The sequence below is a fragment of the Streptomyces sp. NPDC029139 genome (assembly GCF_055564335.1).
Map to the genome: position 1 here is coordinate 320,145 of NZ_JBVHWN010000003.1, position 227,430 is coordinate 547,574.

Consider the following 227,430-nt stretch of genomic DNA (forward strand, 5'->3'; position numbering starts at 1 on the left):
ATCGACCTCCGCTGGGAGCAGGTCCCAGCCGAGAGCGTCGCCTTTGCCCTCTCCGACCGCGTCGAACGCCTCGCCGCCCGCCGTACGGGTACTCCCCCGCCCGCGTCGCAGCCGCCCAGAACGGCACCCCGCCGTACCCGCTGACCGTCTCACCACCGGCCGATGCCGGCGCCGCCCTAGGAACCACCGCCCTTGCCCAATCCCCCTTCCTCCAGCTCCGACGGTTACGACATAGCCCTGAAGATCGGCGGCGCTGCCCTCGCGATCGGGATCCCCCTCGCCTCCTTCGCCTGGCTGTCCGGGAACCTCACCGCCTGGGCGACCGGGAGCGGCCCGTGGGCGCCCTACCGCCCGGCCGACGCTCTCCTCCACCCCGAACGACTCTGGCCCCAGGGCACCGAAACGACCCTGCTGGTCGCCACCCGAATCGTGCCCGTCCTGCTGACGCTCTTGATCGCGGCCGGCGCCGGAGCCCTGTGGCTCCGGTACAAAGACCGGGCCGGCAGCCGGAAGAAGAAGGTCGAGGGCATGGCGAGCGCCCGCGACATCGAGCCGCTGCTCGCCAAGGCGATCGAGGCCAAGGCCCGCTCGCTGCGCCCGAGCCTGAAAAACGCCAAGCACATCGATCCCCAAGACACCGGCATCCTGCTCGGCAACCTCCAGGGCACGAAGCACGAGGTGCGCATGGGTTTCGAGGACGTCGCCGTCGCCATCATGGCGCCGCGTTCCGGCAAGACCACCTCGCTCGCGATCCCCTCCATCCTCGCCGCACCCGGGCCGGTGCTGCTGACGTCGAACAAGGCCGCGGGCGACGCGTACACCGCGTGCTACGACGCTCGCAGCCGGGTCGGCCGGGTGTGGTCGATGGACCCACAGCAGATCGCGCACGCCGCCCGCGAGATGTGGTGGAACCCGCTCGCCGACGCGAAGACCCTCGACGGCGCGGGGAGGCTGGCCGGGCACTTCCTCGCCGCCTCCGTCGACGCGAACCAGCAGGGCGACTTCTGGTCAAAGGCCGGCAGCAACATCCTCAGCCAGCTGTTCCTGGCAGCAGCGCTCGACGACCGGCCGATCACCGACGTCATGCGGTGGCTCGCCTTCCCCTCCGACCGGCGCCCGCTCGACATCCTGCGCGACCACGGATTCGCCTCCGTGGCCTCCCAGTTGAAGGGCACCGTCGAAGGGCCGCCCGAGACGAGGGACGGCATCTACGAGACCGCCCGCCAGTACGCCTCCGCCCTGCTCAACTCGGAGATCGCCGCCTGGGTCACCCCCCAGAAGGACGTCCCCGAGTTCCGCCCATCCCAGTTCGTGACCTCCAGCGACTCGCTGTTCCTTCTGTCGAAGGACGGCGGCGGCGGCGCCTCCGCGCTGATCGCCGCCTGCGCGGACTCCGTGATGCGGGCGGCGACCACCCAGGCCGAGCGTGCCGGGGGCCGGCTGGACCCCCCGATGCTCGCGATCCTGGACGAGGCCGCCAACGTGTGCAAGATCAGCGACCTGCCCGACCTGTACTCGCACCTCGGGTCTCGCGGGATCATCCCGATCACCATCCTGCAGTCCTACCGCCAGGGCCAGAAGGTCTGGGGCGACGCCGGCATGGACGCGATGTGGTCGGCGGCCACCGTGAAGGTGATCGGCTCCGGCATCGACGATCCCGACTTCGCCGACAAGCTCTCGCGGATGATCGGCGACCACGACGTCGAGACCACCAGCACGTCGGTCTCCGAGTCCGGCAAGTCGACGTCGATCAGCATGCGACAGGAACGGATCCTGCCGGCCGACGCGATCCGCGCCCTACCCAAGGGCTCCGCCCTGTGCCTGGCCACCGGCATGCGCGTCGCGATGCTCGACCTCCGTCCCTGGTACACCGAGCCCGGCGCCGACGAACTGGGCGCCGCCTCCGCCCGCGCCTCGAAGGCCATCACCGCCCGGGCCCTCGCCAAAGCCAGTGCGCAGCAGGCCGACTACGGCCCCGCCACGTGACTTCCCGCGTCAGCACCGCCGCTCAAGGGCGCCGCCCTGCGCGATTCCGCCATCGCCGTACGACGCCGAGGCGATCACCCAAGGAGATCACCCTGACCAGCTTCAAGCAGGCACTCGCTCTCTACGACATGGCCGACCAGCTCGACCGCCTCCGGTTCCAGCTACGGACACTGCCGCCGGCGCCCAGCATTCCCGACATAGGCAGCGTCTCCGCACACGTCGACGCTCTGGCCGGCATCACCACGGCCGTGACCACCCAGATCAAGGACTGCTTGTCCAACGGCCTGTCCCAAGACACGACGAAGGCCCTGGAGGCGTACAGCAACACCCTCGCTCCGCTGGGCGAGGCCCTGACCGAACTCGGTCGCATGCACGCTGAGATCGCGCACTTCAACTTCACCACCCACCCCGCGCACCGCGACAACCCGGCGGGCCTGGAACGCCCACGCCAGGTCGTCAACGAGACGGTGTCCGGCTGCTGCGAGGCAGCCGACGACATCCTCGACGTGGCGGCCACCGAACTCCGCGAAGCCGCGACCAAGCTGATGCCCTCTCCCTCACGCTTCCGGCCCGCCGCTACCTCCCTCAGTGCCTCCACCCGGTGCCAGACCCCACTGACCCCGCTCAGTAGCAACCGCTCGGGACCGGGCGCCCACGTCGTCCCTGCCCGCGGAGGTCTCGCCGCCGGTCCGGAAGGACGACGACGATGACGATCGAGTCCGAGGCCGAGGTCGCGCTTCCGGCTGAAGTCCTTCCCGCCCACATCCTTGCGCTGGCCGAAAAGACCACGCGGTTTCGGGACCGACTCCACACGCTCCAGGTTTACGAGCCGTTCAGCGCAGGGGATGCGCTGGCGCACGCAGAGGCGGCGGCCGACCTCTCCGAGGCCGTGAAGGCCGTAACGGACAAGCTCGCCAAGGTCCCGCTCTACGTGAGCCCCACCGTCCGGGACACGTTCCTTCGGCTCCAGCTCCTGGCCACCCAGGCCCAACTGGCCGACGAACACCTGACATGGGTCCACGTGTACCTCGACGAGCTGACGGCCCAGGAGCGTGCGCAGCGACCGCCCGGCCCGGTCCTCGACACGCTGGTCGAGGCCGGACGACACCTCAGGGAAGCGGACATGCTGACCGCGTTCGGGGCACGCGATGCCCTGCACGCTGCCACGGACTTCGCCAGCGCCCTGCGCGCCCAGAAGGTCAACAGCCGGGTGCAATCGATGTCGCCCGCCCAGTACGCCGCACTGCACGCCACCGCGTCCGGACACGTCACCGTCGACAGTCTGGGGGACGAGGAATGGGCATGGAACCGGCTCGACCGTCTCTCGATGGGCACTGTCCGGTCGCTGGAGTCGCGCGACTGGATCTTCCGCGAGGCACACCATCCCGTGCCGGGGTCCCGGTCGGTCCGCCTTCACCTCACCGAGGCCGGCTGCCTCGCGCTCGCGTCGCGGCTCGGCCACGCCCCCGTCGTGACACGTCCGCGTGCGCTCGCCACCCAGCCCGCCCGGACCCGTCTCCACTGATTTCAAGGAACATCTTGTGCACCCCTTCCACCTGTTCGCACTCCAGATCGCCCACGGGCTCCCCGGCACGTGGAAGACGATTCGCCGCTGGTACCCCCGTCCGGCCGACCAGTCCGTCGACCTGTGCCGGATCTGGTCTCCCTTCGACGACCGGCCGTCACTCGCCGAACGAGAGCACGCCGCGACCCTCCTGCGAGCCGACGGGTTGGAGCTCTACCTCACCGAGCACCGCCAGAGGCGCGTCCTCATCTGTCCCGTCGTTCCCCTCGGCCTGCACGAGGACGTCACCGACCGCCTCCCCGCGCCGCCGACCGTCGGCGCCCCGCTCGACCCGGCCCGCGCCCTGTGGCGGATCAACGACCGCGTCCTGCCCCACTACACCGCCGCGGTGACCGACGCCCGTGAAGCCGCTGCCGCCCTCGCCGCCCGGCGCTCGGGTAGCCCTGTGCCGCTCGCTCTCCCTCAGCGTCCTTCCGGGACCCTCACCCGCTGAGCCGCAGCTCCGAACTCCTATCCCGAAGGCAGGACCCCCGATCTCCCAACACCTCCCCACCGCACCCCATTTCGGAGTGTGCCTGCAGATGCTGACCCTCGCGACGAAGTACGCCCAGTGCTTCGACGTGCTCGACGACCGCTCCCTCAGCACGCCGGAGGCGACCGATCGAATCACCCGGCTGATCACAACGATCACCTCACTCTCCGAGGAGACCGCGGCCGTTCGTGCGGCCCACCTGGAACTGCCGATGTCCCTCCTCAACCACACCGACCACACGGTCGGGTCCAGGATCGCCCAGCTCCAGGTGGTGACGAAGGCGGCGGCCGAGTCCCTGGGTCGCGCCGTCGAAAACTCCGACCCCACCACGTTCACCTCTCTGGACTCGAGGCTGACCAACGTCCACGCGGCTCGGGATCTGCTCGGGACTGCTTCCGTCGACCTCATTGCCTGCGCCGAGCGCGTCGCCACCGAGATGGAGCGCTACCGCAGTTCCTACTCCGTTCCCGAGGCCAGTCACCCGCTGACAGGCGAGCAGCTCCAGGTCCTCCGGCTCGTCACCAGTGGCGCCGTCTCGGTCGACGAGGCGGGCCAGTTGTGGGTGGGCATGGACAAGAACGCCGCCCGCGCGAGCGTGATCATGGCTCTCGACCAGCAGGGCCTGGTGGCCTCCGGACCTTGTGCCTCGTGGGCCGACGAGGTGCGCGTCCTTCCCACCCCGATGGGCAGGCTCGTGCTGGCAGCCACCCTCGGCCGACCGGAGCACCGAACGGTCGGCGCGCATTCGGCATCCAGTGCGGCGCCGGCCAGAACGGTTGCTTCCGTGCAGAGAGCACGACGATGACCCCGGATCCCCTGCAGGAGCGCGATGCGGGATGCGTCGAATCCTCGCCCGGCTCGTACCTCTCGTAGCACGCGGCCTCACCACCCGTGCGCTCTCCCCGCTGCACTGGTTCTGGACCGCTGCACCCCCACGGCAGAGCGTTCACCGAACCCTTGCAGCCACGCTCGCCCTTCCGGCCCCCGCCGTACGGGCAACTGTCCCCGGCCCGTTAGGTCTCCCGCGCCACGCGCCTCTGACTCAGAGGGCAACCCACGCCTGCGGCAGCGCCTCTCGCAGCGGCTCCCGGGCTACTCACGCCGGCCTCTCCGAGTTCCCCACGACCGAGGCCAGCCCAGCGACTTGCCTCGCCGATCCCGTTCAAGGAAGTCCCGATTTCCACGCACTCTTCCCCCCAGTTCCGCGCCCTCTCCCTGGGCGCCGGCGTCCAGTCCAGCACGGTGCTCGCCCTCTCAGCTGAAGGCATTCTTCCGATGGTCGACTACGCGATATTTGCTGATACGGGCTGGGAACCCAAATCCGTTTACGACCATCTCGATCGCCTCGAACGGGAGATAGCGAACCCTGCCGGGATACCTATCCTCCGGGTTTCCTCCGGCAACATCAGAGATGATGCACTGAATCCCGCGCACCGTTTCGCTTCAATGCCGCTCTACATCCTCAACCGGGACGGCCGACCCGGGATGACCAGGCGCCAGTGCACGGGCGAGTACAAGGTCAAGCCGATCAAGAAGAAGATCCGGGATCTCCTTGGCTTCCCCTATCCGACCCGGGTCCCGAAGGGCGTGTTCGTCGAGCAGTGGATCGGCATATCCACCGACGAATTCCATCGCGCCAAGGACGCCGACGTCCAGTACATGCGGAACGTCCACCCGCTGATCGACATGGGCTGGTCCCGTTCCGACTGCGTCCGTTATCTCACGTCGCTGGGTTTGGCCGATACGCCGAAATCGAGCTGCATCGGCTGCCCCTTCCATGGCAATGCCCAGTGGCGGCACATCCGCGACACCTCGCCTGCGGAGTGGGCGGACGCCGTGGCGTTCGACGCGGCGATACGGAAGGGAAACGCCCGCGCCAACGCGACAGGGAACGAACTGCTGGGCGAGGCGTTCCTGCACCGCTCCCGCGTCCCGCTCGACGAGGCCCCGATCGACCACGTGACCGCCGCCGAACGCGCCGCTCTCGCCGCCGACGAAACCGACGAGGCGGAGCTGGGTGTCGTCAACGGCTGCTCTCCCTGGTCCTGCCGCGGAGAAGCAGAGGCGGTGCAGGACGACTTCGGGCTGACGGCATGACCAGCCGGCTCGTGCTCGACCTCTTCGCGGGTCCGGGCGGCTGGAGCGTCCCGTTGCGCCGCTTCGGTATCCGGGACGTCGGCCTGGAGTGGGACGAATGGGCCTGCAAGACGCGGGCGGCTGCCGGCCTGCTGACGGTCCGCACGGACGTCGCGATGTATCCGGCCTGGATCTTCGCCGGCCGGACACGGGGGTTCATCGCCTCCCCGCCCTGCCAGGCGTGGTCGATGGCGGGCAAGCGCCTCGGACTGGTCGACCAACCGCTCGTCCACCAGGCGGTCGCCGATCTCGCCGCCGGCCTCGACACACGGGAGAAGCTCCTGGCTGCCTGCCGCGACGAACGCTCCCTGCTCGCGGCCGAGCCCATGCGCTACCTCCACGCCCTGAACACCGCCGGAGAACCCGACTGGGTGGCAATGGAAGAGGTCCCCGACGTCCTGCCCCTGTGGAAGCAGTACGCCGCAATCCTGCGATCCTGGGGCTTCTCCGTGTGGACCGGGATCCTCAACTCGGCGGACTACGGCGTCCCACAGACGAGGAAGCGGGCGATCCTCCTCGCCTCCCGCATCCGCACGGCCGAGCCGCCGGCGCCGACCCACGCCCGCGCCGCCGAGCCCGAGTCGCTGTTCGGTCCTGGCCGCGCGCGATGGGTGTCCATGGCCGAGGCTCTCGGCTGGGGTGCGACCGACCGCCCCGTCCCGACCATCTGCGCCGGCGGCGGGCCGGGCGGCGGCCCCGAGCCGTTCCCCTCCGGGGCGCGCAAGACGCTCTCCGACGCCCGTGCCCGCGGCACCTGGACACCCCTCGCGGGCGACGTCGTCCTGGCCTCCCGCAGGGAAGGGGCCGGCTGGGCCGCCCGGCACGGCACACGGGACAACCGAGCCGCCGACGCACCGGCGCCCACCTTCACCGCCGAGGCTCACCGCTGGTCGTGGTCGCTGCGCAGCAACAACCAGAGCAACGCCACGGTCCGGGGCATCGACGAGCCGGCCGGGACCCTGTTCTTCGGTCACCGCGCCAACGAGTGCACCTGGGTCGCAGAGCCACCCTCGAATACCGCGGACGGTGACGCGGCCCAGCCGCCGGCGCCAATCCGGATCACGGCCGCCGAGGCCGGCATCCTGCAGACCTTCCCCGCCGACTACCCCTGGCAGGGCAACAAGGGCCAGGTCTTCAGTCAGATCGGCAACGCAGTTCCTGCGAGGCTCGCCGCCCACCTCCTCGCCCCGCACCTCGACCGCACCTTCAACCCCGACGACTTCACCCTGGCAGCCTGATGCCCCAAACCCCCGCTCCCGACGAAGAGCCGCCGTACGAACCGGCCCAACGCGACCCCGCCCACTACGCCGAGCAGGCCCTGCTGGGCGCCCTCCTCCTCACTCCCCAACTCCTCCGCACGACAGCCGGACTCGAGCCGGACGCCTTCGCCAACTCGGCCCACGGAGCCCTCTTCGCCGCGATGCGCACCGTGCCGGCTCCGAAGGAGCAAGGCACCCAGACTGGCCTGGCCTGGCTGCGGGCGGTCCTGAAGGAAGCCCGCCAGAAGGTGCCGGCCCTGACGGCGGCGTACCTTCACCTGCTGATCTCCGCCTGCCCCCGCAGTGAGCACGCCGGCGCGTACGCGGCGATGGTCCGCTCCGAGCACGCCCGCCGGTCCATCCGGCTCCATGCCGAGACCCTCGCCCTGGCTGCCGACGACGTCACAGTGCCCGACCGCCCCGCGCACGTCATCGCCGCAGCCGACGCACTCGCCCGCCGCCTGGACTCGCTCTCCCGGGACTTCCCCGCCCGCGCCGGATCCCTGCCTCGTACTCCCGTACCTCCCGCGAAGCCGCCCGCCATTGACGGCGAGGCCGACGACCATGAGCGGATGCTGCTCGCGAGCGCGGTGGTCCGGCCGGCCACCGTGCGGGAGATGCGCTGGCTCGCTGTCGAGGACTTCGCCCGCCCTGCGCACGCCGGCCTGTGGCAGTGCATCGCCGCACTCGCTCACCGCGGGGATCCCCTGGACCCGGTGACGGTGATGTGGGAGGCGCAGCATCGGGGCATCCTCGACACCGGCATGCCGCCCTCGGAGGTACTCGCCCTGCTGGGGGATGCCGCCGGCTCTCCGGATTACTGGGGCACCCAGATCGTCGAGCGCTCTCTGCTCGCTCGCGCCCGCCACGCGGCCGAACGGATCACCGCCTTCACGGACGATCGGGCCAACACGGTCCACCAGCTATTCACGGGCGGGCGTAGGACGCTGGCCGAACTCGCCTCCGTCCGCCGCCGCTGGCAGCAGGCAGCACGCCCGTCCTCCGGCTCGCCTGCTCCCTCAGAGGCACGGGCCATGTCACGGGCCGGCCCGCGTTCCATCTCCGTCTCGCAGCCGCTCGGGCGCCCCGCTGCCCGGCCCACCGCCGCTCGAACCCCGTAACCGAGGGATCCCAATGCCGTACGCCCCTGCGGACGCCCACGTCCGCTTCGCGCTGCACCCGGACCACCACCCCGCCGTCGTAGCGACCACGACCGGCTCCACGGCCGACGCTGCCCGCTCTCATCTGCATGACCTCGGTTTCCGCAGCACCGGCCCGGCCACCATGGCCCTGGCCCGCATCGACCGGGAGGAGCCCTACTTCACCGCCAAGGCGGCCGAACTCCTCCAGCGGTACGGATTCACCACCGAGGTCGATCCCGCCCTCCAAGAGGAGATCGATACCGAGTGGACCTGGGGCGACTACCCCATGCCCTGGTGCACCCGCGGCGAGGTCCGCGAAGTCGGCGCCGAGGCCCAGCGGATCCACGACGACATCGCCGAGGGGCGCCTCACGATCCACCTCCACGCTCACGACGGCCACACCACCGTCGCCGTCGGCTCCTACGCCTCCGGCGTCCAGCGGCACGTCCACCTCCACGGCGAGAACCACCTGCGCCAGGTCGTCACCCGCTTCGACGACGAAGCAGACGCCATCGCCGACTTCCAGCGCCTCTACAGCGTCGCCGTCCGCCCCGGCCCCGCCCCGCTCACGGACCTCGAACGGGACATACAGCAGCTCCTCTCCGGGCCGCGCCCGCCCCCTGCCGACGGCTGCACCGAACAAACCACCCCCGAACCGCCGGTCGCGGGCCCCGGGGAGCACGAGGCGTTCCTCGGCGCTCTCTGCGACGAGGAACGCCAGTGGGAGAAGTACCGCCCGTTCGACGAGACGACCATCGCCTCCCACGACTCCCTGACGGTGCGTGTCGAGTTCGATCACGAGGCCCGGCACCGCACCGATGTCGCCTGGACCATCGCCGAGTACGACGGCCCCGTCGGCGAGCGCCTATGGCACGCCACCATCACCGCCGGCACACCCGTCCCACTCATCCGCACGATGCTCCAGCACCTCGACGCCCCGCCCCTCGTCACCGCCGGCGACCCCGACGATGTCCTCCACAGCGCTGCCTGGAACCCGTCAAGCCACCCCGGCCGCACCACCTGGGCGGCACCGGCCGGGACCATCGTCTTCGAGTCCACCCCTCACGCCACGGCGGACCGATGGATGCTGTACTGCGGGGAAGACCTCGACCGGGCAGCGTGGACCATCCACCTCTCCGCCGGCGTCCCCCACGACCTCCTGGCCCAGCTAGCCAGCGCAGCCGCCGAACTAGTGCCCGCGCCCACGCCCACGTCGGCACCGAAGCCACTCCCGGTACCCACCCTCCGGCTCCCCGCGGGCGTTCCTGCACAGCGCGCGCGAAGCCGGTGACCCTCGAAGCCCGGCGACACCCGGGGGCCCGACCTCTCCCAATCCCCGGCCAGGCAGGAACCCGGCGACTGCGGCCGGACTGCTCCGCGTTACGGTCGAAGCGGCCTGTCCGGCGCCGTTCCGACGCCCGGAGGCACAGCGCCGAAGCCGCTCACACCGAGGAGACCCTCCGTTGGACACCGACGCCCTGCACACCGACGGGGACACGTTCTGGCAGGAACGCAGGACCTGCTTCCTGACCACCCTCCGGCCCGACGGCACCCCGCATACGACTCCTGTCGGCGTGACGTACGACCCCGAAACACGGATCGCCCGCGTCATCACCGACGGCGGCAACAAGAAGGTCCGTAACATCCGCGCCGCCCTGGCCTCCGGCACGGAAGCCCGCGTCGCCGTGAGTCAGGCCGAAGGCCGGCGCTGGTCCACCCTCGAAGGCACCGCCGTCATCAACGACGACCCGGAATCCGTCGCCGACGCCGAACTCCGATACACCGAGCGATACAAAACCCCGCGCGTGAACCCCAACCGGGTCGTCATCGAGATCACCGTCACCCGCGTCCTGGGGCCCACCAAGCCCTCCGGCTGGTGACGTCGCCCGCCCCAGGCGCGGGCGCCATGTCGGCGAGGATCCCCGGTTTCCGAAACCGGGGATCCTGCGGACGATGGACGACACCACCGCCATTCCCCGCCCCATCGTTGAAAGGCACCGCCGACACCGAGAACCACGCCCTGCCGCCCGCCCCGCTACGCCGCGGCGTACGACAGCCGGAACAGCTCCAGCGCCCGCTCCACATCCTTCTCGGAGCGCAGCTGAACCTCCAGGTCACCAGTGCCGTGATGGCCCAGCCCCGTCACGTCCCGGGTGAAGCCCGGCACGAGCTCGACCGTCGCCGGCGCAACCTTGAGGTACACCAGCAGCTTGTCCTGCCGTCCGGTGACGCAGGCGAAGTTCCGCAGCCGCTGGTAGGCGTCGTACTGCTTGCGCTCGACCTTCGTCACGCCCTCGCCCAGCCCCAGCAGCGTCTCCTCGACCACGGCCGCCAGCTCCGCCATGGCGTCGGTCCGCCGGCGCGGTGACGCTCCCCGCCCTCCGCGGAGGCGCTCTCGGCGCGTCCCGCCGGTCTGGGCGGCGACCGACGCGACCGTCTCCAGCGCGATGTGGTGCTCGCCCAACATGGTGTAGCGCACGAGGTCGATGGACCGCCGGTGCTCGCGCACCGCGTGAAGGTCGTAGCGCGTGAAGCCGCCGGCGACACAGATCAGCCGCGGGGTGCTCCACAGAACCCCGGCGGCTGCCGCCGCCCCGAGCCGCTCGCGCACCAGGGCCTCGAACTCCTCCCGGTGGTCCATCAGCCACGCCACGTAGAACAGGCCCTGCGACACGACACCCGGGTCGGTCGCCCGCTTATACTCGACGATCACCGGCGAACCGTTCTCATCCAGCCCGAGCGAGTCGATGCGCCCGCCGTGAACGGGACCGGTGCTGTACTCGGTGGCCAGGAAGCGGACCCCGAGCATGGGCTCCATCGCGCTCTCGACGAGCGCCTGCACATCGGCCTCAGCCTCAGCCAGCCACGGCATGACCTCGGTCACGCCGTTCGTCGTGTCGAACAGTTTCAGGTCGCCCCTCCCCACTCAGCGATTGCCAAGCGGGAACGCCGAAGAGACGGAAGATTATTTCCTCGGAAGACCGCCCCCATGCCGCACCCCCGCTGCGGCAGCTCGACAGCGGTTCGCGGTGCGTGGCGAGAGGGCGACGTCAAGCCCGCATGTTGCAGCGCGACGCTGGTTGCCATGAAGACTTCGTTGCAGTTCTCTAGCGGTATGCCGAGGCACCTGTTGTCCGTGGAGCACACGAAGATCCGCACTTTGCGCGAACAGGCTGGATTGACTACGCAGATCCTTGCTGATCGCGTGGGCGTCACCTCTCGCGTGGTCGTGTACTGGGAGGAGGGCAGATACACACCCGAGGCCCGAAACGTTCGTCGACTCGCGGATGCACTCGGCTGCACCACTTCGGACCTCACAGGCACCCCGAGCGGGGCCGAGGAACTAATTGATCTCCGCTATGGAGCTGGCCTGACCGCGGAAGAAGTCGCCAGCCGTCTTCTCGTGACTCCAGTCGGCCGTGACCTGTTCGTCGACGCGCACAAGATCCGCAGTCTAGAGCGCAACCGCCAGGTGTCTGGCTGGAACTGGAAGAAGCCTGAGCACACGGGCCGGCTCGTGCAGCAGCTAGCTGCCGTGTACGAGGTGCCGGTCCGGTTGGTGCTGGACGCATGGATGCGCACACGGCCCGCGGATGAGCCCCCGCGGCTGCCCGAGCGGGAGCGGCACGGTCCTCCGGAGTCGGCAGTCGAAGGCTGGGAAGGGCTGAATGATCGGCAGCGTTTGTACCTGGGGGAAATCCTGCGGGATGACCGGATGACCGAGGCTGAGATGTGGATGCGCAGGCAGAACAGGGCGAGCGTTCCGCCGGCCAAGCAGTGGCGGAAGTTGCCGTTTGCTCTCGACGCGCCCGCCGAAGCGGTCGGCTATACGCGTCTGCAGGAGCGCCTGCGAAGCGCAGGCATGCACGATCAAGGCGCTGGGGCGACTCTCCACTCCCTGGAGCGGCTGCGGCTGATCAAAGTGGCCAAGGATCGCATGGAGGTTCCTGGGATTGGCGAGGTGGAGCGGACCTTGGTGGAGATCACGCGTCGCGGCCGGGCCTGGGCCCGGGCCGGGCTAGGTGAACCGGTTGAGCCCCCGCCGCCCGCCCATCTTCTGTCCGAATGGCTGTGGGGCGTTTTGCTACGTGTTGCCGCAGCCGGCCCGAGGGGCCTCCACGAGAGCGACCTGGCGGGCAAGTCGTTGTTCTATTTGGCGGTCGGCTACCGGCCGAGGCGCCAAGCGCACCCCAGTCGAGGTTTCATCGAACTGCGGCCAGTGATGGCTCCGGGCGATACGCATGTCCTCGAGTACCGGTGGCACGTCACCGCGCTGGGACGGCATCACATTGGCGCCTACCTGCACGTATACACGGAGATGTACCCGTGCGCGGCAACCTCGCCGCAGTGATCGTTTCGAGCGGCCTGATGCGTTTCGGGCCCGTTGTCAGACTCGTGCTCTACGGTCGTCTCTCGTGACGACACAAGTCGATGACGACGGCCTGACGTTCTCTCATTTCGAGGCGTTCCGCCTGATCAACTTCACCTTCATCAAAGCCTGCCAGGCGATCACAGCCCCGGATCTGAGCCCGCGACACAGAGCCGAGAAGCTCATGCGCTACCACGGGGACCTGCTCGCTGCATACGGCCCCGGAGTGCCGCTGTCGTTCGGCGAGTTCCGACGTAAGTTGCACGGGCCCGTCGAGGGACTTCTTCCACCGTGGTTGGACCGGTCCGGCTTCGACGATCTCGCCTTCCCCGTCGTGGACTCTGAGGGTTGCGTTACCGGCAGCGCTTTCGATCTGCAGTGGGAGACTGCGCAGCTCCACCGAATCTTGCAACGGCTGAGGCGGATCGGGCGGATGCGGTTCACGGAGGAGCAGCTCCAGGACGAGATCGATCAAGATCAGATGTACGAGATCCTCAAGGGCCGCGGCGACGTCCAGTACGTCGTGGACCGCACGACGCTGGTGGAGTGCCCCGCCGGCACGGCCACAGAGCTGAACAAGCGCGGCCTGCCCCTCAACGCGATCGGCTTCTACGAGCCAATCCCGTACCACGCCATCTACCGCACCTGGTGGTTCGGCTGCACGGTGTGCAAGTGGCCCATGAAGATCAGCAAGCGGATGAGCGCGGGCCGCGAGTACTATCGCGTCGCCTGTCTTTACGGCCGTCACGCCGATACCGGTGCCAGCTTCGTGTTCCGGCCCACCTCCGGAGATGCACCGCAGCTGCACCCCGACAGCCCTGACACCCCAGCACCGCACGAGGCAGCGCTCGCGCTGGAAACTACCGGTGCCGTACCGGAGGCGAGGCCGGTTGAGGGGCATCTGGCCCTCAAGCGCGGCGTGTGGCGCTACACCTGCGTCCCCGGACTGCACGAGCTGCGTCTCCACGCCGTTCTGCGGGAGCGGCTGGCCGCTGCACTGCCAGATGTAAAGGACGCCGTCACGCTCTGGCCGATGAGCGATACCTACGACCATCGCATTGAGGTCAAGGGCCCTGATGGGAGCACTCACGTCTTCACCGTGGATGTGAAGGACTACACCCATGGGCGCGTCCTGGCCGAGAGCCTGCACCGCAACGATGGCGACAAGGGCGGCGCCGAATGGCTCGTCGTTCCCGACCACCGGGCCGACCAGATCCCCCTGCTGACCGTGACCTGCCACAAGTACGGAATGAAGGCCGCAACCATGACCGACTTCGCCCAGATGGTCTGCCGGAGCGCTGGGGTGGCGTGGGCATGAGCCAGATGACCGTCAGGGACGTCTTCGTCCGCGCCGCGCTAGCCCTGGCCGCCCACTACTTCCCGCAGCAGGACGACGATGGCAAGCCGCTGGCCTCATTCCGCCACGCGGCGTTCTTCGCCAGTTGCAAGCCCCAGGCGTGGGAGAGGTGGAGTGAACTGGGCGGTGAGGAACGGCTGCTCGTGGCTGAGGTGATGAAGGTCAGCCACCCCGACCTCGCCGACGAGAAGCGCTTCGCCTCCGCTGCGCGGATTCTCCTGGGCGCCATGAACATCGGCGACGAGGAGGACGAGGAGAGCACCCTCCAGCTGTTCAAACTGGCCGGTGATCCTCTCACCGCCGCCGCAGCCTACCCCCTGCTGGGAGGGGACTACCTCGGCTACGCCAAGAGCGTTCTCGCGCCTTTCCGGCGGCCGAGCAGCCGGCGCAAGCCTCACGAGTTCGCAGCGCCGGGCCAGACGTACGAGACGAGTGAACGCACCGACGGCAACGAGATTGTCCACGGCCGCGTCACCATCCCCCGCTTTCCCGCTTTCACCCAGCCCCTCGGCCACGACACGCTTCCCGCCCTGACCACCCGGCCCAGCCTCGGCACGGTCCGGATCACCGTCCAGGAGCTCAAGGACATCGCGCAGCTCCTGGACACCCAGTACGAGGGCACGGAGGCAGGCCCCTGGCTGCACAAGGTGCTGACAGGTCTGCTTGACCGGGTCAAAGCCCGCGACACCGGCACCGTCGACGTGCTGGATTTGCTGGCCGGCCGGACCCATATCTTCCACGCACCCACCGGAACCGGAAAGTCTGTGCTGGTGCGGCTCCTGGGCTCGTGGGCCGCGCTCAACAACTATCGTGTGACCCTGCTCGTTCCCGATGTCAAGGCCACCCTCGCCTCCGTCTGGGACATCAGCCGCGACCTCGAGATCCTGCACCGGGCGAAGAAGACGGAGCACTTGGCGACGTGTGCCCCGCTGATGTCGCCGTCCTCCCGTCACGAGCGGGCCCTGAAGCATGCGGCCCTGGTCAAGGAGGATCCCGACGCGCCTGGTGAATGGGGTAAGCGAGGGCTCCGTGACGTCGACCACCTCGCCTACGGGTGCGCACAACAGCACTGGCTGGACTCAGCTGGCGTCTACCGTCCCGGCAAGGAGAACTGCCTGAGCCTGCGCGGTGGCGGCGAGATGCTCGCATGTCCCTGGATCCCGACCTGTGGCAAGTTCACCCCCGCCTACCAGGCCGCTGACGCCACGGTAATCGTCACAAACCACCACAACTTCATCCAGGGCACCATGCGCGTGGGCGTTCAGATCGATGGCCGCCCGGTCCGGTCCGTCACCGTCCGCGAGTTCGTGCTCCGCGCCAGCGATTTCGTCATCATCGACGAGATCGACGCCTTCCAGGCCGTGGCCGTCGACCGCTGCGCCTCCACGGTCGACCTGCACTCCCGTCGGCCGTGGACCGCGGAACCGCAGGTCCTCGACACTGCAGCCAAGCACCTTCCTCTGCGCTTCGAGGACCAGCTCATCGAGCCAGTCAGCCACGTCCGGCTCATGGCCGAGTCGTTGCTGACCGGCCTTTGCACCAAGGCATTCCGCCTCAACCACCACGACGACGCACGGGTGTCGAGGTTGCGGCACGAGTACGACTACGAGGGGTGGCGCCTTCCCCGCTCCAAGGACCGCGAGCTCATCAGCCTCCTGTTCCCCGAGTACCAGGTCAGCGATGGACAGCCAATCCCCGCCGAGGCTGTTCACCGACTGAATGCTCTCGTGCCGGCTCCCGACCTCGGTGAGGACGACGAGACGAATCCTGACGCCATGCTTCTGGCCCCCGAGTGGGAACGGATCAGCAGCATCCTGGGGGCAGTTGTGTCGCCGCGCGGCATCAACCAGCGAGATGCCATCAAGCTCCGGCTCCACGAAGCGCTTGCTCCGATGATCGACGACGGCCGCACACGCAACCGGGCCATCGACCACCTCCTCATCCGCACCCTGATGAGCGAACTGGACGTATCACTCGCCGTTCTGCGCGACACCGCCCAGTCTCTCCGCCACTCTGGACTGCTCACGGCCAACCGCATCATCGATGCGATGCGCCCCGGCGGCGTCGCCGACGTACTCCCACACGGAACGATCGGCAGGCCGATCAACGGCTACCGGGTCACTGGGATGAAGAACCCGGAGAAGGACGCCAAGCTCTCCACCCAGCACATGGCCGGCGACCCGCACACCTACGTGTCGGAACTCGGCGGGCTGGTCTCGCTGCTCACGGCCGGCGTGGAGCGGCCCGTCTTCGGGCTCTCCGCCACGGCGTACTTCCCCCAGGCGGTCAAGGAGCACGTCCACGCACCCGTGATGTGGTGGATGACCGACGCTCAGGAAGAGTCCATCCTGGTCGAGTCCTCGGCCGTCACCTACGGCTCCAGCCACCGTAAGGCCGGGGAACGCATCCAGATTGCCGGCCAGTTCCCCTCCGACAAGCCCGAAGCCTTGCGTGAAATCGGCGAACGCTTGTACGTGACGCAGCTATCCAGGAAACTCGCACGGCTGGCCAAGTCGGACTCGACCCGCGCCCGCGTGATCCTTACGGCCAACAGCTACGAGCAGTGCGGTCACATCGCCACCGGCCTCGCTAAGGCACAAGGGCTTTCCCACCGCGTGTGTGTCCTCGTTCGAGAGGAAGACCGCCTCAGCAACGTCCGCCACCTCCCCGATCCGTCTCTGGTGCGCCGCATCACCGTCGAAGAGGTGGAGGATTTCCCCCAATTCGGCGACATCCTCATCGCCCCGCTGGCTAACATCGCCAGAGGACTGAACATCGTCGTCAATCTCCGCTCAGCCATCCACTCCATCTACCTGTGCGTGAGGCCCCCGCTGATCATCGATGACCCCACCTGGATGTATGGCAGCGTCAACGCAGCAGGCATCAACTCACTCCCCTTGCACGGCACTCCGGATCCGGTGCAGGCTCTCCAAGCGGCCCGGACCGCATCACGCGAACACCTGAACACCATTCTGCGTTCATCGCCACAGCTGTCGACCATGGATCTCGTCCTCCAGGAACAGATGGTCGCCGGAATGCTGGTGTCCCTCATCCAGCTCGCGGGCCGGGCACGACGCGGCGGCACCAACATGGAGCTGCAATTCGTGGACTACTCCTTCCAGGACGAGACCTGGAGCTCCGACCTGGCCAGCATCATCGAACGAATGAGCTCCCGGTGGCTGCCGGAAGAACGACGCCAGATGGCTGAACTGTACGGCGAAGCGGTCAACGCCTTCTTGACATACGCCGGTGTCGACCTCGCCCTCTCCGCATAGCCCAACGCTTCTCCCGAAAGAGATCACAGCATTGAGCGACAACACCGCCACTCTCCCGAGCACTCTCACCCTGCGCTGCACCCCGGAGCTCGTCGAGGGCCAGAAGGTGTATGTACGGATCTTCCCGCGCAGCGTCAGGGATGAATGGGAGAAGGTGAAGGACGACGGGAACGGCGAGCAGAGGGGCCAGCAGCACCCGGACGAGAGGAAGAACCTGCCGTACTCAACGGCGGTGACTTACCTGAAGTTCAGGACTGGCGGGTACGTTCACCTGGACCGGTACCTGAACTTCCTGGTCTCGCTGGAGAAGATCGACGACGACACGCTGCGACACGTCTTCCGGTGCGTCGTCGGGTACAGCAAGGGACTCAGTACCGACCAGGCCATCCTCCTCGACGTGCCGCCCGTAGCGGACGCCATCGCGAACACACCCGAGCAGGAGTTCGAGATGGCACGCTTCCTCAAGCCGCTACCGGGCAGGCAGCCGAAGTGCCCCGACTGGATGTACGTGGCCGTCCCCTGGGTGATCTCCAAGAAGCTTGCCGAGGAGAAATTCACCGTCTACGACCTCGTCCCGATCACCGAGCAAGTCGCTGCCAAGGAGAAGGACGGCTCCCCCAAGCTCGACGGCGACGGCGAACAGGTCTACAAGAACCGCACGATCGGTTGGAAGGCCAACCCGAACAAGAGAGAGGTCACCTATCTGCCCGACAGCAAGGGCGGCCTCATTGCCTGGGACCATCCCTTCGGCCGCAAGTACAACCGCCGTGACGACGCCACCGAGGTCAACGAGGCCACCATGGCCCAGTACGCGATGTCGCGGCTCTCAGTGGTCATGAAGACCGAGCCCAACGTCGTCCACCCCGTCATCTTCCTCGACGCCCATGTCACGCGGGTCCACAGCAACATGGTCCACGCGAAGTCCACCCACATCTACCAGGGCAGCGACGGACTTCCCATCCTGCACACCGAGCTCGTACGAAGCGGCAGCGTCCGAGCAGTCAACCAGCGCGCCCTCGAACTGCTCGCGCGCGACGAAATGGACATCAGCCTCCTCCAAGCGCTGCAGACTCGTCTGGAGGAGGAACGAGCCATTCTGGAGAAGGCCACAAAGGAAGGAGAGTTCCCCTCCTTCATCACCCCGGATCCCGGCGTGCTCCGCCCTCTCATGCCGAAGAACGACAACTTCGCCGTCGGCACGGGGCCGGGAACCCTCCACCTTCGTCTCCTCGCCGAACACGTCTCCAAGGTGCTAGGCGAGAAGGCCAGCTGGGTCGATTTCGCGGTTGAACCGATGACCTTCGAGCCGCGCCCCACGGACAAGAACAAGATGGACCCGCAGGAGCGTGCAAGCCGCATCGAAGCCGGCGAGCTTTTGCACACCATCGGCTTCCCCCCGCCCGAAGAGATCACCGCCTCCGTGGAGGCCCAGGGCTTTGAGCATCTGCGGATCGTATGTCTGTGGTACCGCTGGAGCACCCGCCTGCGCATGATCAACGCGCTGTCCCTGGCCTTCCCAGACGGCCCGCCCATCGGCGATCCGAAGCCAGGCGACGTGGTTCCTCTTGCTCCTGGCATCAGCGTGGTCTTCCGCCAGGCCGAGCGCCTCCTGTCCCATGGCGACGACGTGAACCGGGCCGCGGAGCTGAAATCCCTCGAGGACGACTTCGCGGGCGACCAGCCCCAGGTAGTGGTCGGCGTGTGGTGTGAGACTGAGATCCCAGCTCTGAAAAGGAAGGAAGGGGAGAAGCGCAACGCCTTCCTGCTGCGCAGGGAACGCCACGACGGAAAGTTTCAGGTCCGCCGGCTCCTGGCCAAGAACGGCCTCGTCTGTCAGTTCACCAAGGGGATGAAGCCGGGGGCCTTCGGAAACCCCGCAACAGAGATCAGCCCTCCGAAGCCTGGGAAGGATCACGCCGCCTACATGGCCCTCCTCGACCTGTACCGGTCGCTGGGCATCATCGACCAACGCCTCGCACGGGCCCTCGCGAAGGACAAGAAGGGACACGAGGCAGGCAACCTCGTGTACTGCGGCATCCATGCCCGCCGGCAGGCCAAGACCCCGGACGGCAAGCACACCAAGCGGATCATCGTGGCCACCGCATTGTTCCCGCCGGAGGATGAGAGCGGCGCCTGGACCATGCGCGCATGGACTCCCCACATCGGAGCATGGGTGCCCTACCGGGAGGCGATCGCTGCCTTCCATGCCAGTGACTACGCCCTTCACGTCGACGGCAAGGGTGAGACGGACAAGGAACGCTGGGCGGAGGCGGCAGCGCAGGTCGAGGATGCTCTCGCCAGCCTCGTCCGCGATGAGCTGGAGCCGGGTATGGGCTACGTCGTCATGGTCGACGGCCACGCCTGCCGCAGGATGTGGACAGGGCTCCACAACGAGAACCAGAGCTACCGGGAGGAGGACATCGCCGATCCTCGTACCTGGCTGCCGGGGTACGGCAAGGGCAGGAACGCCCCGCGTAGGAAGCCGAGCGCGGTCATCCGGATGAACGTCGCCCCCGACGAGGTACCTCAGTACGTTCCCGTCCCCCGCGACAGCGACCCGGAAAGCGAAAAGGAATCCATCACGTTCGCCTCGGCAAAACTGCACCGCGGCAAGGTGGACTTCGGCAACCCCTTCTGGATCCTGTTCAACATCCCACGCAACTATCAGGCCAAGGGCGGAGACTTGGGCAAGGGCATCACCCGCTGGGACGCCGATCCGGGCAGGGGAGGCGAGGAGGGCGAGCGGGAGACGAACGAGCTCAAGTCCCCGTGGTGGGCCATCACAGCAACCGAGATCTACCCGGTCGGCGTCGCCGACGGAGTCGACCGGACGATGCTCGCCCGGGCGACCGCCCGCTTGTGCCACCAGACCATCGCCTGGTCGGATCGATCCCGGTACCCCGTGCCCCTGCATGCCGCGAAGCAGCTTGACCTCGACCACCCCCAGTACCGACGGTCAGCTCCGCCGGAGGAGCAGGGGGACGAGGCCACAGACGAGTAGCCCCGCAGCCACACCCTGGTGGAAAGGTTGCACACCGCACTCAAGTGCAAGCTGACCGTCGTATCTGGCGCAGGGATAGAGCACGATGCGAGGAGCACGCTAAGGGCCGACAACCGTGAGGGGTTGCCGGCCCGCCGCGCTCGTCAGTCGACGAGGTAGTGGGCTTCGATGTAGGCAACGGTAGAGCCGTACGGTTCCCCCACCGGCTTCAACATGTACCGGCGGAAGACCGCGGCGGTGGCACGGCGGACGCCTCGGTTGCGGGCCTCGGCGTTGTCCCATGACTGGGCGAGGGTGCGCTTGACCACCTGGTCAATCTCTTCGGCCAGGTTCCGCTCGGTGACGGTGAGGCCGGTCGGTGCGTGGTCGTGGATGATCCGCGACAGGACACCTACGTGGTCATCATCCAGCACGACGGCTTCGTCGGGGTGCTTCTCGGCGTTCACGATGGCACGGGCGACTCGGAGTGCTTCGGCCAGGAACTCCAGGGCGTCCTGGGCGTTCTGGATGATCCGGTCGCGCAGCTGCCTGATCCGTTCTGCCAGGGCGGTGTACTTAGCGGACCCCGGTTCGACGCCCTTCTCGAGGGCGGCCTTGATCTGGTCCAGGATCTCCGCTGCAGAGGGCGGCCTCTTGTCCTCGCTGTCGTCTTTGTCGGACTTGGGGCGGACGAGGGCCAGCAGCTCCTTGAGGATGGTGATGCCCTGGGCGTCGAGGACGAGAGGTTCCTCCTGGGAAGCGGCCACAGAGAAGGAGTGGACGTGGGCGTTGATTATCTCCAGGACCATCGGTCCCAGCTCGCCCAGGCGTTCCTTCCTCTCCTCGTCGGAGGATTTCTTGAACAGGGTCGTGTAGGCGGACCCGAACAGCCCGAAACCGTCCTGGTACTTGGCGATCCGCTTGTCGGTGTTGATGAGCGGGTACAGCCGGGCCAAGAGCCGGTAGTCCTTGGAGAACACCTCTGCGGCATCAGGGTCGGCGTCGAGGAAAACATTGATGGCTCGTACCGACTCGTAGCCGTGGACCGTGAGGTCCAGGCCGTCCACGTTCGCCAACAGGTCTTCGATACGGGCGAAAGTGGTGCGGAACTCGGCGATGAGGTCGGTCACGTCGGTGACGAACCCCCCACCCTTGCCGGTGGCCCCCTCCGCCGTGGGGTCGGCAACGGCCCGCTGGACCTCCTCGGCCAGGCTGATGTAGTCCACGACCACACCGGAGGTCTTCACGAACCCGGTCGGGGACACCCAGGTGCGGTTCGGCCGGGTGATCGTCTGGAACAGGTTGTGGGCCTTCAGTGGCTTGTCCAGGTAGAGGACGCCCTCGTTGGGGGCGTCGAACCCCGTCATCAGCTTCGCGGTCACCACCAGGAAGCACAGCGGATCGTCCGGGGTGAGGAAGCGCCGCTTCTGGTCCTCCTCGTCGACCTCCGAGAGCTTGTACGGCCGCATGGCGGGATCTTCGTCTTTGGAGTCTGAGACGGAGATGTTCACCTCGGCGGTGATTCGGTCATGCTTGCCGACCTCGGCGAGCACCTGTGACGCCTCGAAGCCGGCCAGCAGCTCGTTGATCTTGTCCGTGTACGCCACCGCAAGCTCACGGTTGTAGGCGACAACCTGGGCCTTGAGGCCGTTGCGGTAGGCGCCGGCCAGGTAGTGGTCCACGATGTCCTGGCAGACCGTGTGTATGCGTTCGGGGTTGGCGAACACCGAGGTGAGGCGACCGAACTTGCGCGACAGAGTTTCACGGTCGGGGTCGTCGAGATCGAATTCGTCGGCGAACTGGTCGAACTCAGCCTGCAGCGCCTGGTCGTTCATCTCGAAGGTGACCGGGTGCGGGTCCAACATCACCGGGACGGTGGCCTCGTCATGCAGGGATCGGGACACCGAGTATCGGTGCAGCACCCTGCCCGGGTCGGTCTCCTCGCCGAAGAGGGCGAAGGTGTCGGTGGCGAGGTTCCTGACCGGAGTGCCGGTCATGCCGAAGAACTTCGCATGCGGCAACGCTGCACGCATCTGCCCGGCCAGAGACTCCTCCTTGGAGGACTGCGTGCGGTGTGCCTCGTCGACCAGCACGATGATGTTGCGGCGGGTCGACAGGTTCTTGCCGGCGTCGGCGAACTTGTGGACGGTCGTGGAGATAACACCGCGTACGTCATCGGCCAGCAAGGAACGCAGCTCCTTGCTGGTGGCGGGCTGGTGGAAGTAGGCGTTCCCCATCGCGGAGGTAAATACCCCAGAGGTCTGCCGGACGAGGTGGGTGCGGTCCGAGAGCAGGATGATCGTTGGCGAATCGGTCCGAGCGTCCGCCAAGAGCAGGGAGGCAGCGAACACCATCAGCAGGGTCTTCCCGCTGCCTTGGTGGTGCCAGATCAGGCCCTTCTGACCGTCGGCCAGGACCCGCTTGTGGATCAGATGGGCGGCTTCCATCTGCGGATAGCGGGGCAGGTACTTCTTGTCCGCGCCGCCCCCGGAGGTGGCGAAGAGGGTGAAGTTGGCGAGCATGTCCAGGACCGTGGCCGGGGTGAGCAGCAGCTCGACAGAGCGTTGCACGTCAGCCTGCCCGGAGAGGGTCTCATCGTCGGCAGTGGACCGGAACGGCTGCCACAAATGCAGGGGGGCACCGGCGGCACCGAATCGCAGCTTCAGCCCGTCGGAGGCGATGGCGAAGACGTTGGGGGTGAAGAACCACGGGTACTCGGTGGCGTACACGTCGTTGATCTCGCGGGCGGCGCCGGCCCATCCAACCTTCGCGGTCGGTGACTTCACCTCTGCGACGACGAGGGGCAGGCCGTTGACCCAGTAGACGAGGTCGAACCGTCGGGGGGTCTTGCCGGGGATGGTTATGGTCACCTCGTCCGACACGACCAGAGTGTTGTCGATGGGACGCTCGAAGTCGACGAGCTTCAGGGCGTGCCACACGCCATCGGCGTCCCGGAACTCCTTGTGCCCGCGGAGCAGGTGCAGCACCTGCTCGTTGGCTCGCACCAGCCCGCCCTCGACAGCGTTGACCGTGGCGACGATCTCCTCCACCAACGCGTCCGGATCGAACCCGCCGATCACCTCAGGGTTAAGCCGGACGATGGCATCCCGCAGGTGGCTGACAAGCACCGTCTGCGTCGTCTCACGCGGCAGCGACCTGCCGGCTGTGAAGTTCCAGCCCATCGGCAAGGACCATTGGATCATTAAGTTCTGGAACTCGCGCTCCCGAATGCCCTTCGCCACGCCTTAGACCCCCAGTTCGACAGACTCAATCTCGATGGTGCGATCCAGCAAGCTGGAGAGCAGGCTGGAACGTGCATTCCGGAGGCGGACGACCTCAGCGCGTACCGCATCGGTATTCGCACGGACAGACAACACGGCGGCAGAAACCTCCCGCTGCCGGTCCAGGTTAGTAAGTGGGATGGGTGTGTCACGAATGCGACCCTGGCTGACGTTGACCATTGAGGCGCTGGTTCCTGTAGCCGAACTCGTGAGGTGAGTCCGGGCCGACTTCAGAGCCATGGCTACCACGAGGAAGTCCGGGTCAAGTTCTGATGATGGCACCAGTCGAAGAGTCTTGTCAGCAAGGTAGAGGCCATCTCGAACATCGGCAGGGACTCGTGCGACGGCCCCGACTCGCGAAGGCGTGTTCGCTCGCGTGATGAGTACGTCTCCCGGCTGAACAAGAGCGGCCTCGGGCATTAGCGTGCCAGGTAGAAGGCTCTTGGACTCTTCGGAAAGGAACGCGAAGGGCGTGACCGCGCTGACCTTCAAAACGCCAAGCTCGTCAGCGCCCGGGGGCCTATTGTTCGCCTGGGGACTCTTGCCACCTCGAATGTCATTGAGCACCGTCCCGAGAGCTACGGTTGGTTCGTCCGCGAGCATTTCCTCGGCAACGGCCATTGATACGCGGTCCAGCGCCTTAGCTTCTTTGTCGAGTGCTGTGATCTGGTCATCGACCGAATCGAGAATCTCAACGATCCGAGCTTGTACCTTTCGGGGTGGGATCGGCAGTTGGATCTGCAAGAGCTGCTCTGGGTTGAGACGCTTGCGCCGTTGAACCGTCCCGCTCACTCGGTTTTTCATCTCTGCCCACAGTCGCGGTGAGCCACAGACGTGCCTCATCCAGTCGGGCATTAGATCTGGGCCAAGTGTAAACGTCGGAAATTCGTTGCTGACGACGAATCCGTCGAACTCGGCAGGTACTACAGCGATTGGCCCTTCCCACGCCGTCAATTTTCGCATTACGACCTGGTCGGTGCGCAGCACGTTCATCGCTGCGTACTCTGTATCTCCGCCGTCGAGTTCTCCTTTTGCGACAACACCCTTCCCTGCGTTCAGGACCCCAGCTAGGCGGTAGGTAGTTGCAGGCTTCATCGGTGTGCGTTCGATGTCGAGGTGCATTACTTCCCCGAGCGAACGAAGCGGATAGCCGGCACTCGCCGAAATCTTCGATTCCTGCGACGGAACGGCTACCTTGGGACGTACGGGAGTCTCCAGATCACCGAGGCTGATCTGCTGCCAGTCACTCATCGAAGCCCTCGATCCCGGCGGCAGAGAGGACCTCGAGCATGCGCTGCTCGGTCTTCTGGCGCTCGGCGCGGGCGATGTTGTAGGCGTCGATGAGGGTGCCGAGGTCCTCCTGCTCGGCGGCGGCCTGCTTAATGTAGCGGCCGATGTTGAGGTCGTACCCGTTCGCCACGATCTCTGTGGTGGGGACGAAACGCGTCGAGAGGCCGGCACCTCCGTCGCCGTCGAGGCCCGAGTGGTAGGCGGTCACGATGTCAGTGATGTCTACATCAGTGAGAACGTGGCGGTTCTTGGCTTTGGTGAAGCGCGTGGAGGCGTCGATGAACAGCACGCCTTCCTGCCGCTCCGGGGTCTTGGTGCCGGGGGCGCGGAATACGAGGATGCAGGTCGGAATCGTCGTGTTGTAGAAGAGGTTCGCGGGCAGCCCGATCACGGCTTCCAGGAGGTTGTCGTTCAGGACACGCTTCCGGATGGCTGCTTCTTGGCCGCCCCGGAAGAGGACGCCGTGCGGCAGGACGACGCCGGCACGGCCCTTCTTCGGGTCCATGCTGGCGATCATGTGCTGTACGAAGGCCCAGTCCGCCGACGACTGTGGGGCGACTCCGCCGATGGCGCGCGGGTCGTTGGTCCAGGGCTTCCACTTCAGGCTGTAGGGCGGATTGGCGACAATCACGTCGAACTGCTTCACGGACCCGTCCGGCTTCTTGAAGCGCGGGTCCCTCAGGGTGTCGCCGACCTCGACCTTGAAATCGGTCAGGTTGTGCATGAAGAGGTTCATGCGGGCCACACCTGCGGTGTCCGTTACCGCCTCCTGACCGTTCAGGCTGAGGGAGTACCCCCGACCGCCACGGGCCTTCAGAAGGCTCGCGGCGGCAATGAGCATGCCACCAGACCCGCAGGTCGGGTCGTACACCGACTCATTGTTCTTGGGGGCCAGTAGTTCGATGATCAGCTCGACGACCTCACGCGGGGTGAAGAACTGGCCGGCGCGCGTGCCGGACCCGTCGGAGAAGCGCTTCAGCAGGTACTCGTACGCTCCGCCGAGCACGTCGTGGGACATGTTGCCCTCGTGCATCTTGGGGGAACGATCCATGGCCCGCATGACCGACGCCAGCACTTCCCCTGGCAGCACCGCTTCGGAGGTCCAGGTCATGGACCCGAAAATGCGGGAGAACTTGTCAGGGTTCGCCGACTCGATGGCCTGGAGAGAAGCGCGAACCCGCTGGCCGAGGCCGTGCTGGGCGACGGTGGCGAGCATGGATGACCAAGAGGCGCGGCGCTCGGCGACAGTGCCAGGGAAGATGAAAGGGATCTTGAACGTCTGGTAGTTGCTGTACTCGACCTCGTCGGCTTCCTCAACTGAGAGGCCGAGGCCCTCGTTCTCCTTGAGGAAGATCTGGTGGGTGTGCTCCCACGTGTCCGACAGGTACTTCCAGAACATCAGCGGGAAGACGACCGAGGAGTACTGCGCTTCGGGCATCGCCACGCGCAGCTCGTCGGCGGCGTCCCACAGCCGGTTCTCGATCTCCTGCTGGGTCACTGCCATCAGTCGGTGGTGTCCTTGCTCGTCAAAGGGCGGCGACCCGAAGGCCGTAGGTTACGGTGGGTAACCGACATGCCAGGCTCGGAATGTGCCGCGTGTCCCATCGTGTGTGAGCCCGCGCGGGCGTTGCACTACCCCGGGCGGGCGACGCACCAACGATATCGCTCGGCTATGACAAGCGAGGCCTGCGGCCAGCAGCTGATCGTCCACGCTTGATGATCTTCACGCTGCTCCAGTGCAGGAAGCCCAGCCGGCTCCGGGACAGCGTGCGGGCCGCTTCCCTCCTCCCAAACCCGCTGCATTCAATGAGAACTTTCAGCGTTGCCGCTCCAGGGTGAGGACGGCTTTGGTGATGACGGTCATGCGGTTGGGGCTGATGCAGGATCTGCGGAAGATCTGCCAGGACTTCAGCCGTGCCATGCCGCGTTCGACCGGTGCCCTTGCCGCGGCCAAGGCCCGGTTGGCGGTGCGCTGGGTGAGGGTGAGCTCGCCGCCTGGCGGGCGTTCGAGTCCGGTGGTGACCCAGGGGCCGGCACCCTGGTAGGCGCGGTCGGCGAGGATGGGGACGCCCTGGCGCTCGCAGATCCGGATGATGTGGTGAGTGCGGGCCGCGGTCAGGTCGTGGGTGCGGCCCGGCAGCGCGGGCGAGATCCACAGCACCTCACCGGCAGGATCGGTGACGATCTGGACGTTCACGCCGTGCCGGCGGTGCTTGGCCGAGTAGTCGGCCCGGCTGCCGCCTACGCGGTCGCACTCGGCGAGAGTGCCGTCCAGGAGGACGAACTCCGGATCATGCTCGCGCAGCGTCTTGAGCAGGCCCGGCGCGCGGTCGGCGAGCAGACCGGTCACGGCGGTGACGTAGGCGTGGGCGGTGCCGATGGATATCCCGAAGCCGGCCGCGATCCGGGCCAGGGTGTCGTGGCGGCGCAGGTACACCAGAGCGATGAGCGCGCGCTGGTGCGGCGGGAGTTTGCACCTGCGGTCACCCTCACGGGTGACGATGAGCATCGTGACCCACTCGACGAGGGCATGCGGAAGGTCGAGTGCGGCAGGATAGGGAACCAACGGGGCTCCTGTGCCGGTGTGTTGAGACTTCGAACACCTCCACCAACGGCACGGGAGCCTTGTGCGTTGCGGCCCCTTACCTCGACCTGACCGGCGTCACCCGATCAGGGGCCACGCTGAAAACGCTCAATGATCCGGCCAGCGCGTACTGACCTAACCTTGGTCCGAGGTGTGCCGCCGACCGGGTGCGCACCGGGGGTGAGGACAGAGGCGCGTGTTCGACAAGTGGCTCAGGCCGCAGACCGTGGAGCAGCCGGACGGGCTGCTGGAGTACCAGCTGCTCGCCGACGACGGGCTGATCGAGGACGATGAGCTTGTCGAACGGCTGGGCCGCGAGGTGATGCGGAACTACCTGGCTCCCGGCGAGCTCGCCAACGTCTTCGACGACCTGGGAGCGCCGGAGGTCGCCGGCTACCTGCGGAAGAACAAGTTCCCTGCAGACCGCAAGATCCGGCACGGGGACTTCGGGGAGATCATCACCGGCGCCCTCTACCGCAGGGTGCGCCGATGGTGCGTCCCGGTCCTGAAACTGCGCTACAAGCAGACCCCGGCCCAGGCCGTGCAGGGCACGGACGTGCTGGCGTTCCGCTTCCGGCAGGACCCTCCGGCGATCGCCGTGCCGGAGGTGAAGACCCGTGCTTACCGCGACTGGAAGGTGGGGAACGAGGCGTACGACAGCCTGGAGAAGGTCCTGGGCAGGTTGGATGAGAGCATCGCCTTCCTCATGGCGCGCTGCCACGACCGCGGCCATACGTTTCTCTCGCACCGACTCGGCGCTCTGTTGCGTGAGGGGGCGCCGCGCCATGTGGAGCGGCACATGCTCTTCGTCCACGACGCCAAGTCATGGAAAGAGGACATCGTGACTGGACTGGGCGCGAAGGTGACTCAGCGCACCGAGCTGACCGTCGTCAAGATCGACGATCTCAAGGAGTTCGTCGGCAGGGTCTACGACGCGGCCGAGACCGCCCCCGCCAGCGCCACCACCAGCGGCAAAGACAACGGAACGGCGGGAACAGCGTGAGGGACGATGACGGAACCGTACGGCGTCTCGGTGAAGAGGCACTGTCCACGGGAGAGGCATCCCCGGTCTTGCGCAAGCAGCTGCGCTCCCACGTCCTGTCCGAGCAGATCAGCACCGAGGGGACAGCTGACTACACCTACGACCCAGCTGCGCTGCGCCGTGGCCTCTCGCTCGCCCGGCTCGGGCAGTTGGCCCGCACTCCGCGTGAGCGCCGCACGAAGCCGGGGCCGTTGCCGGACATCGCCCAGGCGTACGCCGACCTCGCCGCGCGGGCGGACGAACCGGAGGCACGGATCGAACTGTTGGCGATCTCGGCGACGATGTGGAGTCTGGCCGGCTACCAGGCCAACGCCACCGCCGTCGCCCGCACCTTCCAGCAGGAAGTCGGGGAGCTGTTCTCCTACGGGTACATGCCCGATACCGACGGGCTGACCATGGCCGCCCCGTACCGGATCGCCGAGGCCGCCGGCGCGGTTCTGCGCCGCGACATCGACGCCGCCTCCCGGCTCGGCGCCTCCGCGGCGAGCGAACTGCCTCGCCTTGGCCGCGCACTCACCGCCGCGCTCGCCGCGGGCCGGGCCGATCAGGCGGACCTTGCTGTGCTGGCCGCCTACGGCCTGGTCGGCCGCTCGGCGCGTTCCCTGGCCATCCTGTGGCGTACCGGCGATCGCACGGCTGGGCGCGCCGCGATCAGTGACCTGAAGCAGGCCGCGGCCATCCTCCTCCAGGCCTCCGTCGTGGACACCTGGACCCTGGTGGACTCCCTCGCCCACGCCGTCGAGGACATCGTCGCGACCTCCCCGTGGCTCCTGCTGCGTCGCGCCTCCAGCTGGTCGAGGACCTGGGAGCGCTACCTCAAGGCCCTGATCGTCTCCGGCCGTCCGCTCACCCAGGTGTGGCCCTCCCAGCGCACCGCCCTGGATGCCGGCCTCCTCGACGCCCGTGCCCACAACCTCACGGTCACGATGCCCACCTCCGCGGGCAAGACCCACATCGCCGAATGGGCCATCCTCCACGCCCTCTCCGACACCGGCGAGGCCGACGAGAGCCCCTTCGGGCTGTGCCTGCGCTACATGGACCCGCCGCTGGCGGTCTATGTGGTGCCCACCCGCGCGCTGGCTGCCCAGGTCGAACGGCACCTCGCCGCCAGCCTCGAACTCGTCGGCCTGCGCGTCTCCTCCCTCTTCGGCGGCGCCGAACACGTCCGCTACGAGAACCAACTCCTGGACTACACCGACGTCCTCGTCGTCACCACCGAGAAACTCGACCTGCTACTGCGCAACACCCCCGAACTTGCCAGCCGACTGCGCCTGGTCCTCGTCGACGAAGGACACTCCATCGACCGGTCCGCCCGCGGGCTACGCCTGGAGATGGTCCTCACCCGGATCCGCCGCACCACCCCCTCGGCGCGAATTGTCCTGCTGTCCGCGGTCCTGCCCAACGGCGAGGACATCGCCCGCTGGCTGGAGCCCACCGCCGACGGCACCAACCACGCTGAGATCGACTGGTCGCCCTCCCAACTGCGCACCGGGGTGTTCTCCTGGCAGGGGCAGGAGAAGGACGGGCAGACAGGCAGCATCCAGTACGGCACCGCCCAGGGCAGGGACTTCTTCGTGCCCAAGGTGCTCACCCGCCGCCTCACCCGCACCCGGCTGTCCCCGCGCGATGCCAAGGACGTCGCGGCCGCGCTGGCGCTGCACTTCGAACGCCTTGGTCCGGTACTGATCTCCACGACACAGCCGTCTTACGCGCGGGCCGCCGCAGGCGCCCTGCAAACGGCACTGCGGAAGACCGACAACCTCGCACTCGGCATGGACTGCACCGATATCGGGCAACGGCGGAGGCTGAGTGATCAGCGCCTGGCGCTCTCGGAAAAGATCGCCGAACTCCTCGGCGAGGAACACGAGCTCACCACGATGGTGATCCAGGGCATCGCCTACCACCACGGCACCATCCCCCAGCCCGTCCGACACCTGCTGGAGCGCGCCTACCGCGACGGGGCATTGCGCGTGCTGTGCGCCACCAGCACCCTCTCCCAAGGCATGAACCTGCCGGTCAAGACCGTGCTGGTGCATAGCACCTGGCGCAACCAAGAGCAGATCGGCGTCCGCGAGTTCTGGAACGCCGCTGGCCGCGCCGGTAGGGCGTTCCAGGAGACCGAGGGCCACGTCGTCCTCATCGCCAAGGACGCGGAGGACGCCCGAAAGCTTCGGCGCCGCTACCTCGACAAGGGCAACATCGAACCGGTCCTGTCCACCATCGGCGCGCTCTACCACCGCCTCGCCAGCACAAGACTGGGCGCTCGCCCTGCCCCCGGACAGAACCTGACGGACCTCGAGCTTCCCGACCCAGAGCAGGAAGACCTGACCGACTGGGCACAGGGCCTGGACCTCCAGCTCCTGACGATGCTCGCCGAAGAAGTCGTCGACACCCCCGACCAGCAGCTGCTGGAAGACGCGGCACACGACCTGCTCGCGCACACCCTGGGCGGCCACCAGATCAGCGCCCAGGACTGGTCCCTCAAACCGCTCGCCCAGTTCACCGCCCGCCGCGTCACCGCTCTCGCCCGTCAGCTCCCCGACCCGGCCGCCCGCGCGGCGATCCTGCGTACAGGGCTGAGCCTGCAAGGGGGCCTCGACGCGATCACCGCCGCCGAGCAGCTCGCGAACACCCTCACCGAGCACCCCGGTCTCCTCGACCCCGCGACATGGCCCGCCCTGCGCGACACCGTCCTGACCGCCGCCACCAAAATCCAGGAACTCCGCCGGAGCGCCACCGCCAAGGACCGGCCGATCGGAGCGATCGTCCCTCTCGCCGGTGACTGGATCGCCGGCTGGACGCACCGGGAGATCCACAGCCACTACCAGCTACTCCTCGCCGCCAAGGACATCACGGTCACCTCGGACTACATCGACAAGGTGATCACCCAGGACCTGGCCTGGGCCGTCTCCTCGATCCTGCAGATCCTGGAGACCCGCCACGGCATCACACCCGAAGGCCCCCTCGCTGCTCTGCCAGCCATGCTCAAGTACGGCGTCGACACCGCCCCCGCCTGCTACGCCGCCAGCCTGGGCATCACCCAGCGCAGCGCGGCCATCGACCTGGCCGCGCGCTGCCCTGTTCCCGAGCCGTCCTTCTCTGACTTCACCGGCTGGCTCGGCAACCTGACCACCGATGAGATCACCGCCATCACCGCCCCCAACGTCGCGGCCCTGCTCATCCGCAGCGCCGAGCGGCGCAGCCCCCGCACCGTTCAAAAGATCATCCTCAGCGGCCGGGGCACATTCACTACCCCCCTACGCGGCGTCCGGCACACCTACAGCCACGGGTACCTAGCCGGGTTGTCCACAGGAACCGTCCTCGACCTCGTCCGCGACCACGACAACCCAGCGGACCCCAACGCCATCCGGGTCGAGCACAATGGGCTCCATCTCGGATGGATCGCCAAAGACACCGCCCGCCCCCTCGCACTCGCCCTCGCCGGCCAGCCCTCCCCCACGGTCAGGGCCATCCTGAGCACCGATACCCACGCCCTCGCCGAAACCGGCGGCACCGAGCAGTTGGCCTCCCACGACCAAGTCGAGCTCACCATCATCGTCGGCTCCAGGTAGCAGCTACGGACCTGGTCGTGGGCTTCGGCTACGGCGTCAGCTCAGCTAGACCGCCCAGCAGTTCAACGGGCCACGATGCGCGTTCGGACCACAACCTGCAGCGATCCCTTCGAAGTCGGCAACGGCCTGACCTGCCCAGGGGCTGCTGCACGCCCTCCGCGTGGCGCACCATCCACAGCTCGCAGCACACCCTCGCGCCCTTCGTGTGAGAGACGCTCCAGCATGCGCATGACCTCAGCAAGGTCGTCCCCGATCGACATCACCGCTCGCTCGCAAGGTCCAAATTGCCACTTCGCGTCTCGACAGAAACCTCTGCGGGCTGGGCGCGACGCCACGGCTGCGCGATCGGATGGGACACGATCCGCCACCACGGCTCCCCGGGCAGCTTCCCCGCCGGCTCGAACGGCTGGCCGGGACGAGGGAACGCCACCGCCTGGCCAGCCTCCTCAGCCTCGCACTTCGTCCACTCCCCCGGCTCCGCCCACGCATGCGGAGCCAGGTTGAAGGTCGCCCAGCGGATCGACAGCATTACGCCAGCGAACGCTTCGGACAGCTCCTCGACTCCGCCAAGGGCCACGCGCCGGAACTGGACACCCTGCTGCCCGGCGCCCAGCCGGCCCGAGACCAGCGGCAGCCGCGCCTCTTTGCCATCGGACCTGACCAATACGAGGGCGTCCGAACCACGATCGGCTGTGATCACCACGATGGGCAGACTCGTCTGGGCTCGCCATCCGCTCATGATGCACAAGCAGCGACTCTGAGGACACGGCGGTCCGACGATCGGCACTGCCTCGGGGTGCAGGCCAGGCATGCCGGATCGCCTGTACCACCAGTCGAGGAAGTTACTGGCCCCCGGCGACACACCTGATGACTCGTCAGCGAAGTCAGCAAAAGGTCAGCATTCAGCTGACCAGACCTGCTCGCACACGAGCACACCGTAGAAGCGCACCGCACCGGCTGCGCCACCGAGAGGGGGTACGAAATCATCCCTCCCAGTGGCACGCCGAAAGCCGGAGGCACGGCCGAGCGAATTTGCTTCGGACATCGGCCGCGAGGATAAAACCCCAGGTCACCGCACCCGCCCCCGCGCCTTCAGCTGGGTCGCCGGGACCTCCGGGGCGGGCAGTCGGCCACCGTCGTAGCCCTTCACCTCGCCGAAGCGGTCGCTCGTCATCCATTCCTCGCGCGCCTTGCGGATCTCCTCGTCCGTGCGGCCCACGAAGTTCCACCACAACACGGACATCCGCCCCGCTCACACGCGCGGGGCCGCAATGTCCCGAGCAGGCCGTCGCCGGCTCCTCCCACAGGCCGTGGACCCCACGCCCCTCAGGCGGCACCCACATGAACCTGCCTCTCTTCTCCGCCGCGGGCACATGACCCGCCCAGGTCCGAAGCGGAATGATGCCGCTGCTGCGGCGACGCCCGCGCCCGGTCCGCCCCATCTGCACAGGTTCCACTCTCCGTAGTCAGCACCAAGTCAGCACGGGAGAGGTGAACACGGGTGCTGACATGGGGTTTCAGTCAGCACGAAACCAGCACGGGAGTCAGCACGGTGGCCTCATATCGTCCCCGATCAGCGCAACACGGACAGGCACTGATCCGGCCGCTCCGCAGGACTCCGCGAGGCCACGAAGGAGAGCCATGGCGGCCGGGCGCATGCGGGAGCACTGAACTATGGTGTCCCACCACATACGCCCCTGACCTGCGACTTCCTACGGTGTGGCGACACCGAATCGTCCCCGTACCTGCCTGGAAGTGGTGCACATGGCCGCCGCAACACCCTCCCCGACGCCACCCAACTCCCTCAAGAAGATCGTCGCCGCCAGCCTCATCGGCACCACCATCGAGTGGTACGACTTCTTCCTCTACGGCTCGGCCGCCGCGCTGGTCTTCAACAAGCTGTTCTTCCCCGAGTCCGACCCTCTGGTGGGAACGCTCCTCTCCTTCCTCACCTACGCGGTCGGGTTCGCCGCCCGGCCGCTGGGCGCGCTGGTGTTCGGGCACTACGGCGACCGGCTCGGGCGCAAGAAGCTGCTGGTCCTCAGCCTGTTGCTGATGGGTGGCGCGACCTTCGCCATCGGGTTGCTGCCCACCCACGCGACCGTCGGGTCCGCCGCTCCCGTGCTGCTCACCGTGCTGCGGCTGGTGCAGGGCTTCGCGCTCGGCGGGGAATGGGGCGGGGCCGTGCTGCTCGTCTCCGAGCACGGGGACGCCAAGCGGCGCGGGTTCTGGGCCTCGTGGCCGCAGACCGGCGCGCCCGCCGGGCAGTTGCTCGCGACGGGTGTGCTGTCCGCTCTCACCGCGCTCCTCTCCGACGCGGCGTTCCTCTCGTGGGGCTGGCGCATACCGTTCCTGCTCTCCGGTGTCCTGGTGATCGTGGGGCTGTGGATCCGGCTCTCGGTCGACGAGTCGCCCGTCTTCAAGGCCGCGCTCGCCGCCGCCGAGGAGCGCAAGGCCGCCGCCGGGCAGGTGGAGAAGATGCCGCTGATCGCCGTGCTCAAGCACCACTGGCGCGATGTGCTGATCGCGATGGGCGCGCGCATGGCGGAGAACATCTCCTACTACGTGATCACCGCGTTCATCCTCGTCTACGCGACGACCCAGGTGGGGCTGTCTAAGCAGACCGCGCTGAACGCCGTTCTCATCGCCTCCGCCGTCCACTTCGCCGTCATCCCGGCCTGGGGCGCGCTGTCCGACCGGATCGGCCGACGCCCCGTCTACCTGATCGGCGCTGTCGGTGTCGGCGCGTGGATGTTCCCGTTCTTCATGCTCATCGACGCGGGCACCTTCGGCTCCCTGCTGCTCGCCGTGACCGTCGGTCTGGTCCTGCACGGCGCGATGTACGCCCCGCAGGCCGCGTTCTTCTCCGAGATGTTCGCGACCCGGATGCGCTACTCCGGCGCCTCCATCGGCGCGCAGTTCTCCTCGGTCGCCGCCGGCGCCCCGGCGCCGCTGATCGCGACCGCGCTGCTCGCCGACTACGGTTCCTCGACGCCGATCTCGCTGTACGTGATCGCCGCCGCGCTCCTCACGATCGTCGCCATCGCCTGCGCCCGCGAGACCCGCAACCGCGACCTGTCCGAGGTCGCGGAGGACGCCCCGCACGACGCGACCCCGGTCCGCGCGGACGCCTGACGCGCGTTCACGCAACCGGGCCGTCCACAGGCCCGAGCGGCCCCCTCAGCCCAGCCGGCCGAGGGGGCCGCTTCGTGGCTCGGGCAGATCCTCCGACAGCTGCCGCCAGGCCGGCCCCGGGGCGCTGGTGTGGCGTATCGCCACGTCCGCCGTTCAGCGGGTGACGGCGGACGACATGGCGTGCAGGCGCAGGGCCAGCTGGATCTCGAGGGCTCGGGCCGGGGACTGCCAGTCCGGGCCCAGGAGGCGGCCGATCCGGTCGAGGCGCTGGGCGACAGTGTTCACGTGGACGTGCAGGTCGTCCTTCGTACGGGCCGGGCTCATCCCGCTCGCGAAGTAGGCGTCCATCGTGCGGACGAGATCCGTGCCGCGCCGCTCGTCGTACGCGACGACCTGGCCGATCGTGCGGTCGACGAAGCCCTCGATGTCCCGTGTGTCGGCGAGCAGCAGGCCAAGGAAGCCCAGGTCCTCGGCGGCGGCCCCCTCGCCCGAGCGGTGCAGCAGGCGCAGCGCGTCCATGCAGCGCCGGGCCTCCTCGTAGGCGGGCGCGACCCGGCCCGGGGCGGCGAGAGGCGAGTCGATGAGGGCCGAGGCGCCCACGGTGACGGGCTCGCGCAGCGCGCCGCCGAGGTGCTTGGCCGTCTGCCGGGCCAGCTCGGCGGCGCTCTCCCCCCGGCCCAGCGGCAGCAGGAGCACCGTCCCGCCGTCGCGCGCGGAGGCCAGCCCGCGCCGGGTGGCGGCGAGGTGCGAGGCGGCCGACCACAGTCGCTGGCGGTCCGCGCTCTCCCGTACCCCGCTGTCGGTGTCGCCGCCGGAACCGGCGCGGTCGATGCGCGCGGCCAGCACGACGTGCGGCGCGTCGACATCGGTCCGGAGACGGGCGGCCCGCTCGCGCAGCAGCCGGCGGTCGCGGTCGGGGGCGTCGAGGAGGTCGTCGAGCAGTTCGCCCCGTACGCGCTGTTCGGCCTCGCCCGCCGAGCGGCGGGCGAGCAACAGGAGGGAGGTCACCAGGGCGGCCCGCTCCAGGGTGCGCTGGTCGACGGGGTCGAGATCGGGCTGGCCGTGCAGGACGAGGGCGCCGAAGCTCTCGCCGCCGGCGGAGACGGCGGCGACCCAGCGGTCTCCGTCGCGCAGTGCGTGGCCGTCCGCGAGCCGGGCGGTGTCCAGGCCGTGCTCGACGAACTCCACCCTGCCGCCGAGGACTTCGGAGACCGCCTCGGCCACGTCGTGCACCCCGCCGCCGCGCAGCACCAGTTCGGTCAGTCGGTCGTGGACCTCCGAGGCCCGTTCGATGACGCCGCTGTGCTCGCGGATGATGTCGTTGGCCCGCTCCAGCTCGGCCAGCGCGGAGCGGGTCTCGGCGAGCAGGTTGGCGGTGTCGATGGCGACGGCGGCGTGGGCGGCGAAGGAACCCAGGAGGGCGACCTGCTCCCGTTCGAAGACGCGGGCGCGCCGGTCGGCGGCGAAGAGCACGCCGATCACCTGGCTGCCCAGGGTCAGCGGCACACCGAGGATGGCGACGAGGCCCTCGTCGCCCACGGCGGAGTCGATGGTGCGGGTGTGCTGGAAGCGGGCGTCGTCGAAGTAGTTGTCGGTGACGTACGGGCGGGCGGTCTGGGCGACGAGTCCGCCGAGGCCCTCCCCCATGCCCAGTCGGAGCTGCTGGAAGCGTGCCGAGACCGAGCCCTCGGTGACGCGCATGTACGTGTCGCCGGCGGCGGGGTCGTTGAGGCTGAGGTAGGCGACCTCGGTGCCGAGCAGGGAACGGGCGCGCTGGACGATGGCGCGGAGCACGGCGTCGAGGTCGCGCAGTCCCGCGAGGTCGTGGGCGGTCTCGAAGAGGGCGGAGAGCTCGGCCTCGCGGCGCCGTCTGCCCTCCAGCTCGGCCCGCACGCGCAGGGCGAGCTGCTTGGCCTGCTCGAGCTCGGCCAGCTCCTCGGGGCCCGCGCCGCTCGCACGGGCGAGCAGCACGGGCCGGTCGAAGCCCTCCGTGGCGGCTCCTCGTGCGAGGAGTTCCAGGTAGGAGACCTGTTCTTGGGACATGGACACAGGGATACCTGCCGTAGGGGTGATCGCACCAGCCCTGTGGAAAACCGCCGTCAGTGCGCGGTCCAGCCGCCGTCGAGGGCGAGGGACGTTCCGGTGATGAAGGACGCCTGCGGCGTGCAGAGGTAGAGCACGGCCTCGGCGACCTCCTCCGGCTCGATGAGCCGCTTGAGCGCCGAGTCCTTCAGGAGGACATCGGTCAGGACGCGGTCGGCCGGGATGGCGTGCGCCGCCGCCTGGTCGGCGATCTGCCGCTCGACGAGCGGTGTGCGGACGTAGCCGGGGTTGACGCAGTTCGAGGTGACTCCGTGCGGGGCGCCTTCGAGCGCGGCGGTCTTGGAGAGTCCTTCGAGACCGTGTTTGGCGGCCACATAGGCGGACTTGAACGGGGACGCGCGCAGACCGTGCACGGAGGAGAGGTTCACGATCCGGCCCCAGCCCTGGGCGTACATGTGCGGCAGGGCGCCCCTGATCAGCCGGAAGGGGGCCTCCAGCATCACGGTGAGGACGGTGTGGAAGACCTCCGGCGGGAACTCCTCGATGGGGCGGACGAGCTGGAGCCCGGCGTTGTTCACGAGGATGTCGGTGCCGGCGGCCGCCGCCTCGGCGGCGTCGAGGTCGGTGAGGTCGAGGAGCTGCGGCTCGACCGCGCCGGCGAGACCGCCGGCCTCCTCGGCGAGCGCCTCGAGGCCCTCGGCCGCCCGGTCGACGGCTCTGACCCGGGCACCCGCGGCGGCGAGCCGGAGCGCGCAGGCCCGGCCGATGCCGCCGGCCGCGCCGGTGACGAGCGCCGTGCGGCCGGCGAGGTCGAGGTGGACGGAGCCGGGCGACGGGGTGGCGGCCGGGGCCGGGCCCTGTGCGGGTGGTGTCAGGACCTGTGCCGGTGCGGGGCGTGAGGGGGTGAGGGCGCTCATGCTCCGCACCTTATGAAGCGCCCCAGCACCAACCGATGTGCGCCGAGCCCATACTTCAGCTCAGGGGCATGGGGTCGAACCATGTGGGTTCGTCGAGGAGCGCCTGCTCGATCCGGAAGTGCGAGAACCGCTTCATCTGCGGCAGGTCGTCCACCTCGAACCAGCCGACGTCGGTCGATTCGTCGTCGTTCACACGGGCCTCGCCGCCGACCGCGCGGCAGCGGAAGGTGACGTCCATGAACTGGCACTGGTCGCCGTTCGGATAGACGATCGGCTTGCGCAGGGTCTGGACGATCACGACCCGCTCGGCCTCGCAGCGCACGGCCGTCTCCTCGTACACCTCGCGGACGGCGCAGGCGGCGGGCTGCTCGCCCGGCTCGACGATGCCGCCGATGATCGCCCACAGGCCGTTGTCGGCCCGGCGGCCGAGCAGCACACGGCCCCGGTCGTCGAAGACGACGGCGCTCACACCCGGCAGGAAGAGCAACTGCTGGCCGGCGCTGGCGCGCAGGTCGCGGATGAAATCAGGAGTACCCATGCCCCGACCCTAGCGCTCGTCGATCAGCAACCCATCAAGAAGGGACAGATTCGAACAAAAGCCCTCAGGCCGTGCGGCCGCGGCGCGCCCGCGCGGCCCTCAGGGTCGACCAGCCGAGGCCGGCGACCGCGACACCGGCCAGAAGCGCCTCGGGCAGCGTGCCCATCCGCGTGGCCGGCGTGAGCGAGGAGCGCAGCGGCACCTGCTCGACGAGCACGTCCGGGGTGAACATCCGCGACCGGGCCACGATCTCGCCGTCCGGCTCGATGATCGCGCTGACGCCGCTGGTGACGGGGACGACGACGGAGCGGCTGTGCTCGACCGCTCGCACCCGCGACATGGCGAGTTGCTGGTAGGTCATCTCGCTGCGGCCGAAGGTGGCGTTGTTGCTCGGTACGGAGATCAGCTGGGCTCCGTGGGTGACGGTGTCCCGCACGGCCCAGTCGAACGCCGCTTCGTAGCAGGTCGCGAGGCCGACCTTGGTCCCGGCGAGGTCGAAGACGCCGACCTTGTTCCCCGGGCCGAAGTCGCGGCTGACGCGGTCCACGTTGCTGTTGAAGATCCGTACGAAGGACCGCATCGGGATGTACTCGCCGAAGGGCTGCACATGCCGCTTGTCGTACGTCGCGACGGCGCCCCGCGCGGGGTCCCACTCGATCAGGGTGTTGCGCAGTTTGCCCGTCTCCGGGGCGACGACGGCGCCGATCACGGTCGGCACGCCGATCTTCCGCACCGCGCCGTCGATGGCGGCGGCCGCGTCGGGGTTGGCGTAGGGGTCGATGTCGGAGGAGTTCTCCGGCCACAGCACGAAGTCGGGCTGGGGCTTCCGCTTCTTCTCGACGTCCTCGGCCAGCTCCTTGGTACGGGCGACGTGGTTGTCGAGGACGGCCCGGCGCTGTGCGTTGAAGTCGAGGCCGAGACGCGGCACGTTGCCCTGGACGGCGGCGACGGTCGCGGTGCCGTCCTCCGCGGAGTCGTCGACGAGCGGCAGCGCGGCGAGAGCGCCGGTCACCGGTACGAGGACGGTGAGCGCTGCCGCGGCGAGCGGGCCCCGCTGGACGGCTCCGGTGGCGCGGCGGGCGCGGACCTGGCGGATCACCTCGTACAGCCCGAAGCCGCAGAGCGCGACGGCGAAGCCGAGCACCGGGGTGCCGCCGACGGCCGCCAGGGGCAGGAAGACCCCGTCGGCCTGCCCGAAGGCGATCTTGCCCCAGGGGAAGCCGCCGAAGGGGACACGCGCGCGTGCCGCCTCGGCGAGGATCCACACGGCGGCGGCGAGGACCGGCCATCCGGGGAGCCGGGAGACGGCCGCGATGCCGAGACCGGCGGCGGCGACGAACAGCGCCTCCACGGCGGAGAGCGCGATCCACGGGAACCGGCCCACCTCGGAGCCGGTCCAGATCAGCAGGGGCAGCAGGAAACCGAGCCCGGCGAGGTAGCCGAGACCGAAGCCGGCCCGCAGCCGCCGGCCGCGCAGCGTCCAGCCGAGCAGGCCGAAGGCGGGCAGCGCGAGCCACCACAGCGGGCGGGGCGGGAAGCTCAGGAAGAGCAGTACACCCGACAGCACGGCCGCCCCCGGCCGTACGAGACGCCGCAGGCCGGACGGACCGGGCTCGGGGGCGGAGGCGGGTCCTGGGGCGTCGACGGGGGTGATCGTGGTGCTCACCTTGCGGAGTCTACGGCGCGTCGCCGGGCCCGGAGGAGCCCGGTCCGGACGGCTCACGGACGGCTCGCGCAACAGCTCACCGCACCACCCGCCGAACCACCCGCCGAACGACTCGTGCCACGGCTCGCGCAACGGCTCGGAGACGGACGGCAGACGGACCGCCGCACGGGCACGCGCGCCGGACCGGCTCCGAGCGGGCTCCCGGCCGGCACCGGTACCCCTGCCGCCCTCACCGTTCCCTCACTCCTGCTGCAACGTTTCTGCGCTTTTCGCTCCCCAAACCTCCGCCGCACCGTTACGGTGTCGGCCAGACGGAGCGGGGGTCGACGGGGATGGCTGCACCTGCGGCTGAGCGGGCCGCCGTGCGTGAGCGTGGGCGGGGTCCGGATGTCGCCGGGGTGCTGATCCTCGGCGCGTGCGTGCTGTGGTCGCTCATCACCTCCACCGGACGCGACGCCCGCCCGGAGGGTGTGCTCCTCGCGGTCCTCGCGCTCGCCGCCGGTTACGCCTGCGGCCGGATCGCCGGCACGCTGCTTCCCGTCGCCGCGGCCGCGGCCGCCTCCCTCGCCGCGCTCGGGCTCGCGCTGACCTCCGGGCCCGGCATCGCGGGCGCCACCCCCGCCGGCTCCGTACCACCGGGTCATACGGGTGCGGCGGCGGCGCTGCTCGTGCTGGCCGCGGGGGCGGCCTGCTGCGCGGCTTCCGCCGCCGGTTCGCTGCCGGGCCGGCTCCTGCTGCGGCTCCTCGCCCTGGTGGTGGCGGGCGTCGCGCTGGCCCTGGGCTCGGTGGTGGGTTTCGTCGCCGCGCTCGGTGTCCTGCTCTGCTCCCTGGCGGCGGTACGGATGCGGCGCCGGCTCCTCGGACTGGGGGGGCTCGCGCTGGCGACGGGGCTGGTCGTGGGCGCCTCCTGGGCCGTGGCGGAGGACCGGCTTCCCGAGGGGCTCACGGCCTCCTTGGAGGGCCAGCTGACCGGACACCGCGTGTCGCTCTGGGCGGACGCGATCTCCCTGACCAGGGAGAACCCGCTGCTCGGAGTCGGCCCGGAGCGCTTCGGAGCCCTGAGCCCCACCGCACGGGAGACCCTCTACGCCGACGGAAAGCCGCATTCGGCCCCACTGCAGCAGGCGGCGGAACAGGGGGTACCGGGCGTCGCGCTGCTGGGCGCCGCCTACGGCTGGCTGCTGTGCGGCCTGGGGGCCTCCCCCCGGCGGACCGCGGTGGTCCTGACGGCGGCGGCCACGCTGACGGCCCTCGCGGCGCTGGCGGCGGTCGGCAACGCGCTGAGTTTCACCCCGGTGACCGCGGGCGCGGGCCTGCTGGCGGGCCTGGCGACGGCCCGCGCGGCCCCGCCGGGGACCGATGACCTCACCGAGGACTGAGACCGGGGATTGGGGACCGAGGACCGGGGACCGGGGCCCGATGACCTCACCCAGGACTGAGAACCGAGGACGGCGGATCGAGGCCCGACAGAGATGACGCATCCCGGGAGCCCGGCCTGTTCGACGACAGGGTCAGACGCTCGCCGGGCCCGCCGGGGTCGGGGGGCGCAGTCGGTCGCGGATGACGCGGACACCGTACTCGGCGTCGTCGACCGTGACCGTGAACGTGCGCCCATCGTCCAGCGTCAGCACCAGCGCCTCGCCGCGGCGGACGATGACCGCCTTGCCCTTCTCGGGGCGCCAGCGGTAACCCCAGCCGCCCCACTCGTGAGGGGTCACCCTCGGGACGTAGTCCGCACCGACCACGTGCGAGAGCAGGATGCGCCGGCGCGGCACTCCGATGTGGCCGCAGCGCACCTCCATGGCCCGGTCGTCCACCTTGACCTCGACATGGACGAAGGCGAGCGTTCCGAAGAGCACGAGGAGACCCGCCGCGACGCAGCCGATCACCGCCATCAGCAGGGGCGCGATGCCGGAGGTCCACGGCGAGTCGACCGCGAGGGAGATGCCCAGCGCCATGCAGGCCGCACCCGCGACCGCCGCCACCCACTGCATACGGTTCGTGGCCCGGCCGATCCACACCTCGGGCACGGGCGGGCCGGTGTCCAGGGGCCGGGGGTGTCGGGGATGGTCCCTCATGTGTGGCAGCCTACTCACGTTCCGCTCACGCGGCGCTTTGTCGGCGCCGGACGGCGGACAGGTCAGCGGGCCGGGGCCACGGCCCGCAGCAGGCGGCCTTCCGCATAGCTCAGGGCGGCGGCCGGAAGCTCAGAGGTCCGGCCGCTCAACAGCACGGTCAGGCCTCCGGACGGAGTCGCGGTGGGCGCCGGCTCGGCGCCGATCCGACGGAGCGCCTGCGCGGCGACTGCCCCCGCGGAACCGTGCAGAACCACCGGCGGCAGGTCGGCCGACTGGACCGCCGCGCGGATCCGCTCGGCCACCAGTTCGTAGTGGGTGCAGCCGAGGACCAGGGCCCGTACATCGCGCGGGGTGAGGGCGGCGGCGGCCGCCACGGCCCGCTCGACGGCGTCCACGTCCGCCTGCTCCACCGCGTCGGCGAGCCCGGGGCAGGGGACCTCGGTGACCTCGGCGCCGTCGGCGAAGTCACGGATCAGCCCGCGCTGGTAGGGGCTGCCGGTGGTGGCCGGGGTCGCCCAGATGGCGACCTTTCCGCCCTCCGAGGCAGCGGGCTTGATCGCGGGGACCGTGCCGATCACCGGGATACGAGGCTCCAGCTCAGCCCGCAGCGCGGGCAGGGCGTGCACGGTGGCGGTGTTGCAGCCGACGATCAGCGCGTCGGGCCCGTGCGCCGCGGCGGCTCGGGCGACCATCAGGGCACGCTCGGTGAGGTCCTCCGTCGTGCGGGGGCCCCAGGGCATCCCGTCGGGGTCGGAGGAGAGAACCAGGTCCGCGTCGGGCCGCAGTCGGTGAACCGCGGCCGCCGCGGGGAGCAGGCCGATTCCGGAGTCCATGAGCGCGATCTTCACCCGGTCACCCTAGCCGACCACCCTTGCGTCGCCGCCGATCTGGGGCAGACTGCGGCGAATGAGCGCCATTGCCTGGATCGCCATGGGTTCGCTGGCCGCCTGGGGGTGGCTCCTGCTGGGGCAGGGGTTCTTCTGGCGTACCGATCAACGCCTGCCGGCCGTGCACGCGCGCGTGGAGCCGGGTGGCTGGCCGAGGGTCGCGATCGTCGTGCCGGCGCGGGACGAGGCGGAGGTGCTTCCGCTGAGCCTGCCGTCGCTGCTGTCGCAGGACTATCCGGGCGAGGCGGAGATCGTGTTCGTCGACGACGGCAGTACGGACGGCACCGGGAAGCTCGCCGGTGAGCTGGCCGCGCGGTACGGAGGGCTGCCGCTGACCGTCGCCTCGCCGGGCGAGCCGGAACCGGGCTGGACCGGGAAGCTGTGGGCGCTGCGCCACGGCATCCGTCTGGCACGCGCGCGTGAGCCCGAGTTCCTGCTCCTGACGGACGCCGACATCGCCCATGAGCCGGACAGTCTGCGCCGCCTCGTGGCCGCGGCCGTCGGGGCCGATCTGGATCTGGTCTCCCAGATGGCCCGGCTGCGGGTGGCGAGCTTCTGGGAGCGGCTGGTCGTACCCGCGTTCGTGTACTTCTTCGCCCAGTTGTATCCCTTCCGCTGGATCAACCGTCGCCGACCCCTGGCGACAGCGGCGGCCGGCGGCTGTGTGCTGTTGCGTACGGAGACGGCCGAGCGGGCCCGGGTCCCGGAGTCGATCCGGCAGGCGGTGATCGACGACGTCTCGCTGGCCCGGGCGGTGCGGCGGGCCGGCGGGCGGATCTGGCTGGGGCTGGCCGAGCGGGTGGACAGTGTCCGTCCGTATCCGCGCCTCGCCGACCTGTGGCGCATGGTGTCGCGCAGCGCGTACGCCCAGCTCCGGCACAACCCGCTGGTGCTGACGGGAACGGTCGTGGGACTCGCCGTCGTCTATCTCGCTCCCCCGGTCGCGCTACTGACCGGACTGGCGGGCGGCGACGGGACGGCCGCCTGGGCGGGCGGGCTCGCGTGGGCGGTGATGGCGGGCACGTACCTCCCGATGCTCCGCTACTACGGCCAGCCGCTCTGGCTCGCGCTCACGCTTCCCTTCACCGCGTCGCTCTACCTCCTGATGACCGTGGATTCCGCGGTGCAGCACTACCGCGGCCGGGGCGCCGCGTGGAAGGGGCGCACGTACAGCCGTCCCGAGGCGGCGCCCGACCGCTGAGCCACCTGCGGCCGGCGGCTCGTGCGGACCTACCGCCGCGCCCGGGGCGACGGGTGGGTAACCTTCGCGGCTCGCTTCGTCGGGTCGCCGGTGACGTCCCGGCGCTCCCGGCCCTCCTGGCGTTCCTGGCCGTCCCGGCTCTCCTGACGCTCCCGGCTCTCTTGGCTCTCCCGGCTCTCCTGACGCTCCCGGCTCTCCTGGCTCTCCCGGCTCTCCTGGCTCTCCTGACTCTCGGTGAGCAGGAGGACGGCGGTCAGTGCGACGAGCGCCGCGGCCGAGACGTGCACGCTCAGGGCCGTGGCGAGGGCGCCTCCGTGGGTGAGCACGGCGAGTGCGTCGCCGAGGGGGATGACGGCGGTGGTGAGCACCACCCAGCCGAGCGTCCGTCGCCGCCCCGCGGCGAGCAGGATGAAGATGATCGTCGCGGTGGAGACATCGCGTATGCCCTTGACCATGAAGTAGCCCGAGGCGTTTCCCGCCGGCCAGGGTTCGATGCCGAACCCGTCCGGCGCTCCGCCCGGGTTGACGAGGAAGTTCACCCCGAAGAGCAGGGGTGCCAGGCCGGTGACGAGGGCCAGAACGGTGGTGATGCGCTGCTTGATCACAAGCTCTCCTCGGAAGGGCTACGACGATGACGGTGGCGCGGCGACGGCGACGGGTCCCGCGCTCATGCCCGTGGGGCCGAGCGCTTCCACGTGCGGGCGGTCACGGTGTGGCCCAGCGCCGGGATGCTCAGGCCGAACATCAGGACGCCGAGCGGGACATGCAGCGAGGGCAGGTGCGCGATGCCCAGCACCACCTGCACCGAGGCGAGGACGAGGAAACCGGACGCGTACAGGATCGGGCGGGGCGACCCGCCGCCCGGCCGCCACGCCAGCACGGCGGCGAGCACGTACAGCATCGACGCCCCGTACATCACCCGCGATCCGACGTCGTGCAGCACCGCACCGTACGACGAGGACAACAGCATCCCGGCCGTGACCGCCTGGAAGAACAGCGCCAAGGTCTGCAGGGCCGTCGCCACCTGCAGGAAAGTCGGTCGGCCGCCCGGCACTGCCGTCATCTGAGTGGTCATGACATGGTCCCCTCTTCTGCCTCACGGCAGTGGATCGGTGGTCTCTCGACAGTCCGACGACACAGGTCCATGAAATGTGAGGCGGCGCATCGGATTTCCGTGAGAGAACGGCCGCGGCCCGTCTTCTCGCCGGCCTCGCTGATCCAGGAGGACGGGTGCTCCAACGCCGGCCTCGCCCCTGCCTCAGTGCTCCTTCGGGCCGAGTTCGCGCAGCGCCGCCCCCAGCCGCCGCGCGCCCTCGTCCAGCTCCGCGTGGTCTGCGGTGGCGGCGAAGCCGAGGCGGAGGTGCGCCGCCGGCGGCTCGGTGGCGAAGTAGCGGCTGCCCGCGCTCACCGCCACCCCCCGCTGCCGGGCGGCGGCGGTGAGCGCCCTGTCGTCGACGCCGGACGGCAGCCGGAGCCACAGGTGCAGGCCGCCGGCGGGAACGCTCGTGACGGTCGCGGTCGGCATCTCGTGCGCGAGTGCGGCAGCCAGCCGTGAGCAGCGCTCTCGCAGCTCGGCGCCGAGCGTCCTCACATGCCGGTCCCACGAGGGGGAGCTGAGCAGTTCCAGTGCCGTTTCCTGGAGCGGGCGGGGGACGAAGAAGTCGTCGACCATGCGGACCGCCCGCATGCGCTCCATCACCGGACCGCGGGCGACCAGCGCCCCGATCCGCAGGCTCGGCGCCGCGGGCTTGGTCAGTGAGGTCACATGCACGACCGTGCCGTCCCCGTCATCGGCCGTCAGCGGCCGTGGCGGGGTGCCGCCGTGCCCCAGGTGGCGGGCGAAGTCGTCCTCGATCACGAAGGCACCCGAGGCCCGTGCCACGTGGAGGACCTGCCGCCGGCGCTCGGCGGCCAGGACCGTGCCGGTCGGATTGTGGAACGTCGGCTGGCAGTACAGCAGTCGTGCCCCGGTCATCGCGAAGGCGTCGGCCAGCAGGTCGGGCCGTAGGCCGTCGGTGTCGAGCGGTACGGGCACGGGGCGGAGTCCCGCGGCGGCGGCCGCGGCCAGTGCGCCCGGATAACTGGGCGACTCGACCAGGACCGGGCTGCCCGGCCCGGCGATCGCCCGGAACGCGATCGACAGGGCGCTCTGTCCGCCCGAGGTGACCAGGACGTCGTCAGGGGTGACGCCACCGCCGGTCATCTCGGCGAACACCGCGCGCAGGGCGGGCAGTCCGCTCGCCGTGGCACGGTCCCAGGCGTCCGGGCGGCGCGCCGCGCGGGCCAGCGCCGCGCTCAGGGCCTTGGTCGGCTGGAGTGAGCGATGGATGTAGCCGCCGTCCATCGTGATCGTGTCGGCCGGAGCCGGTCCGAGCGGTTCGGTGATCAGGCGTGTGTCGACGGCCCGGTCGGTCAGCGCGACCGTCTGCCAGGCGGTGTCCACGGTGTCCCGTTCGCGCCTGGCGCGCACCGCGACGTACGTGCCGCTGCCCGGCCGCGTCACGACGGCGCCCTCCGCCGCCAGCACGGCGATGGCCCTCGCCACGGTCGCCGGGCCGACCCTGTACCGCTGGATCAGTTCCCGGCTGCTCGGCAGGCGGTCCCCCGGAGAGAGGCGGGTGAGCGACTCGCGGAGGCTGGCCGCCAGTTCCATGGAAGTGCTACTGTCCGACATGAGAGATGAGAATAGCGCTTCTGTCGCTACCCAGGAAGCACTTCAGCTGGACGTCGCCGCACTGCGAGCCGACACCCCCGGGTGCCGTCAGGTCATCCACTTCAACAACGCGGGCTGCGGACTGCTGGCCGCCCCGGTGCTGACCGCGATGGTGGGGCACCTCAATCTGGAAGCCCGGATCGGGGGTTACGAGGCATCGGCCGCCCGGGCCGACGGAGTCCGCGCCTTCTACACGGAACTCGCCGCGCTGATCAACACCTCGCCCGACAACATCGCGTTCGCCGGCAGCGCCACGCACGCGTACGCCAACGCCCTGTCCTCGATCCCGTTCGAGGCCGGCGACACGATCCTCACCACCCGCGACGACTTCGTCTCCAACCAGATCGCCTTCCTGTCCCTGCGCAAGCGGTTCGGCGTACGGATCGTGCACGCGCCCAACACCCCCGACGGCGGAGTGGACGTGCCGGCGATGGCCGAACTGATGCGGAAGCACCGCCCCCGCCTGGTGTCCGCGACCCACGTGCCCACCAACTCCGGCCTGGTCACGCCGGTCACCGAGATCGGCCGGCACTGCCGTGAGCTGGACCTGCTCTACCTGGTCGACGCCTGCCAGTCCGTGGGCCAATACCCCCTCGACGTGGAGGAGATCGGCTGCGACCTGCTCACCGCCACCTGCCGCAAGTTCCTCCGCGGCCCGCGGGGTTCCGGATTCCTCTACGTCTCCGACCGGGTCCTGCGCGCCGGCTACGAGCCGCTGTTCATCGACATGCACGGCGCCCGCTGGACCGCACCCGACACCTATCGGCCCGTCGCGACGGCGGCCCGGTTCGAGGAGTGGGAGTTCCCGTACGCCACCGTGCTCGGCAGCGCCGCCGCGACGCGCTACGCCCGCGACGTCGGCCTGGAAGCGATCGCCCACCGCACCCCGGCGCTCGCGGCGCGGCTGCGGAGCCGGCTCGAAACCGTCCCCGGAGTGCGCCTGCTCGACCGGGGCCCGCAGCTGGCGGCGCTCGTCACCTTCGCCGTCGACGGAGGGTGGCGGGCGGAGCCGTTCAAGGAGGCCATGGACGCCCGCACCATCAACTCGGCCATCAGCCTCCGGGAGTTCGCCCAGTTCGACTTCGGGGACAAGGACGTCGACTGGTGTCTGCGTCTGTCACCGCACTACTACAACACCGAGGAGGAGGTGGACCACGTGGCCGCCGTGGTCGGCGAACTCCTCCGGCGGGGGCCGCGATGACAACCACCCGGCCCTTCGCGGGCGTCCGCGCCCGGGACGGCGCGGGCACGGGAACGTGGCAGCCGCCGTAAGGTCCTCGTCCTGCCGTCGCACCGCAGGCCGCACTCTCCGCGGCGGCGCGACAGCAGGCGCCTCAGCAGGCGCGTCAGCAGGGGCCCTTGTCCTGGCCGGTGCCGCAGACCGGGCCAGGGTCTTCATAGATGGAGATCAGGAAGAGAGCGAAGGCGACCAGGGCGATCGTGACACCGATCCCCCAGTACTTGTCCAGTCGGCGACGGACTTCCTCGGCACGAGCCTCGCGGGCCTCGCGGGCCTCGCGGGCCTCGCGGGCCTCGCGGGCGTTGCGGGCGTCGCGGGCCTCGCGGACGTTGCGGGCGTCGTGGTCCTCTTCGGTGCTCATGATGTCCCCCAAAGGTTTCTCGCCGCCGGACTTCCGCCCGGACGCGCGGAACAGCCGTCCCCGTCCGCGAGCGCGTGGGGGAGGCACCTCATGCCGAAAGACGTCGAGGAGGCTCCCCCGGTTCTCCGCGGTACGGGGGTTCTGCTGCCGGCGCTGTTCCGATGCTCCAGGAACGGGACGGGGGCGGGCCCCGGGGGGCCTGGGGGCACCGGCACACGAACGGTTGAACGGTTGCCCCCAGCGAAGAGATCGCGGTCAACCGCCTGTGCGCAGGCGGTCGGTGAGGAAGGCGACGATCTCGTCGCGGGCCTTGACCGTGGGATGGCCCGCCTCGTCCACGAGGTGGGCGGTGACGACACTGTGCGGAGTACCGACCAGTTCGGCGAAGAAGGGCGGCGGGGACGGGTTGGCGGCGGCCGCCGGGAGGACGCGCCCGTCGAAGGCGTCGCCGAGCAGGGCGCGGTAGGCGGCGAAGCGCTGGCCGGTGCACCAGCGGTCGCCCTCGAAGCGGTAGGCGAGGACGGTGAGTCCGTCGCGGTGGAGCCGGTCGCGCACCGCGTGGGCGTCCGCCGTGTCGAGTTCGAGTCCGCCGGGGTCGTCGAGCGGCAGCGACGGGTGGTTGACCACCGGGGCGATCACCGCCGGCTCCAGGGCCATGGTGAGGGCGAAGTTGCCGGTGAAGCACAGGCCGATCGCGCCCACGCCGGGCCCACCGCACACGGCGTGGGCCTGCCGTGCCAGACCGCGCAGCCAGACCGTCACGGGGCTGGTGCCGCCCCCGGCGAAGGCGCGGAACTCCGCGCTGACACAGGCACGGCGGACCACCTCCCGGCCGCCCTCGACCGTGGGCCAGGCACCGTCCGTCCCGAACAGGGAGGGCACATGGACGGTGAAGCCCGCGTCCCGCACCCAGCGCGCGAGCCGCAGGACATCGGGGCTGATGCCCGGCATCTCGGGCAGCACCACGACCGCGGGCCCGGCCCCGGCCACGTACACCGTCTTCTCCACCTCTTCCACGGCCAGGGTCCGGCGGCTGAAGTCGGTGATCGGATCGTCGTCGCTCATGCGGCCAGCCTGGCGCGGGCCCGGCCGTCGGCTGAGGGGCGGGATCGCCAAGGCCGGGGGTAATCTCGCCATCCGCGGGACACGGGCCGGGAACACCAGGGGTGGGGGAGCCATGGCGGAGCGGGAGGCCGGTGCGGGACGGAGCGCGGGGACGAGTGCGCGGCAGACCGGCGAGGGGACCGGGGCGGGCGCGCTGGCCGGCGCCCGCCAGACCGGCGAGGGCGCGGGTTCGGGACGGAACGCGGGGGCGAGGCAGACCGGCGAGGGCGCGGGGGCCGGTGCGGGTGCGCTGCGGGTGGGAGTGCTGGCGTACCCGGGCTGCTTCGCGTCCGAAGTGTTCGGCGTGCCCGACCTGTTGACGATGGCGGGGCACGTCGCCGGACCGGACGCCCCCGGCTACCAGGTGTCGATCGTCTCGCCCCGCCGCCGGGTCACCGCATCGGGCGGCGCGAGTCTGGACGTACGTCCGTTGCGCGAGGTCGACGTGCTCGTGGTACCCGGCTTCGAGCTGCACCCGGCCTCGGACCTCGACGCGCGGCTCGCCCGCCTCGCCCCCGAGATCGCGGCGGTCCGCGCGCAGGCCGCCGCCGGCACCGCGGTCGTCTCCCTCTGCGTCGGCGCGTTTCTGCTCGGTGCGGCGGGGCTCCTCGACGGGCGCCGGGCCACCACCTCCTGGCTGCACGCCGGCGACCTGGCCAGGCGCTGCCCGGACGCCGACGTGCGGCCCGAGCATCTGGTCGTCACCGACGCGGGGGTGACGACCACGGCGGCCTTCAGCGCCATGTACGACTTCGCGCTGGACCTGATCCGCCGGCACGACGGCGCCCGGGTGGCCCGGAGCACCGCCCGGGTGGCGCTCCTCGACGACGTGCGGGCCTCTCAGAGCCCGTACGTCGACGCACGGCTCCTCCCCCAGCCCGGCCGGGAGTTCTCCCAGCGGGTCATGCGGCGGCTCGATCAGAACCTCGCCGAGCGGTACGACCTCACCGCGCTCGCGGACGCCTTCCGGGTCAGCACGCGCACGCTGCTGCGCCGCTTCGCCGCGGAGACCGGACGCAGTCCGCTGGCCCATCTGCAGGCCACCCGGGTCCGCCGCGCCCGGCATCTTCTGGAGACCACCGATCGCACGGTCGCCGCCGTCGCCGCGGCCGTGGGCTATCAGGATCCCGGCACGTTCGCCGCCCTCTTCGCCCGCCACACCGGACACCGCCCGCAGACCTACCGGTCCGCGTTCCGCCGCACGAACCGGGACCCGGGCACGGGAGGCCCGCCCCCGGGCGGTCCCGCCCTGTAGCCCCTCCTTCGTCGCTTCCTCCAAGCGGCCTCTCATCCGCGATGGGCAGACCTACAGACTTGTTGCAGATGCGAGCCTGACAGCCTTAACGTGGCGCACATGCAGTCCTACACCATCGGTCAGGCCGCGCGTCTTCTCGGTGTCAGCCCCGACACCGCACGGCGCTGGGCGGACGCGGGCCGGGTCGCGACCCACCGCGACGAGAGCGGTCGCCGGCTCATCGAAGGCCAGGCCCTGGCCGCGTTCTCCGTGGAGCTCGCGCGGGACGGGGGCGGTGACGAGGAGGTGTCGTACACCTCGGCCCGCAACGCCTTCCCGGGCATCGTCACCGCGATCAAGCTCGGCGACGTCGCGGCCCAGGTCGAGATCCAGGCCGGGCCGCACCGCCTCGTCTCCCTCCTCACCCGGGAGGCCGTGGAGGAGCTGGGACTGGAAGTCGGCATGCAGGCCACCGCCCGCGTGAAGTCGACCAGCGTGCACATCGACCGCACCTGATCTCACGCCGTACGGGCGGGAGCGGCCGCGACGCCGCCGTCTTCCCGCTCCCGCATGCATCGTCCGTCCGCTCCCGAGGAGTTCGTACGCCATGTCTCTCACCCGCGCCGTGAACGGACGTCGCGCCGCCGCTGCCGTCCTCACCGCCGCCCTCCTCGTCCCGCTCGCCGCCTGCGGCAAGGACGGCACCAAGGACACCGGTGGGTCGACGGCCCCCGGAGCCGCGAGCACCGCCGCCCGGGCGAAGCTCACCGTGCTCGCCGCCGCGTCTCTCACCGATGTCTTCAAGACGGCCGGGGCCGCGTACGAGAAGGCCCGTCCCGGCACGAAGATCACCTTCTCCTTCGCCGGCTCCCAGGAGCTCGTCGCCCAGGTCGCCCAGGGCTCCCCCGCCGACGTCCTGGTCACCGCCGACACCAAGAGCATGGACAAGGTGCGGGCCGATACCGGCACCCCGGCGATCATCGCCAAGAACCGCCTGGTCATCGCCACCGGCGAGGGCAACCCTCACAAGATCGACGAGCTCGCGGACCTCGCGGACCGCCGGCTCAAGGTCGTTCTCGCCGCGCCCGAGGTCCCGGCCGGCAAGTACAGCCAGAAGATCCTCGACGCCCAGAGGATCACGGTGCGGCCGGTCTCCCAGGAGCCCAACGTCCGTGCCGTCCTGAGCAAGGTCGAACTCGGCGAGGCCGACGCCGGACTCGTCTACAAGACCGACGCCGCGGGCGCCGCGGAGAAGGTCGACGCCGTCGACATCCCGGACGCGCAGAACGCCGTCGCGCAGTATCCGGCCGCTACGCTGAAGGACTCCGAGAACGCCGCGGCCGCGGCCGCGTTCGTCGCCTGGCTCTCCTCGCCGGAGGCGCAGAAGATCCTGCGGGACGCCGGCTTCCAGAAGCCGTGACCGGTCCGGATCGCTCAGATGGCGAGGCTGTCCGTCCCGGGGGCCGCTGGCAGCCCCCTCTCACCTCATGTCGTCGGGATCCACGATGAAACGAGCAGGCGTACGTACGCCCGGCACCCGCGCGCCTCTCGCCCTGGCCGTCCCCGCCCTCCTGGCCGTCGCCCTCCTCACCCTGCCGCTGGTGGGCATCCTCGTACGGACCGAGTGGGGCGAGCTGGCCACGCACCTCGGTTCACCGGGCACGGTCGAGGCGCTGAAGCTGTCGCTGGTGGTGTCCTTCTGGGCGCTCGGCCTGTCGCTGCTGCTCGGTGTGCCGCTGGCCTGGCTGCTGGCTCGGGTGCCGTTCCGGGGAAAGGCGTTCGTCCGCTCCCTGGTGCTGCTGCCGATGGTCCTTCCGCCGACGGTCGGCGGCGTTGCGCTGCTCCTCGCCTTCGGCCGGCGGGGAATCCTCGGCCCGTGGCTGGACTCCACCTTCGGCATCACCCTGCCCTTCCACACCTCGGGCGCGGTGCTCGCCGCGACCTTCGTCGCCATGCCGTTCCTGGTGATCAGCCTGGAGGGCGCGCTGGGCGGCCTGCGGCCGCGGTACGAGGAGACCGCCGCCTCGCTCGGTGCCTCGCCGGTACGGGTCTTCTTCACCGTCACCCTGCCGATGGTCGCCCCCGGCCTGGTCGCGGGCGCCGCCCTCACCTGGGCGCGGGCGCTCGGTGAGTTCGGCGCGACCATCACCTTCGCCGGGAACCTGCCCGGCACCACCCAGACCCTGCCGCTCCAGGTGTACCTGCTCCTCCAGGACCAGCCGGAGGCCGCCACCTCGGTCTCCCTGCTGCTGCTCGTCATCGCCATGGGCGTTCTCATCGCCCTTCGGGGCCGCTGGACGGGGGCACCGGCCGACCGCGCACGCCGTCCCGACGCGCCTGCGGACACGGGTCCGGCGGGGACCGGCCCCGCGGACACGGGCACGGGGGGCACGGGTCCGGCGCGGACCGGCCCTGCGGACACGGGCACGGGGGGCACGGGTCCGGCGCGGACCGGCCCTGCGGACACGGTTCCGGTGGAAACCGCCTCCTCACCGGCGTCGGCCGACGCCCCCTCCGCCGGCCGCTGGTCCCTGCACGCCACAGTCACCGGCTTCACCCGGCTCACCCTGGACGCCGAGCCGGGCACCACCATCGCCGTCGTCGGACCCAACGGCGCCGGCAAGACCACGCTGCTGCGCGCCCTCCTGGGCCTCACCCCTCGCGCCCACGCCACGCTGCGGCTCGGTGACACCGACGTCACCGGACTCGCCCCGCACCGCCGCCGCGTCGCCTGGGTGCCCCAGGACGGCGCCCTCTTCCCGCACATGTCCGCGCTCGCCAACACCGCGTACGGGCTCCGTGTGCAAGGCATCCCCCGAGCCGAGGCCCGCCGCACCGCGCAGGAGTGGCTCGACCGGCTCGGCGTCGGCCATCTCGCACGACGGCGCCCGGCCCAGCTCTCGGGCGGTCAGGCCCAGCGGGTCGCCCTGGCACGAGCGCTCGCCGCCCGCCCGCGGCTCCTCGTCCTCGACGAACCGCTCGCCGCCCTCGACCAGACCACCCGCGCCCACGTCCGCCACACCCTGCGCACGCACCTCCAGGGCTTCGGCGGCGTCTGCCTCATCGTCACCCACGACCCCGTCGAGGCCGTCTCCCTGGCCGACCGCGTCCTCGTCCTCGACGAGGGCCGCGCGATCCAGGACGCCTCCCCCACCGAGGTCACCCGCCATCCGCGCTCGCCCTGGGTCGCCCGCATGCTCGGCCGCAACGCCTGGCCCGGCACCGCCACCGCCGACGGACTCGCGCTCACCCACGGCGGCACCCTCGTCACCGCCGATCCGCTCCCGCCCGGCACGGAGGCCCTCGCGGTCATCGCACCCGAGGCCGTCTCCGTACACCGCGACCGGCCGACCGGCAGCCCCCGCAACGTCTGGCCCGGCACCGTACGCGAGATCACGGCGAGCGGCAGCCGGCTCCGCGTGCTGGTCACCTTCGAGCACACGCCCGACCTCGTCGCCGAGATCACGCCGCAGGCCGCGGCGGAACTCGGTCTCGCGGACGGGGTGGCCGTCTGGACCAGCGTCAAGGCGACCGAGGCGACGATCGTGGCGCTGTGACGCGTCCGCTCGCGAAGCCCTCCGACGCGTCGGCTCGCGAGCGAGAGGGCGCCCGGGGAAGCGCGTCCTCGCCGGGTGGTCGCCGCGTGATCAGCCCCGCGCGCGTGCCACTCGTCAACGACTCGGCATAGTGTCGATATGTGAGAGATGTCAGTGATGACGGGCCGGGCGGCGAGGCGTTCCTGGACGAGATGCTCAGCGCCACGGTGCGCCGCACGGGAGCCTTCGCCGGAGGCGTGTACCTGTTGTCGGCGACCGAGCCGGTGCTCGGCCTCGCGGCGGTGTGCGGGGTGCCGGCCATCGCGGCGGCACCGTGGTGGCGCGTGGCGGTGTCCGCCGCGGGCCCCCTGTCGGAGGCGGCGCGCGAGGACCGTCTGGTGTGGGTGGGGCGGCAGGAGGACATGGCCCGCCTGTATCCGAACGCCGCCGCAGGCATCCCGTACCAGTGCGCGCTCGCCTTCGCGCCCCTGCACGACGGGCGCCGCTGGGGCGTACTGGCGCTGGTGTGGTCCGCGGGTCATCCGCCGTCCCTCACCCGTCGCGAACGCGGGCACATCCTGTCCAGCGCCCGGCGCATCACCCAGGCCCTGGCCCGGTCACCGGTCCCCTGGATCATTCCGGACAGGCCCCGGACCGTACCGCTGCGCCGTCCCGACCCCGATCCGGCGCAGACGGCGCTCGCCGCCGCCGACCTGGTCCAGCGGCTGCCCGTGGGCGCCCTCAGCCTCGACCTGGAAGGGCGCATCACCTACCTCAACGAGGCCGCCGCCCAGCTGATCGGCGGCACCACCGACCGTCTCCTCGGCACCCTGCCCTGGCAGGCCGTTCCCTGGCTCGACGACCCGGTCCACGAGGACCACTACCGCACCGCCGTCTTCAGCCGGGAGCCCGTCGCCTACACCGCGCTGCGCCCACCCGACCAGTGGCTCGACATCCGGATGTACCCGACGGACAGCGGCATCAGCGTTCTGATCTCCCCCAACCGCGACCGAGATCCCTCCGGCGCCCCGCCACCCCGCATCACCACGCCCCTGACCGCGGCGCACGAGGGCGCCGGCACAGGGCGCATCCACCAGCTGATCCACCTCGCGGCCGCCCTGAGCCAGACCGTCACCGTGGCCGACGTGGTCAATGTGGTGGCCGACCAGATCCTGCCCGCCTTCGGCGCCCAGGGCATGGTCGTCTCCGTCGCCGAGGCCGGCCGCCTGAAGATCACCGGCCACCGGGGCTACGACCCGCGCAACATCGCCCGCCTGGACGGACTGCCGCTGGACACCGGCCTCACCCCGGCCGGGCACGTGCTCCAGAGCGGAACCCCCGCCTTCTTCCCCGACCCTGAGGACATGGCCCGCGCCTACCCCCGGGCACCCCAGCTCAGCACCAAACAGGCGTGGGCCTTCCTGCCGCTGCTCGTCTCCGACCGCCGGGTCGGCTGCTGTGTCCTGTCGTACGACCACCCCCACCCCTTCAGCGCGAGCGAGCGCGCCGTCCTCGTCTCGCTGGGCGGGCTGATCGCCCAGGCCGTGGACCGCGCGCTCCTGTACGACGCCAAGCACGACCTCGCCAACGGTCTGCAGCAAGCCCTGCTGCCGGTGACCCTGCCTCATGTCCCGCGCCTCGCGGTCGCCGCCCGGTACCTCCCGGCCGCCCATGGCATGGACATCGGCGGCGACTTCTACGACCTGATCCGCCTCGGCGACAGCAGCGCCGCCGCCGTCATCGGAGACGTACAGGGTCACAACATCTCCGCCGCCGCCCTCATGGGCCAGGTCCGTACGGCCGTCCACGCCACGGCGGGGGCGGCACCGGGTGAGGTGCTGGCCCGCACCAACCGCGTCCTGCTGGACCTGGAGACCGACCTGTTCGTCTCCTGTCTCTACGTCCACATCGACCTCGTCGCCCGACGCCTCCACCTCGCCAGCGCCGGACACCCTCCGCCCCTCCTCCTGGGACCGGGGCCCACGGCGGAGGCCCGTGTACTGGAAGTGGAGCCGGGTCCCCTGCTCGGCATCGGCCTGGGCGTCGAGAGCGTCTATCCGGTCACCAGGGCGCCGCTGCCCACGGGATCGCTCCTGGCGCTCTACACGGACGGCCTCGTGGAGCATCCGGGCGCGGACCTCACCCAGTCCATCGCCGACCTCGCCGACCACCTCACCAGCAGCGCCGACCGACCGCTCGACGACCTGGCCGACAGCCTCGTGCAGCACGCCTTCCCCCATGGCACCTACACCGACGACATCGCCCTGCTCCTGCTCCGCACCCGCTGAACATCCGCCGTCGGCGCCGGTCATCGCCCCGGATCGCGATCGGTGCCGGTCGCGGTCCGGTGCCGGACGCCGCCGCGCGACGCCGGACGCGCCGACGCCCCCGCCCCGACGCTGTCGTCCGGGCGGGGGCGTCGCCAGGTGTCAGGCTTCGTCCCGCATGTCATCCGGGCGGAGCCCGGCTTCCTCCATCGCCTCGCGCAGGGTGCGCCCGGTGGCGCCCTTGTCCTGCGGAGTGCGTACCCCTTCGTCATGCGTCCGGATGACGTCGTCGGTCGACGTCGTCTTGGGGCGGTTCTCCTCGGGAACGGTCACGAATTCTCCTTGGGTGACGGGCGAGCGGGCGGGCTCAGGCCGGGTGATCGGGCTGCTGCTCGGGAGGCGTGCCGCCACCCTTCCCGCCGCCCTTGTGCCCGCGGTCCGTGCCGTGGGCGCGGCCACCGCTCTCGGTCGGCTGTGCCGCCTTGCGGGCCTGGCTGTCCTGCGGGGTGCCGGCCCCCTTGTCACTGCGCCGCATCTCGGGCTGCTGCGGATTCGACATCGACGCTGCTCCTTCCCTCCGGGCGTTCGGCAAAGCGTGTCGATCATTCGGGTAACCGTGCAGCTCCATACGAAACGTCCGTATCGGGCGTTCTGCGAGCACACGTCCGGGGCAGTCGCCCTACGCCATACGGGGCGGGTGTGGACACGGTCCGAGCGGAAAGTCGACGGTCATGACCGACGTGACGGAGTGGGAAGAAGCGGACCGGCGCCTCACCCGGCGGGTGGCGCGCTGGAGTTCGCCCGTGGCGCGCCGGGTCCTGCCGGCCGCACGAACCGCGGCGGAGCACACGAAGCTGTGGTGGGCCGTGGCAGCGGTCATGGCCGCCGTCGGTGGCGGCCGGGGCCGGACCGCGGCCGCCGCGGGGATCGGCGGCATGGCGGTGGCGGAGCTGGTGTCCAACGGGGTGTGCAAGCCGCTGTACGAACGCCGCCGTCCGCCCGAGGACCTTCTCCCCCATCGTGACGTGCCGGAGCGACCGGACAGTTCCTCCTTCCCCTCCGGGCACACCGCGGCCGCCGTCGGCTTCACCGTCGCCGTCGCCGGTACCTGGCCGGAGGCGGCGGTGGTCTGCGCCGCACCGGCCCTGACCATCGCCGTGGAGCGGGTGCACTCGGGCGCGCACTATCCCAGCGACGTGGCCGCGGGCGCCGCCATCGGCCTCGCGTCGGGGCTGCTGGTCCGTCGGTCGCCCCGCCTCCTCCTGCGCCACGCGCTGAGGAAGGCCGGCATCGGCTGAACCGCGTCGGACCGGGACGCGATCTCGTGGAGGCGGAGTCGGCCTCGCCTGAGGGGGCTTACAGCCGCTTCCGGCGGGCACGCGAAAGGAACCCGAAGGTCGGGACAGCGAACAAAAGGAGTTGTCGTGTCGTTCCTCTGGGCCATCATCGCCGGACTCGTCATCGGCCTGCTGGCGAAGCTGATCATCCCTGGCCGCCAGCCCATCCCCCTGTGGATGACGGTCCTCCTCGGCATCCTCGGCGCCGTCGGCGGCAACGCACTCGCCACCGCCTTCGGTGTGCGCGACACCGGCGGCATCGACTGGATCCGCCACGTCTTCCAGATCGGTATCGCGGCGGTCCTCATCGCCTTCGTCACTCCCCTGTGGGCCCGACGGCACGCCTGATGCTCGCCTCCGCCAGGAGTTCGGCCGGAACAGCCGGCACAGCCCGTACTGTGCTTGTCTGTTCCGGCCGTCGCCTGTTCCGGGCCGTAGGCCGTTCCGCGCCGTCGCACGTTCCGGGCCGTAGGCCGTTCCGGTCGCGGGCCGCGGACCGGGGGTCAGGCCCGTACCTCGAAACCACCGCGGCCGTCGAACCGCACCTCGCGCACCGCGTCGAACCCATCCGCCGGCGAGGGCCTGCGCAGCCGCTTCAGCGTGGCGAGGACCCCGACGTCCGGAACGCGGTCCCGGCCTTGCCGGGCGGCGTTGCGCCGCAGCGAGCCCGCCACGTCGGGCGGGAACCAGTACGCCGTCACGGACGCGCCATGGGCGTGGCCGAGTTCCACGAGCGGCCGCCATTCCTCCGGTGACGGATTGGTGTTGTCGACCGCCACCGACAGACCCGCCTCCAGGGCCTCGGCCACCAGCCGCATCTGCCGCCCCTGCTTGTCCCGGGCGCCCCGCGGAAACCGGTCCTTGCTGACGAGCGCGTACCGGTCGGCCAGGCATCGCCCGTAGAACGTCGACTTTCCGGACGCCTGGAGCCCGACGAGCACGGCCACATCCCTTCCCGTCGCCATGCCGCCACGATGCCACGCCGGCCGGGACCCGCTCGACCCCCGGAGCGGGTCATGGGCCCCGCAGCGCTTCGGCCTCCGCCTCAGGTGCCGCCTCCGGTGCCGCGCCGACGGGCTCGTGAGGCGCCCAGCTGGGTGCTCCCGCGCCCGTGGCGGCGAGCGGGATGCCCAGGCTCTGGCACATCCGGCGGGTCCGGGCGAGTGCGCTCAGCGACGCCGGCGACGGTGTCGCCGTGGCGAGTTCGACGACCACCCGGCCCGGGCGGTGGGCGAAGACGAGGGCCTCGATCTGCAGGGCTGCGGCGGCTCGGGTCGTGACGTCGAGGTCGCGAAGGAGTTTCACGCGCAGCGCGTCGTTCTCGATGATGTAACTGATGAGCACGATCTACCTCACGACCGGGTGTTCCGAAGGGGACGTGTGTACCGCACTGGGCAGTTGACCGAGTGTGACGGAGAGCAGCGCTTCCAACCAGTCGACGCGCAGGCATGACGGCCAGGCGCTTCCGCGACGGCGGCTCTCCGGCGGTGGTCGGCACGCCCCGGAGCGGGAACGTCCTGGTCTGTCGGTCTTCGGAGGAGCTTCCTGCCGGCCCCATGCCGGGCGAGCTAGTAGTAGCCCATGGCCACGAGCAGCGCGTAGGCACCGACCGCGGCGAGGGCCGCCGCGACGAAGTGCCCGACGGGTGCGTGGGTTCTGATGCCGGACCGCGAGGCGAGCGGGCCGGCACTCCTGGTCTGCCACCACACGAAGGCCACGAGCAGCACGCCGGCGGCCGGCGGCAGAAGCTGTTGGGCCGAGAAGTGCGGAACGGCCCCGCTGATGCCGACGACCCCGGCAGCGCCGAGCAGCACGCCACGCCCGTCGAAGCGGACGCCGCCGCGGCCCGGCCGGTCGTGCACCAGCACCGCCGTTCCGATCACGGCGAGAACGGCGAAGAGAAGCATGACGAGCAGGCAATCCCTCCAGGCCAGCAGGTCCATGGGGACCAGGACCGCCAGCATGCCGAGCGCCGGGCCGCTGCCCGCGACGGCGACGTACACCCCGAACGCCTTGCGGCGTTCCCGCGGGTCGGTGAAGGAGACGGACACGAGGGCCGGCGCGGACGACGAGATCAGCGCGGCGAAGGCACCCTGCAGGGCGCGTGCCACGGCCAAGGTGCCGAAGGAGGGCGCCAGGCCGCCGACCGCTGCGGCCACCGCGAAGCCGGCAAGACAGATCACCAGCGTCCGCTTGCGCCCGACGAGGTCGGTGACGCGGGAGCCGAACAGCAGCAGCCCGGCGAAGGCGAGCGCGTAGACGACGGGCAGCACGTCCAGGTAGACGGTGGACGTCAGCTTCAAGCCGTAGACGGCGATCCCCAGGTCGTGGTACGCGCCCCGCCGCACCAGAGCGCTGGGGGAGAACACCGCGTCGACCAGCACGACCCACTGAGCCAGAGCGAGCGCCGGCAGGCCCCACCAGCGCCTGGGAAGAGGTGCTTCCGGCGCCGGGTCCGCCGGGTGGGCCGGTGCCGGGGGTGCGCCCCACGCACCCGGTGGCGGGCCCGGGGGCGCACCGAGGACGGGTGCGGCCACGGCGCCCCCGGAGGCCGTCGGGGCGTACGCCGGCGCCGGGGGCAGCGGCTGTGCGGGGTGGAGGCGAGGGTCCGGCCGGGCGGCTGGTGGATCGGCGGGGGCGGCGGGGGCGGCGGGGGCGGCGGGGGCGGCGGGGGCATAGTCCAGCAGATGGGCGGCACGGCGGCCGAGCTGGGCCAGGACCGCCCCCGGCAGCCACTCACCGGCCTCGTCGCTCGCCGTACGCGCGACCACGTCCTGAGGGGTGGGCCGCTTGGCCGGGTCCTTGTCCAGGCATGCGCGGACGAGCTCGACGAGCGAGTCCGGTACGCCGGTCAGGTCCGCCTCCTCCTCCGCGATCCGGAAGAGGTGGGCGTTCAGCCCGGTGTCCGTGGCGCCGAAGAGGAGGCGTCCGGTGGCGGCGTAGACGAGGAGCGCGCCCAGGCAGAACACGTCGGACGCCGGGGTGAGTTCGAGGCCGCGCGCCTGTTCCGGCGACATGAAGCCGGGCGAGCCGATCAGCATGCCGGTGCGGGTGTGCAGGCTGTCACCGGCCAGGCCGTCCATGGCCCGCGCGATGCCGAAGTCGATGACGCGGGGGCCGTCCACGGTGACCAGGACGTTGGACGGCTTGAGGTCCCGGTGGATCAGGCCCGCTTCGTGCACGGCCCGCAGGGCGAGGGCGAGGCGGTTGGCGAGGGTACGGACCGACTGCTCCGGCAGGGGCCCGAAGTCCTGGGCCACGACGGTGGTCAGGTCGGGCCCCGGGATGTACTGGGTCGCCACCCACGGCACGGCGGCCTCGGTGTCGGCGTCCAGGACGTCGGCCGTCCATGCTCCGCCCACCCGCCGGGCGGCGGCCACCTCGCGGGCGAACCGCCTGCGGAACTCGGCGTGCTGGGCGTGTTCGGCCTGGACGACCTTGACGGCGACCGTGCGCCCCAGGTCGGAACGGCCCAGGTAGACCAGGCCCATCCCGCCCGCGCCGAGGCGGGCGATCAGACGGTACGGGCCGATGTGCGTGGGGTCCTGCCCCGTCAGCTGTTCCACGGTGGCGGGGTCAGCCCTTCAGGTTCGGGCTCAGACGGCGGCACAGCTTCGTGAAGAGGTCGCGGTCGGGTGTCTCGAACGCCTTCGCGTACGCCGGGGCCGTCGACCTCCGCTGGGAGCCGTTGAAGAACAACGAGCCGTCCGAGAGACCGAATGCGGTGAGCGTCGAACACGCCTCCGCGGCGCCGCCGTTGATGGTGCGGCGGTACCGCAGGACGCGTACGGTCCTCCAGTCGTACGTGGCGGTATGGCCGTCCGGCGCCGTCACGATCAGCCCGCCCTTGAAGAAGTAGGGCCTCCGGTCCCGCCACTTCCTCCACCCGAAGCCCTGCTTCGTCGCGAGCGTATCGATCCAGTCGCCCAGGCCGCTCTGGGCGGCGTGAGCAACGACGGACGCGGGCGGCCGTTCCGTGCGGATGTGCTCGATCTCGTCCTTGGCCATGTGACGATCCCCCTGGAAAGACGACGGCGCACCCACGGTAGAGCACGTGTCCAAGGCGCCGGTACGGGTTGCCTGTTGCGGCGTGACGGAGGCCGGACGGGTCTGGCGGGCCGCGAGGAGCGGGGGCGGGCCACCCTTACGGACCTGCCGGCCCCCGGCGTCGTCGGGGATCCGTCCGTCACGCGCCCGAGCCCGCCGGCTGCGGCTCCCTCATGGTGGACGGACGGAAGCCGGCGGCCGGTCACGTCTCCGGCGAGGGCCGGCATCGCGGACCGCTCGTAGGACGCGTTCACGAGGTCGTGCTGGTTCTCCGCCGCGTACGCCTCGGCAAAACTGTCGCAGTCGTTCACCCGGGCCGGTTCCGCGGAGCGGGCGGGAGTCTCGGGCACACCGGTGACGGGTTCCATCGGCGCGGCTTAGTGGCGCGGTGCGCCGGAATAGGATTTCGGTGATCATCCGCGGCAACTCCCTGAACGCCCTCCCCGGTAAGGGACTTCGGCGGATAGGGCTCGCACTCATGACTCGCCGGAGAACCGGGCGGAACGCTGCCGCACGATCCTCCGCTTCGGCCGCGCGCGACCCGGCGCACCGACGCCGCCTGCGGCGATCTCCCGGCGGTCCGGCGGGCCCCGCCGCCACGGCCGAGGCTCCCCGTCCTGCCGAGCGCCCCTCCGGATGTCGCGCTTTGTAGCCCGGCCAACACTTCTCGTTAACTATGGACACCGCATCGGAAAAGCCCTCCGTTAACGGCGTCTTTAACGATGTTTTGGCAGCTCAGCAGGACAAAACCAGCGTAAAACGGATACCCCCGAGATTGGGGCTCCCCAACCAGCACATCGTGGGCTTAACTTATGTGCCATGACCTCCCCCCGCTCCACCTACGGAGGCGGTTACTACACCGCGCCGTCGTTCCCCGACACCCCCATCTACGACTCCCTGGTCGCGGAGCGGGGCACGCCTCAGATCGCCCCGATCCGAGTGCCTTCCGCGTACGACACCGGCAACAGCTACCTGCCGGCGCTGCCCGCGGCCCTGCCCGCCCTCCCGGCGGCACCCAGCCATCCCGCCCCCGCCTACAGCGGAGGCGGCGCGTACGGCTATCCGCAGCCGATGCAGCAGCAGATGGCCCCCGTGCCGCTGCAGCACGCCCCGGCGCCGTACATCCCGCAGCAGCCCGTCGGCCCGCGCGGCTACCCGGGCGTCCAGCCCCAGCAGCCGCAGCGGCCGGCGGCCACCGGTTACGAGGCGATGCGCCCGGCGGCCGCACGGCCCGCCCCGGCGCCCGCGCCGTACCAGGACCCCTACAACCGTCCGTACCAGGGGCAGGGGTACTGACGCTCTCTCCGGACGGAGCGGCTGGCAGGATGACGACATGTCGATTGCTCAGCTGCGTTCCGTCCATGTCCACCCGGTCAAGGCGATGCGTGGGTACGCGCCCGCCGAGGCGGAGGTCCAGCCATGGGGACTGGCTGGCGACCGTCGCTGGACCGTCGTGGACTCCTCGGGCAAGGTCGTGACCCAGCGCCGTCATCCGCTGATGGCGCTGGCCTCGGCTGAACCACTGCCGGACGGCGGCATCAGGGTATCCGCCGCCGGCCGGCGGGCGCTGTCGGTCGCGGTGCCGCAGCCGTCGTCCACGATCCGGGTGGAGGTCTTCGAGACTCCGGTGGAGGCGGTTCCGGCCGGTCCGGCGGCCGACGCGTGGTTCAGCGAGTATCTGGAGACGGAGGTGCGGCTCGTCCACATGGACGAGCCGGCGCGCCGCCGTCCGATCGCCCCCGCGTACGCGCTGCCGGGCGAGACGGTGAGCTTCGCCGACGGCTTCCCGCTCCTGGTGACCACCACCGCCTCCCTCGACGCCCTCAACTCGCTCATCGCCCAGGGGGATCACGCCGACGAGGGCCCGCTGCCGATGAACCGCTTCCGCCCGAACGTGGTCGTCGACGGAACCGCGCCCTGGGCCGAGGACGACTGGACCCGGCTGGCCATCGGGGAGGTCACCTTCCGCGTCGCCCGGTCCTGCGGCCGCTGTGTCGTGACCACCACCGACCAGGCGACCGCCGAGCGCGGCAAGGAGCCGCTGCGCACGCTCGCCCTGCACCGCAAGGACGGCAGTCGGCTGATCTTCGGCCAGAACCTCGTTCCCGAGCACACCGGCACCATCCGGGTGGGGGACGAGGTCAAGATCCTGGGCTGAGGTCAAGATCCTCGGCTGAGGTCCGAGTCCTCGACCGAGGTGCGGATCCTCGACCGAGTGCGGATCACGCGACGGAGCATCGGAATCCCGCGACCGAGGTCGAGATCCCGTCGAGGAACGTCGCGTCGCCTGCGCGCCCCGACGCGCGGGGAACCCTCCCCCGGGGCAGACTCGTTGAGAGAGCCACGGACGACGAGGGGGTGCGGAGGCGTGCGAGAGGCCATCGGAGTCTGGCGCTGGCGGCACAATCCCCTGCGCCGGACCACGGACCTGATCGAGGCCTGGGTCGCGCTCACGGCCGTGGTGCTGCTCGTCCTCGCCGCGCCGGCGGCCGGCTGGATCTCCTGTGCGCGCACCGACGCCTCCCTCCAGCGCGCGGTCGAGACCCAGCACTGGTCGCGGCAGCCCACGACCGCCCGGGTCGTCCGGCTCGCCGACACCCCGGCGCCGGGACTGACGAGCCCCGACTCCCCGGGCGAACAGCCGCTCCGCCGCTCGGTCGTGGCCCGCTGGACGGCGCCGGACGGCACGGCGCGCACCGGTACGGTGGCCACGCGGCGTGAACGGACCGACCCGGGTGACACCTTCCGCATCTGGACGGACCACGGCGGGCGCCCGGTCCCCGCGCCGATGCGGCCGGAGACAGCGCACGCCCACGCACTCGTCGTCGGGCTGCTCACGGCGGCCCTGGCCGGTGTCTTCGTCGAGTCGGCCAGGCGGCTGGTCGTACGACGGCTGGTGCATCGGCGGTACGAGCGCCTCGACCGCGCGTGGGCCAAGGCGGGTCCCGACTGGGGGCGCACCGGCGCGGGCAGCTGACCCGTCAACCCCGCCCCGCCGCGCGCGCTACGGTGGGGCATCGGATGAGCAGCGACGCATGAGGCGGGGGCAGAGCACACCCATGGCACAGGGCACGGTCCAGGTGACGCACACCGGCACATCGCGGTGGCGGCGCCGCACGGGTGAGTACGCCTCCCTCGCCGCAGCCCTGGAGGCGGCGGCGGACGGCGACGTCCTCACCGTCGCGCCCGGCACCTACCGGGAGAACCTCGTCATCCAGCGCGCCGTCACCCTGCGCGGCGCCGAGGGCGGGGTCGGCTCCGTCCGGATCGCCCCCGTGGACGGCGTTCCGCTGACGGTCCGGGCGTCCGCGACCGTCCAGGACCTGCACGTGGAGGGACAGGACACCGCCGCTCCGGCGCTGCTCGTCGAGGACGGCACGCCGGAACTGCTCGATCTGCGGATCGTGACCCGTTCGGCCGCCGGGCTCGAGGTCCGCGGAGCCGCCCGCCCCACCGTCCGGCGCTGCACGGTCGACAACCCGGCGGGCGTCGGCATCGCCGTACTCGACGGCGCGGGCGGGGTGTTCGAGGAGTGCGAGATCGTCTCGGCCGGGCAGTCCGGGATCTCCGTGCGCGGCGGCGCCCATCCACGTCTGGAGCGCTGCCGGGTCCACCACACCTCCGGGGCCGGCATCACCGTCAACGGCGAGGGCAGCGGCCTGGAGGGCATCGGCTGCGAGATCTACGAGATCAAGGGCGCCGGGCTGCAGATCGCGGCCCGCGCGACCGCGCATCTGACGGACTCCTCGGTGCACCGCACCTCGGCGGACGGCATCACGCTCGACACGGACGCGGTCCTCACGCTCTCCGACTGCGACATCCACGACATCCCCGAGAACGCGATCGACCTGCGCTCGCGCTCCGTGCTGACCCTGACGCGTTCCACGGTGCGCCGCTTCGGGCGCAACGGGCTCTCGGTGTGGGACCCGGGCACCCGGGTGGACGCCAACCAGTGCGAGATCCACGACAGTACGGGCGACTACCCGGCGGTCTGGATCAGCGACGGGGCGACCGCCGTCCTCGACGCGTGCCGGGTGCACGACGTGCCGGACGCGCTGTTCGTCCTCGACCGCGGCTCGCGCGCGGACGTCGTCGACAGTGATCTGTCGCAGGTGCGGAACACGGCCGTGTCGGTGAGCGACGGGGCGACCGCGCAGCTCGACGACTGCCGGATCCGGGAGGCGTCCACGGGCGCCTGGTTCCGGGACCACGGCAGTGGCGGCACGCTCGGCGGCTGCACCATCGACGCCGTGCAGACGGGCGTGATCGTGACCAAGGGCGCCGATCCGACGATCGAGCGGTGCACGGTCACATCCCCGGCCGAGGCCGGGTTCTACGTCTCCGCCGAGGGACGTGGTTCCTTCGACAACTGCCGGGTGACCGGGAGCGGCGGTTACGGCTTCCACGTGATGGACGGCTGCCGGACGACCCTGCGCAAGTGCCGTACGGAGCGCTGCGCACGCGGGGGGTACGAGTTCCCCGACGAGGGTCCGGTGGCGGAGGACTGCACGAGTGACGAGAGCGGGGTGCGGACGGCTCCGGCCCCGGCCACGGACGGGACCGTGCTGACGGCGACCCGGCCGGCGGGGTTGCTCGGCACCGTTCCCGCGTCGCGCGCCGCCGCGCCGCCGGTGGCCGCGCCCGTGCCCGAGCCGGTGTCCGAGGCGCGCTCCTCGCACGACGTGCTCGGGGAACTGGACGCGCTGGTGGGCCTGGAGAGCGTCAAGCACGAGGTGCGCACGCTCACCAACATGATCGAGGTCGGGCGCAGACGGCAGGAGGCCGGTCTGAAGGCCGCCTCCGTGCGCCGCCATCTGGTCTTCACCGGGAACCCGGGCACGGGCAAGACGACGGTCGCCCGGCTCTACGGCGAGATCCTGGCCTCGCTGGGCGTCCTGGAGCGCGGACACCTGGTCGAGGTCTCGCGGGTCGACCTGGTCGGCGAGCACATCGGCTCGACGGCGATCCGGACGCAGGAGGCCTTCGACCGGGCGCGCGGCGGGGTGCTGTTCGTCGACGAGGCGTACGCGCTGTCGCCGGAGGACTCCGGCCGGGACTTCGGGCGCGAGGCGATCGACACGCTCGTGAAGCTGATGGAGGACCACCGGGACGCCGTCGTGGTGATCGTCGCGGGCTACACGGCGGAGATGGAACGCTTTCTGACGGTCAACCCCGGTGTCGCCTCCCGCTTCTCACGGACGATCAGCTTCAGCGACTACGTACCGGACGAGCTGCTGCGGATCGTGGAGCAGCAGGCCGACGAGCACGAGTACCGGCTCGCCCCCGGCACGGACGAGGCGCTGCGGAAGTACTTCACCGAGCTGCCGAAGGGTCCGGCGTTCGGCAACGGCCGTACCGCGCGGCAGACGTTCGAGTCGATGGTGGAGCGGCACGCCGGACGGGTCGCCGGGCTCACCGAGGCGAGCACGGACGACCTGACCCTGCTCTATCCCGAGGACCTGCCCGAACTGCCCTGAGCCGGAGGCACGTCCGCGGCGCCGTGGCCCGGGAGGGTGACCGCCGGAGCCGCCACGTCGGCTTCGCCGTCGCGCTGGCTGGGCAGGGCCGGCGGCAAACGGTCGAGGAGCATGGACCGTTCGGCGGCGAACACCGGGTCGGCCTGGTAGTCGGAGTGGCCCAGGATCGGCTCCGGCAGCGGGTGCTCGTGGGTGCGTCCGTAGACGAGCGGATCGAGCAGTACGGCACGGTCGACGGCCGGCTTGGCTCCCTCGGCGGGCACGTGTACGGGTCCGCCTATCGGGTCGGTGGCCCGGTAGAGGTTGCTCCAGCAGTTGACCGTGCGGTGCAGGTCGCGCAGGAACTCGGGGCCGAAGTAGGCGGGGAACCAGCGGCCGTAGAGCCGCTCCAGCGGGGATCCGTAGGTCAGCAGCGCCACCCGCCCGCGGGTCGCCGGCGGCAGCTGCCAGACGGCCGCGGCGGCCAGCACGCTGCCCTGGGAGTGACCGGAGATGACGAGCCGGCCGCCGGTGCGCCGGGTCCAGGAGCACATGCGCCAGGTGAGGTCGGGCACCGCGCGTTCGGCGTAGCACGGCGGGGCGAAGGGGTGCGCCGCGCGGGGCCAGAAGGTGCCGACGTCCCAGAGGATGCCGATGGTGCGGCGGGCCGAGTGGTCCTTGTAGGCGCGGCGGCCCCAGGTGACGAAGAGCAGGAAGCCGAAGCCGATCATCCAGGAGCCGAGGGACTGGGCCGTGTCGGCGGCCGACTCGATCGCGGGGTGGGCTCCGTCGAAGGCCCGGCCGGGAACGCTCCCGCTGACCCAGGCGCCGGCGACGGAACCGGCGCCGAGCAGCAGCGTGGCGCCGGAGACGATCCCGACGAGGCCGGGGGCGGCGTCGGTGAGTCGGGCCGTCGCCCGGCCGGCGGCGATCCGCCCGGTACGGACCGGGTCGGGGACCTCGGCGCCGTACTCGGCCTCGACGACGGGCCCGAGGCGACGGACGGCGCGCGCGGTCCGCAGGGCGAGGAAGAGGACCGGGGCGAGCAGCATCAGGAGCAGGACGGGGATGACGGATGCCTGCCAGCTCAGCAGCACCGGTGGGGCGACGGGAGAGCCCGCGCCCATGCCGGGGGTGCCGGGCCCGTCCAGCCAGTCGGCGACGCGCTGGGCGACACCGCCGGACATCACTCCTCCCAGTGCGCAGCCGAGCATCGCGACGGCGGGACCGCCGAGGCCGAAGAGGGCGGTGCGCTGCTCGCGGCGGGGGTGGTGCAGGAGGAGGGCGACCAGGCCGAGGGCGACGACGAGTCCGCCCTGCGCCAGGGTCAGGACGCCGAAGGTGGCGTCGCCGGGCAGGGTGCCGGCGGAGCGCCAGTCGGGCCGGGACCAGCCGGCATGGAGAACGGCCAGGGCGAGCAGGACGAGGGAGGCGCCCGGTAGCCAGGTGACCAGAGCCCGTTCGAGCCGCAGGTCGAGGCAGTTCTCGCTGCGCCCGCGTCGGCAGACGACCCAGACGACGACGACGGCGAGGACGACCAGGGCGGCCTGGAGGGTCCAGGCGAGGACTTCGAGGAGTACGCCGGACGCGTGCCGGTCGTGGCGGGCGGCGGCTCCGGTGAGGGCCGCCGCGACGGTGAGGAAGCCCGCGGCGGTGTGGGCGGCGCGCAGGCGGGCGACGAGCCGGCGGCCGTACCAGAAGCCGGCCCGGCCGAGCGCGGGGCGGAGTTCGCCGGGGCCGGAGGAGTCGGCGCTCACGGCGTCGGCCGTCTTCGCGGGCTCGGCTCCGGCCGGCTCGCATCGGGCCGGCCCGCACACGACGAGGTCGCTCTCCTCGGAGTCGATGCCGGCCGGGCCGGGTCGGGCCGGGTCTCTCTCGGCCGAGCCGGTTCGGAGCGGGTCGCTCTCCGCCAGGCCGGTTCGGGCCGGGTCGCTCTCGGCCGGGTCGGTTTCCTCGAAGAACGCCGCGCCGGGCTCCTTCCCCGCCGGTTCCGCGTGCGCGTCGTCGTACCCCGTCGGCGGGCGCTGGGCCTCGTACGCGCTCCAGGTCCGGTTGGAGAGGTACCAGAGCAGCCCCACGAGGGCGGCCGGGACCGTGGCGGCGAGCGCGAGGCGGCGGCCCGGCTGGGACCACCAGCCGCCGCGCTCGGCGGAGACGAAGCCGAGCCAGGACCGGTCCTCGGCGCAGACGGCCGATCCGGCGCACTGCCAGGCCGTCAGGTCGAGCGCGACCTCGCAGGCGGCCGCGGTGAGCAGCACGGTCAGGGTCAGGGCGACGAGCCGGACCAGCACCCCGTACAGCCGGACGAGGCGGGGACGCCCCTTGGCCGGCGGGCGCATCCAGTGGGCGAGGTTGGCGACCATGAAGGGCAGGAGCAGCAGCCACAGGGCGCGGGCGCCGTTGCCGGAGGTGAGATTGGACCAGCAGTACGCCTCGGGGACCGGCCGTTCGGCGTAGCGCTCGGGGTGGTCCTCCGCGTCGAGGTCGTCGGCGCGACGGTGCATGGCGGCGGTCGTGTCGCCGGTGACGCGGACCGTGCGGGGGTCGCCCAGCATGTCCTGCGGCGTGGCTCCGCCGACACCGTGGACGAGGAGCTCGAGGGCCGCGCCTCCGCTCTTCGGGGCAGGTGTGGCAGGGGGCACTTCGGTGTCTCGCTCTCTGGGTGGGAGGATTCGACGACAAGCAACAGGATCGCGGAAGGGCGTGCTCGGGCGCACGGTCTCTCACCGAATCCGACGGCAATCCCCCTGTCCCCTTCGGAAGGACCGGCCCCCGGTGGTGAGCGACCATCAGAATCTCCTGGCGGAGCAGCGGCGCGCCCTGATTCTGGACGAGGTACGGCGACGTGGCGGTGTACGCGTCAACGAGCTGACACGTCGGCTGAACGTCTCGGACATGACCGTCCGCCGGGACCTCGACGCGCTGGCCCGCCAGGGCGTCGTCGAGAAGGTGCACGGCGGCGCGGTACCGGTGGTGGAGACGAGTTCGCACGAACCGGGGTTCGAGGCCAAGTCCGCGCTCGAGCTGGGCGCGAAGGAGGACATCGCCCGGACGGCGGCGCGGATGGTCGTGCCCGGCTCGGCGATCGCGTTGTCGGGCGGTACGACGACCTTCGCCCTCGCGAGCCGGCTCCTCGACGTTCCGGACCTGACGGTGGTGACCAATTCGGTGCGGGTCGCCGACGTCTTCCACACGGCGCACCACGCCGGTTCGGCGAGCGGCGAGGCCCGGCCCGGCGCGGCGACCGTGGTGCTCACGGGCGGGGTGCGGACCCCGTCGGACGCGCTGGTGGGGCCGGTGGCCGACCAGGCGATCCGCTCGCTCCACTTCGACGTGCTGTTCCTCGGGGTGCACGGGATCTCGGTGGAGGCGGGGCTCTCGACGCCGAATCTGGCCGAGGCGGAGACGAACCGGCGTCTGATGCGCTCCGCCCGCCGGGTGGTGGTGGTCGCCGATCACACCAAGTGGGGCACGGTGGGCCTGAGTTCGTTCGCCCGGCTCGACGAGGTGGACACGCTGGTGACGGACGCGGGCCTGTCGCCGCGGACCCGCGAGGAGATGGCGGAGGCGCTGCCGGGCCTGGTGGTGGCGGGCGAGGACGAGGGCGAGGGCGACGAGGAGTGAGCGTCTTCCGTGTCGAGCGCTCGTCGCCCCTCGCGGCCGAGGAGGTGTGGCGGCGGCTCACCGACTTCCGCGCGCACGGCCGTCTGGTACCGCTGACGAGGACCCGGATGCTCTCCCCCGGACCGACGGGCCCGGGCACCCTCTTCGTGGCCCGTACCGGCATCGGACGGCTCGCCTTCGACGACCCGATGGAGATCGTCGGCTGGGAGCCTCCGGCGCCCGGGCGGCCCGGCACCTGCCGGCTGGAGAAGCGGGGCCGCGTGGTGCTCGGCCGGGCCGAGATCCGGGTGTACGGGACGCCGGACGGCGGTTCGCGCGCGGTGTGGGTCGAGGAGCTGCGGGTTCGAGGCGTGCCGGGCGTACTCGATCCCGTACTCGCCCTGGCCGGGCGGAAGTTGTTCGGGCGGGCGATGGACGGACTCCTGGGCAGCTGACGTAACGTCAGCTATCGTGTGCGGACCCAGCCCCGCCCTCGGGAGGTACGGTCCATGGCACGCCGACTCCGGCGCGTGGAGCTCGACTTCGCGACGTCCGCGCCCGTCCGCCTGGTGTTCGCCGCCGATCTGGCGGCCCCGCCCGCCGCGGTCCACCGCTCGCTGTCGGTGGAGCTGGGCTCCATGCCCGCCTGGTTCCCCGCGGTGACGTCCGCCGCCCCGACCGGGGACGGCGCCGGCCGGACGGTCCGGCTTCGGGGCGGGATCGTGTTCCGGGAGACGATCGTGGCCGACGAGCCGGACACCCGCTACGCCTACCGGATCGACGAGACCAACGCACCGGGCGTGAGCGCCATGCTGGAGGCGTGGGACCTCTCCCCCGCCGGCCCGGGCACCCGGGTCCGCTGGACGATGGCCGTCGACGGGCCCGGGCCGTGCCTGTTCGCCCTGCGCCTGGCCCGCCCGGGCGTGGGACGGTCCTTCCACGACGCGATGCGCCGCCTGGACCGGCGGCTCACTCCGGCCAGGCACCCGTCTCCAGGAACCGGTCGATAGCGGCGGCGTAGGGCGCGATGTCCAGGCCCTGCGCGGCGAGCCAGGCGTCGGAGTAGTACTTGTCGAGGTAGCGCTCGCCCGGGTCGCAGATCAGGGTCACGACGCTGCCGGTGCGACCTTGCGCGACCATCTCGGCGACGATCTTCAGCGCACTCCACAGCCCCGTGCCCGTGGACCCGCCGGCCTTGCGCCCGATCGCGGCCTCCAGGGCGCGCACGGCGGCGATGCTGGCGGCGTCCGGGACCTTCATCATGCGGTCGATGGCTCCGGGCACGAAGCTCGGCTCCATACGGGGCCGGCCGATGCCCTCGATGCGCGAGCCGCAGTCGGCGGTCGCGAGCGGGTCGTTGTGCGTCCAGCCGTCGAAGAAGCAGGAGTTCTCGGGGTCGGCGACACACAGACGGGTGTCGTGCTGCATGTAGTGCACGTAACGCGCGATGGTCGCGGAGGTGCCGCCGGTGCCGGCGGTGGCGACGATCCAGGCCGGCTCGGGATAGCGCTCCAGCCTCAGCTGCTGGTACATCGATTCGGCGATGTTGTTGTTGCCCCGCCAGTCGGTGGCCCGCTCGGCGTAGGTGAACTGGTCCATGTAGTGCCCGCCGGTCCGCTCGGCGAGGGCAGCGGACTCCTCGTACATGGTGCGCGAGTCGTCCACGAAGTGGCACTGTCCCCCGTGGAACTCGATCAGGCGGCACTTCTCCGGGCTCGTGGTGCGGGGCATCACGGCGATGAACGGCACCCCGATCAGCTTGGCGAAGTACGCCTCGGAGACGGCCGTCGAACCGCTGGACGCCTCGATGACGGGTTTGCCGGGCCTGATCCAGCCGTTGCACAGGCCGTAGAGGAAGAGGGAACGGGCGAGCCGGTGCTTCAGACTGCCGGTGGGGTGGGTGGACTCGTCCTTGAGGTAGAGGTCGATGCCCCACTTCTCCGGGAGGGGGAAGAGCAGCAGGTGGGTGTCGGCGGAGCGGTTGGCGTCCGCCTGGACCTTGCGGACGGCCTCCTTGAGCCAGGCGCGGTACGCCGGGTCACTGCGGTCGACGTCGATCGTGGCCGCGGCCCGTGGCGCGGCGCTCGACGCCGTGTTCTCCGTGGTGCTCATGCGTCCCTCTCCTCATCCTTCCCCCGACGGTCCCCACTGGTGACAATAACTCCCTCACCTGCGCAAACGATCGCTTTGGGAGTCCATAGGAGTCCCTTGCAGGGGGCCTCTGGTGTGGGTGCCGCCCGGCCGGGCACACTGGTGTGAGCAACCGACGCGAAGGGGGCGGAGCGATATGGCGGATCCCGAGTTCACGGCCACGGGCGTACGGATCGAGCGGTGGCCCCGCTCGTTGACCCGGGCGGGCGAGGTACGGATCGAGGACGGCAGGCTGTCGTTGCTGACCAGTTACGGCAGCGAGATCGACAGCGCGCCGGTGACCTCCGTCCGGGCGGGGCGGCCCTGGTTCGCCAAGCCGGAGGAGACGGTGGCGACCGTGAACGGGACGCGCTACCGCCTGACGATGGACGGACGGCACGACGACCGGGCGGCCGGGCCCGGGCGGTTCCTGGAGGCGCTGAAGAGGGCGGCCGCGGACCGGTGGACCCCGGAGCGGCGACGCGGAGCACCGGAGCGGTGACACGCCGGCGACCTGGGGCGGGCCGCCGCGAGTTGCGGGGCGCTCATGACTGGTTCACGCTGTAACCACCTCACCGAGGGTTTACCGGCGGTGACGCTGTGATACAGCTCCCCGCCGTGCCGTACGCATGACAGATCCGAATCTTCGTCTTCTTCCGGACTACTTCGGGGAGTCGCAGCCGTGATCAGCGAGCCAAGCAGGCACTGCACGGTGGAGCTCCAGGCCCTGCCGTCGCGGATCGGTCAGGTCCGCAGAATCGTATCGGCGCATCTGCGCTACTGGCGTCTCGATGCCTTGATCGACCATGCGGCGCTCGGCGTCACCGAGTTGCTGACCAATGTTCACCGGCACGCACAGCCGGACAAGATGTGCACCGTCGAGCTCGAGCTGCTGCTCGACCGCCTCACGGTCTCGGTCCGGGACAACGACCCCCGGATACCGGGCTTCGGCGGCGCGTCGGGGGCCGGGAGGCCCCTGGAGCCCCTGGATGTCGAGGGGTTGGCCACCTCGGGCCGCGGTCTGGCCATCATCGAGGCGGTCAGCGAGAGCTGGGGCATCCGCCCGCACGGAGAGACCGGGAAGGTCGTGTGGTTCACCCTTCCGGCGCCGATGCCCGCGGTGGCCTTCCTCTCCCGCTCGCACGCCGTCTACGGCGCGACCACCGACGGCCCCTTCGTCGACCACACCCGCTTCGGCGGGGCGCACGGCACCGGCCTGGAGGGCGTCCCCTTCGGCACCCCGACGGAACCGGTCCGCGCGCCGGCGGTCGCCCGCTCGGCCCTGGCAGGCTGAGCCGGGACCGTCGGGCTGAGCCGGGACCGTCGGGCTGAGCCGGGACCGTCGGGCTGAGCCGGGACCGTCGGGCCGGCGGGGCCGGCCCGACGGTCAGGCGCGACCGGCGCCCCCGCCGGTCGGATGGGGGAACGCGCGGTCGGCTCGCCGGTGGTCCCGTACGCCCTTCCACCTCTGGACCGCGCCGGCGGGGTTGCGCCTGTCCGCTCGTGAACGGGCGGAGCCGCCCGCTCAGTTCACGGGGACGAGCGTCAGGTAGGCGATGCCGAGGGCGTTGCGGTAGCCGTTCAGCCAGGAGGACCGCTGGCGGTCGACCCGTTCACGGGTCTCGGCGGCGAGCGGGTGGCCGGGGTGGCCGGCCAGCCAGACCTCGGTGTCGTGGCGGTAGCCGGACTCGAACTCCTCCCACTCCTCCGGGCTCGCCGTCTCGATCCAGGCGGGCCGGAAGCCCGCCTCGATGGCCAGGTCCACGAGCGGCCCGAGCAGAAGGTGGTCCTTGGTGTCCGCACCGGGCCACATCCCGGCGAGTTCCTCGTCCGACGGCGCGCGCTGCCAGAAGCCCTCGCCCAGGACGACGCGGCCCCCGGGCCGTACCAGACGCCGCAGTTCGCGCAGGGCGGCGGCCGGGTCGTGCGGCTGGTCGGGGTCGCACAGGGCCTGGCTGGAGCCGAGGCAGAGGATGGCGTCGACGGGTCCGCGCTCGGTACCGAGCGCGGACTCCTCCACGAACTCGACCCGGTCGGCGAGCCCGCGCTCCTCGGCGAGGACCCGCCCTCGCGCCAGGTCCTCGGCGTTGATGTCGATGCCGACACCGGTGGATCCGGGCGCGGCCTCCAGGACACGGAGCAGCAACTCGCCCCAGCCGCATCCGATGTCGAGCACGGTGGCGGGCGAGACGGCGGCGAGCCGCTCGATCATGCGGGTGGCGCGGGCCTGGGAGAGCGGCCCGTGGAAGTCGAGGCTGCCGAGGCGCGGAGGAAGATCAGAATCGGTCATGGGGCGGAACGCTAGTGCGAGCGCAGCCGCCCTGGCCAGCGAATACGGCGGATCGTCGCAGGAAGATCGGGCAGGGCGAGGCGGGGCGCGCCCCGCCCCGGAGTCGCCCGGATGCGGCGGAAGTCAGGCGGCCGGTCTGCCCAGGGCCGCCAGCGGGTCGTCGAGGACCGGCTGCCAGGCCAGTTCCGCGGCGCCCACCAGGCTGTTGTGGTCGAGCGTGCACGCGAGGATCGGCACACCACCGCTGCGGCCCCACAGACTGCGGTCCGCGACGACCGCGCGCAGTCGGTCGGGGTCGGCGTCCAGCAGCTCGCGGTGCAGACCGCCGAGGATGATCCGGTCCGGGTTCAGGATGTTCACCAGGCCCGCGAGGCCGAGGCCCAGACGGTCGATCAGCTCCGCCGTCGCGGCCCGTACCCCCGGGTCGTCGGGGCTGGTACGCAGCAGGTCGCGGGCCTGCTGGAGCAGAGAGACCTCCGGGCCGGGGGTCCGTCCGGCGACGGTGAGGAAGGCGAGCGGGTCGGTCTCGACGTCGAGGCAGCCGCGGCTGCCGCAGTGGCAGGGACGGCCCTCGGGGTTGACCGTGAGGTGCCCGACTTCGAGCGCGAGGCCCGAACTGCCGGTGTGCAGGCGCCCGTCGAGGACGAGGGCGCCGCCGACGCCCCGGTGGCCCGTGGCGACGCACAGGAGGTCCTTCGCGCCGCGGCCGGCGCCGTGGCGGTGTTCGGCGAGGGCGGCGAGGTTCACGTCGTTGCCGGTGAAGGCCGGGCCCTGGATGCCGGCGGCGCGGACGCGTTCCGCGAAGATCTCGCGTACCGGCGCGCCGGCCGGCCAGGCGAGGTGGAGCGGGTTGAGGGCGGTGCCCTCGGGCTCGGCGACGGCGGACGGCGCGGCGAGGCCGGCTCCGACGCAGCGGCGCCCGCTCTCCTCGAGGAGGGCGGCGCCGGCGTCGACGACGGCGCCGAGGACCTGGGCGGGGTCGGCGGAGACGGTGACGCAGCCGGGCGCGGTGGCCACGATGGTGCCGCCGAGGCCGACGAGCGCCGCGCGGAAACCGTCGGCGTGGACCTGGGCGGCGAGAGCCACGGGGCCCTTCTCGTCGACGGCGAGACGGTGCGAGGGGCGCCCCTGGGACCCCGCGGCGGCACCGGGGTTGGAGTCGACGCGAATGAGCCCGAGGGCTTCCAGTTCGGCGGCGACGGCACCGGCGGTGGCGCGGGTGACGCCGAGTTCGGCGGTGAGCACGGCGCGGGTCGGGGCGCGGCCCGTGTGCACCAGTTCCAGCGCGGGGCCGAGCGCGCCCCGCCCCCTGTCCAGCCGTGTCCTGGTCGTCGTCGCCTTGCCGTTCATGGAGGCGAGTCTCCCATGATCGGGGGGTGGCGCGATCTGCGCGGTCCGGGCCGGGAGGAAGGCGCGGTGGGCTCTTGTGAGCCCCTCGGGTTGAAAAGCGTGGCCGCCCGCCCCTATCCTGAGTTTGTGCCGCTACTAAACAAAGTACGGACGGCCGTTCCGGGGGGCCCTGGCGGAGACACCGCTCGCTCCCTGTCCCGCCTCCGCATCGCCCTGACGCTCTTCTTCGCCCTCGACGGTTTCCTCTTCGCCGGCTGGGTGGTCCGCATCCCCGCCATCAAGCAGCAGACGGGTGCCACCGCCGGCGACCTCGGGCTCGCGCTGCTCGGGGTGTCGGCGGGCGCCGTGGTGACCATGACCCTGACCGGCCGCCTCTGCCGGCGCCACGGCAGCCATGCCGTCACCGTCGTCACCGCCGTGCTGCTCTCGCTCTCCATCGCGCTGCCCGCCCTCACCCACTCCCCGCTCGCCCTCGGTCTCGTCCTGCTGGTCTTCGGCGCCGCGTACGGCGGCATCAACGTGGCCATGAACAGCGCCGCCGTCGATCTGGTCGCCGCCCTGCGCCGGCCCGTGATGCCCAGCTTCCACGCCGCGTTCAGCCTCGGCGGGATGCTCGGCGCCGGACTCGGCGGCCTCGTCGCCGGGAACCTGGCCCCCGCGACCCACCTCCTCGGCCTGGCGGTCGCCGGACTGCTCCTGACGGCCGCCGCCGGTCCCGTACTCCTCCGCCAGCCCTCCCCCGCCCCGCCGGAGGCGATCACCCCCGCCGACCGGCCGCGGGGGAAGGCCGGTTCCCGCGGACCGGTCCTCGTCTTCGGGGTGATCGCGCTCTGCACGGCGTACGGCGAAGGCGCGCTGGCCGACTGGGGCGCCCTCCACCTGGAGCAGGACCTGCACGCGCATCCGGGCGTCGCGGCCGCCGGTTACTCCGTCTTCGCGCTGACCATGACCATCGGCCGGCTCTCCGGCACGGCGCTCCTCGAGCGGCTCGGCCAGACCCGCACGCTCGTGGTCGGCGGGGCGACGGCCGCGGCCGGCATGACGCTCGGCGCGCTCGCCCCGAGCGTCTGGGCCGCGCTGATCGGGTTCGCCGTCACCGGTCTCGGTCTGGCCAACATCTTCCCGGTCGCCGTGGCCCGCGCGGGCGCGCTGGCCGGTCCGAGCGGGGTCGCCACCGCCTCCACCCTCGGCTACGGCGGCATGCTGCTCGGTCCGCCGTCGATCGGCTTCCTCGCCGACTGGCTCTCCCTGCCGGTCGCCCTGACCACCGTCGCGGCCCTCGCGGCGGGCGCCGCGGTGATCGGCTACGCGGCCCGGAACGCCCGGGTGCGCACGGAGGACGCGTAGCCAGAGGGGAGCGGCGCGCCCGCCCCTTGACGTACGAGCGCGTCCCCGGCCGCCCCCTCCAGGGAGCCGACCGCATGACCGCGTCCCCGGCTTCCGGCGACGCCCGTGGGAGTCGCCCTTCGGCACGCAAGCGAGTCACCGGACCGTCGGGGCAAGGACCGCCCTTCGGCTCCGCGGCGCGTCCCCGCCCGTCGCGCCAGGGAGCAGTCCTCGACGCGGCGAGTCCCCGCCTCAGTCGGCGGGGCGCCGGCGGGGCCCGGTCGGCCGGGGGGAATTCCGGCCCGCCCCGCCCGCTCCCCTGGCAGAATCCGCCGCATGGGGATCATGAAGATAGACGCACACATCGAAGCCCTCGACACGGCGGGAACGGCCCTCGCCGACGCCGCCGCGGAGGCCGGCACGGACGCCGAGGTGCGGACCTGTCCGGGCTGGCGGGTGCGGGATCTGCTGCGCCACACGACGATGGTGCACCGCTGGGCCACCGCCTTCGTCACCGAGGGCCACACCTCCTACCACCCCGACGGCGGCGAGCCGGACCTCGACGGCGAGGAGCTCCTCGCCCACTTCCGCGAGGGCCACGCCCTCCTCGTCGCCGCCCTGCGCGCGGCGCCCGACTCCCTGGAGTGCTGGACGTTCCTGCCCGCCCCCTCCCCCCGCGCCTTCTGGGCGCGGCGGCAGGCCCACGAGACGACCGTCCACCGCGCGGACGCCGAGTCCGCCCTGCCGTCGGGGAAGCTCGGCACGGTGGCCCCCGCGCTCGCCGTGGACGGGATCGAGGAACTGCTGTGCGCCTTCCACGCCCGCGACCGCAGCCGGGTCCGCACACCGGAGCCCAAGACCCTGCGGGTGCGGACGACGGACACCGGCGACGTGTGGACCGTACGACTGTCGCCGGAGGCTCCGCGCACGGAGCGGGGTGCGCAGGGCTCGGCCGACTGCGAGCTGAGCGGTCCGGCCGACCATCTCTACCTGGCGCTCTGGAACCGGCTGCCGGACGGAGCGGTGACCATGACGGGGGACCCGTCGCTCGCCGGGCTGTGGCGGGAGACGTCCGGCATCACCTGGTCGTGAGAGCGGACGGCCGCCCTCGGCGAGTCAGCCGAGCCAGCCCGGCCGCACCAGCCCGGACTTGTAGGCCAGGACGACGAGTTGGGTGCGGTCCCGCGCGCCCGGCTTCACCATCGTCCGGCTCACATGGGTCTTGGCGGTCAGCGGGCTGACGACCAGGCGCCGGGCGATCTCCTCGTTCGACAGACCGATGCCGACCAGGGCCATCACCTCCCGCTCCCGCTCGGTGAGTTCGTCGAGGCGCGACATGCCGACCGGGGCCTTCGAGCGGGCGGCGAACTCCTCGATGAACCGGCGCGTGACCCCCGGCGAGAGCAGAGCGTCGCCCTCGTCAAGGACACCGAACCCGAGGAGCTGCTGCGGGCCGTGCGCGCCGTCGTCCACGGCGGCGCTTCTGATGCCGGCCCTCTACCGGAACGGTCGTTCCTCCGACGCGCTGCTCGCGTACGAGGACACCAGGCGGAGACTCGCGGAGGCGATGGGGCCGGATCCGGGCCCGGCGCCGCGTGAGCTGCACGAGCGGATGCCGCGGCAGGACCCGGCGCTCCTCGGCGGGGGCGCGGAGATGGCGGGGCGGGCCCCGGCCGCCTGAGAGGCACCCCGGAGAGCCGCCCCGCAGAGCCGCTGAAGAGGTGATCGCCGCTCGTACAGCCCGCGCACCAGTCCGTCAGGTGCGCGGCACGCGGGCCGTCAGGTGCGCGGCAGGCAGGCCGTCAGGCGCGCGGCACCAGGCCGATGTCCCGGCCCAGGCGGGCGGCGGCCGCGGCGAAGAACTCCTCCCGCTCCTCCACGATCCTGTTGAACTGGCCGAACACCTCGAAGGAGACGAGCCCGAAGAGCTGCGACCAGGCGGCGACCAGGGCGACGACGAGCGCGGGCGGCAGATCGGCGGCGATGTCGGCGGCCATGCGCTCCGCCTCGGGGCGCAGGCTCGTGGGAAGCGGCGGCAGCGCGATGCCGTCGGTGGTGAAGGCGTCCCGGGCGATCCCGATGAGGACCAGGCCGACCCGGGAGGCCGGGCCGACGGTGTCCTGCGGCGCGGAGTAGCCGGGGACGGGGGAGCCGTAGATGAGGGCGTACTCGTGGGGGTGGTCGACGGCCCAGGAGCGGACGGCCCGGCAGACGGCGGTCCAGCGGGCGAGGGGATCGCGGGGGCCGCGGGCGGCGTCGGCGTCGGTGTCGGCGAGGGCCTGCTCGGCGGCGGCTCCGACGGCGTCGTACGCGTCGACGATGAGCGCCGTGAGGAGGTCGTCGCGGCTCGGGAAGTAGCGGTAGAGCGCGGACGACACCATGCCGAGCTCCCGGGCGACGGCGCGCAGGGAGAGTTTCGCGGCGCCCTCGGCGGCGAGCTGTCGGCGGGCCTCGTCCTTGATGGCTGCGGTGATCTCGATACGGGCGCGGGCCCGGGCTCCCTGAACGCTGGTCATGAGGAGCAGTCTGCCATCTTTCGGAGCACCGCACTAAAAGGAGAGCACCGCTCTTGCTTCGGCGCGCCGATGCGTGCACACTGATCTCAAGCGAGAGCAGTGCTCACATTTCTTCGGAGGATGCCATGTCCGCTCAGCCCGCAGCCCACGTCATGAAGCCCGGCTGGTTCACGGTCAAGGTGTTGAACCGGGCCGTCGCGTGGATGACCCGCCGTGGCATCAGCGTCTGGGGCTCCCGCATCCTCGCCGTCCGCGGCCGCAAGAGCGGCGAATGGCGCCGCACCCCCGTCAACCTGCTCACGTGGAACGGCGCCGAGTACCTGGTGGCCCCGCGCGGCCACGTCCAGTGGACGCACAACATGCGCGCGGCCGGCGGCGGCGAACTGCATCTCGGCAGGAGCGTGCGGACGTTCACCGCCGTGGAACTCCCGGACGACGAGAAGCCGGCCCTCCTGCGCGCCTACCTCAAGCGCTGGAAGGCCGAGGTCGGTGTCTTCTTCGGCGGGGTCGGACCGGACTCCTCGGACGAGGAGCTGCGCGCGATCGCGCCCAAGCACCCCGTCTTCCGGATCAGCCCGGCCTCATGAGGCCGGGCCGTCCCACCCGCCGTCCCACCCGCCGTCCCACGTGCGGGCGCGCCCGGCGTCACGACGCCTCGGCGTCTCCCGCCCGCGCGGAGCCCTCGGCGCCCGCCGCGCCGGCAGATCCCGCCCCGTCGGCCGAACCCGCCGAACCCGCCGAACCCGCCGAACCCACGGAGCCCACGGAGCCCGCAGCGCCCGCAGCGCCCGCAGCGCCCGCAGCGCCGTCGCCGCCCTCGGCCGCGTCCGCGGCCTTCGCGGCCTTCGCGGCCTTCGCCGCGCTCTGCCGTTCGGCGGGCTCGGCCGTGGCGGACGGCTCCGTCGCACCCTGGCGCGCCGCTCCGTCGGTCGCCGCCAGGCGGCGGTCCAGGAGGTCGATGGCCCGCCGGGCCACCCCGTTCGAACGGACCAGCCCGGCCAGCGTGGTCGAGCCCCGGGTGATGTCCGTGAACGCGTTCCAGGCCGGGCGCAGACCCGTTATCGTCGCGTGCAGCAGCCCCGGACGACGCTCGAAGAGCGCGAGCATCCGCCGCCCGACCGCCATCTCCACGCCCAGGCCCGCCTTGATCGCGAAGGCGTAGTTCAGCGCCTGGCGGCGCGCGTCGACCGCGTCGTTCGCCTCGGCGATCCGTACCGCCCACTCCCCCGCGAGCCGCCCCGAGCGCAGGGCGAAGGAGATGCCCTCCCGGGTCCACGGCTCCAGTAGCCCCGCCGCGTCGCCGCACACCAGCACCCGACCGCGCGACAGCGGCGAGTCGTCACTGCGGCAGCGCGTGAGGTGGCCGGAGGAGATCGCCGGCTCGAAGCCCGCGAGCCCGAGGCGGGCGATGAAGTCCTCGAGATAGCGCTTGGTGGCCGCTCCTTCGCCGCGCGCCGAGATGACACCCACCGTGAGCGTGTCGCCCTTGGGGAAGACCCAGCCGTAGCTGCCGGGCATCGGACCCCAGTCGATCAGGACGCGGCCCTTCCAGTCCTCGGCGACCGAGGGCGGCACGGGAATCTCCGCCTCCAGGCCCAGGTCCACCTGGTCCAGCTTGACGCCGACATGGGCTCCTATGCGGCCGGCGCTGCCGTCCGCGCCGACCACCGCCCGGGCCAGGACCGTCTCGCCGTCGGCCAGGACCACGGCGACGGTCCGGCGGTCGGGCACGGCCGGACCGTGCTGCTCCACGCGGGACACGGTGACGCCCGTACGGACCTCTGCGCCCGCCTTCTGCGCCTGCTCGACCAGGCCCGCGTCGAACTCGGGCCGGTTGATGAGCCCGAAGAGCATCCGGCGCGAGCGGCGCGTGCGGGCGAAGCGGCCGTTCATGGAGAAGGTGACGGCGTGCACCCGGTCCAGGAGCGGCAGCTCGAAACCGGGCGGCAGCGCGTCCCGCGACGGTCCGATGATGCCGCCGCCGCACGTCTTGTAACGGGGCAGCTCGGCCTTCTCCAGGAGCAGCACCCGGCGGCCGGCGACCGCGGCCGCGTACGCCGCCGAGGAGCCGGCCGGGCCGGCCCCGACGACGACCACGTCCCAGACGGTCTCGTCCCGAGACTCTCCCCCGCGTACCTCTTCGGCGTCTGCGTTCTCGCTGCTCACGATGTGCTTCTGCTCCTGATCCGACCGACGGTCCATGCTCTTCGGGCATCCTACGGCGCGGGGCGTGGGACCCCGCGCCGTAGGATCGGCAATGCGTTCGCCGTACCACCGTCATACGGCATCGTCCTTACAACGTCGCACCCACCAGGAGCGTGCCCATGACCGCCAATCCGATCGCCGAGACCGTCGCCGGCCTGATGCCGCGCGCGAAGGCGGAGCTCGCGGAGCTCGTGGCCTTCGAGTCGGTGGCGGACGAGGCGGTGGCTCCCCGGAGCGAGTGCGAGGCTGCCGCCAACTGGGTGGCCGACGCCCTGCGTGCCGAGGATTTCCAGGACGTGGCGCTGCTCGACACCCCTGACGGTTCGCAGTCGGTGTACGGCGTGCTGCCCGGCCCCGCCGGCGCCCCGACCGTCCTCCTCTACGCGCACTACGACGTGCAGCCGAAGCTGGACGAGTCGGCGTGGATCAGTCCGCCGTTCACGCTCACGGAGCGCGACGGGCGCTGGTACGGGCGGGGCGCGGCCGACTGCAAGGGCGGCTTCATCATGCACCTGCTGGCGCTGCGCGCCCTCAAGGCGAACGGCGGGGTGCCCGTCACGGTCAAGGTCATCGTGGAGGGCTCGGAGGAGCAGGGCACCGGCGGTCTGGAGCGGTACGCCGAGGCGCACCCCGAGCTGCTCGCCTCCGACGCGATCGTGATCGGCGACACCGGCAACTTCCGCCTCGGTCTGCCCACCGTCACGGCCACGCTGCGCGGCATGACGATGATCCGCGTCCGGATCGACACCCTGGAGGGCAATCTGCACTCCGGCATGTTCGGCGGGGCAGCGCCGGACGCGCTGGCCGCGCTGATCCGTGTTCTGGACTCGCTGCGCGCGGAGGACGGTTCGACGGTCATCGACGGTCTGCCGGCGGACGCGGTGTGGCAGGGCCTGCAGTACCCCGAGGAGGATTTCCGCCAGGACGCGAGGGTCCTGGACGGCGTCGCCCTGCCGGGCAACGACACGGTGGCCGACCGGCTCTGGGCCCGCCCGGCGGTGACCGTCATCGGTATCGACTGCCACCCGGTGGCCGGCGCGACCCCGTCGATCCCGTCGACGGCCCGCGCGCAGATCAGCCTGCGGGTGCCGCCGGGCCAGGACGCGGCCGAGGCGACGCAGCTGCTGTACGCGCACATCGAGAAGCACACCCCGTGGAACGCGCGGGTCTCCTTCGAGCAGGTCGGCCAGGGGCAGGCGTTCAGCGCGGACGTGTCCAGCCCGGCGTACACCTCGATGGCGGAGGCGATGCGGATCGCGTACCCGGGCCAGGAGATGCAGAGCTGCGGCATGGGCGGCTCCATCCCGCTGTGCAGCACCCTCGCGGCGCTCTACCCCGAGGCGGAGATCCTGCTGATCGGTCTGAGCGAGCCGGAGGCGCGGATCCACGCGGTGAACGAGTCGGTGTCGCCGCAGGAGCTCGAGCGCCTGTCGGTGGCGGAGGCGCACTTCCTGCTCAACTACGCCCGCTCGAAGCAGATCTGAGGCGGCTCGTGTTCAGCGCTCGGCGAAGCTCGCCGAGGGCGTAGAACCACGCGGCGGACCTGCGCGGATGCGTAGGTTCGCCGCATGGACCTCATCGAGATCACACCGCGCCTGCACATGCTGCGCTTCTCCATCGGCCAGGCCTGTCTGTGGCGGGACGACGGCGAGTTGACACTGATCGACGCCGGCTGGGCGGGTTCGGCGCCGGAGATCGACGCGGCGATCCGGGGAGCGGGGTTCGACCCCGCCGCCCTGCGGCGGATCGTGCTCACCCATTGCCATCGCGATCACGTCGGTTCGGCGCAGGAACTCGCCGACCGGTACGGCGCGGAGGTCCTGGCGCACCGCCTCGACGCTCCCGTGATCCGGGGCGAGGACCCCGTCCCCGAGCCGGTCCTCCTCGACTGGGAGATCCCGTTGTACGAGCACGGTCTGACCGTCCCCGTGGCACCGGCGACCCGGGTGGACCGGGAGGTGGACGACGGGGACGCGCTGGGCTTCGGGGACGGGGCGGTCGTGGTGCACACGCCGGGTCACACGCCCGGCTCCCTCGCGGTCCATCTTCCGGAGCACGGCGTGCTGTTCACCGGCGACACGGTGGCGACGGTGCGGGGCCTGACGTTCGGCGTGTTCCATGTGGACCGCGAGCTCGCCATGGAGTCGATGCGGCGTCTGGCGCAGCTGAAGCCGTCGGTCCTGTGCTGCGGACAGGGGGACCCGGTGACAACGGACACCGGGCGCCTGCCGGCGGCAGCGGTCGGATAGGCGGGCGGCCGGGCGCCGGTTGTGGGTGGCTCCCGACGGCCCGCGGCGGGCGGCCCGGCAGGTGGGGCATCGGCCTCAGCCGACCGGTACGCCGGCCTCCAGGTTGAGCACCGTCCCGCGTTCCCGGGCACGCAGGGCCCAGCGCAGGCGGCGGTAGCGGACCGGTGGTAGCAGTTCGGACGCCTCCTCCTCGGTGACGAAGCGCCAGCCGCGGAGTTCGGCGCCGGGCAGGAGGAGACGGTCCACGTCGGCGGCGGGCAGCCGGCCGCCGTCGAAGAGGAGGCGCAGGCCGCCGTAGCCCGGAGGCTGGGGGCGCTCCCAGTCGACGAGCAACAGCCGGGGTACGGCGTCCAGTTCGATCCCTATCTCCTCGGCCACCTCGCGTATCCCGGCCCGGGCGGGGGGTTCGCCGGGTTCGACGACGCCTCCGGGAAACTCCCAGCCGGGCTTGTAGGTGGGGTCGACGAGCAGCACGCGGTCCCGCTCGTCGAAGAGCAGCACCCCGGCGGCGAGCGTCTCGCCCTTGGGCTCGGGGGTCTGGACGATGCCGCAGGGGGCGGCACTGCCCGAGGCGATCGCCTCGACGACGGCCCCGGCGGCCTCGGCGGGGGTGAGCGCGGAGGTGTCGACGAGGTGGGCGTCGGCGGACAGCCAGCCGTGCAACGCGGCGCGGTAGGGCTCGATGTGGTCGAGGGACCACTGCCGCACGCGTTCCTGGGCCTCGGGGTCCGCGTCGTCGGGTGTACGGCCCCGGATCCGCGCGCGCAGGATCGTTTCGTCCGGGGCGAGCAGCACATGCCGCACCTGGATGCGCCGGGCGGCGAGCCCGCCGAAGATCTCGTCCCGGTACTCCTGCCGCAGCAGGGTCATGGGAACCACGAGCACACCCCCGACCTCGGCGAGCATCGCCGCGGCGGCGTCCACGACGAGTCGGCGCCAGATCGGCAGGTCCTGGTAGTCGTCGACCTCGTCGAGGCGCTTGCGCGGCAGCAGCCGGTCCATCGCGCCGCCGATGATCTCGGGGTCGTACAGCGTGCTGTTCGGGATCAGGTCGACCAGCTCGCGCGCGGTGGTGGTCTTCCCCGCGCCGAACGCACCGTTGACCCAGACGATCACGATTCCCCCTCTTCGGTAGCCCCCAGTGGCTTGCCCGCAACACCCTGCCACGGAAACCCCGGCCGGACGCCGGGTCGTTGAAGTCCCGAACGCGGGTAGACGGGTGTGAAACGCCTCACTCGGCGAACGCGCGTGCGGGGCGATGCGTAACACTTCGGGACCGACTGTCGTTGGACCGGCGAGGCAAGGGGGTGCGGAGATGAGCCGTACGGTATTGCAGAGGTTTCCGGCGGGAGGCCCACGAGGCAGCTGGCCCGCCGAGGAGTTCGCCAGCGCCCGCAGGGACGAGGGGCTTCCGGCGGAGGTGGTGATGGACCTGGAGTCCGACGCCTTCCTGGTGATCGTCGAACAGCGGAGGCCGGAGCCGGTGGGTGCCGGAGCGGGCGCCGCCGGGCGCGGAAGCGGCTGACCCGTCGACCGTGACAGCCGACCGGCGGGGACGGCGAGCGATGACGAGGCGTCAGGACGCGGCGGCGGACCCGCCGCCCGGCTCGCGCGCCGCCGCCGCTGCCGCGGCCGCGCCGAGGAGCCCCGCGTCCGTGCCGGTGAGCGCCGGGACGACGACGAGGTCACGGACGAACGACAGCGTGGCGTAGGCGCGCAGGCTGCGCCGGAGCGGGTCGAAGAGCACGTCCCCCGCCCCCGCCACACCCCCGCCGATGACGGCGATGTCGATCTCGACCAGCGTCGCGGTGGCGGCGATGCCCGCCGCCAGGGCCTGCGCGGCGCGGGCGAAGGACGCCGTGGCGACGGGGTCCCCGGCCCGCGCGGCGGCGGCGACCGCAGCGGCCGAGGTGTCGCCGTCGGGGCCGGGCCGCCAGCCGTTGTCCAGGGCGCGACGGGCGATGTGGGGCCCGCTGGCGAGCCGTTCGACACAGCCGCGCCCGCCGCAGGCGCACGGATCGCCGTCGAGATCCACGCTGATGTGACCGATGTGGCCGGCGTTGCCGGTGGGGCCCTGGTGCACCCGCCCGCCGAGGACCAGACCTCCGCCCACGCCGGTCGAGACGACCAGGCACAGCGCGTTGTCGTGCCCGCGCGCCGCGCCCTGCCAGTGCTCGGCGGCCGTCATGGCGACCCCGTCGCCGACCAGTGTGACGGGCCGCCCGCCGGTCACCTCGGTCACCCGCTCGACGAGCGGGAAGCCGCGCCAGCCCGGCACGTTGACCGGACTGACCGTGCCGGCGGAGGCGTCCACCGGCCCGGCGCTGCCGATGCCCACCGCCTGCGCGGACTCCCACAGCGGCGAGGCCGCCAGATCCGCGAGCACCGCCTCCACGGCGCGCATGACCGTCTCCCCGTCCTCCTGGGCGGGGGTGGGTCGCTGCGCCCGCACGAGGATCCCGCCCTCGCTGTCCACCAGCGCGCCGGCGATCTTGGTGCCACCGAAGTCGAGGGCGACCACGAGGTCTGTCTGCATGGGCGCGGTGTCTCCAGGAGGGCGGAAGCGGTCGATCGATGCGACCTACAGTCTCCCAAGCTCTGACAACGTTGTCCAGGCCCTATGCTCGGACGAGACGGAGACGAGACAGAAGAGCCGTGACAGAGGAGATCCGCGCACCGTGGCCGACACCGCCCGCCAGCCCGAGCACCGTTACGGCAATCGGCCCACGATGAAGGATGTCGCCGCCCGGGCCGGCGTCGGACTCAAGACGGTCTCCCGGGTCGTCAACGGCGAGCCGGGCGTCACCCCCGACACCGAGCGCCGGGTCCAGGAGGCCATCGACTCGCTCGGCTTCCGGCGCAACGACAGCGCCCGGGTGCTGCGCAAGGGCCGCACGGCCTCGGTCGGGCTCGTCCTGGAGGACCTCGCCGACCCGTTCTACGGCCCCCTCAGCCGCGCGGTCGAGGAGGTCGCCCGAGCCCATGGGGCGCTGCTCATCAACGGCTCCAGCGCGGAGGACCCGGACCGGGAGCAGGAACTGGCCCTGGCGCTGTGCGCCCGTCGCGTCGACGGGCTGATCGTGATCCCCGCCGGAACGGACCACCGCTATCTGGAACCGGAGATCAAGGCCGGCGTCGCCACCGTGTTCGTGGACCGGCCGGCGGGCCGCATCGACGCCGACGCCGTCCTCTCGGACAGCTTCGGCGGGGCCCGGGCCGGGGTGGCCCACCTGATCGCCCACGGGCACCGCCGGATCGGCTTCGTCGGCGACCGGCCGCGCATCCACACGGCGACCGAGCGGTTGCGCGGTTACCGCGCGGCGATGGAGGACGCGGGACTGGCCGTCGAGGATTCCTGGGTGTCGCTGGGCCCGACCGACCCGGACCGGGTACGGGAGGCGGTCACGGCCCTGGTGTCGGGACCGGACCCGGTCACCGCCGTGTTCGCGGGCAACAACCGGGTCACCGTCACGGCCGTCCGGGCGCTCGCCGACCGCGAACGCCCTGTCGCCCTCGTCGGGTTCGACGACATCGAACTCGCCGACCTGCTCGGCATCACCGTCATCGCCCAGGACGCGGCGGCGCTGGGCCGCACGGCGGCGGAACGGCTCTTCCGCCGCCTGGACGGCATCGACGAGGCACCGGCCCAGGTGGTCCTGGAGACCCGGCTGATCCCGCGCGGCTCGGGCGAGATCCCCCCGCCGTCCGCCTAGGCCGTGGGGCGCGGCTGGGCGGCGGTGGTCAGCAGACGGGGAGGCCCGGCAGCGGCCGGTCGTTGTCGCCGCCCTTGATGTACACGAGGCTGAAGTAGACGTTCGTGTTGCCGCTGTCGTCGTCCGTCCTGGCCCACCAGACGTTCGTCCACTGGCCGTACGTCTCGCGCCGGCCCAGGTTCACCTGGCAGTAGAAGTAGTTGGTGCCGGCGTTCAGGGTCCCCGCGTGAGAGCCGTCGTGACGGTACGTCTTCTCGGTGCGCCACACCTCGCAGTTGTACGTGCCGCCGCCGGTGGAGTGGCAGACGGGCGCGGGCTCCGCCGGGGAGCCGCCGCCGGTGGTGGTGGTCGATCCGCCGCTCGTTCCGCCGCCCGTCGTCGTACCGCCACTGGTGCCCCCACCCGTGGTGCCGCCGCTGCCCGTTCCGGGGACGGGCGCTTTCGAGGCGGTGGTCGGTGGGGTGCTCGATGGCTGGTTCGTGGCGGCCTTCGAGGGGGTGGCCGAGGGCGTCGCCGACGCGCCGGCCGTCACGTCCGGACCGCCCGGGGCGCCCTGGTCGAGGACGCGGCCGGGACTTCTGCCGGGGTCCGCCGGCGTCGCGCCGTCCGCGCGCTGTTCCCGCTCCGTGCCGGAGTCGCGTTCGACCAGCGCGTAGGTCAGGCCGCCGCCGGCCAGGAGCACGGCGGCGACAGCCGAGGCGGCCAGGGCCGCGGAGCGCCTCCTTCGGGGCGTCCGCCGGGCCGTCGCCGTGGCGCCGGCCGCAGGATGCCCCGCCGCCGGATGGCCGGCGGGCGGGAAGCCGGTCATCGCGGCCTGGGCGTAGGGGGACGGCGCAGCGTCCTGGCCGACGGGCGGGGTTGCCGGGCCGAAGGCCCCGGGCCCCTGCGGCTGCGCGGGCCCGAAACCGTCCGCCCCGACCGCGCCCGCACCCGCACCCGGCACCGGTGCCGTCGGGCCGAACCCCTGGGACGCGAAGCCCTGGGCCGGGGGTGCGACCGCCGGGCCGAAGCCGTCCGACCGGTGCGGCACGGCGCTGGGCTCGGTCGGGGCGCCGGGGTGTGCCGGGGAGGGCCCACCCTGGGCCACGGCCGCCAGGAGCCGCGCCGCGGCTCGGGCGTCGGGGCGCCGGGCGGGGTCCTTGTCCATCAGCCGCTGGAGCACGGGGCCGAGCGGGCCGGCCCTGTGCGACTCCGGCAAGGGCTCCACGACGATGGCGTTCAGGGTCGACCAGGTCGACGTACGGCGGAAGGGCGAGGAGCCCTCGACCGCCGCGTACAGCGTGGCGCCGAGCGCCCAGACGTCCGAGGCGGGTCCGGGCTGGTGTCCCTGGGCCCGCTCGGGCGCCAGGTAGTCCAGCGAGCCGACGATCTCCCCGCTGCGGGTGAGGTGCGTGGTCGAGCCGTCACCGGGATCGTCCATCGCGGCGATCCCGAAGTCGGTGAGGACGACCCGCCCTCCCCTGTCGAGAAGGACGTTGCCGGGCTTCACGTCACGGTGGAGCACTCCGACGTCGTGCGCGGCGGCGAGCGCCTCCAGGACCGCGGCGCCGATCGCCGCCGCCTCGCGCGGCTCCAGCACCCCGCGCTCGTTCAGCACGTCGTCGAGCGAGGGTCCGTCGATGAGTTCCATGACGATGACGGGGCGGCCCTGATGCTCGGTCACGTCGTGGACGGCGATGACTCCCGGGTGCCGTACGCGGGCGGCCGCCCGCGCCTCGCGCTGCATCCGTACGCGCAGATCGGCCAGTTCCGGCCCGGACGAGTCGTTGTACGTCCGCAGCTCCTTGACGGCCACCTCGCGGCCGAGGACCTCGTCGACGGCCCGCCAGACGACGCCCATGCCGCCGCGCCCCAGTTGGCGCACGACGCGATAGCGGCCGGCCAGCCGCTCGTTCTCCCCCGAAGACACCGATGCCCCGTTCCCTGTCGGCTGCGTTGAACGCGTACAGAGTACGGGGCCCGGTCGAGCGCCCGGTGCGCGCGGTTCCGCTTGTTACTGGGCCGTGGCGGTGAGGTCGCCGCGGCGCGGGGCCGCGAAGCGGTCGAGGTCGGCGCGGGTCAGGCCGGTGAGGGCGTCGACCTCGGCGGTGTCGAGGGCGCCGCAGTCGATGCCGCGGAGCAGGTAGGAGCTGAGCGCCTTGGCCGTGGCGGGCTCGTCCATGACGTCGCCGCCCGCGTGGTTGGCGTAGGCGGAGAGGCGCTTGGCCGCGGCCTCGAAGCCCTCGCGGTAGAAGGCGAAGACGGCGGCGTAACGGGTGGGGATGTGGCCCGGGTGCATGTCCCAGCCCTGGTAGTAGGCCCGGGCGAGGGCGCGGCGGGTGAGGCCGTAGTGGAGGCGCCATGCCTCGTGGACGTGCTCGGTGGAGCCGATGGGCAGGACGTTGGTGGAGCCGTCGGAGACCCGTACGCCCGTGCCGGCGGCGGCGACCTGCATGATCGCCTTGGCGTGGTCGGCGGCCGGGTGGTCGCTGGCCTGGTAGGCGGCGGAGACGCCGAGGCAGGCGCTGTAGTCGAAGGTGCCGTAGTGCAGTCCGGTGGCGCGGCCCTCGGCGGCGTCGATCATGCGGGCGACGGCGGCGGTGCCGTCGGCGGCGAGGATGGACTGGCTCGTCTCGATCTGGATCTCGAAGCCGAGGCGGCCGGTGTCCAGGCCGTGGGCCTTCTCGAAGGCCTCCAGGAGGCGGACGAAGGCGGACACCTGCTCGGGGTAGGTGACCTTCGGGAGGGTGAGGACGAGGCCGTCGGGCAGGCCGCCGTTCTCCATGAGGGTGGTGAGGAAGATGTCGGTGGTGCGGATGCCGCGGTCGCGTACGGCGGCCTCCATGCACTTCATCCGGATGCCCATGTACGGGGCGGCCGTGCCGTTCTTGTACGCCTCCGAGATCAGCCGGGCGGCGCGGGCCGCGTCGGCGTCCTCGTCCTTTCCGGCGTAGCCGTCCTCGAAGTCGACCCGGAGGTCCTCGATCGGCTCGCGCTCCAGCTTGGCGCGGACGCGGCCGTACACGTCCTCGGCGAGGTCGTCGGAGAGGCCGAGGACGGCGGCGAAGGAGGCGGCGTCGGGGGCGTGCTCGTCGAGGGCCGTGAGGGCCTGGTCGCCCCAGGAGCGGATGGTCCCGGCGTCGAAGACGTTGCCGGGGACGTAGACGGTGTGGACGGGCTGGCGGGTGCCCGGGTCTCCCGGGTAGCGCCGGTCGAGCTCGGCGTCCACCGCTGCGAGGGAGGCGCTGATGCCCTCGCTGACCGCTCCGGCGAGGCTCGTCGACACCTTCTCCTGCTGACCCATCCCACATCCTCCTGTTTTCCGCTTCACGGAATCAACAATCCGTATAGCGAAGTTAGTAGTCCGTCGGGACCTGAGTCAATGGTTGTCCGAAACGACCGGGGGCCGCACGGTGAAGGATCACCGTGCGGCCCCGGCCGCGACAGAACCGCAGGTCAGCCCTTGCGGGTCTTGACCTCTTCGGTCAGCTGCGGGACGACGTCGAAGAGGTCGCCGACCACGCCGTAGTCGACGAGGTCGAAGATCGGGGCCTCGGCGTCCTTGTTGATGGCCACGATGGTCTTCGAAGTCTGCATACCCGCGCGGTGCTGGATCGCACCGGAGATGCCGGAGGCGATGTACAGCTGCGGCGAGACCGACTTGCCGGTCTGGCCGACCTGGTTGGAGTGCGGGTACCAGCCGGCGTCGACGGCGGCGCGCGAGGCGCCGACCGCCGCGCCGAGGGAGTCGGCGAGCGCCTCGATGATCGCGAAGTTCTCGGCGCCGTTGACGCCACGGCCGCCGGAGACGACGATCGCGGCCTCGGTCAGCTCCGGGCGGCCGGTGGACTCGCGCGGGGTGCGCGCGGTGACCTTGGTGCCGGTGGCCAGAGCGCCGAAGGAGACCGTGAGGGCCTCGACGGCGCCGGCGGCCGGGGCGGCCTCCACGGGGGCCGAGTTCGGCTTGACCGTGATGACCGGGGTGCCCTTGGAGACACGGGACTTGGTGGTGAAGGAGGCGGCGAACGCGGACTGCGTCGCGACCGGGCCCTCGTCACCGGCCTCCAGGTCGACGGCGTCGGTGATGATGCCGGAGCCGATGCGGACCGCGAGGCGGGCCGCGATCTCCTTGCCCTCGGCGGAGGACGGGACGAGCACGGCGGCCGGGGACACGGCGTCGTACGCGGCCTGCAGCGCGTCCACCTTCGGTACGACGAGGTAGTCGGCGAACTCGGGGGCGTCGGCGGTCAGCACACGGGTGGCACCGTGCTCGGCGAGGGCCGGGGCGGTGACCTCGGCGCCGTTGCCGAGCGCGACGGCGACGGGCTCGCCGATGCGGCGGGCCAGGGTGAGCAGCTCCAGGGTGGGCTTGCGGACGGCTCCGTCGACGTGGTCGACGTAGACGAGAATCTCAGCCATGGGACTTCAATCTCCTGCGAACGAAAGAGGGGCGGACTTCAGCGGCTCGCGCGAGCCCTAGATGAACTTCTGGCTCGCGAGGAACTCGGCCAGCTGCTTGCCGCCCTCGCCCTCGTCCTTGACGATCGTGCCCGCGGTGCGTGCCGGGCGCTCGGCGGCGGAGTCGACCGCGGTCCAGGCGCCCTCGAGGCCCACCTCGTCGGCCTCGATCTCGAGGTCGTCGAGGCTCAGGGACTCCACCGGCTTCTTCTTGGCGGCCATGATGCCCTTGAAGGACGGGTAGCGCGCCTCGCCGGACTGGTCCGTCACCGACACGACGGCCGGGAGGGCGGCCTCCAGCTGCTCGGAGGCGCTGTCGCCGTCGCGGCGGCCGGTCACCTTGCCGTCCTCGATCTTCACCTCGGAGAGCAGCGTGACCTGCGGGACGCCCAGGCGCTCGGCGAGGATCGCCGGCAGGACGCCCATGGTGCCGTCGGTGGAGGCCATGCCCGCGATGACGACGTCGTAGCCGGTCTTCTCGATCGCCTTGGCCAGCACAAGCGAGGTGCCCATGACGTCGGAGCCGTGCAGATCCTCGTCCTCGACGTGGACGGCCTTGTCCGCGCCCATGGACAGCGCCTTGCGCAGCGCGTCCTTGGCGTCCTCGGGGCCGACCGTGAGCACGGTGACCTCGGCGTCGTCCGCCTCTTCGGCGATCTGCAGCGCCTGCTCGACCGCGTACTCGTCGAGCTCCGACAGCAGGCCGTCGACGTCGTCGCGGTCGACGGTCAGGTCATCGGCGAAGTGCCGGTCGCCGGTGGCGTCGGGCACGTACTTCACACAGACAACGATCCTCAAGCTCACGCCGGCTCTCCTACTGCATCGTCATAACTGGGCTGCCTTGTTGCTCGCAGCATAGGCGCCTGAAGGGCGGGTTTCCGGTTGGGGCGCCCTCTGCCCCGACCGGAATATTACTCGTCAGTACACCCAGTTCGTTACCAGTAAGCAAGCGCTCAGGCATGTGACCTTGCCAACGCTTCGGGCCGTGCGCGGACCGGGAACCCTCAGTCGCGCAGAGCGTTGAAACGCCCTTGGTGATACAGGAGGGGCCGGCCGGCCCCGCCGGGGTCTCCGGCGACGACCTCGGCGATCACGAGGCGGTGGTCACCGGCGGGGACGCGGGCCACCACCCGGCAGACCAGCCAGGCGAGCACACCGTCCAGGACTGGGACACCCTCGGGTCCCGCGCTCCAGCGCGTGGAGCCGCCGAACCGGTCGGCGCCGCTGCGGGCGAAGGTGTCGGCCAGCTCCCGCTGGTGCTCGCCGAGGACGTGCACCCCTATGTGCTCCGCCTCCGCGACCACGGGCCAGCTGGAGGAGGAGGTGCCCACGCCGAAGGAGATCAGGGGAGGCTCCGCGGAGACGGAGCTGAGGGAGGTGGCGGTGAAGCCGACGGGGCGGTCCCCGTGGGCGGTGATGACCGCGACACCGGCCGCGTGGTGCCGGAAGACGGAGCGGAGGAGGCCGGGAGAGGCCTGCCGAGGGGCGCCTATGGTGCGGAGCTCGGGCGAAACCGTCATGGAACTGTCCTTCTGCCAGGGCGTCGTGAGAGGGGTCCGAAGGTTCTCAGACACCCGGACAGCGCGCGCTCGCGTTGCGGGCCAGGTCGACGTGGACCCGCGTGTGGAGAAGGATTTCGGAAGGCACCTCGCCAGCGTGGCGATCGTTGCCTGGTGCAGTCAAGTGCGTACCGGGATGTGGGAGAAGTGTCACCGCGTCAGAGAGCTCGTCCCAGCGCGGCGATGACGTCCGCCCGGCGGGGCTGGCCGGCCGCGCGGACGACGATCCGCCCGGCGCTGTCCAGGACCAGGACGGTGGGGGTGCGGACGATGCCGAGCCGTCGTACGAGATCGAGACGTTCTTCGGCGTCGATCTCGACGTGATCCACGCCCTCGATCATCCCGGCGACCTCGGTCAGCGTGCGGCGCGTGGCACGGCAGGGCTGGCAGAAGGCCGTGGAGAACTGCACGAGGGTGGCCCGCTCCCCCAGCTCGACCCCGCTCCCGGCTCCGAGCGTGCCCAGGTCCGCGCCCGCGCCCGGCACCGCGCCCGCGCCCGGGCCGGCGCCCGGCTCGATGTCCGGCGACTGTTGCCCCATCTCGTACTCCCTGCTCTCCACTCCCCTGTGCAGCGTCCCACGCCACCGTTCGATTCCCGCCATGGCCACCGGGCGTGACGAGAATCTCCCCCTGCGAAGCCGTCAGGACTGGTCACGGGGGCCCACATGGGGCACGATCGGCCCAAAGCCGAAAACCTACGGCCGCGTAACTTTCGCCGGGAGGACCTCCCCGGGCTCAGAAGAAGGGGTTCCCCTCAGATGGCAGAACTCGTGTATCGGCCGGTCGTCGGCGCCGCACTGACCATGTTCAAGGCGCTCGACCTGAAGATCGACACGCAGGGTTCGGAGCACATCCCGCGCACGGGCGGGGCGGTGCTCGTCAGCAACCACATCAGCTATCTGGACTTCATCTTCACGGGCCTGGCCGCGCTGCCGCAGAAGCGCCTGGTGCGCTTCATGGCGAAGGACTCGGTCTTCCGGCACAAGGTGTCGGGGCCGTTGATGCGCGGCATGAAGCACATCCCCGTCGACCGCTCGCAGGGCGAGCACGCCTACAAGCACGCGCTGGAGTCGCTGAAGGCCGGGGAGATCATCGGCGTCTTCCCCGAGGCGACCATCTCGCAGTCGTTCACGCTCAAGAGCTTCAAGTCCGGTGCGGCGCGCCTGGCCCAGGAGGCCGGCGTCCCGCTGATCCCGATGGCGCTCTGGGGGACGCAGCGGGTCTGGACGAAGGGCCGTCCGCGCAACTTCAAGCGCAGCCACATCCCGGTGACGATCCGGGTGGGCGAGCCGATGGAGGCGCCGGCGGACCAGTTCGCGGGCGCCATCACCCGGCGTCTGCGCGAGCGCGTCCAGGAGCTTCTCGAGGCCGCGCAGCGCGCCTATCCCGTACGCCCCAAGGACGCGAGCGACACCTGGTGGGTGCCCGCGCACCTCGGGGGTACGGCTCCGACTCCGGCCCAGGTCAAAGAGGCCGGCTGACCGCTCGCCCCGCTCGCCGGGGACGCCGGCGGACGAAGCGTCACCCCGGGTCGCGGACGGTGATCCGCGCCCCGGGGCTGAGCTTCTCCAGGGACTCCGCGAGTTCGGCGCCGGCCGCGAGGAGTTCCTCCCGCGTCATGGGCGTGAGCGACTCCAGCAGGAAGACGGCGTTGACGGTGTCGTCGTCGATCCGGGTGCGCGGTCCCTGGCGCCAGTTCCAGCGACGGCAGGTGACGCCCGCCTCGTCGCACCAGACGACCTCCCCCGGCTCGGGGTGCTCCACGGTCTCCTCGCCGCCCGCCATGGTCACGAACGGCTCGTCACCGGTGGCCCGTACGAGCCGCATCCCGCCCTCGATCTTGTCGAGGTCCTCACCGCCCACCGGGATGAGGTACGCGACGCTGATGGCGTTGTAGGCGTCGACGAGCCGGTTGATGCGGGGCAGTCCGCCGGTCCCGCCGTCGGCGAGTGCCCGCCTGGCCAGCGCCTCCGCGGAGTTACGGGTGCGTGAGGGCTTGGCTCCGAAGGCCGAGTAGGCCGCGCGCCAGGCGGCGACGTGCGGATCCTGATCCGGGGTCAGCCCGCCGAGGCGCTCGGCGAGGCGCCGCCCCGCCTCGTCGAGCAGCGCCGAACTCGCCTCGTCACTCGGGCCGTTGACGAAACCGTGGGCCTCGACGGCGAGATGGGTGAAGCCGGGCACGAGGGTGCGTACCTCGTCGGACACGGTCAGGGTGAGAGGCATCGCGGTCCTTGCGTCAGAGTTCGGTCGGGAGGATCCGGGCGAGCTCCGACACGTCCCGCGCCGACCGCAGGGCGTGCAGTGCCGCCGGATGCGGTACAGCGTACAGTACCGGCGAGTCCACTTCATTGAACTCCGGGTCCGGCACGAAGGGCAGCCGTTCCCGCTCCAGGGAGAACTCCGCCTCCCTGCCCGCTTCGCCGCCCCGCGGATCCTGCCGGTGCCAGGTCCGCTCCCCCGGCATCCGGACCGCGACCAGCCCGTGCAGAACCTCGAACTTCTGGTAGCAGAGGGCGGTCGGGATGCCCTCCGCGCGCAGCAGCGCCGCGAGCGCGTGCGACTTGGCGTAGCAGATGCCGGTGCCCTGCGCGAGGACGTCGGAGGCCCGCCAGGTGACCCGCGCGTCGCCGGTGTCGAAGGAGTGCGGGACGGTGTCCCGCACGTACGCGAAGGCGGCCTTCGCGTACGAGGGCGCGTCCGGGTGGTCGGCACGCAGGCGCGCGGCGATCTCGCGCACGAGCGGGTGCCCGTGATCGACGACCTCGTCCGCCGCGAGGTAGGCGGAGAGGTCCGGTTCCTGCTGAATCAGTTCCATGCGCCAGAGCGTAGGAATGCGGCCGACCGGAGTCAATTGATTTCCAGTCGACCGCATACCTATGCAGGAGGGACGTTCAGCGAACGTCCTGGTGCGCCATCTCTTCCTTGAGTGCCTGGAGGAAGGCGTCGACGTCGTCCTCCGTCGTGTCGAACGAGCACATCCAGCGCACGTCGCCGGCCGCCTCGTCCCAGAAGTAGAAGCGGAAGCGCTTCTGGAGCCGGATGCTCACCTCGTGCGGCAGCCGCGCGAAGACCGCGTTGGCCTGCACCGGGTAGAGGATCTCCACCCCGTCCACCTCCCGCACGCCGGCGGCGAGGCGCTGCGCCATCGCGTTGGCGTGGGAGGCGTTGCGCAGCCACAGGTCCTTGGCGAGCAGCGCCTCCAGCTGGACCGAGACGAAGCGCATCTTGGACGCGAGCTGCATGGACAGCTTGCGCAGGTGCTTCATGTGACTGACCGCGTCGGGGTTGAGGACGACCACGGCCTCGCCGAACAGCATGCCGTTCTTGGTCCCGCCGTACGAGATGACGTCCACGCCCACCGCGTTGGTGAACGCCCGCATCGGCACGTTCAGGGAGGCGGCGGCGTTGGCTATCCGGGCCCCGTCGAGGTGGACCTTCATGCCCTTGGAGTGGGCGTGCTCGACGATCGCCCGGATCTCGTCCACGGTGTAGACCGTGCCCAGCTCGGTGTTCTGGGTGATCGAGACGACCTGCGGCATGGCCCGGTGCTCGTCCTCCCAGCCCCAGGCCTGCCGGTCGATGAGCTCGGGGGTCAGCTTGCCGTCCGGGGTCGGCACGGTGAGCAGCTTGAGGCCGCCCATCCGCTCCGGCGCACCGCCCTCGTCCACGTTGATGTGCGCGGACTCGGCGCAGATCACCGCACCCCAGCGATCGGTCAGCGCCTGCAGGGCGGTGACGTTCGCACCGGTGCCGTTGAAGACCGGGAAGGCCTCGGCGCTCGGGCCGAAATGGCTGTGCATGATCCGCTGGAGGTGCCCGGTGTAGTCGTCCTCGCCGTAGGCGACCTGATGGCCGCCGTTGGCGAGAGCGATGGCCGCGAGCACCTCCGGGTGGGCTCCCGCGTAGTTGTCGCTGGCGAAGCCCCGGACCGACGGGTCGTGGTGACGACGCGCGTCGGTCCTGGCGGGCAGTGCCGCGGTCACGGCTTGGGGGTCAGCCACAGACGCTGTCCATTCACTTCCTGGGCGGGCCGCTCCCAGACGGCGGCGATCTCGTCGGCCAGATCCTTGACGTCGGTGAAGCCCGCGAACTTCGCGGTCGGGCGCTCGGCGCGCATGGCGTCGTGCACCAGTGCCTTGATCACCAGGATGGCAGCCGCGGCCTTCGGACCGGCGTCGCCCCCCGCCTTGCGGAAGTCGTCCCCCATGGCGAGCGTCCATGCCTCGGCCGCCGCCTTGGCCGCGGCGTAGGCGGCGTTTCCGGCGGTGGGCTTCGAGGCGCCGGCGGCGCTGATGAGCACGTAGCGTCCGCGGTCGCTGCGCAGCAGCGGGTCGTGGAAGGCGAGCGTGGTGGACTGGACGGTGCGGATGAGCAGCTTCTCCAGGAAGGCCCAGTCGGCGAGGTCGCTGTCGGCGAAGGAGGCGCTGCCGCGCCAGCCGCCGACCAGGTGGACGAGCCCGTCGATCCGGCCGAACTCCTTCTCGGTCTTGTCGGCCCACTCCCGGGCGGCGCCCAGGTCGAAGAGGTCGACCGTGTCACCGACGACCGTGGCACCGCCGTGGGCGTACCGGGCGGCGTCGACCGCCTCGGCCAGGCGCGCCGGGTCGGCGTCCGAGGCGACGACGATGGCGCCGGCGTCGGCGAGACGCATCAGGGTCGCCCGCCCCGCTGGACCGGCCGCTCCGGCGACCGCGATGACGGCGCCCTCCAGCGGCCCGCCGTTTCCGTTGCCGTTCATGGTCGTCCCCTCCTCCTCCGTGACTGAGTTCACGCGGCAGCCTGCTCGGTCCGCGAAGCGTTCGCGGCGGTGATGCCCTTGGTCGAGGCGATCACGTCCTTGAGCTTCTTGGACAGGGCCTCATAGAACATGCTGAGCGGAAACTCGTCCGGAAGCACGTCGTCGACGAGCTTGCGCGGCGGCAGGGTGAGGTCCAGGGCGTCGGGGCCCTTGGCCCAGCGCGAGCCGGGGTGCGGAGCGAGGTACGTGGAGACGAGGTCGTACGCCTTGAACCAGTGGACCAGCTTGGGGCGGTCGATGCCCTCGCGGTACAGCTTCTCGATCTCACCGCAGAGCTGGTTGGTGACCTCGGGGGCACGCTGCCAGTCGATCTTGAGCGTGTTGTCCGTCCAGCGCACCACGTCGTGCTTGTGGAGGTACGCGAAGAGGAGCTGACCGCCCAGACCGTCGTAGTTCCGGTTGCGGTCGCCGGTGACCGGGAAGCGGAACATCCGGTCGAAGAGGACGGCGTACTGCACGTCGCGGCCGTGGGCGTTGCCCTCGGCCTCGAGCTTCACGGCCTCCTTGAAGGCGGTGAGGTCGCAGCGCAGCTCCTCCAGGCCGTACATCCAGAACGGCTGGCGCTGCTTGATCATGAAGGGGTCGAAGGGCAGGTCGCCGTGGCTGTGGGTGCGGTCGTGGACCATGTCCCAGAGCACGAAGGCGGCCTCGCAGCGCTTCTGGTCCCGGACCATGGCGGCGATGTCCTCGGGCAGGTCGATGCCGAGGATGTCGACGGCGGCCTCGGTGACCTTGCGGAAGCGGGCGGCCTCGCGGTCGCAGAAGATGCCGCCCCAGCTGAAGCGCTCGGGAGCCTCGCGCACGGCGATGGTCTCGGGAAAGAGGACGGCCGAGTTGGTGTCGTAACCGGCGGTGAAGTCCTCGAAGGTGATGCCGCAGAACAGCGGGTTGTCGTAGCGGGTGCGCTCCAGCTCGGAGAGCCACTCCGGCCAGACCATGCGCAGCACGACCGCCTCGAGGTTGCGGTCCGGGTTGCCGTTCTGCGTGTACATCGGGAAGAGCGCCAGGTGCTGGAGCCCGTCCCGGCGGTCGGCGGCCGGCTGGAAGGCCAGCAGGGAGTCCAGGAAGTCCGGGACCCCGAAGCCGCCCTCGACCCACTTGCGCAGGTCGGCGACGAGCGCCTGGTGGTACGCGGCGTCGTGCGGGAGCAGCGGGGAGAGCTGCTCGACGGCGGCCACGATGCGGTCGACCGCGAGCTCGACGAGGGCGCGGTTCGGCGCGCCCTCGGCCTCGAAGTCGATGGACCCGTCCTTGCTCTGCCAGGGCCGGATCTCCTCCACGGCATTCTTGAGCTCGGGCCAGGCAGGGTGTTCGATCACCGGAGCAGCGGTGGATATCCCCCCACCGGTCACGTCCTGCACAAGAATTTCCGTCATGCCTCTTCCTTCACAGGAGAACCTTGCGTCAAGACACCGTATCGGTCCGCGGTTCCTTCAGACAAGAGGAGGAAGAGAAATTATCCTGCGACACCCCCATGGTCACCGTGAATTTTCCCGTCAGGGAGGGTTGAGGCAAGCGCATCCGCCGCGACAGAGGTGACACCTCCCCGTCCGCAGAACCTTCGGGGAGCGCCCGGCCTGCGGAGCGGCTGCCTCCGACGCCCCGCGCGCGTGCGCTTCCTTCTCGCGTCGAAGTCATTAGGCTGCGCGACGAGCCGCACCGGGAGCCCGGAGGGACCCGGACCAGGCCCGGACACCGACGGGCCGGGACATCGACGGAAGCGAGAAGATCTTGAGTTTCCTCACCATCGGTCATCGCGGAGTCATGGGCGTCGAGCCCGAGAACACCCTGCGCTCCTTCGTCCGGGCCGAGCAGGCCGGCATGGACGTCATCGAGCTGGATCTCCATCTGAGCAAGGACGGCGCACTCGTCGTCATGCACGACGCCGACGTCGGGCGGACCACCGACGGCAGCGGCGCCATCGCCGAGAAGACCCTCGCCGAGCTGCGCGAGCTGGACGCGGGCGCCGGCGAGCGCGTCCCCGTCTTCGAAGAGGTCCTGGACGCGGTGCGGTCCCCGCTCCAGGCCGAGATCAAGGACGTGGCCGCCGCCCGGACGCTCGCCGAGGTGCTGAACCGGCGCGACCTCGTCGGGCGCGTGGAGGTCCTCTCCTTCCACGACGAGGCCCTCGTGGAGATCGCCCGGCTGGTCCCCGGCGTACGGACCGCGCTCGTCGCGGACCTGTGGGGCGCCGACCTCGTGGACCGGGCGAAGGCCGCCGGCGCCGGCGCCCTCGTCCTGAACATCCGGCACCTCACCCTGGACACCGTCGAGCGCGCGCACCAGGAGGGTCTGCGGGTCATCGGCTGGGTGGTGAACACGCAGGACCACCTGCGGCTCGCGCGCGCCCTGGAGCTGGACGGCGCGACGACCGACTATCCGGAGATCCGTCGCACCGGCCGCTTCACGGCCTGAGCCACCGCCCACCGCCTGAACCACCGCCTGAACCACCGCCTGAACCACCGCCTGAGCCACCGCCTGAGCCACCGCCTGCGTCGCGGCCCACGGCCCGCGTCACGGCCGAGGGCCTGATCGGCGGCTCTCAGACCAGCGCCTTCACCAGGAGCTCGAACTGCAGGTCGTCCCGCTGGGGGACGCCGAAGCGCTCGTCGCCGTACGGGAACGGGGTCGTCTCTCCCGTACGGCGGTAGCCGCGCCGTTCGTACCAGGCGATGAGCTCCTCGCGTACGGAGATCACCGTCATGTGCATCTCGCTCACGCCCCAGATCTCCCGGACCCGGCGCTCCGCCTCGGCGATGATCTCGCGGCCCAGTCCGGCGCCCTGGAGCTCGGGGCGGACCGCGAACATGCCGAAGTAGGCGGCGTCGCCCCGGTGTTCGAGCTGACAGCAGGCGACGACCTCGCCGTCGCGCTCCACCACCATCAGGCGGCTGCCCGGGGTGGTGATGACGGCGCGCACCCCCTCGGCGTCGGTCCGCTGCCCCTCCAGGATGTCCGCCTCGGTGGTCCAGCCGGCCCGGCTGGAGTCGCCGCGATAGGCCGACTCGACGAGCGGGACGAGAACCGGGACGTCGTCCTCGACCGCGTCGCGGTACGTGATCCGGCCGGTGTCCTGGGATGTGGCGGTGTCCATGGTGTTCGGGTCTCCCCTCGGGGCGCTGACGATCTCCCCGAGCGTAACGCCCCATGGGCGTGCTCCCCCCGCGTACGCCTGTGCGCTCGCGTACGTCGGACCGCGCGCGGGCATCGACCCCCGGGAGACCCACGGGAGGTGTGCCGTGCACGGACCGGCGTTGTCGGGCTGGCTGTTGCTGACGCTGTGCGGGGCGAGCGGGGTGTACTGCCTGTTGAGAATGCGCAGGTGCGCGGGTGAGGAGCGCAGGGCGGCGGGGAGCGAGGCCGTGATGGGCTTCGGCATGGCGGCCATGGCGCTGCCCGCGGCCGTCCTCACGCCGCCGTCCTGGTCCTGGGCCGTGTACGTCGCCGTGTTCGGTCCGGCGGCCGTGCGCGCGTTGGCGGCGGTACGGCGCGGGGGCCACCATCTGCACCATCTGCTGGGGTCCTCGGCGATGGTCTACATGGCGGTGGCGATGGCCGTCCCCGCCCAGGGGGCGCACGGCGGGCACGCGGCCGGGGGCACCGCGGGCGTACCCCTCGTGACGGGCGCGCTCCTCGTCTACTACGCCGTGTACGTGCTCCGCGCGGGGGCGCGGCTCGTGCCGGTGACGGTGCCCGCGGGCGGCCCGCCGGCGGTCTGGGCGAGCCGGCCGGAGTTCGCGCTGGTGTGCCGGCTGTCGATGGCGCTCGCGATGCTGGCGATGCTCGTGACGCTGTGAACCGCCCGACGCCGTGGAGCCGTCCGCCGCTGTGAACCCGCCCGATGCCGCGGGGCCGTCCGACGCTATGGAGCCGTCCGACGCCGTGCAGCCGTCCGACGCCGTGCAGCCGATGACCTGGCCGCCCCGAAACCGTGGCGTACGTCACTTGGCGCGCCAGGCCATACCCCCGGGTAGCACGGCCCTCATAGGCTGGTCACCATGTTGGTCTCCCTCGCGCTGCTCGCGCTCGGCGTCCTGACCGCCGCCGTGGCCCCACGGCTGCTGGCACGGTCCGACTGGGCGGAACGCGAGCCCGTGGTGGCCCTGTGGATGTGGCAGTGCGTGGTGGCGGCGGTGCTGCTGAGCTTCGCGCTGTCGATGACGCTCAGCGCCGCGGCAGCCTGGCAGGTGGTACGGGGCCAGGTCTTCGCGCCCGCGCCGCGCGGGGTGATCGAGGCGTACGAGCTGGGCACCCACCACCCCTGGTCGGGGGTGCTCGCGGTGCTCCTGGCCTGCGGCGGACTGTGGACGGGCGCGATGCTCGGCCGGGAGATCAGCCGCGCCCGGGCGCGCCGGCGGCAGCGCCGTTGCGAACTGCTCGTCCGCGCGCCCCTGTTGCCGGGCGAGGAGCCGGACAACGAGCGTCTTGTCGTGCTGGAGGGCGAGCGTCCGGATGCCTGGTGGCTGCCGGGCGCCGCGCCGCAACTGGTCATCACCACGGCGGCGCTGCGCCGGTTGAAGGGCCGCCAGCTCGACGCGGTGCTCGCGCACGAGCAGGGACACGCCCGGGCGCGCCACGACTGGCTGCTGCACTGTTCGGGGGCGCTGGCGGAAGGCTTCCCGGGGATTCCGGTCTTCGCGGCGTTCCGGGGCGAGATGCACCGGCTGGTGGAGCTCGCGGCCGACGACGTCGCCTCGCGCCGGTTCGGGCGGCTGACGATCGCGCTGGCGCTGGTGGAACTCAACGAGGAACGCGGGGTGTTCGGGCCCGGCACCGCCGCGGACGCCGATCTGCCCCAGCGGGTGAACCGACTCCTCGCCGCCGCTCCGCGACTCACCGCCGGACGGCGGCTGCGGCTGACGGCGACGGCGGCGTTCGTTCCGGTGGTGCCGGTCCTGGTGGCCTTCGTCCCCGCCCTGAGGGTGCTCGGATAGTCGGGACTCCGGCGTGCCGTCGCGTCGTTCGGGGAAGATCGGTTCATGCGTTCCTCCGCCGTGGTCTCCGGTGCCCTGGCCGTACTGCTGCTCGTCCTCGTGGCCGTGGGCTGGCCCCCACTGCTCTCGCTGGACCGGTCGGTGTCGGAGGAACTGCACCGCAGCGCCGTGACCGAGCCGGGGTTCACGCAGCTGAACCGGATCCTGAGCGACTGGGTGTGGGATCCGTGGACGATGCGCGCGCTGATCGCCGTCACGGTGGTGGTCCTGTGGTGCCGGCGCGAGCGCCTGCTCGCCCTGTGGCTGGCGGTGGCCTGTCTGGTGGCGGCGGCGGTGCAGCAGGGGACGAAGTGGGCGGTGGACCGGGAGCGGCCCGGCTGGCCGGATCCGGTCGACTCCGCGCATTTCGCGTCGTTCCCCTCAGGGCACGCGATGACGGCGGCCCTGAGTTCCGGGCTGCTGCTCTGGGTGCTCGCCCTGCACTGGCGGGAGCACTGGCGCGGCTGGAGCGTGGCCGCGGTGGCCGCTCTGGTGACGGTGCTCGGTGTGGGGTGGACCCGGGTCTACCTGGGGGTGCACTGGCCGTCGGACGTGGTGGCCGGCTGGCTGCTCGGCTGGCTCGTCGTGGCGGTGTCGATCCTGACGTTCCGCAGGTACGGCCGGGGCACCGGACGGGACGGTCCGGCGGGCCCGGGGCGGAGGAGAATGGAGGAGACGCGATGAAGCCGCCTGTCCTGGACGATCCCCCGCGTCGCCCAGAACAGACGGCAAACCCGCTGACCAGCCACGACGGCGCGACAGCAGGCTGCGCTGAGTATATTGGCTGCGAGCCAGTCAACGCAGGAGTCCAGCATGTCCCCGCGTAGCCCATCGGTCAATGAAGAGCTTCGGCGACGCTCTCGGGAGCGGCTGTTGCAGGCGACCGTCGAGCTGGTCTCCGAGCGGGGGTACGAGGCGACGACGCTGGGCGACATCGCCGAGCGCGCGGGGGCGGCACGGGGTCTGATCTCGTACTACTTCCCCGGCAAGCGTCAGCTCCTGCAGTCGGCCGTGCACCGGCTGATGCACCGCACGCTCGAGGAGGCGCTGGAGCGCGAGCCGCGGACCGAGGACGGCCGGGAGCGGATGGCACGGGCCATCGACGCGATTCTCGGGCTGGCGGTGGACCACCCCACGCTCATGCGGACGCACATGGCCGGCATCCTGCAGGCCGAGGGGTTCGTCCAGTGTCCGGAGCAGCAGCGGCTGGCGCTCCTGCTGCGGGACACCGTGACGCGCTACGGCTCGGCGAACGTCGACGCGGACTATCCGCTGCTGCGTGCGCTGCTGATGGGCGCCGTCGTGGCGGTGCTCCTGCCGGGGGCACCGATGCCGATGGCGCGGCTGCGGGCGGAGCTCTTCCACCGCTACGGGCTGGACTGGGAGCGGGGCACGCCGCCGGACGGGGGTCCGCCCGACGGCATGCCCTTCACGGCGTCCGCGTTACGGAGCCGGGTGCCGTTTCAGCCTTCGAGGGCTCAGCCCTCCCAGGCCCGGTCGTCGACGGCCTCGAGGGCTCAGTCCTCGAAGTCGTCGAAGTAGTCCGGCTGGGTCTGGACGTTGAGCGCGTCCATCCGGACGCGCTTCGCCGGGTCGGTACGACGGTCGTCGAGCTTCAGCACGTCGAAGCCCTTCGCCATGTCGTTCGAGTAGATGTAGCCGTTGTAGTAGTACGCGGACCACGAACCACCCGTGCTGATGGTGGTGGCGGAGAGCGGACCGCGCTCGAAGAAGGCGATCTCCTTGGGCTTGGCGGAGTCGGTGAAGTCCCAGACGGAGACACCGCCCTGGTACCACGCCTGGACCATGAGGTCCTTGCCCTTGACCGGGATCAGCGAGCCGTTGTGGGCGACGCAGTTCTCGGTGTTCGCCTGGTGGCGGGGGATCTTGAAGTAGCTGCGGAAGACCAGCTCGCGGTGGTCGCCCCTGCCGACGATGTCGTAGATGCCGTCGGCGCCGCGGTTCGGGCCGACGGCCTCGTTGCAGGTCGCGCCGGAGCCGCCGCCGAGCTCGTCGGTGAAGACGACCTTGTTGGCCTTCTGGTTGAAGGTGGCCGAGTGCCAGAACGCGAAGTTGACGTTGTCCTGGACCTGGTCGATGACCTTCGGGTGCTCCGGGTCCTCGATGTCGAAGAGGATGCCGTCACCCATGCAGGCGCCGGCCGCGAGGTCCTTGCTCGGCAGCACCGTGATGTCGTGGCAGCCGGTGGTCTTGGAGACACCGGGGTTGGTGGGAGACCCCGGGTTGCCGCCGCCGTCCGGGCCCTCGCCCGGGAACAGGACGGGGAAGCTCACGATCGCGGCCTGCTCGGGCGCCTTGCGGGGCACCTTGATGACCGAGATGCCGTCGTGCGGAGGCCGGCAGTCCGGGAACGCGGCGTTGGGCGAGTAGGAGGAGACGTAGACGTACACGTCCTTCTTCTTCGGCACCAGCGTGTGGGTGTGGGAGCCACAGGCGGTCTCGACGGCGGCGACGTACTTCGGGTTGGTGATGTCGCTGATGTCGAAGATCTTCATGCCCTCCCAGGAGGACTTCTCCGTGGCCGGCTGGCTGACGCTGGCACAGGAGTTGTCGCTGCGGGAGGAGTCGGTGGAGAGGAAGACGAGGTTGCCGGAGACGGAGATGTCGTTCTGTGATCCGGGGCAGAGGACCTGGGCGACCGTCTTCGGGGCGCGCGGGTCGCTGATGTCGAAGATGCGGAAGCCGTCGTAGTTGCCTGCGAAGGCGTACTTGCCCTGGAAGGCCAGGTCGGAGTTGGTGCCCTTGAGAGCGTCCTTGGGGATGTTCACCAGGTGCTGGATGTTGTCGCTGTGGACGATCTGGTCCACGCCGGGTATCTCGCCGCTCTGGATGGCGGACCGGGCTTCGGCCGCCTGTTCCGAGGTGACGGTGCCCTGCGACGCGGGGGCGTCACCCGGGTCGGGCGTGGCGGCCGCGGGGCCGGCCGCGAGCAGACCGACCAGCAGTCCGGCCGCGGCGGTCGCCACACCCAGCCCTCTGATCCGAGCGCGCGGGGTACGCGTGATGCGCGTGGTACGCAACGAAGTCACTCCGTCCTCCCTTGTATCCGTTCGAAGTTGAACGGGTGATGGACCCCGGCAGTATCGTCCTTAGCGTGCACATCTCAACAGATGGCAACACACATGTAATGAATGTTTTTGCTCGACGCCCCTGAGAAGCATGCTAGGAACGGTGCCCCGCCCTTTGTCCCTCGGTCCCTCGGAACCACCCCTGGAGGACGCCTTGTTGAACCGCCGTATCCGTGGAGCTGTCGCCGTCGCGCTGAGCGCCGTGGCGATAGGGGTGCTGTCCGCCTGCGAGTCGGCCCCGGACGGGAAGGCGCCGCGGGCCGAGGCGTCCACCGGCCCCGCGGTGGTGGCCCCGGGCAAGCCGGGCGAACCGGCGCGGCGGATCTCCCCCGCGGAGGCGTCCCGGCTGCTGCCCGACGACAAGCCCAACGCGGCGGACTTCAACTATGCGCAGATGATGATCGTCCATCACCGGCAGGCGCTCACGATGACCGCGCTGGCACCGCAGCGGGCCAAGTCGCCGCAGGTCAAGAAGTTGGCCGACCGGATCACCGCGGCGCAGAAGCCGGAGATCGACGCGATGGAGGGCTGGCTGAAGAACAACGGCGGCCCGCGGGAGCAGGCCGGTCACGACCACCACACGATGCCGGGCATGGCGACCGAGTCCCAGCTGACGCAGCTGCGGAACGCGAAGGGCGCGGCGTTCGACGAGCTGTTCCTGAAGCTGATGATCACGCACCACGAGGGGGCGGTGACGATGGCGGCCGAGGTGCTGGGGCAGGGGAACAACGTCCTGGTGGAGGAGATGGCGAACGACGTCATCGCGCAGCAGACGTCGGAGATCAACCGGATGCGCTCGATGTAGAGACGCTCGGCGGAGGTCCGCTCGGCGGCGATCTGCTCGGCGGAGATCTGACCGAAGCAGGGCGCTCGATCCGAGTGCGCTCGATGGGGCGGTCCGGGATCGGGGCCGTGCGGGATCGAGGCCGTGCGAGGCCGGGACCGGGGCCGTCCGGGCGACCCGGCCCGTCGGGCGTCTCCCTTGCGGGGCCTTGCGGTGCGATGCTGGAAAGCGTCTCGGCGGGCATCCCCGCGGCGGGAAGGAGTACGGCCGTGCTTCGTGTCGCTGTCGTCGGTTCCGGGCCCAGCGGGGTCTACGCGGCCCAGTCGCTGGTCCAGCAGTCGGTGGTGCCCGGTGTGCGGGTCGACGTCCTGGACCGGCTGCCCTGCCCGTACGGACTGGTCCGGTACGGCGTCGCGCCCGACCACGAGAAGATCAAGTCGCTGCAGCAGAACCTGCGCGTGGTCCTGGAGGACGAGCGCGTCGGGTTCGTCGGCAATGTGGAGGTCGGGGCGCGGGGGCTGACGCCGGCCCGGCTCCTGGAGCTGTACCACGCGGTCGTGTACTGCGTCGGCGCGGCGCGGGACCGCCGGCTGGGGGTGCCGGGCGAGGACCTGGCGGGCAGCCACTCGGCGACCGCGTTCGTCTCCTGGTACAGCGCGCACCCCGATGCCGTGGACCACGGTTTCCGCCTCGACGGGCGCTCGGCGGTCGTGATCGGCGTGGGAAACGTGGCGGTGGACGTCACCCGGATCCTGGCCCGGGGCGCGGACGAGCTGCGAGCCACGGACGTGCCGCAGGGAGCCCTCACGGCCCTGTCGGCCAGCGGGGTCCGCGAGGTCCACATGGTGGGACGGCGGGGCCCGGGCCAGGCCAAGTTCACGACGAAGGAACTGCGGGAGCTGGGCGCTCTGGAGGGCGTGCGGGTGGAGGTGGAACCGGCGGACCTGGCGCTGGATCCCTCGTTCTCGGACCCCTCGGCACTGCCTGCGGTCAACCGGCGCAACATCGAGGTCGTCCGCGGGTGGGCGCCGGGCGCCGCTGAAGCGGCCGGGGGCGCGGGCGCCGCGGAGGCCGCGCGCCGCATCCGGCTGCGGTTCTTCCTGCGGCCGGTGGAACTGCTCGGCGAGAACGGCCGGGTGACCGCGGTCCGCTTCGAGCGGACGGAGCCGGACGGAGCCGGCGGAGTGCGGGGCACGGGGCGGTACGAGGAGATCGAGGCCCAGCTGGTCCTGCGGGCGGTCGGCTACAAGGGGATCGCGCTGCCCGGACTGCCGTTCGACGAGACCCGCGGGGTCGTCCCGAACGAGGCGGGGCGGGTGCTCCGGGACGGTGCGCCCTCGGCGGGCGAGTACGTCGCCGGGTGGATCAAGCGCGGCCCGACGGGCGTCATCGGCACCAACCGCCCGTGCGCCAAGGAGACGGTGACCTCTCTGCTGGCCGACGCGGCGGAGCTGTCCGCGCGACCGGTGCCGGCCGACCCGATCGGGGCGCTGCGGGACCTGGGGCACGATCCGGTCGCCTGGCCCGGCTGGCTCTCCATCGAGCGGGCGGAGTCGGCCCTGGGCGTCTCCCTCGGCCGCGGCCGGGTGAAGATCCCGGACTGGGCGGGGCTCAGGGCGGCCGCGCGCGAGGAGGCGTGAGCCCGGGGCCCCCTCCCCCGCGCCTGCGGGTGGCTGAGCCCGGAATGGCCTGAGCCCGAGGACGCCCTGAGCCCGAGCACGCCGCCAGCCCGGAACGGCCGCGCCCGCACCGGTGTCACGCCCCGAGGCGCTCGTCCTGCGCCCCGGCCGCCCGCAGGACGCTGTCGAGCAGGCCCGGGAAGAGGGCGTCCAGGTCGTCGCGTCGCAGGGCGTTCAGCTTGGCGGTGCCGCGGTAGATCTGCTGGATGACGCCGCTCTCGCGCAGCACGCGGAAGTGGTGCGTCGTCGTCGACTTGGTCACCGGGAGGTCGAAGAAGGAGCAGCTGAGCTCGGTGCCCTCGCGCGCCATGTCGCTGACGATCCGCAGCCTGACCGCGTCCGACAGCGCGTGCAGCACGCCCTCCAGGCGGATGTCCTCCCGTGCGGGATGGTCCAGGACCCGAGGGTTGGTCGCGGTCGTCATGGCGGCGGCTCCAGTTCATCCGGGGTACGCCCTCATGGTACGAGAACCTTCGTAGTTTGACAGATGGCGTACTACGATGGGTATCGTACGAGCATCCACCGAGGTCCCCCGAAACGGAGTCCGCCATGAGCGTCGCCCTCTTCGAGCCGTACACCCTGCGGTCGCTGACCATCCCGAACCGGGTGTGGATGGCGCCGATGGACCAGTACTCGGCGGAGGCGTCCGGACCGAACGCGGGTGTCGCCCACGACTGGCACTTCGCCCACTACGCCTCCCGTGCCACCGGCGGCACGGGCCTGATCCTCGTCGAGGCCACCGCCGTCTCCCCCGAGGGCCGGATCAGCCCCGCCGACCTCGGCATCTGGAACGACACCCAGGTCCGGGCGCTCCGCCGCATCGCCGGGTTCCTGAAGGAGCACGGCACCGTGCCCGGCATCCAGCTCGGGCACGGCGGACGCAAGGCGTCCACCCAGCGCCCCTGGGAGGGCCGCGGCGTGGTCACGCCGGACGACCACGGATGGCAGCCGCTCGGCCCGAGCCCGGTCCCCTTCGCCGAGGGGTACCCGGTGCCCGTCGAGCTGACGGCGGACCGGATCGGCGAGATCGTCGGCCAGTTCGCGGACGCGGCCCGCCGCGCGCTCGACGCGGGCTTCGAGGTCGTCGAGGTGCACGGCGCCCACGGCTACCTCATCAGCTCCTTCCTCTCCCCGCACAGCAACCACCGCACCGACGCGTACGGCGGCTCCTTCGAGAACCGCACCCGGCTGGCCCTCGAAGTGGTCGACGCCGTACGGGCGGTGTGGCCCGAGGAGCTGCCGGTCTTCTTCAAGATCTCGGCCACCGACTGGCTGGCGGAGCGGGGCTGGACGCCGGACGAGACCGTGCGCTTCGCGGCCCTGCTCAAGGAGCACGGCGTCGATCTCCTCGACGTCTCCAGCGGCGGCAACGGCGGCCCCGCCGAGATTCCGGTCGGCCCCGGCTACCAGGTGCCGTTCGCGGCCCGGGTGAAGTCCGAGACCGGCCTGGCCGTCGCGGCCGTCGGGCTCATCACGGAACCCGAGCAGGCGGAGAAGATCATCGCCAACGGGGAGGCCGACGCCGTCCTGCTCGGGCGTGAGCTGCTCCGCGACGCCTCCTGGGCCCGCCGGGCGGCGCGCGAACTGGGCGCCCAGACCCACGCGCCGAGCCAGTACGCCTGGGCGATCTGAGCCCTTCCCTCCCTTCCGACGTCTCCCCGGGTCGCGGCGGCACGCCTCCGACCTGGGGAGAAGCGCGTTCCGGGGCGGCTGTCAGTGGCGGGGTGCAGACTGGCCCGTATCCGCGACAACGGCGTCCTGGAGGTGTCGGCCATGCCCGACGTAGTTCTGACCGTAGGCACCCGCAAGGGTCTGTTCATCGGCCGAAGGCGCGACGGCCGATGGGAGTTCGACGATCCCCATTTCAACGCGCAGGCGATCTACTCGGTCGCCATCGACACCCGGCGTTCCACGCCCCGGCTCCTCGTCGGCGGCGACAGCTCGCACTGGGGGCCCTCCGTCTTCCGCTCCGACGACCTGGGTGCCACCTGGACCGAACCGCCCCAGCCGGCGGTGAAGTTCCCCAAGGACACGGGAGCCTCCCTGGAGCGGGTATGGCAGCTGCACCCCGCGCCCGCGCACTCCCCGGACGTGGTCTACGCCGGCACGGAACCGGCCGCCCTCTTCAAGTCCGAGGACGGTGGCGCGTCGTTCGAGCTGGTGCGTCCGCTGTGGGAGCACCCCACCCGGTCGCGGTGGGTGCCCGGCGGGGGTGGCGAGGCCGTCCACACGGTCGTGACCGACCGGCGCGACCCGGAGGCGGTCACCGTCGCGGTGTCGACGGCCGGGGTGTTCCGCACGCGTGACGGCGGGGCGAGCTGGCACCCGTCCAACCAGGGGGTGTCCGCGGTCTTCCTGCCGGATCCGAACCCGGAGTTCGGTCAGTGCGTGCACAAGATCGCGCAGGACGCGGGCGACCTGGACCGGCTCTATCTGCAGAACCACTGGGGTGTGTACCGCAGTGACGACGCGGGGGCCAAGTGGACCGACATCGGGGCGGGACTTCCCTCCGACTTCGGCTTCGCGGTCGCCGCGCACCCCCATCGGCCCGATGTGGCCTATGTGTTCCCCATCAACGCGGACGAGGACCGGGTGCCCGCAGGGCGTCGCTGCCGGGTCTACCGCACGAGTGACGCCGGCGGCAGCTGGGAGGCGCTGACGGCGGGCCTGCCGGAGGGCGACCACTATGGCACGGTGCTGCGGGACGCGATGTGCACGGACGACGGCGATCCGGCGGGCGTCTACTTCGGCAACCGCAACGGCGAGGTGTACGCCAGCGCCGACGACGGCGACAGCTGGCAACTCCTCGCCGAGCATCTGCCGGACGTGCTGTGCGTGCGCGCGGCGGTGGTCGGATGAGCGGACCGGCGTACCCCACCCGCGGCTGACCACGGGCGGGGCCGGCGACAGCCTCAGGGAAGCTGCCAGTCCACCGGCTGCGCGCCGAGGCGGACCAGGAGGTCGTTCGCGCGGCTGAAGGGGCGGGAGCCGAAGAAGCCCCGGTCGGCCGACATCGGGGAGGGGTGGGCGGACTCGATCGCCGGCAGGTCGCCGAGGAGCGGGCGGGCGTTGCGGGCGTCCCGGCCCCAGAGGATCGAGACCAGCGGCTTTCCGCGCGCGGCGAGGGCGCGGATGGCCTGCTCGGTCACTTCCTCCCACCCCTTGCCGCGGTGGGCGGCGGGCTTGCGGGGGGCCGTTGTCAGGGCCCTGTTGAGGAGGAGCACGCCCTGGCGGGTCCACGGGGTCAGGTCGCCGTTGGAGGGCCTGGGCAGGCCGAGGTCGGTGTTCAGCTCCCGGAAGATGTTCTCCAGGCTGCCGGGCAGGGAGCGGACCTCGGGCGCGACCGCGAAGCTGTGGCCGATGGCCATGCCCGGTGTGGGATAGGGGTCCTGACCCACGATCAGCACGCGCACCTCGTCGAAGGGCTGCTGAAAGGCGCGCAGGACGTGCTGTCCGGCCGGCAGATAGGTCCGTCCCGCCGCGATCTCCGCGCGCAGGAAGTCACCCATCGCCGCGACACGACCGGCCACGGGACGCAACGCCTCGGCCCAGCCGGGCTCCACCAGTTCACTCAACGGTCTCGCTGCCACGGAAGATCACCCTACCGGCCCACCGTAGTCACCCGAACCGGGGCTAGGCTGCGCGCTGTCGTCACTCCTCTCATCTCCGGAGCGGGTCCATGAGGCATCTCCCCAGCCCCGACTCCTGGGTGGTCGGGGTCGACTCCGGCGGATCCGGGCTGCGGATCGCCCTGGGGCGGGCCGCGGACGGGGTCGCGGTGGAGAGCGTGGCGTCCCGTGAGCCCGTGCCGACCGGTCCCCTGGGCATCGAGGCGGCCCCTCTCCTCGCGCAGGTGCTGCCCGCCGTCGAGGCGATGCGGGGCCGTGCCGGGGCGGGGCCCGTCGTCGCCCTGGCGGTCGGCGCCGCCGGCATGGCGACGCTCGGCGACGAGCTGCGCGCCGTACTGCCCGGCGCTCTCGGCCGGGAGCTCGGCGTACGACGCCTGGCGCTGGCCGCCGACGCCGTCACCGCGTACGCCGGGGCCCTCGGCCAGCGCCCCGGAGCCGTGGTCGCGGGCGGCACGGGCCTGATCGCGCTCGGTACGGATCTGCGCGCCTGGCGCCGGGCGGACGGCTGGGGCCACCTGCTCGGCGACTGCGGCAGCGGCGCCTGGATCGGCCGGGCCGGCCTGGAAGCGGCGATGCGGGCCTTCGACGGGCGGCACGGTGGTTCTCCCGCGCTGCTCGCACGGGCCGAGGAGCGGTTCGGTCCCGCCGCGGGACTGCCGGCGGCGGTGTATCCGCGATCCGACCGGCCCGCCGTGCTCGCCTCCTTCGCCCCCGAGGTCGCGCACTGCGCCTCGGCCGGAGACAAGGTGGCGGCGCGGATCCTGCGGCGGGCCGCCACGCATGTGGCCGAGGCCGCGGCCGCCGTGTGCCCGCCCACGGGCGCCCCCGACGTGGCGCTGACGGGCGGCCTGTTCAAGATGGGAGACCCGCTCCTCGTACCGCTGCGGGAGGAGCTTGACGCCCACCTGCCGCACGCCCGCCTCATGGCGGCGGCCGGGGATCCGCTCGCCGGATCGCTCGCCCTGGCCGCCTGGCTGGCCACGGACACGCTCCGGCTGCCGGCCGAACCGCGGCTGCTGCAATTGACCCGGTAAACGACGGTTCGGACAAAGAGGGGCAGATGACGCTCTGCTGCACCTCACCGCACTGCGCGGCGGGCGAAACCAGTAACATGCGGCGCCATGAGCTCCCCCACTGGGCCTGCTTCCGGCCTGCCTGTACGAATGCCGCGACCCCGTCAGCCCGGACGGCACCGTCGCCCCGAACCCGTGGCGGCTCCCGAGGGTGCTCCCGCGCTCGTTCTCGCCGTCCCCGGTACGCCGTCGGCCGCCATACGGTCGCTGGCCGAGGAGGTCGTGAGCATCGCCCGCTCCGAGCTGCCCGGCCTGGAGGCCGTGATCGGCTACCTGGACGGCGACGACGCCGAATTCCCCACCCTCGGAAACGTGCTGACGCGCGCCGAGACGCTGCGCACCGAGCGGTACGAGCTGGCCATGGCCGCCGGCCGTGAGGTCAGCGCCCCCGAGGGCCCCGCCGCGGTCGTGGTCCCGCTGCTGGCCGGCCCGGACAGTGCCCTGATGCGCCGGATCCGCCAGGCCGTGATGGACAGCGGCAACGTCGCCGAGCTGACGGACGTCCTCGGCCCGCACCCGCTGCTCGCCGAGGCCCTGCACGTGCGCCTGTCGGAGGCCGGTCTGGCCCGCGCCGACCGCGCCCGGCTCTTCACGGTGGCCACGGCCGCCGACGGCATCGTGCTGGCCACGGTCGGTGGCGAGGAGGCCGTGCAGGCCGCCGGCATCACCGGCATGCTCCTGGCCGCGCGCCTGGCCGTCCCGGTGATGGCCGCCGCGCTGGACCAGGAGGGTTCCATCACGGCGATCGCCGAGCAGCTCCGCGGTTCCGGCTCCGTACAGCTGGCGCTCGCGCCGTACCTGATCGGTCCCGAGCTGGCCGACGGCCTGCTCGACGCGGCCGCCAAGGAGGCGGACTGTGCCGCCGCCGAGCCGCTGGGCGCCTACCCGGCGATCGGCAAGCTGGTGCTCTCGCAGTACACGGCCGCGCTGGGCATCGCCCCGCAGCAGGGGGCCCCGGTCGTCTGATCGGTCCACGCCATACGGAAGGGCCCGCCCGGCAGATGTCCGGTGCGGGCCCTTCCGTTTCGCCGTACGCCTCCGGCCTCAGCCGAGGACCACGCAGGAGGCGGCCGGGGCCTCGATCGCGCCCGCGCGGCGCGGAATGCCGCTCTCCGCGTCGATGTCGAACCACGTCACGTCGCCGGAGCGCTCGTTGGCCACGTACAGCCGCCGCCCCGAGGGGTCGAGGGAGAGGTCGCGGGGCCACCGCCCGCCGCAGGGCACGGTGGCGACGAGGACGGCCCGCTCGCCGTCCGGGTCCAGGGCGAGGACGGCGAGGGTGTCGTCACCGCGCACGGCGGCCCAGAGGAAGCGGCCGTCGGGGGCGACGGCCACCGCCGAGGGGTGGCTCGGCGCGGGGGCGCCTCCGGGGACCACGGCGGTCTCCGCCACGGGTTCCAGGGCGCCGGCGACCGCGTCCCAGCGGCAGACGGTGAGGGTGGGCTCCAGCTCGTGCAGGACGTAGGCGTGGGTCCCGTCCGGGTGGAAGGCGAGGTGGCGCGGCCCTGTGCCGGGGCGCAGGGCGGTCCGCCCGTGCGGGCGCAGGGCACCGGGTCCGCCGTCGAGGGCGTAGATCCGTACGGAGTCGGTGCCGAGGTCCACGGCGGTGACCCAGGGGCCGCCGGGCGCGGGCAGGACCTGGTGGGCGTGCGGGGCGCTCTGGCGGTCGGCGACAGGCCCCGAGCCCTCGTGCCGGGCGACGTCGCCGGCCGGCCCGAGGGTGCCGTCGGGGCCGATGGGCAGGGCGGTGACGCTGCCGGAGCCGTAGTTGGCCGTGACGACATGGCCGGCGGCGACGGCGAGGTGGGTGGGCCCGGCGCCCCGTACGGACGAGGGAGCGCCGAGGAGCCGGGGTTCGGCTCCGGTCACGTCGAAGGCGGCCGCGGCGCCGTCCTCGGTCTCGGAGACGGCGTACAGCACGGTGCCGGCGAGGGTGAGGAAGGACGGATCCGGGAGCGCGTCGGTCGCGCCGGTGACGGTCAGGGCGCCGGTGGAGGCGTCCACGTCGGCGGTGACGATGCCGCGGCCACCGGCAGAGGTGAACGATCCGATGAAGGCCCGTACCGGTTCCCGCGCGTCTGTGCCGCCCATGGCGTCTCCCCTCTCCGCCGGGCGGTCACGGCCGACCGCCCGCTCGTCGGGGCCGACGTTAGCAGGCGGTCTAGACCAAGTTGGATCACGTGGCGGGGCGCGTTCTCAGGCGGCCGGGACCAGCGGGGCGCTCGGCGCCGTGCGCAGCGGTGCGGCCAGGTCGACCAGCGCCCTCTCGAGCCCGTACAGGTGGCCGAGGGCCGCCTCGGCGCCCGGGTGGTGGGGTGGCAGGGCCTCCACCGTCTCCGAGGCGGGGCGTGCGGGCCGGGCCGGCGGAACCAGGGCGTGGACGGCGGCCTCGACCCGCCAGCAGGCGGCGGCGAGCCGGGCGTCGTGGGAGGCGTCCGGGTCGGCGGCGACGGCGGCGAGTCCGCGGATCTCGCGGGCGCAGTCGTCGAGCAGGGCGAGGACCCGGCGGGCGCGGGCCTTGCGGGCCCGCAGCGGGCTCAGCGGGTGGACGAGGGGCGCCAGCGAGAGCCGGACCCGGCCGAGCAGCACCTCCAGCTCGGCGGCGAGCGGCGCGGGGTCGGCGTGCGGGTCGCCGGCGAGCCGGCGGGCCGCGGCCGTGGTGCAGTCGTGCACACAGGTCACGGCCCGCTCGATCCAGGCGTTGGTGGCGGCGTGCGTCGTGACGGGCAGCAGGGCGACACCGACGGCCGCGCCGAGCGCGCCGACGGCGGTCTCCTCGAAGCGGAGCAGCAGGAGGCCGGGGTGCAGGACGCCGAGCAGTCCGTACAGCAGCCCGGCCATGACGGTCACGAAGAACATCATCCAGCTGTACGAGAGCGGAGCGGTGTAGAAGATGCCGAAGACGCACACGGCGACCAGGGCGGCGGTCGGGGCGGGAGCGCCGCCGAGCGGGATGGCGATCAGGAGGCCGGCGGCGATGCCGGTGACCGTGCCGACGACCCGGCGGAAGCCGCGGACCAGCGTCTCGCCGCGCGAGGCGGTGTTGACGAAGATCCACCAGGCGGTGCCCACGGCCCAGTACCAGCGCTCGTGCGAGATGAACTGGCCGGCGGCGAGCGCGACGGCACAGGCGGCGGTGGCCTGGAACGCCTGCCGGGTGGTGGGGCGGTGGAAGCCCGTGCCGGGCAGCGGGGTGGGCGCGGCGGGCGGCGGGACGCGCCGCTCGATGCACCAGGCCACGAAGCGGACCGCGCCGGAGGCCACGAGAGCGAGGGCGACCGCCGCGTACAGCTCCGGCAGTTGCGCCGGCAGGGCGTGCAGGAACTGGGTGACGAAGAACATCATGAACGCGAAGATGCCCAGTGCGTGACCGCGCGGGCCCCAGCGGCGTGCGTAGACGCCCGCGAAGACGACGAGCAGCCAGGAGGCGTCGCGCAGCAGGGGCGCGCCGTGCAGCGCGGTCGCCAGGGCGAGCACCGGGAAGCCGACGGCGGGCAGCAGGGCGGTGGTGACGACCTGCCGGCGCACGGTGGGGTCGCCGACGGTGAAGAGCGCGAGCAGCGCGGTGAGACCGCCGGTGATCGAGGCGGTGAGGGAGAGCCCGGCGAGCTCGGCCGCGGCGACGGCGAGACACACGCCGAGGACGGCGCGCGAGGAGATCCGGAGCCGGACACGGCCCGGATCGGGGGCCACGAACACCAGCCGGACGAACCGGCGCCCGGCCGCCCGCACCTGCCTTACGACGGTCCTACCGCCCCCGCTGACGTACAACACACCCTCTTCGCGTGATCTCGTGCCCCGGCCTGCTTGTGGCGGCCCCTGGACATGGGAAAGGCGCCGCGGGTCCGGTGCCGGCCGCGTCGCCGGTCCGGCGCGTGCGCGGCGCCATCTCTTCGTACTCTTCCGACAGGAAAACACCTGTCCACCCACTGGCTCAACTCAATCGCTCCACGGTGGACCATTGGTACAGTCGTTTCGAGTAGAAGGCGGCCAGAGGAGGCCAACGGACCATGGCGGTGGACGAGCTCGACACTCGCATCCTGCGGCTGCTCATCGAGCAGCCGCGCACCAGCGTGCGCGAGTACGCACGGATTCTGGGGGTGGCGCGGGGCACGGTGCAGGCCCGGATCGACCGGCTGGAGCGGGAAGGGGTGATCACCGCCACCGGTCCCGTGCTCTCCCCCGCGGCGCTCGGTCATCCGGTGCTCGCCTTCGTGCACATCGAGGTCACCCAGGGGCATCTGGACGAGGTCGGCGACGCGCTCGCCGCCGTGCCGGAGATCGTCGAGGCGTTCTCGATCACGGGCGGCGGGGACCTGCTGACGCGGGTGGTGGCCCGGGACAACGGACATCTGGAGGACGTGATCCAGCGACTGATCCAGCTGCCGGGTGTGGTCCGCACCCGCACGGAGATGGCCCTGCGCGAGCGGGTCCCGCACCGGCTGCTGCCTCTGGTCGAGTCGGTGGGGCGGGCGTCGGCACGGAACGGCTGATCCGGTCCGGGCGCGACGTTCCGGCGCGACGTTCCGGTGCGACGTTCCGGGCCGGGGCCGAGGCGGGCGGGGTGGCGGTCCTCGCGCGAGGAAAATCCGGGCGCCGGGCGCGGGGGCGTGTGGCAGGGTACGCATGCCCCGCCGCCGCCCGACCCTGGAGTCACCATGTCCCTGCCGCCCCGACTGGTGCCGCTGCTCGACCAGTTCGACTTCGCGCGGCTCCGGCTGCGGCAACGCATGGCGGGGCCGTTCGTGGACAGCGGCAACGGCACGGACGTCGAGGTCCGGGAACTCACCGACGAGGAGTACCTGTGGGAGCCCGTTCCGGGCTGCTGGTCGGTCCGCCGCCGTGCCGACGGTCCGGGCCCCCGGGCGACCGTCCTGACCGGCGCGGGTGACTGGGGCCGTGACGCCACCCCTGCCCCGCATCCCGCGCCGCCGCCGTTCACGACCATCGCCTGGCGGCTGAGCCACCTGAGCGAGCTCCTGACGCTCCGCGCGGACCACACCGCCGGCACCCACAGCCTGACCCGTGACGACTACCGGACACCCGGCGACGCCGCCTCGGCGATCGAGGCCTTCGACACCGGGGCGGAGGCGTGGCGGAAGGCCCTGCTCGCGGCCGACGACACGGCGCTCGACACGGCCGGGCACAGCACGTACCCGCACGGCAGCGATCCGGAGGATCCCTTCCTGGACGTCGTCTGGTGGGTCAACCAGGAACTGCTGCACCACGGGGCCGAGATCGCACTGCTGCGTGATCTCCACCGGGCCCGCACCGCGTGACCGCTCGATGGCATCCTCGCGCCGCCCGTGGGATCATTTGTATGAAGTCACAACAGGCATGACGAAGGCAATCCGAAGAGGGCGCTATGTCTGCCATCAAGGAATCCATCGACATCTCCCGCAGTCCCGCGGAGGTCTTTCCCTACGTGACCGACCCGACGCACCTGCCCGAGTGGCAGGAGAGCGCCGTCTCCGTCCGCCCGTTGAGCGACGCGCCTCTCGCCGTCGGCTCCAAGGCCGCCGTGACGCGACACGTCGGGCGTCGGGACATCACGATGACGATGCAGGTCATCGAGCTGGACCCGCCGAGGAGTTGGCACATGCACGCCATCGACGGCCCGGTACGCGCCGACGTCCACGGCACGATCGAGCCGATCGACGACGGCGAGCACTCGCGGGTCACGCTCGCGGTCGACTTCGAGGGACACGGCATCGGCAAGATGCTGGTCCCCTTCGTCGTCCGCCCGCAGATCCGTAAGGAGCTGCCCAGGAACGAGCAGCACCTCAAGGGCATTCTGGAGGCCGGAGCCGCCCGGTGACCCCGGCCGGCTGACGCGCGTCGCATCAGCCGAACACCACCGAGCGCGGCCTGGGCGCGGCTTCCGGCCGCTCCGAGGCGTGGCCTCGCGCGGCCGGAGGCCGGTGACCATCCATGGGAAACGACGGGCGAACGGGTGCGACGGGCGAGAGCGCCAGGAGGTGGGATGACGTAGAGGTGGGATGACGTCGCAGGACGTCCCCTGCCCGAGGACGTCCGCCACACAGAGCAGTCCCCGGTAGTCCGTCTCCGGACTCGGACGTCTCAGCCGTCGCTGTCCGTCCTGAGATCCGGGAGGATCTGCCGGGGGCCTGGCCAGAGCCAGCGAGTGGGTCACGCGGGTCGGTGAACGTCTTCACCGACGAGTGCGGCTCGCTCTGGTTTTCTGGTGTAATACGGATTTTCCTCCTTATTTCCACCACGTCAAGAGGCGGACGCCGCCCTTTCGAGCGGCCACACCCCGCCCGGTCCAGGAGTCCGCCGACGACCGCGGCGGCGATGTGGTCGTCCACCTGCTCACGCCGCGTTTCCCGGCCCCCGCGTCCGTGCGGTGAGCTCCGGTGCGGGCCACCGGGGGTGGAGGGCGTCGATGCGGTAGTCGTGGACGTGGCGCCGGCCCGCACCGGCCAGGTGCGGATGGTCCGGCGCCAGGTCCCGGTGGAGGTGTTCCAGCTCGTCCGGATCGGTGCGCGGCCAGAGCCGGACGGCCGCGACGGCCGCGAGCAGGGCGACGGCGCTCAGCGCGCCGGCGGCGGCCCCGAGTCCGGCGCGGGTGGCGGTCCAGCCGGCGAGCGGGTAGGTCAGCAGCCAGCAGCCGTGGGCGAGGGAGAACCGGGCGGCGAAGACGGCGGGGAGGTCCGCGCGCCCCGCGGAGCGCCGCAACAGCCGCCCGCCGGGGGTCAGGACGGCCGAGCCGGCGGCGCCGAGCAGCAGCCACGCGGCGAGCACGACGGGCCAGGACCAGGAGCCCGGCCCCGCCGCCAGCCCGGCCGGGAGGAGGGCCAGGGTGCCGGCCGTCACGAAGGCGGCGGGGAGCAGCACCGTGCGGTCGCCGAGCCGGTCCAACACCCGGGGCAGGAGCAGCGCCACGGCCATGGAGCCCGCGCCGTACGCGCCGAGGGCGAGGGTGACGTCGCCGACCGGGCGGCCGAGGGCCTCACGGACCAGGACGACGGTGTTGACGAGGACCATCGCTCCGCCCGCGGCGACGACCAGATCGAGCGCGAGGAGCGCGCGCAGCCGCGGGGTGGCCAGGAAGAGCCGGGTACCGAAGGCGGCCTTGGCGTAGGGGCCGCCGGCCCGCTCCACCGGCGCCTGCTTCGGGAGCAGGACGGAGGCGACCAGGGCGGCGGAGGCCAGGAAGCCGGCGGAAGTACCGGCGAACAGCAGGCCGGAGGAGAGGAAGGTCAGCAGGGCGGCGGCGAGCGCCGGGCTGAAGAGGTTCTCCAGGTCGTGGGCGAGCCGGGACAGGGACAGGGCCCGGGTGTAGTCGCGCTCGTCGGGCAGGACGTCGGGGACGGCGGCCTGGAAGGTCGGGGTGAAGGCGGCGGAGGCCGCCTGGAGCAGCAGGATCAGGACGTAGATCTGCCAGACCTCGGTGACGAAGGGCAGCACCAGGGCGGCGGCGGCACGGGTGAGATCCATGGCGACCAGGAGCGCGCGCCGGGGTATTCGATCGGCGAAGGCGCTGACCAGCGGGGCGATGCCGACGTACGCGACCATCTTGATCGCGAGGGCGGTTCCCAGAACGCCGGAGGCGTCCGCACCGGAGAGGTCGTACGCGAGCAGGCTCAGGGCGACCGTCGCGAGTCCCGTGCCGACCAGGGCGACGACCTGGGCGGCGAACAGGCGGCGGTACGTGGGGTTGCGCAGCACGGACAGCATGAGGCACGCCCTCGTTCGACTACGGGGTCCTCACCACCGTAGCCGATGCGTGCACGCTTGCGCACATGTTGACTCTACGGACGGAAGCGGCCCCTCAGTCGTGCCAGGGCTCGCCCGTCACCTGGTGGTCGGCGTGACTGATCGCCTCGACCACGAGACGCCGCATGTGCCCGTCGGGCAGCGTGTACACCACCCGCCGACCGTCCTTGCGGTGCTGGACGAGTCCCCCCAGACGGAGCTTGGCCAGGTGCTGGCTCACCGCGGGCCGGGCCGCGCCGCATGCCTCGGCGAGGGCGCCCACGTCCGACTCCCCGCGTGTGAGGAGCCACACCAGATGCAGTCGGGTCGGGTCCGCGAGCAGCGCGAACACGCCGGCCGCCGCGGCGAGCTCGGGGGCGCCTGGAGTGCGTTGGTGCACCGCACTCGCCGGAGAGGGTCCCTCGCGTTCTGCCATGGGGCCATCGTAGGCGCGGCAAAGACGACCGCCCCTGGCGCGGGGGCACCGGGGGCGGATCCGAGGAAGCGGGGGTCAGAGTTTGTGCATTCCCTTGTACGGGATGAGCACGCGGACCTGGGTGGCTCCGAAGTCGACGAGCAGCGCACCCGTCGGCTCCTGGCCAATGATCTTCCCGAGGCCGTGACGATCGTGGGAGACGCGGTCACCGACGGCGAACTCCTTGATCACGGGATCGACAGGAGCCGCGAAGGGGCTGGTGGACAGGTGGCGCCGAGGCGCGGATCGGTTCGTCATCGTGATGCCAGTATGCCCCCCGCGATGGCCCCAGGACAGACTCGAGCGTCCGCCCGGTGTCCGGCTCGGGGGTCGATTCGGCGCACGGCGGGGCACGTCCGAGGTCAAGTGCCGAGATTCCGGGGCGGATTCGACGGGTAGCATCGGCTGCACCGTGAGAGGGGACGGATGTGTCGGTCCGCTACTACCTGTACATCAGTGACGCCAAGATCGACATGCTGCTGTCGCAGATCGACGCCTCCTGGGCGCGCAAGCGCGTCACGGAGTTCGGCCTCGACCTGAAGGTGGCGAGTGCCAAGCGCAGCGTGGAGGCGGCGGGCACGGACCGGGTCGCACGGCTGGAACGTGTCCTGCGGCACCTCGAGGACCACGCCGACCTGGGGGACGTGGACGCGCCGGGCCAGTACGTGCACGGTGTCCTGCCGATGCAGTGGGGCGTCCTCGGCAACGGTGACGCGGTGTACTTCGGCGGTCGGAGCGAGCGCACGATCGTCGGTCTCGGCGGCTCGACGAGCCATCTGCTGAGCACGGTCGTCGCCCAGCCCCTCACCGAGAACCGGCTCAGCGCATCCCTGCCGCCCGTGCTCATCGAGCACCTCGCTCGCGCGACGGAGGACGGGACGCCCCACCCGGGCGCCCTGGCCACCGTCATGCGGGCCAACGGGGTGCTCCGCGGTCCCGCGCAGACCGTCGAGTTCGTGGCCAAGCGGATGCTGCACGGACCGTGCCCGTACCCGGAACTGGCCCCCCGGGACGACATGACGGTCCTGCTCGCCAGCCCGCTCTACGTGGCGCTCGTCGACTGAGCGGGCGGAGGACCGGGTGACGTCCGGGCACGAGGCGAGGATGTCGGTGCTGATCGAGTCGGCCTGCCGGACCATGACACGGCTCGCGGTCTCCCCTCTGGCCCTGGAGATCGATCCGGGCGAGGCCCGGGTCGTGACAGTGATGCCGGCGGACGCGCTCGATACGCGAAGCCGAGGCCCGTACGCACCGGACAACCTGCCGCCCGAGGCCATCAGCGTGATCGAGTGGATCGCCCTGCTCTGGTCGGGGGAGGCCGAGCGTCCCGCCTTCACGATCGAGGGAGGCGGGGTGTGGCCGTCGTTGATCTGCGCGCTGCCGGTGAGCCGGGTGCGGGTCCGGTTCATGGTGCCGGAGGCAGCGCCCTGGCCGTATCCGCCCGACCCGGGGAACGAGGACCTCGGCGCGCACATCGGCCTGGCCCTGCGCTTCGTGGCCGGGACGCTGGAGCGGGCCGCCGAAGCCCTGGGAGCGGAACCGCCCGTCGCGCTGTCCCTGAGCCACCCGGCCGATCCCTCCTACGAGGAGCGGCTCGCCTCCGTCCACGAGTCGTCCCGCGACCTTCTGGCGTCGGTCGTGCCCACGATCGAGGTGGACCGGAGCCGCTGCTCGCGGGAGCAGCGGGCCGCCCACGACGAGGCCGTGCGAGAGGCCGCGTACACCGATCAGCACGTGCTGCCGCTCGGCCGCTTCGGGTTCACTGCCCGGGTAGGTCTCGCGTGCGTACGCGACTCCGGTGGATGAGCTGGGCGCCTACAAGGCACACGCGATCTCCCGGAGGGCTCTCGCCAGTTCCTCCGCCGTCCTGATCTCGATGCGCGGGGTGTCGACCAGCGCCGCGTCGATGACGTCCGCGAGCCGGGGCGGGATCGAGGGGTCGCGGTCCCCGATCCGTACGACGGGCGAACGCAGCGCGACCGCCACCGGATCCGCCCGCGGCGGGAAGTCGCGTGGAGTGGCGCCCGTGAGCATCCAGTACAGGCAGGCGGCCGCCGCCCAGACGTCGACCTCGGGTCCGGCGTACTTGTAGCCGAGCAGCTGGCCGCGCGGGCTGAAGGGGATCGTGCCGCCGAGCGCTCCCGTCCGGGTGTGCCCGGAGAGCCCCGCGTGCTCGAACGCCTTGGCCAGGCCGAAGTCGGCGAGCTTGACCACCGGACCGTCGTCCGTCTCCTCCCCAGTGAGCAGGATGTTGGCGGGCTTCACGTCGCGGTGCACCAGGCCCCGGGCCACGGCCTCGGCGCCGTCCGCCAGGGGCGCGGAGGGCAGCACGGCCCCATGCGCGTGCTCCAGAGCCGCCAGCACCTGCCGTACGACGGTCAGAGCCTGGGCCACGGGCACTCTGCCCCCGTGCCGGGCGGCCAGCCGTTCCAGCCCTCCGCCGGGACAGTAGGCGCAGGCGAACCAGAACGCGTTGTCCCGGTCGCCGCTGTCGCGGAAGGCGACGACGTTCGGGTGGCGCAGGGCGCGGATGCTCTCGAACTCGCGCCGGAACGCGAAGCGCGTCTGCGCGTCGACCGGCCCCACGGCCAGGACGCGCTTCAGCGCCACCCGTTCTCCCGTGCCGCGGTGGCGGGCCAGGTGGACGACGCCCTGGGACCCGCGGCCGAGCTCCTGAAGGATCTCGTACGCGGGGACGTCGGGCGGTGCGAGGCCCGGCGGTGCCTCCGGAAGCGCGTCGGCGGGCACCTCCACCGTGATCCGGAGGCGTACCTCCCCGATCACGATCTCGTCCCCGTGCGCCAGCGGCCGCTCCGTGAGGCGGCCGAGCCGCGCGCCGTTGACGTACGTGCCGTAGCTGCTCCCCAGGTCCCGTACGCGCGGGCCGGGCGGGTCGACGTCCAGCCGGCAGTGGCGCCGGGAGACGCTGACGTACCGGTCGGGGATCCGGATGCCGCACGCGGCCGACCGTCCGACGTCGAGGCCGGCCCACTCACCGAGGACGTGCTCCGCGACGCCGTCCGGGGTGTGGACCGCGACGGTCACCCGCGGGCTCATGGGGCACCGGTCCCCGCCGTGAAGTCGTAGTCCCGGTCCAGCTCCCACAGCCGGAGCGCGGGCCGGAGGTCGGCCGAGACGATGTTGCGGCCGTCGGCGGTGAAGGCGACCTCCGAGAGGGACACGGGATGGCCTTCGAGCCGGTGCACGCAGGCTCCCGTGCGGACGTCCCAGAGGCGCAGGACCCGGTCGTGCGCGCCCGTCAGGAGGTGACGCCCGTCGGGGCTCAGGTCGTACATCTCCGTGAACTCGGGGATCTGGCACAGGGTGCGCCCGCTCTCCGTGTCCCACACCCGGATCGTGCCGATGCCGGAGGTCGCCGCCACGCGCCCGTCGGCGCTCATCGCGAGGGTCGCGTGATAGGCGACCTCCTGGGTGCGGATCCGCAGGCCGGCCCGTACGTCCCAGACCGTCACCTGGCGCGCGTCGTTGACGAACAGCCGCCTGCCCTCGGGGCCGAACCTGAAGGTGGTGTCGCCGAAGCCGACCGGGAAATCGAGCAGCGGGCGTCCGGTGGCCGTCTGCCAGAGCCTTCCCGTGCGGTCGTCGAAACCCGCCGACGCGGCGTACTTCCCGTCGTCGCTCAGCCGGACGGCGCCGACCTTGCCCTCGTGCCCGACCATCGTGCGGAGGGGGACGGCACGGGTCAGGTCCCAGAGGCACAGCGCGCCCTCGCTGTCCCCGACCAGCGCGTGACGGCCGGCGGCATCCATGGCGACCGCGGTGACATGCCCGTGGTCGCCGTACAACTGACAGCGCCTGGTGCCGCTCTCGAAGCTCCACAGATGGGCGGCGCCGCCCCAGTCGGCCGTGACGGCGAGTCCGCGGTCGTCGGCGATCAGGACGGTGTGGGTGTTGGCGACGCGCTCGGGGAACTGGTGCAGGCACTGTCCGGTCTGGAGTTCCCACACGCGGATCCGTCCGTCGGCTCCCCCGGTCACGGCCAGTTCACCGTCGCGGCTCAGGGCGAAGGTCGGCTTCTGGGTGAGGATCCAGGTCCCGCTGAGGTCGTAGCGCTCCCAGATGCCGAGCAGGCCGGTGCTGCGGCCCGCCGCGTGTCCCAGGTCGTTCCAGAGGGCCCGGAGGCGGGGATGGCGCTCGAAGCCGGGAAGGGCACGGGCGGCGCGCAGTTCCTCGGCGGCCGCCGCGAACGCGCCCCGCTCGGCCAGTTCCTCCGCTCGCTCCAGCGCGCGCCGCACCCGGGTCTCGTCGTCCTCGAGGGCGAGCGCCGTGCGGGGGCGGGCGTAGCTCCAGCCGGCGCGGAAGCCGGGCGCCGGCAGGTGCCGCACCTGGATGCCGCCGGCCTCGTCGCCCACCACGAGGACCCGGCCGTCCCCGCTGAGGGCCACGCGCCGAGGAGTGTGGAACCGGTTCTCCTCGATCGTGGGGGAGAACGTGCGCAGGCAGCGCCCGGTCCGCGTCTCCCAGATCCGTAACGGCGGGGCGCTGCCCGACACACCGACGGAGGCGGCGAGGGTGGCGTCGCCGCTGAGGGCGAGGACATCGTGGCGGTCGAGGTGGTTCGGCGCGGTGGTGCGGACCCGGTCGGTCCGGGTCTCCCAGACGCGGAGCTCGCCGGACAGGTGGTCCAGCAGCAGCGCGTACGCGCCGTACGGGCTGAGCGCGACCCCGTCGATGCCGGTCGTGTGGAAGTCGGCGGAGGTGACCAGTCGGTGCAGCGGCCGGGCGGCCGCCACCTCCCAGACCACGACACTGCCGTCGCGGGGCGCCGCGGACACGACGGCGGCGCCGTCCGCGCTCAGCCCGAGCACGGTGGCCGTCGAGGGTTCGTGGAAGGTCTCCCCACCGGGCCGACCGGTTCCCGGGTCGAGCTTTCGGTACGGGCTCGGCGGGTGGACGAACTCCCGCATGAGCCGGCCGGCCAGGTCCCACACCTGCACCCGCCCGCCGTCGTATGCCACGGAGGCGAGGCCCGCGCCGTTGAGCGCGACCTCGGCGACCCGTTCGGCGGGGCCCGGGAGGGTGCGCGACAGCGTCCCGGCGGCGAGGTCCCACACCTCGAGGATGCCCGCGCCGCGCGCGGAGAGCCCGGCGCGGCCGTCGGGGGTGACGGCGACGGCGGTGACGGGCGGCGTGTCCTCGGTGCCCGTCGTCCGGGGGAGCTCGTGGCGGCAGTGGCCGCCGTCGGCCGTCGACCAGACCCGGATCCGGCCGTCCTCGCCGCCGGTGAGCGCCACCGCACCCGTGGCGTCGACCGCCAGCGCCGTCACACTTCCGTGGTGGCCGCTCCTGCGTACCCGCTCGGGGGCCGGGTCGCGGCGGTCCAGTTCGGTGAGCGCGGCCCGGACCTCCGGGAGGTCCGGGGGCGCGCTCGCGAGCAGGGCGCGTGCGGCGGCATCGTCGCCCCGTTCGACGTGGACGAGGCCGAGGAGGTGGTCCGCTGTCCAGCGCGCGCCCTCGATGGTGCGTGCGGTGCTCAGCTCGGACACGGCCTGCTCGTCGGTGAGCACGCCCTGACGCCAGCGGTGCAGGGCCCAGTTGTAGACGGTCGACGGGTGGTGCGGGTCGATGTCCGCGGCGGTGCGCCAGAGCGCCTCCGCCTCCTGGGGGCGGCCGAGGTCGAGGAGCGAGAGCGCCTGGTTGGAGAGGCCGTCGGCGAGCAGGTCGGCCGCCCGCGGCTCGGGGCGCGAAGGGGGGCCGCCGACGACGTCGGCGTGGATCTGGCGGACGGCCGCGGCGAGTTCGGCCATCGCGTGCGGGCGGGCGTCCGGGTCGATCAGGAAGCAGTCGCGCAGCAGGTCGGCGAGTGCCGGGGGCATGGCCGGGGTGTCCGGTCCGGCACGTCCACCGGCCTCCAGGAACACGGCGAACACTTCGGGCGCCGACTGCCCGTACCGGCACGGCGGCGCGCCGGTGAACATCTCCAGCACGCACAGGGCCCACGACCACACGTCCGTGGCGCGCGTCAGCGTGATCCGCGCGCCGGCCGCCGCGTCCGCCTGCTCGGGGGAGCAGTAGGCGGGCGTCCGGCCGCCGTAGCTCGCCGCCAGGCTCGCCCCGGGCGGCACGGCGGCGCTCTCGCCCGCCGCGGCGCGGGCGCCGGCGATGCCGAAGTCGGTGACCTTCGCGGTCCAGTCGGCGTCGACGTCGACCATGATGTTGGCGGGCTTGACGTCCTGGTGGATCACACCGTGCCGGTGGGCGTGGTCGATGCCCCAGGCGATCTGTGCGGCCAGGTCGAGGGCGCGGGCGGGGGACGGCTCGCCGCCGTACGCCGCGCCCGCGCCGTCCGTGTCCGCGTACAGCCGGCCGTCCCGTACGAGCTCGGCGAGCGAGCCGCCCGCCACCCACTCGGCGAACACGCACGGGATCTCGCCGACCCTCCGTACGTAGTGGCAGTTGACGACGTGCGGGTGCAGCCCGAGGCCGACCCAGGTGCCCGCCTCGGTCTCGAAGCCGGCGCGTCCGGCGGCGGTGGCCACGAGCTCGGGGCGCGGCACCTTGGCCGCGAGGTCGGTGTTCCAGCCGCGGTGGCGGACCCGGTGCACCAGCCCCATGCCGCCGCCGTCGAGCACGTCGAGCACCTCGTACAGACCGAGCAGGACCTCACCGCGCCGCCAACTCCCCACCGTCATACAGCCATTGTGCGCGATCAGGACCGGCTCCTCCATGGCGTTGCGAGGCTCGGCCCCGGGTCGCCGGGGGCGGAGCCGTCCCTGACGACGGCTGCCTCGGCGGCCGGGACCCCTCCGGATCCGGGGGCCCCTCACTCCGTCCGCAGCGCCCGTGCCGTCGGGGTCCGCGCCGCCCGGACGTCACCCCCGAGCACCTGGCGGCCGCGGTCCGGCTGGTCCGCTCCGGGGACGCCCTGCTGGCACCGGCCATCACCCGCCGTCTGGTCGAGCGCTTCGCCGTCTCCCGGGACCGTACGACGTCCCCGCACCGGGACCTGTCGACGCTCACGCCCCGGGAGGTGGAGGTCTTCGAGGCGCTGGCCCGGGGTGACAGCAACGCCGAACTGGCGGCTCGCTTCCGGCTGAGCGAAGCCACCGTCAAGACGCATGTCGCCCGCATCCTCTCGAAGCTCCGGCTCCGCGACCGCGCGCAGGCGGTGATCGCCGCGTACGAGACGGGCCTGGTCACGCCGGGGTCCACCGGCGAGCCGCGCCAGGAGCGCTGACCGGCCTCCCGGGCCGCTGCCGTACCCGCCTCGCCCGTCGAGGACCGGTCAGCAGGACCGGTCAGCAGGAGCGGTGAGCAGGAGCGGTCAGCAGGAGCGGGAACGGGCGAGCGTGCCGAGCACGCGCAGGTGCGGCCGGTCGTCGCCGTCCGGGTGGGTGACCGTCACGCGGACCCCGTAGACGTCGGCGATCAGCGCGGCGGTCAGCACCTCGCGCGGCGCTCCGGCGGCCACCACGCGCCCGCCGGACAGGACGACGATCGAGTCGCAGTACATCGCGGCGAGGTTCAGGTCGTGGAGGGCCACGATCGTGGTGACCGGCAGCCCGGACACCAGGTCCAGGAGATCGTGCTGGTGCTGGATGTCGAGGTGGTTGGTGGGTTCGTCGAGGAGGAGTTCCCTCGGCTCCTGGGCGAGGGCCCGGGCGATCTGGACGCGTTGGCGTTCGCCGCCGGACAGGGTGTGCCAGGGCTGTTCCGCGCGGTCGGTGAGGCCGGTGCGGTGCAGGGCGTCCCGTACGGCGTGTTCGTCGGCGGCCGACGGGGGCGACCAGGCCCGCCGGTGGGGGATGCGGCCGAGGCGGACGACCTCGGCGACGGTGAGCTCGACGAGGGTGTCGGCCTGCTGCTCGACGACCGCCACGCGCCGGGCGACGTCCCGGCGGCGCAGGTCCCCGAGGGGCCGGCCGTCGAGGGTGACGAGACCGGTTGACGGCTCCAGGACTCCGCAGAGCAGCTTCAACAGCGTCGATTTGCCGGAGCCGTTGGGTCCGAGAAGCGCCGTGGTGGTGCCGGGCTCCGGGGCGATGTCGACCCCGTCGACGATCAGTCGCCCGCCGGCGGTGCGCGCGACGCGTTCGGCGCCGAGTGTCGTGGAGTCGGACGTCACGGGAAGGGGGGCCATGGGGCCGGGTGTCATCGGTGGGCCCTCCGGCTCCGGTACAGGACGAGGACGAACGCGGGGACGCCGACGAGCGAGGTGACGACGCCGACCGGCACCTCCTGGGGTTCGAGGACGGTCCGGGCGAGGGTGTCGACGCAGACCAGGAAGACCGCGCCCCCGAGGGCGGTGACGGGCAGCAGCCGGCCGTGGCCGGGGCCTACGAGGGCGCGGGCGGCGTGCGGCAGGACGAGGCCGACGAAGCCGATGGCGCCCGCGGAGCTGACCAGCGCGGCGGTCAGCAGCGCGGTGGCGCACAGCAGGACGAGCCGGGCACGGGCCACCTGGACGCCGAGGGTGGCCGCCGCGTCCTGCCCGAACGCGAGGGCGTCGAGGGTACGGGCGTGTCCGAGGCAGACGGCCAGGGTGAGGGCGAGGACGGCGAGGCAGAGCCATACGTCGCTCCAGCCGGCACCGCTGAGCGAACCGAGCAGCCAGAACAGCACGCCGCGGGTCGTCTCGGCGTCGGCGGAGGTGACGACGACGAAGGAGGTGAGCGCGGAGAACAGCTGCATCGAGGCGACGCCGGAGAGGACGACCCGGTCCGGGGTGCCGCCCAGCGTGTGGCTCAGGAGGAGCATCGCGGCGAAGGAGCACACCGCCCCCGCGAAGGCGCCCGCGGAGACGGACAGCACTCCCCCGCCGACACCGAGGACGACCACCAGAACCGCTCCGGTCGACGCTCCCGAGGAGACGCCGAGGACGAAGGGGTCGGCGAGCGGATTGCGCAGCAGGGACTGCATCACGGCGCCGCAGAGGGCGAGACCGGCCCCGCAGACGGCGGCGAGGAGAGTGCGGGGCAGCCGCAGGTTCCAGATGATGCCGTCCCGGATCGGGCCGATGCCGGAGGGGCTGCCACCGAGGTGGGAGGCGACCACGGAGGCCACGTCACCGACGCCGATGTCCGCCGGTCCGATGGTGATGGCCACGGCCAGGGAGAGGACGAGCGCCGCGCATCCGGCCGTGAGGCGCAGCAGGACGGCGGTCACTTCGTGAGGCCGTGCGCGCGCAGGGCGGCGGAGACCTGTTCGATGCCCTCGACGGTACGGATGGTGGGGTTCATGGCCTGACCGCTGAGGAGCACGTACCGCTTGGCGCGCACGGCGTCCATCGTTTTGGTGACGGGGTCGGACTCCAGGAACTCGATCTTCTTCGCGGCGCTCTCCCCGGACTGCGCCTTGCGGGTGAGGTCGCCGATCACAAGGAGGTCGGGGTTCCGGTCGGCGACGGACTCCCAGGTGATCTGGGGCCATTCCTCGGTGGTGTCGTCGAAGACGTTCTCGGTGCCGGTCTCCCGGGTGATGATGCCGGGCGCTCCGCAACATCCGGCCATGTAGGGGGACTTGGCGTCGGAGAACCAGTAGAGGACGCTGACGTCGGCGACGCGGAGGCCGGCGGTGGCGTGGGCCACCCGGGCCTTGAGGCGGGCGATGAGCTCCTCGCCGCGCTTCTCGACGCCGAACACGCGGGCGAGGTCGCGGACTTCGCCGTAGACGGTGTCCATGGCGAGCGGCGTGGTGCGCTTGCCGTCGCCTCCGCCGCTGTTGTCCTTGCCCACGCAGTCAGCCGGGGAGAGGTAGGTGGGGACGCCGAGCTGCTCGAACCGCTCGCGGCCGGCGACTCCGCCCTTGCCGAGGGTGGAGCCGAAGGAGGCGGCGACGAAGTCGGGTTCGGTGTCCAGCACCTTCTCGAAGGAGGGGTTGTTCTCCGCGAGCCTCGGGATGCCGGAGGCGGCCTTCTCCAGTCCCTTCATCACCGGGTCGGTCCAGGTCGCGGTCCCGACCATGCGGTCCGCGAGGCCGAGGGACAGCATGATCTCGGTGGTGCCCTGGTTCAGGGAGACGGCCCGGCGCGGCCCGCCGGGCGGGATCTCCACGGTGCGGCCACAGTTCTCGAGTGTCCGCGCCGGGGCGGACGAGGCCGGCCCGGCCTCGTCGGCGGCGCCGCAGCCGGTGAGGAGCAGCGCTCCGGACACGAGCAGGGCGAAGGAACGGGGGGTGCGGGCGAGAGGCACGGCTCATCCTCGGCGTCGAGGGCCCATACGCGGGGCCCGTTTCGTACGGATTCGCCAGCAGGTCTTCGGACTCGGGGTCATCCGGACGGGACGCCTTCCCGGCCCGGTTCCCCGGTCCAGTGACTTCGTGCCCCGCCCGTCACCCTCACCGCTGCGCGTCAGCTCCGGATTCGCACCGGATTCCCTGACTCGCGTACGTCACGCACGTGAGTTCGACTGGCTACGGCAAGCTACCACAGCGCCTGTCCGCCCCTCCGTACGCCGACGGGGCGGCGGTGGGAGGGCGCGCGACCCCTTCGGGATCTGTCGCACCGCTCCACCGCCGCCCCGTTCACCGGGCCCCGGACGCGCCGGGTCTCCGAGGTGGCCCTCCGTGGGGCCTCCCGGGTCAGACCACGGGCGTCGGGAACGTCGGGTACTCGACGCCGGACACGTGCTGGACGACGCGGATGACCTGGCAGGAGTAGCCGAACTCGTTGTCGTACCAGAGGTAGAGGATGGCGTTGTCGCCGTCGACCTTGGTGGCACCGGCGTCGACGATCGAGGCGTGGCGCGAGCCGACGAAGTCCATCGAGACGGCGTCGGGGGCCGTGGTGAAGTCGATCTGGCGCTTGAGCGGCGAGTGCAGCGAGACGTCGCGGAGGTAGTCGAGGACCTCCTCGCGGGTGGTCTCGCGGCCGAGCCGCAGGCTCAGGATCGCGATCGAGACGTCCGGCACCGGGACACGGATCGAGCTGCCGGTGATCGGCGCCTTGAGCTCGGGCAGCGCCTTGGCGACGGCCGACGCGGCTCCGGTCTCGGTGATGACCATGTTGAGCGGCGCGGAACGGCCGCGGCGGTCGGCCTTGTGGTAGTTGTCCAGCAGGTTCTGGTCGTTGGTGAACGAGTGGACGGTCTCCACGTGGCCGCGCAGCACGCCGTACTCGTCGGCCATCGCCTTCAGCGGCGGGACGATCGCGTTGGTGGTGCAGGACGCGCAGGACAGGATCTGCTCGTCCGGCTTGATCGTGTCGTGGTTGACGCCGTGCACGATGTTCGGGACGTCGCCCTTGCCCGGGGCGGTCAGGACGACCTTGTCGATGCCGGGGCGCAGGTGCTTCGACAGGCCCTCGCGGTCCCGCCACTTGCCCGTGTTGTCGATGAGGATGGCGTCCTTGATGCCGTACGCCGTGTAGTCGACCTCGGAGGGGTCGTTGGCGTAGATCACCTTGATGGTGTTGCCGTTGGCGACGATCGTGCTCGTCGCCTCGTCCACCGTGATGGTGCCCTGGAACTGGCCGTGGATCGAGTCGCGGCGCAGCAGCGAGGCGCGCTTGACGAGATCCTGCTCGCCGCCACCGCGGACGACGATGGCGCGCAGGCGCAGGCCGTTGCCGGAGCCGGCCTTCTCGATCAGGAGGCGGGCGACGAGGCGGCCGATGCGACCGAAGCCGTAGAGGACGACGTCGCGCCCGTCCCCGCGCTCGATCTTGTTGGCACCGGTGGCGCCGGCGACGGCCGCGGCGGTGAACTCCTCCACCGACTGACCGTGGTCGTCGGTCTTGTACGTCGCGGCGAGCATGCCGATGTCGATCTGCGAGGGACCGAGGTCGAGCGCGGCGAGCGCCTGCAGGAAGGGCATCGTCTCGGTGACCGACAGTTCCTCACCGGCGATCTGCCGGGCGAACCGGTGGGTCTTGAGGATGCTCACCACTGACTTGTTCACCAGGGAGCGGCTGTGCAGCAGGACGGTCACGTCCCGCTCGCGGTGCAGCTTCCCGATGATGGGAATCATCGACTCCGCGATCTCCTCGCGAGTCTTCCAGTTGGTGAACGAGTCATCATTGACAGTCACAGGTTTATCTTTCGAGCTAGGCGGCGCTCATATGCTAACCCGCCCCTCCTTTGATCGTTCAAGGGGTACCAGGGGCCGGACAGCCCCGCCCCGCTTCACCCGTTTTCGCCCCGATCGGGGAGGCCGTCCGGAGCGGAGCGCGCCCCCTCTCACCACCGCACCACCGGACGGGTCCGTTTCGACCCACCCGCCTCCGGCAAGCCGCCAGACATGATGGACATCGGCTACACGATGATGACCGAGCAGGCGGGCCCGCGAGAGCTGGTCGACCATGTGGTCGAGGCGGAGCGGGTGGGCTTCGACTTCTCGGTGATCTCGGACCATTCCTTCCCCTGGCTGGAGTCGCAGGGGCACGCGCCGTACGCGTGGAGCGTCCTGGGCGCGGCCGCGCAGGCCACCTCGCGCATCCCGCTGATGACCTTCGTCACCTGCCCCACCTTCCGGTACCACCCCGCGGTGATCGCACAGAAGGCCGCGACCATGCAGCTGCTGTCCGAGGGCCGCTTCCGGCTGGGCCTGGGATCGGGGGAGAACCTCAACGAGCACATCGTCGGCTCCGGCTGGCCCTCGGCCCGCGTCAGGCTGGCCATGCTGGACGAGGCCACGACCATCATCCGGGCCCTGTTCACCGGCGAGTACGTCTCCCACCGCGGCGTGCACTTCCAGGTCGACAACGCACGCCTGTGGGACCTGCCCGACACTCCGCCGCCCCTCGGCATCGCCGTGTCCGGTCCGCGTTCCTGCGAGGTCGCCGGCCGCCAGGGTGATCTCGTGATCGCGACGGAACCGAAGAAGGATCTCCTGGACGCCTTCGACGCCCACGGCGGCGCCGGAAAGCCGCGCATCGCCCAGCTGCCCGTCTGCTACGACCCCGACCCGCAGGCCGCCGTCGACCGCGCGCACGAGCAGTTCCGCTGGTCGGTGGGCGGCTGGCACGTCAACGCCGAACTCCCCGGCCCGGCCGGATTCGCCCAGGCCACCGAGCATGTACGTCCCGAGGACGTGGCCAAGGCCGTCCCGTGCGGGAACGACGTCGGCGCCGTCGTCGACGCCGTCCGCTCCTTTGAGGAGGCGGGGTTCACCGAACTGGCCCTGGTCCAGATCGGCGGGGAGCACCAGCGGTCCTTCCTCCGCTGGGCCGAGGAGGAGCTGCTGCCCGCGCTCCGGGAACGATAGGAGGTCAGACCGTGGATCGCGCCGCGCTCTTCGACGTCGACGGCACGCTCGCCGACACCAACCACCTGCACGTCGTCGCCTGGTGGGAGTCCCTGCGCCAGGCGGGGCACGAGGTTCCGATGCACGCCGTCCATCGCGCCATCGGCCTTCCGGGCGAGCAGCTTCTGGAACATCTGCTGGGCGACCGGCGCGACCGGGCGGAGGACGACCGCCTGACGAGCGGTCACGACATCCTGTACGGGACGTACTTCGAACGCCTCCCCGCCTTCGACCGTGCCGGTGACCTGTTGCGCGCCCTGGCGGAGGACGACTGGAAGATCGTCCTCGTGACCTCCGCCAAGGACCGCGAGCTGGAGGCCCTGCGCCGCGCCGTGGACGCGGACGACGTGATCACGGCCACGGCCACCTCCGACGACGTCGACGAGGGGAAGCCCGCACCCGATCCGATCGAGCACGCGCTCTCCCTCGCCGAGGTGCCCGCGGACCGGGCCGTGTTCGTCGGCGACAGCGTCTGGGACATGAAGGCGGCCGGCGCGGCCCGCGTCGTCGCCACCGGCCTCCTCTGCGGAGGAATCCCCCGGGCCGACCTGACCGACGCGGGGGCGGCGGCCGTCTACGACGACCCGTCCGACCTCCTCGCCCACCTGAGCACGAGCCCGTTCGCGAAGATCCCGGCGTCGTAGGCGTCGCTCCGTGACCGGCGGCCTGACGTGACCGGCGGCCCGGCGTGCGGAGGTGGAGGACGGCGAAACCCGCGTGCGCCCGATCGGGCCATTCTGTGATCATGTGAGGATGCCCCACCCTCTCGAACCGCTGGTCGTCCGCCACACCCTCCGCCTCCCCGCGCCCACCGGGCCCGCCGGGGACGGCCAGGTCGCCGCGCGCCGGTTCGACGCCGCTCTGCTGTCGGTGGGCTTCACCCTGTCGACGGAGCTGCTGGCCCGCCTGTCGGGCCTGTCCGCCGACACGGTGACCGCCACCGCCGTGCGGACACTGGCCGTCGTCCGCGAGATGGTCGGCGATCACGTCGAGCACAACGTCTACTTCCGCGACTTCCCGGCCAACGTGCCCGACACCTTCGACTTCTGGGTGGGGTGTGTCGCCGACGCGCTGGACGACGAGCGGTCCCGTGCCCGCACGGCCGCCCAGCTCGCGAGCGGCGCCGTCGACCTCCTCACCCTCCCGACGTACGGAAGCTACGGGCACACGTACGCCGAGATGCTCGCCGCGCACGACGAGCTGACCGCCGCGGCCGGTGACCGCCTGACCGTCCTCCACCTCGGCGAGGACGCGGACACCGAGGTCACCGCGCTGTACCTGGCCCTCGCCGGCAGCACCACACCGCTGGGCGAGGACGACCTGCGCGACCTGGCCGTGCTCGCCGGCCACTGCGCGGACGGCCCCCAGCCGGAAACGGTCCCGATCCGGGAGAACCGCGCCGTGCTCAACCACGCGCGGCTCTCCGCCGGTGCCGGTCTCCTTCTCGACACCGTGACCGACGTGCTCCGGCTCGCCTGTGCGCTGTCGGACGGCGACGTCACCCTTCAGGAGCCGACGCGCTTTCGCGCCCTGTCCCGCCCGAACCGCCGCGCGCTGCTCGCGGGCCTGGACGCGCTGGTCGCCGCCTCCCCCGCCAAGCTCGCCGACGTCGGCGCGCACCGCGAGGCGTGGAAGCGCCTCGGGGAACGCCTCCACCCCCACGAGTACCCGTCCTGGCCCCACGCCGCCGAGGTGTTCGCCGTCGCCCGGGGCGAGAAGAAGGCCCGCTCCTTCGACAGCCGGGTCGAGGAACTCCTCGGCCGGGGCGACGTCGTCGGCGCGACGGAGCTGCTGAAGTCCGCGCCGGGCACGCTGTTCCGCTCCCTGGACCGTCTGCTGCGGACGGCGGCCGGACAGGACGAACGCGAGGCCGTGGTGACGGCCGCCGTCGAGGTCGCGCCCCAGGTGTCCGGCCGAGTCGTGCTCGCGGTACGGGAACACCTCCACAACCGGCACGAGCGGACGGACGCACGCCGGGTGTTCGTGAACCGCCTCGGCCGTGCCTGGGTCACCGACGACGACCGCGGGGCCGTGCCGCCGCCCGAACGCGACCGTCTGACGAGCGCGCTCGACGCCGAGATCCGCCGCCGACTCCCCTCTTTCGAGCGGCTGTTGATCGACCCCGACGTCCTGGACGTGGCGCTCCCGCTCAGCGGCCGGGCCGCCGCGGCCGGACTCGGTGTCCTGCCCCGCGGATCCGTCACCCCGGTCGACGGCGAACTGCTGCGCTTCTTCGTGTACTGGAAGCAGACCGAGCGCTCGACCGACTACGACCTGTCCGCGCTCCTGCTGGACGCCGACTACTCGACCGTGTCCTGGCTGTCGTACACCGCTCTCACCGCTCTCGAGGGCGAGCACTCCGGCGACATCACCGACGCGCCCGACGGTGCCTCGGAGTTCATCGACCTGCGCCTGGGCGCCGCCCGTGGCACGTTCATCGTGCCGCAGGTCGACATCTTCTCCGGGGAGAGCTTCGAGCAGGTCGAGGAGTCGTTCTTCGGCTTCATGCTGCGCGACGCGGAACAGGGCGGCCGCCCGTTCGAAGCGCGGACGGTGCGCATGAAGTCGGACCTGCGCGGCCCCGGCAGGGTCGCGCTGCCGCTGGCGTTCGTACGCGCCGACGACGGCCGGTGGCACGCCAGATGGCTGCACCTGTGCCTGAAGGGCCAACCGTCGGCCAACCGGGTCGAAGGCAACCGGATCTCCGTCGCCACCCTGGTCCGCGGCATCGTCGAGCGCTCCCCGCTCACGGTCCGCTACCTCGTCGAGCTGCTCGCCGACGACACGGCGGCCCTCGGCGCCACCGTGTGGGACGGCGCGACCGTCCCGGACGGTCCGGTCACCTTCATCGGCCTGCAGCGGCCGGAGGGGCTGCACCCGGCCTCCCGGATCATCACGCCGGAAAACCTGCGCGACCTCATCCCCGGGTGACTGCTATCTTGACGGCGGCGAGGCCATGAAGGGGCTTCCTTCTCAAAACCAATTGAACCTAGTCCCTTCGCTTTCCTCGCCCTCAGCTCAGGCCGGCCGGGAAGCCTTCAGGACACCTATCTTGTCGATGCGGTGCTCGGGGTTCCCCTGGGCGTCCCGCCAGAAGTTGCCCGCCGCGTCGTCCTCCGGCGTCGCGCAGGTGGAGAGAGTGATCATGGCCCGGGTGGGCTTCTCACCCGGCGCGCCCGGCACTGCGGCCCGCTGTTCCGCGAGGGAGCGGGCGGAGCGGAAGGACGTCGTACGCGTCTCGGTGATCCGGTACTCGTAGACGGTGTCCCCCGCGGTGACGAAGACCGCGTCCCCCACCTCGACCGCCGGCAGTTCGCGCAGGGGCCCTCCGGCGGAGAGCCGGTGGGCGGTCACCAGATAGTTGCCGATCTCCCCCGGGCCGACGCCGCCCCGCTTCCCGTACGGGCTGGCGGCCACTCCCCGGTCCTGGATGCGGGTGCCCGCCGGATCGTCGGTCGTCCCCTCGTACGGCACGACGGTCAGCTCGTCGACGCCGATCGACGGTATGGCCACCTCGGCGGAGCGGGACCGCTTGCCGGGATCCGGTTCGGGGGCCCGGGCCGAGGTCGGCGGAGGTGTCGCCGGGGGCGTGGGGGCGGAGACCGCGGGCAGGGTGTCGCGGGCGGGCACGGACACGCCGGACGGACCGTTCGTGACGGAGGGAGCGGCGGCGCTGGAGGGGGGATCCGTGGGCGCCGTACCGCCGGCGCCGTCTCCGGCGGAGCAGCCGGCGAGCACGGCGACGAGGGTCACGGCGAGGGCGCAGCAGGCGCTTCGAGCTCTGTGCATGGCTTTCCGAAGGGTTGCTGGACGCTTTTCGGCCATCGGTCAGAGGCGAGAACACCATGGATCGAGCGCGTATTCCCCTTTCGTCCCGACGTACACCGCCTGAAAGCGGGGCCCCTCGGTCGGCGGCCGGCCGCCGAAGAAACCTCTTTGGACATACCTATGGGGAAAGAGGTAATCTAAGGCCATGTCCGATTCCCGCGCGTCCGCCCAGGACCTCGACCGCGTCGCCTCCGGCCTCGCGGCGTGCCTGCCCGCGCTGAACCGGGCTCTGGACCGACGGGTGGGCCAGGACTTCGGGCAGCCGAAGCCGCCGGAGGCCCAGCTCGCCCTGCTGCGGTTCGTCGCGGGCCGGGAAGGCGCCACCGTCCGTGAGGCCGCCGACGCCCTGCTGATGCGGCCGAACAACGTGAGCGCGCTCGTCTCGCAGCTGACCGGGCGCGGCCTGCTCGAGCGCCGCCGGGACGCGGACGACAAGCGGATCGCCCACCTCTACGCGACCGCCCGGGCCCAGCGGGACCTGGCCGAGGTCCGGCACCTGCAGGACCGGCACATCACCCGCGCCCTGCAGTTCCTCACCGAGGGCGAGCAGGACGCCCTGGGCTCGGCCCTCGGCGCGCTGAACTCACTGGCGCGCCACCTGCACCCCGCGCCGACAGCCGAGTAGTCCCGGGCGCCCCGCTCCCGGGACGCCCGCCCCGGGCCCGCGCGGCCGACGCCGCGCCCGCCCCTGCGTACGTACGCAGGGAGATGCGCGCGTACGGCGCGGATGCCCGCGCCCTCCCGCATGCCCTCGCCTTCCCCTGACCGGCGAAGGCGCGGCATGCCGTGGAGCGGCGCGTCGGACAGCACACCCGGACGGCACGCCCGGACCCACGCGGCCTGTCGCCCTCCTCCTTTCCCACTTCCCCCTTCCCGCAGCTCGTCCTGCGACGTCCTCACAGACAAGGCACCTCCATGCCCTCCACCACCGTGGATCACTCCCCCCTGCCCGCCCCCTCCCCGCCACCGGCGAACTCGCCCCGGGACAGGCGCTCCAACCCCTGGCTGACGCTCCTGGCGGTCGCCTTCGGCCTGTTCATGGTCCAGCTCGACGGCTCCGTCGTGGCGATCGCCAACCCCGAGATCGGTCGCGCCCTCGACGCCTCCACGGCCGATCTGCAGTGGGTCACCAACGCGTACCTGCTCGCCCTGGCGGCCTCCCTCATCCTGGGCGGCAAGCTCGGCGACCGCTTCGGACGCCGTACGTACTACCTCGTCGGCGTCGCCGGGTTCACCGTCGCCTCCGTCGCCATCGGACTGTCCGGCTCCATCGAGGGCGTCATCGTCTTCCGTGCGGCGCAGGGCCTCTTCGGCGGCCTGCTGATGCCGAACACCCTCGGTCTGCTGCGCGCCGCCTTCCCGCCGCGCCGCTTCGGCATGGCCGTCGGCATCTGGGCCATGGTCTCGGCGGTCTCGACCGCGCTCGGGCCGATCGTCGGCGGTCTGATGGTCGAGCACATCTCCTGGGAATCCGTCTTCTACATCAACGCGCCCATCGGCCTGTTGGCCCTGCTGGTGAGCGCCGCCGTGCTGCCCGAGAGCAAGAACGCCGGGGACGCCGGCCGGTTCGATCTCCTCGGCGTCCTCCTGCTCGCCGTGGCTCTGCTGTGCGTGGTCTTCGGCGTCGTGAAGGGAGAGACCTGGGGCTGGTCCTCCGCGGGGACGCTCGGGTCGATCGCCGTGGGCGTGCTGCTCCTCGTCGTCTTCGGCCGTCACGAGACGCGGGTGGCGCATCCGCTGCTGCCCATGCGGCTGTTCCGCAGCCGGGCGCTGACGACGGGTACGGTCGTCACCGCGCTGAACTTCTTCGTCATGCTCGGCGTGATCTTCTTCGTCATGCTCTATCTGCAGAACGTCCGCGGCTTCTCCCCCGTGGAGGCCGGTGTGCGCACCCTGCCGCTCAGCCTCGCCTCTCTCGTGGCCTCTCCGCTGGGCGCCGCGCTGACCGGCCGTTTCGGACCCCGGCTCACCATGCCGCTCGGCATGGTGCTCCAGGCCGCCGCCGCGTTCGGGATGCTCAGCTGGCAGACCGACTCGTCGTACGCCGTGATGTGGCCCCCGTTCGTGGCCCTCGGCCTGGGCGTCGGCATGGTCCTGTCCGCCTCCTCCGACGCCATCGTCGGCCAGGCGCCCGTCCGGGACGCCGGTGTCGCGGGCGGCCTGCAGGCCACGGCGCTGCAGATCGGCGGCGCGCTGGGGACGTCCGTCCTCGTCTCGCTCATCAGCGCCCGGGTCGGCTCCACGCTGACGGGTGAGCTGACCGGTGCGGGCGTGCCCGCCGGTGCGGCGGGTGGGCTGCACGAAGCCGTCGACGCGGTGGCGATGGGTGTCGCCCCGCTCTCGCCGGGCATGCCCGCCGCGCTCCGGGCATCGGTCATGGAGGGCAGCGCCGAGGCGTTCATGAACGGCGTGCACCTCGCGGTGACGGTCACCGGCGCCCTGTGTCTCGTCGGCGCCGCGATCGCGGTGGCCGGCCTCCGGACCACCTCCACCGCCCCGCAAGCTCCTCACCCTCCGGCCTGACCGCTCAGCCAACTCCCGTACGGGTAAAGGAAGTTGCCTGTTTTCACAGGCGACCGGAGCCTTGCCAGTCCATCGGAGGCGGCCCTATTGTCGCCGAGCAGAAAGCGCTTTCCCCCCACGGAGTATGCAGCAGCGGCACCCGCATTCGAAGACGTACGAGGAGATCAGGATGAGACGACCAGTCGCACTGCGACTCTGCGCGGCACTGGCCACGACCGCCATGGCGGCCGGGGCCGGTGTGGTCCTGTCGATGCCCGAGGCATCGGCGGCTACCGGCAGCGCCACCGGCTACGCCAGCCAGAACGGCGGGACCACCGGCGGCGCGGGCGGGCAGACGGTACGGGCCACCACAGGGACCGCGATCCACGCGGCCCTGTGCGGCCGGGCGAGCAGCAGCACCCCGATCACCATCCAGGTCGAGGGCACCATCAACCACGGCAACACCAGCAAGGTCTCGGGCACCAGCTGCAACACCGCCGACGGCGTGATCGAGCTCAAGCAGGTCAGCAACGTGACGCTCGTCGGCGTCGGCAGCGGGGCCGTCTTCGACCAGCTGGGCATCCACATCCGCGAGGCCAGCAACATCATCATCCAGAACGTGACCGTCAGGAACGTCAAGAAGTCGGGATCACCCACCTCCAACGGCGGTGACGCCATCGGCATGGAGAGCAACGTCCGCAACGTCTGGGTCGACCACGTCAGCCTCGAGGCGTCGGGCGGGGAGTCGGAGGGCTACGACGGACTCTTCGACATGAAGGACAACACCCAGTACGTGACCCTGTCCTACAGCACCCTGCGCAACTCCGGCCGCGGCGGCCTCATCGGCTCCAGCGAGACCGAGCTCTCGAACGGCTTCATCACGTACCACCACAACCTGTACGAGAACATCGACTCCCGCGCACCCCTGCTGCGCGGCGGCATCGCGCACATGTACAACAACTACTACGTGAAGCTGAACGAGTCCGGCATCAACTCCCGCGCCGGGGCCCGGGCCAAGGTGGACAACAACTACTTCAAGGACTCCAAGGACGTCCTCGGCACCTTCTACACCACCGCCGCCGGGTACTGGCAGGTCAGCGGCAACACCTTCGACAACGTGACCTGGTCGAGCCCCGCCGCCGACTACAAGCCGGCCGGTCCCGACCCGAAGTCCACCACCACGGTCGCCATCCCCTACCCCTACACCCTCGACGCGTCGGGCTGTGTGCCGGACGTCGTGACCCGGACCGCCGGCGCCAACAAGGGGATGCAGGAGTCGAACGGCAGCTGCTCGCCGCAGACGCCGTCACCGACCACGCCGACGCCCTCCCCCACCACTCCCACGCCCACGCCGACCACGCCGACGCCGTCACCCACCACTCCGACGCCGTCGCCGACCCAGCCCGGCGGGACCAACCTCAGCATCGGGGCCGGCTCCGACGGTTCCAGCAAGGCCGACGGCACGAGCTACGGCAACGTACGGGACGGCAACCTGAGCACCTACTGGTCCCCCGTCGGCTCGACCGGTCACATCTCGATCAAGTGGGGCTCCGCCACCACCGTGTCCCGGATCGCCATCCGGGAGGCCGCGGCCTCCGGGGGCGCCATCGGGTCCTGGCGGGTGCTCAACGGTGACACCGGCGCCGTCCTGACCACCGGCAGCGGGGCGGGCGCCATCACCGTCCCGAGAACCACACTCAGCAAGATCACGTTCGAGATCACCGGCTCGACCGGCACGCCGAAGGTGGCCGAGTTCGAGACCTACGCCTCGTAGGCGGACCGGTCCGGTCACCCGCCGGGGCGCCGCGCGGTACGGAACGGGACCGAACGGGACCGAACGGGACCGGGCGTGGATGTGGCGGCTCCGGTCCAGGGGTTGACCGAAGCCGCCACAGAGCACCCGCGCGGAGCGCGGCGCTCGCCGTCGAGACACCAGGGCCGTCCGAGGAGGAGGGGGCGGCCCCACGGTGTTCTGTTCGGGCCCGTGGGGGCTCCTGTAGTAAATATATATACCGTCGAGTAAGCAAGAGCATGAAAAATTTCATGCAGCTCGACGCGGCACCGAACCCCTCCTCCGCCCCGGAAGCGGGGCCTCAGTCGTCGAGGAAGAAGTCGTGCTGCTCCGCCGCCTGCTCGTACTTCTCCAGCCGGGTCTGCGTGCGCTCGGGATCCGCGTCCGCCATGGCCTGGAGGATCGCCGCGGACAGCACCCCCGGCGCCGCGTACGAGTCGAAGACCAGCCGTGCGCCCGTTCCGGCGGTGAACACCACATCCGCCTCGTCGACGAGCGGCCCGAGCGCCAGGTCGGTGATCATGGCGACGCGCAGCCCGGCGGCGCGAGCCGCCCGCACCACGGCCAGGGTCTCCTTGGCGTGCCGGGGCATCGCGAAGGCCAGCACCCACGTCCCGCCCGCCTCACGGGCCTGGAGCAGCCCGTCGTAGGCGACGCTGCCGCCCCGCGTCACCACCCGGACGTCGGGGTGGATGCGCCGCGCCGCGTACGCGAAGTACTCGGCGAGGGAGACCGAGATCCGCAGACCGACGACGGTCAGGGGGACGGACCGGGCCAGCTCCCGGCCGATGTCGAGGATCTTGTCGGGGTCGGCCAGCACACGCCGCAGGGACGTCAGGTTCTCGATCTCGGCGTCGACCGCGGACTGGAGTTCGTTGCGGAGCCGCTCCTCGCCCTCGTCCGGTGCGCCCGCCACCGCGCTGAGGGCGATGGGCTGCAGGGCCTCGCGGAGCGCCGGATACCCGCTGAACCCCAGTGACGAGGCGAACCGCGTCACGGACGGCTGGCTGACGCCCACCCGCTCCGCGAGCTCGGTGATCGACAGGAACGCGGCCTCGGTCAGGTGGTCGATCAGGAACTGGGCGATACGGCGCTGCCCCGGGGACAGCCGGTGGCCGCCGAACAGCGACCGCACCCGCTCGGCGGGAGACGCGGGAGAAGCCGCTTCCGCCTCCGTCGGGCGCCTGCCCGGTGTGATCGCGGCCGCCTGTGCGCGCGCCTGCTGCCCGGATGCCACGGAGTGCCTCCCTCTCGTCTCGCTGCTGCCCAAGATAGTTCACACGGGCCGGCCTCCCGGCGGCCCGGGACGCCGGCCGTCCGCGCCCAGCGGACCGCCTCCCGCACGGGCCGGCATGCCCGCGCGCACCTGCTCCGAGACGGCGTCGCCGCATGCCCGGCCGTACAACTCCGTGCGGGAAACGGCCCGTTCGCTCGCGTTGCCGCCCTACGGAACGCGGTGCCCTTCCGCGCATAGGATCACGGGGACGACGGACGACGACGGAGGCTCGACGACCATGGCGGACCAGGGCGTGTACCTCGTGACCGGAGGCGGGACGGGCATCGGCGCCGCGACCGCCCGGCTGCTCCGCGAAGCCGGTCACCATGTCGTGGTCTCCGGGCGCCGGCCGGAACCGCTGCGGGTCGTCGCCGAGGAGACCGGGGCCCTGGCCGTCCCGTCCGACATCGGCGACCCCGACGCGGTGCGCACGCTCGTCGACGCGGCCGTCGACGCGTACGGGCGCCTCGACGGGCTCGTCCTCAACGCCGGTGTCGGACGGGGCGGACGGGTGGGCGACGTGACGCTCGAGGACTGGGAGACGGTCATGCGGACCAATCTCACGGGCCCGTTCCATCTGCTGCGGGCCGCGCTCCCGCGCCTGCTCGACGCGCGGGGGGCGGTGGTCGCCGTCGCCTCGGTGGCGGCTCTGCGCAACGGCCCGGGCAGCGCCGCGTACGCCACCTCCAAGGCGGCGCTGCTTCAGCTCTGCCGCTCGCTCGCGGTGGACTACGGCCCCCAGGGCCTGCGGGCCAACACCGTCTGCCCGAGCTGGGTGCGCACCGACATGGCGGACCGCCGGATGAACCGGTTCGCCGAAGAGGCGGGGCTGGGGGACGGCGGCGTCGAAGCGGCGTACGAGGAGGTCACGCGCGTCCTGCCGGCGGGCCGTCCGGGTGAGCCGCGCGAGGTCGCCGAGGCGGTGGCGTGGCTGCTGTCGCCCGCGTCCTCCTTCGTCAACGGAGCGGTGCTCACCGTCGACGGCGGCGTGACCGCCCTCGACCCGGGCACGCTCGCCTTCGACTTCCGCATCGAGCCCCGGGCCCCGCGCGCCTGACGCCTCGTCGATCCGAAGCGGAATGCGAGGCGGTCGCCCTCAGCAGTGCAGCGTGAACGAGGCTTCCCCGTGGGATCGGCCGTTGACCTGGAGCCGCACCACGTGGACACCCGGGTGGTAGCGCCGCGTGCTGATCGGCTTGAAGGAGTGTCTGCGTGTCGCGCGCCACGTCTCGCCGGGAGCCAGGGACCGCGTGGTGAGTTTGAAGACCTTGGGGGTGCGGGTCCCGTTGGCTTTCACATGGAGGACGACGTAGTCGACGACGAGGTGAGCGGTTCGATCGTGCGTGTTGGTCACCGCGTAGTCGAACAGCAGATGGTCGCCGACCCGGATCTCCGACGCGTGGACGTGCGGGCCCTCGACCGCGACGGGACTGTCCGGGGAGTGGCCGAGCAGCGTGAGGGCCCCGGCGTGGCCGGACTTGATCAGGGTGCGCAGGCCGTGCCGTACCAACCGGGCCGTCGTCGGTGCGGGGTCGCTCAGCCAGCGCGCCGCGACACCGGTGGCGATGTCGGGGTGGTCACGGCTGATGTCGTTGAGGTGGTTGGCCACTGATCTGCGGACGTATTCGGAGTCATCCCGGTACAGCGCGTCGAGCAGGGGCAAAGCCGGTGTCGGATCCGCGATCAGCTCCGGAAGCCGGGGCGCCCAGGGCAGTCTCGGCCGCGTGCCCTCGCTGACAAGTCGGCGGACGTGGAGGTCGGGATGGGCGGTCCACGGCGTCATGACCCGGAGCGCGCGTTCCAGGTCGGCGCGGAGGAAGGGCCGGACGGCGATCTCCGCGGTCAGGCGCGGGGTGAGTTCCGCAAGCAGGGCGAGCGCCGGTTCGAAGGCGTCCCGGCCCCGTACGGCGACGGCCTCGGTGACAGGGAAGATCATCCATCCGGTGAAATCGTCGTCCCGCAGCGCGGCGCGCAACACGTTCGCGAAGGTCGGGTGGTCCGCCGGAAGATCAGCCAGGACGGCATCTCTGATCAGGGCGACACGCTCGGTGAAGCTCAGCCCGTCCAGGACGGCGCCGCACCCCTGGATCTCCTGCGCCGTGATCCCGTCACCGGCTCGCGCAAGGCAGCGAGCGAGGTCGGTGACGGTGTTCGCGCTGAGTAGTTCGTCTGCCGAGGGCACGGCGTCATTCTCCTCGATCTCGGGGGCTATGCGGTGTGCAGTACGTGAGCGTGCCGCATCTCGTGCACTGTGCCGATTCGGCTGAAGAAGCCCTGCGCCCGGGGGTCGCTCGGCATCTCCTTGGCCGCGCGCTCGGCGACGGCAGCGGACGACCAGACGATGAAGTCCAGGACGGTGCCGTCGTCGAACTGGGCGAGGTGGGCGCCCAGAAAGCCGTCACCGTACTGCTCCTTGAGCAGTGCGACGAGTTGCTCCCGGTGGGCGGTGAGGGCGGCGGGGTCGTCGGTGTCGAACCTGACGTACTCGATGGTCGCACTCATGGCATCACCCTTCGCCGACTCCGTGACTCACGGAGTTCGCAGATCGAATCCGTGAGTCGAAGTTATCACGGGTTCGCTGCCCTGAATCCAGTAGATTGAGGGGCATGACCATCAGGGACCTGCAGGAAATGCCGTGGATCGGCGAGGAGCCGGTCCTCGACCTGGCCAACACCGTCGTCGTCGGCGCAGGCCCTGGGCGCGGTGATGTCGACTTCCTCGCGGACCGGGAACTCACCAGGCGATGGCGCGCCCGCGCCGCGCACCGCGGATTGGCCGCCCTCTCCCTGGAGGAGCTGGAGCGGCTGCGTGGGCTGGTCCGCGACGCGCTGGACGCGACAGCCGGACAGCGGCCGCTCACCGACAGCGTGCGGACCCGACTGAACGAACTCGCCTCGTCCGCTCCCGTCGTCTTCCGGATGACCGGCGACGGCCTGCTCGCCCAGCAGGAACAAGGTGGCGGCGCCGACGCCGTCGTCGCCCGCGAGACGCTCGTGCTGGCAGCGGGTCCGGACCGTCAGCGGGTGAGGCGCTGCCACGCCCCGAGCTGCGGCATGTTCTTCCTGGCCAGGCGCCGTGACCAGGCATGGTGTTCCCTCGGCTGCGGCAACCGGGCGAGGTCCACCCGGCGCCGGCCCCGGGAAGCGGAAACCCACCGCTGATGAGACGCGGGAACCCAAGGCAGGCGGGGACACCGGGCTTGGGCTCCCTCGACATGGGGCCGCCCGCCCTGCGTCACTGACCGCCTGTGACCACTGACCCCTTGGAATCGATCATCTACGGGGCGCGCGAGGGCAGGCTGGACTGGCGTACGACCAGTTCCGGCTGGAGGATCACGTGCTCGTGCCGGTGGTCGCGCGCGAGCTCGCCCGTCTCCTGGAGCAGCAGGGCGGCGGCCCGGGCTCCGATCGTGCGGGCGGGCTGGCGCACCGAGGTCAGAGGGACCGTGGCGGCCGCGGCGAACTCGATGTCGTCGTAGCCCACGATGGCCATGTCGTCGGGGACCCGGACACCGGCCGCGTACATGGACTGGAGTACGCCGAGGGCCAGCAGGTCGTTGGCACAGAAGACGGCGCTGGGGCGCTCGGCCAGGCCGAGGAGCCGGGCTCCGGCGTCGCGTCCGGCCGCGACGTCGAGGCGTTCGGCGGGGATCTCCCGCAGGGCCGTGGGCGGGAGGCCGGCCTCGGCCAGCGCGGCCAGGGCGCCCGCGCGCCGGTCCCGGACCTGGGTCAGATGCCCTGGGCCGCTCACGTACGCGAGGGAACGGTGACCGGCCGCCGTCAGATGGCGGATCGCCAAGGAGCCGCCCGCCACGTCGTCCACGGACACCGAGCATCCGTCGTCATCCCCCGCCACACGGTCGACGAGGACGAACGGGATGCCGTGGCGGCGGAACTCCCGAAGGGTGGCTCCACTCGGATCGGAGGGGCTGATCAGCACGCCGCGGACCCTCTGCTCGGCGAAGAGGGAGAGGTAGTCGGCCTCGTCCTGGGGGCTCTGGCCGCTGTTGCAGACCATGACGCCCAGCCCCGCGTCCCGGGCGGCGCGCTCGGCGCCGCGGGCGATGTCGACGAAGAACGGATTGCCCATGTCGAGGACGAGCAGGGCCACGATGCGGCTGTGGCCCGCCCGGAGCTGGCGGGCGGACTCGCTGCGCACATAGCCCAGCCGCGAGATCACGCTCTGGACGTGCTCCCGTGTCTCGGCCGAGACGCGGTCGGGCTGGTTGATCACGTTCGAGACGGTCCCCACGGAGACGCCGGCCTCGCGTGCCACGTCCTTGATGCTGACCGTCCGTGCGGTGCCTGTCATCCGTCCCACCTGGTTCTGTCCTGCCGGAAGTGTGATCCTATGCCGCGGCTCCGCCTCGTCAGGCGAGATGGAAGACCTCGGTGAGCGGGCGCATGGCGGCGTCCGGCGCCCGCCCGTCCAGCTCCTCGAAGAAGTGCGCCATCTCCGCCTGCCAGCGGGCGTTCACCTCGGTGCCCTCCATGGCCGCACGGGCCGCGTCGAAGTCCGGGGTCTCCAGGTACCCGACGAGCAGGCCGTCCTCGCGCAGGAAGAGGGAGTAGTTGCGCCAGCCGGCCGCGGACAGGGCGGTCAGCATGTCGGGCCAGACGTGCTGGTGGCGTTCGCGGTACTCCTCGACCTTGTCGGCCCGGACCTTCAGAAGAAAACAGACGCGCTGCGGTGCGGGGCGGGTCATGGGCGTTCTCCCGTGCTTGTTATGCCAGGCAGAGCTGCCGACATGAAATGTTTCAATGCACTGCCCGGAAGCTAGCCCTACGGGTCGAGCGCGTCAAGGGATCACCCCGAAGTCCCCGTACAGCACCTTCCAAGCCACCGGTCGAGCGCCCCGACAGCGACAGCGGAGACCTTGACGACCGTCCAACCATCGGGCTAGCTTCACCACCAGAAATGAATCGATTCATTCGTTCAGTCAGAGGTGGACATGCCTGATATCGCTGCCGTGAAGGCCGCACTCGCCGGTCAGCGGATCGAGACGCCGTCCTGGGGGTACGGGAACTCCGGCACCCGGTTCAAGGTGTTCGCCCAGGCCGGGGTGCCACGGACGCCGTACGAGAAGCTGGACGACGCGGCGAAGGTGCAGGAGTTCACCGGGGTCGCCCCGAAGGTGTCGCTGCACATCCCGTGGGACGAGGTCGACGACTACGCGGCGCTCGCCGCGTACGCGAAAGAGCGCTCCCTGGAGCTGGGCGCGATCAACTCGAACACGTTCCAGGACGACGCCTACAAGCTCGGCAGCGTCTGCCACCCGGACGCCGCAGTCCGCCGCAAGGCCGTGGACCATCTGCTGGAGTGCGTCGACATCATGGACGCGACGGGGTCCTCGGATCTGAAGCTCTGGTTCGCGGACGGCACGAACTATCCCGGGCAGGACGACGTCGCCGCCCGCCAGGACCGCTTGGGCCAGGCGCTCGCCGAGGTGTACGAGCGGCTCGGGGACGACCAGCGGATGCTGCTGGAGTACAAGTTCTTCGAGCCCGCGTTCTACACCACGGACGTGCCGGACTGGGGCACCGCGTACGCGCACTGCCTCAAGCTGGGTCCGAAGGCGCAGGTCGTCGTGGACACCGGGCACCACGCTCCGGGCACCAACATCGAGTTCATCGTCGCGCTGCTGCTGCGGGAGGGGAGGCTCGGCGGCTTCGACTTCAACTCGCGCTTCTACGCGGACGACGACCTGATGGCCGGCTCCGCGGACCCGTTCCAGCTCTTCCGCATCATGCACGAGGTCGCCAGCAACGGCGGCCTGCGGCCGGAGACCGGGGTCGCCTTCATGCTGGACCAGTGCCACAACATCGAGGCGAAGGTCCCGGCCGTCATCCGCTCCGTGATGAACGTCCAGGAGGCCACCGCCAAGGCCCTGCTGGTCGACCTCGACGCGCTGGGCGCGGCCCAGCGGGACGGTGACGTGCTGGGGGCGAACGCCGTCCTGATGGACGCGTACAACACCGATGTACGGCCCCTCCTGCGCGAGTTCCGCGCGGACCAGGGCCTCGACCCCGACCCGGTCGCCGCCTACCGGGCCTCCGGCTGGCAGGAACGCATCGTCGCCGACCGCGTCGGCGGAGAACAGGCCGGCTGGGGCGCCTGACCACGCCGGGCCGGTCGACACCGACGGCCCGCCGAGGTCGACGACCCGGCGATCCGGAAGTTCCGGTACGGACGCCGTCCCGTCCGCACGCCGACCGTGCCCCCGCCGTTCCTTGCCCCCGCCGTCCCGTCCGTACGCCGATCCGTGCCTCCGCCGTCCCGTCCGTACGCCGATCCATGCCTCCGCCGTCCCGTCCGTACGCCGATCCGTGCGGCCTCCCCGTACCTCACCCCACCTCGAAGGAATGCCGTCATGTCCTCCGCCACGCACCCCGCAGCCGCCGCGCTGATCGCACGTTCCCATCGGCTCGGCTCCGACCCGCGCAACACCAACTACGCGGGCGGCAACACGTCCGCGAAGGGCACCGGGACCGACCCGGCGACCGGCGGCGAGGTCGAGCTGCTGTGGGTCAAGGGGTCCGGCGGCGACCTCGGCACGCTCACCGGCACCGGTCTGGCCGTGCTCCGCCTCGACCGGCTGCACGCGCTCAAGGACGTCTACCCGGGGGTGGAGCGCGAGGACGAGATGGTCGCCGCCTTCGACTACTGCCTGCACGGCAGGGGCGGAGCGGCGCCCTCCATCGACACCGCGATGCACGGGCTGGTGGACGCCGCGCACGTGGACCATCTGCACCCGGACTCCGGCATCGCGCTGGCCTGCGCCGCCGACGGCGAGAAGCTGACCGCCGAGTGCTTCGGCGACACGGTGGTGTGGGTGCCCTGGCGCCGACCCGGCTTCCAGCTGGGCCTGGACATCGCTGCGATCAAGGACGCCAACCCGCAGGCCGTCGGCTGCGTTCTCGGCGGCCACGGCATCACCGCCTGGGGCGACAGCTCCGAGGAGTGCGAGGCGAATTCGCTGTTCATCATCCGGACCGCCGAGACCTTCCTCGCCGAGCGCGGCCGGCCCGAGCCCTTCGGCCCGGTCCTGGAGGGGTACGGACCGCTGGGCGAGGCGGAGCGCCGCGAGCGGGCCGCCGCCCTGGCGCCGGTGATCCGCGGCCTCGCCTCCCAGGACCGTCCGCAGGTCGGCCACTTCGACGACAGCGACGCCGTACTGGACTTCGTCTCCCGGGCCGAGCACCCGCGGCTCGCGGCCCTCGGTACGTCCTGCCCCGACCACTTCCTGCGGACGAAGGTGCGCCCGCTGGTCCTGGACCTGCCCGCCGCCGCCCCGCTGGACGAGGCGGTCGCGCGGCTGAAGGAGCTGCACCGGGAGTACCGCGCCGAGTACCGCGCCTACTACGAGCGGCACGCCGGCCCGGACTCGCCCGCTCTGCGCGGCGCGGACCCGGCGATCGTGCTCGTCCCGGGCGTGGGCATGTTCTCCTTCGGCAAGGACAAGCAGACGGCGCGGGTGGCGGGCGAGTTCTACCTCAACGCGATCAACGTCATGCGCGGGGCGGAGGCCGTCTCCACGTACGCGCCCATCGAGGAGTCGGAGAAGTTCCGCATCGAGTACTGGGCGCTGGAGGAGGCCAAGCTCCAGCGGCTGCCGAAGCCGAAGCCGCTCGCCACCCGCGTCGCGCTCGTCACCGGCGCCGGCAGCGGCATCGGCAAAGCCATCGCCCACCGCCTGGTCGCCGAGGGCGCCTGCGTGGTCGTCGCCGACATCGACGCCGCGAACGCGGCCGCCGTCGCGGAGGAACTCGGAGGCCCCGACAAGGCGGTGGCCGTCACGGTGAACGTCACCTCCGAGGAAGGCATCACCGCCGCGTTCAAGGCCGCCGCGCTGGCCTTCGGCGGGGTGGACCTCGTCGTCAACAACGCCGGGATCTCCATCTCCAAGCCGCTCCTGGAGACCACGGCAGAGGACTGGGACCTCCAGCACGACATCATGGCCCGCGGCTCCTTCCTCGTCTCGCGCGAGGCCGCCCGCATCATGATCGACCAGGGCCTGGGCGGCGACATCGTCTACATCGCGTCCAAGAACGCGGTCTTCGCCGGCCCGCACAACATCGCCTACTCCGCCACCAAGGCGGACCAGGCCCACCAGGTCAGGCTCCTCGCCGCCGAACTCGGCGAGCACGGGATCCGGGTGAACGGCGTCAACCCCGACGGGGTCGTCCGCGGCTCCGGGATCTTCGCCGCGGGCTGGGGGGCCCAGCGCGCCGCGACGTACGGGATCGAGGAGGAGAAGCTCGGCGAGTTCTACGCCCAGCGCACCCTGCTCAAGCGGGAGGTGCTGCCCGAGCACGTGGCGAACGCCGTGTTCGCCCTCACCGGCGGCGACCTCACCCACACGACCGGTCTGCACATCCCCGTGGACGCCGGCGTCGCGGCGGCGTTCCTGCGCTGACGCGCCCCTCCAACGCCCTGGGGCCGGTGAACTGACGCACCGGCCCCAGGTGCATCCCCCCAGAAGACCGGCGGCGAGACGCCGTGCGGGCGGGCCGTCCGTGCCCCGGCCGCACCGCGCTGACACGGCCCGCCGGTCATCCCTCCCGCCCTTCCCGTCCACTGTCGTTCCTCCACGAACCGCCCGCCCAGCAGAGGTATTCACGTGACCACCACTCCACCGTCCTCCGCCTTCGCCGCGGTCGACCTCGGCGCCACCAGCGGACGCGTGATCCTCGGCCGGGTCGGCCCGGACCACCTCGACCTCACCGAGGCCCACCGGTTCCCCAACACCCCCGTGCGCCTCCCGGACGGGTTGCGCTGGGACGTCCTCGCCCTCTTCCAGGGCGTCCTCGACGGGCTGCGCGAAGCCGCCCGCTCCGGCGGTGTGGCCTCCATCGGCGTGGACACCTGGGCCGTGGACTACGGGCTCCTGGACGCCGACGGCGCGCTGCTCGGCCCGCCGTACCACTATCGCGACAGCCGGACCGACGACGCCGCCGCCCTGGTCAGGGAGCGGGTGAGCCCCGAGGAGCTGTACCGGACGACGGGCCTGCAGCACCTGCCGTTCAACACCGTCTTCCAGCTCGCCTCCGCCGCCGGAAGCGTCCAACTGGGCGCCGCCCGCACCCTGCTCCTCGTCCCGGATCTGCTCGTCCACTGGCTGACCGGGTCGATCGGCGCCGAGGAGACCAACGCCTCCACCACGGGGCTGTTCGACGCCCGCACCGGCGCCTGGTCGGAGGACCTCCTCGGCCGGCTGTCGATCGACCCCGGTCTGCTGCCCCCGCTGCGTGCCCCGGGCGACCCGGCCGGGACGCTGCTGCCGCACGTGGCCGCGTACACCGGCCTCGACGTGCTCACCCCGGTGACCACGGTCGCCTCGCACGACACCGCGTCCGCCGTCGTCGCCGTTCCGGCCACCACACCGGACTTCGCCTACATCTCCTGCGGCACCTGGTCGCTGGCCGGTCTCGAACTGGACGCCCCGGTGCTCTCGGAGGCATCCCGGGCGGCCAACTTCACCAACGAGCGCGGCATCGACGGCACCGTCCGCTACCTGCGCAACATCATGGGCATGTGGCTGCTCGAGGAGTGCCGGCGCACCTGGGAGAGGCAGGGTCTTCCCACGGACCTGCCCGCGCTGCTCGCCGACGCCGCCCGCGCCGCACCGTTCGCCGCCGTCGTCGATCCGGACGCCCCCGAGTTCCTGGCCCCCGGTGACATGCCCGGCCGTCTCCGGGAGTTCTGCCGCCGCACCGGTCAGCCGGCGCCCGACAGCCAGGGTGCGATGGTCCGCTGCGTCCTGGAGAGCCTGGCCCTCGCCCACCGGCGCACGCTGCGGCAGGCCGCCGACCTCGCCGGCCGGGACGTCACCCGGGTGCACCTGGTCGGTGGCGGCTCCCGCAACGACCTCCTCTGCCAACTCACCGCCGACGCCACCGGACTGCCCGTCGTCGCCGGCCCCGCCGAGGCCACGGCCCTCGGCAACATCCTCGTCCAGGCCAGAACCGCCGGGCTCGTGGGTGATCTGCCCGCGATGCGGCGGCTCGTCGCCACCACCCAGGACCTGCGGCACTACAGTCCCCGAGGGGACACGGCAGCCTGGGAGGCGGCCGCTGCCCGACTCGACACCGCCGTACTCGACACCGAAGTACTCGACACCGCCGTACTCCACACCGCCCCGAGGAACTCGTGATGCGCGTCGCGCTCTTCGCCACCTGCCTCAACGACGCCGTCCATCCGTCGACGGCGATCGCCACCGTCAAGGTCCTCGAACGGCTCGGGGTGGAGGTCGACTTTCCCGCGGCACAGACCTGCTGCGGGCAGCCTCAGTTCAACACCGGCTACCGACGCGAGACCGAGCCGCTGCTGCGCCGCACGGCCGGCGCCTTCGAGGGGTACGAGTACGTGGTCGCCCCGTCCGCGTCGTGCGTCGCCATGGTGCGCGACAACTACCCGAGGATCGGCGCGCGTGCGGCGGCCGAGGGCCGGGGCCCGGAGCTCGCCGACGCGGCCTCGTCGCTGGTCCCCAGGACGTACGAGCTCACCGAGTTCCTGGTCGACGTGCTGGGCGTGACCGATGTCGGGGCGTACTTCCCGCACCGCGTCACGTACCACCCCTCCTGCCACGGCCTGCGGATGCTGGGCCTGGGCGACCGGCCGCGGCGACTGCTCGCGGCGGTGCGGGGCCTGGAGCTGATCGACCTGCCCGGAGCGGAGGAGTGCTGCGGTTTCGGTGGCACGTTCGCGGTGAAGAACCCCGACGTGTCGGCGGCGATGGGTGCCGACAAGGTGCGCAACGCCGCCTCCACCGGCGCGGAGGTGCTGTGCGGCGCCGACAACTCCTGTCTCATGCACATCGGCGGCATGCTGCGCCGTCAGGACGCCCCGCAGCGCGCGCTGCACCTCGCGGAGATCCTCGCGAGCACGGAAGAGGAGCCACTGGCATGAGCGGCACTTTCATCGGCATGCCCGCTTTCCCCGAGGCCGCTCACGAGGCCGTACGGAACGACACCCTCCGCGCGAACCTGCGCCACGCCACGCACACCATCCGTGACAAGCGGGCGGTGGCGGTGGCGGAGCTCGGCGACTGGGCGGAGCTGCGGGAGGCCGGAAAGCGGATCAAGGACCGTACGCTGCGTCATCTCGACCGTTGTCTCGTGCAGTTGGAGGAGGCGGTCACGGCGGCGGGCGGCACCGTGCACTGGGCGGCCGACGCGGACGAGGCGAACCGGATCGTGGCGGACCTGGTGAAGGCCACCGGGGAGCGGGAGGTCGTCAAGGTCAAGTCGATGGCCACCCAGGAGATCGGGCTGAACGAGGCGCTGGAGGCCGAGGGGATCCGGGCCTACGAGACCGATCTCGCCGAGTTGATCGTGCAGCTCGGCGAGGACCGTCCTTCGCACATCCTGGTCCCGGCCATCCACCGCAACCGGGGGGAGATCCGCGAGATCTTCGCCCGCGAGATGAGCGCCTGGGGCCGCCCGGCGCCCGAGGGTCTGACCGATTCCCCCGCCGAGCTGGCCGAGGCGGCCCGGCTGCACCTGCGGGAGAAGTTCCTGCGGGCGAAAGTCGGCGTCTCGGGCGCCAACTTCATGGTGGCCGAGACCGGCACCCTCGTGGTGGTCGAGTCCGAGGGCAACGGCCGCATGTGCCTGACGCTTCCGGAGACCCTGATCTCGGTCGTCGGCATCGAGAAGGTCGTACCGACCTGGCGGGACCTGGAGGTGTTCCTCCAGACGCTGCCCCGCTCGTCGACGGCCGAGCGGATGAATCCGTACACGTCCATGTGGACCGGCACGAACGAGGGTGACGGACCGAAGACCTTCCACCTCGTCCTGCTCGACAACGGCCGCACCGACGCCCTCGCCGACGAGATCGGCCGGCAGGCCCTGCGCTGCATCCGCTGCTCGGCCTGCCTCAACGTCTGTCCGGTGTACGAGCGGGTGGGCGGCCACGCGTACGGCTCGGTCTACCCCGGCCCGATCGGGGCGATCCTCACGCCCCAGCTCCGGGGCACGGGAAGCGAGGTCGACGCCTCGCTCCCGTACGCCTCCTCGCTGTGCGGCGCGTGCTACGAGGTGTGCCCGGTCGCCATCGACATCCCGGAGGTCCTCGTCCATCTGCGGGAGAAGGTGGCCGACCAGGGCGGCGCCGGGCACCGACTGGAGAAGGCCGCCGTCAAGGTGGCGGGCTGGGTCCTGAACCGCCCCGCGGCCCTCGCCGCCGGGGAACGCCTCGCCTCCGCGACGCGCAAGCTCCACCCCAAGCGGCTCCCGGGCCCGGGAGCCCGCCAGTGGACCGAGAGCCGCGACCTGCCGGAGATGCCCGCCGAACCGTTCCGCGACTGGTGGAAGAAGAACCGCTCATGACCCCGCAGCCCTCCTCCCGTGAACGGATCCTCGCCCGCGTCCGGGCAGCCGTCGCCGACGCCCCGGACGCGCCCGAGGTGGTCCGCGACTACCTCACGAGTCACACCCCCGACGACCCGGCGGTGCTCCTTGACCTTCTTCACGAGAACCTCGCCGACTACCGGGCCGTCGTGCACCGCGTCACCGAGGACGCGCTGCCGGCGCTGATCGGCCGGCTGCTCGCGGAGCGCGGAGCGCGGAGCGTCGCCGTACCGCCGGGTCTGCCCGCCTCCTGGCTCGCCGCCACCGAGGCCGAGCAGCGCCCCGACGACGGCACGCTGACCCCGTACGAACTCGATGCCACCCACGCCGTGGTGACGGGCTGCGCCCTCGCCGTCGCCGAGACCGGAAGCATCGTCCTCGACGCCGGCCCCGGGCAGGGCCGCCGCGCCCTCAGCCTCGTGCCCGACGTGCACGTCTGTGTCGTGCGCGCCGAGGACCAGATCGTCGCCTCGGTACCGCTGGCCATGCCGCGCCTCGACCCGACCCGTCCGCTGACCTGGATCTCCGGTCCCTCCGCGACCAGCGACATCGAACTCGACCGGGTGGAGGGCGTGCACGGCCCCCGGACGCTGGAGGTGATCCTCGTGGTGCGCTGAGCGCGCCGCTGAGCAGCTCCCGTCATGGGGGCCTCGTGACCGCGCGGGGGGCGGGCACCCCCGGGGTAGCCCTGATGGACGGGGTACGGGGCACCCTGACGCCGCCCGTGTCACGGGGCCTCCGCGCCCCTCCCGCCGCGCGTCCTCTGCGCGCCCCTCCCACGCGCGTTCTCGCCGCGCCCTCCCGCGCGCGCTCTCGCCGCGCCCTCTCGCCGCGCCCTCCCACGCGCGCGCTCTCGCCGCCCCTCTCGCCGCCCCTCTCGCCGCGCGGCCCCCCTGGCGGCGGGGCCTCGCCGCTGAGCCCGAGAGGCCGCGCCGACCGCTTCCGCCCCGGCCCGCCCTCGCCTCCCGTCCCCGTCTCACGCGCGTCCCGGGACAGGAGCGTCCCCGCAGGTCAGCGGGGTGGGAATCCCGACTTCACCGAAGCGGCCGGGACACGGTTGCCGGTCTCCCATCGATCACCCGATGCTTCGGTTGTCCGGTTGCGGCGCTGCCCGACAGCGGCACCTCACCCGCCGACGGCTCGCCGCCGCCCTTCCCCGCGACGCCCCGACGACCCGACGCCCCGACGCCCTTCGCGTCCTCTCGGGCTTCAGGTCTCGGCACCGCTCCCCCGACCTCCGCCGGAGATCCCCATGCCCCGGAACAGCCGTGCCCGCCACTTGCTCCTCGCCGCCACCGCGGCCGTCACCGTCACCGTCGCCCTGCCGGCGCTCGCCACGACGACGCCGACCGGCCCCGGCGAACCCCTACGGGGCGGACGGGCGTCCCCCGCCCTCACCGCCGGCGCGAGGGCGGTCACCGCCGACGACCGCCTTCTGCACGACGCTGAGCAACTGCTGCTGCGCGACTGCATGCGCCGGCACGGATTCACGTATCGCGTCTTCCCGCTCGACGACGATCCGGGCATCAGCGCCTTCCCGTACGTGCTCGACAACGAGGGCTGGGCTCGACAGCACGGCTACGGCGCCGAGTCGCGGGCCGAGCGGGCGGCCCTCGTCGAGAAGGACCCGAACCGCGCCTACTTCGCCGCTCTGCCGGCCGACCGCAAGGCAGCGGCTCTGGTCGCCGCCAATGGCCCCTCGCCCGACGGGCCGACCGTGCGCCTTCCGGGCGGCGGGACCGTCCGGCGCAGCGACCGCGGCTGTGTGGCGGAGGCCCAGCAGCGGTTGTACGGAGACCTCGGAGCCTGGTTCCGCGCCTCGACCCGTGTGGAGGCGCTGGAGCAGATCCGCCGGAGCCGCGTCACGGCCGACCCCGGCTATCGGGAGCGGCTCGGCGCGTGGCGGCTGTGCATGCGGCGCGCCGGGCACGCGTTCGCCACCCCGGCCGCCGCCCGCGCCGCCGCACTCTCGACGACCCACCCTCTCGGCCGAACCCGCGAGATCCGGCTCGCCCTGGCGGAGGTGCGGTGCGCCGAGGACTCGGCACTGGCCCGCGCTGCCCGGCGACTGGACGACCACCACGGCAGGCTCCTGGCCCGCGAGTACCGCGTGGACGTCCAGGCACGGGACCGGCTGAGGGACGCCGCGCTGCCCCGTGCCCACCGGATCAAGAGCGGCGCCCCGCAGGGCTGACCGTACGGCCGGCGAACCTGCTCGCCCCCGAGCAGGTCCCCGCCCACCGGGCTCCGCCCGGCCCCTCGACCCCGCCGCGTGCCCCATGCGCCCGGCGGCCCCACGGTCGCACCGCGAACGGCGGTGCGACCACCCTTCCACGAAGGAGACCGACCATGCGAACCACCCGTGCCCTCCTGACGGCACTCACCGTCGGGGCCCTGACCCTGCTGACCGCCCCGGGGGCCGACGCCCGCGTCGCCGGAGGACCCGAGTCCGCCGCACCCCGCCCCGTACCGGCCCCGGCCGTCGCGGCACCCGGCCCCGCCGCCGCATCTGCCCTCACCACCGCACCCGGCCTGGCGGCCGCACCCGCGGCGGACGGGTTCCTCTACGCCTGGGAGCACCCCCACGCGGGCGGATTCCACTGCAAGTGGAACGCGAACAACGGGAACTGGGCCGGCTGCCGCAACAAGGTGTCGGACGTCTGGAACAACGGGTTCCCGGGACGCGCCGAGGACGTCCGGCTCTTCTACGGGGTGAACTGGACCGGTTCGTGGGTCTGCCTTCACCAGGGCCACTCCCTGCCGGACCTCGGCCTCTCCGGACTGAGGTTCTTCGGCGCCGGCGCGGGCAAGGGCCGGCTCGTCAACGACAACGTCTCCTCACACGACTGGGTCGATGCCTGCTGACATGCGCTCCGTCGCGCCGGCCCCACGGGATCCCCGTCGGGTCGGCGCTCCGGCACTCGACATCGGTTCACCTGTATGAACATTCGTCAGTTACATGGCCATCTGTCCCGTCGGCTACAGCCATCGAGAGGTGCTGCCACGTCGGACGCACTCACTCAACCATCCCGTACACCTGGGGCGTTCGCGGAACAGCCCTCCCCTCAGCCGCTTTTGTAAGAAGCGTTGACTAATCCCCCGCACGCTTCTACGTTCAGCGCGTTGCACTTGGACCGTCATATATGAGACGCGATACGCGAGATCCGAGAGGCGTGCCGACCGTGCCCCCTTCTTCCTCCCCGCTCGCCCTGCGCCGGCTCCTCCACATCACCCTCGGCGCCGGACTGCTCGCCGCGCTGAGCGTGCCCGCCTCCGCCGAGGGGCGTGACCTCAGCCGTGAGACCCTGCCGGCCGGCGACGGCTGGGCCGCGTACGGCAGCGGGACCACCGGAGGAGCCGCCGCCGACAGGGCCCATGTCTTCACGGTGCACGACCGCGCGGGGCTGGTGCGCGCCCTCGACGGAGGGAGCGCCGTACCGAAGATCATCCGTATCGCCGGACCGATCGACGCGAACACCGACGACGAGGGAAAGCCCCTCTCCTGTGACGACTACGCGACCGGCGGCTACGACCTGTCGGCCTACCTGGCGGCCTATGACCCCCGCTCCTGGGGCGGCGCCAAGCCCTCCGGCCCGCAGGAGGAGGCGCGCCGCGCGTCGGCCGCCCGGCAGGCGGAGCGGGTCGAACTGACCGTGGGGTCGAACACCACGATCGTCGGCCTCGGCTCGGGCGCGGTCCTCAAGGGCGCGAGCCTGCAGGTGCGGGAGGCCGACAACGTCATCATCCGCAACCTGGACCTGCGCGACGCGTACGACTGCTTCCCCGTCTGGCAGCCCAACACCGGCGGCCTCGGTGACTGGAAGACCGCGTACGACAACCTGTGGCTGCGGGGCGCCACCCATGTGTGGATCGACCATGTCACCGTCTCCGACGCGGGGCGTTTTGATGCGGACGAGCCGGCACACTTCGGCCGCACCTACCTGCGCCACGACGGCCTCCTCGACATCACCAACGGCTCCGACCTGGTCACCGTGTCGTGGAGCCGCTTCGCGGACCACGACAAGGCGATGCTGATCGGCAACAGCGACACCGCGACCGGGGACCGGGGCAAGCTCCGTGTCACCCTCCACCACAACGAGTTCACCTCGGTGGTGCAGCGCGCCCCGCGCGTCCGATTCGGCCAGGTGCACCTCTACAACAACCGGTACGTCGTACCGGCCGACGCCCATGACTTCCGTTACGCCCTGGGCGTCTCCACCGAGTCGGCCGTCTACGCGGAGAACAACGCGTTCACCACTCCGGGGCACATCGAGGCCGCCGATCTCGTCAAGAGCTGGAACGGCAGCGCCCTGCACGCGACCGGCACGCTCTTCAACGGATTCCCGGTCGACCTGCTCGCCCTCAACAACAGCTACAACTCCGGCAGCGAGCGCGACCTCATCCCGGATGTCGGCTGGGCGCCGACCCTGCACGGCCCCGTCAGCAGCGCCGAACGGGCCGACCGTGATGTGGCGTCGCGGGCGGGCGCCGGAAAAGCGTTCTGACGGACCGGCCGCGGCCGTCCACCGTCCCCCTGTGACACCTCAGCCTGTTGGGAGCCGCCATGCAGTACACCCACACCCTCAGCCACCACCACAGCCACCGGCGTCTCAGAGCCCGCGCCCTGGTCGCGGCCACCGCGCTGTTCGCCACCCTGGGCGCCCCGGCCGTGGGCCACGAGGCGCGAGCGACGGACGCGGAGGCGGTCAGGGCGCCCGAGCCGGTTGCCGCCGCGGGTCGCCTGCCGTTCTCCGACACCGCCCACGGCTTCGCCTCACTGGCCGGCGGAACCACGGGAGGCGCCGGCGGGAAGGTCGTCACGGCCACCGACCAGGAGTCCCTCAAGAGGTACGCGGCCGCCGCCGAGCCCTACATCATCCGCGTCAAGGGCACCATCGAGGTGGACCCCTTCGGCTCGGCCGTCGACGTGACTTCGAACAAGACGATCGTCGGTGTCGGCACGACCGGCGAGATCGTCCACGGCGAGCTGAACCTCTCCCCCGGCACCCGCAATGTCATCATCCGGAACCTCACCATCCGCGACTCGTACGTGGAGGGTGACTGGGACGGCAAGACGAGCGACTTCGACGCGATCCAGATGGATTCCGTCAGCCATGTGTGGATCGACCACAACCGCCTGACGCACATGGGCGACGGGCTCGTCGACCTCCGCAAGGACAGCGAGTACGTCACCGTCTCGTACAACCACTTCGACAACCACAACAAGGCGTTCGGCATCGGCTGGACCAGCAACGTCAAGACGCAGGTCACCATCGACCACAACTGGTTCAGCGGCACCAAGCAGCGCAACCCCTCCGCCGACAACTGCGCGTACGCCCATCTCTACAACAACTACCTGTCGTCGCAGGTCGACGACGGCGACCCCGTCTGGTCGTACGGGTCCTGGTCCCGCGGCCGTACCAAGATGGTCATCGAGAACAGCTACTACGACGGCGTCCAGCACCCCCACCAGGCCGACGCCGGCGCGGAGTTGGTCGAGCGGGGCTCGATCCTGAAGAACACCACCGGTCGGCACGACGAGTGGGGCGCCGCCTTCGAACCGCGGGACTTCTACGACTACCGCCTCGACCCGGCCGCGGCCGTCCCCGCGCTCGTGACGCGGTTCTCCGGTCCGCAGAAGAGCATCGGCTCACGGACGACGCTGGACGTGCCCGGCGCGTACCCGACGGTCCAGGCGGCCGTCGACGCGGTGCCGGCGGGGAACGGCGAGCCGATCACCGTGCGCCTCGCTCCGGGAACGTACCGGGAGAAGGTACGCGTCGGACGGGGGCGCGATCATGTCTCCCTCGTCGGTACCGGCCCGAACCGGTCGGACACGCTCATCGTCTTCGACACCCCGGCGGGGGCGCCGAAGCCCGGCGGCGGCACGCAGGGATCATGGGGCAGCGCCACGGTCGTGGTGGAGGGCAATGACTTCACCGCCCGTCACCTCACCTTCGCCAACGACTTCGACGAGGCGGCCGTGGAGATCAACGGCGAACAGGCCCTCGCCGTGAAGACCACCGGCGACCGGCTGGTCTTCGACGACACGGGCTTCCTCGGCAACCAGGACACCCTCATGGTGGACAGCCCCCACCTGACCACGCGCAGCCGCGTGTACATCCGCGACTCCTTCATCGAAGGTGACGTCGACTTCCTCTACGGCCGGGCCACCGCCGTCGTCGACCGCTCCCTCATCAGGGCGCTGAGCCGCGGCTCGGACAGCAACAACGGCTACATCACGGCTGCTTCGACATGGATCGGCAATCCGTACGGGTTCCTGATCACCGGATCACGGATCGTGAGCGACGCGCCCGCCGGTTCCTTCCATCTCGGCCGGCCCTGGCACCCGGGCGGCGAGCCGGACGCGGTCGGGCAGGTCCTGATCCGGGACACCGAACTGCCGGCCGCGATCAAGGCCGCGCCGTGGACCGACATGAGCGGCTTCTCCTGGAGGGACGCCCGCTTCGGCGAGTACCGGAACACCGGTCCCGGCGCCCTCAGGACGCCGGACCGCCCCCAGATGAGCGACACGGACGCCGCGGCACACAGCGTCGCCGTCTATCTGGCCGGTTCGGACGGCTGGGCCCCGCAGCGCGCGATCAGTGGGGGATGACGCCTCCCCCGCGTTCGGCCGTCGCCGCATGACAGGCTGGGTCCTTCGTACGGCCCGTAGGGTGCGCCTGAACGCAACGCCCCGCCACGCGGGCGCATTTCGAGAGAGCTGAGGAACCATCATGCGAGTGAAGGCCTTCGACCACCTGGTACTCAATGTGACCGATGTCGACAAGGCGCTCGAGTTCTACACCGGTCCCCTCGGCCTCGCGCCCGAGCGGGTCGAGGAGTGGCGGGCCGGCAAGGTGCCCTTCCCGTCGGTGCGTATCGACGAGAGCACCGTCATCGACCTGTTCTCCCGCCCGCGCGGCGAGTCCAACGTCGACCACATCTGCCTGGTAGTGGACCCGCTGGACTGGCAGGAGGTCATCGGCTCCGGGACGTTCGACGTCCTCGAGGGCCCCGTCCCGCGCTGGGGCGCGCGGGGCTCCGCGCAGTCGGTCTACGTCAAGGACCCGGACGGCAACACGGTCGAACTGCGCTGGTACCCGCAGGACGCCGAGGGCTGAGCGGCCGGTTGCCGCGCGCGCCACGTGGTCGGCCTGGTCACGTGGCGCGCGGTCGTCTCGCGGCGCGTATGGACTCCCGGACCGGTCGCAGTTAGGTTAGCCTTACCTCAGTCGAGAGGTTCGCGTTCACCCTGCCCCTGAGCCGACTCGTCCGACTCGTCCGACTCGTCCCGCGAGGAGCCACCTTGAGTGCCGCCACCGACCCCTCCCTGCCCGAGCAGCCCGCGGCGGAGCACGTCCGCTCCGTACTGGCCCGGGCGATCTCCCTGTCGCTCAGCACGGACAGGCAGGAGTACGACCTGATCGGCATGCACTCCGTGGACGCCCGGGGGCGGATCACGCTCCACCCCCGGGCGGACAGCCCGTTGGCCGCCCACGCCGCCGCGGAACGAGGTGGCATCGCCTCCCTTCTGGAGTTCACCGACATCGCCCCCACGGCGCTCCGCGACCGCGTGCGCGCCAGGGTGACGGTCACCGGCCGGCTCGCTCCGGCGGAGGCGGAGGACGGCGGCGCGCTGCTTCTCGATCCGACGGGGGTGATTCTGCGGACCGCGGCGGGCACGTGGGACGTCGACCTGGACGCGTTCGCCCGAGCCGAACCCGATCCGCTCGCCGTCGAGGAGGCCGCGATGCTGACGCATCTCGCCGACGCCCACGCGGACCTGGTGGCGGATCTGGTCGTCCTCGCCGGGTCACGGCTCCCGCTCGGCTTCGTCCGGGCCCTGCCGCTCGCCGTGGACCGGCACAGCATCACCCTGCGCTGCGAGTACCGCGAAGGCCACTGCGACCTGCGCCTGCTCTTCCCCGCCACGGCCAGGGACGCGGCCGAGGCCGGCGAGCAGGTCCGCCAACTCCTCACCACTCCCCGCTGCGCGCACCACCGGCACCCTTCCCCGCGCCCCTGACCCCGACGGCGACCCGGGCCGCGTCGGCCGATGCCCCTCAGGCCGGGGGCGGGGCGCCGTGGCCGATGAGGTGGAGGAAGCGGTCGGACAGGTCCTGCAGCCAGCCGGCCCGTTCCGTGGCGATCTCCTTCAGCCGTGCGGTGTCGCTGCGGGCCACGAGATGGCCCATGTAGCGCTCGTTGAACCGGGTGTACTCCTGGTGCAGGGTGCGCAGCGCCCGTCCCACCGTCCGCTCGGGCGCGCCGACGAGCCGCGCGAGCGAGGCGGTGTGCTGTTTCCACCGGCCTTCGACGGCCTGGCGGAGCAGCCCGTCGAGTTCGCCGGCCCGGCCGATGACGCGCCGCAGTTCCTCCGGTTCGAGGTCCAGGGCGTCCGCCAGGACCAGCGTCTGCCGATCGGTTCCGCTCCAGCGGTGGTCGTTCTCGGCCCGGACGTAGTCGCGCACGTCCATGCCGATGCGCCGGGCCAGCCGCTCGGCGCTGAACCGCCGGGCCAGGCGATGCTCGCGCAAGGATCTCGGCCGCAGGTCCATGAGCACCGGGACGGGGCACCACAGCGCGTCGGCCAGCGCGAAGAGCTCGGCCTCGGAGGGCGCCACCGCCCCCGACTCCCAGGCCAGCAAGGTCTCCACCGTGCGACGCACCCCCAACTGCGCCATGGCGGAGACGACGTGTTCGGGGGGCAGGCCGATGCGCAGACGGGCTGCGCGGGCCTGGGCGGGAGAGAACGGGGGGTGGGACACGTGCGGATCACCTCGGGGGGCGCCTTCACGGAGCGGCGGGCTCCGGGGAGGGGAACGGATCAGCGGGCCGTGGCGGTCTGGGGGGCCGCCCCGTCGTCGTAGGCGGCCAGGCCGTCCCAGTCGATGTCCTCCCGCTTGCGGCGGTTCTCGAACACGTGGAAGAACAGGTTCAGCAGGACGGCCGTCAGCGTGCCGAGGGTGATTCCGCTGCCCAGGACGGCGCGGACTTCGGTGGGCATGCGCTCGAAGAAGGGCGCGACGGCCGTCGGGAGCATCGCGGCGCCCAGACTGACGGCCAGGATGATGGCGTTGCGCTCCTCCCGCAGGTCGACCTTGGCCAGGATCTGGATGCCCACGGTGGCGACCATGCCGAACATCGCGACGGCCGCCGCGCCGAGCACCGGATGGGGGACGGAGGCGACCACGGCGCCGGCCTTCGGCACCAGGCCGAGGAGGATCATGAGGACGCCGGCCGCGACCACGACGAAGCGGCTGGTGACGCGGGAGATGCGGACCAGACCGATGTTCTCCGCGAACGCCACGTACGGAAAGGAGTTGAAGACCCCGCCGAGGACGGTGGCGACGCCGTCGGCCCGCAGCGCCCTGCCGACGGTCTCGCCGTCGACCTTCCGGCCGGTGATCTCGCCCATGGCGTACACGTCTCCGGTGGTCTCCACCATGGTGATGAGCATGACGACGACCATCGCCATCATGGGGAAGACCGAGAACTGCGGCAGGCCGTAGTGGAAGGGGGTGCTGACGCCGAGCCAGTCGGCCTGCTCGACCGTCCCGAGGTCGACGTCTCCGAGCAGCCAGGCGACGAAGGTTCCGCCCACGAGTCCGAGCAGGACGGCGATGCTGCGCAGGAACGCACCGCCGAACCGCACCACCAGCAGGATGAAGAGCAGGGTCCCGCCCGCGTACGCGAGGTGGTCCGGGTCGCCGAAGCCGGGGCCGCCGACGAGCGACGCGCCACCGGCGACGTCCTGGAGCGCCACCGGGATGAGGACGATGCCGATGACCGTCAGCAGGGTGCCGGTCACGATCGGGGGGAAGTACGCGGTGAGGCGCCCGGCGAACGGGGCGAGGAGGAAGACCGCGACACCGCCGGTGATCACGGCGCCGTACACCACCAGCAGACCGGCGGTGCCGCCCCCCGCGCCCTGGCCGATGGCGATCATCGGTGAGACGGCCGTGAAGGTCGCGCCCTGCACCAGCGGCAGCCGGGCGCCGATCCGCCAGAAACCCCACGCCTGGATGAGGGTGGCGATGCCGGCGGTGACCAGGTCGGCGTTGATGAGGTAGACGAGTTCCTGGCGTGAGAGGCCGAGGCTGCTGCCCAGGATCACGGGGACGAGCACCGCACCGGCGTAGAACGCCAGGACGTGCTGGAATCCGTAGAGCGCGAGGGTGGGAAGCGGGAGGACCTCGTCCACCGGATGCACGGTGGTCGGGGGTCGTCGGCGCGAGGCCTGTGGTGCCATCTCTGCCTTGCCTTGAGGGTAGGTGAGTGAGAGGAAGCGGGGGAAAGGGGAAAGCGGGAACGAGGGGGTACGGGGGGGGGAGGCGCGCCGCCGGAACGCCGACACCCCGGCGAAGCCCATGCGCTGGGGTCACCGGAGGGGAACCTCGAAGGGGGCTGCCGGGCGGCCGCGTGGATCAGGCGGCGCACCGGCTGGCGGCACCGGGGTTACCGGTGCGCGGCCAGGCGTCCAGACGTGGAGGCGTGAGGGGCCGGGGCGACGGCCCGGGCCGGAGACAGATCCTTGCGGACGGGCCGTGCATGACGCAAGCCATGAGTCCATGTTTTTTGAAGCAAAACCCCTTGGTAACTTACGAATCGATGGCCTGCCCTTCCCTGGGGTGCGGAATTCGTTGCCACTTCTGAGACTGCGTCAGGTCACACCCGTCCGGTGACGCCACCGACCGAACCCTTGACGGCCGCCGTACCGCCTCACATACTGACGGCCAAATCGATGGCCAAATCGATTTGGCTCCCCGTCCAGGGCCGGATCGCGGCTGAACCCGAGCGTGTCGAACGCCGATCGGAGCCCGTACGTGTCCAGTCCCCGCCAGACCCTTCCCGGCACGGATCAACCACCGACGCCGGAGCCCACCGACCCCGCGTCCCACCCCGCGTCCGTCCACCCCGTCGACGAGTCCCGCCCCCTGGGCCGCATCCTCCTCTTCGGGATCCAGCACGTCCTCGTCATGGCCGCCACACCGATCTCGGCGATCTTCCTGATGAGCGCCACGCTCCGCCTCGACGCCGGCCTGACCGTCAACCTGCTCTCCGCGGCCTTCGTGCTCTCCGGGGTCGGATCACTGATCCAGTCGCTCGGCCCGTGGAGGTTCGGCCCCCGGCTCCCCTTCGTGATGCTGCCCGGCGGTGCGCCGCTCATCCTCTTCCTCGCCATCGCCGACCAGCACGGCCTGCGCACGGCCACCGGCGCGGTGATCCTCACGGCGGCCTTCTACTTCGTCGTCCTGCCCGTCTTCTCCCGGTTGCTGGCCTTCTTCCCGGCCCTCGTCATCGGCACGATGATCGTCATCGTCGGCGTGAACCTGGTGAAGGTCGGCGCGATCCTCGTCACCGGGCGTCCCGGCACTCCCGGCTTCGCCGACACCACGAACCTCCTCCTCGGCATGGCGACGATCGCATTCACCGTCGTCTTCTACCTGCTGTTCACCGGCATCCTGCGCCAACTCGCCGTCATGCTGGGGCTCCTCGCCGGCACCGGCCTGGCCGCTCTCCTCGGCCACATGGACCTCGGCCGCGCCGCCGAAGGCGGACTTGTCAGCCTGCCGCAGGTGATGCCGTTCGGCTCACCCCAGTTCAACCTCCTGGCCGCCCTGCCCCTGATGCTCTACAGCCTCGCCTCGATGGCGGAGGCCACCGGCCAGACCGTCATCAACGCCGAGGCCGTCGGCAAGGACATCGACCGGCGCGCCACCGTCCCCAAGACCATCCGCGGGGACGCGCTCACCTCCCTCTTCGGCGGGTTCTTCGGACTGCCCCTGATGGTGACGAGCGGCGAGAACATCGGCATCGTCCGCGTCACCGGCGTACGCAGCCGCTACGTGACCGCGGCGGCCGGCGTGGTCCTCATCGCCATCGGCTTCCTCGCCCCCGTGACCCGCGCGATCAGCGTCATACCCTCGGCGGTCATCGGCGGCACCGCCATGGTCGTCTTCGCGGTCATCACCGTGCTCGGCGTACAGATGCTCGGCCGTTCCGACCTCGACACCCACACCAACACCTTCATCTGCGCCGTCGCCCTCGCGCTCGGACTCCTGCCCATCCTCATCCCGGGCGTGTACGCGGGCTTCTCGCCGAACCTCCGCATCCTCCTCGAAAGCGGTGTCGCCGTCGGCGCCTTCGTCGCCGCCGTTCTCAACATCCTCTTCCACCACGTCAGGCCGGGCATCGCCGCCCGCCTGGCCACCAGCCGTACGGAAAGCGACCGATGAACCAGCAGACCCGCGAACTCCTCGACACACCCGGCCCGTTCCTCCTCGAACCGGACGCCGTCCTGCTGCCGGAAGGGCCCGCCGACGGCTTCGCGGTGGTCGTCGCCGACGGTTCGTTCCAGGCCGTGGGCCCCGCGCGGGAGCTCCGGCACACCCACCCGCACCTGGAGGGCCTACGACTGCCCGGTCACCTGCTGATGCCCGGCTTCGTCGACGCCCACCACCACCTCACGCAGAGCTTCGGCTCCGCACTCGCCTTCGGGGAGCCGTCGGAGATCTTCCGGCGGGTGTGGGTGCCCCTCGAGGGCGCGCTCGACGAGGAATCCGCTCATACGGCGGCCAAGTTGGCGGCACTGGAGGCGCTGCGCGGTGGTTTCACGACTGTCGCCGACGCGGGCACCCGCGCCGACGTGGACGTCGAGGTCGTCGCCTCCGCCGCCCGGGACGCCGGGATCCGCTGCGTGCTCGGGCTCGTCTGCAACGACGCCGACGGCACCACGACCGCCGATGCCGACGCCGGAGACGGCGACGCCGCCGTTCTCTCCCGGGCGGAGAAGCACCTCGCCCGCTACGACGGCGACCCGCTCGTCCACGCCTCCCTCGCCGTCTCCATCCCCGAGGCGGCGACCTCCGGAACCCTGCGGCGCGTCGCCGGACTCGCCGCGGAGGCGGGGGCCACCGTACAGATCCATGTCAACGAGCACCTGGCCGCCGTCGAACGCTCCCTCCTGCGGCACGGCCTTCGCCCCCTCGAACACCTCCACCACATAGGGGTGTTGGGCCCCCACCTGCTCGCCGCGCACGCCACCCTCCTGACCCCGCGCGAGCTGAGCCTGCTCGCCGGCACCGGGACCGCCGTCAGCTACAACCCGGTGGCCAGCGCCTGGAAGGGCAACGCCGTCGCACCCGCCCTGGCCATGGCCGAGCGCGGCATCCGCTTCGGCCTCGGCACCGACGGCACCCGCGGCGACGGCTTCCGCCTCGCCGACGCGGCCGAGTTCGCCCAGCGGATCACGTACGGTCTCGCCACCGGCGACTCGTCGTGCGGCGCCGGCTGGACCTGGCTGGAGCACGCCACCCGTGGCGGCGCCGACGCCGTCGGCCTCCGTGCCCGCACCGGCGCGATCGCCGAGGGCCTGGCGGCCGACTTCCTCCTCGTCGACGTCACCACCCCCGAGCTGGCGCTCTCCTGGGACGTTCCGTGGGAGCTGGTACGCCGCGGCAACCGGGACCAGATCACGGCCGTGTTCGTCGGGGGCCGGATGCGCCTGTGGCGCGGCCTGCCCACCGCCTGGGACGGCCCCGCGCTCGTCCGCCGGGCGGCCGAACTGGCCCGCGCCGCCGTGGAACGGGCGCCCATCGTCCGCGCGCACCCCACCTCCACGGCGGCGCGGATGAGGAGCACCGCTCCGTGAGCACCGAGACACTGGCCGTCCTCGCCCTCACCGTGGCCGTCGCCGCGTTCGTGCAGGGCAGCAGTGGGCTCGGCTTCGCACTGATCGTCGCGCCCGTGGCCGGCATCCTCGACCCCGGCCTGCTCCCCGTGTTCGTCCTCGCGGCGATGATCCCGCTCAACCTGTACGTCGCCTGGCGCGAGCGGGCCTCGCTCGATCTGCGCGGGGCCGGCTGGATCACCGCCGCGAGGCTCGCCGCCACTCCCGCGGGACTGGCGCTGCTCTGGCTGATCCCGGAACGCAGCCTGGGCCTCTTCGTGGGCACCGCGACCGTCCTGGCGGCGGTCGCGAGCCTCGCCGCGCCCGCGTTCACCCCGGGCCGGGCCGCCTACCTCGGCGCGGGCGCGGTGACCGGCCTGACGGAGACGGCCACCGGCGTCGGCGGGCCGCCGCTCGCGCTGGTGTACCAGCACCGGCCTCCGGCCGAGCTGCGCTCCACCGTCGCCCTCTGCTTCCTCGTCGGCGAACTCGCTTCGCTGGCACTGCTGTTCGCCACGGGGAAGGGACACGCGGAGGATCTGGGCTGGGCCCTCGCCCTGTTGCCGGCGATCGCCGTCGGCGCGTGGTCGAGCCGCCTGGTGCGCCACCGGATGAACGCGTCCCGGATGCGTCTGTTCGTGCTGGGCTTCGCCCTGGTCTCCGGCGTGGTCCTCATGCTGGGGCTGTGACCCGCAGCGACGAGGCGCGCGGGATCACCCGGGGCTCGGGCGACGTGACCACCGAACCGGTGGTCACGTCGCCGCGCAGCCGTCCGAGCAGCAGCTCCACCGCGTCGGACGCCGCCCGGTCCAGATGCAGGTCGACGGCCGTGAGCGGCGGCTCGCACGTGCGGGCGCGCAGGCCGTCGTAGCGGGTGACGACCATGACGTCGTCCGGTACGACGCGCCCGCTGTCCTTGATCGCCCGGACCGCGCCGACGGCGAAGGCGTCCACCAGGGCGCACACGGCGTCGATCCCGGGATGGCGGGCGAGGAGCTCGGCGCAGCACTCGTACCCGGCCTGTTCGCCGCCCGTCTCCGGCGCGGTCGCCACGATCGGAGTCCAGCCGTGCTCCGTGGCCAGACGCTCGTAGGCGGCGCGCGCGTCGACCGCCGCGTGCCGTTCCCCGGACCCGATGATCAGCGCCGGGCGTACTGCGCCCTGCTCGCGCAGGTGGCCGAGCAGCTTCTCGGCGACGAGCCCGCCGCGCAGATCGATGTACGGCGCCGCCTCGTCGGGCGAGACGGGCCTGCCGAGCGCCACGTACGGAAGCCCGCGCTCCGTCAGCTGGGCCGCCGCCGCGTCGTGCACATCCGGCTCCACGACGATGGCTCCGTCGATGTCGACGGAGTGGAGGCCCGAAGCGGACTGCACGGGGGGTACGAGCACGAGGGCGTATCCGTGCAGCAGTGCGCTCTCGGCGGCGGCCGCGGCGATCTCCATGTAGAAGCCGAGCCGGGAAGGCCCCGCGGCGACCGCGACCGGCATGGACGAGGCGAGCGCGATGGCCTTGGCCTGCCCGCGCCGCAGCCGCTGGGCCCGCAGGTTGGGCCGGTAACCCAGCTCGGCGGCGACGAGCTTGATGCGCTCCCGGGTCCGGGGGTCGACCTTGCCGAGCCCGTTGAGCGCGTGCGAGACGGTGGTGCGCGACACCCCGGCGGCGGCGGCGACATCGGCGATCGTCGGCGGTCTCGAGCCGGCCCCGGAAGTGGCCATGTCCGTCGCTCCTCACGCGCTCGGGGACAGGTGATGCCCCCTATCTTCGCCGATCCGCCCGCCGCCCCCGCACCAGCGACCACCGCTGCCTTCCGCCCCGGCCCCGTGCGCGCCGCTCCTGCGGCCGTTCGGCACGTGACCGGCCCCGCGGCCGGTCCTCGTACGCTGCACCAGACGAGCCCCGAGGAGGATCACTACGCTGCACGCGTGCTGTCGTACGACGAGTTGACTTCGCCCGAGCGTGAGCTGTGGGCCGCGTTCCCCGAGGGACGCCGCGTGGACCTGCGCACGGGCGTGCCCGAGCGTGACCGTGTCGCGGAGGGCGGGCGATGGGGCCCCGAGCGGACGGTCCGGGCCACCGTGATCAGGGCGCTCCTCCTGGGCGCCCAGACCGTACAGCCGGGAGCCGTCGCGTGTCTGAAGCTCACCGGGGCGCGGATATCCGGGCGCCTCGACCTCGCCGGCGCGCAGATCGATCACGCCCTCTGGATCGAGGACTGCTGGTGCGAGGGAGGAGTGGACCTCTCCGGAGCGGCGACCCGGTCGATCGCGATCGTGGCCAGCCGAGTGCCGGGCGTGGAAGCCGGCCTGACCAGGGTCGAGGGGCGCTTCGACCTGCGGCGCTCCCGTCTGGAAAGCGGCCCCGTCTCACCCCTGCACCGCAGACCCACCGCCCTGTCGCTCATCAACGCCCAGGTGAGCGGCGCCGTGAACCTCAGCGGCGCCGAGATCACCGCACCCGGGGAATGGGCGGTGTCCGCCGGCGGACTGGCCGCGGAGGGCGGCGTCTACTGCGAGAGCGGATTCGTCGCGAACGGGGAAGTCCGTCTCATGGGGGCACAACTCCCGGGGGGACTGCACATGCGAGGGGCCCACCTGCTGGGCCCCGGCCCGGGCGGGGTGGCGCTCGCGCTGGACAACGCCGTCGCCTCGACGCTCAGTTGCTCCGACGGGTTCCTCGCGAACGGGACCGTACGGCTGCGCGGCGCCCGGATCTCGGACAACCTGACCTTCGAGCGGGCCGTTCTGAACGGCCCGCCCGACGGCCGCGGTCCGTCTCTGGTCGCGCCGCTGATGCAGGCCGCCGACTTCGACCTGACCCTCGCCCGGCCACCGTCGGGCACCGTGGACCTGCGGGGCGCCCAGGTGTCCTCTCTCCACGACAGCGAGCACAGCTGGCCGGACACGGTGGAACTGGACGGCTTCGTCTACCACTCCATCAAGGTGGACGAGGGCGGCGAGAGACGGGAGGCGGTGGGGCGCCGGAACTCCGTCGCCCACCGCGTGGCGTGGATACGGCGCAGCCCGGGCTACAGCCCGCAGCCGTACGAGCAGCTGGCGAGCTGGTACAGGAAGGCGGGCCACGACGACGAGGCCCGCCGCGTGCTCCTGGCCAGACAACGCCATCGCCGCCGAACGCTGCGTCCGGCCACGCGCGCGTGGGGCTTTCTGCTCGACGCGACGGTCGGCTACGGCTACCGCCCGTGGCTGGCCGGCGTCTGGCTCCTGGCGCTGACGCTGCTGGGTGCGCTGTCCTTCCGTACGGACTCCCCCACGCCGGTCAAACCGGGCGAGGGCGCCCCGTTCCAGCCGCTGGTCTACACGCTCGACCTCCTGATCCCCATCGGTGGTCTGGGGCAGCGCACGGCCTGGTACTGGTCGAACGGCGGACTGCAGTGGCTGGCCTACCTGTTGATCGCCCTCGGCTGGGTACTGACGACCGCCGTCATCGCGGGCGTCACCCGCACCCTGCAGAAGAACTAGCGGCCGTTCGGCGAGGCTGCCGGGAGCCGCGCCGCGCACCGGGGGTGCGCAGCGCGGTCACCTGTCCGGCGGGACATCCGCGTACCGGACTCTGTTGTCCGACCTCGACGACATCGGTCGGAGCGTCGAAGTGTCGCCGGCGGTCGACGGTCGACGGTCGACGGTCGACGGTCGGCGAACGGCGGTCGGCGGTCGGCGAACGGATCAAGTGCTCACCGCGCTCTGGTTCTCCAGTCGGGCCGGGACAGGGTCGTCCAGGCCCGCAGCCCCCACTCGGCCGGCCCGTACGGATGGCGGCCGAGCCACCAGCGGGCGGCCACCGCCTGGACGGCGAACAGCGTCAGGGCGATCGCGGTGACGCCCGTGGGCGGCACGCGGCCGACGAGTCCCGCTCCATAACCGGTGAACAGCAGGGCGCACACCATTGACTGGGTCAGGTAGTGGGTCAGCGTCATCCGGCCGGCCGGGGCCAGCGCCCCGATCACGGTCCCGCCGTGCCGTCCGTTCGCGAGGCGCAGGACGGTGGCCGCGTACGCGGCGGCCAGAAGCGGCGCCGTGACGACATCGACGGCCACGGCCAGGATGTGGTACGCCGTCGACGGATGGGCGAGGCTGGCGTGGGCATAGACCACCGCGCCGCCGAGTCCCACGGTGAAGCCCCCGACCTGAAGCCTCCTCAGCAGACGGCCGTGACCGGTGATGTCGCGCAGCATCTGGGTCCTGCCCGCGGCGAGGCCGAGGAAGAAGGCGGCCAGTGCCGCCGGCGCCTGGAAGAACGCCAGCATGAACACGACGTCGGGCAGCTGGTCCAGATGCGTCGAGACGACCGAGGCGGCGTCGCCCCGCAGGGCTTCGGTGGCCCGGGCGGCGTCGGCCGCCGCCGACGCCTCGTCCAGCCCGGCGTCGGCCGCGTCGGCCGACCACAGCGCGAGGGCGAGGAGCGCGTACGCGGCAGCGGTGACGCCGAACAGCACGACGGCGGTGCGCACGGCGGTGCGGGGCCGGATGCGGTGGAAGACCAGCAGGATCAGCCCGAGGACGGCGTACGTGGTGAGGATGTCGCCGGGGAACAGCACGACGGCGTGGACCACCCCCAGGAGGAACAGTCCGGCCAGGCGCCGCAGGAACCGCGGGACGAACCGCGCCCGGGCGCGTGTCGCGGAGGCGAGCTGCAGGGTGAACGCGTAGCCGAACAGGAACGAGAACAGCAGGAAGAACTTCGCCTCGAAGAACGTCGCCACCACCGCCCGCACCGCACCGTCGAGCGGGCCCTCGAAGCCGGGGTCCTCCACGCCGGTGCCGTGGTAGGCGGAGGCCAGATAGGTGATGTTCACCATCAGAATGCCGAGCAGGGCGAATCCGCGCAGTGCGTCGACGGCCCCGAGCCGCCCCACGAGACCTTCGCGCACGGCGGTTGGTCCGGTCGTGCTGGTCATGCCGCCCCCTCCCCGGACACCGGGCGCCGGAGGAACCGCGCCTGATCGGCCAGGAAGCCGGCGGTGTACAGCTTCCGGGGCGCGAGGACGGCGGTCGGCGTCAGGCGCCACCGCGAGCTCTCCACCGCGTGGTCGACCAGCGAATGGGCGGCGTCGGGGTAGCGCGCCACCGTCAGAGAGGCCGCCGGAAGGATCTCGCGGTAGGCGGCTTCGGTCTCGGCGACGTCGACATGGACGTCATGACCGGCCAGCACCAGCAGGACCGGCGTCCCGCGCATGGCGCGCAGGTCCGCGGTCGCGTCCGAGCGGTAGTTCCTGGCGATGAAGGACCACCTGGCCGCGGTCGTGCCGCCCACGTCACCGACCGCGGCGCGGTATTCGGCGTAGGACGCCCCGCGGTCCAGCAGGGCCAGAGTGGTCTCCCGCCTGCGCAGCGCCGCGTCGTGCTCCTCGGCGCCGGCGCCGTCCCGGCGCAGTTCGGCCAGGAGGTTGTAGCGCCCCTGCCGCAGCCAGTTGACGGCCGGGGAGACCGCGACGACGAACTGCAGACGCCGGTCCGCCGCGGCGACCTTGGGCAGGACCCAGCCCGCCTGGCTCGCTCCCCACAGGCCGATGCGGCGGCCGTCGACGTCCGGACGGCCACGGGCCCAGGCCACCGCGGCCAGGGTCTCCTCCGCCCGGTCCGCCATGCTCTGCCGCAGCCAGTCGCCCTCCGAGCCGCCGACCCCGGGCTTGCTGAACGACAGCGAGGCGTACCCGGCTCGGGCGAACGACTCCCACAACGGCCGGTAGAACGTCTCGTGCGTCGCGTCGACCGGACCGTCCCCGTGCACGAAGACGACCAGGCCGAAAGGCCCGTCGCCCGTCTCGGGCATCGCCAGCACCCCGTCGAGCAGCATTCCGTCGTGTCGCAACGACACCTTCTCCTCACGCAGCGCGTAGGTGTTCTGCACCACCACCACGCCGGCGAGTCCGGCACTCACCAGCAGGACCACCGCCAGCGCCCACACCGCCCACCGCACTCTGCGCCGCCCCGGCGCACGACGTATCGCGACCATGCCCATCCCCCAAATCGTTCGTTCTCAGAACGCTCGTATGGAGAGTGAGCGTAATACACTCGTACGAGAATGGTGAGTCGGCGTACGGAGGGGCGGCATGGAGACGACGGTGGGAACGGACCCGGCGGCGAACGGCGGGGGGCTGGTTGTGCGCCAGGAGGTACCCGAGGGCAGCGAGGAGCGGGTGGCGGAGCTCTACTGGGAGGCGTTCGGCCGCAAGCTCGGCCCGGCGCTCGACCCACCGGAGGTGGGACGGGCGTTCATCGCGGCCCATCTGCAGCACGACCGGGGCATCACCGCGCTCACGGACGGCCGGGTGGTCGGCGTGGCGGGCTACCGCCTCGGCGACCGGGCGCTCACCGGCGGCGGCGCGAGGGACGTCCTGTCGACCTACGGCCCGCTCCGCGGCCTGCCACGGCTGGTGCTCCTCACCCTCTTCGAGCGGGAACCGGCCGAGGGTGAACTGGTCATGGACGGTATCGCCGTCGATGCGGCGCACCGCGGTCGCGGCATCGGTAGCCTGCTGCTGCGGGAGATGGCGGCGCTCGCCGCCGGCCACGGCTGCCGGCGGATCCGGCTGGACGTCATCGACGTCAACCCCCGCGCCGCGGCACTCTACGAACGGCACGGCTTCACCGCCGTCCGCACCGAGAAAACCCCCTACCTGCGCGGTCTGATGGGCTTCGGCGCCGTCACGACCATGCACCGCCAGGTCACCCGAGCGGACGCGCCGGGCGCGAGAGAGGCACGATGAACACCAGCGCCACCGACCGCACCACCGACCACGCCACCGACGCCGACGGCGGGCCCGAGGGTCCGGACATCCCCACCCGGCTGCTGGTGCACGCCCTCGTCCGCGAGGACGGCACCGTCGACGCGAGCGAGCTCTACACCGTCGCCGGCCTTCTCCACATGACCGACCAGCAGGTGCGGCTGTGCGTCAAACGCCTCGTCGACGAGGGCCGTTTCACGCAGGAAGGACGCGGACGCAAAGCAACCCTCCGCGCCGTCGCCGACGTCACCGGATCCCTGGCGCCGAACGCCGCCTACGTCCGGCACGCCTACCGACAGGACGCCGGGCTCGCTCCGTGGGACGGCACATGGCATCTGTTCGGCTTCGCGATCCCCGAAGCCCGTCGCGCCGCCCGCGACACCCTGCGCGAGAGCCTCCTCCACGTCGGCGCCGCGCCCGTTCAGAGCGGCCTGTACGTCACCGCCAACCCCGTCACGGAACTCGTCGAGGCCCAGGCCCGCCACCTCGGCGTGCTCGACGGCCTGACCTGCCTGACCACCACCGACCTGCGGATCGGAAGGACCACCGACCCCCAGGAGCTGGCCGCCACGCTGTGGCCTCTCGACGAGATCGCCGCCCGCCACAGGCGGCTCGCGTCCTTCGCCGAGTCCCACCTCACCCGGCTCGCTCGGGGACACGAACCCTCGGACGCCGAGCGGCTCGCGACGGCCATCGCACTCGCCGCCCACTTCACCGCCGCCATGACCCCTGACCCCCTCCTGCCGCCCGAACTCCTGCCCGCCCTCTGGCCGGGCAGCGAAGCCCGCCGCCTGGCCGCCGACTGCTGGCGACACCTCCGCGAGACCCGGGCGACCGGCACCGGCCCCGAGCTGCGACTCTTCGCGCTGTACGCCGACGCGCTGGACGCGTGAGCCGACCCGGTGTACCCGTCCGAGAGCACGCGGCGCGCGACGGACCGATCCTCGACGAGGATCAGCCGATGCGCCTCCTCGCTCACCTCTGGGCGTCGTCGCCGGGCCCGCACACCGCCCGTTCACCGGCATCCTCCCGCACCGTGGCATGCCGGAAGGCTTTCGCACCGTGGCATGCCGGAAGGCTTCGGCCGCCCGGGCGGCGGCGATACTGATCGGGACAGTCGCCCCCACCGCCGAACAGGCTGCGGATGCGGCCCTGGCCGCGGGTGACACACCGTCGATGACTCCGAGGGGAGCCGTTCATGACCACGGCGAAAGACCTGTTCATCGTCGCCATGGAGCCGAGGCCGGAGCGGGCCGTGGGACAGGGCGACCTGTCGCTCGCGCTCGCGGGAGCCGAGCTGATCGATCTCCTCGCGGCGGGAGCCATCACGGTGGATGGCTCCCGTATCGTGCCGGGCGAGTCGCCGGCTCCGGACGATCGGCTCCTCGGCGAGGCTGCGACACGGCTCGGTCGGCAGACGCCCTACGAGCGGATCGAGGACTGGCTGTGGCGCCGGGGCCGAGACCTCTCGGCCGCGTACCAGGCCGCCCTGGAGGCGGACGGTGACCTGACCCGGAAGCGACGCGGCGGATCGCTCTTCGGCTCGGATCGCGTGGAAACGGTCGATACGCCCACTCGCCGCCGGGCAGCCGGCCGCTGGGACCGGAAGGAACCCGTTCTGACCGCCCTCGCCTCGGCCGTGGGCATCGACGGCGGACTGTCCGACGACGAGCCCGGCTTCGACGACGAGGCGGTGACCACCGTGGTCGCCGCCGTCCACGATGCCGTGATGGAGCTGGAGGCCGCGCGCCAGAGGCGAACCATCGAGAACACGGCCTTCGCCAACCTCTGGCGGGCGCCGTGAGCCCGCCGCGGGGACGATGACCAGGGCCGCCACGTCACGGACCTCCAGGCGCCCCCGTCCTCGCCCGGGGGTCTCCCGCCCCGGTGTCATGTCGCGGTTCCTGGCGGCAGGCGTGGCCGGCTCCCGGGGTGTCCCGCCCCGGTGTCAGGTCGCGGCGGGGGCCCTTCTGGGGGCAGGCGTGGCCGGCGGTTCCTGCTGGTAGAAGATGTCGATGTCCACCTCTTCACCCCCGACGACGAGGGTGTCCCAGGCTCCGCTCTCCCACAGGGTGCGCAGAGTCTCCGACCTGAGTGTCTCCAGGTGGTTCCGCAGGGTCGCGTCGTCGGGCATTCCGGGAAGGCGTGATGCCAATCGGTCGCGGATTCCCCGCAGCCGTTCCATGAACGCGTCGATGTCCGCGCCCCGGTCCACGTCCTTCCTGTCCGGGCCCGTCCCTTCGGACTCCTCGATGCTCTGTGCGATCTTCTCCTTGATCGCGCAGCTGACGCCGTTCTCGTCGGTGGTGATCATCGTGTTCCAGGCCCGGCTCTTGTGCCGGTACTGGAGCATGGACATGGCCGCTTCGTGGCGTGCGAAGTCGGCGTCCCGGAAGGGCCTGCCGGTCCATGCGCCGTTGAGGGAACGGGCCAGCGAAATGGCGGAGCCCAGTCCGCTGTTGAGCCCGCGTCCCGGCCAGAAGTGGATGGCGTTGGCGGCGTCGCCGAGCAGGAACCCGTAAGAGCCGGGAGAGGTCGACGTGGCCGCGCGGAGCCGGGTGGTGAACCTGGGCCGCTGGACCATGTCGAGCCGGAAGGCCGTGACGGCGCTCAGGTCCTTCTCGGCGACGCCGAACAGCGCCAGCCCCTCCAGCACCCGCTTCCACAGCGCCGAACCCCTGACCATGGCGGGCAGGAAGAGCGTGCTGTGCGTCGAGCACTGGAAGTCGCCGTGATCGTCCCGCCCCATGACGCACGGGCGTGAGGCGATGCAGTCCTCGAACACATGCCGGACCGGATCGATACCGACCACCTCCGCGGCCTCGGCATCGGTGAGCCGCATGTTCAGAAACCCCTCGCCGCGAAGGGCGTTGAGGAGGAAGCGGTTCTGCGCCACGGTCAGCAGGACCGTCATGGGATCCGTCAGAGTCGACTTCACGCGCAGGCCCAGGACGACGTCCTGAATATGCTGACCGTGCAGCGAGTAGATGGACTTGTCGGCGTTGCCGAACCTGTCGGTGAAATACTCCCGCGTTCGGGAGCGGCCGCCCTCGCAAACAGCGAGCACATGGTCCTTCGACTCCGCCTTCTGGTGCTCCGCCGGGTCGAACACGGCCGGAACCAGCCGGATACGGTCCGGCTTTTCGTTGGCCAATTCGAGGAGAGTGTCCTCGATGTAGGAGATCCGAAGGTTCCTCGGGTTGTAGCCGCGGAGCGAATCGGGCCCGACCGGCCACATTTCGGTGTACGCGTCTGCGCGGAACAGCCGTTCCTGCACCTCTTCGGGGAGGTTCAGGTACTGGCGGCTCTGCACGGTGACGACCTGCTGCCGCCTGACGTTGCCCTGCCCTTCGCTCTTCCAGACGACCTTCGCCCCGTCCTGGACCCAGCGACCGTCGTACACGGTGATGGCCACGCGTCGGCCCATGAGGTGTTCGAGGAGCAGAGCGAAGCTCAGGCCGACGGGACCGCCACCCGAAACGGTGACGTTCAGCACGGGCGCCGCCTCCAGGGTCGCCCGGGAGGGAGTGAGCGGCCGCAGCACGGAGAGGTCGATGATGGTTTCCATCGCATCGGCCGCTTCGAAGCGGAACGTCTCGGTTCCGATCTCGACCAGATCCCCGGGCTGCAATTCCTGCGACGTCACACGCGCCCCGTTGACCCGCGTGCCATTACTGCTGCCGCTGTCGTACACCACGAATCCGTGGCGCTCACGACGCACCTCCGCATGAAAGCGTGAGACGTTTCCCCCTGTTATCACCACACTGTTGTCGCCGTGGCGGCCCAGGGTCAACGGAGTGCCGCCGATGGGGAACTGCTGTCCTGCCAGAGAGCCTTGCTGGCCAACGAGCCGAGGTGGCATGGGTCACCCAATTCCATGAGTCACGGATCCGATGACGAAATGCGAAACCGGTCACCAGACGAAAGCTCCCTGCGTCACACACCACGAGTCGACCGGTACGCAGGGCAATCCTAATCGGGGCACGAGGCCGCTGAGAAGGCATGCGGACTGACCGGTCATCACCCTGTTCCCATTCCGTGAAAATGTAACGCCGGAGGCCCCGACAGGGGCTGCTGAGTCGGATGGGAAGGCTGCGCCGGACACGGCCACGTGTGACAACAAAAGCGGGGTGGCGGAAAATCGGTGACCGCGCGTGGTGTCAGAAAAAGGGCCGTCCTGCCACGAACCTCCCAGGCGTGTGTGCCCTCCCCTCGGCGGGCGTCACGCTTCAGGCCCTTCGACGGTCCCTCTTGTTCAGGAAGTGGCGCAACTTCGTCACCGGCCACGTATTGATGACGTCGTCCGGCGTCAGCCAACCGCGCTGTGCCGTGGCCACCCCGTAACGCATGTACGGCAGGTGCGTGGTGGCGTGCGCGTCGGAGTTCACCGCGAACTTCACGCCGTGCCGTCTGGCGCGCAGGATGTCCTCGTCGCACAGGTCGAGCCGCTCGGGATGCGCGTTGATCTCCAGGGCGGTCCCCGTGGCCGCGCAGGCGCCGGAGACCGCGTCGAAGTCGGCGTCGATGCCCGGCCGTCTGCCGATCCGGCGCGTCGTGGGATGGCCGATGACGGAGACGTACGGGTTCTCGCAGGCACGGATGAGCCGGCGGGTGAGTTCCGCCCTGCTCTGGTCGAAGTGGGAGTGGACCGAGGCCACGCAGATGTCGAAGCCCGCGAGGAACTCGTCGGGCCAGTCCAGTGAGCCGTCCGGACCGATGTTGAGTTCCGTGCCGTGCAGCAGCCGCATCCTGTGGTGCACGCCGTCGAGTGCGCGTACCCGCTCGCGCTGGGCGAGGATCTTCTCGTCGGTCATGCGCTGCATGTACAGGTTCGGCGCATGGTCGGTGACGGCGTAATAGGCGTATCCGCGGGCGGCAGCGGCGGCGATCATGTCCTCCAGAGGAGCCAGCCCGTCGGTGAGGTCGGTGTGGGTGTGCAGATCGCCGCGGATCTCCTTGTCGGTCAGCAGCTCGGGGAGTTCTCCGCGCAACCCTGCCGCGATCTCTCCGCGGTCCTCGCGCAGCGTCGGCGGGATCCAGGGCAGTCCGAGCCTCTCGTAGATCGCTTCCTCCGTCTCCGAAGTGATGCTCTCGCCGCTCTCGGCGTCGAACAGCCCGTACTCGGACAGCTTGAGGCCATGGCGCGACGCGAGTTCGCGCGTGCGGATGTTGTGCGCCTTGGAGCCGGTGAAATATTGCAGTCCCGCGCCCCAGGAGTCCGGGGGGACGACCCGTAGGTCCACCTGAAGACCGGTGACGGTCCGCACGGAGGTCTTCTTCTCCCCGTGCGCGATGATTTCGGCCGTGTGCGGCAGGGCGGCGAAGGCATCCATGAACGGGGCCGACCGGCGCGCCGCCACCAGGATGTCGATGTCGCCGATGGTCTCCTTCATACGGCGCAGGGAGCCGGCGTACGTGCAGCGGACGCAGCCGCGGATGTCCGACAGCTCCGCGACGAGCTGCTCGGCGAGGTCCATGGCGGCGCTGACGAGGATCCGGCCCTCTCCGGCCTTCCGCAAAACGGAGATGCCGTGCAGGATGTTCTTCTCGGTCCGCTCCCCGAAGCCCTTCAGGTCGCGCAGCCGTTCCTGCCGGATGGCGTCGGTCAGCTGGTCGACGGTGGTGACGCCCAGTTCCTCGGAGAGGACCATGGCCTTGCGGGGCCCGAGCCCCGGAATCGCGATCAGCTCGCGAACTCCGGCCGGCAGGGACGTCCGCGCCTCGTCGACGACGGACATGCGGCCGGTCCGCAGGTACTCCACGATCTTGTCGGCGACGGACTTTCCGACGTGAGGAATCTCGAGGAGGCCCTTCGCGTCCAGTGTCGAGACGTCGTGCGGGTGGCCGGCGACGGCACGCGCGGCCTTCTCGTAGGCGCGCGCCTTGAACGCCTCCCCGCCTCGTATCGCGATGAGGTCGGCGTACTCCTGAAGCAGCGCCCCGACCTGGTCGTTGGCTCGGGCCATGCCTCCAGGGTGCCTCGCGCGCACCGGGCGGGCACGCCGGCCGCCGCCGCGCCTCCGGCGCAGGGACCCGTCGTCGTCCCCCACCGGAGCGGAGCCACAGCCGCGGCGGGCGAGGGCGCTCCGGCGACGACTGGGACCGTGGTTCCCCTGTAGTGCCCGTGTGGTGTCCCGATAGGTTCACTAAGCTGTCGCGGTTGGGGCCCGGCCGCCCCTGCGTCGCGCAGTGACGGATAGCGTTCCTGACGTCGGGGTCGCACGTCCGTGCGGCGCCGACCATGCACCTTTCTTTCCGCTTTGACGACTCCACGGGGGTACGGCGACATGACCATGCGACGAGACGGCATGCCGGGTGACAGATTCTCCCGACGGCGTGCCCTCCGGCTGGCCGGCGGCGGTCTCACGCTGGCCGTGCTGACGGCGGGGGCGGCCGGTTGTCGTGAGGACGGCTCCGATGCCGGTGGCTCCGGGGGGGCCGATCCGGTCGGCGGAGACAAGCCGGCCCGGGGCGGCGTCAAGGACGGCCAGGCTCCTGAGCCGCTGTGGACCAGGACGACATCCGCCCAGACCTACGGCGACAACGACGAGCTCGTGGCCGCCGGCGGTGTGGTGATCGCCAGCGGTGCTCCCCTGGTCGCGCTGGACGCGGCGTCGGGCAAGGAGCGGTGGTCGCTGGAGGACGGCGCGACCCCCGGGGCACCGATGCTGCTCGGCGACGGCACGCTGTACCTGGCCAGCGCCGCATACGACGGCACCGTCGCCGGCTACGACCCCGCCTCGGGCAAGCAGACCTGGCGCAGCCACCTGGGCAAGGAATACCGGCAACCGAGACCGATCGCGGTGGACGACGATCAGGTGTACGTCATCGCCGAGATCCAGGAGGCCGACGGCTCGTCGAAGACCAACGTCATCGCCGCGCTGAACAGCGGTACGGGCAGAGTGGCGTGGAAGGAACAGCGCGACTTCGGCACCGAGCAGAACGGTATCCACGCCCATGCCGAGGGTCGCCACCTCGTGTACACCGACTTCAAGAAGAACCTGACGGTGCGCGACACCGCCACCGGCAAGCAGGTGTGGACGCACAAGACCGCCAAGACCAACTACGGCTTCTTCGCCGTGTACAAGGATCTGGTGATCGTTCCGCAGGGACCGAATCTTCTGGCTTTCGGCCTGGCCGACGGCTCGGCGAAGTGGTCGGTGAAGACCGCCGAGAGCTACGTCGCTTTCAAGGAGCCGGCCGTCCTGGAGGACGTGCTCTACATCGCCGACAGCGACCGCACGATGCGTGCCCTCGACCCGCGTACGGGCAAGGAGATCTGGCGGTCGACGGCGCTCGCCGACGCGAATCTCACGGTGCCTCGGCAGTACGTGAAGGTGGGCGATGTCCTGTACGCGGCCACAGACCTGGACGAGCGGGGTGGCGTGACAGCCATCGACGCGAAGACCGGTGCCGTGCGATGGACGTTCAACGACAAGACCGGTGACTATCACGCGTGGCTGGTGGCCACGGACGGGCAGCACGTGTTCGCCCTGCACGGCAAGAAACTGCACGCGCTGCCCGCCTGACACGTGGTGTAGCGGAGCCGGCCGGCCGCCGGCTCGCCGTCATGACCGCGCGGTGGTCGACCGGCGCCGGCTCGTACTCGCCCCGCTCGTCCACACCGAGGGGACCTCGACCGGCCCGGTCAGCCCAGGAAGCTCAACCGCACCTGACGTTCGGGGTTGTCCTTGTTCGTGTCCACGAGACACACCGACTGCCAGGTGCCGAGCGCCAGTTCCCCGTTGATGACCGGGAGGGTCGCGTGGGGCGGGACGATGGCCGGCATCACGTGATCGCGTCCGTGCCCCCGGCTTCCGTGGCGGTGCTGCCAGCGTTCGTCGGCGGGGAGCAGGTGGTGAAGAGCTGTCAGCAGGTCGTCGTCGCTCCCCGCGCCGGTCTCGATCAGCGCCACACCCATGGTCGCGTGCGGTGCGAAGACGTTCAGGAGTCCGTCCCGCCCCTGCGCGACGTCCGCCAGGAAGGAGACGCACTCCTGGGTGAGGTCGTAGACCGTCTCTGCAGCACCGGTGGTGACGTCCAGGGTGCGGGTCTCGAATCCGTGGCTCATGTCTCCATGGTGGCTGACCGAGCGGTCGGCTCAAAGTCACACGCGGACGAGTACGGCAGCGGGGCGGACGAAGCCGGCGGCGGGGCGGGTTCCGGGAAGATCTCGGGCCTCGACCTCGTTAGTGGAATCGTGAACGATTTCGGGATGCGGGATGTGGACGTCGTCGTCATCGGTGCCGGACAGGCGGGGCTGTCGGCCGCCTACCACCTGCGGCGCACCGGTCTGGAGCCGGACCGGGACTTCGTCGTGCTCGACCACGCCCCTCGCCCCGGCGGCGCCTGGCAGTTCCGCTGGCCCTCGCTCACCTACGGCAAGGTGCACGGGATGCACGCGCTGCCCGGGATGGAGCTGACCGGTGCCGACGAGCGCCGGCCGTCCTCCGAGGTGATCGGCGCGTACTTCACGGCGTACGAGGAGCGCTTCGACCTGCGCGTCCACCGGCCGGTGGAGGTGCGTGCCGTCCGTGAGGGCGAGGGCGGGCGCCTGCGCGTGGAGACCTCGGAAGGGACGTACGCGACGCGCGCGCTGATCAACGCCACCGGTACGTGGGACCGGCCGTTCTGGCCCCGCTACCAGGGCCAGGAGACGTTCCGCGGCCGCCAGCTGCACACGGCGAACTACCCCGGACCGGAGGAGTTCGCGGGGCAGCGGGTGATCGTCGTCGGCGGCGGGGCCTCCGGGACCCAGCATCTGATGGAGATCGCCGAGGTCGCGGCGGAGACGACCTGGGTGACCCGGCGCGAGCCCGTCTACCGCGAGGGGCCGTTCGGCGAGATGGAGGGCCGGGCCGCCGTCGCCCTGGTCGAGGAGCGCGTACGGCGGGGGTTGCCGCCGCAGAGTGTCGTCTCCGTCACCGGTCTGCCCCTCACGGACGCGATCAGGAGCGCGCGCGAGCAGGGCGTCCTGGACCGCAACCCCATGTTCGACCGCATCACCCCGACCGGTGTGGCATGGGCCGACGGCCGGACCGTGGACGCGGACGTGATCCTCTGGGCGACCGGGTTCCGCGCCGCGATCGACCACTTGTCCCCGCTCAGGCTGCGGGAGCCGGGGGGCGGCATCCGGGTGGAGGGCACGCGCGCGGTACGCGACGAGCGCGTCCATCTGGTCGGCTACGGTCCCTCGGCCTCCACGATCGGCGCCAACCGGGCGGGGCGTGCGGCCGTCGGCGAGATCCGCCGCCTCCTGGACCGGTCGCCTGTCCCCAGCGCCTGAGGCGTCACCCCGTCTTCGCCGCCCGCCGGTGGGCGTTGAACTCGGCGACGTTCGCCTGGTGTTCCGCGTAGTCGGCGGTGAAGCGGGTGTCCCCCGGCCGTACGGTCACGAAGTACAGCCAGTCGCCCTTCGCCGGGTCGATCGACGCCGTCATGGCCTGCTCTCCCGGGTTCCCGATGGGGGTCGGCGGCAGTCCGGTGCGTTCGTAGGTGTTGTACGGGCTGTCGATCCTGGTGTCCTCGTGGGTGGTGTCCACGGTCGAACGGCCCAGGGCGTAGTTGATCGTCGAGTCCATCTGGAGGGCCATCCCGCGGGCGAGGCGGTTGTGGACGACCCGGGCGACCTTGCCCATGTCCTCGGCGGTGTCGGCCTCGGCCTGCACGATGCTCGCGACGATCACCGTCTGGTGCACGCTCAGGCCGTGACGCTGGGCGCCCGCGCCGATGTGTTCGGCGCCGAAGCGCTTGCCCGCCGTCTCGACCATGTAGCGGAGCAGGCTCTCGGGGGTGGTCGAGGAGGTGACGGGGTACGTCGCCGGGAAGAGATAGCCCTCAGGATTGCCTCCCGCACCCCCGGGCAGGGCGAGTCCGGTGGCCGGGGCGGCCGCGGCGCGCCGGGTGGTGCCTTCGGGGAGTGCGAGGGAGCGGTCGACCGCCGCGTACACCTGGCCCGCCCGCCAGCCCTCCGGGATCACCAGGGTCCGCTGTTCCTCCGGGGCGGGCTCGTCCTCACCGAGGAGCAGCAGCGGCACGGCGATCGCCGCCGCCACCGCGAGGGCGGCTCCGAGGAGCAGCGCGAGTTTGCCCCGGCGGGTGAGCCGGGGGCGACGGCGGCGGTGTGCGGGCTGCCAGGACCGGTACGTCATGGCCGCACGCTAACCCCGCCCGCCCGGGAAACCGCGCAGCCCGCACACGCGGCGGCGCCGCCGGCCCCCTGGGACGGGGGGCCGACGGCGCCGTGCACTGCGTGTGCCGGTCGGGCCAGGGTCAGACGAGCCAGCCCAGGAAGTGGACGACGCCGGCGAGCAGGTTGGTGATGACGTTCATGGTGGTGCTTTCTCCTTGTGCCAAGTGCATCTGTGGGACAGTGCGCGGTCGCGGTCTGCAGCCCGTCGCTTGCGCACCGTCATCGTCTGCCGCCGCAGAGGAGCGGATCAATGAAAACGGGGACGATCACACGTTCTGGGGAACAACCGCTCCCACGTTCGTGTGTTCGTCCCGGCGCACCAGCGCCGCGTACCGGCCGTTCCGTGCGAGCAGTTCCGTATGCGTGCCGCGCTCGGCGATCCGGCCGGCTTCGAGGACGACGATCTGGTCGGCGTCCCGGACGGTGGAGAGCCGGTGGGCGATGGTGATGGTCGTGCGGCCGGCGGAGAGCGCGTCGATGGCCTGCTGCACGGCGTGTTCCGTACGGGTGTCCAGCGCGCTGGTCGCCTCGTCGAGGATGAGCACGGGCGGGTCGCGCAGGATGGTCCGGGCGATCGCGAGGCGCTGCTTCTCGCCGCCCGAGAAGCGGTAGCCGCGCTCGCCGACGAGGGTGTCGTAGCCGTCGGGCAGCGAGGCGATGTGGTCGTGGATCTGGGCGGCGCGGGCGGCGGCCTCGATCTCCTCGTCCGTCGCGTCGGGCTTGGCGAAGCGCAGGTTGTCGCCGACGGAGGCGTGGAAGAGGTACGTCTCCTGGGAGACGACGCCGACCGCGCGGGCGAGGCTGTCGAAGTCCAGCTCACGGACGTCGACGCCGTCGAGCAGCACGCGTCCTTCGGTCACGTCGTAGAGCCGGGGCACCAGATAGCTGAGCGTGGACTTGCCGGATCCGGTCGGCCCGACGACGGCGAGACTGCCGCCGGCCGGGACGGTCAGGTCGATGGATTCGAGCGTCGCCGGGCCGGCGGTCTCGCCGTCGTAGTGGAAGCGGACGTTCTCGAACGTCACCTCACCGCTGATCTTCTCCAGCCGGACGGGCTCCGCGGGCTCGGTGATGTCGACGGGGAGGTCGAGGTACTCGAAGATCCGCTGGAAGAGGGCGAGGGAGGTCTGTATCTGGACACCCGTGGAGAGCAGGCTCACGGCGGGCCGGAACAGTCCCTGCTGGAGCGAGACGAAGGCGACCAGGGTGCCCAGGGAGATCGCCGGACCGCCCGCCTGCATGGCCAGGCCGGCGGCCCAGTAGATCAGCGCGGGCATGGCGGCCATGACGATGCCGATGGTGGACATCCGCCACCGTCCCGCCATGGAGGAGCGCACTTCGAGGTCGACGAGGCGCTCGGACTCCTCGGCGAAGGACCGGGTGAGCGAGTCGGCGCGGCCCATGGTCCGGCCGAGCAGGATGCCGCTGACGGAGAGCGACTCGGTGACGGTCGCGGCCATGGCGGCCATCTGCTTCTGGCGCTGCGTGGTGATCTTCTTGCGCTCGCGGCCGACGCGGCGGCTGATCCAGACGAAGACGGGGAGCAGGAGCAGCGAGACCACGGTGAGGCGCCAGTCCAGCACCAGCATGGCCACGACGGTGGCGACGACGGCGGTGAGGTTCGAGACGAGGGAGGTGGCGGTCGAGGTGACCGTCGCCTGCATCCCGCCGATGTCGTTGGCGATCCTGGACTGGACCTCGCCGGTGCGTGTCCGCGTGAAGAAGGCGAGCGGCATCCGCTGCAGCTGGGCGTAGACCGCGGTGCGCAGGTCGTGCATCACCCGCTGGCCGACGGTGGTGGAGATGAGGGTCTGGAGCACGCCGAAGACGCTGGTCATCACGGCGGTGAGGATCATGCCGAGGGCGAGCAGGCTGAGCAGCCCCGTGCGGCCCTGCGGGATCGCGGTGTCCAGGATCTCCTTGAGCAGGAACGGCGAGGCGACCGTCACCAGGGACGAGGCGCCGACGAGCAGCCCCACGACGGCGAGCCGGGAGCGGTAGGGACGGAAGAGCCGCAGGATGCGCCGCATCTGCGCGGGCTCCTCGGGCTGCGCGGGATCGCGCGGTGGAGGTGTCCAGTCGGACGCTTCATGGGGGCGCATGGGCTCCTACGAGTGACGAGGCGAGGCATGAGGGACGACAAAGGTCGAGTCGATCAGAGCATACCTCATTGTTACCTATACTCACAGTGAACATGGTCCTGATAGCGTGCCTCCATGAGCACCCCCGACGCCGACGGCCTCCTCGCCGAGCAGTTGCTGCGCCTCACCCGGCGGCTGCACCGCATCCACAAGCGGCACCTCGAGCCGCTCGGCATCACCCCGGCGCAGTCCCGGCTCCTGCGGACCGTCGCTCACTACGACCACGCGCCCCGGATGGCCGATCTCGCCGAGCGTCTGGAGGTCGTCCCCCGGGCCGTGACCAGCCTGGTGGACGGTCTGGAGGCCGCCGGCCGGGTGCGCCGCGTCGCCGATCCGACGAACCGCAGGGTGGTCCGGATCGAGCTCACCGACCCGGGACGCGCCACGCTGCGCGCGTTGCGAAGCGCCCGTCGGGCGGCCGCAGAGGACATCCTTGCTCCATTGACCGTCGATCAGCGCGAGGTGCTCGGAGGTCTGCTGTCCGCTCTGGTCGACCACGTGCCGGAGCGTCGCTGCTGACCGAGGGGGAGCACGGAGCGCCGAGGGGAGCCGTGCCATGCCACTGCTGGAGCCGAACCCGCGGGCCCTGCGTCCGGGCAGGAAGCGGACCCCGGCCCCCGACCGGGTCCCCGATCTCCAGTCCCGCGGCACGCCCCGTCATCTGCGGGAGGAGCTGACCGCGCTCCTCGGCCCGGAGAAGGTGCTCTCGAGGATCTCCGACCTGGTGCGGTACGCCTCCGACGCCAGTCCCTATCGCTTCGTGCCCCAGGTCGTGGTGGTGGCGGAGGACATCGACGACATCTCCGCGGTCCTCTCGTACGCGCACGGCAAGGGCCGCGAAGTGGTGTTCCGGGCGGCCGGGACCAGCCTCAACGGCCAGGCCCAGGGGGAGGACATCCTCGTCGACGTGCGCCGGCACTGGGTGGGCGTCGAGGTGCTGGACGACGGCGCCCGCGCCCGGATCCGCCCCGGCACCACGGTCGTCCGGGCCAACGCCGCCCTCGCCCCGTACGGCCGGATCCTCGGGCCCGACCCGGCGAGCGCCGTCGCCTGCACGATCGGCGGGGTGGTCGCCAACAACGCCTCCGGCATGACCGCCGGCACGACGCGGAACGCGTACCGGACCGTCTCCTCCCTCACCTTCGTCCTGCCGAGCGGCACGGTCGTCGACACCGGCGACCCGGCGGCCGACGAGGAGCTCGCGCGTGCCGAACCGGGCCTGTGCGCGGGGCTGATGGCGCTCAAGGCGGACATCGAGGGCGACGCGGAGCTGGTCGCGCGCATCCGCGCCAAGTACGCCATCAAGAACACCAACGGCTACCGTCTGGACGCCTTCCTGGACGGCGCCACGCCCGTGGAGATCCTGCGGGGACTCATGGTCGGCTCGGAGGGCACGTTCGGTTTCATCTCCGAGGTCGTCTTCGACACCCTGCCGCTGGACCGGCGGGTTTCCACCGCCCTGCTGCTCTTCCCCTCGCTGCCGGCCGCGGCAGCCGCCGTGCCGCGCTTCACCGAGGCGGGGGCGAGGGCGGTCGAGCTGATGGACGGCAACACGCTGCGCGCCTCGGTGAGCGTCGCCGGGGTGCCGGCCGACTGGGCGGAGCTGCCCAAGGAGGCGGCTGCGCTGCTCGTGGAGTTCCGCGCGCCGGACCCGGCCGCGCAGGAGGCGTACGAGCGGGCGGCCGCCGCCGTGCTCGCGGGCCTGGAGCTGATCGCGCCCGTCGCCTCGGTGAGCAACGCCTTCACCCGCGACCCGGGGACGATCACCGCGTACTGGAAGGCCCGCAAGGCGTTCGTGGCCGCCGTGGGCGGCTCGCGCCCCCCGGGTACGACTCTGATCACCGAGGACTTCGCCGTGCCACCGGCCCGGCTCGCCGAGGCCTGCGCGGACCTTCTGGAGCTCCAGTCCCGGCACGGCTTCGACGCGGCCGTCGCCGGGCACGCCGCCCACGGCAACCTGCACTTCCTGCTCGCGTTCGACGCCGCCGACCCCACCGACGTGGAGCGGTACGCCACCTTCATGGACGAGTTCTGCAAGCTGACCGTGGAGCGCTTCGACGGTTCGCTCAAGGCCGAGCACGCCACCGGCCGCAACATCGCCCCCTTCCTGGAGCTGGAGTGGGGCCCGAGGGCGACCGAGCTGATGTGGCGGACCAAGGAGCTCATCGATCCCGACGGGGTCCTCGCGCCGCGGATCGTCCTCGACCGTGACCCGCAGGCCCATCTCCGCGGGCTGAAGACGATCCCCAGGGTGGAGGCCGTCGCGGACCCGTGCATCGAGTGCGGCTTCTGCGAACCGACCTGTCCGAGCCAGGACCTGACGACCACTCCCCGCCAGCGCATCGTGCTGCGCCGGGAGATGCTGCGGCAGAACGACGGCTCTCCGGTGGAGACGAGCCTCCTGGAGGAGTACGGCTACGACGCCGTGGACACCTGCGCCGGCGACTCCACCTGCAAACTGGCCTGCCCCGTCGGCATCGACACGGGGGCGCTGATGAAGGGTTTCCGCCATCAGCGGCACTCCGCGCGCGAGGAGCGGATCGCCTCGCTCGCGGCCCGGAACTTCCGTGCCGTGGAGGCCGCGGCCCGCCTCGCGGTCGCCGCGGCGGACCGGATCGGTGACCGGCTCCTGGGATCGGTCACCGGCCTCGCGCGCAAGGCCGTGCGGCCCGACCTCGTACCGGAATGGCTGCCGGAGATCCCCGCCGCGGCGGCGCGGCGCCTGCCGCGCACCCACCGGCCGGCGGCCGTAGCCGTCTACTACCCGGCCTGTGTGAACCGCGTCTTCGGCGGGCCGGAGGGCACGGGGGGGCCGTCGCTGCCCGAGGCGGTCGTCGCGCTCTCGGCGCGGGCGCGCAGGCCGGTGTGGATCCCGGACGACGTGGCCGGGACGTGCTGCGCGACGATCTGGCACTCCAAGGGGTACGAGCGCGGCAACGAGGTGATGGCCAACCGCATCGTGGAGGCGGCCTGGGGCTGGACGGCCGGCGGGCGCCTGCCCCTCGTCGTCGACGCCTCCTCCTGCACGCTCGGGATCGCCCACGAGGTGGTGCCCTACCTCACCGACGACAACCGGGTGCTGCACGCCGAGCTGACCGTCCTCGACTCGTTGGTCTGGGCGGCCGACGAGCTCCTGCCCCGGCTCGACGTACGGCGGGCGGTGGGCTCGGCGGTGGTGCACCCGACCTGCTCCATGCGGCACCTGGGGGACGAGGAGCGACTGACGGAGCTGGCCCGGGCCTGCGCCGACGAGGTCGTGGTGCCGCAGGAGGCGGGCTGTTGCGCCTTCGCAGGTGACCGGGGAATGCTCCATCCGGAGCTGACGGCCTCGGCCACCGCGCGCGAGGCGGCCGAGGTGACGGCGCGCTCCTTCGACGCGCACCTGTCGGCGAACCGGATGTGCGAGATCGGCATGGACCGGGCGACCGGCCGGAGCTACCACCACGTGCTGCTGGCCCTGGAGCGCGCGACGCGTCCATGACGTGCCCGTTCCGTGTCCGCCCGTGGCGCGGCCACGTCCTGAGCCCCATTCCCCTCCCCTCCCCTCCCCTTCCCCCGCACGCGCCCGCCACCTCGTGCGTGTCCGGACGTCCGGCGCGTCCGGCGCTGGTCGAAGCGGAAGCGAAGAGTCCAACCACCCGTCGCAAGAGTCCAATCCGCGCCCTTGCGCACCATCAGCCCCAACGGCCAGGGTCCTGTGCGGGATTCATGAGCCAGCCGTGCCCACAGCTACTGGAGGTTCCATGAACGACAACGCACCGCAGCCGCCGAGCCGCCGCTCCGTCCTACGGACCACGGCCGGGGTCGCGGGAGCGGGCATCGGCCTCGGCGCCCTGGGCGCCGGCCCCGCCACCGCCGCCACGGCCGCCACGGCCGGAGAGGCCGCCGTCGCCGCCGAGACCGCCGCCGCGGCGACCCGCACGCGCAGAGGCGCCACCATGGCGGGTGTCCCCTTCGACCGGCGCTCCACCGTGCGCGTCGGGATCATCGGCCTCGGCAACCGGGGCGGCAGCATGATCGACCTGTTCCTCGCCCTTCCCTGGGTGCGGGTCGTCGCGCTCTGCGACCCGGTCAGGACGAAGACGGAACGCGCCGCCGCCAAGGTGGTCGCCGCCGGGCAGCCCTCCCCCGCCGTGTACACCCACGGCGAGGACGACTACGAGAACCTCTGCGAGCGCTCCGACCTGGACTTCGTCTATGTGGCGACGCCCTGGGAACTGCACGTCGAGATGGCGCGGGCGGCGATGCTGAACGGCAAGCACGTCGGCGTGGAGTGTCCGATCGCCATGACGATCGAGGACCTGTGGGAGCTGGTCGACCTCTCGGAGCAGACCCGGCGCCACTGCATGCAGCTCGAGAACTGCTGCTACGGCCGCAACGAGATGCGGGTCCTGCGGATGGCGCACGCGGGCAGGTTCGGCGACCTGCTGCACGGCGCGGGGGCGTACAACCACGACCTGCGGGAGCAGATGTTCTCGCCCACGTACTACGAGGGCCCCTGGCGCCGGCTCTGGCACACCCGGCTGCGCGGCGATCTCTACCCGAACCACGGCTTCGGCCCGGTCGCCAACTACATGGACGTCAACCGGGGCGACCGGGTGGTCAGCATCAGCAGCTTCGGGACACCGGCGCTCGGTCTCGCCCAGTACCGGGCGGCGAAGATGCCGGCGGGCGACCCGAGCTGGAAGGAGACGTACATCGGGAGCGACCGGACGATCAGTCTGGTCCAGACGGCGAAGGGCCGTGTGATCCGGCTGGAGCACGACGTCTCGACGCCGCACCCGTACAGCAGGATCAACAGCCTCGGCGGCACCCGCGGCGTGTTCGAGGACTACCCGGCCCGGATCTATCTGGAGCCGGACCACAAGGGGCACCAGTGGGGCGACTTCGCGGCCTACGCCGCGGAGTTCGACCACTGGCTCTGGAAGGAGCACGCCAATCCGCCGGGCGGGCACGGCGGGATGGACTACATCATGATCTACCGGCTGATGCAGTGCATGCAGCTCGGTCTGGTCCCCGACTTCGACGTGTACGACGCGGCGACCTGGACGGCTCCGGTGCCGCTCAGCCACGCCTCGATCAAGGCCAAGGGCGCGCCCCAGGAGATCCCGGACTTCACCCGGGGCGAGTGGAAGAAGGCCCGGTCCGGCGTGGACTCGGTCAAGCCCGCCTAGGCCGTATCACCAGGGACAGGTGGGACGTTCGCACGCCCAGGACGCGACGGCGCGGGTGGTCGCCCTGACCGGCCGCGCCGCTCACGTCCTCGGGCCTCACGGCGCTCAGCAGCGCAGCCGGTCCTCCGTGACCGTGCCCTGAGCCGTCCGCACGCTCCGGTCGTAGCAGCCGCCGGAGCCGGCGAGCCGGTACCGCTCGGACGTCGTTCCGACCGCGTGCCGCTGGTCGCGGGGCACACCGGTGGTGTAGGTGGCGTCACCGGTGTAGCCGTGGTCGAGCCGCGACCAGGAGAGCCGCTCGCCGCCTCGTACGACGTCGGTGCGGGCCCGGTCGCCGAGGGACAGTGCGGTCCGCAGGCGGTCACCCGCGCCGACGGTCGTCTCGCCGTCCATGGTGTACGTGCGGTGGGTGCGGGTGCTGGTGCGCCCGGCGGTCACGGTCTCGTCGTCGGTCCACCGGGCGGTGAGCGCGTCCGGGATCTCGCCCTCGCCCCAACGGTGGGCGGAGGTGTGCGCCAGGGTCCGCGTGACCGTGGTGTCGACGCGGCCGTGCGAGGTGTTGAGATGTCCGGCGACGGTGAGCCGGTGTCCGCCCTCGGTGTCCAGCCGGTGCTCCGTCCCCGCCGGGGTGTACGCCGAGGAGTTGCGGGGAGCGGTCTCCTCGTGGCGGTCGAGCGCGCCGGTGACGACGGCGCGGCCCTCGTCCTGCCAGAGCAGGATGTTGGTGGGTGTGCTCCAGCCGGTCTGTCCGGCGGGAACGCCGACGACCGACACCTCGATCCGATGGGCGCGCCCGTCGTTGAGGAGGGCCGCGAAGGGCGTCAGGTCGTAGACGATCGGCTGGACGTCGAAGGCGCGCGGGCCGGGGGTGACGTACCAGAGGAAGGGGTTGGACCAGCCGCCCGTCCATACCGTCGGGAAGGGTGCGGCGATGCCCGCGAGCCGCCCGTCGACGGAGACCTGGACCTCGCGGTAGGGCCCGTCGGTCGCCTTGCACGAGTACGGGGCGGCGTCGGGCACGGTCAGGTACCAGTACTCCTCGCAGCCACCGCCGGAGCCCGTGGCGTACACCTCGGCGAGGAGGCGTTCGGTGTTGCGCGGGGTGGTCAGACTCGCGGAGTCGAGCGGCAGCACCCGGTCGGGGGTGCCGGTGGCCGGCTTCACCTGCCCCCGGGCCGTGTAGAAGGTGAGCGTGACCCGGACGTCGAGGACGCCGGTGTACGTCTCGTTCACGACATTGCCGATGAGCATCTCGACCGGCTGGGGGCGGCTGAGGGTGTCGCGGTAGCGGGTGACGTCCTTCTCCACCGACCAGGTGATGCCGTCGGGCGAGGGCTGCGGCGTGGAGGTGCGGAAGATCTCCACGCCGCCGACGGTGAGGTGGCCGAGCCGGTCGTACTGACGGCCCTTCACCTTCCCTTCGAGGCGCAGGACGACCTTGTTCCATCGGGTGCCGCACTCCTTCGGCGGTGCGTAGCTCCCCCTGTACGGCGTGAAGTCGCGGAACTGGGCCTCGGCGAGGGTCACTTCACACGAGGGCGTGTCCGGCCTCGCGACGGGCGGCGCGGCGGTGACCGGGTCGTGCCAGTCGCTCGTGAACTCGGGAGGGGGTGTCTCGTACGGAGCCAGTGCGCCCGCCGGCGGGGCGGTGAGCAGCGCTCCGGCGGCCAGGACGAACCCGCCGATCACGCTCACGACCTTGTGATGTCTCATGGGACCGGAGTGAAGCGCGGGGTGCTCGGGGCGTCCAGAGGGCGTGGGTGGACCTTGGCGTGTTCTGTGCCCCGATGCGAATAAATCGATTGCCGTACGGGGTCACGGAACGCGAACCTTGCACGGTTTGAGCCATCTGACGAAGAACCGGAAGACCCTGGGAAGCCATGCAGATTCGCGATCTACCGTACGCCGATCCAGGGGCCCCCGATGTCCGCTCGGGCACGCGGTTCCTCCTCTGGCTCGGCCGTAATCAACTCGCGGGGCAGGTCAAGTCCCTCTTGTGGGGTCTGCTGCTGCAGCTCGGCATCGCCGGCCTGCCCCTCGCCGTCGGGCTGGCCGTGCAGGCGGTCGTCGACCGCGACGGCGGGCGCCTCGGACTGGCGGGCGGGCTGCTCGCCCTGCTCGGCGCCGCCATCGCGGTCGGCGACACGATGCTCCACCGCACCGCCGTCACCAACTGGATCACGGCCGCCGCGCGCGTCCAGCAGCTCCTCTCCCGCAAGACCGCCGAGCTCGGTTCCGTGCTGACCCGGCGGGTCGCCGCCGGGGAGATCGTCTCCGTTTCGACGGGTGACGTGGAAAAAATCGGATGGTTCGTCGAGGCGCTGTCCCGGTTCGCCGCGGCGGCCGTGACCCTGGTCCTCGTCTGCGTCGGGCTGGTGGTCTACCAGCCTGCGCTCGGCGCCGTGGTGGCGGTCGGTGTGCCGGTCCTCGCCCTCGCCGTGCTGCCGCTGCTCCCCCGCGCCACGCGCCGGGCGGACGTCCAGCGCGAGAAGGCGGGCAAGGCCACCGAGCTGGCCTCCGACACCGTGGCGGGGTTGCGGGTGCTGCGCGGGATCGGCGGCGAGGAGCTGTTCCTCGGCCGCTACCGCACCGCCTCGCAGGAGGTGCGCAGGGCCGCCGTCCGCAGCGCCCGGATGTGGGCACTGATCGCGGCGGTCCAGGTCCTGCTGCCGGGAATCCTGCTCATCGCGGTCGTGGCGTACGGGGCGCGGCTCGCCCTGGACGGGCGCATCAGCGTCGGTGAGCTGGTCACCGTCTACGGAGCGGTGGCGCTCACCCATCATCCGCTGCGGAACTTCGAGGAGATCGCGATGGCCTTCTCCTTCTCGCGGCCTTCCGCCAAGCGGGCCGCGCGCGTGCTCGCGCTGACCCGCACGACGACGGCCACCGCCGACGTCGGCCGCACGGCGTCCGGCGACCTGTACGACCCGGCCACCGGTCTGCTCGCGCCCGCCGGGCTCCTCACGGCGGTCGTCTGCGGTGACCCGGACGCGGCCGGGCGCCTCGCGGACCGGCTCGGCGGCCATCCGACGGAGCCGGACGAGGGGCATGCCTCCGTCCTGCTCGGCGGCGTCCCCCTCGACGAGCTGGAGCTGGCCGAGGCCCGCACCGCCGTGCTCGTCCAGGACAAGGATCCGGTGCTGCTCTCCGGCACGCTCCGCGAACTCCTCGACGTGCCCTCCTCGGGTGCGGTCGCGGCGGAGGACGCCCTGGCCGCCGCGCAGTGCGGGGACGTGCTGGACGCGCTCGCGCAGGCGTCCGTCGACAGCGGCGGCGACCCGATGGAGACCCGGATCACCGAACGCGGCCGGTCGCTGTCCGGCGGCCAGCGCCAGCGCCTGGCGCTGGCCCGCTCGCTGGTCACCGACCCGAAGGTGCTGGTCCTCGACGAGCCGACCTCGGCCGTCGACTCGCACACCGAGGCCCGGGTCGCGGCCGGGGTCAAACGCCTGCGCGCGGGCGCGACGACGGTGGTCCTCGCCTCGTCGCCGCTGCTGCTGGATCTCGCCGACCGGGTCGTCCTGATCGACGAGGAGGAGGTCGTGGCGGTGGGCACGCATCGCGAGCTGCTGCGCGGCGAGCCGCGCTACCGGGCCGTCGTCACCCGGGAGACGGAGGAGGAGCTCGCGCGCACCCCCTCCGCCGGCCCGGAATCCCTCGACGAACTCGAAGAGCTGGAAGGAGAGTCGGCATGATCGGCCTGGCGCCACCGGCGTACGATCCGGCGGCCCCGCAGTCGGCGACGACGCTGCCTGTCGGCACCCCCGCGACCGTACGCGCCTATGTACGGGAGCTGCTGCGCCGCCACCGAGGGGCGTTCGCGCTGCTCATCGGCGTCAACGCGATCGCGGTGATCGCCTCGATGGCCGGTCCGTACCTGCTCGGCTCGCTCGTCGAGCGGCTCGCGGCGGGCGAGAGGGATCTCCGGCTGGAGCCCACGATCGCCCTGTTCGTGGTCGCGCTGGCCGTCCAGACGTACTTCGTGCGCCAGGTGCGGCTGCGCGGCGCGATGCTGGGCGAGGAGATGCTGGCCGATCTGCGCGAGGACTTCCTCGTCCGGTCGGTCGGTCTGCCGCCCGGCGTCCTGGAGCGGGCCGGAACGGGCGACCTGCTGTCCCGTATCACCACCGACATCGACCGGCTGGCCAACGCGATGCGCGAGGCCGTCCCGCAGCTCGCCATCGGGGTCGTGTGGGCCGGTCTGCTGATCGGCGGGCTCGCCGCGACCGCTCCGCCGCTCGCGCTCGCGCTCGTGCCGGCCGCGGCGCTGCTGCTCGTCGGCTGCCGCTGGTACTTCCGGCGCGCGCCGGCGGCCTACCGCTCGGAGGCCGCGGGCTACGCGGCGGTCGCGGCCGCGCTCGCCGAGACGGTCGACGCCGGCCGCACGGTGGAGGCGCACCGCCTCGGGGCCCGTCGGGTCGCCCTCTCCGACCAGCGTGTCCTCGAGTGGACGCGGTGGGAGAGGTACACGCTCTTCCTCCGCTCGGTGCTCTTCCCGGTCGTCAATCTCACGCACATCCTGGTCCTGGCGGGCGTGCTGATGCTCGGCGGTGTCTTCGTCCTGCGGGGCTGGCTCGACGTCGGGCAGCTCACCACGGGCGCGCTGCTCGCGCAGATGCTGGTGGACCCGATCGGCATCATCCTGCGCTGGTACGACGAACTGCAGGTGGCCCAGGTGTCGCTGGCGCGGCTCGTCGGCGTCCGGGACATCGAGCCGGAGGCGGGGGACGACGACGTACGGCCCGACGGCCGGGCGGTCCGGGTGGACGAGGTGCGCTTCGGCTACCGGGAGGGCGTCGACGTGCTGCACCGGGTGTCGATGGACGTCGCCCCGGGCACCCGGCTCGCGCTGGTCGGCCCCTCCGGGGCGGGCAAGTCGACGCTGGGCCGGTTGCTGGCGGGCATCTACGCCCCCCGCACCGGCTCGGTCACGCTCGGCTCCGCCGAGCTGTCGAGCATGCCGGCCGAGCGGGTCCGCGAGCATGTGGCCCTGGTCAACCAGGAGCACCACGTCTTCGTGGGCTCGCTCCGCGACAACCTGCTGCTGGCCCGGACGGGCGCCGAGGACGCCGAGCTGTGGGCGGCGCTCGGCGCGGTCGACGCGGAGGGCTGGGCGCGGGCGCTGGACGAGGGCCTGGACACGGAGGTCGGTTCGGGCGGGCTGGCGCTCACCCCGGCCCAGGCCCAGCAGATCGCCCTGGCCCGCCTGGTCCTCGCCGATCCGCACACCCTGGTCCTGGACGAGGCGACCTCGCTCCTGGACCCGCGGGCGGCCCGTCATCTGGAGCGCTCGCTGGCCCGCGTCCTGGACGGGCGTACCGTCGTGGCGATCGCCCACCGCCTGCACACCGCGCACGACGCGGATGTGATCGCGGTGGTCGAGGGCGGCCGGATCAGCGAGCTGGGCAGCCATGACGAGCTGGTGGCGGCGGACGGCGCGTACGCGGCGCTGTGGAGGTCGTGGCACGGCTGACGGACCGGGCAAGGGCCCGCCGCTCCTTCCGGGGCGGCGGGCCCTTCGGTCTGAGCGAGCCGCGCCGCTCCCTACGACCGGCGCGCCTGCTGGGAGGCGCACGTCCAGATCACCGGGCGCACGCGCCCGGAGGCGTCCGTCGCGCGTCCGCCGACCCGGTCGTCGTCCGTCACCGTGTAGGCGGCGGAGGCGCCCGTCGGCGCGAGGCGGGGCAGGACGAGCGCGGGCCCGGCGCCCGGCCAGTACTGGGCCTGCTCGGGCGGGGCGGTGTCCGGGGGCCACGGGCCGGTGATCGGCGAGTCGCCCACGGTGCCCACGGCCACGCCGCTGCCCGGGCTGATGTCCTCCAGGGTGGCGGAGGTCCGGCCACCGGGAGGCGCGATCCACAGGGGCTCCTCGGCGTAGGGAGGCGTCCAGTGCAGACCGGCCGACTCCATGGCCCTGCTGTAGCCGAAGGTGCCGGCCATACGGCCGCGGTCGTCGATGTCGCGGGGTACGTAGGAGGAGTACGTGTCGCCCGGGTACACGGGCGGCAGTTCGCGCGCCGGGGCCGACCGGTCCGCGGACCAGAGCAGGGCGACGTTGTAGCCGGCGTACTCCTCGCCCTCGCCGTAGCCGCTGCCCACGATCTGTCCCGCGTTGTTGATCCCGGTGACCTCCTCGACCCGGACATGCGGCGGGACCGCGAGTTCCCGGCGGATCGTCCGGCCCCACCACTCGACCCCCGTGACCCGGCCCTCGGCGTCGTGCCGGTATCCGACGATCCGGCCACGGTCGTCGAGGTCCTTGGCATGGCCGCCGCCCGGCAGCACGGTGACCGCGCGGGCGCCGATCCGGTAGCTGAAGGGCGCCGGGCCGCGGCCCGGGCCCGACAGGGTGCCGGCCATGAGGCCGTACCGGTTGACCGCCTCCACCGTGCCCCCGGTGTATCCGGCGGGCAGCGGAACGGCGTGCGCCCGCGTCCCCCGCCAGTACACCGGCTTCCCGTCGGAGCTGCCGACCGCCGTCCGGCCCCGGCCGAGGTCGGTGACCACTCCCCCGCCCGTCGAGGACAGGGTGCCGAGCACGGTGATCGACGGAGTGCAGGGACGGGAACCGGCCGCTCGTGCCGGTGTCTGCGCGGGTACGGCCAGGGCGAGCGCGAGTGCGGCCAGTGCCGTCACCGCCGCCGCCGTCCCCCGTCTCGCTCGGCGCGCCGTACGTATGTGCTGTTCCTCCATGCGGACCCCCCAGGCCGGCAGTCGGATCCGACGGGCACTGACGGCCCGTCGGGAGCACCACATCATGGAGGGCCGGCGGGCCGGTGCGCCAGACGGCGCGCGCGTCCGCGGGCGCCGCCGCGCGGAGGGTCCGCTACACGAAGCCGAGGGCCGACGCCCCGCCGACACCGCCGAGCAGCATGAAGGCCGGCATCAGGACCTTGAGCTCGACCCAGCTGCCGGCCCGGAAGCGCATCCCCTTCGGCGGGCCGACCGGGTACCACCGCTTGCGCCCCACGGGGATCGGCCACAGGATCGGGCAGCCGGAGACGGTCAGGGCGTCGCCGATGTCGTGGACGAGGGCGCCGAGGACGATCGGCAGGCCCAGCCAGAGGTACTCCTGGCCGGGGCCGGTGAAGAGCCAGTCGGAGCCGTTGCCGGGCTGGTCCAGGACGCCCGCGAGGATCCAGGCGCTGGTGGCGCCCAGCAGCCAGACGAGGATGTCGCTGGACATCCGGGCGGCCCGCCACAGCAGGCCCTCGACGGCCAGCACGAGGTGGACGAAGAGGAGGGCGAGCACGGCCCAGCGACCGCCGGTGATCGCCAGGACCGACGCTCCGGCGCCGATGAGGACGGCCCAGAGCCAGGTGTGGGTGAGGGTGCGGTGCCCGCCCGACCGGCGGGGGTCGGCGGTGGAGCGCGTGGCTTTGTAGACGGCGTACGAGAGCTTGTCGACGATCTCGCAGAGCCCCTTGGAGACCGGTCCGAAGGCGCGCGAGATGGTCGCGGACTTGTGGTCCAGGTCGGGGGCGAGGGCGGCGCCCGCGCAGATCAGGGCTCCGACGACGACGACCGGCCAGGGCATCGGGTGGCCCGCGGCCGCCGCCGCCGCTCCGACGCCCAGCCAGGCCGCCGCTCCGGACAGCGAGTGCGCCGGTCCCATCATGCTTGTGCCCGCCCCATTCCTACGGTGCCGGCGCTCAGTTGACGGCCGGTCGACGGGTCAGCGTATCGTCCGTGATCTTGCCGCCGGTGGCCGGTTCCCTCATCCGGGCGGAATCCAGGCAAGATGGGGGGCGTGACCCTTATCGATCAGCTGCCGCCGAACGCCGACCCCGACGCCCTCTTCGAGGCTTTCTCCTCATGGGCGGAGGGCCGGGGCATCACGCTCTACCCGGCCCAGGAGGAAGCGCTGATCGAAGTGGTCTCCGGCGCGAACGTGATCTTGTCCACGCCCACCGGCTCGGGAAAGTCGCTGGTCGCGGCGGCCGCGCACTTCACGGCGCTGGCGAACGACCAGGTGACCTTCTACACCGCGCCGATCAAGGCGCTGGTGTCGGAGAAGTTCTTCGACCTGTGCAAGCTCTTCGGCACCGAGAACGTCGGCATGCTGACCGGTGACGCGTCCGTGAACGCCGACGCGCCGGTCATCTGCTGCACCGCCGAGGTGCTGGCCTCGATCGCGCTGCGGGACGGCAGGTACGCCGACATCGGCCAGGTCGTCATGGACGAGTTCCACTTCTACGCGGAGCCGGACCGCGGCTGGGCCTGGCAGATTCCCCTCCTGGAACTCCCCCAGGCACAGTTCGTCCTCATGTCGGCGACGCTCGGCGACGTGTCGATGTTCGAGAAGGACCTGACCCGGCGGACCGGGCGGCCCACCTCGGTGGTCCGCTCGGCGACACGGCCGGTGCCGCTCTCGTACGAGTACCGGCTGACGCCGATCACGGACACGCTCACGGAGCTCCTGGAGACCAGGCAGGCGCCGGTCTACATCGTCCACTTCACGCAGGCGCAGGCCGTCGAGCGGGCGCAGTCGCTGATGAGCATCAACATGTGCTCGCGCGAGGAGAAGGACAAGATCGCCGAGCTGATCGGCAACTTCCGCTTCACCACCAAGTTCGGCCAGAACCTCTCACGTTATGTCCGCCACGGCATCGGCGTGCACCACGCGGGCATGCTGCCGAAGTACCGCCGGCTGGTGGAGAAGCTGGCGCAGGCGGGCCTGTTGAAGGTGATCTGCGGGACGGACACGCTCGGCGTGGGCGTCAACGTCCCGATCCGCACGGTGCTGTTCACGGCGCTGACGAAGTACGACGGCACCCGGGTGCGCACGCTGCGGGCCCGTGAGTTCCACCAGATCGCGGGCCGGGCCGGGCGGGCCGGCTTCGACACCGCCGGTCTGGTGGTCGCGCAGGCGCCCGAGCACGTCATCGAGAACGAGAAGGCGCTCGCGAAGGCGGGCGACGACCCGAAGAAGCGCCGCAAGGTGGTGCGCAAGAAGGCTCCGGAGGGCTTCGTCGCCTGGAGCGAGACCACCTTCGAGAAGCTGATCGCCGCCGATCCGGAGCCGCTGACCTCCCGCTTCAAGGTCACCAACATCATGCTGCTGTCGGTGATCGCCCGCCCGGGCAACGCGTTCGAGGCGATGCGCAAGCTCCTGGAGGACAACCACGAGCCCCGCAAGGCACAGCTGCGGCACATCCGCCGGGCCATCGCGATCTACCGCTCGCTGCTCGACGGCGGTGTGGTGGAGCGGCTGGACAAGCCGGACGCCGAGGGCCGCATCATCCGGCTCACCGTCGACCTGCAGCAGGACTTCGCGCTCAACCAGCCGCTGTCGACGTTCGCGCTCGCCGCGTTCGACCTGCTCGACCCGGAGTCGCCGTCCTACGCCCTGGACATGGTCTCGGTCGTCGAGTCGACCCTCGACGACCCGCGCCAGATCCTCGCCGCCATGCAGAACAAGGCGCGCGGCGAGGCCGTCGGGCGGATGAAGGCGGACGGTGTCGAGTACGAGGAGCGCATGGAGCGGCTCCAGGACATCTCGTACCCGAAGCCGCTGGAGGAGCTGCTCTGGCACGCGTACGACGTCTACCGGAAGTCGCACCCGTGGGTGGGCGACCATCCGGTGTCGCCGAAGTCGGTCATCCGTGACATGTACGAACGGGCGCTGACCTTCACGGAGTTCACGTCCTGGTACGAGCTGGCGCGGACCGAGGGCATCGTGCTGCGCTATCTGGCGAGCGCGTACAAGGCGCTGGACCACACGATTCCGGACGATCTGAAGACCGAGGATCTGGAGGACCTGATCGAGTGGCTCGGCGAGATGGTGCGCCAGGTGGACTCCTCGCTGCTCGACGAGTGGGAGCAGCTGGCGAACCCCGAGGTCGAGACGGCCGAGGAGGCGCAGGAGAAGGCCGACCAGGTCAAGCCGGTCACCGCGAACGCCCGCGCCTTCCGGGTCCTGGTGCGCAACGCGATGTTCCGCCGGGTGGAGCTGGCGGCCCTGGACAACGTGGACGCGCTGGGCGAGCTGGACGCCGAGTCCGGCTGGGACGCGGACGCGTGGGGCGAGGCGATGGACGCGTACTGGGACGAGTACGACGACCTCGGTACGGGTCCGGACGCGCGCGGCCCGAAGCTGCTGTCGATCGAGGAGGACGCGGCCCACGGGCTGTGGCGCGTCCGGCAGACCTTCGCCGATCCCAACGGCGACCATGACTGGGGCATCAGCGCGGAGGTGGATCTCGCGGCCTCCGACGAGGAGGGCCGCGCGATCGTCCGTGTGACGTCCGTCGGACAGCTGTAGCGGTCAGCCAGGGTTAAGGAGCGCAGTCGTGACCAATCCCGCCGAGAGCCTCGTCGGCCTGCTCGATCTGGAGCAGATCGAGGTCAACATCTTCCGCGGGCAGAGCCCGCAGGAGTCGCTGCAACGGGTCTTCGGCGGGCAGGTCGCCGGGCAGGCCCTGGTGGCGGCCGGACGCACCACGGAGGGCGACCGGCCGGTGCACTCGCTGCACTCCTACTTCCTGCGGCCGGGACGGCCCGGGGTGCCGATCGTCTACCAGGTGGAGCGGGTGCGGGACGGTCGTTCGTTCACCACCCGCCGGGTCACGGCGATCCAGCAGGGGCGCACGATCTTCAATCTGACGGCCTCCTTCCACCTGCCGGAGGAGTCCGGGTTCGAGCACCAGCTGCCGCCGCGGCACATGGTGGACCCGGAGACCCTGCCGAGGCTCGCGGACGAGATCCGCGACCACCTGGGCACGCTGCCGGAGGCCCTGGAGCGGATGGCGCGGCGCCAGCCGTTCGACATCCGCTACGTGGACCGGCTGCGCTGGACGAAGGACGAGGTCAAGGACGCGGACCCGCGCAGCGCGGTGTGGATGCGGGCGGTCGGCCCGCTCGGCGACGACCCGCTGGTGCACACCTGTGCCCTGACGTACGCCTCGGACATGACGCTCCTGGACGCGGTACGGATCCCGGTGGAGCCGCTGTGGGGGCCGCGGGGCTTCGACATGGCCTCGCTGGACCACGCGATGTGGTTCCACCGCCCCTTCCGGGCGGACGAGTGGTTCCTGTACGACCAGGAGTCCCCGATCGCGACGGGCGGCCGCGGCCTGGCCCGCGGCAGGATCTACGACCGCGAGGGGCGGCTGCTCGTCTCCGTGGTCCAGGAGGGGCTGTTCCGCAAGCTCTAGCGGGTGTCCTGCCGGAAGCAGGACACCCGCTAAGTGCCGGGGAGGGTGTCCTGGTCGACCTCGTGGCGGCGGGTGCGGATGTCCGGGCCCGGAGGGTGGAGTTTGGCGTCGCAGGCGGGGCCGAGGCCCGTGCGGCGGGATTCCGCGCCGGTCAGGGGGCGGCCGCACAGTCGGCACCGTACGCGCCGTCGCGTGCTCTGCGGGGCGGGATCGATGTCGATTGCCAGCGGTTCGTCACTCATGTTGTGATCACACCCTAGTCTCGACGAGGAGCTCTCCATGAGTGTGTACGACATCCCCCTGCGAACGCTGTCCGGCGACCCGATCTCGCTGGCCGACTACCGCGACCAGGCCGTCCTGGTGGTCAACGTGGCCTCCAAGTGTGGTCTGACCCCCCAGTACGAGGGCCTCGAGCGGCTGCAGAAGGAGTACGGGGAGAAGGGCTTCACCGTGCTCGGGGTGCCCTGCAACCAGTTCCTGGGCCAGGAGCCGGGGAGCGCGGACGAGATCCAGACGTTCTGCTCGGTGACGTACGGCGTGACCTTCCCCCTCCTGGAGAAGACGGACGTGAACGGCGAGGACCGTCACCCGCTCTACGCGGAGCTGACGAAGGTCGCCGACGCCGACGGCGCGGCCGGGGACGTCCAGTGGAACTTCGAGAAGTTCCTCGTCGGCAAGGACGGGCGGATCACCCGCTTCCGTCCGCGTGTCGAGCCCGAGGCCGCCGAGGTCGTCGCGGCCATCGAGGCCCAGCTTGTCTGACGCGACGGTCGTCACCCGGCTGCGCGCGGCCGGCTGCGTCTTCGCCGAGGAGGAGGCGGAGATGCTGCTCGCCGCCGCGGCCGGTTCCGCCGAGCTCGACGCGATGGTCGAGCGCCGCGCCGCCGGACTGCCCCTGGAACACGTCGTGGGCTGGGCCGCCTTCGGCGGGCTGCGCATCGAGGTCGACAGCGGGGTGTTCGTGCCCCGGCGCCGGACGGAGTTCCTCGTCGAGCAGGCCGTGGGCCTGGCCCGGCCAGGGGCGGTGTGTGTCGATCTGTGCTGCGGTTCCGGCGCGGCGGGGGCGGTGCTGCTCTCCGCCGTGGAGGGCGCTGAGGTGTACGCCTCGGACATCGAGCCGGCCGCCGTGCGCTGCGCGCGGCGCAACATCGAGCCGCGCGGCGGCCGGGTCTTCGAGGGCGATCTGTTCGCCCCGCTGCCGGACGCGTTGCGCGGCCGGGTCGAGGTGCTGGTGGCCAATGTGCCGTACGTGCCGACCGAGGAGGTCGGCCTGCTGCCGCCCGAGGCGCGCGAGCACGAGCCGCTGATCGCGCTCGACGGTGGCCCGGACGGACTCGACGTGCTGCGCAGGGTGGCCGCCGAGGCCGCCGAGTGGCTGGCCCCGGGCGGACACCTGCTGGTCGAGACGAGCGAGCGCCAGGCCGCCCGGGCCGTCGAGGCGGTCTCCGGACACGGCCTGACCCCGCGCTCGGTCACGTCGGACGAGCTCTACGCGACGGTCGTCGTCTCGACGCGTCACTGACGCGCGCGGGACGGCCGGCCGTTCCGGGCGCCCATCTGTCGGGTGCGGGGCCCGGGTCGGTCGGGGACTGTGGACGGTACGGCGCTCGGCTCTCTAGGAGGTACGGGGCCGGACGCGGCAGCGTGCCGGGCCGGTCGCCCGGAGGGTGATCGCGGAGCTGACCGGCACCTCCGTGTCGATCGCCTCCAAGTCGTACTTCTGGAGGATCATCGCCAGCGCGATCACGGACTCCAGCATCGAGAAGTGCTGCCCGATGCAGGCGCGCGGGCCGCCGCCGAAGGGGAACCAGGCGTAGCGGGGGCGGCCCGCCTCGGCTTCGGGAGTGAAGCGCTCGGGGTCGAACCGCTCCGCGTCCTCCCAGTACGCGGGATGCCGGTGGGTGACCCAGGGCGCGACGATCACATCGGCGCCCGCGGGGATGGTGTGGCCCCCGATCTCGGTGGCGGCCACCGCCCGGCGGCCGATGACCGGTGCGGCCGGGAAGAGCCGCATGGCCTCCTTGAGCACCTGGGTCACGTAGGGCAGGGCCTCGAGGTCGGCGGCTCCGGGGGTACGGCCGGCCAGGACGCGGTCGACCTCCTCGTGAGCCCGCTTGCGCTGCTCCGGATGGAGGGCGAGCAGATGGAGGGCGAAGCCGAGGGAGGTGGCGGTCGTCTCATGTCCGGCGAGCAGGAAGACGAGGACCTGCTCGCGCAGCTCGGAGGCGTCGAAGCTGCCGTCCTCGGCGCTCTCGGCCTCGGCGAGCAGGGACAGCAGGTCCTGCCCGCCGCCGTCCCCGGCGTCCTGCCCGGCGGCCCGCCGCTCGGCGATGATCCGGTCGCAGACGGCGTACAGCTCCTCGTGCGCGGCCGCGGCGCGGCGGTTGCCGGGGGTGGGCCAGTCGCGGGGGAGGTTGACGGGCGAGAAGCCACGGCGCAGGACGTAGTCGCCCATCACCGGGAAGGCGCGCTCGACGATCTCGACGGCCGCCTCGACGTCCGTGCCGAAGAGGATGCGGGCGACGGCGCGCAGGGCGAGCCGGGTCATCTCGTCGAGGACGTCGACGGTGGAGTCGGTCGCGGTGCGCCATCCCGCGGTGACGGCTTCCACCTCGGCGGCGACGGCGTCGGCGTAGCTGTCGACGCGACGGCGGGTGAAGAGCGGCTGGACGAGCCTGCGCTGGCGCAGGTAGTCCTCGTCCTGGCTGGTCAGCAGTCCGTTGCCGAAGGACTCGCGGACTTCTTGGTAGAAGTGGTTGTCCTTGCGGAAGTTGGCGGACTCGGTGGCCAGGATCTGCTGGGCGCCCTCGGCGGAGAAGATCCCGTAGACGACACCGCGCATGCCGGGCGGTCCGGCGGTGATCCGCACGACGTCCCCGTGGGCGCGCTGGGAGTTCAGGAAGGTGCCGAGGGAGTCGTTCTTGAGGTCGAACATCGAGCCGAGCAGCGGTAGCCCCGCCGGGCCCGGGATCGTGCTGGTGGTTGCCATGTGTGCGTTGCCCCCTTGATCGTCACCGGCCCGGTGATTGTCCCGCACGGGGTGACCCACCGGTAGCCGTGGGCGAACACCGGTCCGGATCCCTCCGGTTGGCTCGATTGTCGGTGGCGCCTGGCAGGCTCGTCCCATGGAGCCCTTCGATGACCCTGCAGCTCACCATCGACTGTGCCGACCCCCGGACGCTCGTCCTCTTCTGGGCGGAGGCTCTGCGCTACGTACCGCAGCCGCCGCCGGAGGGCCATGCGACGTGGCGGGCGTACTGGGAGGCGATCGGCGTTCCGGCGGAGGAGCTGCCCGAGGGGGTCGGGGAGCTGCCGGAGTCCATCGTGGACCCGAAGGGGGTCGGGCCGCGGGTCTGGTTCCAGCAGGTCCCGGAGCCGAAGACGGTCAAGAACCGGGTGCATCTGGACCTGGAGGTCGGCGGCGGCCGGGAGGTGCCGCTGCCCGTCCGGCGCGAGCGGGTGGACGGGGAGGTCGCCCGGCTGACGGGGCTGGGGGCGTCGATCCTGTACACGTTGGACGAGCCGGAGGGGATGGACCACTACGCGGTGGTGCTCCAGGACCCGGAGGGGAACGAGTTCTGCGTGGTGTGAGTTCCGTGGTGGATTCGGGAAGGCGCGGTCACCGAATCGTGAAGCTCGGGCGAGACGCTTGTGCCCTGTCCAGCTCGCGCTCGCCGCACTCGGGGGAGAACCGATGAACCGTCACGTCCACCACGGGGTCCGCAGAACGGCCGTCGTCCTCGCCGCCGTGTCCGCGCTGGGGCTCACGGCCTGCGGGCCCGAGGAGGTCCCGCCCTCGGCGACTCCGCCGAAGACGGTCGCCCCGTCGTCCACGCCGCCCGCCGGGCCGGCACCGTCGGCCACGCCGCCCGCGAAGCCGGCGTCCCCGTCGGCCACGCCGTCGTCCGACCCCGACTTCGCGGTCTTTCCGTGCAGCACCTTCGACCTGACGTTCACCGCGTCGCTCGCGGAGCGCACCACGAGCAGCTACCTGCTGAAGATCACCAACAAGAGCGGCAAGCCGTGCAAGGTCCTGGACCACCCGATCGTGACCTTCGGCGATCTGGACGGCGCGGCGACGGAGCGTACGGAGACGCATCCCGGCACCGACATCAGGCTGAAGCCGGGCGAGTCGGCGTACGCCGGGCTCATGGGCGGCCCGAACGACGGCACGGGCCGGACCGTCCACTCGATCGCGATGACGATGAACACCGCGTCCGACCTCGAGCAGGTGCCGCTCAAGGCGTCGACCCCCGGCCTGTACGTCTCCTCCCGGAACTCCGTCACGGCGTGGCTGAGCAACGCCGAGGACGCCCTCAGCCTCTAGCGGATCGGCATCCCGGAGAGGGTGCGCGCGATGACCAGGCGCTGGATCTCGCTCGTGCCCTCGAAGATGGTGTAGATCGCGGCGTCGCGGTGCATGCGCTCCACCGGGTACTCACGGGTGTAGCCGTTGCCGCCGAGGATCTGGATGGCCTGGGCGGTGACCTTCTTCGCCGTCTCGCTGGCGAACAGCTTGGACATCGAGCCCTCGGCGGAGGTGAACGGCTTGCCGGCGGTCGCCATCCAGGAAGCGCGCCAGACCAGGAGGCGGGCCGCGTCGATCTGGGTGCGCATGTCGGCGAGCTGGAAGGCGATGCCCTGGTTGTCGATGATCGGGCGGCCGAACTGCTCGCGGGTCCTGGCGTATTCGAGGGCGTAGTCGTAGGCCGCGCGGGCGGTGCCGACGGCCATGGCGCCGACGGCGGGGCGGGAGGCCTCGAAGGTGGCCATGGCCGCGTTCTTCACGCGGTCGCCGCCCCCGGCCTTCGCCTTCTCGCGGGCCCGGGCGAGACGCTCGTCGAGCTTCTCCTTGCCGCCGAGGAGGCAGTGGCCGGGAACGCGGACGTTCTCCAGGACGACCTCGGCGGTGTGCGAGGCGCGGATGCCGTGCTTCTGGAACTTCTGACCCTGGGAGAGCCCGGGGGTGTTCGGCGGCACGATGAAGGAGGCGTGGCCCTTGGAGCCGAGTTCGGTGTCGACGACCGCGACGACGACATGGACGTTGGCGATACCGCCGTTGGTCGCCCACGTCTTGGTGCCGTTGAGGACCCACTCGTCCTTGGCCTCGTCGTAGACGGCCCGCGTGCGCATCGAGGCCACGTCGGAACCGGCGTCGGGCTCGGAGGAGCAGAAGGCGGCGACCTTGACGTCGTCGGCGTCGCCGTACATCTGCGGGATCCAGGTGCCGATCTGCTCCTCGGTACCGTTGGCGAGGACGCCTACGGCGGCGAGTCCCGTGCCGACGATGGAGAGGGCGATGCCCGCGTCGCCCCAGAAGAGTTCCTCCATCGCCATCGGGATGCCGAGGCCGGTCGGGTCGAAGAACTGCTGGGCGTAGAAATCGAGGGAGTAGATGCCGATCTTGGCGGCTTCCTGGATGATCGGCCAGGGAGTCTCCTCACGCTCGTCCCACTCGGCGGCGGCGGGGCGCATCACGTCCTCGGCGAATCCGTGCAGCCAGTCACGGACCTGCTTCTGGTCGTCGTTGAGTTCGAGCGTGAACTCGGCCATGTTCCCTCCCAGCAGTGCGTTACTTCGGGTAACAATAGTCTGTTACTCGCCAGTAGGTGCTGTCAACCTGCGAGGGAGCGCCCCACACCGCGCGGCACCCGGCGCCGGTCGGGTGTTACGTTGCGACAGCCTCACGGAATTCGCACGGGCGGGGAGACACGCTATGGAGACCACACACCGGACCGCCGACCAGCAGTCGCCGGCCGATCAGCGGCGCCGCGAACTCTTGGAGGCGGCGGACCGGGTGGTGCTCCGGGACGGCCCCAAGGCCTCGATGAACGCGATCGCGGCGGAGGCCGGGATCACCAAGCCGATCCTCTACCGCCACTTCGGTGACAAGGGCGGGCTGTACCGGGCCCTCGCGACCCGGCACACCGACGCCCTGCTCTCCGCGTTGCGGGCGGCGCTCGACGCGCCGGCCGACCGGCGCCGGCGGGTGGAGTCCACGCTGGACACGTATCTCGCCTCGATCGAGGCGATGCCCCAGGTCTACCGCTTCCTCATGCACCCGGCGGAGGAGACGCACCAGGCCGAGCAGGGCTTCGACGTGGGCCGCCACTCGGCGCCCGTACTGCGGCGGATGGGCGAGGAGCTCGGCCAAGTCATCGCCGAGCGCATCGACCTCGGCCCGGGCGGCGAGGCGCAGGCCCGGATCTGGGGCCACGGCATCGTGGGCATGATGCACGCGGCGGGCGACTGGTGGCTCGGCGAACGGCCCTGCTCGCGCGCGGAGTTGGTGCGGGCGCTGGCGGACCTGCTGTGGGGCCGACTGGCCGCGGCGGGCGACCGCGACGGCGGCCCGGGCTTCTAGGCGCCTGCGGAGCCGCGGCGGGCGACGGGGGCCCGGAGTGCTAGGACACCCGCGGAGCCCCCGGCGAAGGAACCTGGGCGCCCCTCCCCCACGGCTCCTTCCTGATCGACCGCAGCAAACGTGACTTGCGCCACCCCGTGACGCGGTCCGCGTAGACGACACCCTCCAGGTGGTCCGTCTCGTGCTGGAGGCAGCGGGCGAAGAAGCCCGTGCCCTCGACGCGGACGGGGGTGCCGTCCAGGCGGACGCCCTCGACCACCGCGCGGTCGAAGCGGGGCGTCGGCGCCTCCAGGCCCGGCAGCGACAGGCAGCCCTCGGGTCCCCGGATCACGTCCCCGTCCGCCTCCACCAGGCGCGGGTTCACCAGATGCCCGAGATGGCGCACGTCCTCGTCGTCCGGGCAGTCGTAGACGAAGACCCGCAGACCCACCCCCACCTGGTTCGCCGCGAGGCCCACGCCGTTCGCCGCGTACATCGTGGCGAACATGTCCTCGACCAGCCGGGCGAGCTCCGGGCCGAAGTCGCTGACGGGTTCACAGGGGGCGTGCAGCACCGGGTCGCCGAGCAGGGTCATGGCTCGGACGTGGCCGGAACTGCCGGGGATCGGCCGGTTTCGCATGGGCGTAAGGGTACGGTCCGCTGTGACCTCGGTGTTTCGGCAAGGGTCCCGGTGGTGCCGCGGTTCGGGTCCCTGGCCGGATCTCGATAGGCTGAGCCCGGACCGACGCAAGGAGGAACAAGAACGATGTCAGGACACCCCGGTAATCCAGAGCCGCTGTCGCCGCGCGCCAAGCTGGCCGTGACGGCGGGCAAGGCCGCCGCCGCGGTGTCGCGGGCAGCGGGACGCGGCAGCGGTTCCGTCATCGGCGGCCGGGTGGCGCTCAAGCTCGACCCCGATCTGCTGGGGCGGCTCGCGCAGCATCTGGACGTCGTCCTGGTGTCGGCGACCAACGGCAAGACCACCACGACGCGGCTGATCGCCGAGGCGCTGCGGGCCAGCGGCCCGGTCGTCTCCAACGCGCTGGGCGCGAACATGCCCGCGGGCATCACCTCGGCGCTGGCCGGCGGCTCGGACGCGAAGTACGGCGTCATCGAGGTCGACGAGAAGTACCTCGCCGGCGTCGCCCGGGACACCACGCCCAAGGCGATCGCCCTGCTCAACCTCTCCCGCGACCAGCTCGACCGCGCCGCCGAGACCCGGATGCTCGCCGAGAAGTGGCGCGAGGGCCTGAGCGGTACGAAGGCCGTGGTCATCGCCAACGCGGACGACCCGCTGATCGTGTGGGCCGCCTCCTCCTCCCCCAACGTGGTGTGGGTCGCCGCCGGCCAGGAGTGGAAGGACGACGCCTGGTCGTGCCCCGCCTGCGGCGGTGTGATGCAGCGTCCGGGCGACGACTGGTTCTGCGGCGAGTGCGGCTTCCGCCGCCCGGCGCCCAGTTGGGCGCTCAACGGCGACCACGTCCTCGACCCGCACGGTTCGGCCTGGCCGATCCACCTGCAGCTGCCCGGCCGCGCCAACAAGGCAAACGCCGCGACCTCCGCCGCCGTCGCCGCCGTCTTCGGGGTGCCGCCGCAGGTGGCCCTGGAGCGCATGTACCAGGTGCAGGCCGTGGCCGGCCGCTACGACGTGGTCTCCTTCCAGGGCCGCGAGCTGCGGCTGCTGCTGGCCAAGAACCCGGCGGGCTGGCTCGAAACGTTTTCCCTCATCGACCAGCCGCCGACCCCGGTGATCCTGGCCGTCAACGCGCGCGGCGCCGACGGCACGGACACCTCCTGGCTGTGGGACGTGGACTACGGACGGCTCGCCGGCCATCCGATCATGGTGATCGGCGACCGGAAGCTGGACCTGGCGGTCCGGCTGGAGGTCGCGGGCGTGGAGTTCCGCGTGTGCGAGACGATCGACGAGGCGGTGCAGATGTCCCCGCCGGGACAGATCGAACTGATCGCCAACTACACCGCCTTCCAGGACGTCCGCCGCCGCGTCGGCAACTGACCCGTAGAGGACATGCAGCATGAGTGAGAGCAGCCTGCGCCTGGTCTGGGTCTACCCGGACCTGCTCAGCACGTACGGCGACCAGGGCAACGCCCTCGTCGTCGAGCGCCGCGCCCGCCAGCGCGGTCTGGACGTCCAGCGCGTCGACGTCCGCAGCGACCAGCCGGTGCCGACCTCCGGCGACATCTACCTGATCGGCGGCGGCGAGGACCGGCCGCAGCGCCTCGCGGCCGAACGGCTGCGCCGGGACGGCGGCCTGGAGCGGGCGGCGTCCAACGGCGCGATCATCTTCTCGGTCTGTGCCGGCTACCAGATCCTGGGCCACGAGTTCATCAACGACCTCGGCGAGCGTGAGCCCGGCCTGGGCCTGATCGACGTGATCTCCACCCGGGGCGAGGGCGAGCGGTGCGTCGGCGACGTGCTCGCGGACATCGACCCGCGGCTCGGCCTCCCGCAGCTCACCGGGTTCGAGAACCACCAGGGCATCACCCACCTCGGCCCGACCGCCCGCCCGTTCGCCCGGACCATCCTGGGCAGGGGCAACGGAACGGGCGACGGCACCGAGGGCGCGTACAACGACACCGTCTTCGGCACGTACATGCACGGCCCGGTCATGGCCCGCAATCCGCAGATCGCGGACCTGCTCCTGAAGCTGGCCCTCGACGTGAACGCGCTGCCGCCGACCGACGACCGGTGGTACGAGGCGCTGCGCGCCGAGCGCGTCGCCGCCGCGACACAGCCCTCCTGACCGGGGCGCAGTCCACATATCGGACTGCACGTCTGAGCACCCGTGTGCGCATTGGATTCGTAAGTCAATACGGTGTCCAATCCGCGGACATCCGGTTCGGCCCCGCCACCCGGCACCGATAGGGTGGCGGGGATCCAACCGGACGACGTGGTCCGGGAGTCGGCCCACGTTGCAAAGGTATTCGGGCTATGCGCATTGGTGTGCTCACCTCCGGCGGCGACTGCCCCGGTCTGAACGCCGTCATCCGTTCCGTCGTGCACCGCGCCGTCGTCGACCACGGTGACGAGGTCATCGGCTTCCTCGACGGCTGGAAGGGCCTCCTGGAGGCCGACTACCGCAAGCTCGACCTCGACGCGGTGGGCGGCATCCTGGCCCGCGGCGGCACCATCCTCGGCTCCTCCCGGGTCCAGCCCGCGCATCTGGTCGACGGCGTGGAGCGCGCCCGCGGCCATGTCGCCGAGCTGGGCCTCGACGCGATCATCCCGATCGGCGGCGAGGGCACCCTCAAGGCCGCCAACCTGCTCTCCGAGGCCGGACTGCCGATCGTCGGCGTGCCGAAGACCATCGACAACGACATCGCCTCGACCGATGTCACCTTCGGCTTCGACACCGCCGTCGGCGTGGCGACCGAGGCCCTGGACCGGCTGAAGACCACCGCCGAGTCCCACCAGCGCGTGCTGATCGTCGAGGTCATGGGCCGGCACACGGGCTGGATCGCCCTGCACTCCGGCATGGCGGCCGGCGCGCACGCGATCGTCGTGCCCGAGCGCCCCTTCGACATCGACGAGCTGACCGCGCGGGTCGGCGAGCGCTTCGAGGCCGGCAAGCGCTTCGCGATCGTGGTGGTCGCCGAGGGCGCCAAGCCGCGCGAGGGCTCGATGAGCTTCCAGGTCGGCGCCAAGGACCAGTACGGCCACGAGCGCTTCACCGGGGTCGCCAACCAGCTGTCGGTGGAGCTGGAGCGGCGCCTCGGCAAGGAGGCCCGCCCGGTGATCCTCGGTCACGTCCAGCGCGGCGGCACGCCGACCGCGTACGACCGCGTCCTCGCCACCCGCTTCGGGTGGCACGCGGTGGAGGCGGCGCACCGCGGCGAGTTCGGCATGCTGACCGCCCTGCGCGGCACGGAGATCGAGATGGTTCCGCTGGCCCAGGCCGTGGAGACCCTGAAGACGGTCCCGGCCGAGCGCTACGCCGAGGCGGAGTGCGTGCTCTGACCGCCGTACCGGCACCATGAACCGCCCCCGGTAGCGTCCGCGAACGGGGGCGGTTCTAGTCTGGTGCGGACAACAAGCGCGAATCGGGCTCCAGGAGTACACAGATGGATCACAGCGGGCACGGCATGACCATGGATCTGCCGCCGTTCACGCTGGGACGGGGGCTGGAGTTCTCGCCGGACCTGTTCTTCCTCGTCGGCTGCGTCCTGGGACTCGCGCTGTACGTGTGGGGCGTGGCGCGGCTGCGTGCGCGCGGGGACGCCTGGCCGGTCAGCCGGACGGTCTTCTTCGCCGTCGGTGTGCTGACCGTCGCGCTGATGATGTGCACCAAGCTGAACGACTACGGCATGGTCATGTTCAGCGTGCACATGGTGCAGCACATGGTGATCTCGATGCTCTCGCCGATCCTGCTGCTGCTCGGCGCGCCGGTGACGCTGGCGCTGCGGGCGCTGCCGGTCGCGGCCCGGGGCAGCAAGGGCCCGCGCGAGTGGCTGCTGATGCTGCTGCACAGCCGCTACATGCGGATCGTCACGCATCCGGCGTTCACGATCCCGCTCTTCATCGCGAGTCTGTACGGCTTCTACTTCACGCCGCTCTTCGACACCCTGATGGGGTCCAAGGTCGGGCACATCGCGATGATGGTGCACTTCCTCGCCGTCGGGCTGGTGTTCTTCTGGCCGATCATGGGCGTGGACCCGGGCCCGCACCGCCCCGGCTATGTGATGCGGATGCTGGAGCTCTTCGCGGGCATGCCGTTCCACGCGTTCTTCGGCATCGCGCTGATGATGGCGACCGAGCCGATGATCAAGGCGTACGAGAATCCGCCGACCTCCCTCGGGATCGACGCGCTCACCGACCAGAACGCGGCGGGCGGCATCGCCTGGGCGTTCAGCGAGATCCCGTCGGTGATCGTCCTGATCGCGCTGGTGTACCAGTGGTACCACTCCGAGCAGCGGCAGGCCGTCCGCAAGGACCGGGCCGCCGACCGGGACGGCGACAAGGAGCTGGAGGCGTACAACGCGTATCTCGCCTCGCTCCAGACCCGCGGCCGGTAGGACGGGGCGCGGCGGGCCATGACGCGGGAGTAGCGCGGCGCCCGCCTCAGGGGTCACGATGGGCGTGACGGCTCCCCGTCGGGAGGAGGGCGGACATATGTCCGGTCCCACGAAGGCGATGTGCGTGGTCACAGGTGCGGCCCTGGTGCTGACGACGGCCTACACGGTGGCGCTCGGCAGCAGCGGCTGGCTCTGGTTCGGCTGGGTCGTGCTCGGCGTGGTCACCATCGGCATGACGGCTGCCGACAGCGCCACACCCGCCGGGGCGCGCCGCCGCCGACCGAGCAGGCCGGGGCCCTAGGAGAGTCTTGCCGGGCTCGCGGGGCCCTGGCACCGCGCCGCACCTCGCCGCCTTGTCGTCGGTCGCCGGCGCGGTGATCGATCAGCCGCGCCGTCCGCTCCCTGAGGTCAGCGCGGGGCGAGGACGACCCAGGTGCGGCCGGGTGCGAAGTTCAGGGGCGCCCCGGCGGGGGTGGTGAAGGTGGTGCCTTCCCCGGCGGCCGGGCGGCTCCAACGGGCTTCGTGGGCCTTGCCGTCGCGCAGGACGACGGCGGTGCCGCTGCCGACCGACTCGGTGTACGGCGAGACGCTGCCGAGGAAGTCGGAGAACTTCGAGGACCGGATCGTCACGTACTGCACGACGACGGTCGCGGCCCGCACCGGGCCGCCGTCGGTGCTCTCGGCCGGCCGGCCGTCCATCGCCACCCGCCAGCTCTTGTCCGGCGCGGACCAGGTGAAGGTGTAGCGGGAGGCGGGGAAGCGCACCGTGCGCTCGTTGACCGGTTCACCGCCCGCGGGGGCCGGGCCGAAGCGGAAGCCGATGTCCTGGGCGTCGGTGGCCTTCGGTGCGGCGGCGAGGGCCTTCTCGGGCAGGACGTACAGGTTGTGGGGAGCGGACCGGCCGCGGTCGCGCACATAGGCGCCGGGAGCGTCCTCCGGCGGCAGCGCGTACAGCGGCGCCGCCTTCAGCGGCGGTTTCAGGCCGGAATGCGAGCCGGAGTAGGCGAGGGCCGGCCGGCCGAACTGGCGGAGCAGCTCGATGTCGGACTCCCGGGCGCTGCGCACCGGTCCGATCCGGTCGGGCAGGTCGGAGGAGTAGACGGCGAGCAGCCGGGTCTGGCCGGCCTCCACCTGCTCGACGTACACCAGGTCGGCCGCGTCGAGGCCGGTGTGCGGACGCGCCGGGGGCACATTGTCGATCTTTACGGCGAGGACGGGCGCGGGCGTGGCCGGCAGGCCCGTGAAGGGGGACAGCCGTTCCTGGGCGGGGGTGGTCGGCGGGGCCGGTTTGGGGGCGCCGTCGTCGGAGCATCCGTACAGCCCGGCGGTCATCACCGCGCACAGTGCCACGGTGAGGGCTGCGCCGGGCCGTTTGCGTCGGTGTGAGGCAGCCATAGGGTCCACTCTCCGTCTCCAGTGTGGACCACAGTCGCGTGAGTTGTGAGAGAAATAACCGTTGCTCTACCGAGACGGGGGCCGCCGGTGTTCTACCACCTGCTGAAGTACGTTCTGCTCGGGCCGCTGCTGAGGCTGCTGTTCCGGCCTCGGATCGAGGGCCTGGAGCACATTCCGGAGGACGGCGCGGCGATCGTCGCCGGCAATCATCTGTCGTTCTCCGATCACTTCCTGATGCCCGTGGTGCTCAAGCGGCGGATCACCTTCCTCGCCAAGCAGGAGTACTTCACCGGGCCGGGGCTCAAGGGCCGGCTGACCGCGGCGTTCTTCCGCAGCGCCGGGCAGATCCCGGTCGACCGCTCCGGCAAGGAGGCCGGGCAGGCGGCGATCCGCGAGGGGCTGGGGGTGCTGTCCAAGGGCGAACTGCTCGGGATCTATCCGGAGGGCACCCGCTCGCACGACGGGCGGCTGTACAAGGGCAAGGTCGGCGTCGCGGTCATGGCGATCACGGCCGGGGTACCGGTGATCCCGTGCGCGATGGTGGGCACCTTCGAGATCCAGCCGCCCGGCCAGGTCGTGCCGAAGGTCCGGCGGGTCACCATCCGCTTCGGGGCACCCCTGGACTTCTCGCGGTACGCCGGCCTGGAGGGCCAGAAGGCCGCCGTGCGCGCGGTGACGGACGAGATCATGTACGAGATCCTGGCGCTGTCGGGGCAGGAGTACGTCGACGACTACGCGACCACGGTGAAGGCCGCGGAGGAGGAGGCGAAGGCGGGGAACTCCAAGCCCGCGCGAAAGTTCCCTCGCCGCGGACGCTGACGGCGGATCCGCGCACGGCGAAAGCCCCTGGGGCGGCGGACGCGACCGCCGTAGCGTCACGCGCATGGCAAAGGGAAACGCATTCGTCGTCGGAGCGACCGGACAGGTGGGGCGGGCGGCCGTGCGGGCCCTCGCCGCGGACGGCTGGGAGGTGACGGCGGCCTCGCGCGGCGGTGGCCGCGACGAGAGGTGGCCGGCGGAGGTCCGGGCGGTGGCACTCGACCGCGACGCGGAGGGCGCGCTCGCGGCGGGGCTCGGTGACGGCGCCGACGTGCTGGTGGACATCGTCGCCTACGACGGTGCGCACGGGCGGCAGTTGACCGGGCTCGCCGATCGGATCGGCTCGGCGGTGGTGATCTCCAGCGGCGCGGTCTACGCGGACGACCGGGGGCGCGGCTTCGACACCCAGGACGAGCCGGGCGGCTTCCCCGCGTATCCGCTGCCGATCCCGGAGGACTGGCGGACGGTCGCCCCCGGCGACACCTCGTACAGCACGCGGAAGGTGGCGCTGGAAAGGGAGATGCTCGCGGCGGGCGAGGCGCTGCCGACGACGGTGGTGCGGGCCGGCGCGATCCATGGGCCGTACTGCCCGGGGCCGCGCGAGCTGTGGTTCGTCAAGCGGGCGCTCGACGCACGGCCGGTGCGCGTCCTCTCGTACGGTGGCGCCTCGCAGTTCCACCCCGTCCATGTGGACAATCTGGCGGAGCTGATCCGGCTGGCGGCGGCGAATCCGGGCAGCCGGGTGCTCAACGGCGCCGATCCGACGGCTCCGACGGTGGCGGAGATCGGTCGCGCGATCGACGCCGTGATGGGCGTGCGCGGCGAGACGGTCCTGTTCGACGGGCCCCCGGTGGGCTCGGTGGGGCTCACGCCGTGGACGGGCGGCGACCATCCGATCGTCTACGGCATGACGGTGGCGGAGAAGGAGCTGGGGTACCGGCCGGTGGTGTCGTACGAGGAGTCCCTGCCGGCGACGGTCGAGTGGCTGACCGAGCGACTGGCGCGGGGCGGGAAGTGGCGGGAGACCTTCCCGAATCTGGCGAAGTACCGGGTGGACTTCTTCGACTACGCGGCCGAGGACGCCTGGCTCGCCGCCCGTACCGGAGCCGGGGCGTAGGGAGGGACGGGGCACGGGAAGGGAGGGGGCGCGGGAAGGGAGGGGGCGGCCGTGGTGGGACGGCCGCCCCGTCCGCTGTCAGCCGGTGACTACGGCTGGGGCGTGGCGTGCGGGGCGCACGTCACGTCCTTGCTGTCGAGCTTGCCCGTCAGCAGGTACGCCTCCACCCGCGTGTTGAGGCACGGGTTGGCGACATTGGTGATGCCGTGGGAGCCGGCGTCCTTCTCGGTGATCAGGCGCGAGCCCTTGAACCGCTTGTGCAGCTCGACCGCCCCGGCGTACGGGGTGGCCGCGTCGCGCTCGGCCTGGGTGATGAGCACCGGCGGCAGACCCTTGTGGGTCCGGACGTCGGTGGGGCGCTGGCGCGGGGTGGACCAGGTGGCGCAGGGCAGGTTCATCCAGGCGTTGGACCAGGTCATGAAGGGGTACTGCTCGTGGAGCCGGCTGTTGTCGCGGTCCCACTTCTTCCAGTTGGTCGGCCAGGGGGCGTCGGCGCATTCGACGGCGGTGTAGACCGCGTTGCCGTTCTCCGAGGCGATGTTGCCCGCCGTGTCGGTGGGGTCGGCGGCGGCCGCGTCGATCAGCGGCTGCGGGTCACCGGCGGCGTACGCGCTCCATGCCTCGGCGACGGGCACCCACATGGAGTCGTAGTAGGGCGCGTTCTGGAAGAAGCCGATGAGCTCGGCGGGTCCTACCTTGCCGCCGAGGGGGTTCTTCTTGGCGGTGGCGCGCAGAGTCTCCCACTGCTGCCGGACCTCGGCGGGGGTGTCGCCGAGGTGGAAGGTGGCGTCGTGCCGGGCGACCCAGGTCATCCAGTCCTCGAGCCGGCCCTCGAAGGCGATGTCCTGGTCGAGGTTGGCCTCGTACCAGATCTTCCGCTTCGACGGGTTGACCACACTGTCGAGCACCATGCGGCGGACGTGGGTGGGGAAGAGGGTGCCGTAGACGGCGCCGAGGTAGGTGCCGTAGGAGACGCCGACGAAGTTGAGCTTCCTCTCGCCGAGCGCGGCGCGGATGACGTCGAGGTCGCGGGCGGTGTTGAGGGTGTTGATGTACGGCAGGATGTCGCCGCTCTTCTCCGCACAGCCCGCGGCGTACTCGGCGGCGAGCTTGCGCTGCGCGAGCTTGTCGGCCTCGCTGTCGGGGACCGGGTCGAGCTTGGGGCCCTTGACGAACTCGGTCGGGTCGACGCAGGAGATGGGGGCCGAGCGGCCGACGCCGCGCGGGTCGAAGCCCACGAAGTCGTACGCCTTGGCGGTGTTGGCCCAGATGGCGTTCTTCGTGGTGACGCGGCGCGGGAAGCGCAGGCCGGAACCGCCGGGGCCTCCGGGGTTGTAGAGCAGGGCGCCCTGGCGCTCGGCGGGGGTGCCGGTGGCACCGATGCGGTCGACGGCGATCTTGATCTGCTTGCCGTGGGGCTTGCTGTAGTCGACCGGGACGGTGACCCAGCCGCAGGTGATGGGCTTCTCCAGGCCCCAGTCGGCCGGGCAGTCCTGCCAGTCGATGCCCTGCTTCGCCGCCCGCTCGGCGGCGAGGGCGACGCCGCGCGTCTCCGCGTCGGGCCGGTGGCGGCTGTCGGCGGTGGCGGCCGGGGCTGCCAGCGCGCCGACGATGAGTGTGCCCGCTACGAGCGTGCCGGCAGAGCCGAGCACCGCGGTGCGTCCCACGTGGTTCCTCCCCCTATGGGTGATGGTCTGTCCGGCCGATCCTTTCGTCAGTGGGGTGCACGGCGAAAGGTCGTACTGGTGTTTCTTTGCCGAACCAATAACCGGAGAGCGGTGTACCGCTGAGCGGTGCGCTCAGGAAGGGGCGAGGACGCTCAGGGCTTCGTCGAGGGTGCGGCGCAACCGCAGGGCGTCGGGGGCGACGGCGGTGACCAGGGCGGCGGGGCCGGCGAGCGGGGCGAGGACGGCGTTCTCGGCGAGCAGCCGGACCTCCCCCGGCTTCGCCTCGAATTCCTGGTCCACCACCAGGAGTTGTCCGACGGCCCGATGGCCCCCGAGGACCGCGCCGCCGTCCCAGCCGCCGGGGGCGCCGGGGCCGTACGCCAGCTCCTGGTCGAGCAGGGGCCGTCCCCCGCGCCGGATGGTGAGGCGGGTGACGAGCGTGCCGGGTTCTTCGCCGTGGCGGCCGAGGATCTGCTCCTCGCGGTACACGAGCCGCGCTGTCGGGGCGAGTTCGACGGTGGTCCGCATGCGCAGGTCGGATCCCCGCGCGGAGACGAGCTGTTCGGGCAGCCAGTGCAGCACGGCGCCGTCTCCGACGGTGAGCCGGATGTCGTACGTGGCGGGTTCGGCGGTGCGGCCGGGGAGGGCGACGGTCGCGGCGGCCGAGTCGACCAGGAGCCGCGCCCCGGCTCGTACGTCCGTCTCGATCGCCAGCCGGTCACCGCCGAGCGGCGCGCTCATCGCGCCGACGACGGTGACGCGGGTGCGGGGGCCGGCGGTCCGGGTACGGCGGACGGCGAGGGGTCCGGCGCTCTCCAGGAGGGGCAGTCCGCCGTCCGCGTCGGCGGCGATCCGGGCGGTGGCGCGCAGGCTCATGCGGACCAGGCGGCGAGCCGCTCGCGGACCCAGTCGGCCACCGGGGCGACACCGTCCTGGCCGGTGAGCGAGGTGAAGGCGACGGGCAGATCGCCGCGCTGCCGCTTCGCGTCGCGGGCCATACGCTTCAGGTCGGAGCCGACGTAGGGGGCGAGGTCGGTCTTGTTGACGACGAGCAGGTCGGCGGTGGTCACACCGGGGCCGCCCTTGCGGGGGATGTCATCGCCGCCCGCGACGTCGATGACGAAGATCTGGGCGTCGACGAGCCCCTTGGAGAAGGTGGCGGTGAGGTTGTCGCCGCCGGACTCGACCAGGATCAGGTCGAGCGGGCCCACCGTGTCCTCCAGTTCCTCGACGGCTTCGAGGTTGGCGGAGATGTCGTCGCGGATCGCTGTGTGCGGGCAGGCGCCGGTCTCGACGGCCTGGATGCGCTCGGGGGGCAGGACGGCGTTGCGGAGCAGGAACTCGGCGTCCTCACGGGTGTAGATGTCGTTGGTGACGACGGCGATGGAGAGCTGGTCGCGCAGGGCCCGGCAGAGCGCGGCGACGGTGGCGGTCTTTCCGGAGCCGACGGGGCCGCCGAGTCCGATGCGCAGCGCGCGCCGCGTTCCGTCGGGGCGGCGGGCGTCGGCGGAGACGGCCCCCGCGTGGTCGTGGGAGTGGTCGAGATGCATGGCTCTCCTGGGTGTGCGGGGCGCTCAGGACGCGAAGAGGCGGACGGGCCAGGCCGCGTGCTGTTCGGCGGTGATGTCGAGGAGGGGCGCGGAGGCGGCGGGCAGGGCGTCGATGCCTTGCCGGGCTGCGGCGGCCGCGTCCTCGGCGACCCGGTCCATGGCCGGGGCGAGGCGGGCGAGGACGGCGGTGGCCTGGAAGGGGTCCAGGCCGAGGAGGCGTACGGCCGCGGTGGCGGGGCCGCTGACGGTCTCGTACGCGACGCAGTGCGCGGCGTCCTCGGGGCGGAGGCCCGCCGCGCGGGCGGCCGTGCCGAGGACGACCGGCTGGTGGGCGCCGCGGGGGAACGCGGCGGCGAGGGCGTCGAGTTCTGGGCTGGGCCAGGCGGCTCTGGCCGCCCGCATCATCTGGCGGCCGAGCTTGCGGGCGGCGGCGCGCAGGGCGGGTGAGGGGGTGCGGGCGTCGGCGGCGGCGTCGAGGGCGTGCGGGTCGAGGCCGAGCGCGGCCGCGGCGGCGAGGGCCGTCGCGGTGAGGCCGCCGGTGTGGAGCCTGCCCCGGCAGAACGCGGCGAGGCTCGGCGCGTCCGTGATCCGGCCGGCCCTGACGGCGGCCTCGGCCCCGCCGGAGTGGGCGTGCCCGCCGGCGGGGAAGCGCCCGTCGGCGAGGACGAGAAGGGCGGCGAGGCTGCTCATGACCGGCCCATCAGAAGAGGAAGTAGCGCTGGGTCATGGGCAGTTCGGCGGCGGGCGCGGGCTCGACCGGTTCGCCGTCGATGGTCACCGTGAAGGTGTCGGCGTCGACCTCCACGCGGGGCAGCGCGTCGTTCTCCCGCATGTCCGCCTTGGTGACCCGGCGGGTGCTGCTGATGGCGGTGAACTTCTTGTCCAGGCCGAGGCGTTCGGGGAGGTCGTCCTCGATGGCCGCCTGGGAGACGAAGTTGAGGGAGTTCGCCGCGGGGGCCTTGCCGAGCGCCCCGAACATGGGGCGGGGCAGGATGGGCTGGGGGGTGGGGATGGAGGCGTTGGCGTCGCCCATCTGGGCGTAGGCGATCTGGCCGCCCTTGAGGACGACCAGGGGCTTCACTCCGAAGAAGGCGGGTTCCCACAGGACGAGGTCGGCGAGCTTCCCTGGCTCGACCGACCCGATCTCGTGGTCGAGCCCCTGCGCGACCGCCGGGTTGATGGTGTATTTGGCGACATAGCGCCGGGCTCGGTGGTTGTCGGCGCGGCCGTCCCCGGGCAGGGCGCCTCGGTGCTTCTTCATCACGTGCGCGGTCTGCCAGGTCCGCATGATGACCTCACCGATGCGCCCCATGGCCTGCGAGTCGGAGGAGATGATCGAGATGGCGCCGAGGTCGTGCAGGTGGTCCTCGGCGGCGATGGTGGAGGGCCGGATCCGGGATTCGGCGAAGGCGAGGTCCTCCGGAACGGCCGGGTTCAGATGGTGGCAGACCATCAGCATGTCGAGGTGTTCCTCGATGGTGTTGACGGTGTGCGGCCGGGTCGGGTTGGTGGAGCTGGGCAGGACGTACGGCTCGGACACCACGGTGATGATGTCCGGCGCGTGCCCGCCGCCCGCTCCCTCGGTGTGGTACGCGTGGATGGTGCGTCCGGCGATGGCGGCGAGGGTGTCGCCGACGAAGCCCGCCTCGTTCAGGGTGTCGGTGTGGATGGCGAGTTGGGCGCCGGTCTCGTCACAGACGCCCAGGCACGCGTCGATGACGGCGGGGGTCGCTCCCCAGTCCTCGTGGATCTTGAATCCGAGGGCGCCGCCCCGCAGCTGGGAGTACAT

General features: G+C 71.7%; 195 protein-coding genes, 5 pseudogenes and 1 riboswitch (2 of these 201 running past the window's edge). Of the genes and pseudogenes, 111 read left to right on the forward strand and 89 right to left on the reverse strand.

Features of this window, described 5'->3' with window-relative positions; all coding sequences use genetic code 11:
* The 11 genes from ACZ4VW_RS09390 to ACZ4VW_RS09440 form a co-directional block, all read left to right on the forward strand.
* Nucleotides 1–144, forward strand: partial view of an SPDY domain-containing protein gene (locus ACZ4VW_RS09390; protein ID WP_467960202.1) — the final stretch only. It extends 609 nt beyond the left edge of the window; only the last 144 of its 753 coding nucleotides appear in the window; the start codon falls outside the window, past its left edge; it ends in the stop codon at nt 142–144.
* Between the two features lie 48 nt (nt 145–192).
* Nucleotides 193–1,986 (forward strand): type IV secretory system conjugative DNA transfer family protein, encoded by a 1,794-nt coding sequence (locus tag ACZ4VW_RS09395; protein WP_467960204.1) that lies wholly within the window; start codon nt 193–195, stop codon nt 1,984–1,986.
* Nucleotides 1,983–2,696 carry a hypothetical protein gene (locus ACZ4VW_RS09400; protein ID WP_467960205.1) on the forward strand — a complete coding sequence of 238 codons (714 nt, stop codon included), beginning with the start codon at nt 1,983–1,985 and terminating at the stop codon, nt 2,694–2,696. The genes ACZ4VW_RS09395 and ACZ4VW_RS09400 overlap by 4 nt, the downstream gene beginning before the upstream one ends.
* Nucleotides 2,693–3,511, forward strand: coding sequence for a hypothetical protein (locus tag ACZ4VW_RS09405; RefSeq protein ID WP_467960207.1), 819 nt, complete (start codon nt 2,693–2,695; stop codon nt 3,509–3,511). Before ACZ4VW_RS09400 ends, ACZ4VW_RS09405 begins: the two co-directional genes overlap by 4 nt.
* 16 nt (nt 3,512–3,527) lie before the next feature.
* Nucleotides 3,528–4,004 (forward strand): hypothetical protein, encoded by a 477-nt coding sequence (locus tag ACZ4VW_RS09410; RefSeq protein WP_467960208.1) that lies wholly within the window; start codon nt 3,528–3,530, stop codon nt 4,002–4,004.
* A gap of 88 nt (nt 4,005–4,092) precedes the next feature.
* Nucleotides 4,093–4,848: a hypothetical protein gene (locus ACZ4VW_RS09415; RefSeq protein WP_467960210.1), complete on the forward strand. Its 756-nt coding sequence runs from the start codon at nt 4,093–4,095 to the stop codon at nt 4,846–4,848.
* 437 nt (nt 4,849–5,285) lie between these two features.
* Entirely contained in the window at nt 5,286–6,140 is an 855-nt protein-coding gene (locus ACZ4VW_RS09420; RefSeq protein ID WP_467960212.1) for an adenine nucleotide alpha hydrolase family protein, read from the forward strand.
* A complete protein-coding gene (locus ACZ4VW_RS09425; protein WP_467960214.1) occupies nt 6,137–7,417 on the forward strand; it encodes a DNA cytosine methyltransferase in 1,281 nt (426 codons plus the stop codon). Before ACZ4VW_RS09420 ends, ACZ4VW_RS09425 begins: the two co-directional genes overlap by 4 nt.
* Nucleotides 7,417–8,559 carry a DnaB-like helicase N-terminal domain-containing protein gene (locus ACZ4VW_RS09430; RefSeq protein ID WP_467960216.1) on the forward strand — a complete coding sequence of 381 codons (1,143 nt, stop codon included), beginning with the start codon at nt 7,417–7,419 and terminating at the stop codon, nt 8,557–8,559. The genes ACZ4VW_RS09425 and ACZ4VW_RS09430 overlap by 1 nt, the downstream gene beginning before the upstream one ends.
* Before the next feature lie 13 nt (nt 8,560–8,572).
* Nucleotides 8,573–9,871, forward strand: coding sequence for a DUF317 domain-containing protein (locus ACZ4VW_RS09435; protein WP_467960218.1), 1,299 nt, complete (start codon nt 8,573–8,575; stop codon nt 9,869–9,871).
* Between the two features lie 172 nt (nt 9,872–10,043).
* A complete protein-coding gene (locus tag ACZ4VW_RS09440) occupies nt 10,044–10,460 on the forward strand; it encodes a PPOX class F420-dependent oxidoreductase (protein WP_467960219.1) in 417 nt (138 codons plus the stop codon).
* A 155-nt stretch (nt 10,461–10,615) separates the two neighbouring features.
* Here ACZ4VW_RS09440 and ACZ4VW_RS09445 read toward each other — a convergent pair whose 3' ends face one another.
* Nucleotides 10,616–11,452, reverse strand: coding sequence for a transporter (locus ACZ4VW_RS09445; protein ID WP_467960804.1), 837 nt, complete (start codon nt 11,450–11,452; stop codon nt 10,616–10,618).
* A gap of 213 nt (nt 11,453–11,665) precedes the next feature.
* Here ACZ4VW_RS09445 and ACZ4VW_RS09450 point away from each other — a divergent pair, with 213 nt between their 5' ends.
* The 4 genes from ACZ4VW_RS09450 (at nt 11,666) to ACZ4VW_RS09465 (ending at nt 20,582) form a co-directional block, all read left to right on the forward strand.
* Nucleotides 11,666–12,931 carry a helix-turn-helix transcriptional regulator gene (locus ACZ4VW_RS09450; RefSeq protein ID WP_467960221.1) on the forward strand — a complete coding sequence of 422 codons (1,266 nt, stop codon included), beginning with the start codon at nt 11,666–11,668 and terminating at the stop codon, nt 12,929–12,931.
* Nucleotides 12,932–12,995: 64 nt separating this feature from the next.
* Complete coding sequence (locus ACZ4VW_RS09455) at nt 12,996–14,267, forward strand: restriction endonuclease-related protein (protein ID WP_467960223.1); 1,272 nt, start codon at nt 12,996–12,998, stop codon at nt 14,265–14,267.
* On the forward strand, nt 14,264–17,581 hold the full coding sequence (locus ACZ4VW_RS09460) for a hypothetical protein (protein WP_467960225.1): 3,318 nt from the start codon (nt 14,264–14,266) through the stop codon (nt 17,579–17,581). The genes ACZ4VW_RS09455 and ACZ4VW_RS09460 overlap by 4 nt, the downstream gene beginning before the upstream one ends.
* 31 nt (nt 17,582–17,612) lie before the next feature.
* A complete protein-coding gene (locus ACZ4VW_RS09465; protein WP_467960227.1) occupies nt 17,613–20,582 on the forward strand; it encodes an RNaseH domain-containing protein in 2,970 nt (989 codons plus the stop codon).
* A 143-nt stretch (nt 20,583–20,725) separates the two neighbouring features.
* Here the strand turns inward: ACZ4VW_RS09465 and ACZ4VW_RS09470 are convergent, their stop codons facing one another.
* The 4 genes from ACZ4VW_RS09470 to ACZ4VW_RS09485 form a co-directional block, all read right to left on the reverse strand.
* The gene (locus ACZ4VW_RS09470) at nt 20,726–23,803 is read right to left on the reverse strand and encodes a type I restriction endonuclease subunit R (RefSeq protein ID WP_467960229.1); all 3,078 of its coding nucleotides are present in this window, start codon (nt 23,801–23,803) and stop codon (nt 20,726–20,728) included.
* A gap of 3 nt (nt 23,804–23,806) precedes the next feature.
* Nucleotides 23,807–25,093, reverse strand: coding sequence for a restriction endonuclease subunit S (locus ACZ4VW_RS09475; protein WP_467960231.1), 1,287 nt, complete (start codon nt 25,091–25,093; stop codon nt 23,807–23,809).
* Nucleotides 25,086–26,636: a type I restriction-modification system subunit M gene (locus ACZ4VW_RS09480; RefSeq protein ID WP_467960233.1), complete on the reverse strand. Its 1,551-nt coding sequence runs from the start codon at nt 26,634–26,636 to the stop codon at nt 25,086–25,088. The genes ACZ4VW_RS09475 and ACZ4VW_RS09480 overlap by 8 nt, the downstream gene beginning before the upstream one ends.
* Nucleotides 26,637–26,948: 312 nt before the next feature.
* Nucleotides 26,949–27,698, reverse strand: a complete 750-nt coding sequence (locus ACZ4VW_RS09485) for a transposase (protein WP_467960235.1) — start codon at nt 27,696–27,698, stop codon at nt 26,949–26,951.
* 214 nt (nt 27,699–27,912) lie between these two features.
* Between ACZ4VW_RS09485 and ACZ4VW_RS09490 the strand changes: the two genes are divergently transcribed.
* Both ACZ4VW_RS09490 and ACZ4VW_RS09495 read left to right on the forward strand, forming a co-directional pair.
* Nucleotides 27,913–28,719: a Hachiman antiphage defense system protein HamA gene (locus ACZ4VW_RS09490; RefSeq protein WP_467960237.1), complete on the forward strand. Its 807-nt coding sequence runs from the start codon at nt 27,913–27,915 to the stop codon at nt 28,717–28,719.
* 68 nt (nt 28,720–28,787) lie between these two features.
* Nucleotides 28,788–32,330, forward strand: coding sequence for a DEAD/DEAH box helicase (locus tag ACZ4VW_RS09495; protein WP_467960239.1), 3,543 nt, complete (start codon nt 28,788–28,790; stop codon nt 32,328–32,330).
* Between the two features lie 259 nt (nt 32,331–32,589).
* Here the strand turns inward: ACZ4VW_RS09495 and ACZ4VW_RS09500 are convergent.
* Both ACZ4VW_RS09500 and ACZ4VW_RS09505 read right to left on the reverse strand, forming a co-directional pair.
* Nucleotides 32,590–32,865: pseudogene (locus ACZ4VW_RS09500) on the reverse strand (MBL fold metallo-hydrolase); the annotation flags it as partial.
* 534 nt (nt 32,866–33,399) lie between these two features.
* Nucleotides 33,400–33,558 (reverse strand): annotated as a pseudogene (locus ACZ4VW_RS09505) (pirin); the annotation flags it as partial.
* A 536-nt stretch (nt 33,559–34,094) separates the two neighbouring features.
* Here ACZ4VW_RS09505 and ACZ4VW_RS09510 point away from each other — a divergent pair.
* Complete coding sequence (locus ACZ4VW_RS09510; protein WP_467960240.1) at nt 34,095–35,465, forward strand: MFS transporter; 1,371 nt, start codon at nt 34,095–34,097, stop codon at nt 35,463–35,465.
* Between the two features lie 153 nt (nt 35,466–35,618).
* Here the strand turns inward: ACZ4VW_RS09510 and ACZ4VW_RS09515 are convergent, their stop codons facing one another.
* From ACZ4VW_RS09515 to lnt, 4 genes are all read right to left on the reverse strand, one after another.
* Nucleotides 35,619–37,508, reverse strand: coding sequence for a helix-turn-helix domain-containing protein (locus tag ACZ4VW_RS09515; protein WP_467960241.1), 1,890 nt, complete (start codon nt 37,506–37,508; stop codon nt 35,619–35,621).
* A gap of 56 nt (nt 37,509–37,564) precedes the next feature.
* Complete coding sequence (locus ACZ4VW_RS09520; RefSeq protein WP_467960243.1) at nt 37,565–38,425, reverse strand: 3-hydroxybutyrate dehydrogenase; 861 nt, start codon at nt 38,423–38,425, stop codon at nt 37,565–37,567.
* A 55-nt stretch (nt 38,426–38,480) separates the two neighbouring features.
* The gene (locus ACZ4VW_RS09525; RefSeq protein WP_467960245.1) at nt 38,481–38,963 is read right to left on the reverse strand and encodes an NUDIX hydrolase; all 483 of its coding nucleotides are present in this window, start codon (nt 38,961–38,963) and stop codon (nt 38,481–38,483) included.
* A 64-nt stretch (nt 38,964–39,027) separates the two neighbouring features.
* The gene (lnt, locus tag ACZ4VW_RS09530) at nt 39,028–40,629 is read right to left on the reverse strand and encodes an apolipoprotein N-acyltransferase (RefSeq protein WP_467960247.1); all 1,602 of its coding nucleotides are present in this window, start codon (nt 40,627–40,629) and stop codon (nt 39,028–39,030) included.
* Nucleotides 40,630–40,961: 332 nt separating this feature from the next.
* Between lnt and ACZ4VW_RS09535 the strand changes: the two genes are divergently transcribed.
* The gene (locus tag ACZ4VW_RS09535; protein ID WP_467960249.1) at nt 40,962–42,008 is read left to right on the forward strand and encodes an O-antigen ligase family protein; all 1,047 of its coding nucleotides are present in this window, start codon (nt 40,962–40,964) and stop codon (nt 42,006–42,008) included.
* 132 nt (nt 42,009–42,140) lie between these two features.
* Here ACZ4VW_RS09535 and ACZ4VW_RS09540 read toward each other — a convergent pair whose 3' ends face one another.
* Nucleotides 42,141–42,707, reverse strand: a complete 567-nt coding sequence (locus ACZ4VW_RS09540; RefSeq protein ID WP_467960251.1) for a hypothetical protein — start codon at nt 42,705–42,707, stop codon at nt 42,141–42,143.
* Nucleotides 42,708–42,769: 62 nt separating this feature from the next.
* Entirely contained in the window at nt 42,770–43,555 is a 786-nt protein-coding gene (locus ACZ4VW_RS09545; protein WP_467960253.1) for a glutamate racemase, read from the reverse strand.
* 58 nt (nt 43,556–43,613) lie between these two features.
* On the opposite strand from ACZ4VW_RS09545, the gene ACZ4VW_RS09550 reads away from it, so the two are divergent.
* Nucleotides 43,614–44,795 carry a glycosyltransferase gene (locus ACZ4VW_RS09550; RefSeq protein WP_467960255.1) on the forward strand — a complete coding sequence of 394 codons (1,182 nt, stop codon included), beginning with the start codon at nt 43,614–43,616 and terminating at the stop codon, nt 44,793–44,795.
* A gap of 29 nt (nt 44,796–44,824) precedes the next feature.
* Here the strand turns inward: ACZ4VW_RS09550 and ACZ4VW_RS09555 are convergent, their stop codons facing one another.
* The 3 genes from ACZ4VW_RS09555 to ACZ4VW_RS09565 form a co-directional block, all read right to left on the reverse strand.
* Nucleotides 44,825–45,400: a DUF4267 domain-containing protein gene (locus tag ACZ4VW_RS09555; RefSeq protein WP_467960257.1), complete on the reverse strand. Its 576-nt coding sequence runs from the start codon at nt 45,398–45,400 to the stop codon at nt 44,825–44,827.
* A gap of 62 nt (nt 45,401–45,462) precedes the next feature.
* A complete protein-coding gene (locus tag ACZ4VW_RS09560) occupies nt 45,463–45,870 on the reverse strand; it encodes a hypothetical protein (RefSeq protein WP_467960259.1) in 408 nt (135 codons plus the stop codon).
* 183 nt (nt 45,871–46,053) lie between these two features.
* Nucleotides 46,054–47,469, reverse strand: coding sequence for an aminotransferase-like domain-containing protein (locus ACZ4VW_RS09565; protein WP_467960261.1), 1,416 nt, complete (start codon nt 47,467–47,469; stop codon nt 46,054–46,056).
* Here ACZ4VW_RS09565 and ACZ4VW_RS09570 point away from each other — a divergent pair.
* Nucleotides 47,468–48,709, forward strand: coding sequence for an aminotransferase class V-fold PLP-dependent enzyme (locus tag ACZ4VW_RS09570; protein ID WP_467960263.1), 1,242 nt, complete (start codon nt 47,468–47,470; stop codon nt 48,707–48,709). The two genes, ACZ4VW_RS09565 and ACZ4VW_RS09570, sit on opposite strands and share 2 nt — an antisense overlap.
* Before the next feature lie 145 nt (nt 48,710–48,854).
* Here ACZ4VW_RS09570 and ACZ4VW_RS09575 read toward each other — a convergent pair whose 3' ends face one another.
* Nucleotides 48,855–49,109, reverse strand: coding sequence for a hypothetical protein (locus tag ACZ4VW_RS09575; protein WP_467960265.1), 255 nt, complete (start codon nt 49,107–49,109; stop codon nt 48,855–48,857).
* 255 nt (nt 49,110–49,364) lie between these two features.
* Complete coding sequence (locus ACZ4VW_RS09580; protein WP_467960266.1) at nt 49,365–50,174, reverse strand: dienelactone hydrolase family protein; 810 nt, start codon at nt 50,172–50,174, stop codon at nt 49,365–49,367.
* Between the two features lie 112 nt (nt 50,175–50,286).
* On the opposite strand from ACZ4VW_RS09580, the gene ACZ4VW_RS09585 reads away from it, so the two are divergent.
* From ACZ4VW_RS09585 to ACZ4VW_RS09605, 5 genes are all read left to right on the forward strand, one after another.
* Entirely contained in the window at nt 50,287–51,468 is a 1,182-nt protein-coding gene (locus tag ACZ4VW_RS09585; protein WP_467960268.1) for a GlxA family transcriptional regulator, read from the forward strand.
* A gap of 99 nt (nt 51,469–51,567) precedes the next feature.
* A complete protein-coding gene (locus tag ACZ4VW_RS09590) occupies nt 51,568–51,963 on the forward strand; it encodes a TOBE domain-containing protein (RefSeq protein ID WP_467960270.1) in 396 nt (131 codons plus the stop codon).
* Nucleotides 51,964–52,054: 91 nt separating this feature from the next.
* On the forward strand, nt 52,055–52,867 hold the full coding sequence (modA, locus tag ACZ4VW_RS09595; protein WP_467960272.1) for a molybdate ABC transporter substrate-binding protein: 813 nt from the start codon (nt 52,055–52,057) through the stop codon (nt 52,865–52,867).
* A gap of 85 nt (nt 52,868–52,952) precedes the next feature.
* Complete coding sequence (locus ACZ4VW_RS09600) at nt 52,953–55,004, forward strand: ABC transporter permease (RefSeq protein WP_467960274.1); 2,052 nt, start codon at nt 52,953–52,955, stop codon at nt 55,002–55,004.
* 191 nt (nt 55,005–55,195) lie between these two features.
* The gene (locus ACZ4VW_RS09605; RefSeq protein WP_467960806.1) at nt 55,196–57,271 is read left to right on the forward strand and encodes a PP2C family protein-serine/threonine phosphatase; all 2,076 of its coding nucleotides are present in this window, start codon (nt 55,196–55,198) and stop codon (nt 57,269–57,271) included.
* A gap of 141 nt (nt 57,272–57,412) precedes the next feature.
* Here ACZ4VW_RS09605 and ACZ4VW_RS09610 read toward each other — a convergent pair whose 3' ends face one another.
* Nucleotides 57,413–57,583 (reverse strand): hypothetical protein, encoded by a 171-nt coding sequence (locus ACZ4VW_RS09610; protein WP_467960276.1) that lies wholly within the window; start codon nt 57,581–57,583, stop codon nt 57,413–57,415.
* Nucleotides 57,584–57,617: 34 nt separating this feature from the next.
* Entirely contained in the window at nt 57,618–57,809 is a 192-nt protein-coding gene (locus ACZ4VW_RS09615) for a hypothetical protein (protein ID WP_467960278.1), read from the reverse strand.
* A gap of 172 nt (nt 57,810–57,981) precedes the next feature.
* Between ACZ4VW_RS09615 and ACZ4VW_RS09620 the strand changes: the two genes are divergently transcribed.
* A complete protein-coding gene (locus ACZ4VW_RS09620) occupies nt 57,982–58,548 on the forward strand; it encodes a phosphatase PAP2 family protein (protein ID WP_467960280.1) in 567 nt (188 codons plus the stop codon).
* Nucleotides 58,549–58,674: 126 nt separating this feature from the next.
* A complete protein-coding gene (locus tag ACZ4VW_RS09625; RefSeq protein ID WP_467960282.1) occupies nt 58,675–58,935 on the forward strand; it encodes a GlsB/YeaQ/YmgE family stress response membrane protein in 261 nt (86 codons plus the stop codon).
* A gap of 155 nt (nt 58,936–59,090) precedes the next feature.
* On the opposite strand, the gene ACZ4VW_RS09630 is transcribed toward ACZ4VW_RS09625, so the two are convergent.
* The 5 genes and pseudogenes from ACZ4VW_RS09630 to ACZ4VW_RS09650 form a co-directional block, all read right to left on the reverse strand.
* Nucleotides 59,091–59,552, reverse strand: a complete 462-nt coding sequence (locus ACZ4VW_RS09630; protein WP_467960283.1) for an AAA family ATPase — start codon at nt 59,550–59,552, stop codon at nt 59,091–59,093.
* Nucleotides 59,553–59,601: 49 nt separating this feature from the next.
* The gene (locus tag ACZ4VW_RS09635) at nt 59,602–59,931 is read right to left on the reverse strand and encodes a hypothetical protein (protein ID WP_467960285.1); all 330 of its coding nucleotides are present in this window, start codon (nt 59,929–59,931) and stop codon (nt 59,602–59,604) included.
* A gap of 224 nt (nt 59,932–60,155) precedes the next feature.
* Nucleotides 60,156–62,153 carry an MFS transporter gene (locus tag ACZ4VW_RS09640; RefSeq protein ID WP_467960287.1) on the reverse strand — a complete coding sequence of 666 codons (1,998 nt, stop codon included), beginning with the start codon at nt 62,151–62,153 and terminating at the stop codon, nt 60,156–60,158.
* A gap of 10 nt (nt 62,154–62,163) precedes the next feature.
* The gene (locus tag ACZ4VW_RS09645; protein WP_467960835.1) at nt 62,164–62,595 is read right to left on the reverse strand and encodes a hypothetical protein; all 432 of its coding nucleotides are present in this window, start codon (nt 62,593–62,595) and stop codon (nt 62,164–62,166) included.
* Nucleotides 62,596–62,822: 227 nt separating this feature from the next.
* Nucleotides 62,823–63,002, reverse strand: a pseudogene (locus ACZ4VW_RS09650) (SAM-dependent methyltransferase); the annotation flags it as partial.
* 451 nt (nt 63,003–63,453) lie between these two features.
* On the opposite strand from ACZ4VW_RS09650, the gene ACZ4VW_RS09655 reads away from it, so the two are divergent.
* The 4 genes from ACZ4VW_RS09655 (at nt 63,454) to ACZ4VW_RS09670 (ending at nt 68,111) form a co-directional block, all read left to right on the forward strand.
* Nucleotides 63,454–63,930, forward strand: a complete 477-nt coding sequence (locus ACZ4VW_RS09655; RefSeq protein WP_467960289.1) for a DUF6643 family protein — start codon at nt 63,454–63,456, stop codon at nt 63,928–63,930.
* 37 nt (nt 63,931–63,967) lie between these two features.
* Nucleotides 63,968–64,792: an MOSC domain-containing protein gene (locus ACZ4VW_RS09660; protein WP_467960291.1), complete on the forward strand. Its 825-nt coding sequence runs from the start codon at nt 63,968–63,970 to the stop codon at nt 64,790–64,792.
* A gap of 210 nt (nt 64,793–65,002) precedes the next feature.
* A complete protein-coding gene (locus tag ACZ4VW_RS09665) occupies nt 65,003–65,611 on the forward strand; it encodes an Rv1733c family protein (RefSeq protein WP_467960293.1) in 609 nt (202 codons plus the stop codon).
* 82 nt (nt 65,612–65,693) lie between these two features.
* Nucleotides 65,694–68,111, forward strand: coding sequence for a right-handed parallel beta-helix repeat-containing protein (locus ACZ4VW_RS09670; RefSeq protein ID WP_467960295.1), 2,418 nt, complete (start codon nt 65,694–65,696; stop codon nt 68,109–68,111).
* Here the strand turns inward: ACZ4VW_RS09670 and ACZ4VW_RS09675 are convergent.
* Complete coding sequence (locus ACZ4VW_RS09675; RefSeq protein WP_467960297.1) at nt 68,081–70,732, reverse strand: hypothetical protein; 2,652 nt, start codon at nt 70,730–70,732, stop codon at nt 68,081–68,083. The two genes, ACZ4VW_RS09670 and ACZ4VW_RS09675, sit on opposite strands and share 31 nt — an antisense overlap.
* A gap of 136 nt (nt 70,733–70,868) precedes the next feature.
* Here ACZ4VW_RS09675 and ACZ4VW_RS09680 point away from each other — a divergent pair, with 136 nt between their 5' ends.
* Genes ACZ4VW_RS09680 through ACZ4VW_RS09690 form a run of 3 tightly spaced genes read left to right on the forward strand, consistent with a single transcriptional unit; the run spans nt 70,869 to nt 72,703 of the window.
* The gene (locus tag ACZ4VW_RS09680; RefSeq protein WP_467960299.1) at nt 70,869–71,714 is read left to right on the forward strand and encodes a DeoR/GlpR family DNA-binding transcription regulator; all 846 of its coding nucleotides are present in this window, start codon (nt 70,869–70,871) and stop codon (nt 71,712–71,714) included.
* On the forward strand, nt 71,711–72,148 hold the full coding sequence (locus ACZ4VW_RS09685) for an SRPBCC family protein (protein ID WP_467960301.1): 438 nt from the start codon (nt 71,711–71,713) through the stop codon (nt 72,146–72,148). The genes ACZ4VW_RS09680 and ACZ4VW_RS09685 overlap by 4 nt, the downstream gene beginning before the upstream one ends.
* 54 nt (nt 72,149–72,202) lie before the next feature.
* Nucleotides 72,203–72,703, forward strand: coding sequence for an SRPBCC family protein (locus ACZ4VW_RS09690; RefSeq protein WP_467960303.1), 501 nt, complete (start codon nt 72,203–72,205; stop codon nt 72,701–72,703).
* Here the strand turns inward: ACZ4VW_RS09690 and cds1 are convergent.
* The gene (gene cds1 / locus ACZ4VW_RS09695) at nt 72,663–73,805 is read right to left on the reverse strand and encodes an L-cysteine desulfhydrase Cds1 (protein WP_467960305.1); all 1,143 of its coding nucleotides are present in this window, start codon (nt 73,803–73,805) and stop codon (nt 72,663–72,665) included. The genes ACZ4VW_RS09690 and cds1 overlap by 41 nt on opposite strands.
* 175 nt (nt 73,806–73,980) lie before the next feature.
* Between cds1 and ACZ4VW_RS09700 the strand changes: the two genes are divergently transcribed.
* On the forward strand, nt 73,981–74,325 hold the full coding sequence (locus tag ACZ4VW_RS09700) for a hypothetical protein (protein ID WP_467960307.1): 345 nt from the start codon (nt 73,981–73,983) through the stop codon (nt 74,323–74,325).
* A gap of 180 nt (nt 74,326–74,505) precedes the next feature.
* Nucleotides 74,506–75,117, forward strand: a complete 612-nt coding sequence (locus ACZ4VW_RS09705; RefSeq protein WP_467960309.1) for an ATP-binding protein — start codon at nt 74,506–74,508, stop codon at nt 75,115–75,117.
* A 231-nt stretch (nt 75,118–75,348) separates the two neighbouring features.
* Here the strand turns inward: ACZ4VW_RS09705 and ACZ4VW_RS09710 are convergent, their stop codons facing one another.
* Entirely contained in the window at nt 75,349–76,113 is a 765-nt protein-coding gene (locus ACZ4VW_RS09710) for an SAM-dependent methyltransferase (RefSeq protein WP_467960311.1), read from the reverse strand.
* Between the two features lie 123 nt (nt 76,114–76,236).
* Nucleotides 76,237–77,463, reverse strand: a complete 1,227-nt coding sequence (locus ACZ4VW_RS09715; protein WP_467960313.1) for an ROK family protein — start codon at nt 77,461–77,463, stop codon at nt 76,237–76,239.
* A 126-nt stretch (nt 77,464–77,589) separates the two neighbouring features.
* Between ACZ4VW_RS09715 and ACZ4VW_RS09720 the strand changes: the two genes are divergently transcribed.
* Both ACZ4VW_RS09720 and ACZ4VW_RS09725 read left to right on the forward strand, forming a co-directional pair.
* Nucleotides 77,590–78,810, forward strand: coding sequence for an MFS transporter (locus ACZ4VW_RS09720; protein WP_467960314.1), 1,221 nt, complete (start codon nt 77,590–77,592; stop codon nt 78,808–78,810).
* A gap of 324 nt (nt 78,811–79,134) precedes the next feature.
* Nucleotides 79,135–79,881: a maleylpyruvate isomerase family mycothiol-dependent enzyme gene (locus ACZ4VW_RS09725; protein WP_467960808.1), complete on the forward strand. Its 747-nt coding sequence runs from the start codon at nt 79,135–79,137 to the stop codon at nt 79,879–79,881.
* 24 nt (nt 79,882–79,905) lie between these two features.
* On the opposite strand, the pseudogene ACZ4VW_RS09730 reads toward ACZ4VW_RS09725, so the two are convergent.
* Nucleotides 79,906–80,265: pseudogene (locus tag ACZ4VW_RS09730) on the reverse strand (helix-turn-helix domain-containing protein); the annotation flags it as partial.
* 10 nt (nt 80,266–80,275) lie between these two features.
* On the opposite strand from ACZ4VW_RS09730, the gene ACZ4VW_RS09735 reads away from it, so the two are divergent.
* Complete coding sequence (locus ACZ4VW_RS09735) at nt 80,276–80,470, forward strand: BTAD domain-containing putative transcriptional regulator (RefSeq protein ID WP_467960316.1); 195 nt, start codon at nt 80,276–80,278, stop codon at nt 80,468–80,470.
* A gap of 121 nt (nt 80,471–80,591) precedes the next feature.
* Here ACZ4VW_RS09735 and ACZ4VW_RS09740 read toward each other — a convergent pair whose 3' ends face one another.
* On the reverse strand, nt 80,592–81,305 hold the full coding sequence (locus ACZ4VW_RS09740; RefSeq protein WP_467960318.1) for a TetR/AcrR family transcriptional regulator: 714 nt from the start codon (nt 81,303–81,305) through the stop codon (nt 80,592–80,594).
* A 125-nt stretch (nt 81,306–81,430) separates the two neighbouring features.
* Between ACZ4VW_RS09740 and ACZ4VW_RS09745 the strand changes: the two genes are divergently transcribed.
* Nucleotides 81,431–81,892 carry a nitroreductase family deazaflavin-dependent oxidoreductase gene (locus ACZ4VW_RS09745; RefSeq protein WP_467960320.1) on the forward strand — a complete coding sequence of 154 codons (462 nt, stop codon included), beginning with the start codon at nt 81,431–81,433 and terminating at the stop codon, nt 81,890–81,892.
* Between the two features lie 58 nt (nt 81,893–81,950).
* Here ACZ4VW_RS09745 and ACZ4VW_RS09750 read toward each other — a convergent pair whose 3' ends face one another.
* Nucleotides 81,951–83,507 (reverse strand): geranylgeranyl reductase family protein, encoded by a 1,557-nt coding sequence (locus ACZ4VW_RS09750; protein ID WP_467960322.1) that lies wholly within the window; start codon nt 83,505–83,507, stop codon nt 81,951–81,953.
* A 122-nt stretch (nt 83,508–83,629) separates the two neighbouring features.
* Between ACZ4VW_RS09750 and ACZ4VW_RS09755 the strand changes: the two genes are divergently transcribed.
* Together ACZ4VW_RS09755 and ACZ4VW_RS09760 are read left to right on the forward strand one after the other, a co-directional pair.
* Entirely contained in the window at nt 83,630–84,994 is a 1,365-nt protein-coding gene (locus ACZ4VW_RS09755) for a M20/M25/M40 family metallo-hydrolase (protein ID WP_467960324.1), read from the forward strand.
* 84 nt (nt 84,995–85,078) lie between these two features.
* Nucleotides 85,079–85,759: an MBL fold metallo-hydrolase gene (locus tag ACZ4VW_RS09760; protein ID WP_467960326.1), complete on the forward strand. Its 681-nt coding sequence runs from the start codon at nt 85,079–85,081 to the stop codon at nt 85,757–85,759.
* A gap of 75 nt (nt 85,760–85,834) precedes the next feature.
* Here the strand turns inward: ACZ4VW_RS09760 and ACZ4VW_RS09765 are convergent, their stop codons facing one another.
* Nucleotides 85,835–86,878: an NUDIX hydrolase gene (locus ACZ4VW_RS09765; RefSeq protein WP_467960810.1), complete on the reverse strand. Its 1,044-nt coding sequence runs from the start codon at nt 86,876–86,878 to the stop codon at nt 85,835–85,837.
* A gap of 196 nt (nt 86,879–87,074) precedes the next feature.
* Between ACZ4VW_RS09765 and ACZ4VW_RS09770 the strand changes: the two genes are divergently transcribed.
* Nucleotides 87,075–87,284 (forward strand): hypothetical protein, encoded by a 210-nt coding sequence (locus ACZ4VW_RS09770; protein ID WP_467960328.1) that lies wholly within the window; start codon nt 87,075–87,077, stop codon nt 87,282–87,284.
* Between the two features lie 51 nt (nt 87,285–87,335).
* On the opposite strand, the gene ACZ4VW_RS09775 is transcribed toward ACZ4VW_RS09770, so the two are convergent.
* Entirely contained in the window at nt 87,336–88,295 is a 960-nt protein-coding gene (locus tag ACZ4VW_RS09775; protein ID WP_467960330.1) for an ROK family protein, read from the reverse strand.
* Nucleotides 88,296–88,437: 142 nt separating this feature from the next.
* Here ACZ4VW_RS09775 and ACZ4VW_RS09780 point away from each other — a divergent pair, with 142 nt between their 5' ends.
* The gene (locus ACZ4VW_RS09780) at nt 88,438–89,472 is read left to right on the forward strand and encodes a LacI family DNA-binding transcriptional regulator (RefSeq protein WP_467960332.1); all 1,035 of its coding nucleotides are present in this window, start codon (nt 88,438–88,440) and stop codon (nt 89,470–89,472) included.
* A 28-nt stretch (nt 89,473–89,500) separates the two neighbouring features.
* Here ACZ4VW_RS09780 and ACZ4VW_RS09785 read toward each other — a convergent pair whose 3' ends face one another.
* The 6 genes from ACZ4VW_RS09785 to ACZ4VW_RS09810 form a co-directional block, all read right to left on the reverse strand.
* Nucleotides 89,501–91,381 (reverse strand): serine/threonine-protein kinase, encoded by a 1,881-nt coding sequence (locus ACZ4VW_RS09785; protein ID WP_467960334.1) that lies wholly within the window; start codon nt 91,379–91,381, stop codon nt 89,501–89,503.
* An 84-nt stretch (nt 91,382–91,465) separates the two neighbouring features.
* Nucleotides 91,466–92,755 (reverse strand): DUF6986 family protein, encoded by a 1,290-nt coding sequence (locus ACZ4VW_RS09790; protein WP_467960336.1) that lies wholly within the window; start codon nt 92,753–92,755, stop codon nt 91,466–91,468.
* 152 nt (nt 92,756–92,907) lie between these two features.
* The gene (locus ACZ4VW_RS09795; RefSeq protein WP_467960338.1) at nt 92,908–93,870 is read right to left on the reverse strand and encodes an electron transfer flavoprotein subunit alpha/FixB family protein; all 963 of its coding nucleotides are present in this window, start codon (nt 93,868–93,870) and stop codon (nt 92,908–92,910) included.
* A gap of 57 nt (nt 93,871–93,927) precedes the next feature.
* Nucleotides 93,928–94,713 carry an electron transfer flavoprotein subunit beta/FixA family protein gene (locus ACZ4VW_RS09800; RefSeq protein ID WP_467960340.1) on the reverse strand — a complete coding sequence of 262 codons (786 nt, stop codon included), beginning with the start codon at nt 94,711–94,713 and terminating at the stop codon, nt 93,928–93,930.
* 200 nt (nt 94,714–94,913) lie between these two features.
* A complete protein-coding gene (locus tag ACZ4VW_RS09805) occupies nt 94,914–95,429 on the reverse strand; it encodes a flavin reductase family protein (RefSeq protein WP_467960342.1) in 516 nt (171 codons plus the stop codon).
* Between the two features lie 197 nt (nt 95,430–95,626).
* Nucleotides 95,627–96,007 carry a TlpA family protein disulfide reductase gene (locus tag ACZ4VW_RS09810; protein ID WP_467960344.1) on the reverse strand — a complete coding sequence of 127 codons (381 nt, stop codon included), beginning with the start codon at nt 96,005–96,007 and terminating at the stop codon, nt 95,627–95,629.
* Nucleotides 96,008–96,226: 219 nt separating this feature from the next.
* Between ACZ4VW_RS09810 and ACZ4VW_RS09815 the strand changes: the two genes are divergently transcribed.
* The gene (locus tag ACZ4VW_RS09815; protein ID WP_467960346.1) at nt 96,227–96,949 is read left to right on the forward strand and encodes a lysophospholipid acyltransferase family protein; all 723 of its coding nucleotides are present in this window, start codon (nt 96,227–96,229) and stop codon (nt 96,947–96,949) included.
* A gap of 40 nt (nt 96,950–96,989) precedes the next feature.
* Here the strand turns inward: ACZ4VW_RS09815 and ACZ4VW_RS09820 are convergent, their stop codons facing one another.
* From ACZ4VW_RS09820 to ACZ4VW_RS09840, 5 genes are all read right to left on the reverse strand, one after another.
* Nucleotides 96,990–97,691, reverse strand: a complete 702-nt coding sequence (locus ACZ4VW_RS09820) for a B3/B4 domain-containing protein (RefSeq protein ID WP_467960348.1) — start codon at nt 97,689–97,691, stop codon at nt 96,990–96,992.
* Nucleotides 97,692–97,704: 13 nt separating this feature from the next.
* Nucleotides 97,705–98,283: a transglutaminase-like domain-containing protein gene (locus ACZ4VW_RS09825; protein WP_467960350.1), complete on the reverse strand. Its 579-nt coding sequence runs from the start codon at nt 98,281–98,283 to the stop codon at nt 97,705–97,707.
* 76 nt (nt 98,284–98,359) lie between these two features.
* Nucleotides 98,360–99,451: a threonine aldolase family protein gene (locus ACZ4VW_RS09830; protein ID WP_467960812.1), complete on the reverse strand. Its 1,092-nt coding sequence runs from the start codon at nt 99,449–99,451 to the stop codon at nt 98,360–98,362.
* A complete protein-coding gene (locus ACZ4VW_RS09835) occupies nt 99,448–100,206 on the reverse strand; it encodes an SDR family NAD(P)-dependent oxidoreductase (protein ID WP_467960352.1) in 759 nt (252 codons plus the stop codon). The genes ACZ4VW_RS09830 and ACZ4VW_RS09835 overlap by 4 nt, the downstream gene beginning before the upstream one ends.
* A 29-nt stretch (nt 100,207–100,235) precedes the next feature.
* Nucleotides 100,236–101,642: a DUF6421 family protein gene (locus ACZ4VW_RS09840; RefSeq protein ID WP_467960354.1), complete on the reverse strand. Its 1,407-nt coding sequence runs from the start codon at nt 101,640–101,642 to the stop codon at nt 100,236–100,238.
* Nucleotides 101,643–101,997: 355 nt separating this feature from the next.
* Between ACZ4VW_RS09840 and ACZ4VW_RS09845 the strand changes: the two genes are divergently transcribed.
* Complete coding sequence (locus tag ACZ4VW_RS09845; RefSeq protein WP_467960356.1) at nt 101,998–102,681, forward strand: glycerophosphodiester phosphodiesterase; 684 nt, start codon at nt 101,998–102,000, stop codon at nt 102,679–102,681.
* A 127-nt stretch (nt 102,682–102,808) separates the two neighbouring features.
* Here the strand turns inward: ACZ4VW_RS09845 and ACZ4VW_RS09850 are convergent, their stop codons facing one another.
* Entirely contained in the window at nt 102,809–103,360 is a 552-nt protein-coding gene (locus ACZ4VW_RS09850) for a GNAT family N-acetyltransferase (protein WP_467960358.1), read from the reverse strand.
* A 145-nt stretch (nt 103,361–103,505) separates the two neighbouring features.
* On the opposite strand from ACZ4VW_RS09850, the gene ACZ4VW_RS09855 reads away from it, so the two are divergent.
* The 4 genes from ACZ4VW_RS09855 to ACZ4VW_RS09870 all read left to right on the forward strand — a co-directional run bounded on the left by ACZ4VW_RS09855 (nt 103,506) and on the right by ACZ4VW_RS09870 (nt 106,781).
* Nucleotides 103,506–104,063 carry a DUF5134 domain-containing protein gene (locus ACZ4VW_RS09855; protein WP_467960360.1) on the forward strand — a complete coding sequence of 186 codons (558 nt, stop codon included), beginning with the start codon at nt 103,506–103,508 and terminating at the stop codon, nt 104,061–104,063.
* A gap of 201 nt (nt 104,064–104,264) precedes the next feature.
* The gene (locus ACZ4VW_RS09860) at nt 104,265–105,200 is read left to right on the forward strand and encodes a M56 family metallopeptidase (protein WP_467960362.1); all 936 of its coding nucleotides are present in this window, start codon (nt 104,265–104,267) and stop codon (nt 105,198–105,200) included.
* 45 nt (nt 105,201–105,245) lie between these two features.
* Complete coding sequence (locus ACZ4VW_RS09865; RefSeq protein WP_467960364.1) at nt 105,246–105,923, forward strand: phosphatase PAP2 family protein; 678 nt, start codon at nt 105,246–105,248, stop codon at nt 105,921–105,923.
* A gap of 129 nt (nt 105,924–106,052) precedes the next feature.
* A complete protein-coding gene (locus tag ACZ4VW_RS09870; protein ID WP_467960366.1) occupies nt 106,053–106,781 on the forward strand; it encodes a TetR/AcrR family transcriptional regulator in 729 nt (242 codons plus the stop codon).
* Here ACZ4VW_RS09870 and ACZ4VW_RS09875 read toward each other — a convergent pair.
* Entirely contained in the window at nt 106,757–108,289 is a 1,533-nt protein-coding gene (locus tag ACZ4VW_RS09875) for an LVIVD repeat-containing protein (protein ID WP_467960368.1), read from the reverse strand. The two genes, ACZ4VW_RS09870 and ACZ4VW_RS09875, sit on opposite strands and share 25 nt — an antisense overlap.
* 193 nt (nt 108,290–108,482) lie before the next feature.
* Between ACZ4VW_RS09875 and ACZ4VW_RS09880 the strand changes: the two genes are divergently transcribed.
* Both ACZ4VW_RS09880 and ACZ4VW_RS09885 read left to right on the forward strand, forming a co-directional pair.
* Nucleotides 108,483–109,133, forward strand: a complete 651-nt coding sequence (locus tag ACZ4VW_RS09880) for a DUF305 domain-containing protein (RefSeq protein WP_467960370.1) — start codon at nt 108,483–108,485, stop codon at nt 109,131–109,133.
* A 248-nt stretch (nt 109,134–109,381) separates the two neighbouring features.
* The gene (locus tag ACZ4VW_RS09885) at nt 109,382–110,752 is read left to right on the forward strand and encodes an FAD-dependent oxidoreductase (protein ID WP_467960372.1); all 1,371 of its coding nucleotides are present in this window, start codon (nt 109,382–109,384) and stop codon (nt 110,750–110,752) included.
* A 115-nt stretch (nt 110,753–110,867) separates the two neighbouring features.
* Here ACZ4VW_RS09885 and ACZ4VW_RS09890 read toward each other — a convergent pair whose 3' ends face one another.
* Nucleotides 110,868–111,215, reverse strand: a complete 348-nt coding sequence (locus tag ACZ4VW_RS09890) for an ArsR/SmtB family transcription factor (RefSeq protein ID WP_467960374.1) — start codon at nt 111,213–111,215, stop codon at nt 110,868–110,870.
* A 125-nt stretch (nt 111,216–111,340) separates the two neighbouring features.
* Here ACZ4VW_RS09890 and ACZ4VW_RS09895 point away from each other — a divergent pair, with 125 nt between their 5' ends.
* Both ACZ4VW_RS09895 and ACZ4VW_RS09900 read left to right on the forward strand, forming a co-directional pair.
* Nucleotides 111,341–112,423 (forward strand): NADH:flavin oxidoreductase/NADH oxidase, encoded by a 1,083-nt coding sequence (locus tag ACZ4VW_RS09895; protein WP_467960375.1) that lies wholly within the window; start codon nt 111,341–111,343, stop codon nt 112,421–112,423.
* 141 nt (nt 112,424–112,564) lie between these two features.
* A complete protein-coding gene (locus ACZ4VW_RS09900; RefSeq protein ID WP_467960377.1) occupies nt 112,565–113,650 on the forward strand; it encodes a WD40/YVTN/BNR-like repeat-containing protein in 1,086 nt (361 codons plus the stop codon).
* Between the two features lie 53 nt (nt 113,651–113,703).
* Here the strand turns inward: ACZ4VW_RS09900 and ACZ4VW_RS09905 are convergent, their stop codons facing one another.
* The gene (locus ACZ4VW_RS09905) at nt 113,704–114,381 is read right to left on the reverse strand and encodes a uracil-DNA glycosylase (RefSeq protein WP_467960379.1); all 678 of its coding nucleotides are present in this window, start codon (nt 114,379–114,381) and stop codon (nt 113,704–113,706) included.
* 89 nt (nt 114,382–114,470) lie between these two features.
* Here ACZ4VW_RS09905 and ACZ4VW_RS09910 point away from each other — a divergent pair, with 89 nt between their 5' ends.
* Together ACZ4VW_RS09910 and ACZ4VW_RS09915 are read left to right on the forward strand one after the other, a co-directional pair.
* Entirely contained in the window at nt 114,471–115,454 is a 984-nt protein-coding gene (locus tag ACZ4VW_RS09910) for an N-acetylglucosamine kinase (protein ID WP_467960381.1), read from the forward strand.
* An 87-nt stretch (nt 115,455–115,541) separates the two neighbouring features.
* Nucleotides 115,542–116,459: a sirohydrochlorin chelatase gene (locus tag ACZ4VW_RS09915; RefSeq protein WP_467960383.1), complete on the forward strand. Its 918-nt coding sequence runs from the start codon at nt 115,542–115,544 to the stop codon at nt 116,457–116,459.
* Between the two features lie 78 nt (nt 116,460–116,537).
* Here ACZ4VW_RS09915 and ACZ4VW_RS09920 read toward each other — a convergent pair whose 3' ends face one another.
* Both ACZ4VW_RS09920 and ACZ4VW_RS09925 read right to left on the reverse strand, forming a co-directional pair.
* Nucleotides 116,538–117,584 carry a lactonase family protein gene (locus ACZ4VW_RS09920; protein ID WP_467960385.1) on the reverse strand — a complete coding sequence of 349 codons (1,047 nt, stop codon included), beginning with the start codon at nt 117,582–117,584 and terminating at the stop codon, nt 116,538–116,540.
* A 105-nt stretch (nt 117,585–117,689) separates the two neighbouring features.
* Nucleotides 117,690–119,192, reverse strand: coding sequence for an FUSC family protein (locus tag ACZ4VW_RS09925; RefSeq protein ID WP_467960814.1), 1,503 nt, complete (start codon nt 119,190–119,192; stop codon nt 117,690–117,692).
* Nucleotides 119,193–119,503: 311 nt separating this feature from the next.
* Between ACZ4VW_RS09925 and ACZ4VW_RS09930 the strand changes: the two genes are divergently transcribed.
* The 3 genes from ACZ4VW_RS09930 to ACZ4VW_RS09940 all read left to right on the forward strand — a co-directional run bounded on the left by ACZ4VW_RS09930 (nt 119,504) and on the right by ACZ4VW_RS09940 (nt 121,311).
* Nucleotides 119,504–119,986, forward strand: coding sequence for an Lrp/AsnC family transcriptional regulator (locus tag ACZ4VW_RS09930; protein ID WP_467960387.1), 483 nt, complete (start codon nt 119,504–119,506; stop codon nt 119,984–119,986).
* Between the two features lie 165 nt (nt 119,987–120,151).
* The gene (locus ACZ4VW_RS09935) at nt 120,152–120,772 is read left to right on the forward strand and encodes a DinB family protein (RefSeq protein WP_467960389.1); all 621 of its coding nucleotides are present in this window, start codon (nt 120,152–120,154) and stop codon (nt 120,770–120,772) included.
* Nucleotides 120,773–120,858: 86 nt separating this feature from the next.
* Nucleotides 120,859–121,311: an SRPBCC family protein gene (locus ACZ4VW_RS09940; protein WP_467960391.1), complete on the forward strand. Its 453-nt coding sequence runs from the start codon at nt 120,859–120,861 to the stop codon at nt 121,309–121,311.
* Between the two features lie 515 nt (nt 121,312–121,826).
* Here the strand turns inward: ACZ4VW_RS09940 and ACZ4VW_RS09945 are convergent.
* From ACZ4VW_RS09945 to ACZ4VW_RS09955, 3 genes are all read right to left on the reverse strand, one after another.
* Entirely contained in the window at nt 121,827–123,194 is a 1,368-nt protein-coding gene (locus ACZ4VW_RS09945) for an MFS transporter (protein ID WP_467960393.1), read from the reverse strand.
* A gap of 94 nt (nt 123,195–123,288) precedes the next feature.
* Nucleotides 123,289–123,648: an ArsR/SmtB family transcription factor gene (locus ACZ4VW_RS09950; RefSeq protein ID WP_467960395.1), complete on the reverse strand. Its 360-nt coding sequence runs from the start codon at nt 123,646–123,648 to the stop codon at nt 123,289–123,291.
* A gap of 75 nt (nt 123,649–123,723) precedes the next feature.
* Nucleotides 123,724–123,945 (reverse strand): hypothetical protein, encoded by a 222-nt coding sequence (locus ACZ4VW_RS09955; RefSeq protein ID WP_355110406.1) that lies wholly within the window; start codon nt 123,943–123,945, stop codon nt 123,724–123,726.
* Nucleotides 123,946–124,115: 170 nt separating this feature from the next.
* On the opposite strand from ACZ4VW_RS09955, the gene ACZ4VW_RS09960 reads away from it, so the two are divergent.
* Together ACZ4VW_RS09960 and ACZ4VW_RS09965 are read left to right on the forward strand one after the other, a co-directional pair.
* Nucleotides 124,116–124,751 carry a DUF7019 family protein gene (locus ACZ4VW_RS09960; RefSeq protein ID WP_467960397.1) on the forward strand — a complete coding sequence of 212 codons (636 nt, stop codon included), beginning with the start codon at nt 124,116–124,118 and terminating at the stop codon, nt 124,749–124,751.
* 16 nt (nt 124,752–124,767) lie between these two features.
* A complete protein-coding gene (locus ACZ4VW_RS09965; protein WP_467960399.1) occupies nt 124,768–125,493 on the forward strand; it encodes a hypothetical protein in 726 nt (241 codons plus the stop codon).
* Between the two features lie 9 nt (nt 125,494–125,502).
* Here ACZ4VW_RS09965 and ACZ4VW_RS09970 read toward each other — a convergent pair whose 3' ends face one another.
* Together ACZ4VW_RS09970 and ACZ4VW_RS09975 are read right to left on the reverse strand one after the other, a co-directional pair.
* The gene (locus ACZ4VW_RS09970) at nt 125,503–126,744 is read right to left on the reverse strand and encodes a protein kinase domain-containing protein (RefSeq protein ID WP_467960401.1); all 1,242 of its coding nucleotides are present in this window, start codon (nt 126,742–126,744) and stop codon (nt 125,503–125,505) included.
* Entirely contained in the window at nt 126,741–130,340 is a 3,600-nt protein-coding gene (locus ACZ4VW_RS09975) for a protein kinase domain-containing protein (protein WP_467960403.1), read from the reverse strand. Before ACZ4VW_RS09975 ends, ACZ4VW_RS09970 begins: the two co-directional genes overlap by 4 nt.
* A gap of 176 nt (nt 130,341–130,516) precedes the next feature.
* Between ACZ4VW_RS09975 and ACZ4VW_RS09980 the strand changes: the two are divergent.
* Nucleotides 130,517–130,885: pseudogene (locus tag ACZ4VW_RS09980) on the forward strand (response regulator transcription factor); the annotation flags it as partial.
* 87 nt (nt 130,886–130,972) lie between these two features.
* Here ACZ4VW_RS09980 and ACZ4VW_RS09985 read toward each other — a convergent pair.
* From ACZ4VW_RS09985 to ACZ4VW_RS10000, 4 genes are all read right to left on the reverse strand, one after another.
* The gene (locus tag ACZ4VW_RS09985) at nt 130,973–131,788 is read right to left on the reverse strand and encodes an ABC transporter ATP-binding protein (protein WP_467960405.1); all 816 of its coding nucleotides are present in this window, start codon (nt 131,786–131,788) and stop codon (nt 130,973–130,975) included.
* A gap of 11 nt (nt 131,789–131,799) precedes the next feature.
* Entirely contained in the window at nt 131,800–132,813 is a 1,014-nt protein-coding gene (locus ACZ4VW_RS09990; protein WP_467960407.1) for a FecCD family ABC transporter permease, read from the reverse strand.
* Nucleotides 132,810–133,838, reverse strand: coding sequence for an ABC transporter substrate-binding protein (locus ACZ4VW_RS09995; RefSeq protein WP_467960409.1), 1,029 nt, complete (start codon nt 133,836–133,838; stop codon nt 132,810–132,812). The genes ACZ4VW_RS09990 and ACZ4VW_RS09995 overlap by 4 nt, the downstream gene beginning before the upstream one ends.
* A 39-nt stretch (nt 133,839–133,877) precedes the next feature.
* Nucleotides 133,878–134,074, reverse strand: a riboswitch (cobalamin riboswitch).
* A 152-nt stretch (nt 134,075–134,226) separates the two neighbouring features.
* The gene (locus ACZ4VW_RS10000; protein WP_467960411.1) at nt 134,227–135,672 is read right to left on the reverse strand and encodes a glyceraldehyde-3-phosphate dehydrogenase; all 1,446 of its coding nucleotides are present in this window, start codon (nt 135,670–135,672) and stop codon (nt 134,227–134,229) included.
* 210 nt (nt 135,673–135,882) lie between these two features.
* Here ACZ4VW_RS10000 and ACZ4VW_RS10005 point away from each other — a divergent pair, with 210 nt between their 5' ends.
* The 3 genes from ACZ4VW_RS10005 (at nt 135,883) to ACZ4VW_RS10015 (ending at nt 139,818) form a co-directional block, all read left to right on the forward strand.
* A complete protein-coding gene (locus tag ACZ4VW_RS10005; protein ID WP_467960413.1) occupies nt 135,883–136,848 on the forward strand; it encodes an LLM class F420-dependent oxidoreductase in 966 nt (321 codons plus the stop codon).
* 11 nt (nt 136,849–136,859) lie between these two features.
* Nucleotides 136,860–137,531, forward strand: coding sequence for an HAD family hydrolase (locus ACZ4VW_RS10010; RefSeq protein WP_467960415.1), 672 nt, complete (start codon nt 136,860–136,862; stop codon nt 137,529–137,531).
* A 109-nt stretch (nt 137,532–137,640) separates the two neighbouring features.
* Nucleotides 137,641–139,818 carry a TerD family protein gene (locus ACZ4VW_RS10015; protein ID WP_467960417.1) on the forward strand — a complete coding sequence of 726 codons (2,178 nt, stop codon included), beginning with the start codon at nt 137,641–137,643 and terminating at the stop codon, nt 139,816–139,818.
* Nucleotides 139,819–139,905: 87 nt separating this feature from the next.
* Here the strand turns inward: ACZ4VW_RS10015 and ACZ4VW_RS10020 are convergent, their stop codons facing one another.
* Nucleotides 139,906–140,676, reverse strand: a complete 771-nt coding sequence (locus tag ACZ4VW_RS10020) for a class E sortase (protein ID WP_467960419.1) — start codon at nt 140,674–140,676, stop codon at nt 139,906–139,908.
* A 184-nt stretch (nt 140,677–140,860) separates the two neighbouring features.
* On the opposite strand from ACZ4VW_RS10020, the gene ACZ4VW_RS10025 reads away from it, so the two are divergent.
* The 3 genes from ACZ4VW_RS10025 to ACZ4VW_RS10035 all read left to right on the forward strand — a co-directional run bounded on the left by ACZ4VW_RS10025 (nt 140,861) and on the right by ACZ4VW_RS10035 (nt 144,991).
* Nucleotides 140,861–141,340, forward strand: coding sequence for a MarR family winged helix-turn-helix transcriptional regulator (locus ACZ4VW_RS10025; protein ID WP_467960421.1), 480 nt, complete (start codon nt 140,861–140,863; stop codon nt 141,338–141,340).
* Between the two features lie 290 nt (nt 141,341–141,630).
* Complete coding sequence (locus ACZ4VW_RS10030; RefSeq protein WP_467960423.1) at nt 141,631–143,238, forward strand: MFS transporter; 1,608 nt, start codon at nt 141,631–141,633, stop codon at nt 143,236–143,238.
* 169 nt (nt 143,239–143,407) lie between these two features.
* Nucleotides 143,408–144,991, forward strand: coding sequence for a pectate lyase family protein (locus ACZ4VW_RS10035; protein WP_467960425.1), 1,584 nt, complete (start codon nt 143,408–143,410; stop codon nt 144,989–144,991).
* A gap of 319 nt (nt 144,992–145,310) precedes the next feature.
* Here ACZ4VW_RS10035 and ACZ4VW_RS10040 read toward each other — a convergent pair whose 3' ends face one another.
* On the reverse strand, nt 145,311–146,246 hold the full coding sequence (locus tag ACZ4VW_RS10040) for a MurR/RpiR family transcriptional regulator (protein ID WP_467960427.1): 936 nt from the start codon (nt 146,244–146,246) through the stop codon (nt 145,311–145,313).
* 277 nt (nt 146,247–146,523) lie between these two features.
* On the opposite strand from ACZ4VW_RS10040, the gene ACZ4VW_RS10045 reads away from it, so the two are divergent.
* Nucleotides 146,524–147,342: an SDR family NAD(P)-dependent oxidoreductase gene (locus ACZ4VW_RS10045; protein WP_467960429.1), complete on the forward strand. Its 819-nt coding sequence runs from the start codon at nt 146,524–146,526 to the stop codon at nt 147,340–147,342.
* A 39-nt stretch (nt 147,343–147,381) separates the two neighbouring features.
* Here ACZ4VW_RS10045 and ACZ4VW_RS10050 read toward each other — a convergent pair whose 3' ends face one another.
* Nucleotides 147,382–148,467: a DNA alkylation repair protein gene (locus ACZ4VW_RS10050; RefSeq protein WP_467960431.1), complete on the reverse strand. Its 1,086-nt coding sequence runs from the start codon at nt 148,465–148,467 to the stop codon at nt 147,382–147,384.
* 26 nt (nt 148,468–148,493) lie between these two features.
* Entirely contained in the window at nt 148,494–148,787 is a 294-nt protein-coding gene (locus ACZ4VW_RS10055) for a hypothetical protein (RefSeq protein WP_467960433.1), read from the reverse strand.
* Between the two features lie 104 nt (nt 148,788–148,891).
* On the opposite strand from ACZ4VW_RS10055, the gene ACZ4VW_RS10060 reads away from it, so the two are divergent.
* Nucleotides 148,892–149,446 (forward strand): ABATE domain-containing protein, encoded by a 555-nt coding sequence (locus ACZ4VW_RS10060; protein WP_467960435.1) that lies wholly within the window; start codon nt 148,892–148,894, stop codon nt 149,444–149,446.
* Between the two features lie 115 nt (nt 149,447–149,561).
* Here the strand turns inward: ACZ4VW_RS10060 and ACZ4VW_RS10065 are convergent, their stop codons facing one another.
* Both ACZ4VW_RS10065 and ACZ4VW_RS10070 read right to left on the reverse strand, forming a co-directional pair.
* A complete protein-coding gene (locus ACZ4VW_RS10065; protein ID WP_467960437.1) occupies nt 149,562–150,596 on the reverse strand; it encodes a LacI family DNA-binding transcriptional regulator in 1,035 nt (344 codons plus the stop codon).
* A gap of 58 nt (nt 150,597–150,654) precedes the next feature.
* Nucleotides 150,655–150,990 (reverse strand): L-rhamnose mutarotase, encoded by a 336-nt coding sequence (locus ACZ4VW_RS10070; protein ID WP_467960439.1) that lies wholly within the window; start codon nt 150,988–150,990, stop codon nt 150,655–150,657.
* Nucleotides 150,991–151,236: 246 nt separating this feature from the next.
* Here ACZ4VW_RS10070 and rhaI point away from each other — a divergent pair, with 246 nt between their 5' ends.
* From rhaI to ACZ4VW_RS10130, 12 genes are all read left to right on the forward strand, one after another.
* A complete protein-coding gene (rhaI, locus tag ACZ4VW_RS10075) occupies nt 151,237–152,403 on the forward strand; it encodes an L-rhamnose isomerase (RefSeq protein WP_467960441.1) in 1,167 nt (388 codons plus the stop codon).
* Nucleotides 152,404–152,655: 252 nt separating this feature from the next.
* Nucleotides 152,656–154,701, forward strand: a complete 2,046-nt coding sequence (locus ACZ4VW_RS10080; RefSeq protein WP_467960443.1) for a bifunctional aldolase/short-chain dehydrogenase — start codon at nt 152,656–152,658, stop codon at nt 154,699–154,701.
* A gap of 204 nt (nt 154,702–154,905) precedes the next feature.
* Nucleotides 154,906–156,438: a rhamnulokinase gene (locus ACZ4VW_RS10085; RefSeq protein ID WP_467960445.1), complete on the forward strand. Its 1,533-nt coding sequence runs from the start codon at nt 154,906–154,908 to the stop codon at nt 156,436–156,438.
* Entirely contained in the window at nt 156,438–157,193 is a 756-nt protein-coding gene (locus tag ACZ4VW_RS10090) for a (Fe-S)-binding protein (RefSeq protein ID WP_467960447.1), read from the forward strand. Before ACZ4VW_RS10085 ends, ACZ4VW_RS10090 begins: the two co-directional genes overlap by 1 nt.
* Complete coding sequence (locus ACZ4VW_RS10095) at nt 157,190–158,614, forward strand: LutB/LldF family L-lactate oxidation iron-sulfur protein (RefSeq protein WP_467960449.1); 1,425 nt, start codon at nt 157,190–157,192, stop codon at nt 158,612–158,614. Before ACZ4VW_RS10090 ends, ACZ4VW_RS10095 begins: the two co-directional genes overlap by 4 nt.
* A complete protein-coding gene (locus tag ACZ4VW_RS10100; RefSeq protein ID WP_467960451.1) occupies nt 158,611–159,252 on the forward strand; it encodes a LutC/YkgG family protein in 642 nt (213 codons plus the stop codon). The genes ACZ4VW_RS10095 and ACZ4VW_RS10100 overlap by 4 nt, the downstream gene beginning before the upstream one ends.
* A gap of 635 nt (nt 159,253–159,887) precedes the next feature.
* The gene (locus tag ACZ4VW_RS10105; RefSeq protein ID WP_467960452.1) at nt 159,888–160,829 is read left to right on the forward strand and encodes a hypothetical protein; all 942 of its coding nucleotides are present in this window, start codon (nt 159,888–159,890) and stop codon (nt 160,827–160,829) included.
* A gap of 155 nt (nt 160,830–160,984) precedes the next feature.
* A complete protein-coding gene (locus ACZ4VW_RS10110) occupies nt 160,985–161,500 on the forward strand; it encodes a hypothetical protein (protein ID WP_467960454.1) in 516 nt (171 codons plus the stop codon).
* 344 nt (nt 161,501–161,844) lie between these two features.
* Nucleotides 161,845–163,140, forward strand: coding sequence for a pectate lyase family protein (locus tag ACZ4VW_RS10115; RefSeq protein WP_467960816.1), 1,296 nt, complete (start codon nt 161,845–161,847; stop codon nt 163,138–163,140).
* Between the two features lie 59 nt (nt 163,141–163,199).
* Nucleotides 163,200–165,251 (forward strand): pectinesterase family protein, encoded by a 2,052-nt coding sequence (locus ACZ4VW_RS10120; RefSeq protein ID WP_467960456.1) that lies wholly within the window; start codon nt 163,200–163,202, stop codon nt 165,249–165,251.
* 121 nt (nt 165,252–165,372) lie between these two features.
* On the forward strand, nt 165,373–165,759 hold the full coding sequence (locus ACZ4VW_RS10125; RefSeq protein ID WP_467960458.1) for a VOC family protein: 387 nt from the start codon (nt 165,373–165,375) through the stop codon (nt 165,757–165,759).
* A 185-nt stretch (nt 165,760–165,944) separates the two neighbouring features.
* The gene (locus ACZ4VW_RS10130) at nt 165,945–166,664 is read left to right on the forward strand and encodes a DUF2470 domain-containing protein (protein ID WP_467960460.1); all 720 of its coding nucleotides are present in this window, start codon (nt 165,945–165,947) and stop codon (nt 166,662–166,664) included.
* 37 nt (nt 166,665–166,701) lie between these two features.
* On the opposite strand, the gene ACZ4VW_RS10135 is transcribed toward ACZ4VW_RS10130, so the two are convergent.
* Together ACZ4VW_RS10135 and ACZ4VW_RS10140 are read right to left on the reverse strand one after the other, a co-directional pair.
* A complete protein-coding gene (locus ACZ4VW_RS10135) occupies nt 166,702–167,406 on the reverse strand; it encodes a transcriptional regulator (RefSeq protein ID WP_467960462.1) in 705 nt (234 codons plus the stop codon).
* A 59-nt stretch (nt 167,407–167,465) separates the two neighbouring features.
* Entirely contained in the window at nt 167,466–168,842 is a 1,377-nt protein-coding gene (locus ACZ4VW_RS10140; RefSeq protein WP_467960464.1) for a nucleobase:cation symporter-2 family protein, read from the reverse strand.
* Between the two features lie 622 nt (nt 168,843–169,464).
* Here ACZ4VW_RS10140 and ACZ4VW_RS10145 point away from each other — a divergent pair.
* Genes ACZ4VW_RS10145 through ACZ4VW_RS10155 form a run of 3 tightly spaced genes read left to right on the forward strand, consistent with a single transcriptional unit; the run spans nt 169,465 to nt 172,999 of the window.
* Nucleotides 169,465–170,877 carry a uracil-xanthine permease family protein gene (locus tag ACZ4VW_RS10145; RefSeq protein ID WP_467960466.1) on the forward strand — a complete coding sequence of 471 codons (1,413 nt, stop codon included), beginning with the start codon at nt 169,465–169,467 and terminating at the stop codon, nt 170,875–170,877.
* Nucleotides 170,874–172,292, forward strand: a complete 1,419-nt coding sequence (locus ACZ4VW_RS10150) for an amidohydrolase family protein (protein ID WP_467960469.1) — start codon at nt 170,874–170,876, stop codon at nt 172,290–172,292. The genes ACZ4VW_RS10145 and ACZ4VW_RS10150 overlap by 4 nt, the downstream gene beginning before the upstream one ends.
* Nucleotides 172,289–172,999: a TSUP family transporter gene (locus ACZ4VW_RS10155; protein ID WP_467960471.1), complete on the forward strand. Its 711-nt coding sequence runs from the start codon at nt 172,289–172,291 to the stop codon at nt 172,997–172,999. Before ACZ4VW_RS10150 ends, ACZ4VW_RS10155 begins: the two co-directional genes overlap by 4 nt.
* Here the strand turns inward: ACZ4VW_RS10155 and ACZ4VW_RS10160 are convergent.
* Nucleotides 172,983–174,026 (reverse strand): LacI family DNA-binding transcriptional regulator, encoded by a 1,044-nt coding sequence (locus ACZ4VW_RS10160; protein ID WP_467960473.1) that lies wholly within the window; start codon nt 174,024–174,026, stop codon nt 172,983–172,985. The genes ACZ4VW_RS10155 and ACZ4VW_RS10160 overlap by 17 nt on opposite strands.
* A 207-nt stretch (nt 174,027–174,233) precedes the next feature.
* Here ACZ4VW_RS10160 and ACZ4VW_RS10165 point away from each other — a divergent pair, with 207 nt between their 5' ends.
* Nucleotides 174,234–175,790: an oxidoreductase gene (locus tag ACZ4VW_RS10165; protein WP_467960475.1), complete on the forward strand. Its 1,557-nt coding sequence runs from the start codon at nt 174,234–174,236 to the stop codon at nt 175,788–175,790.
* A 212-nt stretch (nt 175,791–176,002) separates the two neighbouring features.
* Here the strand turns inward: ACZ4VW_RS10165 and ACZ4VW_RS10170 are convergent, their stop codons facing one another.
* Nucleotides 176,003–177,226, reverse strand: a complete 1,224-nt coding sequence (locus ACZ4VW_RS10170) for a DUF418 domain-containing protein (protein WP_467960477.1) — start codon at nt 177,224–177,226, stop codon at nt 176,003–176,005.
* The gene (locus ACZ4VW_RS10175; RefSeq protein WP_467960479.1) at nt 177,223–178,284 is read right to left on the reverse strand and encodes an alpha/beta hydrolase family protein; all 1,062 of its coding nucleotides are present in this window, start codon (nt 178,282–178,284) and stop codon (nt 177,223–177,225) included. The genes ACZ4VW_RS10170 and ACZ4VW_RS10175 overlap by 4 nt, the downstream gene beginning before the upstream one ends.
* Before the next feature lie 97 nt (nt 178,285–178,381).
* Between ACZ4VW_RS10175 and ACZ4VW_RS10180 the strand changes: the two genes are divergently transcribed.
* From ACZ4VW_RS10180 to ACZ4VW_RS10190, 3 genes are all read left to right on the forward strand, one after another.
* A complete protein-coding gene (locus ACZ4VW_RS10180) occupies nt 178,382–179,038 on the forward strand; it encodes a GNAT family N-acetyltransferase (protein ID WP_467960481.1) in 657 nt (218 codons plus the stop codon).
* Nucleotides 179,035–179,949: a PaaX family transcriptional regulator C-terminal domain-containing protein gene (locus ACZ4VW_RS10185; protein ID WP_467960483.1), complete on the forward strand. Its 915-nt coding sequence runs from the start codon at nt 179,035–179,037 to the stop codon at nt 179,947–179,949. Before ACZ4VW_RS10180 ends, ACZ4VW_RS10185 begins: the two co-directional genes overlap by 4 nt.
* Before the next feature lie 305 nt (nt 179,950–180,254).
* The gene (locus ACZ4VW_RS10190) at nt 180,255–180,860 is read left to right on the forward strand and encodes a GOLPH3/VPS74 family protein (protein WP_467960486.1); all 606 of its coding nucleotides are present in this window, start codon (nt 180,255–180,257) and stop codon (nt 180,858–180,860) included.
* Nucleotides 180,861–181,004: 144 nt separating this feature from the next.
* Here ACZ4VW_RS10190 and ACZ4VW_RS10195 read toward each other — a convergent pair whose 3' ends face one another.
* Together ACZ4VW_RS10195 and polX are read right to left on the reverse strand one after the other, a co-directional pair.
* Nucleotides 181,005–182,918, reverse strand: a complete 1,914-nt coding sequence (locus ACZ4VW_RS10195; protein ID WP_467960488.1) for an FHA domain-containing protein — start codon at nt 182,916–182,918, stop codon at nt 181,005–181,007.
* Nucleotides 182,919–183,285: 367 nt separating this feature from the next.
* The gene (gene polX / locus ACZ4VW_RS10200) at nt 183,286–185,022 is read right to left on the reverse strand and encodes a DNA polymerase/3'-5' exonuclease PolX (protein WP_467960490.1); all 1,737 of its coding nucleotides are present in this window, start codon (nt 185,020–185,022) and stop codon (nt 183,286–183,288) included.
* A 321-nt stretch (nt 185,023–185,343) separates the two neighbouring features.
* Between polX and ACZ4VW_RS10205 the strand changes: the two genes are divergently transcribed.
* Nucleotides 185,344–186,585, forward strand: a complete 1,242-nt coding sequence (locus ACZ4VW_RS10205; RefSeq protein WP_467960492.1) for an outer membrane protein assembly factor BamB family protein — start codon at nt 185,344–185,346, stop codon at nt 186,583–186,585.
* A gap of 119 nt (nt 186,586–186,704) precedes the next feature.
* Here ACZ4VW_RS10205 and ACZ4VW_RS10210 read toward each other — a convergent pair whose 3' ends face one another.
* Nucleotides 186,705–187,127, reverse strand: a complete 423-nt coding sequence (locus ACZ4VW_RS10210) for a YjbQ family protein (protein WP_467960494.1) — start codon at nt 187,125–187,127, stop codon at nt 186,705–186,707.
* A gap of 144 nt (nt 187,128–187,271) precedes the next feature.
* On the opposite strand from ACZ4VW_RS10210, the gene ACZ4VW_RS10215 reads away from it, so the two are divergent.
* Complete coding sequence (locus ACZ4VW_RS10215; RefSeq protein WP_467960818.1) at nt 187,272–188,342, forward strand: NAD(P)-binding domain-containing protein; 1,071 nt, start codon at nt 187,272–187,274, stop codon at nt 188,340–188,342.
* 4 nt (nt 188,343–188,346) lie between these two features.
* Here ACZ4VW_RS10215 and mltG read toward each other — a convergent pair whose 3' ends face one another.
* Together mltG and ACZ4VW_RS10225 are read right to left on the reverse strand one after the other, a co-directional pair.
* Nucleotides 188,347–189,207, reverse strand: coding sequence for an endolytic transglycosylase MltG (gene mltG, locus ACZ4VW_RS10220; RefSeq protein WP_467960496.1), 861 nt, complete (start codon nt 189,205–189,207; stop codon nt 188,347–188,349).
* A 307-nt stretch (nt 189,208–189,514) separates the two neighbouring features.
* The gene (locus tag ACZ4VW_RS10225; RefSeq protein ID WP_467960498.1) at nt 189,515–191,350 is read right to left on the reverse strand and encodes an ABC transporter ATP-binding protein; all 1,836 of its coding nucleotides are present in this window, start codon (nt 191,348–191,350) and stop codon (nt 189,515–189,517) included.
* A 114-nt stretch (nt 191,351–191,464) separates the two neighbouring features.
* Between ACZ4VW_RS10225 and ACZ4VW_RS10230 the strand changes: the two genes are divergently transcribed.
* The 3 genes from ACZ4VW_RS10230 to ACZ4VW_RS10240 all read left to right on the forward strand — a co-directional run bounded on the left by ACZ4VW_RS10230 (nt 191,465) and on the right by ACZ4VW_RS10240 (nt 196,563).
* Nucleotides 191,465–191,908, forward strand: a complete 444-nt coding sequence (locus ACZ4VW_RS10230) for a MarR family winged helix-turn-helix transcriptional regulator (RefSeq protein ID WP_467960500.1) — start codon at nt 191,465–191,467, stop codon at nt 191,906–191,908.
* A 37-nt stretch (nt 191,909–191,945) separates the two neighbouring features.
* The gene (locus tag ACZ4VW_RS10235; protein WP_467960502.1) at nt 191,946–194,870 is read left to right on the forward strand and encodes an FAD-binding and (Fe-S)-binding domain-containing protein; all 2,925 of its coding nucleotides are present in this window, start codon (nt 191,946–191,948) and stop codon (nt 194,868–194,870) included.
* Nucleotides 194,871–195,132: 262 nt separating this feature from the next.
* Nucleotides 195,133–196,563: a Gfo/Idh/MocA family protein gene (locus tag ACZ4VW_RS10240; RefSeq protein ID WP_467960504.1), complete on the forward strand. Its 1,431-nt coding sequence runs from the start codon at nt 195,133–195,135 to the stop codon at nt 196,561–196,563.
* Between the two features lie 105 nt (nt 196,564–196,668).
* Here the strand turns inward: ACZ4VW_RS10240 and ACZ4VW_RS10245 are convergent, their stop codons facing one another.
* The gene (locus tag ACZ4VW_RS10245) at nt 196,669–198,276 is read right to left on the reverse strand and encodes a peptide-N4-asparagine amidase (RefSeq protein WP_467960506.1); all 1,608 of its coding nucleotides are present in this window, start codon (nt 198,274–198,276) and stop codon (nt 196,669–196,671) included.
* A gap of 167 nt (nt 198,277–198,443) precedes the next feature.
* On the opposite strand from ACZ4VW_RS10245, the gene ACZ4VW_RS10250 reads away from it, so the two are divergent.
* Together ACZ4VW_RS10250 and ACZ4VW_RS10255 are read left to right on the forward strand one after the other, a co-directional pair.
* Nucleotides 198,444–200,258 carry an ABC transporter transmembrane domain-containing protein gene (locus ACZ4VW_RS10250; protein ID WP_467960508.1) on the forward strand — a complete coding sequence of 605 codons (1,815 nt, stop codon included), beginning with the start codon at nt 198,444–198,446 and terminating at the stop codon, nt 200,256–200,258.
* Complete coding sequence (locus ACZ4VW_RS10255) at nt 200,255–202,036, forward strand: ABC transporter ATP-binding protein (protein WP_467960510.1); 1,782 nt, start codon at nt 200,255–200,257, stop codon at nt 202,034–202,036. Before ACZ4VW_RS10250 ends, ACZ4VW_RS10255 begins: the two co-directional genes overlap by 4 nt.
* Before the next feature lie 71 nt (nt 202,037–202,107).
* Here ACZ4VW_RS10255 and ACZ4VW_RS10260 read toward each other — a convergent pair whose 3' ends face one another.
* Entirely contained in the window at nt 202,108–203,256 is a 1,149-nt protein-coding gene (locus ACZ4VW_RS10260) for a hypothetical protein (protein WP_467960512.1), read from the reverse strand.
* A gap of 133 nt (nt 203,257–203,389) precedes the next feature.
* On the reverse strand, nt 203,390–204,181 hold the full coding sequence (locus tag ACZ4VW_RS10265) for a metal-dependent hydrolase (RefSeq protein ID WP_467960514.1): 792 nt from the start codon (nt 204,179–204,181) through the stop codon (nt 203,390–203,392).
* A gap of 132 nt (nt 204,182–204,313) precedes the next feature.
* Here ACZ4VW_RS10265 and ACZ4VW_RS10270 point away from each other — a divergent pair, with 132 nt between their 5' ends.
* Entirely contained in the window at nt 204,314–206,827 is a 2,514-nt protein-coding gene (locus ACZ4VW_RS10270; RefSeq protein ID WP_467960516.1) for a DEAD/DEAH box helicase, read from the forward strand.
* 28 nt (nt 206,828–206,855) lie between these two features.
* Nucleotides 206,856–207,719 carry an acyl-CoA thioesterase gene (locus ACZ4VW_RS10275; RefSeq protein ID WP_467960518.1) on the forward strand — a complete coding sequence of 288 codons (864 nt, stop codon included), beginning with the start codon at nt 206,856–206,858 and terminating at the stop codon, nt 207,717–207,719.
* A gap of 29 nt (nt 207,720–207,748) precedes the next feature.
* On the opposite strand, the gene ACZ4VW_RS10280 is transcribed toward ACZ4VW_RS10275, so the two are convergent.
* The gene (locus tag ACZ4VW_RS10280; RefSeq protein ID WP_467960520.1) at nt 207,749–207,961 is read right to left on the reverse strand and encodes a DUF6011 domain-containing protein; all 213 of its coding nucleotides are present in this window, start codon (nt 207,959–207,961) and stop codon (nt 207,749–207,751) included.
* A 37-nt stretch (nt 207,962–207,998) separates the two neighbouring features.
* Here ACZ4VW_RS10280 and ACZ4VW_RS10285 point away from each other — a divergent pair, with 37 nt between their 5' ends.
* Both ACZ4VW_RS10285 and ACZ4VW_RS10290 read left to right on the forward strand, forming a co-directional pair.
* The gene (locus tag ACZ4VW_RS10285) at nt 207,999–208,481 is read left to right on the forward strand and encodes a glutathione peroxidase (protein ID WP_467960522.1); all 483 of its coding nucleotides are present in this window, start codon (nt 207,999–208,001) and stop codon (nt 208,479–208,481) included.
* A complete protein-coding gene (locus tag ACZ4VW_RS10290) occupies nt 208,474–209,241 on the forward strand; it encodes a putative protein N(5)-glutamine methyltransferase (protein ID WP_467960524.1) in 768 nt (255 codons plus the stop codon). The genes ACZ4VW_RS10285 and ACZ4VW_RS10290 overlap by 8 nt, the downstream gene beginning before the upstream one ends.
* A gap of 93 nt (nt 209,242–209,334) precedes the next feature.
* Here the strand turns inward: ACZ4VW_RS10290 and ACZ4VW_RS10295 are convergent, their stop codons facing one another.
* Nucleotides 209,335–210,708, reverse strand: coding sequence for a cytochrome P450 (locus ACZ4VW_RS10295; protein WP_467960526.1), 1,374 nt, complete (start codon nt 210,706–210,708; stop codon nt 209,335–209,337).
* 149 nt (nt 210,709–210,857) lie between these two features.
* Here ACZ4VW_RS10295 and ACZ4VW_RS10300 point away from each other — a divergent pair, with 149 nt between their 5' ends.
* Entirely contained in the window at nt 210,858–211,310 is a 453-nt protein-coding gene (locus ACZ4VW_RS10300; RefSeq protein ID WP_467960528.1) for a VOC family protein, read from the forward strand.
* Nucleotides 211,311–211,413: 103 nt separating this feature from the next.
* On the forward strand, nt 211,414–212,046 hold the full coding sequence (locus ACZ4VW_RS10305; RefSeq protein ID WP_467960530.1) for a DUF4232 domain-containing protein: 633 nt from the start codon (nt 211,414–211,416) through the stop codon (nt 212,044–212,046).
* On the opposite strand, the gene ACZ4VW_RS10310 is transcribed toward ACZ4VW_RS10305, so the two are convergent.
* Nucleotides 212,043–213,272: an acyl-CoA dehydrogenase family protein gene (locus ACZ4VW_RS10310; RefSeq protein WP_467960532.1), complete on the reverse strand. Its 1,230-nt coding sequence runs from the start codon at nt 213,270–213,272 to the stop codon at nt 212,043–212,045. The two genes, ACZ4VW_RS10305 and ACZ4VW_RS10310, sit on opposite strands and share 4 nt — an antisense overlap.
* A 163-nt stretch (nt 213,273–213,435) precedes the next feature.
* Between ACZ4VW_RS10310 and ACZ4VW_RS10315 the strand changes: the two genes are divergently transcribed.
* Nucleotides 213,436–214,083 (forward strand): TetR/AcrR family transcriptional regulator, encoded by a 648-nt coding sequence (locus tag ACZ4VW_RS10315; RefSeq protein WP_467960533.1) that lies wholly within the window; start codon nt 213,436–213,438, stop codon nt 214,081–214,083.
* 40 nt (nt 214,084–214,123) lie between these two features.
* On the opposite strand, the gene def is transcribed toward ACZ4VW_RS10315, so the two are convergent.
* The gene (def, locus tag ACZ4VW_RS10320) at nt 214,124–214,702 is read right to left on the reverse strand and encodes a peptide deformylase (protein ID WP_467960535.1); all 579 of its coding nucleotides are present in this window, start codon (nt 214,700–214,702) and stop codon (nt 214,124–214,126) included.
* A gap of 126 nt (nt 214,703–214,828) precedes the next feature.
* Between def and ACZ4VW_RS10325 the strand changes: the two genes are divergently transcribed.
* From ACZ4VW_RS10325 to ACZ4VW_RS10345, 5 genes are all read left to right on the forward strand, one after another.
* Complete coding sequence (locus ACZ4VW_RS10325; RefSeq protein ID WP_467960537.1) at nt 214,829–216,076, forward strand: MurT ligase domain-containing protein; 1,248 nt, start codon at nt 214,829–214,831, stop codon at nt 216,074–216,076.
* A 19-nt stretch (nt 216,077–216,095) separates the two neighbouring features.
* Nucleotides 216,096–216,824 (forward strand): type 1 glutamine amidotransferase, encoded by a 729-nt coding sequence (locus ACZ4VW_RS10330; protein WP_467960539.1) that lies wholly within the window; start codon nt 216,096–216,098, stop codon nt 216,822–216,824.
* 188 nt (nt 216,825–217,012) lie between these two features.
* The gene (locus ACZ4VW_RS10335) at nt 217,013–218,038 is read left to right on the forward strand and encodes a 6-phosphofructokinase (protein ID WP_467960541.1); all 1,026 of its coding nucleotides are present in this window, start codon (nt 217,013–217,015) and stop codon (nt 218,036–218,038) included.
* Between the two features lie 104 nt (nt 218,039–218,142).
* On the forward strand, nt 218,143–219,093 hold the full coding sequence (locus ACZ4VW_RS10340; protein ID WP_467960543.1) for a cytochrome c oxidase assembly protein: 951 nt from the start codon (nt 218,143–218,145) through the stop codon (nt 219,091–219,093).
* 97 nt (nt 219,094–219,190) lie between these two features.
* Nucleotides 219,191–219,394 carry a hypothetical protein gene (locus tag ACZ4VW_RS10345; protein WP_467960545.1) on the forward strand — a complete coding sequence of 68 codons (204 nt, stop codon included), beginning with the start codon at nt 219,191–219,193 and terminating at the stop codon, nt 219,392–219,394.
* 107 nt (nt 219,395–219,501) lie between these two features.
* Here the strand turns inward: ACZ4VW_RS10345 and ACZ4VW_RS10350 are convergent, their stop codons facing one another.
* Nucleotides 219,502–220,488: a DUF3048 domain-containing protein gene (locus tag ACZ4VW_RS10350; RefSeq protein WP_467960547.1), complete on the reverse strand. Its 987-nt coding sequence runs from the start codon at nt 220,486–220,488 to the stop codon at nt 219,502–219,504.
* A gap of 87 nt (nt 220,489–220,575) precedes the next feature.
* Between ACZ4VW_RS10350 and ACZ4VW_RS10355 the strand changes: the two genes are divergently transcribed.
* Complete coding sequence (locus tag ACZ4VW_RS10355; RefSeq protein ID WP_467960549.1) at nt 220,576–221,307, forward strand: lysophospholipid acyltransferase family protein; 732 nt, start codon at nt 220,576–220,578, stop codon at nt 221,305–221,307.
* A gap of 64 nt (nt 221,308–221,371) precedes the next feature.
* Nucleotides 221,372–222,424, forward strand: coding sequence for an NAD-dependent epimerase/dehydratase family protein (locus ACZ4VW_RS10360; RefSeq protein WP_467960551.1), 1,053 nt, complete (start codon nt 221,372–221,374; stop codon nt 222,422–222,424).
* A gap of 89 nt (nt 222,425–222,513) precedes the next feature.
* Here the strand turns inward: ACZ4VW_RS10360 and ACZ4VW_RS10365 are convergent, their stop codons facing one another.
* The 5 genes from ACZ4VW_RS10365 to ACZ4VW_RS10385 form a co-directional block, all read right to left on the reverse strand.
* Nucleotides 222,514–224,091: an alpha/beta hydrolase gene (locus ACZ4VW_RS10365; RefSeq protein ID WP_467960552.1), complete on the reverse strand. Its 1,578-nt coding sequence runs from the start codon at nt 224,089–224,091 to the stop codon at nt 222,514–222,516.
* 132 nt (nt 224,092–224,223) lie between these two features.
* Nucleotides 224,224–224,967 carry an urease accessory protein UreD gene (locus ACZ4VW_RS10370; protein WP_467960554.1) on the reverse strand — a complete coding sequence of 248 codons (744 nt, stop codon included), beginning with the start codon at nt 224,965–224,967 and terminating at the stop codon, nt 224,224–224,226.
* On the reverse strand, nt 224,964–225,641 hold the full coding sequence (ureG, locus tag ACZ4VW_RS10375) for an urease accessory protein UreG (protein WP_467960555.1): 678 nt from the start codon (nt 225,639–225,641) through the stop codon (nt 224,964–224,966). The genes ACZ4VW_RS10370 and ureG overlap by 4 nt, the downstream gene beginning before the upstream one ends.
* Before the next feature lie 24 nt (nt 225,642–225,665).
* Nucleotides 225,666–226,331, reverse strand: a complete 666-nt coding sequence (locus ACZ4VW_RS10380) for an urease accessory protein UreF (protein WP_467960557.1) — start codon at nt 226,329–226,331, stop codon at nt 225,666–225,668.
* Nucleotides 226,332–226,341: 10 nt separating this feature from the next.
* On the reverse strand, nt 226,342–227,430 hold the 3' portion of the coding sequence (locus tag ACZ4VW_RS10385; RefSeq protein ID WP_467960559.1) for an urease subunit alpha. The gene runs 633 nt beyond the window's last position; only the last 1,089 of its 1,722 coding nucleotides appear in the window; the start codon falls outside the window, past its right edge; its stop codon occupies nt 226,342–226,344.

Bases quoted from the DNA above. Each gene is read 5' to 3' on its own strand.
- ACZ4VW_RS09405 (WP_467960207.1), top strand. From the start codon at position 2,693: ATGACGATCGAGTCCGAGGCCGAGGTCGCGCTTCCGGCTGAAGTCCTT.
- ACZ4VW_RS09415 (WP_467960210.1), top strand. From the start codon at position 4,093: ATGCTGACCCTCGCGACGAAGTACGCCCAGTGCTTCGACGTGCTCGAC.
- ACZ4VW_RS09425 (WP_467960214.1), top strand. From the start codon at position 6,137: ATGACCAGCCGGCTCGTGCTCGACCTCTTCGCGGGTCCGGGCGGCTGG.
- ACZ4VW_RS09430 (WP_467960216.1), top strand. From the start codon at position 7,417: ATGCCCCAAACCCCCGCTCCCGACGAAGAGCCGCCGTACGAACCGGCC.
- ACZ4VW_RS09435 (WP_467960218.1), top strand. From the start codon at position 8,573: ATGCCGTACGCCCCTGCGGACGCCCACGTCCGCTTCGCGCTGCACCCG.
- ACZ4VW_RS09445 (WP_467960804.1), bottom strand. From the start codon at position 11,452: ATGCCGTGGCTGGCTGAGGCTGAGGCCGATGTGCAGGCGCTCGTCGAG.
- ACZ4VW_RS09450 (WP_467960221.1), top strand. From the start codon at position 11,666: ATGAAGACTTCGTTGCAGTTCTCTAGCGGTATGCCGAGGCACCTGTTG.
- ACZ4VW_RS09460 (WP_467960225.1), top strand. From the start codon at position 14,264: ATGAGCCAGATGACCGTCAGGGACGTCTTCGTCCGCGCCGCGCTAGCC.
- ACZ4VW_RS09475 (WP_467960231.1), bottom strand. From the start codon at position 25,093: ATGAGTGACTGGCAGCAGATCAGCCTCGGTGATCTGGAGACTCCCGTA.
- ACZ4VW_RS09480 (WP_467960233.1), bottom strand. From the start codon at position 26,636: ATGGCAGTGACCCAGCAGGAGATCGAGAACCGGCTGTGGGACGCCGCC.
- ACZ4VW_RS09510 (WP_467960240.1), top strand. From the start codon at position 34,095: ATGGCCGCCGCAACACCCTCCCCGACGCCACCCAACTCCCTCAAGAAG.
- ACZ4VW_RS09515 (WP_467960241.1), bottom strand. From the start codon at position 37,508: ATGTCCCAAGAACAGGTCTCCTACCTGGAACTCCTCGCACGAGGAGCC.
- ACZ4VW_RS09520 (WP_467960243.1), bottom strand. From the start codon at position 38,425: ATGAGCGCCCTCACCCCCTCACGCCCCGCACCGGCACAGGTCCTGACA.
- ACZ4VW_RS09525 (WP_467960245.1), bottom strand. From the start codon at position 38,963: ATGGGTACTCCTGATTTCATCCGCGACCTGCGCGCCAGCGCCGGCCAG.
- ACZ4VW_RS09535 (WP_467960249.1), top strand. From the start codon at position 40,962: ATGGCTGCACCTGCGGCTGAGCGGGCCGCCGTGCGTGAGCGTGGGCGG.
- ACZ4VW_RS09540 (WP_467960251.1), bottom strand. From the start codon at position 42,707: ATGAGGGACCATCCCCGACACCCCCGGCCCCTGGACACCGGCCCGCCC.
- ACZ4VW_RS09550 (WP_467960255.1), top strand. From the start codon at position 43,614: ATGAGCGCCATTGCCTGGATCGCCATGGGTTCGCTGGCCGCCTGGGGG.
- ACZ4VW_RS09560 (WP_467960259.1), bottom strand. From the start codon at position 45,870: ATGACCACTCAGATGACGGCAGTGCCGGGCGGCCGACCGACTTTCCTG.
- ACZ4VW_RS09570 (WP_467960263.1), top strand. From the start codon at position 47,468: ATGAGAGATGAGAATAGCGCTTCTGTCGCTACCCAGGAAGCACTTCAG.
- ACZ4VW_RS09565 (WP_467960261.1), bottom strand. From the start codon at position 47,469: ATGTCGGACAGTAGCACTTCCATGGAACTGGCGGCCAGCCTCCGCGAG.
- ACZ4VW_RS09575 (WP_467960265.1), bottom strand. From the start codon at position 49,109: ATGAGCACCGAAGAGGACCACGACGCCCGCAACGTCCGCGAGGCCCGC.
- ACZ4VW_RS09580 (WP_467960266.1), bottom strand. From the start codon at position 50,174: ATGAGCGACGACGATCCGATCACCGACTTCAGCCGCCGGACCCTGGCC.
- ACZ4VW_RS09585 (WP_467960268.1), top strand. From the start codon at position 50,287: ATGGCGGAGCGGGAGGCCGGTGCGGGACGGAGCGCGGGGACGAGTGCG.
- ACZ4VW_RS09590 (WP_467960270.1), top strand. From the start codon at position 51,568: ATGCAGTCCTACACCATCGGTCAGGCCGCGCGTCTTCTCGGTGTCAGC.
- modA (WP_467960272.1), top strand. From the start codon at position 52,055: ATGTCTCTCACCCGCGCCGTGAACGGACGTCGCGCCGCCGCTGCCGTC.
- ACZ4VW_RS09600 (WP_467960274.1), top strand. From the start codon at position 52,953: ATGAAACGAGCAGGCGTACGTACGCCCGGCACCCGCGCGCCTCTCGCC.
- ACZ4VW_RS09605 (WP_467960806.1), top strand. From the start codon at position 55,196: ATGCTCAGCGCCACGGTGCGCCGCACGGGAGCCTTCGCCGGAGGCGTG.
- ACZ4VW_RS09615 (WP_467960278.1), bottom strand. From the start codon at position 57,809: ATGTCGAATCCGCAGCAGCCCGAGATGCGGCGCAGTGACAAGGGGGCC.
- ACZ4VW_RS09620 (WP_467960280.1), top strand. From the start codon at position 57,982: ATGACCGACGTGACGGAGTGGGAAGAAGCGGACCGGCGCCTCACCCGG.
- ACZ4VW_RS09630 (WP_467960283.1), bottom strand. From the start codon at position 59,552: ATGGCGACGGGAAGGGATGTGGCCGTGCTCGTCGGGCTCCAGGCGTCC.
- ACZ4VW_RS09645 (WP_467960835.1), bottom strand. From the start codon at position 62,595: ATGGCCAAGGACGAGATCGAGCACATCCGCACGGAACGGCCGCCCGCG.
- ACZ4VW_RS09655 (WP_467960289.1), top strand. From the start codon at position 63,454: ATGACCTCCCCCCGCTCCACCTACGGAGGCGGTTACTACACCGCGCCG.
- ACZ4VW_RS09660 (WP_467960291.1), top strand. From the start codon at position 63,968: ATGTCGATTGCTCAGCTGCGTTCCGTCCATGTCCACCCGGTCAAGGCG.
- ACZ4VW_RS09670 (WP_467960295.1), top strand. From the start codon at position 65,694: ATGGCACAGGGCACGGTCCAGGTGACGCACACCGGCACATCGCGGTGG.
- ACZ4VW_RS09690 (WP_467960303.1), top strand. From the start codon at position 72,203: ATGGCACGCCGACTCCGGCGCGTGGAGCTCGACTTCGCGACGTCCGCG.
- cds1 (WP_467960305.1), bottom strand. From the start codon at position 73,805: ATGAGCACCACGGAGAACACGGCGTCGAGCGCCGCGCCACGGGCCGCG.
- ACZ4VW_RS09700 (WP_467960307.1), top strand. From the start codon at position 73,981: ATGGCGGATCCCGAGTTCACGGCCACGGGCGTACGGATCGAGCGGTGG.
- ACZ4VW_RS09710 (WP_467960311.1), bottom strand. From the start codon at position 76,113: ATGACCGATTCTGATCTTCCTCCGCGCCTCGGCAGCCTCGACTTCCAC.
- ACZ4VW_RS09715 (WP_467960313.1), bottom strand. From the start codon at position 77,463: ATGAACGGCAAGGCGACGACGACCAGGACACGGCTGGACAGGGGGCGG.
- ACZ4VW_RS09725 (WP_467960808.1), top strand. From the start codon at position 79,135: ATGAAGATAGACGCACACATCGAAGCCCTCGACACGGCGGGAACGGCC.
- ACZ4VW_RS09735 (WP_467960316.1), top strand. From the start codon at position 80,276: ATGCCGGCCCTCTACCGGAACGGTCGTTCCTCCGACGCGCTGCTCGCG.
- ACZ4VW_RS09740 (WP_467960318.1), bottom strand. From the start codon at position 81,305: ATGACCAGCGTTCAGGGAGCCCGGGCCCGCGCCCGTATCGAGATCACC.
- ACZ4VW_RS09745 (WP_467960320.1), top strand. From the start codon at position 81,431: ATGTCCGCTCAGCCCGCAGCCCACGTCATGAAGCCCGGCTGGTTCACG.
- ACZ4VW_RS09750 (WP_467960322.1), bottom strand. From the start codon at position 83,507: ATGGACCGTCGGTCGGATCAGGAGCAGAAGCACATCGTGAGCAGCGAG.
- ACZ4VW_RS09755 (WP_467960324.1), top strand. From the start codon at position 83,630: ATGACCGCCAATCCGATCGCCGAGACCGTCGCCGGCCTGATGCCGCGC.
- ACZ4VW_RS09760 (WP_467960326.1), top strand. From the start codon at position 85,079: ATGGACCTCATCGAGATCACACCGCGCCTGCACATGCTGCGCTTCTCC.
- ACZ4VW_RS09770 (WP_467960328.1), top strand. From the start codon at position 87,075: ATGAGCCGTACGGTATTGCAGAGGTTTCCGGCGGGAGGCCCACGAGGC.
- ACZ4VW_RS09775 (WP_467960330.1), bottom strand. From the start codon at position 88,295: ATGCAGACAGACCTCGTGGTCGCCCTCGACTTCGGTGGCACCAAGATC.
- ACZ4VW_RS09790 (WP_467960336.1), bottom strand. From the start codon at position 92,755: ATGGGTCAGCAGGAGAAGGTGTCGACGAGCCTCGCCGGAGCGGTCAGC.
- ACZ4VW_RS09795 (WP_467960338.1), bottom strand. From the start codon at position 93,870: ATGGCTGAGATTCTCGTCTACGTCGACCACGTCGACGGAGCCGTCCGC.
- ACZ4VW_RS09805 (WP_467960342.1), bottom strand. From the start codon at position 95,429: ATGACGGTTTCGCCCGAGCTCCGCACCATAGGCGCCCCTCGGCAGGCC.
- ACZ4VW_RS09810 (WP_467960344.1), bottom strand. From the start codon at position 96,007: ATGGGGCAACAGTCGCCGGACATCGAGCCGGGCGCCGGCCCGGGCGCG.
- ACZ4VW_RS09815 (WP_467960346.1), top strand. From the start codon at position 96,227: ATGGCAGAACTCGTGTATCGGCCGGTCGTCGGCGCCGCACTGACCATG.
- ACZ4VW_RS09820 (WP_467960348.1), bottom strand. From the start codon at position 97,691: ATGCCTCTCACCCTGACCGTGTCCGACGAGGTACGCACCCTCGTGCCC.
- ACZ4VW_RS09825 (WP_467960350.1), bottom strand. From the start codon at position 98,283: ATGGAACTGATTCAGCAGGAACCGGACCTCTCCGCCTACCTCGCGGCG.
- ACZ4VW_RS09835 (WP_467960352.1), bottom strand. From the start codon at position 100,206: ATGAACGGCAACGGAAACGGCGGGCCGCTGGAGGGCGCCGTCATCGCG.
- ACZ4VW_RS09840 (WP_467960354.1), bottom strand. From the start codon at position 101,642: ATGACGGAAATTCTTGTGCAGGACGTGACCGGTGGGGGGATATCCACC.
- ACZ4VW_RS09850 (WP_467960358.1), bottom strand. From the start codon at position 103,360: ATGGACACCGCCACATCCCAGGACACCGGCCGGATCACGTACCGCGAC.
- ACZ4VW_RS09860 (WP_467960362.1), top strand. From the start codon at position 104,265: ATGTTGGTCTCCCTCGCGCTGCTCGCGCTCGGCGTCCTGACCGCCGCC.
- ACZ4VW_RS09865 (WP_467960364.1), top strand. From the start codon at position 105,246: ATGCGTTCCTCCGCCGTGGTCTCCGGTGCCCTGGCCGTACTGCTGCTC.
- ACZ4VW_RS09870 (WP_467960366.1), top strand. From the start codon at position 106,053: ATGTCCCCGCGTAGCCCATCGGTCAATGAAGAGCTTCGGCGACGCTCT.
- ACZ4VW_RS09890 (WP_467960374.1), bottom strand. From the start codon at position 111,215: ATGACGACCGCGACCAACCCTCGGGTCCTGGACCATCCCGCACGGGAG.
- ACZ4VW_RS09895 (WP_467960375.1), top strand. From the start codon at position 111,341: ATGAGCGTCGCCCTCTTCGAGCCGTACACCCTGCGGTCGCTGACCATC.
- ACZ4VW_RS09900 (WP_467960377.1), top strand. From the start codon at position 112,565: ATGCCCGACGTAGTTCTGACCGTAGGCACCCGCAAGGGTCTGTTCATC.
- ACZ4VW_RS09910 (WP_467960381.1), top strand. From the start codon at position 114,471: ATGAGGCATCTCCCCAGCCCCGACTCCTGGGTGGTCGGGGTCGACTCC.
- ACZ4VW_RS09915 (WP_467960383.1), top strand. From the start codon at position 115,542: ATGAGCTCCCCCACTGGGCCTGCTTCCGGCCTGCCTGTACGAATGCCG.
- ACZ4VW_RS09920 (WP_467960385.1), bottom strand. From the start codon at position 117,584: ATGGGCGGCACAGACGCGCGGGAACCGGTACGGGCCTTCATCGGATCG.
- ACZ4VW_RS09930 (WP_467960387.1), top strand. From the start codon at position 119,504: ATGGCGGTGGACGAGCTCGACACTCGCATCCTGCGGCTGCTCATCGAG.
- ACZ4VW_RS09935 (WP_467960389.1), top strand. From the start codon at position 120,152: ATGTCCCTGCCGCCCCGACTGGTGCCGCTGCTCGACCAGTTCGACTTC.
- ACZ4VW_RS09940 (WP_467960391.1), top strand. From the start codon at position 120,859: ATGTCTGCCATCAAGGAATCCATCGACATCTCCCGCAGTCCCGCGGAG.
- ACZ4VW_RS09945 (WP_467960393.1), bottom strand. From the start codon at position 123,194: ATGCTGTCCGTGCTGCGCAACCCCACGTACCGCCGCCTGTTCGCCGCC.
- ACZ4VW_RS09950 (WP_467960395.1), bottom strand. From the start codon at position 123,648: ATGGCAGAACGCGAGGGACCCTCTCCGGCGAGTGCGGTGCACCAACGC.
- ACZ4VW_RS09955 (WP_355110406.1), bottom strand. From the start codon at position 123,945: ATGACGAACCGATCCGCGCCTCGGCGCCACCTGTCCACCAGCCCCTTC.
- ACZ4VW_RS09970 (WP_467960401.1), bottom strand. From the start codon at position 126,744: ATGAGCCCGCGGGTGACCGTCGCGGTCCACACCCCGGACGGCGTCGCG.
- ACZ4VW_RS09975 (WP_467960403.1), bottom strand. From the start codon at position 130,340: ATGACGGTGGGGAGTTGGCGGCGCGGTGAGGTCCTGCTCGGTCTGTAC.
- ACZ4VW_RS09985 (WP_467960405.1), bottom strand. From the start codon at position 131,788: ATGGCCCCCCTTCCCGTGACGTCCGACTCCACGACACTCGGCGCCGAA.
- ACZ4VW_RS10005 (WP_467960413.1), top strand. From the start codon at position 135,883: ATGATGGACATCGGCTACACGATGATGACCGAGCAGGCGGGCCCGCGA.
- ACZ4VW_RS10015 (WP_467960417.1), top strand. From the start codon at position 137,641: ATGCCCCACCCTCTCGAACCGCTGGTCGTCCGCCACACCCTCCGCCTC.
- ACZ4VW_RS10020 (WP_467960419.1), bottom strand. From the start codon at position 140,676: ATGCACAGAGCTCGAAGCGCCTGCTGCGCCCTCGCCGTGACCCTCGTC.
- ACZ4VW_RS10025 (WP_467960421.1), top strand. From the start codon at position 140,861: ATGTCCGATTCCCGCGCGTCCGCCCAGGACCTCGACCGCGTCGCCTCC.
- ACZ4VW_RS10030 (WP_467960423.1), top strand. From the start codon at position 141,631: ATGCCCTCCACCACCGTGGATCACTCCCCCCTGCCCGCCCCCTCCCCG.
- ACZ4VW_RS10035 (WP_467960425.1), top strand. From the start codon at position 143,408: ATGAGACGACCAGTCGCACTGCGACTCTGCGCGGCACTGGCCACGACC.
- ACZ4VW_RS10045 (WP_467960429.1), top strand. From the start codon at position 146,524: ATGGCGGACCAGGGCGTGTACCTCGTGACCGGAGGCGGGACGGGCATC.
- ACZ4VW_RS10055 (WP_467960433.1), bottom strand. From the start codon at position 148,787: ATGAGTGCGACCATCGAGTACGTCAGGTTCGACACCGACGACCCCGCC.
- ACZ4VW_RS10060 (WP_467960435.1), top strand. From the start codon at position 148,892: ATGACCATCAGGGACCTGCAGGAAATGCCGTGGATCGGCGAGGAGCCG.
- ACZ4VW_RS10065 (WP_467960437.1), bottom strand. From the start codon at position 150,596: ATGACAGGCACCGCACGGACGGTCAGCATCAAGGACGTGGCACGCGAG.
- ACZ4VW_RS10070 (WP_467960439.1), bottom strand. From the start codon at position 150,990: ATGACCCGCCCCGCACCGCAGCGCGTCTGTTTTCTTCTGAAGGTCCGG.
- rhaI (WP_467960441.1), top strand. From the start codon at position 151,237: ATGCCTGATATCGCTGCCGTGAAGGCCGCACTCGCCGGTCAGCGGATC.
- ACZ4VW_RS10080 (WP_467960443.1), top strand. From the start codon at position 152,656: ATGTCCTCCGCCACGCACCCCGCAGCCGCCGCGCTGATCGCACGTTCC.
- ACZ4VW_RS10090 (WP_467960447.1), top strand. From the start codon at position 156,438: ATGCGCGTCGCGCTCTTCGCCACCTGCCTCAACGACGCCGTCCATCCG.
- ACZ4VW_RS10095 (WP_467960449.1), top strand. From the start codon at position 157,190: ATGAGCGGCACTTTCATCGGCATGCCCGCTTTCCCCGAGGCCGCTCAC.
- ACZ4VW_RS10100 (WP_467960451.1), top strand. From the start codon at position 158,611: ATGACCCCGCAGCCCTCCTCCCGTGAACGGATCCTCGCCCGCGTCCGG.
- ACZ4VW_RS10105 (WP_467960452.1), top strand. From the start codon at position 159,888: ATGCCCCGGAACAGCCGTGCCCGCCACTTGCTCCTCGCCGCCACCGCG.
- ACZ4VW_RS10110 (WP_467960454.1), top strand. From the start codon at position 160,985: ATGCGAACCACCCGTGCCCTCCTGACGGCACTCACCGTCGGGGCCCTG.
- ACZ4VW_RS10120 (WP_467960456.1), top strand. From the start codon at position 163,200: ATGCAGTACACCCACACCCTCAGCCACCACCACAGCCACCGGCGTCTC.
- ACZ4VW_RS10125 (WP_467960458.1), top strand. From the start codon at position 165,373: ATGCGAGTGAAGGCCTTCGACCACCTGGTACTCAATGTGACCGATGTC.
- ACZ4VW_RS10150 (WP_467960469.1), top strand. From the start codon at position 170,874: ATGAACCAGCAGACCCGCGAACTCCTCGACACACCCGGCCCGTTCCTC.
- ACZ4VW_RS10160 (WP_467960473.1), bottom strand. From the start codon at position 174,026: ATGGCCACTTCCGGGGCCGGCTCGAGACCGCCGACGATCGCCGATGTC.
- ACZ4VW_RS10170 (WP_467960477.1), bottom strand. From the start codon at position 177,226: ATGACCAGCACGACCGGACCAACCGCCGTGCGCGAAGGTCTCGTGGGG.
- ACZ4VW_RS10175 (WP_467960479.1), bottom strand. From the start codon at position 178,284: ATGGTCGCGATACGTCGTGCGCCGGGGCGGCGCAGAGTGCGGTGGGCG.
- ACZ4VW_RS10180 (WP_467960481.1), top strand. From the start codon at position 178,382: ATGGAGACGACGGTGGGAACGGACCCGGCGGCGAACGGCGGGGGGCTG.
- ACZ4VW_RS10185 (WP_467960483.1), top strand. From the start codon at position 179,035: ATGAACACCAGCGCCACCGACCGCACCACCGACCACGCCACCGACGCC.
- ACZ4VW_RS10190 (WP_467960486.1), top strand. From the start codon at position 180,255: ATGACCACGGCGAAAGACCTGTTCATCGTCGCCATGGAGCCGAGGCCG.
- ACZ4VW_RS10195 (WP_467960488.1), bottom strand. From the start codon at position 182,918: ATGCCACCTCGGCTCGTTGGCCAGCAAGGCTCTCTGGCAGGACAGCAG.
- polX (WP_467960490.1), bottom strand. From the start codon at position 185,022: ATGGCCCGAGCCAACGACCAGGTCGGGGCGCTGCTTCAGGAGTACGCC.
- ACZ4VW_RS10205 (WP_467960492.1), top strand. From the start codon at position 185,344: ATGACCATGCGACGAGACGGCATGCCGGGTGACAGATTCTCCCGACGG.
- ACZ4VW_RS10210 (WP_467960494.1), bottom strand. From the start codon at position 187,127: ATGAGCCACGGATTCGAGACCCGCACCCTGGACGTCACCACCGGTGCT.
- ACZ4VW_RS10215 (WP_467960818.1), top strand. From the start codon at position 187,272: ATGCGGGATGTGGACGTCGTCGTCATCGGTGCCGGACAGGCGGGGCTG.
- mltG (WP_467960496.1), bottom strand. From the start codon at position 189,207: ATGACGTACCGGTCCTGGCAGCCCGCACACCGCCGCCGTCGCCCCCGG.
- ACZ4VW_RS10225 (WP_467960498.1), bottom strand. From the start codon at position 191,350: ATGCGCCCCCATGAAGCGTCCGACTGGACACCTCCACCGCGCGATCCC.
- ACZ4VW_RS10230 (WP_467960500.1), top strand. From the start codon at position 191,465: ATGAGCACCCCCGACGCCGACGGCCTCCTCGCCGAGCAGTTGCTGCGC.
- ACZ4VW_RS10235 (WP_467960502.1), top strand. From the start codon at position 191,946: ATGCCACTGCTGGAGCCGAACCCGCGGGCCCTGCGTCCGGGCAGGAAG.
- ACZ4VW_RS10240 (WP_467960504.1), top strand. From the start codon at position 195,133: ATGAACGACAACGCACCGCAGCCGCCGAGCCGCCGCTCCGTCCTACGG.
- ACZ4VW_RS10245 (WP_467960506.1), bottom strand. From the start codon at position 198,276: ATGAGACATCACAAGGTCGTGAGCGTGATCGGCGGGTTCGTCCTGGCC.
- ACZ4VW_RS10250 (WP_467960508.1), top strand. From the start codon at position 198,444: ATGCAGATTCGCGATCTACCGTACGCCGATCCAGGGGCCCCCGATGTC.
- ACZ4VW_RS10255 (WP_467960510.1), top strand. From the start codon at position 200,255: ATGATCGGCCTGGCGCCACCGGCGTACGATCCGGCGGCCCCGCAGTCG.
- ACZ4VW_RS10260 (WP_467960512.1), bottom strand. From the start codon at position 203,256: ATGGAGGAACAGCACATACGTACGGCGCGCCGAGCGAGACGGGGGACG.
- ACZ4VW_RS10265 (WP_467960514.1), bottom strand. From the start codon at position 204,181: ATGATGGGACCGGCGCACTCGCTGTCCGGAGCGGCGGCCTGGCTGGGC.
- ACZ4VW_RS10280 (WP_467960520.1), bottom strand. From the start codon at position 207,961: ATGAGTGACGAACCGCTGGCAATCGACATCGATCCCGCCCCGCAGAGC.
- ACZ4VW_RS10285 (WP_467960522.1), top strand. From the start codon at position 207,999: ATGAGTGTGTACGACATCCCCCTGCGAACGCTGTCCGGCGACCCGATC.
- ACZ4VW_RS10295 (WP_467960526.1), bottom strand. From the start codon at position 210,708: ATGGCAACCACCAGCACGATCCCGGGCCCGGCGGGGCTACCGCTGCTC.
- ACZ4VW_RS10300 (WP_467960528.1), top strand. From the start codon at position 210,858: ATGACCCTGCAGCTCACCATCGACTGTGCCGACCCCCGGACGCTCGTC.
- ACZ4VW_RS10305 (WP_467960530.1), top strand. From the start codon at position 211,414: ATGAACCGTCACGTCCACCACGGGGTCCGCAGAACGGCCGTCGTCCTC.
- ACZ4VW_RS10310 (WP_467960532.1), bottom strand. From the start codon at position 213,272: ATGGCCGAGTTCACGCTCGAACTCAACGACGACCAGAAGCAGGTCCGT.
- ACZ4VW_RS10315 (WP_467960533.1), top strand. From the start codon at position 213,436: ATGGAGACCACACACCGGACCGCCGACCAGCAGTCGCCGGCCGATCAG.
- def (WP_467960535.1), bottom strand. From the start codon at position 214,702: ATGCGAAACCGGCCGATCCCCGGCAGTTCCGGCCACGTCCGAGCCATG.
- ACZ4VW_RS10325 (WP_467960537.1), top strand. From the start codon at position 214,829: ATGTCAGGACACCCCGGTAATCCAGAGCCGCTGTCGCCGCGCGCCAAG.
- ACZ4VW_RS10330 (WP_467960539.1), top strand. From the start codon at position 216,096: ATGAGTGAGAGCAGCCTGCGCCTGGTCTGGGTCTACCCGGACCTGCTC.
- ACZ4VW_RS10335 (WP_467960541.1), top strand. From the start codon at position 217,013: ATGCGCATTGGTGTGCTCACCTCCGGCGGCGACTGCCCCGGTCTGAAC.
- ACZ4VW_RS10340 (WP_467960543.1), top strand. From the start codon at position 218,143: ATGGATCACAGCGGGCACGGCATGACCATGGATCTGCCGCCGTTCACG.
- ACZ4VW_RS10345 (WP_467960545.1), top strand. From the start codon at position 219,191: ATGTCCGGTCCCACGAAGGCGATGTGCGTGGTCACAGGTGCGGCCCTG.
- ACZ4VW_RS10350 (WP_467960547.1), bottom strand. From the start codon at position 220,488: ATGGCTGCCTCACACCGACGCAAACGGCCCGGCGCAGCCCTCACCGTG.
- ACZ4VW_RS10360 (WP_467960551.1), top strand. From the start codon at position 221,372: ATGGCAAAGGGAAACGCATTCGTCGTCGGAGCGACCGGACAGGTGGGG.
- ACZ4VW_RS10370 (WP_467960554.1), bottom strand. From the start codon at position 224,967: ATGAGCCTGCGCGCCACCGCCCGGATCGCCGCCGACGCGGACGGCGGA.
- ureG (WP_467960555.1), bottom strand. From the start codon at position 225,641: ATGCATCTCGACCACTCCCACGACCACGCGGGGGCCGTCTCCGCCGAC.
- ACZ4VW_RS10380 (WP_467960557.1), bottom strand. From the start codon at position 226,331: ATGAGCAGCCTCGCCGCCCTTCTCGTCCTCGCCGACGGGCGCTTCCCC.